Below are 229,758 nucleotides of genomic sequence, written 5' to 3' on the forward strand. Positions count from 1 at the left end.
ATGAGCAACGTCGAACTTTTCCACTACCTGCTGCTCCTGATCTGCGGCGCAGGCGCACTCACCTGGCTTGCGGAACGCATTGCCATTCCCCCGGCGGTCGTGCTGCTGTTCGGCGGCTGCGTCGTCGCGATCGTCGGCAAGCGCGTGCCCGACATGGACCCCGACCTGCTGCTCGCGGCCGTGATGCCGCCGCTCCTGATGTCGAGCGCGTTCTACACGGCATGGAAGGAGTTTCGCGGCGAACTGGGCACCATCGTCTCGCTCGTGCTCGGCGCGGTGACGTTCACGACGCTGGCCGTGGCCTGCGCCGTGCATGCGTTCAACCCCGCGCTGCCGTGGGCCGCGTGCTTCACGCTGGGCGCGATCGTCTCGCCGCCCGACGCCGTGGCCGCGAAGGCGATCCTGCAACGCAATCCGCTGCCCGCGCGACTCGTCGCCGTGCTGGAAGGCGAAAGCCTCGTCAACGACGCCTCGGGTCTGCTGCTCTACCAGATGGCCGTTTCCGCAGCGCTGGCCGCGACCACCATTACGGTGGCGAGCGGCACGGGCCTGTTCTTCGCGCTCATCCTGATCGGCGTCGCGGTGGGTCTCGCATGCGGCCACGCGATGTGCTGGGTGCTCCAGCGCCTTGCCGACCCGATGCTCGGCATCGTCCTGAGCTTCGCGATGGCGTGGGCAAGCTATGGGCTGGCCGAAGCCGCGGGCGGCTCGGGCGTACTCTCGGTCGTGACCTGCGGCCTCGTGCTCGGGATTCGCCAGCATCGCGTCTTCAGCGCCGACATGCGCATCAAGGCCAAGGCCACGTGGGAAGCCGTCGTCTTCATGCTCGAAGCGCTCGTGTTCGTGCTGATCGGACTCGCGCTGCACAGCCTGCTCGCGCGCGTGAATCACGAAAGCACGGTGCTGATGGCGGGCTTGCGCGTCGCGTTGCCGGCAACCGCCGCCGCGATTCTCGCGCGTCTCGTGTGGGTGTTCGCGGCGATCTGGCTGCCGGGCCGCTTGCGCGCCCAACGCGCCGGCAACCGGGGCGGCAATCGGGGCGGCGGCCGGGCATGGTCGTTCGCCGAGGCGGCGGTCATGGGATGGGCGGGCATGCGCGGCGTCGTGAGCCTCGCGGCCGCGCTCGCATTACCCGACGCTTTTCCGGGCCGCGACCTGATCGTCTTCAGCACGTTCCTGCTGATCATCGCCACGCTCGTCGTGCAAGGCGGCAGTCTCGCGATGCTGATCCGTCTGCTGAAATTGCGCCCCGCCGCGCGTCACACGATGTCCGAGCACGAGACGCGCGCCCGCACCTTCGGCGCCTCGCTCGCGGCGCTGGACGCCATCGGCAAGCGCGCGGAGCCCATCGCGCCCGCCATGCTGGAGCGCCTGCGCGCGGAATACGGCATCCGCGTGGCCGCCAACGAGAAGGCATACGCTGCGGGCGCGGAACACGTCGAGGAACGCACGCGCTTCCTGCGTGTGGAACTGGAACTAGTGGGCGTGTCGCGCCAGACGCTGCTCGGGTTGCATCGCGAAGGCAAGGTCGACGACGCGGTGCTCCATCGCATCGAATCGGAACTCGATCTCGAGGAGCTACGGCTGCTGCGTTTGCAGGAGCCATAATTCGACGGCCTGATTCGAAGGCCTGACCTGTGCCGCCTCCGTGGCGGCAACGCCACCGGGAACGGCATTTGCGCAGGGCGCTCCGCGCCATCCGCACAACAACAACGCTACCGTGGTCCGTACCGCCACGCACAACATGACCGCCGACTCGACACGCAAAACGTTTTTCCACATCCTGCTCGCCGTCGTGACGATCGCGCTCTGCTGGATCCTGCTGCCTTTCTTCGGCGCCGTGTTCTGGGGAACCATACTCGCGATCGTCTTTCAGCCGATGCAGCGCTATCTGGCCGTGAGGCTCGGCAAGCGCCGCAACATGGCCACCCTGATCACGTTGCTCGGTACGATTCTGATCGTCATCCTGCCGCTCGCCATGGTGGCCGCGACGATGGTTCAGGAAGTGGCGACCGCCTATACGCGCCTGCAGGCATTCCAGCCGCACGCCACCGAATACTTGCAGCACGGCATTCAGATGCTGCCGGTCTGGATGCAGGACAGCCTCGCGAAGTTCGGCCTGAACGACATCGCCGGGATCCAGAAGCGGCTCACCGACGGCGCCGCCACCATCAGCCAGTTCGTGGCCGCGAAGGCCCTGAGCATCGGGCAGAACACGTTCGACTTCGTGGTGAGCTTCGGCGTGATGCTCTATCTCGTGTTCTTCCTGCTGCGCGACGGCGCGGAAATCAGCCGGCGCATCCGGCGCGCGCTGCCGCTCGAAGCGGAGCCCAAGGAGCACCTGATCGCCAAGTTCAGCACCGTCGTGCGCGCGACCGTCAAAGGCAATATCGCCGTGGCCGCCGTGCAGGGCTTCCTGGGCGGCTTGATCTTCATGGTGCTGGGGATTCAGGGCGCGCTGCTGTGGGGCGTGCTGATGGCGTTTCTCTCGCTGCTGCCGGCCATTGGCGCGTCGATCGTCTGGGTGCCGGCGGCCATCTACTTCTTCGCCATCGGCGCGATCTGGAAAGGCGTGATTCTGGTGCTGTTCTGCGCCGTGGTGATCGGGCTGATCGACAATCTGCTGCGGCCTATTCTCGTGGGCAAGGACGTGGGCATGCCCGACTGGTGCGTGCTGATCTCCACGCTCGGCGGCATGGCGATCTTCGGCATCAACGGCTTCGTGATCGGCCCGTTGATCGCCGCGCTGTTCATGGCCTCATGGGACCTCTACGCGCGCGACGAGGAAGCCTGACGCAATACGCCGGGCGCGCGTGAACGTCTCGCGCGCCCGGTGACCACAACGCGCTCAGGCCAGCCGGAACACGGCCACGGTTTCGCGCAGCTTGCCGGCCTGATCTTCGAGCGACTGGGCCGCCGCCGCCGACTGCTCGACCAGCGCCGCGTTGCGCTGCGTGGCTTCGTCCATCTGCCCCACGGCCACCGCCACCTGATCGATACCGTTGCTCTGCTCCTGCGAAGCCGCCGCGATCTCGCCCATGATGTCGGTCACGCGCTTGATCGCCGCGATGATTTCGCCCATGGTCTGACCGGCGTCGCCCACCAGCGCCGTGCCCGACTGCACGCGCGCCACCGAAGTGTCGATCAGCTCCTTGATCTCCTTCGCCGCACTCGACGAACGCTGCGCCAGCGAGCGCACCTCGCTCGCCACCACCGCGAAGCCGCGGCCCTGCTCGCCCGCGCGCGCAGCTTCCACTGCCGCATTCAGCGCGAGAATATTGGTCTGAAACGCAATGCCTTCGATGATCGCGATGATGTCCGCGATCTTCGTCGAGCTTTCGTTGATGTCGCTCATTGTCGCGACCACTTGCTCGACCACGTTCGCACCGCGCGAGGCGGTATCGGACGCGTTCGCGGCCAGCACGTTGGCCTGCTTCGCGTTCTCCGCGTTCTGCTTCACGGTGCTCGTGAGCTGCTCCATGCTCGCGGCGGTTTCCTGCAAGGCAGACGCCTGTTCTTCGGTGCGCGAGGAAAGATCGAGATTGCCCGCGGCGATTTCGCTGGTCGCCTGCACGATGGCGGCGCTGCCCGTGCGCACGGAGCGCACCGTTTCGGTCAGCGCGGACTTCATCGCCGAGAAACCGTCGAGCAACTGGCCCATTTCATCGCGCGAATGCACGTGCACCGTACGCGTCAAATCGCCCGCGGAGATCGCCTGGAAATGCTCGAGCGCGATGGACAGCGGCACGCCGATCGCCCGGCGCAGCATCGACCATGCGTAACCCGCGAGCGCGATCCCCACGAGGATCGCAACGAGGCTGATCGTCTTGATGCGCTCGTAGCGTGCGGTCGCGTCCGCATACGCCTGGTCGGTGCTGTTCTGCTGGAACGCGAACAGGGCCTCGTTGGCTTTCGCGTAGGCGTTGAAGCGATTGGCCAGTTCGCCCGCAATACGCTGCGCGGTAGGAGCATCGCCGGCCTTGACCGCGGCCCAGCCCTGGTCGAGCAACTGCTGATGCGCGTCGTAGGCCTGATGCACCGCGCGGTCGAATTCCGCCTCGCCCGGCGCATCGGGCAGGTCTTCATACGCCTTCAACTGCCTGGCGGCCGCGGCGCGAAACACCTTGGCCTTTTCGATCGCCGTGTCCACGGCCGGTGTGCCGATCTGCATCACCGCGCGGTCGTAGTTGAGACGCTCGCGCGCCACGTTCAGGTTGGCGAGCGAGGCCGCGAGCATGCCCGGCATCTTGTTGTTGTGCGTATCGCCGAAGTCGCTGTTGCTCGACGCCATGCCATACAAACCGAATGCGCCGATCATCACCATCAGCGCGCCAAGGACGAGCATCGACACACCAACCTTCGCCTTGATCGTAAAGCCGTTCAACATGTTCTTTTGCCTGCCTGCGAGAAAGCTTGCTACCGTGAAAAGGAAACCACATCTACGTTGGCTAACGGCAAAACAGCGCTTTTCTTTAGGGTTTGTACTAATACGACGCACGCCGGGCTTCCGCGGTCCTCCGTAACGCTTTTTCGGTGATGCTTGCCCCTGGGTATCCGGATACCTCACACGAAAAGATTCCGCGCGGTTGTCATTCTCAAAACGAATTCACGGTGAACCTTATGCGTGTCTTTTATGACATCGTCGTAATGGGCAAGAATAGGTAAGACAAAGAAACCGATTAATTCACTCGCAGAACATAGCTATTGTGAAAAATGGAGGTAATCGCCATTTTTTCGCGCTGTAGAATGCCGAGGCCTGTTTTTTACAGGTGTTTTCTCACGCAAGCATTACTTCACCTCCCTTACACAAGGGAGGTTTTTTTGCGTCTCATCAAATCGATTTCCTGTCGATTTTTACGCCTTATTTCAGCCGTGTGATCTCGAAGCCACGAAATTCGCGCATTGTTTTTTTAAATCATTGCGCGAGTGAAAAGAGCGAGATAGCCTTCGTGCTCATTAAAAGCGGTTTTTACAAAAAAACGGAGTTAGCAGATGAAACTACGCGCCCTTCCCCTTTCCGCCGTTGCCGCGTTCGGCGCGGTTTTCGGCATGACCGGCGTCGCTCACGCGCAATCGAGCGTCACGCTCTACGGCACGATCGACACCTCGATCACGTACGTCAGTCACGCTTCCGCTGGCCAGAATCTCTGGGCACTGGGTAACAGCAGCGCCGGCAATCTGTCCGGCTCGCGCTGGGGCCTGAAAGGCTCGGAAGATCTCGGCGGCGGACTGAGCGCCATCTTCCAGCTCGAAAACGGCTTCAACCCGTCCACCGGCGCGCTTGGCCAAAGCAGCCGCCTGTTCGGCCGTCAGGCGTTCGTGGGTCTCGCGAGCAGCCAGCTGGGCACGGTCACGCTCGGCCGCCAGTACGACCCGCTGATCGACCTCGTGCAAGGCATTACCGAAGACAACTACTTCGGCTCGGTGTTCGCCACGGCCGGCGACGTCGACAACTACGACAACAGCTTCCGCGTGAACAACGCGATCAAGTACACCACGCCGGTGTTCCGCGGCCTGCAGGGCGAAGCCATGTATTCGTTCGGCGGCGTGGCGGGTTCGACGGGCGCGGAGCAATCCTACTCGGCGGCGGTCTCGTACAACAACGGCCCGCTCGCGGTGGCAGGCGGCTACTTCTACGCGGCCAACAGCACGGGCAACCGCGCGCTGACCGGCTGGGCGAGCACCTCGGACGGCACGTTCGACAGCGCCGTCAACACCGGCTACGCCTCGGCGCATTCGCTGCAGATCGCACGCCTCGCCGCGCAATACACGCTCGGCCAGTTCATCTTCGGTCTCGGCTACAGCAACGCGCAATACGCTTCGGACGCGGGCTCGACGTTCTCGGGCACCGAGAAGTACAACACGGGTCAGGGCTTCCTGAACTACCAGGCCACGCCCGCGCTGCTGGTCGGCCTCGGCTACAGCTACACGCACTCGAACGGCAACACCTCGGCAACCTACCACCAGGTGTCGATCGGCGGCGACTACAACCTCTCGAAGCGCACCGACCTGTACCTCACGGCCGCATATCAGCACGCGAGCGGCGAAACGGGTAACGGCACCGGCGGCGCCGTCAGCGCACAAGCTTCCATTGGTTCGTATGGCTACAACGGCACGAATTCGCAAACGATGGTCAACCTCGGCCTGCGTCACCGCTTTTAAGACCGCTTCTAAGACCGCTTCCAGGATCGTTTTTAAGGCCGCTTCCAGGACCCCTTCCAGGACCGCCGCCAGGCCGGTTCAACGCGAAGCCTGAACGATCCGTAACCGGCCCGTGCGGGTCGGGTACGAAGCACGCACGTCCCTGTGCCGCCGCGAAGGCGCGCAGGGACGTTTTCTTTTGCGCGCCGCCTTGTCATGCCGATGGCGAAACGCGCGGCGAATGCCACGCGCCCGCTCAAGATCCCGCCCAACCGTGCCGATATCCGGAGAGCCTCCCTCTCACGCCCTCGCTTCGGCCCGCCCGCTTCCCGCTTCCCGCTTCTGCGCATCATCATGACGATCAAACTCAAACTGCGCCTGCTGATGCTGGCGACGCTCATCGCGATCGGCGGCGGTATCGCCGTCACCGGCTGGGGCTTTCATAGCGTCGGCGAGACGCAGGCGGACGCGCACCAGCGCGAAACCCAGGTGCGCGGACTCACCGAGATCAAGGCCAGCGCGCTCTCGACCATCGAACTCGATCCCGCGTCGAACGACACGCGCAACGTGTTCGACGCCGCCGAACGCAATATCGACACGTGGTCGCACACGATCGAGCCGCTCTTCAACTCGGCCGAGCAGCAGGAACGCCTCAAGTCGGTGCGCGAGCAATGGGCCGCGTACGACCAGCAATCGCGCCAGTTGATGGATCTCGCGGCGCAGGACCCGAAAACGGCGAACGCGCGCGTGACCGATCTCTATCACTCGCACTTCGAACCGCTGCGCGCGGCGATCGAAACGATCATCGGCGAGGCGGGCCGGCGCGGCGAGGCGGCGGTGCAGCGCGCCAATCGCACGAGCGAAAACGCGATGGTCGTCGTGATCGCCGCGCTGCTGCTCGCCATGCTCGTGGTGGTCGCGTGGATCGGCGTGCTCTCGCGCTCGATCGTCCGCGCGCTGGCCGGCATTCAGGGCACGCTGGAACGCGCGAGCGATTCGCTCGACCTCACCCTGCGCGCGCCCGACGCGGGCAACGACGAGATCGGCCAGACCGCGCAGGCATTCAATCGCCTGATCGCCCGCATCGCCGAAGTCATGACCACGGTGCGCGATTCCGCGCAAACCGTGGGCACCGCGTCGAAGCAGATCGCGGCGGGTAATATCGACCTGTCGAGCCGGACCGAGGAACAGGCCGCTTCGCTGCAACAGACCGCGGCCAGCATGGAAGAACTCACGGGCACGGTGCGGCAGAACGCCGAGAACGCGCGCCAGGCCAACGCGCTCGCGCAAACCTCGACCGGCGTGGCCGCGCGCGGCGGCGCCGTGGTGGCGGAAGTCGTCACGACGATGGGCGAGATCAACCGCAGCTCGGCCCGCATCGCGGACATCATCGGCGTGATCGACGGCATTGCCTTTCAGACCAATATCCTCGCGCTGAACGCGGCGGTTGAATCCGCGCGCGCGGGCGAGCACGGCCGCGGCTTCGCCGTCGTCGCGGGCGAAGTGCGCGCGCTGGCGCAGCGCTCGGCCACGGCGGCGCGCGAGATCAAGACGCTCATCGAAGACTCCATGACGCGGATCGATCAGGGCTCGGCGCTCGTCGATCAGGCGGGCCGCACGATGGACGAAGTGGTCGGCAGCATCCAGCGTGTCACCGACATCATGGGCGAAATCTCGGCCGCCTCCGACGAGCAGAGCAAAGGCATCGACCAGGTCGGCCAGGCCGTCACCCAGATGGACGAAGTCACGCAGCAGAATGCGGCGCTCGTGGAGCAGGCGAGCGCGGCGGCGCAGTCGCTCGACGACCAGGCGCGCAAGCTTCAGGCGGAAGTCGAGGCGTTCACGCTGATGCGGTGAGGGAAGCGGGCGCCGCGAGAAGCGGGCGCGCCGGTGAAATGCCCTTCGTGCGGGGTCGCCGCTTGCCTCTGCGGCTTCGCTGGAAACAAGATTTATTCTCATTTACACTTCAGACCTCGTCAGTCAACGCCGAGCGTGACTATGTCTGATTCAGGGTCCGATTCCGTCCATTCGCTTTACGCGAATCACCATGCGTGGCTCCACGGCTGGCTCAAACGCAAGCTCGGTTGCTCGTTCGAGGCGGCGGACCTCGCCCACGACACTTATGTGCGGCTCATCGCGTCGCGGCGATTTCCGCAGCCCGACGAATCGCGTGCCTGGCTCATGCAGATCGCCAAAGGCCTGGTCGTCGATCTTTATCGGCACCGGCAGATCGAGGCCGCTTTTCGCGATTCGCTCGCGCTGATGCCGGAGGACCGATGGCCTTCGACGGAGCAACAGGCGATCGCCATCGAGACACTCGTCGAAATCGACGCGGTGCTCGCCTCGCTCCCGGCCAGGGTACGCGAAGCCTTTCTGCTCTCCCGCTTCGACGGGCTGACCTACTCCGAGATCGCCGTTCGGTTGAAGGTCTCGGTCGCGAGCGTGCGCAAGTACATGCTGCGGGCGGCGCTCGCCTGCTTCGCCACGCTGGCGGCATGAGCCGCCGCCTGAACCCGGCAGCGGGATCGCCGCGACTCGACGACGACGCCGTGGTGCGCGAAGCGCTGCAATGGCTCGTGATCCTCTGGTCGGGCGAGGTCAGCCGCGCCGAGCGCGAGGCGTGCGAGCGATGGCGGCATGCCAGCCCCGCGCACGAAGCGGCCTGGCAGCGCCTGCAGTCGCTCGACGCGCGGCTCGGCGCCGTGCCCGCGGCGCTCGCCGCACCGACCTTGCGCGGCGCGCGCCAGCGGGCGCGCCGGCGAACGGTGCTGCGCTCGCTGATGCTGGCCGGCAGCACTGGCGCACTGGCCTGGGCGGGGCGCGATGCACTGCCATGGCGAAGCTGGACGGCGGACTACCGCACCGCGACCGGCGAGCAACGTCAACTGGTGCTCGCCGACGGCACGCGCCTCATGATGAATACCGCGAGCGCGATCGACATACGGTTCAGCCCGCAAGAACGCCGCGTCCTGCTGCGCGCCGGCGAGATCTACGTCGCGACGGCGCACGAAAGCGCCGCCCGCTACCGCCCGTTTCTCGTCGAAACCGCGCAGGGCTCGGTTCAGGCGCTCGGGACGCGCTTCTCGGTCAGACAGGCCGAGGCACTCTCCTATGTCGCGGTCTACGAGGGCGCCGTCGCGGTCAAGCCTTTGCATTCGGCGGCCGGCCTGCGCCTCGCGGCGGGCGAGCAAACCGCCTTTGCCGCCGACCGCGTGAACCCGCCGTCGCGCGTGGAAGTCAATTCGGCAAGCTGGACACGCGGGCTGCTGATCGTCGAGCAGATGCGCCTCGACGCCTTCGTGGCCGAACTCGGGCGATATCGTCCAGGCTTCCTGCACGCCGAGCCGTCCGTCGCGAACTTGCGCGTCTCCGGCGTCTTTCCACTCGACGACACCGACCGCGCGCTGGCTTCGCTCGAACGCGCCCTGCCCGTCGGCGTTCGCCATGCCACGCGCTACTGGGTGACGGTCGGGCCGCGCTGAACCGCAGTCGCCGCCATCGCGCACATTATTTTCGAATCCGGGTAGCACTTTTTCTTTCTCGTACGGGAAACCGGCAAAGCACTCCGAACCACGAGAATGAAAAAGGAAATCCGGGAATGAGCCACCGTTACACCCTGCCGCACACCTGGCCGTACTGCCTCGCACTCGCGAGCGTCGTGGCGATAACGCCCGCCGCGGTGCACGCCGCGCCGCTCGCGGCCGCCGTTCGCCATTACGACATTCCGGCGGGCACGCTCGATCAGGTGCTCAATCGCTACGCGAGCGAGTCGAACCTGCTGCTCTCCGTCGACAGCAAGCTCACAGCCGGGCGCGCCAGCCCCGGCCTGCACGGTGACTACGCGGTCGAGGCCGGTTTCTCGACGATTCTCTCGGGTAGCGGACTCGACGCGGTGTCGGACGGCACCCGCGGCGGCTACGTCCTGCGAACCTCGCCCGTGGCCGCGCCCACGGCCGCCGCCGACGCGGTGTTGCCCGCCGTGACGGTCAACGCACGGGCCGCCCGCGACCTGAACGGACTGCCCGTGCCCTATGCGGGCGGTCAGGTCGCGACCGGCGGCCGCGTCGGCATGCTCGGCAACCGCGACGTCATGGACACCCCGTTCAACACCGTGAGCTACACGCGTCAGCTGATCCAGGATCAGCAGGCGTATTCGGTCTCCGACGTGCTCGCGAACAATCCGTCGGTACGCATCCTCTATCCGGACAACGACGGCTCCACCGACTTCTTCATTCGCGGCAACAAGGTCTCGCAGCTCGACATCGCCTATGACGGGCTGTACGGCATCGGCACGCCGGGGATCGAGTCGCTGGAACGGATCGAAGTGCTGATGGGCGCGAACGCGTTGCTCAACGGACTCGGGCCGATCGGCGGCGTTGGCGCGTATATCAATCAGGTGCCGAAAAAGGCCACCGGGGACCGCGTGGCCCAGTTGTCGTTCGGTTACATCGGCGGACAGTTCGGCGGCAGTGTCGACGTCGGGCAACGCTTCGGCGCCCAGAAGCAATTCGGCATCCGGTTCAACGGCGCCTATCGCGACGGCGATACGGAAGCGGACCATCAATCGCGCAAGGTCGGCACGGCAACGCTCTCGATGGACTGGCGCAGCCCCGACGATCACGTGCGTCTCTCGACGAATTTCGGCTACCGCGAGAACGACAACGATTCGCCGGCACGCACGCTGTATATGTTCAGCAGTACGTTCAAGATTCCGGCGCCGCCCAGCGACCCGAAACTGAACTGGCAGAACGCATGGTCCTACGACAACACGCGGACGACGTTCGCGACCGCGCGCGGCGAAGTCGACATCACGCCCGGCATCACGGCCTACGCGGCGATCGGCGGCTCGCAGTTTCGCGAAGAGCAGTTGTTCGCGAACTCGTTTCTTCTGAACGGTAACGGCGATATCGGCCAGAACCAGGTGTACTGGCCGCTGTATCGCAATACCATTTCCGGCGAAACGGGCGTGCGCGGCACGCTTCAGACCGGCCCGGTGAAGCACAACTGGTCGCTGGCGCTTTCGGGCTTGCGCGAGAACAACGGCATCGTCGCCACGACGCTGGAGACGACCTACACGAACCTGTACCGCCCGGTGTTCATCGCCCAGCCAGGCATTGCCGGTCTCGCCGATGCGGACAACGTGCCGCGCACGACGGAAACCGAGCTGTATGGCATCGCGTTCGCCGACACGATGTCCGTTCTGCACGACCGCTTGCAAGTCACGCTCGGCCTGCGTCAACAAGGCGTCAGCGCGAAGAACTATTCGACCGCGGGCGTGCCGACTTCGAGCTACGACAAGAGCGCGCTCACGCCAGCGGTCGGCTTGAACGTGCGCGCGACGGAGGACCTGTCGCTCTACGCCAATTACATCGAAGGCCTGCAGCAGGGCGGCCAGGCACCCACGGGTTACAGCAACGCCGGGCAAAGCTTCGCGCCGTTCGTCTCGAAGCAGTACGAAGTGGGCGCCAAATACGACTTCGGCAGCCTCATGGCGACGTTGAGCGCCTATCAGATCAGCACACCGAATGCGCAGGCCGACGGTCTCGTGTACGCCGTCAACGGCGAGCAGCGCACCCGCGGCCTCGAATTGAACACCTATGGCGAGATCGCGCGCGGCGTGCGGCTGCTGGGCGGCGCGGCGTTGATCGACGCGCGCCAGACCCACACGGCCAACGGCACGAACGACGGCAAGCGCGTCACGGGTGCGGCCAATTTCCAGTTGAATCTGGGCGCCGAATGGGACCCGGTCTTCCTCCCGGGCTGGACCGTCAGCGGCCGCGCGATCTACACCGGCTCCGAATATATCGACGCCAGCAACCAGCAATCGATTCCGTCGTGGGTCCGCCTCGACGCGGGCGTGCGCTACACGACCGTGATCGCCGGACACCAGACCGCGTTTCGTTTCAACGTGGAAAACCTGACGAATCGCAGCTACTGGGTGGGTGGCCAGGGCTTCGTCATGCAGAGCCGGCCGCGCACCTTCCTCGGTTCGGTCAGCATCGCGCTGTGAACGTTGCCGGTTGCGGGGTCTGACATGGCGCGTTCGATGCGCAGGTGGCTTTGGGTGCACAAGTGGAGCAGCCTGCTCTGCACGCTGTTTTTACTCGTCGTATGCGTGACGGGATTGCCGCTGATTTTTCTCGACGAAATCAGCGAGCAGTGGCGCGGCGATCCGGGCGCGGCGCCGCTATCCGCCGATACCCGGCTCGTCGATCTGGACCAGCTGGTCGCTTCGGCCGTGGGGAAACACGGCGCATTTCCCGGTGAAACGGTGCGCTGGCTCAGCATCGAGGACGACCTCGGCCAGATCTGGATGGGACTGGCGCCCTCGTACGGCGCCGCGCGCGCGCTCGATCATGTCGTACGCTTCGACGCGCGTAGCGGGCGCGTCGTTCGGGCCGCGCGCTCCGGCGAACATACCTCGCCCATGTGGCTCGGGCTCCTGTTCAGGCTGCACACGGACTGGTTCGCGGGTCTGGCGGGAGAATTCTTTCTCGCGTCGATGGCATTGCTGTTCCTGATCGCAACCGTGTCCGGCGTGGTGCTTTACGGGCCCTTCATGCAGAAGCTGGCATTCGGCACGGTACGCGCGCAACGTTCGAGGCGCGTCCGCTGGCTGGATCTGCACAACTTGCTGGGCATCGTGACGGTCGCCTGGGTCGTCACCGTCGGCGTCACCGGCATCGTCAACCAGTTGTCGACACCGCTCTACGACGTCTGGCGCGCAACCGCGCTCGATCGGCTGCTCGCGCCCTGGCGACACCAGCCCATGCCGGCCCAGCTTTTCTCCGTGCAAGCGGCCTATGAAACGGCATTGCGCGCCGAGCCGGGCAAGACCGTGCGGAGCCTGCGCTTTCCCGACGCGCAACTCGGCAGTCCGTATCACTACCTGATCTGGACCCGGGGCGCTACGACCTTGACCTCGCAACTCGCGACGCCGGTTCTCGTCGATGCGAGATCGGGACGGCTCACGGCAACCCCGCCGCTGCCGTGGTATCTGGCGGCTTTGCTGATGGCCCGCCCGCTGCATTTCGGCGACTACGGCGGCATGCCGCTGAAGATCCTCTGGGCGGCGCTGGATCTCATGACCCTCGGCGTGCTGGGCACCGGGGCGTATTTGTGGATCGCGCGCCGCCGCACGCGGAGCGGCGCGGTCGGCAGGATCGACCCGACCGCCCGCTGACCGCGCCGGATGCCGGTGACTGATAGGGCGATGCGTCACCGCAACAGCTAGCGGCCGACTCAGGCGCCCCCTTCGCGCGACCCTTGCGTCCCGCCTTCATTCTATTTATTATTGATAATAGTTCTCATTTCCAACTTAGTTTCAACATCGTCCGGACAGCCCGGCAAGAGGTCCGCTTTTTCATGTCCGCCACCGAAATGCCCCTGCAGCACGACGTGCAGGCGCTCTACAGCGAGCATCACCGCTGGCTGTGCGGGTGGCTGCGCAAGCGGGCCGACAATCGCTGGGACGCCGCCGATCTTGCCCAGGACACGTTTCTGAGCGTGATCACGGGTGGTTACGCCGACGAAATCCGCCAGCCGCGGCCGTTTCTCATCACGATCGCGCGGCGCCTGATGGCGCATCGGCATCGGCGGCAACTGCTCGAAACCAGCTATCTCGAGATGCTGGCCGGCATGCCCGAGGCGCTCGCGCCCTCGCCCGAAGTGCTCGCGCTCGCGCTGGAAGCCTTGAAGCAGGTCGACGAAGCGCTCGACGGCCTGCCGCCGAACGTGCGTGAAGCGTTCCTGCTCGCCCATCTCGAAGAACTGAGCTACGCGGAAATCGCCGCGCGGCTGAAGGTGTCGATGAGTTCGGTCAAGCAATACCTGACCCGCGCCAACCGCCACTGCCTGTTCGCGCTGGCCGCGTGACCCTTCCGCCCGTCTGATCCGCGCCTTCATGCCACGTCTCGCCACCTCTTCCTCCGTGCCCATGGCGGGCGGTCTGCCGATCAGCGAGACCGTGGCCGACGAAGCCGCGGAGTGGGTCACCCTGCTGATGTCCGGCGAAGCCACCGACGACGACCTGCGCCGCCTGCAGGCGTGGCGCGCCGCCAGCCCCGACCACGAGCGCGCGTGGCGGCACGTGGAAGCGGTCAGCGGCCGCCTGAAGGTGCTGGAAACGCACGCTGCGTACCGGTCGCTGTCCTCGCATGGCGAGCTTGCGGCGAAGGGCCGCCGCCGCGTGGTGAGCGTGCTGCTGTGGGGCGGCGCGATCGGCGCGGGCGGCGCCTGGATCACGCGCACCGCCACCTGGCAAAGCCAGCTTGCCGACTATCACACGGCCACGGGCGAGCAACGCGCCGTGGCGCTCAACGACGGCTCGCGCATCCTGCTCGACACCGGCAGCGCCATCGACGTGCGCTTCGACGCGCGGCGCCGGGTCGTGCGGCTCATCGCCGGCGAAATGATGGTCGTCACGGGCCATGCGCTGGTCGACGGCGCCCCCGACGCGCGGCCGTTCATCGTCGAAACCGGCGAAGGCCAGATTCGCGCGCTCGGCACGCGCTTCACCGTGCGGCAAAACGACGATCACACCGCCGTGGCCGTGCTGGAAAGCGCCGTCGAGATCCAGCCCGACGACGCGCCCGGGCTGCGGCACGTCCTGCACGCGGGCGAACGCACCACGTTCACGCGCCGCGCCGTCGCGGGCGTCGCGCCGCTCGCGCCACAGGACTCGGCGTGGACGCGCGGCCAGCTCGTCGCCGACGAAATGCGGCTGCGCGACTTTCTCGACGAACTCGCGCGCTATCGGCCCGGCATCGTGCGCTGCGATCCGCAAGTGGCCGATCTGCGCTTCTCCGGCGTGTTTCCGCTCGACGACACCGACCGCATCCTCGAAACGCTGCCCACCGTGCTGCCGGTGCAGGTGCGCCAGCGCACGCGCTACTGGGTCACCGTCACGGCCCGCTCGTAAGCGCGCTGCGGGCGCGGCGGCGGCGCTTTTCGCGTCCACCGAAAAAAATGTCGATTTTTGTCTGCCCGATTGCCGCGCTCGCGGCACCTATCCCATGAGGACTTCGTTTTTAACTTCCAGATCATGGGGAAATCATGTCGAGCGACGGGCGCCAGCCGAATACTTCCAATAACAACGCCACTGCCGCCGTTCCGCCCGGCATCGAGCGCACCGCGCTCCGGCCGAAGGTGCATGCGATGGCCGCGGCCGTCATCGGCCTGGCGCTCGCCGCCGCGCTGCCGGACGCGTTCGGCGCGGCGCCCGGTGCGGCACCGCTGAGCGACGCCGCCGAGCGCGCCTACGACGTGCCGGCCGGCCCGCTCGCCGCCGCGCTGCGCGATCTCGCGAGTTCGGCGAATCTGCTGCTCACCTTCACGCCCGAGCAGACCCAGGGCAAGACCACGAACGGCATTCACGGCCGCTACACGCCGCCAGCCGCCTTGAGCGCGTTGCTGTCCGGCACGGGCCTCGACGCGGTGCAACTGAACAACGGCGCGTGGATACTCCAGCCCACGCCCGCCGCCGGCACCGCCGCAAGCGAACGCGTGCTGCCAACTTTGGCGGTCAAGGGACAGGCGTTCAATCCCGATGCGCCGCTGCCCGCCTACGCGGGCGGTCAGGTCGCGAGCGGCGGCCAGTTCGGCGTGCTCGGCGCGAAAGACCTCATGGATACGCCGTTCAGCACGACCAGCTATACGGAAAAGAAAATTGCCGACGAGCAGGCGCGCAGCGTCGCCGACGTGCTGTTCGCCAACGATCCGTCCGTGCGCGCGTCCATCGGCTCGAGCAACCGCTACGACGCGTTCACGATACGCGGCTTGCGCGTGGCCAACAGCGACGTGGCGCTGAACGGGCTGTATGGCCTCGTGCCGAACTGGCGCATCGGTATCGACTCGGTGGAACGCATCGACGTGCTGAAAGGCCCCGGCGCATTTCTCTACGGCATGGCGCCGGGCGGCGGCGTGGGCGGCAACGTCAACATCGAGACCAAGCGCGCGGGCGACGAGCCGCTCACGCGCCTGACCACCGACTACTCGTCCGACGCGGTCTTCGGTGCTCACGCGGATATCGCGCGGCGCTACGGCGACCGCAAGCAATTCGGCGTGCGCCTGAACGCCTCGCTCGACGGGGGCGACACGCCCTACGACGGCGAATCGACGCGCAGCGGCGACGTCTCGCTCGGCCTCGACTATCGCGGCGACCGCTTCCGCGTGTCCGGCGACTTCATCTACCAGAACGATCACACCACGGCGCAGGAACGCGGCTACAGCATCACCTCCGGCATCGCCGTTCCCGCCGCGCCGAACCCGCGCACCAACCTGAGCCAGTCCTACGACTTCTCGCAATCGCAGAGCACCACGGGCATGGTGCGCGGCGAGTACGACCTGACGAAGAAAGTGACGGTGTTCGCGGCGGTCGGCGCCAACACGTTCCACTTCGACAAGCGCGAAACGAACGGCGGCACGATCCTCGACGACGCGGGCAACGTGAAGATCGGCTCCAACGCTTTCCAGAAAGGCCAGTACGACACGGTCACGGGCGAAGTGGGCGTGCGCGGCCACTTCTCGACCGGTCCCATCGACCACGAAGTGACCTTGAGCGCGAATGCGCTGAATCAGACCTACAAGCTCGGCCAAACCGCTTACGCCGACTACGTGAGCAACATCTACTCGCCCGTGCGCGTGTCGACCGCGGTGACCTCGTCGTATCCGGAATCGAAGGCCACCGAACTGACGATGACGAGCCTCGCGCTCGCCGACACGCTCTCCTGGCACGACGACCTCGTGCAACTGACGCTGGGCGCGCGCGAACAGCATGTGGATTCCAAAAGCTATTCGAGCACCACGGGCCAGGTCACGCGCCAGTACAACGACAGCGTGTTCACGCCCGCCGTGGCGCTCGTGATTCGCCCCGTGCAGCAATTCTCGTTCTACGCGAACTACGTGGAAGGCTTGACGCCGGGCCCCACGCCGCCCACCACCGCGGTGAACTCGGGCGACGTCTTCGCGCCGTTCAAGTCGAAGCAATACGAAGTGGGCACGAAATTCGACTTCGGGCGCGTGGGTTTTGGCGTGAGCGCGTTTCAGATCGACGTGCCGAACGGCATCACCGACCCGAACACGCACGTGTTCGGCCTGAACGGCGAGCAGCGCAATCGCGGTATCGAACTGACCACGTATGGCGAACTCACGCGGCGCGTGCGGCTGCTGGGCGGCATCACGTTCTTCGACGCGCGCCAGGCGCACACGGCGGGCGGCGCAACCGACGGCAAGTTCGCCATCGGCGTACCCAAAACGCAAGTCACGCTCGGCACGGAATGGGACGTGCCCTATCTCAACGGTCTCACGCTGATGTCGCGCGTGATCTACACCGGCACCACTTATGTCGACGCCGCGAACCAGCAGTCGGTGCCCGCGTGGACGCGGCTCGACCTCGGCGCGCGCTATGCGACGAAGGCGGCCGGCATTCCGCTCGTGTTTCGCGGCACGGTAACGAACGCGCTCAACCATCGCTATTGGGAAGCGAATCCTTCGGGTTATGTGATCGGCGCCGCGCCGTTGATGGCGTGGCTTTCGGTGACCGCCGACTTCTGAGGCGGCTTTCGGGGCGGCTTTCCGGCCGATGGGCGTGGCGCTCGTGGCGCTCGCGTTAATTTCGTTGCGCACGCAATCGACGCGAAAACATTGGCTGACGCATAATCGTCGGCTGAATTCGGCTTCGACGGGAGACAGGCATGTGGCGGTTTATCTTGATCCGTGGCGTTCTCATGTGGGGGATCGGAACCGCCGTGCTGTTCGCCGGCATCCAGGCGCTGCAACATCATGGCGTGAGTGCGGCCCAGATGATTCGCTATCTCGGCATGTTCATGATCGGCGGTATCTTCTGGGGTGCCGCGATGTGGCGTATCGGCACGAAAACGCGAGCGTCGGGGCGCAACGGCGCGTGACGCGCGATGCCGCCCATCGAACGCCCGGGAGCCCGACCATGCATGCCGATCCCCGCCTCGCCGTTCCCGCCGACCTGCACGCGATCGAGACGATCGTTCGGCTCGCCTATTCGCCGTATATCGCGCGCATGGGCCGGCCGCCGGGACCGATGCTCGACGACTATGGCGTGCTGATCGACAACGGCCGCGTGTACGTTGCCGAACGCGACGGCACGATTCAGGGCGTGCTCGTGCTGATTCCGGAGCGCGACGCCATGCTGCTGGACAACGTGGCCGTCGCGCCCGCCGCACAAGGCACCGGCCTCGGCCGCCGCCTGCTGCACTATGCCGAGCAGGCGGCGCGAGCCCAGGGCTACCGCGTCATCCGGCTCTACACCCACGAGACCATGACCGAGAATCTCGCGCGGTATGCGCGCATCGGCTATGCGGAAACGCACCGCGCCGAAGCGCACGGCCTGAAGCGCGTGTTCATGGCCAAGCCGCTCGACTGACGCGGCGAGGTATCGGCGATCCCTTACGCGCGCTAACGACATGACCGTGCTCGAACCGAAACCCGTCTTGACGCCGCGCGAGGCGCTCGCACGCTACGAAGACGCATTGACACTGCGGCTCGCCGACGGCCGTCCGGCGGTCCTGCCCGGCGTGATCGGCACGATCTATTTCGAACGCGGCTCGCAGCCGCAGGTGCGCGCGGCGATACTCGAATGCTTCGACCGTTTCGACGCGCTGTTCGGCGCGCACCTCAAGGGCGGCAAAGACGAGGATCTCGGCAAGTTCACGCGGCGCACGGCCGCGGGCGTGACGCGAATCCGCCGGGCGATCGTCAGTACGCCGTCGTTCCGGCAGGTCAGCGTGATTCGCTCCAGCGCCACCGATCAGGACACGGCGGCGCAGTACAGCATCCAGACGCTGACCGGGCTCGCGTTGCCGCAGGACTACGTCTCGCCGACCGGGCGGTTGCGGGTGCCCGCCGGCGCGGAATCGGGGCTGTCGTGGCTGAAGTTCACCCTGCCGATGCAACACGTCGAGACGGCCGAGGGCACGGCTCAATACGAAGGCTTTTTGCGGTTCGTCTGCGAGCGCCTGGTGGTGCGCGGCGGCTACGGCGGCTTCGCGCCAGCGCTCCCTTATCGCTATCACCCTCATACGCTTCACGAACGGGCGCTGGCCGAGCGTTTCAGCGGCCTCGAAATCGACAGCGGATCGCACACCTTGAGCGAACGCTACGATCCGGTCTCATACGAAGGCGAGTCCCGCGACGACCTCACGGCGGTCTACGACCATCTCCATCCCGGCGCGAAAGTCGGACGATGGGGCTTCATCAAAGGGGTGAACTGGTACACGCTGCTGGGCGATCTGTTCGTCGCGCGCCTGGGCGGCGAGACGGCCTTGCGCCGCGCGCTCGAGCGCCCCGACGTACTAATCGAGCGCGTTGGCTCGTGTCTTTTGATTCGCGCGGGAGACGTGCCGCGACTCGGCGCGCCCGAGGAAGGCTTGCCCGAACCCTACGTTTTCGTGAATCGCGTCCTGCGCGTGCTGCGCGACCCCAACGCCTGCGACCTGCCCGCCGAAGGCGGCGAGGGACCGGCGGCAAGCGGGACGAACCCGCGCTCGTGGGCCGCGCGCTTCGACCTGCCGGACGCGCCGCCGATTCCCGAGCCGCCGGCCATCGTTGCGCAACCCTGAGTTGCCGCGAGTGGAACCACGCGTTCGTCGTCGGCAAAGTCTGTTGCAGACCGGATGCGAGCGCGCCGCGCCCGAATCGCCGATCAACTCTGGCTCCAGTCGATGCGATCGAAAATGCCCTGCAATTTGGCGCCGCGCGACGGGTTCAACATGGCCGCGTGCGCGACGTGGCCCGCGAGCGCCGCGCGAAAATCCGCGCGGCCGTCGCGATTCTGCGAAGCGGGACCGTGCCGCACGCAATTGGTCAGCAGCGCCTTCAGCGCGTCGAACCGGTCGCGCGCCAGATTCGGATGCCGGTTCACGACCACGCCCGCCAGTTGCTGCCGCACGCCCTGCGCCATGACGCGCGTCTTGCGCGGCTGCACGCTGAAGCCCTCTTCGAGCGCGATGGCCGCGACCCAAAGCGGCAAGCGGTCCGCCACGCGCTGGAACCGCGCTGCGCCGGAAAACGCCAGATCGTCCGCATAACGCGTGTAGTTCGCGTCGAGCGACTGCGCGAGCGCGGCGAGACGCGTATCGAGCCGCCACGCGCACAGGTTCGCGAGCGCCGGAGACGTCGACGCGCCCTGCGGCAAATGCCGCGCGCGCAAACGCCGTTGTTCGGTCCAGTCGAACTTGTCCTTCAACGCGCCCGAGGTCAACATGCGGCTCGGCACGCGATTGGTCGACAGTGCGGTGAGCGCGCGAGCAACCGCCACGGGATAACCCAGCGCGTGAAACACGGCGTGAACGCGGCCTTGCGTGATCGAGGCGAAGAAGTCGGCGAGATCGAGACGGATCACGAGCGGCTGGTCCGCATGCGGCGCCGCGAACGACACGATGCTGCGGCCGCGGCGAAACCCGTGCGCGGCGTCGTGCGGCGGCACGCGATCCAGCAGATCGTGCAGGAGCTTGTGCTGCACGAAACGCAGGAGCGGCTTGGGACGCTCGATCAGACGATTGCGCCCATCGCGCTTCTCGCGCGCGTGATACGAATAATGATGCAGCGGCGATGCCGCCTCGCCCGGCTCGACACGCCAGCGCGTGGCGAGCCACGCCAGATCGCCGCCGGCCACTTCGAGCCACTCGGCGAGATCGCGCAGCGTCGCCAGGCGCGGCAGACTCACCTGCTCGAGCCCGGGCGGCAACGGCCGCTGGACCGGCGCACGCCGTACGATGCGCACGACTTCCGGCCGCGAGGCGTTTCCGAACACCGTGGCGAATACGGGCAGTTGCTCCAGCGAGCGCGCCAGTTCGTGGGCGGGGATCGCGTCCCATCGCGGCGCGAAACCATGTGCGGCTTCGCGGGCAACGTCGTCCATCCACGCACGGTAGGTACCGAATACCGAAACGAGTCGCGCGACCATGCCCGCCAGTTCGGGCGGACCTGCGAGCAGGGCGTCGCAGGCGGCGACGAGCGTGTCCCGGAAGTTGAGTCGCATGATGGCAGGCGGGGTGATGAGTCAACGTGCCAGTCTGGCTAGCGCGTTCTTGCGCGCATGCGCAACGTGGCGCTGGCGATGTAGTACGGCTTGCGAGTCATCGGCGGGGTAACCCCGCCGTCCGGAACGCACTGCGTGCTCCCGGGTCATGCTTGACCCACCGCCCCGCGCACCGACGATAAGCGCCGCGCGTCGCGCATGTCAAGCGCGCCCGCCGCGCGGTATCTGACGATGGCCGGGTCAGCGTTGCGCGTCGTAAGCGTGTGACTCGCGACGATCAGCGTATTCGGTCCACTCGGTCCATTCGGGCAACTCGATCCCATCCCACCCCTCCTGATCGACACCACGCGCGACCGTTTGCACACGATCCCACCCGCGCTCCGTTTGCGCGACCGCCACGGCACACGCGTTCATCGTGCCGATACCGCGTCGTTCCCGCCTTGTGTATTCGAGCCGATACACGCCCACCCCGCCAGCGCAGCACGCTGCCCGGACTTCTTCGTCCGTCAGCCATTGGCGCGTTGTTGCGAAGCGAGCGGCCCGCTCGTCCCAGAAGGCCCATTGGTATTCCCAAACCGGCTCCATGACCTGACAAAAGTACTGTATGGATGTACAGTATAGCCAGGAAATCAGGAAGACGGAAAGGCGCTCTGCCCAGATCGATTCGAGCCCGCGTAGGCGCGGAAGATCGAACGCGCGCCTTCGGCACCCTCTATCAGGACGTTGCGCAATGACAAAGCTGGATGACGAAGCGAAGGCCGAGCTGCTCACGTTCCTCGTGGTGGGGCAACTCTTCGCATTTGCCCGCGTGGGCGAGTGGTTGCGCGCGCGGCAGCTCATCGCGTCGGCGCAAATGTGGCTCGACTCCAATGGCGCCGCGTGCGACTGGCTCGAACGCGCGCGTCTCGTGGAGGCTTGCCGGGCGGTCGCGATCGAGGCGCTCGATCTGCCGTTTCCGCAACTCGAAGCCGACCTCGTGCAACTTTTCAACTTGAACCGCGGCTGGTTTCTCGACTACCGGAAGCCTATCGTCCAGCAGATTCACGCGCTCAGCGTCGCCCACCTCTCGCGCGGCGGGCTCGCAGCCGGGAACCGGCGCGACCCCGCGCTGCCCGGCCACGACGCGGCGGGCGACCCGGAGGACGAAAAAAGAGGCCGCCCAAGAGCGGCCCCGTAAGAGTTCTAGCCTTTCCGAGGGGCGTTCGCTAGAACCTGAGAGCTTGCACTGTAATGTTATATTATTACCCAAGCAAGAAATTTGTTGGAAGGGCGTGACACGGCTGCAACGGCCCTGGCGTTCGATCGAACGGGCGCAAGCGTCGCTCGCGTAGGCGCGCCGCGCCGCGCGTCCAATGATGCTAGCCTCACCGCATGCGCGAACCATCGACGGAACAACTCATTGCCCTTCAGACGTCATGCGACGCCTGCTTCGGCACGCCGGCCGTCTGGCCAGTCGTCGCGCGTGCGTACCGCGAGCCGCAACGCCATTACCACACGCTGGTGCATATCGGCGAGTTGCTGACGAGTCTCGCGCCGTTCCGCACGGACCCGTTGTGGCCGGCCATCGAACTCGCCGTGTGGGGCCACGACGCCGTCTATGCAACGCATCTGCCCGACTACGCGGAGAACGAAGCGCGCAGCGCCGCGTGGCTCGTGCATCTCGTGAGCGAGCAGTGCCCGGCCGCGTGGCGGCATGCGCACGCCGCGCATGTTTCGCTGGCCACCAACGTCATTCTGGCGACGAAGCAGCATCGCGTGCCCGAGTCATTGGCCAACGACCCGCGCCTGCGCCGCGTGGCGCAGCTTTTTCTGGACGCCGATCTCGCCATTCTCGCCGCACCGGCGCAACGGTTGATCGAATATGACCGCGACATTGCGCGCGAGTGGGCGCAGGATCCGGACGCGCCGGCCGAAGCGTTTCGCGACGGAAGATATCGCGCGCTGCTGGGCTTGCGAGCGCACGCGCCGCTCTTTCACTCCAACGAATTCGCCGCGCTGGAACCGCTCGCGCATGCCAACCTCGACGTGCTGATCCGTCGCTACGCGCTACCGCGCGAGTAAATATGGCGTCCATAGGGAATTCTTTTTTATACCGATATAGGCTAACCACTTATCTAGAATACCTTTTCGTTAAATATATATCTATATTTAAATTAGTAGTGTACCGATAGTTGGCATAGCTGCCGACCGACGGTTCGATGCCCGCTTCGGCCAGCCGTTCGCTGTAGCGAATGCTGACGTATTGGCACCCTCTGTCAGAATGGTGTATCAAGGTTCCGTCCGTCGCCCGGGCGTCGCGCGTAAAGCGCCTGTTCCATTGGCGCAATCGATTCGACCGCCGCCCACATTGACGGATGCTCGCTACGCTGCTCGCGCACCAGACGCACCGCGCGCTCCCGGACTTCCGGGGAAAACCTGGTTACCTTCTTGTTCATGGCTCCATTCTCTCAAGAGTTGGAGCCTCCACAAAATCCGGGGCGGTTCAGGCAATAATTCTGTTACTCGGCGACTGGGCGCTACGAAGACAAATGTGACGCCGTGTCCAAAATAAGGACATCCATCAAAATGGCATGCTCAGCCTTCCTTCGTGGGACCCTCACAGTGCAGAAAGACAGAGCGCACGTTGTATAGCCCATTCACATTTTCGCCCCAAAACGCACGGACTCTGCTCTCGCGATCGATCAGCTCGATGCAGCATGGCAGACTATCGTGCGAAAGTTCGATATGGTCGTAGCGCAACCGTTCCCCACCCAGATAACCTGCCTCTACACGATAGAGTATTGCCTGTCCGATACCGTCATCACTAGCCTTACGGAGCAAATGCTGGGCCAGTGACGGACGTACGAGAAGGCGCCATAGACTACGCCGAAGGCCCACTGGAGCGCGCTCGGAATGACGGAAATAAATGCGTAGCGAGATCAGCCGAGACATTCTGTTCAAAATCCGATGACTATTGATGACACCATCCCCAAAACTCAGGCAGTGACTGTCCGCGAAGAAATTCTGGCGGACGCTCGCTGTTTCTGGCACCGCTCACAGGAGCACGTACCGGGGACATGGACGCGGCGCTTGAGCCCGTTAAATGCCTGAACTACAACTTCGAGACGCGTAGTTTGCAACAGTCGATCATATTCGTTGACGACGACAGTCGCATCTTCGAGCAGCGAAGGAGCAACGTTTGACTCCGCGGATGCGGCCGCATCGAACAACACGTCAATGAGCCGATCCTCCACGCTCTTGAGGAAGCTAGGCGTGAGCGTTCCGTACCCAGCCTTGGTAACAAGCGTGGTAAACACGACCACTTCGGCAATCTGATCGACGAGTCCACGTACCCTTTCGCCATTGCGCAAACGCTGAAGCCCTATTCGGGTGAACAGAACAGTCCGATCCACCTCGTCGCGTGGCATTGGCGACAACATCGCCTTAGAGTAGGCAAGTAACTTCTCTCGACGGACTACGTCGAGCTTAGTAGATTTTGACAGCGGTGATATCGTCGCCACCTTTTGTGCCTCCGTTGCTCTTAACTGTACCGACGTCAAGCGCTGGATCTCTCGCGTCTCGTGCTACCTGATTCCACCGCGGCACGCTTCGAACTACGGCTTGAGTAGTAAACGCCAAAGAGTATCGTCACGGTTGCAAATAAAACACTGCAAAGCGATGACACAGAGAAGATAAATTTCCCCGTTATACTTTGAACCACAAAGAAAGTAAGCGGCGACAATCCGTTCAAAAACACGACTGTCACTGGGCTCAAGCGCTTGATTCCAGATTGCAAGGAGAACAAAGGTATCAGGTTGCCCACTACAGCAATAAATGCAATCTGCCAGTGAAATTGCCGAACGTTTTCCAGCAGAACCTGTTTGTCAACGAGGCCTCCCGCAAGGGCGATAAGCAAGAAGAATCGATACGTCATGATGGTTGACGGTGAGATACCAGAATCATTTAGCCTTTTTGAAACCACTGTATTGAGAGCGATCGATAATCCGCATAGCAGTGACATTGAAACACCTATCGCATATACTTGGATTTCATTCGCGGGTCTGCCTGAGCGGCCGGCAAAAACGACAAAGGCAGTCACAAGCATCGCAATGCATAGCGAACCCGCCCACCAGATTTCCGTCGTCGATCGGTTGCGTTGACCCAACAACGTCACTGAAATGCAGATCGTAGCCAGCGGCGAAACCGAGTTCACTAGGGTCGCTGAGATCGCCGGCTCGCAATACTTAACTGCAAGGAAGAAGCTGAACCAGTTAGCGGCCGTCGTGATATTTGAACATACGATATAAAGCCAAATTTTTCGCGTGAAGCGTAGAAATTGACATCCATGTCGGGACAGTATATATATATTGAAAATTATTGATATAATAGAAAATACGCACAACAAAGTAGAAAACACATCAGTCTTGGCGAGGAATGTTGACAAAAATACACCATTTATCGCCGACATGAGAACAAAGAACAAAACCTGCGCAATCCCAACAATGGTACTCGCGTTCATTTCATTACCCTTATGAACGATTTTTGAATGCGATCCCGCTCGCATAAGTAACGGAGCGTAGGGCTGCTGAGTCGCTCGCCGCGCTCCATCGATAAAATCATGCTACGCAACAAGGCTCGCCGATAGAAATCTCCGGATCAACCACCAGATGGGGCGCGTTCCATTACGCCCCCATATGAGGCAGCCCTGCGGGAATGGCAGCCTAACTAAGTCAGAAGGCTGCCTGCAAAGGCGAGGTCCTCTCGGGAGCCGCCGCCGCCGTGGTAATCGCTTTGTCCAGCATCGCCATCCCCCGCGCAATGCCCGCATCGTCGATAATGAGTGGCGGCAGCAGCTTTACCACCTCATCTTTCGGACCGCAAGTTTCGATCAGGAGACCAAGTGAGAGCGCAACTGCTTGGACCCGAGTTGCAAATTCTGGATCGTCGAACTTCAGACCTCGCATCATGCCCCGGCCGCGCGCCTCACATCCATGCTTCGCGTGCTTGGATGCGACTGCGATTAGCAGGTCGTCAAATAATTCAATTTTAAGGGCCAGCGCATCTGCGAAGCGCCGGTCACGCCAGTGCTTGTCGATCATCGCGCGGGCAGCTACGAACGCCAAGTTGTTGCCACGGAACGTTCCGTTATGTTGCCCCGCGCCCCACACGTCAACGTTCCTCGCCATCAGGACGAGTGCCATCGGCATACCCATCCCGCCAATGGACTTTGACACAGTGACAATGTCGGGAACGATTCCCGAGGGCTCGAAACTGAAGAAAGTGCCCGTTCGGCCACAGCCGGTCTGAATCTCGTCGGCAATAAGCAGAATCTCATGGGCCCTAGCAATACGCTCCAGGCGCTGCAACCATCCAGTACTCGCTACGTTGATACCACCTTCAGCCTGAATTGCCTCGAAGATAACGGCGGCCGGGCAGTCGAGGCCGCTGCTCGGGTCCTCGAGCATGCGTTCGAGGAGATCGAGGCCATCTATGCCATCGACGTAGCCTTCAAATGGTATGCGCGCAACGTTGTTCAGCGTCTGGCCCGCACCGTCACGCTTACCCCGATTGCCAGTGGCGGCGAGCGCGCCGAGAGATACGCCATGGTAGCCGTTGGTAAAGGCAACCACATTACTGCGCCCCGTTTTCAGGCGGGCGACCTTTAGCGCGGCCTCAACGGCGTTCGCACCGGTAGGGCCCGTAAACTGAACCACATAGTCCAGACCTCGTGGCCTGAGAATCGATTGTTCAAACGCAGCGAGAAATTCTCGCTTTGCTGTCGAGTACAGATCGAGCGTCGTTACGATGCCATCATCGGCAAGGTAATTGCTGACCGCCGCAACAGCCTCGGGTGGATTATGACCATAATTTAACGAACCTGCTGCGGAGAAGAAATCGATGTAACTCTTGCCTTCCTCGTCAAAGACATGATAGCCACGACCGCGCGCCAACACGACGGGAAGCGAGCGGCAATAGCTTCGCACACCTGATTCAATTTTCTCAAAAATATTCATTGCGTTAATCCTTTCACGAGTGCCATACAACGCTTGTTTCGAGTGCTTCACCTATCGCCAGACCTCAGGCCTGTACAAGACGCATATGCATTGCTGCGAAACCGACAGCTGTCTCGTCGAGCACGGCGTAGTCAACGATGCCATCTTCCTCTCCGGGATGCCGCCCGGCCGCGCCCACGCAAATATGCGTAATGCCGTTTGAGATATGGGTAAAGGCGCGGTGTAGGTGCCCAGTTATCAAAATGTCGGGCCGCGCACCGTTTAGCCGCCTCCGCCACTCTTCACTCGAGCCGTTCACGATCATTCCGCGCTCGATATCGGCCGGAGAAGCGTGGACCGCGAGGCACGAACGATTAGAGAGTCTGAACGAAAAAGCTTCCGGCAAATTCCGAATGAAATCGTATTCGACCGCGCTTAGACTACTGCGAAAAGCCTTCATCGACCGCTTCTCGCGTTTGTCCTCCTCGCTGTTCGGCTCCCATGCATCGAGCCAGCTCGATGTGATATAGGACTCGGTATTGCCCTTGACAATACCGAAGATCGGCATCGACGTGACCATCTCTAACACATCACGGGGCCGCCGGCCTTCAATTCCGGTCCAGAAGAGATCGCCCAACAGCAACGGCGGATGATTGATGCCATTGGACTTTAGCTCGGACAAAATCTGTTCGTATCCCTTCGCATTACCATGAATGTCTGTTACCACGGGAACTGCACGTTTACTCAACCAATGCACTGGTTCTCTCCTTGGCAAAAAGACCCTGAGCACATCGGCCGAGTTCCCACGTTTGTAGGCTTGAACTTGGCAACAGGAATCTGCCCCGAAGCTCGGCCACGAAACCTTCCAGCGCAGGGGCATCCGAATGAACACAGTGATCGCCTGTCTTACGGCTGCGAGCCAGCACTGCCGCACCGTTCGCCTCAGACTTGGCCTGGACGTACGCCGGTGCGCGGAGGTAGTGCCTCGCTATCCACCTTTCGTCCAGATCGCCGATCGCGCAATCGAACAGTTCGGCGGGGCGACCACAGGCCCGCGCGACGCCAGCAAGTAAGCGTTCGGCGATTTGGTCTACGGTAACGCCCTCCCGCTGCATCGCCACACGGTTGAACACAAGCAGACCGTTTTCCGCTGGGTGGTAAAAGCAGACACTCTGTTCAGGGTCGATACTGCCCGCATCGCCGAGCACTAGCCAACCATATTCCCGGAGCAGCACGTTGGGGTACAGCAAAGTGTCCACAGGCACCATACCGTGGTCCGCGCTCACTAGCACATTAGTATCCAGCCCGGCAATGCACAACAGTTCGACGAGCAGCGCATCGATACTCGCGAGCAGGCGGTACAACAGCGGCTCCACCACTGCGCGAGCCGCATCCGTCGCATAAACGCATCCGCCGGAGATGAAGCCGAGCAGCTCATGGACAGCCAAGTCGATGACCGGCTGATAGGCCAACACCAAACTGCTGCGCGCTCCCTGAGCCTCCCGAGTGGCGAACAGGCAGTCATCGGCATATCTCTTCGCTAGTCTTTCAAGGCAGAAAACAAACAGGCGCTCCGCAGCGCCGTCGCCACCGTCATGCAATGTCTCGCCCAGCGCTCCCGTTCGATAGGCTCGGGAGAGCGTCGCTCCAAAGAAAGGCGTGTCATTCATGTGTCGCAGGTACTCCTGCGTCTGCCGCTCGTCGCCCACTACGCGTGGCCTCCATGCCCCCAACAGAACAAGCGCTCGTGTGCCGTCGACGTCCGTTTGGTAGAAGATCTCAGTGTCGAGGCCATCGGTGAGGCGCAATCGTTCGACTTGCATCGGCCCTTTCAGGATCCGTTCACGCCCATCGGCACAGCGTAGAAGCACATCGTCTCCACCCCGCCAAAGCGCCTGCCATGCGGGCGCTTCGCCGACGTTCAGATCCAACGGCCGGCCAACTATCAAAGGCCGGATCGCCGGAGGCAGTTCGGCCGGGACAAAGCCGTAGCTGTATAGCTGCAGGCCCGCACCAAGCTTGTCGACGTCGACAAAAGGTACATGTAAAAGGTGAATCGTCGCGCCTGCCTCGGCTGCAACTTGCCAAAGGTAGCGAGGTCGACCAGCAGGCGCGAGAGCGAATGCATCGTCGATGCCGAGGGGATCCCCCAAATGGAGACGTGGAAGAAAGTAGCCCGTGAGACCAGTATCCGCCGGTTGGCGGCCGGAGAACAGACTAGCTAACGACGGTGGCGTCTGGCAGTTGGGAAATGCTGGACGTAGACGCCGCGCCCTACCCTCGCGGATTGCGCGACCGAGCGTTGGCAACTGCCCTGCGAATCTGTCGACGAGGTCATACGGAAGGCCATCCACCAGGAGCCAGACGAGCTTCGCCATGACTACGCCCCCAGTACCGGCGACACGAGTTGTCCAAGGTCACGTTCGACAATGGCACGCACCTGTTCCCTAAGCTCTTTCAGGCTGCAACCGTCATTGTCAATCGCGATGTCGTGCTCAATGGCGAAGACATTTGCGTCGAGCTTGCTGGTTGCCGAGACCTTCAAATCGCCGCGCTGAGCCAAGCGCGCCGCCCGAAGTTGGGCGGACGCATGCACCATTATCGTGACGAAGCCCAGCTCTCGCAGAACCGGCCAATCGACAGCCAGATCGCGCAAATCGTCATTGACAACGGCCGAGGCAGTTGACGCATGGTACCGACGCATGAAGTCATCGACGATAGAGCGCGGGTTCAGCGTTCGCAGCGCATCTGCGATTCCCTCCATAAGAGGGTGGTTCTGCTGGTGGCGGGAGATGTCAATACCGGCGGCCGAGTAGAACGCGGCCTGCAGGTGGTACAGCGGCTCGGCTAGCTTGACGACTTCACAGTCAAGACCGCAACGCTCAATCTCTTCCTTGAGCAGCTTAGCAACCGTGCTTTTTCCCGCGCCCGCAGGCGCAATTACGCAGTATTTGAGTGATCGCGCACGGCTCATGCCAACACCTCGTTCCAATCGACCGACGCACCGCCATTACAGCGTAGCCAAGGTACCGATACCAAATGTCGAAGCACGGCGATCTCGTGTTCCGGCTCTGTGCGGGTGATGGGTTGATACATGCCGTGCCACCGGCCCGGGGTGAAATCCCTCGGGTGTTCGACAAATTCCCTCAACAATTCGACTGAAACCGTGCTGGCTGGCACAGCCTCCACCTTGCGCTCCTTTGCGGAGACGTTCGGGAAGATAATCCCGAGCACATCACGCACCCGACCGTCGCCGGCATGCGGAACTGCTTCGCGATACCGCACAGGATCGATGAGCTCCTTATATGAGTCAGCCTTGCGCTCCGCTCCGCCGTCATCTCTGACCCCCAGGCGGTCCGATAACCCGGGGATGCTGCGCAAAGTTCCCATGCCTACATGAGGGTAGTCGGGCCATCCCCGCACCCATAGCCCACCGTCTCGTTCGCGCAAGAGCACTTTGTCACCGGACAACAGTTCGAAGCGCCCCTGAAAGACGAGATGCAACAACGTGGTCGTCTTGCCAGCGTGCTTTTCACCTAAGATTAGCAACGTCCCACTTTGGGAATTCACAGCGCTAGCATGCAGGAGAACTGTACCGGCGGCCTCCTCGATCAGCAGCGCTGTATAGCGAATTATCTCGATCAGGTGTACGAATGACATCTCGCCTACGTATGCATCGATACGCCGCGTGACCCGATTCACGACGAAGGCCGTTCGCGTACTGTCGTCGAGGATAGCCACGACGTCTCCGGGTGCTTCACCGTACAGTGCCGCCAGATCGAACGACGATTTGCCGCTGGTGCGTATGGTGATTGGCTGCCGACAGCACTCGCGCCAAACTGCTGGCAGATCGCCGAACTCAGCTGCGACAATCGAAAAATCGGCCACCGTCGGATCACAATCGACTGGTGTGAAATATGGGCTTAAGAAGGCGGCCACTTTTTCGATCACCTGCCGGACCTCACCGGATGAGCTGAGGCCAATAGTGACCACGCCGTTCGAAACAAAGTTCAAATCAGCCATGATTCCCCGCATCGGCTAGCTGTCGATCGACCGCGTGCACATGGTCACGCAGAAATGTTAGCTTCGAGTAGTTGCTACGACGGAAGGTCAAGCCCATTTCCGACATGAACTTTTCCACTTCCTGGGTTATGCGCTCGAAGTCACGGTAGATACTCGCTTCGTTGGGCTGCCCCCGTGTCTTCAGATACTCGATCTCACATTGTTGCAGGCGGCCAGTCCCATCCGGGTGACCATGCACGCGACAGTCATCAAAATTCACCATGAACAGGTTGCCAGTCTCGACAATTTCGCAGGCGAGATCCAGCCGTGTGCGTCGCCAATCCGGCAACGGTTTGAGAGGGTAATCGAAGAATTTCGACAGCGCCGCCTCCGCACCCTCATCGAGCCACTGGTTTTCGTAGTTGCGCTCCCAGCGCTCGAGCGCGTCCTCGTTGAACACCTTCTTCTTGAAGGTGAATAGCGGGTCGTGCCACGCATTCTTTCGCTTGCAATATTGCATGACCGACACGTATCCGGCATCGCCCCGCGGATTCTCGGCGATCTCACAGAAGTGGTTGTCGTAACTCCAATACTGTATCTCGTCGCCCAACTGCGGCACGATGCCATCCATCTTCCGACCGTCAACGCGCGCCCACCACTCGCGGCAAAGCGTGAAATAAGGAAAATTCTGATCGATCTCGAACTTCTGCTCCAGTTCGATGTCAGGCAGCCCCTTGATGTAGAAGCACTCCCAGTTGTTCAGCAAGAGATGATCACGATCGTATGCAGTTTCAAGCGCTCGCGAAAGCGAGCCTTCCCCGTTGATAGGCATGCCGACGCGAATCATATGCACTATCCACGGGTCCACTCGCGTGAGCCGATGATGAATGACGAAGCGATCGTCGTCGGCTAGTTCGACCACGGCAAGAGGAATCAAGTCGCAGAACAGATTACCAATCACGATTGCGCCAGTGCGAGCGATGCGTTTACCAGAGGGCAAAAGCTCGAATCCTGTCGTCGTGTCGATGATGGAAGAGATATCCTCCAAGATCGAGTGGACCTCGGGACGAAGTTGGACTGGCAGGTCAAACAACTGAAGGGCGCAGTCTTGCTCATCGGTGGGTTGAGAAAAGCGCAGTTTCCAGCTGCCGTATGCGACAAAGTATTTAGACATTGCAGATCTCGCTTTTCGTGTTCAAGGATTGGTCAAGCTTTCGCACAAAGTCGAGCTTCGAATACAGGTCTTGTCGGTATGAAATGCCTGCTCGGCGGAGGAAATCCTCTGCAAACGCGCTAGCCACTTCGAATTGCTCAAACACGTCATTGATCGGCTTCCAGGTACGCGAGCGGCAGTACTCGACCTCGCACTGGCTGAATGCAAGTTCCCTCGGGGCATCCACTGATCGGCAAATATCAAAGAAGATTCCGTACACGTTCCCAGTGTCGAGCGATTCGAAGTTGACGTCAAAACGCGTTCGGCGATATGACGGGAGCGACCGAACCTTACCGCCGCACATTTCGGCCGCGTGTGCTTCTGCATCTTTTAAATCGACGTTTTGGTTGAATTTCAATGTTTCTTTACGGATCTCGGAATTTTCCTTGAACCACTTCTGCTTTACGCAAACGCGGCCATCCGACTGAGGGATATAGGCGATATATCCGGCGTGTTCTTCCGGTTCGAGAACTTCCACGATGGTGGCTTCGTAGTCGTACACCTGGAACTCGAGGTTGAATTCCGGAATGAATCCGGGCAACTTTCCCTCGATCACCTCCTGATATAGCTTATTGATCATCTGCCATGTATCGGGAATAGCGTCGAAGGTGAATTTTCGTTCGAACTCCAGATCCTGTCGCCAGCGACCATAGTTGCAGGCGTCGTTGGCGCTCCGGCGGGCGATTTTGAGGGCTCCAAAGCCGTTCTTCATGGAGCGAACGAAGTCACCCGCATCCGCGCTGGCGACCGCTTCCGTGTGATAGTTGACATAGATAACCCCCCAAGGCCCTGTATCAGCAACGTGGTAAAGGCGCAGGAATTGGTCGTCAGCAATGCCAACGACGAGCGGAAACCAATGCGTGGCCTCTGCAGCGGTTGGCTCGTCAAGTAGCGACTGCAACGCGGTGACCGAAGCGGTAGACGCAGCGCGCTGGCGTGCGTTGAAGAAGCCGAAATCAAAGGGGAAGGATGCGACATCCTTGGTGCGCCAACCGCCTACGCCATTCGGCGTATAGACGCGAGAGGAATGGAAGTCGCCGATGCGGAAAAGCACGGAGTTCTTTCCATGCTGCAACGTTTTATCATTGCCAGACAAAATCGCTCGCGGAAGCGCTTGTTCGTCTGCTGGACAATTGTGGTCCTCCGGGCGCATCATGGCCAAAAATACTGTTTTCATCATTTTTCCGATTAGTTAGCGATGCTATTTGTTTCATGTGGCTTTGCGTCGAGCGTGTACAACATGCCTTCGTCAAGTGAATTGAATAGCTCAGACGAAGCCAAGGCTGGCACGCCGTGCTCGCGCAGCAGGATGGCAAGGTGACAAAGCATCGCCGCATCTGAGAACACAAATCCGGCCACGTGTGGCAGCAGTGGTGCAAGGGCTGCATACGGCCGCGAAACGGCAACGACAGGCGGCTGCGGAAAGCTTTTGACGCGCTCCATGATCGCTGCGAAGGTCCGCCCCATCTTCTTGGGATCGGGGATACCAGAGAGGCTAACCGCCGGCCCATCGCTGAGTTCGATTAACGCGGTCGAGTCATCGATGTGGCACACCGGGCCCATAGCACATCCGACCGACACAACGCTCGCACCCGCATTCGAGATAATTGGAAGCGTAGAGTCTGACAGAGGCGAAATGTCGATCAGATATAGGGTGCCATGCGTGTATGCCCATTCCAGCTGCACGCGCCCGAAGCGCGCCTGCGCGTGAGTGGTCACCCGTTCAAGGGAGCCAACGGACTCCCTGTCGAAGGGGTGATCCGCGGCCTCCTGACCGTCAAGCACAAAGATACTGGCCACGGCGCTGCCGCGATTCAATGCAAGGAGTCCGTCGGCAGAGTACTCCACTACGACCTCTCCGCTCCCGTTAAGGCGTGATATCAGCCCGAAGTCACCCTTGATGTAGTCTCGTACCAGAATGCGGTAGAGCTGATTTGGATGTGTGGTGGCGTTGATCAGCGATTCGCCAAATTGCGACTTTTCGACCACGACCTGCCGTATACGGTCATTTATATCCAATACGATTTGCGGCCCCTTGAAGGGCGCAGCAATTGCCTCGACGCTGCCGGGCGCCAGCAGCGCATCGCGGTTGAGTAATACGAGCTTGGCCGCGCCCAAGCCAATTCCCTCCGCCCTTCCGAAGGCGAACAATGGACCTCGCTTGGAACGAAAATACTCGGCAAAGTCAGGTAACGGACGCACACGCTCAAGCTCAGACTCGTCCATCCCGAACAGGTCGTACACTGCGAGCACGGGGCCTTCGGTGAACACTGCTTCAGACTGCGTAGTAATCGCGCGCACCTGCAGCAAATAGAGCTCCTCTTCGTCGTGTGCCCACTCGACGTCGACGTCGTGCGAAAACAGAGCCTTCAGGCGGTGGACAAGATCGAAAACGCGGTTGCAGACGGGCACAGCGACTTGCGGAGCATCGCCAAGATGTCCTTCTCTGACATGAACCGCAGTCGCTCGGCCCGAAACTAGGGCATCGCCAATCTCACGCACGTATTCTAGTTGGGCCCCGCCCGTGCCCTGCGGCGCCGTGGAGAACGCGACGCCGGCATAAGCGGCGTCGACCATGCGTTGCACCATGACATTCATGCGGAGGCCGTCGCTGAGGCTACCGCTGTCCAAGCGCTCATTGATAGCAGCGCGCTCGAAGTAGGACAACCAGACCTTGAGCGCTGCGTCAGCCACCGGCTTCGGAGTTGCCTGGATGTTCAGTATCGATCGGTATAGACCGGCATAGCTACGTCGCGCTGTATCCTCGGACAACGCGGCCGACCGCACCGCAAGACACACATTCGGACCGCAGCCCATCTCAGTTAGCAGCCCTGACAGTTCGTCAGTCACATCATCATTCCAAGCAACACCCTGCAGTAGATTCGTCAACTCGAGCATATGATCGTCGATAAACGCACCAGAGGTGGCAGTAATCTGATCGAGCAGACGGTCGATGCTGGCATTCAAGACCGTATAGTTTTCAATGTGAGTACGAAAGAATCGTTCATCCAGCAGTCGAGTGACTGGCACGGTAGCGATCTCTCTCGACGCTAATAGGTTTGCGTATTTGCTGGGAAGCGACATGCTATTTACCTTGATACAGTTTCGGATAGCGTGGACTCATGCCTCACTGCTGGCCAGTTTGGTTACGTTCGCCTCTTTGTACTTGGCCATATCCTTGTAGATCTGCGATTTCATTGGGCCTGTCGCATTTTGATATTTGCCGTCATAGATCATGCGTTCGCCAGAGGGCTGCCAAAACATCATCTGACCGATGCGCATGCCTTCATAGACGCGGATCGGGTGAATCGCAAACAACTGCAAAGTCCACTTGCCCACAAATCCGATGTCGCCCAACGGCGCTGACAGATTGATAAACATACCAAGACGCGCGACCGACGAGCGAGCCGCATATGTTGGTGCAAAATAATGGCTACCGATTCGCTCGCGTGTAGCAGCGAGATACAGCGTCCACGGCTTCAGCACTAGCTCACCATTAACCATTTTGATCATCCGCGTCGGATTTTCCGATTTAGTGTCGATCACACCCTCTTCATAGACCAATAAAGTATCCGACAAAGTAAAATTATAACTATTCGGATTTACGCAGGATTCGTCGAATGGGTCAATGATAATTCGCGCCTTACCAACCTCTTCGGTAATTTGATTACCAGTCAATATCATGGATTTTCCCCAGACATCATTGAGCTAACAACTGATCTTGAATCTTTGTACCTTCCGGCGTAGGTCTTTACTTCTCCCTTGTTACACCAGAAACAAATCTTTCCGATGGGCATACCTGCGTAGACTCGGACCGGCAGCAGCGTTAAAATCTCCAGCGTCCAAGGAATAATCGCTCCCGTATGACCAAGTGGTGCGCTGGTTTGGATAAATATTCCCGTCGAGCTGGTAGACAGGCGCGCGTACAGTTCGCTTGCGTGAATATGACTTCCCATGCGCTCAACGGTATGTCCCAAATAGAATTGCTTGGGATGGAGCACGTAACCTTCCTTGGGTATCTCTATTTCCGTTACGTGAGTATCCTTGTTCGATTCGTAAGCATCGACGACGTCGTCACGGTAGACCATCAATTTCGACCCAAGATGAAATCGATAGGAATTTGGCTCAATGCAATCTTTATTGTAAGGTTCAATTACAATTCGCCTTTTTGTCACTTCCAATTCGATTTCATTGCCAGTCAATATCATGGCTAACTCCGATTAGATTCTGGTTACGTGCGACGCTGAGAACATATCGAAATACTTGCAGATCAATGCAACGGCATAGACCACCATGAAACCACTCAGAGCTACGTCGTAAGCGCGGCTAGTTATTTTCCTGAAAAATAAACGTCCGCAGATTAGATAAGTGACGGCGGCAAGGCCCGCGAATTCGATGTTATCCAGTACCGCACCAAGACTGCGCTGCCAGATGAGAATTCCGATCTGCATCGTAGCAAAAGCGACATAGCCGTCCACGATCAATCGGCGAACTTGGTTTTTCTCTGCATATCGCGCCGATGAATAGATAGCCAACAGACCGCCCCCCATGTTGCTAAATCCATGCACTAAACCGATCAAAATCAGCGCTGCGGGTTCGTGCCGCTGCATGAACTCCTGGAGCCGCGTCCTAAGAGTTTTTGAAATGCGGATAGCAGCACTTGTCAGCAGGAGTGCGGCGACAATCAATTCAAGGTGAATCGTCAGGTTTTTCTGCAGCGCAAGGTATAGCGCAACAGCACAAAATGGTAAGGCCCAAATTAATATCGGCCGAATGTTGATCAATCCGGCTTCGCGTTCACCGATCGATTGCAGCAAACTGACCGCCAACGACGCTGGCAATAAAATGCAAAGCGCATCCTCAAATGAATAGCCTAATAATAATAGAGATGGCGTACCAAACGCGAGAAGGCCTATACCAAATATCGATTGCACAAGTGCACATGTAACCACGATGATATAAATCATATTTTGTTAGAAATCCTAACATCAATATTTATCAAAAAATTTTGCCGCTCCGAACGGTGAATGAGAACCACCGATTTTATTTGGAGCGAGCAACGAACCGGAATCGGTCGTTGCTACGTTCTTTTAGTCTGGGTCACACAGCACTGGCGTGTACGACTGCAATGCCTCAAAGTCGATCCTTAATTGCTCGATGTCATCATTGCGCATGGTTAAAATTCCAGCAGCGTCCGCAATTGTCCTGGAATTAACAACGCTCCCCTCCTCGATCAGCCAGCGGATTTCGAAATCGCTCTTCACCTCGGGTTCCTGCAAGCTCACAACACGGCCATGGCCAACCGGTAGAAGCGCAGCCACCACGTTGTCCCGAGCGTCAACTTTCAGTTCGTCGAGTGCCTCTGGCGACGTATTCTGAATTAGATATGCATCCATCATGTTGTAATTTTTATTCTTTATATGGAAATATACGCCCACCCCCCCCGGCGCGCGACATGCGATCTCTAAGAAAACCGGCTCACCGGTTTTTTTGTCGAGAAAATATTCGTGGTGCGTACAGCCATTTTGCATACCCAAAGCTCTGATTACCCGTGCGTTGTAATCCTCAAGCTTTCTTTTCAACTCTGGATCAACTGCAGGAAATCCCGTGAGTGGTTTTCCCATAACGAAATCAAAGTTGGTACATCCGAGTTCAAACGTGCCGGTGAATTCTACGCCACCTTGATGAACGAACGAATCCGATTGGTACATGATTCCGTCAATGAATTCGTCGATTTCATATTCGAAATCGTAAGGTGATTCCTCGATATTGGCACATGCCGACTGCAGATCTGAAAATCGGGAGATGATCGATACGTTGAGACTACCGGCTGCGTCGACTGGCTTCAGGACGAGTCTTTCACCCAAAATTTCACCTAATCTGGAATAGTATTCGTTGGGGTTATCTTTATATGCATCGAAATCGAATTTGAGATGTTTCGGCGTACGGATTCCGGCATCTTCCACCACCTGTTTCATGATCAACTTGTTACGGAAGCGTTCAACCATCGCGACCGTATCGCCGGGAATCCCCAATTGCTCACGCACCATGGCAGCGTGATGTACGTTTCCTTCTTCCTGGCAAAGTATCCGGATGGCATTCGGACCGCCCACCATGCGCATCTCTTTTTCAATAGCGCAGCGGACTTCATCGAGATTCAAAACTGGCCGCACGCCTTCATTTAGAGCTGCGGTGACTGGGATCACGTGGTCGAAATACGCTGCGAGCGCGGGGGCAACTCGTTCGCCCTCGTAGGTAATGAGCACCATTCGCACCCCCGATGCGCGAACTCTGGAGACCAAGCCGGGCGTGGCCCATTGCAAGTAGTTCGTCGCAATGTAGACAATCGTTTTAACAATTTCCACTATACCCCCCGCCGATCAAATCGCGGACATCCTCGATTACAGACATGTAGTGTCTCCAAAAATCAGTTAGCACTCTACGTACTGATGGTGCGCTCTCCTTCGATGAGGCGAGGCGCATGGCCTGGTCCGAGGAATTGTGTGCGAGACAATTCAGTTGCATCGCAGCATTCTCCTACTTGGTAAATCGGAGTTAACCGCAAAGCCTCTCGCGCCCAAGGCTTCCACATCGACTACACGCCGTCGGTACGATGCGTCCCCATCAGCGTGATTAAATGCCCATTTATTTTTGGGATATACCTATCATTCGAGCAGGTTGTTAAGACATAGCAACGTGATAACAGGAAAATATGCGCCCCGTGGATTCGGCGGTCTCCTTATGGCACAAGAGTGAAAGCCGCCCCTATATCGTTATTTCTCATAGTTAGATTTTGCAATTTGTTGCATTGTAGGAATGCTGATTGTTGCGTCCGTGAGCTTGTGAGCGAGAAAGGGAGCGGCACGGTTATTCCGGTAACCGGACGGAACGATTGCCTCCGTTTGCTGCGCAAGTGTAGTTTCCGGATGCCCGCGCCAGCACGGGTGAAGACTCATGCAAAGTGGAGCCGCCCCCTGGAACCTCGGACTCGGTCTCCCACCTAAGTCTGCTGTATTTGCCGCGCGCGGTAGATATCTGGCGGCCATGGACTCCAAGTTCGTGGCAGTGTTGGCGCACCGCCTTCGAGTCGCGATACTTTCAACGATCAGCCGTCCATCGGCTAGTGCAGTCGTGAAGGTTCACGCTCCGAAACCGTTTGCCCCGCTGCCCTGTTGTCTGGACCTGGCGGAGCGGGTCGGACAGCGCCTTGAAGGCGATCAGGAGCATCGTGTTCCGCGATTCCCCGAACGGCTTGGAGGCCGGCTTGCTAGGGATCTACCTTTCGCCTCGAGCCAGTCAGAAGACGCGGTGTTCGGCACGATAATGCATTCGGTCTTGCGAGGGCAGCGAGGCTATATCGCCAAGCGCTATTAGCGATACGGCCTCGTTTTTGGTCCAAACACGCGGCCTGGAAAACGCGGCGCGCCAAACCTCACGTCACCCAATAGCCTGTTGCCTATACTGAGGAGACGCTCAGCTCTTCCACCCGGCCGTCGTTTCCCGGCACCGCCTCCCTCTGCACGCTGCACGCGCGGTGTGACGGCGCCGGCGCACGCGACGCGATCCGGCGATATTGCCGCAGGTACGTTCTGCCCACGGTGTCGCGCGAATGGCCAGCGGCGCGGCACCGGTCGCGCTTCCAGTTCGGACGAAGGCAGCCTGACGATCGCTGTTGTGGATCACGTTGACAGCGATCACGATGCCTCAGTGATCTATCGCGGTCATAAGCCGGAGCAGCTTGCCGACGCGATCAGTTAAGGAGCACTGCGATGCCAACGGGCCTTTCCCTGTACGACATGCTGCTTGGCCACATCGACGGCAAATCGCCCGACAGCCACGATGATAAAAAACGCTGGAAATCCTGAGCGTTCGGGCGAACATCCAGCGATCCTCGACACCCGCGCCGGGGCAGTCAAGCACGTCCCCGACTACTGGTTGCCCGATCTCACCGATGTCTATCGCAACCTGCCCGCCTCGGTCCACGATCTGCACAAACAGATGGAGGCCACGCTGCTGAAGTTCGAGCCGCAGCTGCGCGCGGTCGAGATCGAAATTGACGACAAGCCGGACCCGGGTCACATGGTCGGCTTCACAATGATCTGCCACCCGAAAAAGGCAGGGCTGGTACGCTTCGGAACGTACTTTGAGCCGCCGGGACGCAAGCGCGTCGAGCGGCTGGTCAATCCGGAACGCGACCGGTAGCCGTGCAGGCAGGTGGGCGCCGGATTGAGGTCAACCAGGATCGAGACGGTTCTGAGCGCCACGAGGCACTTCCCCGTCATTATCGACGCGATGCACGGTCGTGGTTTGCGCCCTCGCGAAAACGCTGCCGCTGTAGTGTCCTGTGGCGGTCGAGACTTACGGGAGATCAGGAACCCGGCCGTCAAGGCAGTCCAACCAGTCCCACGTATAGATGCAGTCGCCGCCGCCATCTGGGTTGAACAATGGCAACGACCACATCCGCCACCACTCCCGCAGTTCTTCCTGGAAGGGCTGAACCGCCCCGGATTTTGTGGAGGCTCCAACTCTTGAGAGAATGGAGCCATGAACAAGAAGGTAACCAGGTTTTCCCCGGAAGTCCGGGAGCGCGCGGTGCGTCTGGTGCGCGAGCAGCGTAGCGAGCATCCGTCAATGTGGGCGGCGGTCGAATCGATTGCGCCAATGATCGGCTGCACACCGCAGACACTGCACGAGTGGGTCAAGCGCGACCAGGCCGACCAAGGTGAGCGCGATGGCGTGACCACAGACGAGCGTGAACGCCTCAAGGCCTTGGAGCGCGAAGTCAAGGAGTTGCGTCGTGCCAACGAGATTCTCAAAGTCGCGAGCGCGTTTTTCGCCCAGGCGGGGCTCGACCGCCGTTTCAAGTCCTGAGGGCCTTCATCGATCAGCACCGCGACACCTTCGGGGTCGAGCCGATCTGCAAGGTCTAGCGGATTGCCCCGTCGGGCTACCGACGCCATGCCGCGCAGCTTCGTGATCCGGCACGGCGCTCTGTTCGCGCAATCCGCGATGAACGTCTGCGGCCGGAAATCGAGCGTGTGTGGCGGGCCAACATGCAGGTCTACGGCGCGGATAAAGTCTGGAAGCAGATGAACCGGGAGCGTATCACGGTGGCGCGCTGCACGGTCGAACGGTTGATGGAGCAACTGGGTTTGCGCGGCGTGATGCGAGGCAAGCGTGTTCGCACGACCGTTCCTGATGCCCTGGCCCCGCGCCCACTGGATCGGGTCAATCGCCAGTTCAAGGCGGCACGGCCGAACCAGCTCTGGGTTTCGGATTTCACCTACGTTTCGACGTGGCAGGGCTGGCTGTATGTGGCCTTCGTAATCGACGTGTTCGCCCGCCGTATTGTCGGCTGGCGCGTCAGCACCTCGATGACCACGGACTTCGTTCTTGATGCACTTGAACAGGCGCTTTACGCGCGACGCCCGGGCGACGGACGGAACCTTGATACACCATTCTGACAGAGGGTGCCAATACGTCAGCATTCGCTACAGCGAACGGCTGGCCGAAGCGGGCATCGAACCGTCGGTCGGCAGCCGGGGCGACAGCTATGACAACGCTTTGGCTGAAACGATCAACGGCTTGTACAAGGCCGAACTGATTCATCGCCGCACCTGGAAAACGCGGGAATCGGTTGAACTGGCAACGCTGGAGTGGGTGGCCTGGTTCAATCATCATCGATTGATGGAGCCCCTCGGCTATATCCCGACCGCCGAAGCTGAGGCAAACTACTTTCGGCAACTTGAAACAGCTGCCGCTGAACCCGCATTAACTTAAACCAACCAGCCTCCACGATTCCCGGGGCGGTTCAGGCCGCCAGTTCAGCCCAAGCGGATTCTTCCCACCAGGCAGATCGGTACCATCACGCTTGGCCAGGAGAAAATCACCGACCAAGGCAACCGATTCTTCCTGCGTCAACTCGCGATCGCCATATCTCGCCATGCAATAGTCATACAGGTGCAGGACTGCGCGGATGCGCTTCCAGCAACGACTGGCCGACGTGTGCGTCGATCATGTAATAGATCCACTGGTTGATGACATATCCGGGCTGACCGTTCAGAAAGACGAGCGGAAACCTGCCATGCGGGAACTCAGCCGTTGACACGTACTTGATCGACCAGAACCGTCTACCGAACATGCGGAATGCGCCGACTCAGAGAATCCGTACAGGATAACATTTGACAAAATTCGCTCCAAAAAAACGAGGCCATGCCCCATCGGAGTTGTCAGAAAACGCGCGCAAGCAGCACGTATCGGTATAGTGAGCGTGGGGTCCATAATCGCGCACGGCGCGCGTTCTCGGCGCGCGCGGTCTCACCCTGTAGGTCGTGTCGTGGAATCGGGCTTTCAGCCGTCGATGGGCGTGGCGGGCTGTGCGAGCGTCAGTTGATAGAACGCCGCGTCGAGCCAGCGGCCGAACTTGAACCCGGCCTCTTTCACCGTGCCCGAATGCGTGAAACCGAGCCTCGTGTGCAACTCGATGCTCGCGGCATTCGTCGCGTCGATGCAGCCGACCAGCACATGCACCTCGTACTGTTGCGCGCGCTCGACCAGTTTCGTCAGCAGATATTTGCCGAGCCCGCGGCCGCGACAATCGGGGTGCACGTAGACGCTGTGTTCGACCGTGTACTTGTAGGCGGGAAACGCCCGGAACGTGCCCCAGCTCGCGAAACCGAGCAGCTTGCCCGCGGCGTCGACCGCGCCGATCACGGGAAAGCCGCCCGCGCGCTTCGCCTCGAACCACTTGACCATGGCCTCGGGCGGACGCGGTACGTAGTCGTACAGCGCCGTGGAATTCACGATGGCGTCGTTGAGGATCTCGAGAATCGCTGCTGCGTGATCGGCTTCATTGCAGTCGATGAGCGTGACGTTCGCGTCGCCGGAGCCGGAACTATTCATTTTGCTATCCTGATCAAAAAATTTTTGCTTCGAAGGAAATGCGGCGCGGGTCAATCCAGCGGTTCGGCCAACGCCACCAGATAGCGTGCCGAACGCGGCGAGGGATTGCTGAAAACGAGCGGCAGTCCCAGCGTCATGGCGAGACAATCGCCTTTGGCCAGCGCATGTTGCCGGTCGCCCACCACCACGTTGATCTGCCCTTCCATCAGCCAGATATGCTGATGAATCGTAGCCTCGCGCTTGCCGCCTTCATAGGCAACGCGCGCACCCGCGGGCAACACCACTTCCGTAAGCTTGAGCGGCGAAGCCCAGTTGGGTGGGCTCAGCATCTTGCGCGTGTAGCCGGTTTCGGTATCGCGCCATTCGGCTTGCTGCGGCCGGCGCACCAGCGGTTCCGGCGGCGAGCCGGCGCGGGCATCGTCGAACAGCGTTGCCAGCGAAACGTTGAGTCCCGCCGCGATCTTTTCCAGCACGGCCGCCGTGGGGCTCGACGCCGCCCGCTCGATCGACGAAATCATCGAACGGCTCACGCCGCAACGCGTGGCGAGCACGTCCAGCGTATAGCCACGCTCGCCGCGCAGATCGCGCACCTTCGCGGCGATCCGGCTGTTGATGTCCGCTTCTTGCATCTGCGCCCCGCCAATTCCGATATATCGGAATAATTCTGCATTATCTCGGAATCGATCGTCAAGCGACAATAGCTGCAGGAGCGGCGTCGAGTGGGCGAATACTTCGCCCTTTTCCTTACGCCAACATTCGCATGCACCGGTCGCTTCACCGGATCTCGCCGATCTAACGCCGCGTTACGAATCTCGCACGCTCGTTGCACCTGTGACCAATGCGCCGCCCTACACTGCGCTCCATCGTCAACCGGGCCACGCAGGTCGTGGCGGCCAGCGGTAAAGTCAAGCGGGTGATTTTCGGCGTGCCGGTGGGAATCGGCGCATCAGGCTATGCTTACGCGCCCGCTCGACGCATCCAGGCCGAACCGTCCATGTCGAACCCTCGTCCGTGGCGGCTGCACTGCCGCGGGTCGCGATCGACTGAAACCATGGCGACGGTTGGCGCGAGCGCGCGTCACAAGACCGCGAAGGCGGCGGCGTACGAACGGCTCCAGCGAGCCACTTTCATCAAGCACATCACCCAGGTACACCATGAAACGTCATTATCGAATCGCTTTGGCTTCCGCCCTGGCTACCCTCGCACTGGCGGCAGCCGGATCGGCCAACGCCGCCGGTTGTCTGAAGGGCGCCGTGGTGGGTGGCGTGGCCGGCCATTACGCGGGGCATCACGCCGTCGTTGGCGCGGTGGGCGGCTGCGTAGTGGGCCGCCACATGGCGAAGAAACATGCGCAGGAACAGGCCGCGCAACGGCAATCGGCAATGGAACATCAGCAGTCGCCGGGTTGATCGCGGCTTAGGAAAACGGAGGCGAAGGGATCACGCCTCCGGCCTCGCCGTGCACAGGCCAACCGCGCAGCCGGGTCATCACGCAAGCGCCGCGCGCTCGATCGTCACGTCACGCACATCTCGTGCAGGACGTTCAAACGGCGCACCGGATCCGCGACATACGGATTGCTTTCGTCCCACGCGTAGCCCGCCAGTACCGCACTGATCATGCGCCGGATCGCCGGTGTTTGACGCGGGTAATAAATGATGTCCTGCAATTCCCCCGTGTACCAGCGCTCGACGAACGCGCGGAACGTGTCGATACCCCTGCGCAGCGGCGCGTCGTATTCGGCGTGCCAGTCGACCTTGGCGCCGCCGAGTTCGCGCTTGAGCACGGCCGCCGCCAGGTGCGCCGATCGCAACGCGATGGTCACGCCCGAGGAAAACACGGGGTCGAGAAACTCGCCCGCGTTGCCGAGCAGCGCGTAACCGGCCCCATGCAGCCGCGCGACGTTGGCCGCATACCCGCTGATCTGCCGCACCGGCATGACGAACGGCGCGTCGCCGATCAAGCGGTGCAAGGTCGGTTCCGCACGGATCAGCGCGCGCAAACGTGCCTCGCGCTCCGCCTCGGGACCATCGAAAAACGCGGCTTGCGCAACACACCCCACCGAAGACCGGCCGCCCGCCAGCGGAATCATCCAGAACCACACGTCGCGACGCTCGGGATGCGTCGCAATGCAAATCTTGTCGCGATCGAACGCGTCGAGCGCGAGGCCATCGCGCACGTGGCTGAAGATCGCGGCGCGCGGCGGCAAGCCCGTGGGCGCTTCCAGTTCCAGCAGACGCGGCAACACGCGGCCAAAGCCGCTGGCGTCGAGCACGAAACGCGACGCCACTTCGTAGCGCGCCGCCTGCTCGTCGGCGACTTCGAGCACGGGCGCCGGGCCGGGCTGCATGGCGAGCACGGTATGACCGAAGCGCACCTCGGCGCCCTGATCGGCCGCGCAACGGATCAGGAGCGCGTCGAACGTCGCGCGCTCGACCTGGTATGTCGTGCCCCAGCCGGGCGAGTGCTTGTCGCGGAAATCGAACGACGACACCTGATCGCGCCACACGAAATGCGCGCCATTCTTGTACTGGAAGCCGGCCTCGACCACGGCCTGCAACATGCCCGCTTCCTCGAGATACGCCATGCTCTGCGGCAACAGACTTTCGCCGATCGAAAAGCGCGGGAAATGCTGCCGCTCCAGCACGAGCACCGAGTGCCCCGCCTGACGCAACAGCGCGGCGGCCACCGAACCGGCGGGTCCGGCGCCGATGATCGTCACGTCCACGTTGTCACGCCGAATCGTTCGCGCCGTCTTTGCGCCATCCATGTCTGCTTCTCCCTGTGTTCACGTTCTGCGGTGCTGGCCCGTGCGGCAGATGCCGCAGGATTTCGCCAATCTGAAATTACGCGCACCGCGCTTGCCTTTACAATTTCATTTCACGTTCACGACCGCATTCGCATCGAGTCAGACCATGCCGGCATCCCGTTCCCATCCCGTACCGTTCGTCCCGGAAACAGCGTTCGGCATCTGGTTTTTGCGCACCCATACGTGGGAGCACCACGTGCTGCGCGTCGCCATCGAGGATCTCAGGCGTCTGATCGACACGCCCTTGCCCGAGGCCCCGGCTATCGTCGACGTCGGTTGCGGTCAGGGCAAATCGTTCCGCCTGCTCATCGAGGCGTTCGCGCCGCGCAGCATCACCGGCGTGGACTATCACGAAGCCTCGCTCGAACTGGCGCAACGCGCCGCACATGCATGCCAGCAGCGCTCCGGGGCAACGGAATTCACGCTGCTGCACGGCGACTGCGCCAACCTGCCGTTGCCCTCCGCCAGCGCCGATATCGTGTTCTGCCACCAGACCTTCCATCATCTGGTCGAACAGGAGCGCGCGCTCGCGGAGTTCCAACGCGTCCTCAAACCGGGTGGCGTCCTGCTATTCGCCGAGTCCACCGAGGCCTACATCCGCTCGTGGGTCATTCGCCTGCTGTTTCGTCACCCCATGCAGGTGCAGAAGAGCGCCGAAGGCTATCTCGCCATGCTCCGCGCCGCCGGCTTCCGCTTCACCGATCGCAACGTCTCGCTGCCTTACCTCTGGTGGAGCCGCGCCACCGACTTCGGCCTGTTCGAACGGCTCGGTCTGCATCGTCCCGAGCCTGGCAAGCGGCGTGAAACCCTCGTCAACGTCGCGGCCGTCAAGCCGCTCCGCTAGTCGCCGCCGCTCCGGCTTCCCGGAAGCGCCCGCCTTCGCGAGGGCCGCGGCGCGGCGCGCGGCGAGCCCCGGCGAACCTCTTCACTTGCCCGGCTTGAGCGTCACCACGTCACCCACGAGCGCCACGCCGGCGACAACCGCGCCCGCGCCGCAGGTGTACTCGGTGGCGCTCTCGCGCAGATCGTTCTTGTAGTTGCTTTTGATGTTGATGACGGCGTTGCCGCCTTCCCGTCGCGCACGCTCCTGCAACTCGATCACCGCCGAGAGAAACACGTGCTGGCAGGCCCGCAGATCGCTCTTGCCGAACGCGTTGGTCTTCTTGTTGGTGGCGAACTGACCGATCGTTTTTTGCACGCCCGGGTGCGGCTGGCCCGCAAAATACAGCGCAATGTCGTCGCTGACCTTGCCCGGCTCGCTCTTGAGCGCCTGCTCCACGGGGTAAGTCTGGATCGTGTCGCGCGCATACGCCTGCGAGGCCGCGCAAGCCGCGCCCAGCGCGGCCAGCATCCACAGTTTTTTCATCGCTTTGTCTCTCCGGTGTCGGTGATTGACGGGGTTTGCAGCACGACCAGTTCACCCTTGACGTCGACGACCGCGGTCCGGGCGCTCAGATTGCAGGTGTACCCGGCTGCGGAGTTATTGCCGATGGTATGGAAATACGTATTCACGTTGATGACAGCGTTCGCGCCGTGTTCGACGGCATCCATGCGCATTTCGTGCAGCGCGGCCGCCAGTGCCTGGTCGCACGGCACCGCGCTGCCATTGCCCCTGCGCGCCACGCGTGCGGCGCGCGACGTGCGGCCGATATAGCGCGCGATGGCCGGGTGCGGCCGCTCGCCGAAGTAGACCGCCACCACCGGTTCCGTGGCCGGAGCCGCCGTTGCGCCCGTTCCGTCCGGCAACACGACGGCGGTGGCCGACCCGCCGTTATCGAGCGCGCCAGTTTCCAGCGTGACACCGTTGCCGCTCGCGCAGCCTCCCAGCATCAGACCCAAAACAGTCGCCCCAGTCAGTACGACTCCCCGCATTTTCATAGGATTCCTTTCTTTATTCATGACGATCACCTGAAACATCAACGCGCGTTCCACGCGCGAAACACCAGACTGGCGCAACTGCCGCCGAACCCGAACGACACCGACATGGCCGTCTCGATGCGCGCCTCGCGCGTCTCGCGCACGAGCGGCAAACCAACCGCGCGTTCGTCCAGCACGTCGATACCCACCGCGCCCGCCATCTGGCGGTCGCGCATCATCAACAACGTATAGATCGCTTCCTGTGCCCCGCATGCGCCAAGCGAATGACCGCTGAGCGCTTTCGTCGACGAAAACGCCGGCACCGCCGCGCCGAACACGGCCCGCAGCGCCAGCAGTTCCTCGCTGTCGCCGGCCGGTGTGGAAGGCGCGTGCGTATTGACGTAATCGGGGCGCGCGCCCGCTTCCGCCAACGCCGCGCGCATCGCGCGTGCCATGCCGCCCGCGCTCGGCGCGACCATCTGCGTGGCGTCCGTGCACTGGCCGAAGCCCGTCAGTTCGGCGTGGATACGTGCATGCCGGGCCTGCGCGTGCGCAAGCGATTCGAGCACGAGAATGCCCGCGCCGGAACCGATCACGAAACCGTCGCGGCGTACGTCGTAGGGTCTCGACGCACGCTCCGGCGTGTCGTTGAAGCCGCGTGACAGCGCGCCCATCGCGTCGAACAACAGTGCCGTGTTGTCGTGCAGCGCCTCGCTGCCGCCCGCGAGCACGATGTCCTGCCGGCCCGTCTGGATCAACTGCATGGCCTGGCCGATCGCCAGCGCGGACGTGGTGCACGCCGACGAAGGCGAATACGCCGCGCCCTCCAGCCCGAACACGTGCGCGAGACTCGCCGAGACCGTGCTGCTCATCGTTTGCGGCACCGCATAGGGCGGCACGCGTTCGAGGCCGCGCTCGCGTGCGGTCTGCACCGCGGCGTCGTACATCGCGAGCGCGCCGACGCCGGAACCCGCCACCGCGCCCGCGCGCGGCGAGCGCAGCGTTGGCGCGTCGAGACCGGCATCGGCGATAGCGCTGCGCGCCGCGTGGCACGCGAAGCGCGCGGTGTCGCCCATGAAGCGCTCGGCCTTGCGCCCGAACGGCGCGTCGTCGTCCACCGAGGCGACCGCCGCCACCTGGCTCGCGAAGCCGCGCGCGCGCCACGACTCCACCCGCGTGATGCCGCCGCGCCCCTCGCGCAGGCGCTGCGCCACGCCGTCGAGCGTATTGCCGAGACACGAAACGATCCCCATGCCCGTCACCACGACGCGTTGCAGGCCGCCCGCGGATACCGCCGTGCCCGCGCTCACCGCAGGCGCCGGAAGACGAGCGACGTGTTCACGCCGCCGAACGCGAAGTTGTTGCTCATCACGTAGTCGGCGTCGATCTCGCGCGGCGCGCCCATGATGTAGTCGAGCGGCGCGCAGGCCGGATCGACTTCGCTCAGATTGAGCGTGGGCGCGTACCAGTTGCGCTTCATCATCTCGATCGTCCACCACGCCTCGATGGCGCCGCATGCGCCGAGCGTATGGCCGATATAGCTCTTGAGCGAGCTGATCGGCATGCGCGCGCCGAAGGTCTCCGCGGTGGCCTGGCTTTCGGCGACGTCGCCGCGATCCGTCGAGGTGCCGTGCGCATTCACGTACGCGATGGCCTCGGGCGCGAGTTGCGCGTCGGCGAGCGCCTGACGCATGGCGACCGCCATCGTCGCCGCCGTGGGCTGCGTGATGTGCGCGCCGTCCGAATTGCAGCCGAAGCCGACGATCTCCGCGTGCAGCGTCGCGCCCCGCGCGCGCGCATGCTCGTATTCCTCGAGCACGAGCGTCGCGGCGCCCTCGCCCACCACGAGCCCGTCGCGCGCGGCGTCGAACGGGCGCGGCGTGAGATGCGGCGCGTCGTTGCGCGTGCTCGTCGCATAGAGCATGTCGAACACCGCCACCGCCGGGCCTGAAAGCTCCTCGGCGCCGCCCGCGAGCATGAGCGTCTGCTTGCCGTGCGCGATCATCTCGTACGCGTAACCGATCGCCTGGCTGCCCGAGGCGCACGCGCACGACGTCGGCACGATGCGGCCTTTCAGGTCCCAGAACAGGCTCACGTTCACGGCCGTGGTGTGCGGCATCATCTGCACGTAGCTGTTGGACGTCACCTCGCTCATCGAACCGGTCTCGAGCATCTTGCCGAAACCGCGGATCGGCTCGACCGAGCCCGACGACGACCCGTAGGCCACGCCCATGCGGCCGTCCTTGATGGACGCGTCGTCGAGCAGGCCCGCGTCGGCGAGCGCGAGTTCGCTCGCCCGCACCGCATAGACCGACACCGGGCCCATCGAACGCGTTTTCTTGCGCGGATAATGCGCGGGCGTCGCGAACGCGGGCAGCGGACACGCGAGGCGCGTATGCAGCGACTCGAAGTAGTCCCATTCATGCACGCGCCGCACGGCGTTGACGCCGCCCGCGAGCGCGGCCCCGACCTGCTCCCAACGGTCCCCGAGCGCGGTCACGCCGCCCATGCCTGTCACGACCACGCGCTTCATCAGACCATCCCTCCGTTGACGCCAATGACCTGGCGCGTGACGTACGAAGCCGCATCGGACATCAGAAAGCCCACCACGGACGCGACTTCGGCGGGTTGGCCCACGCGGTTCATCGGCACGGCCTTGAGCGCGTGTTCGAGCGGCACCTCGTCGAGCATGCCGGTGTCGATCAAACCCGGCGCCACGCTGTTCACGGTGATGTTGCGCGTGGCCAGTTCCACCGCGAGCGCCTTGGTCGCGCCGATCAGGCCCGCCTTCGCCGCGCTGTAGTTCACCTGACCGCGATTGCCCGTCACGCCCGACACCGAAGCGACCGTGACGATGCGGCCGCCCTTGCGCGCGCGCACCATCGGCATGACGAGCGGATGCACGACGTTGTAGAACGCGTCGAGCCCGGTCTCCAGCACGATGTCCCAGTCGTCGTCGGTCAGCGCGGGAAACGCGCCGTCGCGCGTCACGCCCGCGCAGCAGACGATGCCGTAATACGCGCCGTGCGCTTCGACGTCCGCCTCGAGCGCCGCGCGGCAGGCGGCGCGCTCGCGCACGTCGAACTGCAGCACGCTCGCCGAGCCGCCCTGCGCCGCGATGCCCGCGGTGACGGCCTGCGCTTCGTTGAGGCCAGTGCGGCAATGCACGGTGACGGCAAAGCCGTTGGCCGCCAGCTGATACGCGATCGCGCGGCCAATCCCGCGGCTCGCGCCGGTGACGAGAACACGCCGGCTCATGATCGGAAACTCTCCTCGATGAAATTCTGGAAATCGTGCGGCTGATAGACCTTGATCGTGGCCTCGGCGCACGGCACGCCCTCCTGCTCGATGCGGCAGCCGTAAGCGCCGTGACCTTCCTCGCTGCGCAGCAATTCGTCGACGGTGACGTGCAGCGGCGCGCCGCCCGCAAACGCCGCGACGAGCGCCGTATAGCGGCGTGTCCCGAGCAGCACGCCCGGCCGCGCGGGCGCGCCCTCGCGCATCGAGAGCAGGCCCACGTGGGCCGCGATCGCCTGCGCCATCAGTTCGATGCCGATCCACGCGGGCATCGCGCCCTGCGCGTCGGCGTACCACGCGTCGGCGCGTACCGTGGCGAGCGCCGTGAGCGACGTGTCGCCGCAGGCGAGCACCGCGTCGAGCAGCCTCATCGTCCCTCGATGCGGAATGATCGTTTCGATCGGCGCGAACGCGCGGTCTGGCGCGAGGTCTTCGGCAACCGCCGGCGCGGGCAGGTTCAGGGTATTCATCAGTGCCCGAGTATCAGGGAAACATTGCTGCCGCCAAAGGCGAACGAATTGCTCATCACGTAGCGGCGCGCCGGGTCGCGCGGCAGATGGCGCACGTCGCCGATGAGATCGAGCGCCGGCAGCGACGGGTCCGCTTCGCCGTCCCACCAGTGGCGCGGCAACGCCAGTTCGTTGCGCGCGAGCGCGAGCCACGCGAGCCCCGCTTCGCTCGCGCCGGCCGCGCCGAGCAGGTGCCCGGTGAGCGGCTTGGTCCCGCTCGCGGCCACGCCCTCGGGAAACACGCGCGCCATCAGGTGCGCTTCCATCTGGTCGTTCTTGAGCGTGGCGGTGGCGTGCAGATTCACGTAGCCGATCGCCGCGGCGCTCACGTCCGCGTCCGCGAGCGCCGCGCGCAGGGCCAGCCCGGCGCCCACGCCCTGGGGATCGGGCGCCGAGATGTGATGCGCGTCGCTGGACTCGCCCGCGCCCGCGAGCCGCACCGGCCCGGTTTCGCGGCTCATCAGGAACACGGCCGCGCCTTCGCCGATGTTGATGCCGCGCCGGTTGGCACTGAACGGATTCGTGCGCACGGCGCTGGTCGACTCGAGCGATGCGAAGCCTTGCAACGTGAGCTCGCACAGCGAATCGACGCCGCCCACGACGACGGCATCGCACAGCTTCGCGCGCAGCAGGCGACGCGCCGAAACGAGCGCCTTGGCGCTCGACGTGCACGCCGTGGAAATCGTGAACGCGGGACCGCGCAGTTCGAGCGCGGCGGCGGCGAACGTCGCGGCCGTGCCGATCTCCATCTGCCGGTAATCGAAGCGCGCGCCCGCCGGCTCGCGCGCATGGGGTGCGAACGCCGCTTCCGCCGCGCCGATGCCCGACGTGCTCGTGCCCAGCACCACGCCGACGCGCTCCGCGCCGAACCGCTCGCGCGCGGCGTCGATCTCGGGCCGGATTTGCGCGAGCGCGGCAAGCAGCAGGCGGTTGTTGCGGCAGTCGTAGTGCGCGAGCGGCGCGGGCGGCGCGTGGTCGAGCGGCGTCGTCACGCTGCCGGCGAAGGCCGTGCCGGTCCGCGTCGCAATCGGCCCCATGCCGGGCGTTTCGCCGCGCGCGAGCGCCTCGGCGATCGCCGCCACGCCCGCGCCCAGCGCGTTGACCATACCCAGCGCGTGCAGATAAACCGGAAGCGCCATTACGTCTTTCTCCCTTGCGCCGGCAACATGCCCGCGGACATGCCGATCGGCGCGAGCAGGACCGCCACCATGATGCCGAGCGACAGCGTCGCGCCGAAGCTCTTGAGCGCGGGCATCGAACTCATGCCGAGCATGCCGAACGAGAGCAGCGTGGTGGCCGCCGAAAGCAGCACGCCCGTCCACACCGCGCCGATATCGGCGGCGGCGCGCAGAGCGCCTTCGCGCAGGAACACCGCGTAGTTGGCGCCCACGCCCAGCACGAGCATCAGCGCGAGCAGATTGAACAGATTGATGCGCACCTGCGCATAGCCGAACACGGCGAGCGTCACGCCGATCGCGAGACACACGGGCAGCGCGACCGCGAACGCCGCGCGCCAGCCGTAGCGCAGCATCAGCAGCGCCAGCACGAGCGCGAGCGCACCGGCGAGCCAGATCGCGCCGTCTTGCCGGTAAGCGCCGAACAGCCGCGACACGCTCGCCGCCTTGTCGACGAAACTCACGCCGGGCAGCGTTCTCGCGAGCGCGGCCAGCGCCGCTTCGTTGGCGCTCGACACGCCTTGCGGCAACACCACCGCCGCGAACGCGCCCGGCGTGCTCGACGAGCGGCCGAGCCACAAATGGCGGAACGGCTGCGACCACGGCTCGCGCAGCCAGTCGTCGACGTGCAGCACGGCCGCGCCCGATTGCGCCCAGGCGGCGGGCCACGCCTGCGCGACGTCGTCGCGAAAGCCGGCTTCGCCGAGCAGCGCGCGCAGTCGCGCGGGATCAGCGAACACGCGCGCGGCCAGCAGCGCGTGGTCGGCTTGCTGCTGCCGCACCGAGGGCACGAACGACGTGACCGACTGCCAGCCGCTCAGCGCCGCCTCGCCTTGCAGCGCGCCGAGTCGCGCCCCCAGCGCTTCGGCGCGCTCCAGCACGTCTTCCGGCGTCGCGCCGCGCACCACGAAGAACTGCGCGCTGTTGTCGGCGCCCACGGCGGCACTCACCGCGCGTTCCTGCGCCACCAGCGAAGGATCGCGCTGGATCAGCAGATGGATGTCGTCGTCGCTGCGCAGTTGCAGCCAGCCCGGCACGGCGACGATCACGAGCGCCAGCCCGACGCCCCATGCGCGCCGGCCCCCGATCACCGCGTGCCATTTGGCGAGCGACGTTGCCGCGACCGCGAACAGCCCGCGCGGGCTGCGGCGCGCGGGCCGCGTCATGAGGCTCGGCAGCAGGCTGAGCACCGAAGCAAAGGCCGTGAAGATGCCGACGATCGCGAAGCAGGCGATCTGCTTGAGCGCGGGAAACGGCGCGAAGGTCAGGATGGCGTAACCCAGCAGACTCGTGCCGAGCGCCACGGCCAGCGCGGGCAGCACCTCGCGCGCGCCGCGCCACGGCGCCCAGCGCTCGCGCGCGCCGAGATACACCACAAAATACTGGATCGAATAGTCGACCGCTTCGCCAATCAGGCTCGCGCCGAACACCAATGTGAGCAAATGGAGCTTGCCGAACACGAGCAGCGTCGCGGCCAGCGCGCACAGAATGCCGAGCGCCGTCGAAAGCAAACCGAACACGATCAGGCGCGGCGAACGGAAGATCCACAGCATGAGCAGCGAGATACCCACCGCCGACACCACGCCGATGCGATGCACGTCGCGCTCCGAGGCGCGGCGCGCGGCTTCGGCGTAGAACACGGCGCCCGTGCGCGCCACGCTCACGTCCGGCCATGCCGCATGGAGCGCCGCCTCGCCGTGCGCGAGCGCGCGCAGCACGCCGCGCTGGACGTCCGACTCGTACGCCGAGCCGGGCAGCGTGCCGACCACGAGCACGCTCGTGATGGCGCCGCGATGCGCCACCAGCAAGTCGTCTTCGATACCGAGATTCGACGCGGCCAGCGGCAGCGCACCGAGCCAGTGCTGGAGCCAGCCGAACGGATCCTCGGCGAGCGAGGTGGCGAGGCCCGCGTTCGGCAGCCCGTAAAGCCGTTCGGCGAGCGCGTCGTGCAACGCCGTGGGGTCGTTCGCGCTGCCCGCGAGCGTCGCGCGATCGCGCGCCGTCAGCAGGTGGAAGCGGTATGGCAGATAGAAGCGCGTGATCCTGCCGGGATCGAACGGCGGCAAGCGCGCGGTCACCGAAGCGAAGGCGCGGCTCGCGGTCAACGTGTCGCCCAACTGCCGGGCGGCCGCCTTCGCGTGCGCCGCGTCGCGGCTCGACACGAGCAGCACCGCGCGATTGCCGAGCACGCGCGCGAGTTGATCGACGGCCTCTTCCGCCACCGGGTCGGCCTCGGTCGGCGGCAACAGCGCGAGCAGATTCGTCTGCAGCGGCGTGGGCCCGGCGAAGCGCCATGCGCAATACAGCGCCGCGGCGAGCGCGAGCAGCAGCCATGCCGCGCGCAGCGTCCATTGACGCCACGCCACGCTCGCGAACCGCAGATCGGGCGTCGTCACTGCGCCGTTCCGAAGAGCGACTGGTCGGCGGGCGTGAGCGCCGTCACGGCCGCGCTGCCGCTGAACTCGTATTGCGTGGTGTCGCCGTTCGCGAACGTGATGCGCAGGCTGCGCAGAAAGTCGCCGCCCGTCATCTCGATCGTGCGCAGCGACTGCGCGATCTGCGGCTGGCGCGGCGTGAGATGCAGCTGCCACTGTGAAGGCGTGCCGCTCGCCTCGACCTCGAATTGCGAGTAGAGCGCGCTCAGGTCGCCACCGAGCATCGCGCGCATCGTCTTCGCTATCTCGGCGGCGCCGCGCGCGCCTTGCGCCGAGCCGTTCGCCACACGATGGCCCTGCGCGTCGACGGTGACGATGCCGCTGTCGCTCATCACCCACGTCTTCCGGTACGGCGTGTCGATCTGCCAGATCACGCCGCGCTCGCGGTAGAACAGCAGCGCGCCAGTGCTCACGAGCGGCGCCTTCATCGCGGCGAGCGTTTGCGTTTGCGTGAAGCGGGCGCGCACGCCCTGCGCGCGACCGAGATGCGCGGCGATCTGCGAGACCAGCGCGGCGTCGCTCGCGGTGGCGGCGTTCGTCGGCGCGGGCGCTGCGGCGGCCACGGCGGGCGAATGGGCGGCAAGCACCAGCGAGAGGACCAACGCGGGAATCAACGTCGGGACCAGAGCGGGAATCAACGCCGGGACCCGCGCGGGAACCACGACAGGCACCGTCGCCAGCTTCGAGGCGACTCGTTTCAACTTGCGCATGCGCGCTCCCCGTCGCGCGCGCGAGCGCGCTCGATGTTGTCGATCACGATGGGCGGCGAAACGAACTGGAGTTCCTGCGTGCCCGCGTGCACCGCGACCTGGATCGTGTAGCCCTTGGTGAGTCGCGTGCGCGACGCGACATCGACGATTTCATAGCCGATCTTCAGGCGATTTTCGAATTCGAGCAGATGCGCGCACACCTCCAGCTGCTGGCCGTAGACGGCGGAACGCACATATTTCAGATGCGCCTCCACCACCGGCCAGAGATAGCCCGACGCCTGCATCTCGCGATAGTCGTAATCGAATTTGCGCAGCAGCGCCGCGCGGCCGAATTCGAAATACTTCAGGTAATGGCCGTGCCAGCAGACGTTCATGGCGTCCACGTCGTGGAACGGCACTTCGACCCGTGCACTCGCGCTCAACACGGCAGCTGGCATGCGTGCGCCGCTCATTGCCCGTCTCCCGCGTGGCGCCCGATGAAATCGCCGGCGGCGATGCGGGCCGTCATCGCGCGCAACTCCGCTTCGAGCGCGCGGTCTTCGTCGACGAACGGCGAGGTGGCGGCCACCTCCGCCATCAGGCTCGCCAGCGGCGCGGGCAGCACGGTCGTCTGCGTCATTCGCACGCGCAAACGCGCGGCCTGCACGCACGCGAGCGCATGCGCCGCCGCGACCTGCTCGGTCAGTTGCAGCACGCGCAGGCAATCACGCGCCGCGATCGTCCCCATGCTCACCTTGTCCTGGTTGTGCGCCTCCGTGGAGCGCGAGAATACGCTGGCGGGCAGGGTGTGCTTGAGCGCCTCCGCCGTCCACGCCGACGACGAAATCTGCACGGCCTTGAAACCGTGATTGATCGCCGCGCGCTCGCCACGCACGCCGGTGAGATTGCGCGGCAGGCCGTTGCTGAATTTATCGTCGACGAGCAAGGCCATCTGACGGTCCATCAGATCGGCGAGGTTCGCGACGGCGGTCTTCAGGCCGTCCATCGCAAACGCGATATGGCCGCCATAGAAGTTGCCGCCGTGCAGCACGCGCTCGCCGTCGGGGTCGATCAGCGGGTTGTCGTTCGCGCTGTTCAGCTCGTTTTCGATATCGCGGCGCATCCACGCGAGCGCGTCGCCGAGCACGCCGATCACATGCGGCGCGCAGCGAATCGAATAGCGGTCCTGCAAGCGGTGGCCGGGCGTGTCCGGACGCCCGGCGAGGTCGGCGCGAATCCACGCGGCGGCTTCGCCCTGTCCGGCGTGCGGCTTGGCTTCGAAGATCAAGGCGTCGAAATGCGCGGCGCGGCCGTCGAGCGCCACGGTGGCGAGCGCGGTCAGGCGGGCGGCCAGTCGCGCGAGCTGCGCCGCGCGGGCGAATGCGAGGCACGCGAGCCCCGTCATCACCGCCGTGCCGTTCATGAGCGCGAGGCCTTCCTTGGGCGCGAGCACGAGCGGTTCGCGGCCGAGTGCGCGCCACGCCTCGCGCGCCGTGCAGGCCGCGCCGCGAAACTGCACGTCGCGTTCGCCCGCGAGCGCCGCCGCGACGTAGGAAAGCGGCGTGAGATCGCCGCTGGCGCCCACCGAGCCCTCGGCCGGAATGCGCGGCAGCACGCGATGGTTGACGAGGTCGGCGAGCCGCTCCAGCAGCACGAGCCGCACACCCGACATGCCGTACGCGAGCGAATTCAGGCGCGCGGCGATCACGGCGAGCGCCGCGGCATCGTCGAGATACTCGCCCAGACCGCAGCCGTGATAGCGCGTGAGCTGCAACGGCAACGCTTCGACGAGCGCCATCGGCACATCCACCACGCACGCGTCGCCATAACCGGTGTTGACGCCGTACACGGTTGCGCCCGCCGCCAGATGACGGCGCAAAAACGCCGCGCCGCGTTCGATGCGCGCGCGCCACGCCGCGTCGTCGCTCAAACGCACGGCCGCGCCGTGACGCGCCACGGCCACCACGTCCTCGATACTCAGGCGGCGGCCGCCGATCACGACCTCGCGCGCATCGACATCGCTCAGATCACGTTCGGCCATGGGCGCTCCCGCTGGGGTTTCCGCTGGGATTTCCATTGGGACGCGCCCAGAAGTCGTAGAAGTTGAACCATTGGTAAGGCGCCTTGCGGCAATAGTGTTCGAGACGCGCCGCGAAGCGCTGCGCCCACGCCGCGATATGCTCGGCGCGCGCGCGCCGCGGCAACTCGATGCGCTCGGCGAACGGTTCGAAATACAGCCGGTAGCCGCCGCGCTCCTTCAGGCAGAACAGCAGATAAACGGGACACGCGAGCGCATGCGCCAGCACGTACGGACCTTGCGCGAACGCGGCGGTCGCGCCGAGGAAACGCGCCTCGGTCGTGCGCCCGCTTTCGCTCGCGGGCGTGCGGTCGCCGACGATCACGAGCAATTCGCCGCGCTCGATGCGCTCCTGCATCATCAGCGCCGTTTGCGGGCCGAAGTCGCTCACTTCCATCAAATGCTGCGCGAAGTCGCGGTGCGCGCCCGCCAGCACGCTGTTGAAGCGCTTCGCGTGCCCGGTGTAGACGATGGCCGTGACCTTGGTGTGCGCGCCGCGCACGGCGAGCGCGCGCGCCATTTCCAGATTGCCGTGATGCGAACCGATCACGAGCGCGCCGCGGCCGCTCGCGACCAGCGCGTCGAAGGCCGTGGCGTCGTCGATACACACGTCGGACGGCTCGACACGGCCGGACCAGGCGGCGAGTTTGTCGAAACCCGATTGCGCGAACGCCAGCATATGGCGATACGCGGTGAGCCAGCCGGGGCGCGGCGTGCGCGGCTCGGGCGCCGCCTGCCGCAAGCGCTCGAAATAACGCCGCGACGCCTCGCGCGCGGGCCGCCCCGTGAGCAGGAAGTACGCGACGATCGGGTGCAGCCAGAGCGCCGTGAAACGCCGCCCGAACACACGGCAACTCAGTGCGAGCAACTGCATGCCGAGGCGGCTGCCCCGCTCCGCCGTGCGCCACCAGGGCGCGCCGCCGTGCGCCCGTGCGCGCGGCAGCAGCTTGTGCGCGAGCAGCAGCGGCAAGCGCGCCAGCATGCCCGCCACGAGCCGCGTATGACTGCGGCTGATGCGCACGTTGTCCCACAGCACGTCGAAATGCGACACGCCTCCGGCGGCATAGGTGACGGCCGTCGGGATCGACACGAACTCGACGCGGCGCCAATGCAGACGCACGAGGATCTCGATGTCGAAATCCATGCGTTCGGGCAGCTTCACGCGGTCGATCAGCGCACAGGCGAGATCGAGCGGGTACAGCCGGAACCCGCACATCGAATCGCGAATCGTGAACGAGAGCGTTTCGATCCAGACCCAGACGTGCGTCAGATAGCGGCCGTAGAGACGCGCCTTCGGCACGCTCTCGTCGTAAATGGGCCGGCCGATCACGACCGCCCGCGGGTTCGCTTGCGCGGCGTGCAGGAAGCGCGGCACGTCGGCGGCGTCGTGCTGACCGTCCGCGTCGATCTGCAAGGCGTGCGTGTAGCCCGCGTCGCGCGCCGCGCGCAGCCCCGCCATCACGGCCGCGCCCTTGCCGCCGTTTTCGGGCCGGCGCAGCAGCGTGAGTTGGCCCGCGTAACGCCGCGCGAGTTGCGCGAGCACCTGCTGGGTGGCCGCGTCGCTGCCGTCGTCCACGACGATGAGCGGCAAGCCGTGCACGACGAGATTCGCCACGGTGCCGCCAATCGCGTCCTTGTGGTTGTAAATCGGCACGACGATGCAGGCGGCGAGACTCACGCGGCCTCCCGGTACACGAACACGCCCGAGGCGCAGTCGCGCGCGCCCAGCCGCCACGCGAACGTCACGCGGCGGCGCGCCGCGTCGTGCGTGAGCGCGAGCCCGAGCAGCGCGCCCGGCGGCACCGGCGCGAGAAACTTCAATTGCTCCACCGAGGCGAGCACACGCGCATGCGGCAGCCATTCGCCCGCGAGACGCATCGCCCAGTCGACCTGCACCACGCCGGGCAAGATCGGCAAACCGGGAAAGTGCCCCGCGAAATGCGCGAGCGCAGGCGGCACCCGCAATTCGAACGCGCGCCCGTTCGCCTCGTCCCACTCGGCCAGCAATTCGAAGCCTTCTTCGCGCGCCATGAAAGCGCGCGCCACCGCTTGCGCCGGCACCTTGCCGCGCGCATCCACGGGCAGCGCGCGCAGGATGCGCCAGTGACGCGGCAGCACGACCGCGTCGAACCAGTTCGCGAGATGGCGGCGCAACGCCTTCAGCAGCACGACGCGGCCGTCGCGGCGCAACGCTTCGCGGCCCGCTGCCGACAACACCACGAGTGCGCCGATGCGTTCGCGCGCGCCCGCGCGCTCGCGGCCGAGCGGCACGGTGCGCACTTCGGCCACGCCGGGATGCAGCAGCAGCCGGCTTTCCATCTCGCCGAGCGAGATGCGTTTGCCGTCGAGCTTGACCACGCGATCGAGCCGGCCACGCAGGCGGAAGCGGCCTTGCGCGTCGAATTCGACTTGATCGTCGGTGCGATGCCAGTCCGCGTGAACGAGGTGCGGGGAACGCACTTCGAGCCCGCCTGCCGAGGGCGCTTCGGGCGTATCGACCGTATCGGCAATCTCGCCCGCGCGCACCGCGACGCCGGGCAATGGCGTCCACGCGTCCCCTTCGCTCTGGCGGCGCCAGGCAATGCCGCCTGTTTCCGTGCTGCCGTAGATTTCGAGCGGCGCGGCGCCCAGCGCGGCCGCATAGCGCTGCGCCGTCTCGCCCGGCAACGGGCCGCCCGAGGAGAAGAACGCGCGCGGGCGCGGCGCGAGCGTGGCGAAGCCGGGAAGATCCGGCCAGCGGGAAAGTTGCGCGGGCGTCGACACCACGACGCTCGCGCCGCGCCGCTCGATACCCGCAATACCTGCGATGCGCGCCTGCAACTGCGCGGGCTCGACACAGGTGGCGCGGTCGAATGCGCGCCCCGCCGCGAGCGGCCAGAAAACGCGAAACAGCAAGCCGTAGATGTGGTGATGCGGCACGCTCGCGAGCACGACGGCCTCGCTGGCCAGCGCGCCCCATGCGGCTTCGAGCGTGCGCACTTCGGCGTCGAATTGCGCGAGCGTCTTGGGCACGGCTTTCGGCGCGCCGCTGCTGCCCGAGGTGAACAACGTGAGCGCGGCATTCGCGTCGATGAGGCCGGAGTGCGTAGCGTCGCGCGTGGCCGAAGTCTCGGCGCACCGGGGCGCGAGCAGGCGGTCGTCCAGCATCGCGTCGCTGATGTCGCGCAATTCGGCGAGCGTGCCCGGCGCGGCACTAGCCGGAATCAGCGGCACCTTGCCCGCCGCCAGCAGCCCGAACAAACCGCAGGCGAACCGGTAGGGATCGTCGCTCCACAAAACGACGCGCCGGCCCGGCTGCCCCTGCATGCGGGCGGCCACGCCGAGCGCGTGCGCGCGAAAGGTCGCGAAATCGACCACGTGGTGATCGTCGAAACATACCGGGCGGCCGCCATCGCACGGCGTCACGAGCAAGGCGTGCAGCGCGATCATGCCGCCTCCCCGCGCGCGGCGGCACGCGGCAGCACGACCCAGCGGCGCCAGACGAATTCGCCGGCGATCAGCGCACCAATCACGACATAGGCGATCGCGCCGTTATAGAGCGACCACGCCTCGTCGTGCCAGCGCAGCGCCGTCCACGCGGAAAACACGCCGTTCAGCGCGAAGAAGCCGCACCAGCACTGCGTGACGCGCCGCGTGTAGCGCACGACATGCGCGGGCGGATCGACGTAGGTCAGCCGCGCGAATTTCTCGATCATCGACGGGCCGTGCCGCAAGGTCGAACCGAACGCCACGAGCAGCCCGACATTCACGAGCGACGGATAGAGCCGCATGAGCGTCGCGCTGTTGGTGAGCACGATGGCGAACGACGTGGCGCTGAGTGTGAGCGCGACCGCCCAGTCCACCTTCGACAGCTTGCGCAACGAGGCCGCCAGCGCGCCCGTGCCCGCCACGCGTTGGGTCCAGAGCAGCGCGAGCAGCATCAGGCCGACAAAGCGCGGCGAATGCCAGCGCCACGCGCCGAGAATGACCACCGGATACGCGAGGTTCGCGAACACGCCAAGCCAGCGGCGCGCCTTGTTGCGCACGCACGCGTTGGCGGCGGCGTCGACATTCGCCGCCGGCGCCGTTGCTTCGCGCCCGGAACCGGCCGTCACGAACGGACTCAAGCCTGCGGCGCGAGCAGCGACTCGACGGCGGCGATCACGTCGCCCACCGTGCGCACCGACTTGAACTCTTCGGGCTTGATGCGGCGGCCGGTGAGCTCCTGGAGCTTGATGGCGAGGTCGACCGCGTCGATGCTGTCGAGATCCAGTTCCTCGAACAGATGCGCCTCGGGTGTGACGCGCGACGGTTCGATCTCGAAGTTCTCCTGGAAGATCTCGCGAATACGCTCGAGAATTTCTGCCTGGTTCATGATTCAGTTCCCCTTGCCTGCGTCAGCTTCCAGCGTGTCGCCAGCGTTGCGATGAGCCGCGACGAGCGCCGCCAGCGTATTGATCGAACGAAAGTGGCCGCGCACGTTCTCGTCGTCGGCGGCAATGGTCAGCTGGTAATGCTGACGCAGCAAAATGCCGATCTCGAGCGCGTCGATCGAGTCGAGGCCCACACCGTCGGTATCGAACAGCGGCGCGTCGTCGTCGATCGTCTCGGGCGTGAGATGTTCGAGATCGAGCGCCTCGATCAAGAGCCGCTTAATTTCCAGTCTTAAAGAATCCATAGTCGAACAGGTACTGCGTAATGTGGGCTTCGATGGCGCGCGTGACGTTGCGCGCGGCCAGCGCGGAAGGCATGTCGCGCGGGGCGAGCGGACTCACGCCAACCGGCTCCAGCACGTTGACGCTGATGCGAAAGCGCCGCTGCGGCACGTGATACCAGCGCATCTGCCGCGTGAAGGCCGGCGGATCGCAGTGCAGCAGCACGGGCAAGATCGGCACGCCGGCTTCCAGCGCCGTATGCGCGAAGCCGCGCGAAAACGCGTGCAAGCGGTTCGCTGCAGGGCTGCGCGAGCCTTCGGGAAAAATGATCATGCTGTAGCCGTTCGCGAGCTGGCGCGCGCAGTCCTGCACGAAGCCCGTGGCTTCGGCGTTGCTCACGTATTCGGCCGCGCGCACGATGCCCCAGAGGCAAGGATTGCTCCAGTGCGCGTTCTTGACCACGCAGCAGGCGGCCGGCTTGAGCGACAGCAGCACGACCACGTCGAGATAGGTCGGATGATTGGCGACGACGATCACGGGCGTGCGCGCGCGCAACGCGCTGGCGCCGGCCACCTCCAGTTCCATCACGCCCATGCGTTGCAAGGCCGCGACGAGCGCGCGAAAGAAACTGTGGATGAGCGCGGTGACGGCGCGTTGCCGCGAAGCGCGATGCGGCCAGAGCGCCGCGAGCGGAAACGCGATCACGGAGAACAGCAGCCCGCAAATGCCGAATACCGTGAAGCTGAGCGCCGTGGCGAAGAGGCGCCAGCCGTAATCAAGCCGTGCCCGCATGCCAGCTCCATTGCCACGTGACGCCGTTGCCCCGCCACACGGCCTGTTCGCCCGAACTCAGGCAGTGCTGCAGCGCTTCGCTCTGCGTGTCGAAGCGGCGCTCGCCGCCGCGCGCGTCTTGTGCGACCGTGCAGGCAAGCTCGCCTTGCGACGCCGCGCCCGCCTCGATCAGCAACGCGAATGCGCCGCGCCGAACCTCGTGTTCGATTTCGCCGTAGCGCGCGTCGGCCGCTTCGTCGGCATAGACCATCAGCACCGGCCCCGCAGCATCTTCCGACCATTGGGCATAGGCTTCGAGCAGCGCATAGCCCAGCGTTTGCGCGCCCGCCGAAACGGCGGTGGCCGCGGAGCGGTCCTGCCGCGAAATCCCGAAGAGGCCCGTCATGGCGTTCAGCACCGAGAGGCTGAACGCATTCGGCGAAACCGGCTTGCCCGCTTCGATGCCGCTCAGGATCTCGGTCGTGCGGCGCAGTTCGCCGTGTCGCGAGCCGAAGACGACCCGCGCTTTCGTTCGCGCATCGACGCAGTCGTCCGCCACCTGCAACGCCATGCGCGAGAGCGAGCTCAACCGGCGCCGCATCATCGGATCGACGAACGCAACCTCTGGCGTGCTTTCCGGATGGGAAGACCAGCAGGACCATCGCGCGACGGGCAGCGTCCACGACATAGCGGGCATAGGGAATTGACGGTGTCGGCCGCCGGAGTCGAGCGTGCGACTCCCACGGCGCAAGTTTATTTTTTCTTGGCCACCGAATACTCGGGGCAAGTTCTCGCGGGCCTTTTTACGGCAATATTGAGAAATAATTTAGACAAGTTACAAATTATTTTCGAACAGCTTGCCCCAGTCAAGACGCATTCCGGAAATTGGCGAATGGTTGGCCGGACTATTCGAAACAGTTGGCACGGATTCAATCTGATTCGCATATACCCGAAGCCGGAATTGCGAGCGGCCAATCGCCCTGCGCGATTCAATGCGATCGTGAAACTTGCGGAAAACGCCTGATTAATGGCGTGAAATGCACGAACCGTTGAGTTGGCAACGAGGCGATCGGCATTTCTACTGATGTCTCGTCAACGCCACGTCTGTCAGGGAGAGTCCGTTTCGAGCCGCGTTCGATTCAGCCTCGCAACCGCAAACGCTGGGCTTGCGAGAATATCTGTCATGAAGCGTTAAATAGCGGCGCGGTCGCGAGATTCCAGATTGGCCGCCACCGCGAAAATCGCCGTGCCCGGGACGCCTGGCGTCGAACCCCGTAAAATACCCGGCGCAACAACGAGGCAACGGGTTACGGCAATCGCTCGACGGCTGCGCGGTCCCGCATGCCGGTTCGCACTTTTCTTCGGTCTCCGATGCTCTCCACCACCACCCTCGAGTTGATGGCCTCGGGTTGCGCCATCGTGCTGCTCATGCCCGGGCCCACCAACACCTTGCTGGCCGCGGCCGGCCTGAAACACGGGCTACGGCGCTCCGCCCGCCTGACCGCGGCGGAACTCGCGGGTTATCTGATTTCGATTACGCTCTGGGGCCTCGTTCTGACCCATACCGCGCAGTCGATGGGCTGGCTGCCGCGCGCTTTGAAAATCGCCAGCAGCGTTTATCTCCTGTGGCTCGCCATTCGTTTGTGGCTCACCGCCAATACGATCGAAACGTCGGCCACCGGCGTGATTGGCTTGCGTACGCTGTTCGGCGCGACGCTGCTCAACCCCAAAGCCATCTTGTTCGCCGGTTCGATCTTTCCGCCCGAGGCGTTCACGCGGGTCGCCGCGTGGCTCGAGTCCATGGCGCTATTCACCGCCCTGCTGGTCCCGATCGGTTTCGTGTGGATCGCGATTGGCGCCTCGCCGAATCACGGCGGGCAGCCGCGTATTCGCCCGGCCAGCCTGCAACGGGGCGCTTCGATCGTCGTGACGTTCTTTTCGATGTCGCTGCTGTGGACGGCCTTGCGCTAGCCGCGCCCGCCGGCGCGCCGCGCGCCTTACTTGCGCAGGCCGGAAACCGCGATCTCGCCGCCGTCGCCGGGCACGCTGACCGGGTCTCCCGCTTGCGGAAGCATGGCGTCGACGTTTTTCGGCGTCATTGGGACGGTGATGAACTGAGGGTAGTTGTACGCGGAGCCGTCGCCGATATCGACACCCGCGCCAATCACACCGCCTGCGAAGAGATTGCCGAAGACAGTGCCCTTCGTATACGACTTGGCCGTGAGCAAGCCCGAATCGTAGCCGGCCTTTTCGCAGCGCACGATCAGCCGCCCGTAGTCGCGATGGACCGTGACGAACGCAGGCGTTCTCGCGTACCACGTGCCTTTGCTGTTCGTAAGCATGCAGTTGGCGCCCGGCACGGTGCCGTAGGCGTCGACGGCCTGCAATGAAATCATCTGCCTCGAACCGTTGGTGATCGACGCACAACCCGCCAGCGCGAGAGCACACGCCAGACCGGCTGCCCTGGTGAATTTCATGCTTACCCCGAAAACGATTGCCTTGTTTTTGCAGTTACAATTTGTAACCCCGGGCGATTCTAGCCGCTCCGGAAATCACCAGCAATAGCGTGCATACAACGCGGATGGGTATCGGAGATAGAATATATTCACGGCGCATCGCGCAAACGTTGGCGCAATGCTCGGGCCCCGACATCAACGCCATTGGCCAGGCTTTTTACGCCATTCTCGGGTTGTCGGTCAGCGTGCCCGCATTCGTCGTTGAAAGCGTGCTGGAAAGTGGGAGCCGTCGCTTGCTCCCGTCACAAAGCGATTCGAGTCAGGAACAAGATCGTGACGCAACATCCCCAATTTTTACCGAACCATGGCAAATACCCGGCCATTTTCCGTTAGCGTCGTCGCGTGGCTCACCATCATTTGCGGCGCCCTGGGCCTGCTGCAAAAGTCGAGCGGAGAACAAATCCCGAGCGTGATGGTGGGACCGGTCGTCGCGACGCTCATCTGCGTCGTCACCGGCGTCGAAATGCTCTCCAGCGTGTGGATGCTGAGGGGCTCGCGTCTCGCGCGCACGATCTATGTGGCCTGCCTCGTGGGCATGACCGCGTTCATCGGCATTCGCGTACTGGCGGTCGGCTTGCCGAGCCGGATCGTGTTCCCGGTGGCGTTCACCGCGGCCATGGTCTACTTCCTGTATCGCCCCACCGCCTCGCAGTTCTTCGCGCGGGCGAAGCGGCCGCAGCAGGGGTAATGCGGGCAATAACGCGGGGATAACGCCGGAGATTACGCCGCTCACACCCCGTACCGCTGCCGCAGGATCGCCGCCGCCTCGGCGAGCGTTCGCAACTTCGCCTCCGCAATCCGGGCGCTGCTCACGGGTGCATCCGCGAACGTCGCGAAGCCGCAGTCGGGGTTGAACAGCACGCGCCCGGCGCCGAACAGGCGGATCGCTTCCTCGCCCTTGCGCAGGACTTCCTCGAGCGATTCCACGTGCGCGTGCTTCTGATTGCACAGACCCACGCCAATACGCTGCCGCTCGGGCAAACGTTGCAGCACCGCCATTTCACCGGCGCGCGGCGTGTACAGCTCGAGGAACAGCGTGCCCACGTTCAACGCCGCCAGCGTCTCCACCAGCGGACGATAGTCGCCTGCCATCGCCTTGCTCTCGTCCGTGGTCCAGTTGCCGCGGCACATGTGCATCGCGACACGCTCCTGCGGGAATCCGTCGACCACCGCGTTGAGCAGATCGCGCGCGAACGCGAGTTCGGTCACGGGATCTCTCTTTTCCGAGAGCGCGCCGCACATGAAGCTGCGCTGGCTCGTGGTGCCGGAAAACGCCACTTCGGAGAGCACCGGCTCGTCGAACTGCACCAGCGCCGCGCCCTGCGCCAGCAAGGCCGCCAGCTCTTCGCGCAGCACCCGCACGACGTCCGCCGCGAGCGCCTCGCGGCTCGCATACGCGCGGTCGGACACGCACTCCATCCACATCGTGCGCGTGAGCAGATACGGCCCCGGCAGCGCGACTTTCACGGGCTGCGCGGTCAATCCGCGCACGTAGTCCAGTTCGTGCGCCGCGAGCGGACGGCTACGGCCCAACGGTCCGAACACGGCCGGGTGACGCACCTCGCCGGCCGGCACGTCGAGCGCGCGCAACTCCTGCTCGAAGGCTTCGGGATCGTCCACGTAGGGCAGCAGATCCGTCAACGGAATCAGCTGGCAATTGTCGAGCCGTCCGCCGACGAAGCTCGCATAGCTGTCGCGCCGCTGCTCGCCGTCGGTGACGACGTCCACGCCCGCGCGCTGCTGCGCGGCCACGGCGAGTTGCACGGCGTCGTCGGCGCTCGACTGGAAGGCGGCCTCGTCGAGCCGCCCCTCCATGTGATCGTGCAGCGCCTGCAGCATCCAGCGCGGCCGCGGCCAACTGCCGATCCCCATCACCGACAACGGCCGGATCGGCGGCGCCGCGACCGGTGCGGGCAAGGTGCGGGGAATCGTGACAGCCACGATCGGGATGGCCGCGCGCGCTCGCGCGGCTTCCGGCGTTTCCGGCTCGGGTTCGGCTTGCGGCGGCTGATCTGCATGATCTGCACTGCCCGCGAACGCGCCCTTGCTCACCAGAAAACTGCGCCGCTTGCCCGCTTTGGTCCACGACACGAGCTGGTTGCCCGTCATGCGGCACCAGGCGGGCAGGTCCGCTTCCACCGAGGTTTCCGTCGACTGGATTTCCAGCAACTGGCCGCGCTCGAGCGGGTCGATATGCTTGCGGATCAGCAGCAACAAGCCGTTGCCGCAATCGAGATCGCCGCCGTCGAAGCTGACGGCGGGCGCATACGCATGCTGTGCGGAAGGTTCCATCGCGCGGAGTCCGTTGAAAGCGTCATGGCGATGTCGCGTGCGCGACGCTCGAAGCGTACGCGACATCGCCCGCCACGCGGCAGCGCCGGCGGGCGTGCCACGCAGGGTCACGCGAACGTCAGTAGCTGAGGCTCGGGCAGGCTTCGCCCATGAACTCCACGAGCATCGCGCCGCCCACGATCTTCGCGCCGGGAATCAGTTTCTCTTCGTCGAGCGCGCGCTTCTTGAAGCACGGCGAGCAGACGTAGATCGTGCCGCCCGCCTCCACGAAACTGCCGATGAGTTCCTTGAGCGGCGCGAAGCCGGCCTCGTGGATGTCGTCCGCGTAACCGGACTGCGAGAGACGCGTCCCTTCGATGTTGAGGAACACGACAACGTCTTTATCGCTGGCGAGCGCCGCATTGGCGACGACGAAAGCGACCGTCGCACGGTCGGTGTCATCCTTGGCTCGAGTCAGACTGACCACGAATTTTCCAGACACGATAGTCTCCTGATGCTCCTGCGGGTGGATTGCACGAGAGCCGCCGCCGCTCGACGGGCGGCGTCAGTCCCTCGCCTGGATGAAGAAAATACCCTGCTCCGGGTCGGCCATCAGCAGCCGGTGTCCGGTGATACGACAGTACGACGGAATGTCTTCGATCGCGCCGCGATCCCGCGCGATCAACCGGATGATGCGGCCCGGCATGGCGCGCAACTTCACGCGCAGCTTGAGCAGCAATTCGCCGCAACCGAGATCGCCCGCGTCCCATTCCGCGTCGAAGCGGGCGTTCGGTTCCATCGCCGGAATATCGGCTGCTGCCGCCATGAGTCTCTGCCTGAAAATGTGCCGGAGTCTGCAACGGGCATGATACGCACACTACGTGTTGCCTGCGTTTCGCGCGTGCAGACCCGACATGCGGCAAGCAGCGAGCGGCGCGAGACCTCAGCGGCTCAATATCGCCACGCCAGATTGACGCTGCCGTTCAACGGCGCGCCATAGGTGCCGTAGTTGTACTCCATGGTCGACCAGTACTGCTTGTTGAGCGCGTTGTTGAGCGTGCCCGTGATCGTGAAGTGCTTGTTCACGTCGTAACGCGCCATGAAGTCCAGTTCGGTGTAAGCGCCCTGCCGTGCCGTGCCCACGCCTTCCTCGACATAACTCGTCGCGCTTTGCCAGCGCAGGCTGCTGCCCACGGTCAGCTTGTGGTCGAAGTAAGGCACGCGCCAGGTCGTGGACACATGCGCCGATTTGCGCGGCACGAACAGTTGCGTCGGCTGGCCGTTGTCGTCGTTCACGCGCAGGATGGTCGCGCCCACGCTCACGTTCCAGTCGTGCGTGATTTGCCCGGCGATTTCGGCTTCGATCCCTTCCGAGGTCGCGCTGCCGCCCGAGTAATAGTAGTTGCCGGTGTCGGCATTGAAGCCCGCTTCGGTGGCGATATTCGACTGACGCACGCGATACACGGTGAACGACGTATTCAGGCGATTATCGAAGAACGCGCCTTTGATCCCGGCTTCCGCGCTGTGACCGCGCGCGGGCCCGAGCAATTGATTCTCGACATTGAGCTGATATTGCGGATTGAAGATCTTGGTATAGCTGGCGTACGCGGTGATCTGGTTGGTCAGATCGTAAGTCAGGCCGACATAAGGCGCCGAGCCCGACGACTGCTGGTTGTAACCCGTGCCGTCCGAACTGCCGCTGCTCGCGGCCTGCGTGTAATTGATGCCCAGCAGCAGGTGCGCGCGATCGGTCAGGCTCCAGCGCGAGGAGGCATAGAGCGAGCGCCGCACGTCCAGATAATTGGTGTGCGAGGTGGCCGCGCCGAACACCGGCTCGGGGTAACTCCCGGCCAGCAGTTCCGCGTAGCTCACCGGCACGCCGTCGCCATCGCCTTCGCCGGACGGATTCGTGAATTCCGAGCGCGAGAAGTTCGCGCCGAACACGAGGTCGTGCGTGCGCCCGAACAGATCGAGCTTGCCGGTCACGTTGGTGTCGAGCACCAGTTGCCGGTTCGACGAGACATACGATGAGGTGTACGAATCCACGCCCGAGCCATCCGCGTTCAGCGATCCATACGGATAGAAGAATTTGGCGTTATTGAAGATGTCGTTGTAATTGACCGAGGTCTTCCACGTCCAGCGCCGGCCGAGCTGCTGCGTGACTTCCGCGAAGGCGCGCTGGTCCTGCGTATTGAAGTACGCCCATTTCGGCGCCATGCTCGTGCCCACGCCGTAACTCAGCTGATTGCCCTCGGCATCGAGAAAGGGCAGCCCACCCCAGCTCGCGCCCTTGAGCCGGTTGTACTCGTAGCTGAACCCGAGCGTGGCCACCGTGCTGGGCGTGAGGTTCGCCTCCACCACGCCGTACACGAGGTCCTTGCTCGGCTGCAGGCGGTCGGTGAACGAATCGCCGTCCTGATGCACGGCCACGAGCCGCCCCGCCACCGTGCCCGCCTTGTTCAGCGGCCCGGAAATATCCACATCGACCCGCTTGGTATCCCACGAGCCGTACGACACGTTGCCCGACGCCTGGAACTGGTAGGTCGGCCGCTTGCGGATGAAGTTGACGGTCGCGGACGGGTTGCCGGTTTCGGCGTTCAGGCCGTCCGCGCCGCGCAGCACTTCCACGCGGTCGAACATCGCCATGTCGATGTCGCCGTATTGCGCGGTGTATTCGAGCGGAATGCCCACGCCGTCGAATTGCAGATTGGTGATGTGAAAACCGCGCGAGGTGTAGTCGGTCGCATACGAGTCGTACGATTCGACCGTCACGCCGGTCACGTGGCGCAGCGCGTCGTTCACGCTATTGAGCTGGAAGTCGTCCATTTCCTGGCGCGTCAGCACGGAAACGGATTGCGGCGTTTCCTTCGGCGAGAGCGCGATCTTGCTGCCTGCGGTCGTCGAGCGGATGGTGTAGGCGTGCGTTTGCTCGGTGGGACGCTGGGCGTCGTCGGCGCTGGCCGTCACGCTCACGGCGGGCAAGGTCGCCTCCGCCTGATCGACTGGCGCGACGGGCGCGGCCGGTGCCGTCTTCAGCGTGACCGTGCCGCCTTCGAGATCGGCCGCGAGGCCGCTGCCGTCGAGCACGCGCGCGAGCGCCTGCTTCGCGGTCATGCGTCCACTCACGGCGGGCGCCGTCTTGTTCGCGATCAGCTTCGGATTGGCGAGCAATTGCAGGTTTGCCTGGCGCGCGAGTTCGGTGAGCGCGCTGCCGAGCGGCTGGGCCGGAATCGCGAAGTTCGTGGCGGACGCCGCGGCGGGCGCGGGCGCCGTCTGCGCGCGCGCGGCGGGCGCCTCGAGCGAAGCCACGGCCATGATGACGGCCGCCGTGATGACGGCGAGCGGAAAGCGAGGGGACGACATCGAACACATCTCCAACAGGTAACGAAAGAAAGTCATTACCGAAGAAGACGCGCGGCGATGCGAAACCCTGACATCGTCCGACGAACTTTTTTCTGGCCGCGCGAACGCGACTTTTCGCTCGCGCAAAAAACTAGTTGCAAATGGGAATTGTTATCAACTAGAATTCATCCATCGACAGCAGCAACGTCTGAGCGAGGTTGAATATCACCGCGCCACGCCACGCAGCGAGTCCGGACGAGCAGCGACATCCGCCTGACCAGCCGGACTTCAAATGCCTGGAGGTAATGAACCGCAGCACGCTGTCGAACCGAATGCAACGCGTACCGGGTATTGTGGGGACCACCTCTTCGAGAGGTGTTGGGCATTAGCCAGCTGTGACGATTGACACGTAGATCTAGACCCCTTCGTGCAAACATCAAGCCGTTCGTCAGAGCAAGCCACGCCGTCTTTTTTACCGCTACCGGGTTAGGAAATGTCTGATCGCGATGCGATCGACTCCGGCTTTGTCTGACAGACGAAGCGGAGTTTATCACGCATCGCAGCATAAGCCACAGGAATCGTCGATTCCCTGTGGCTTTTTCGTTTGAGCGCATAATCGGCCGGATCCAGTTCTGGAGCGCGGCCATGAACGATCCGGAAGCGAATCTCGGCCGCTTCAGCGCGCTCTCGGACTGCATCTTCGCCGTCATCATCACGATCATGGTGCTGGCGCTCAAAATTCCCGCGCACAACGATGCGCACGCCCTGCTCGACCTCTGGCCGGATCTCGTCAGCTACGTGGTCAGCTATGCGTTCATCGCGGTCGTGTGGCTGAACCATCATCACGTGTTCAAGCATGCGGCGTCGCTCACGAGTCTGCTCGCGTGGTCGAACTTCGCCAATCTGTTCTGGATCTCGCTGATTCCCTTCACCACCGCGTGGCTCGCGTCGAGCCGCGTGGCGACCGTGCCGTTGACCGCCTATGCCAGCGTCTTTCTGCTGGTCGAGGCGACCTATATGGTGCTGATGTACGAAAGCTTCCGGCAGTGCCCCGCCAGCGACGCCGCCACGCTCGGCCGCCGCCGTACGCAGCGGATCCGGGCGTGGATCATGGTGGCCGTGTTCGCGTTCGCGGCGCTCGCGGTGTTCCTGCCGGCGCTGGCGCGCCTGGCGCTGCTGGCCGCCTTCCTCGTCTTGCATACGCAACCGGACCCGCGCGTAAATTCCCCCGCCGTCTGAAATGCGGCGCTTTCGTATCGTGCAATGCGCAACCAATGGATGAGAACCGCGCGTGCTGGCCGGCGATTCACGGTTTCGTATCGGAGGAGCCGCTTTCTTATCGTAAAAAGGATCACGCAACCCGTTGATATCGCAGGCATTTTTTCAACAGGTGGTTCCATCGGCGAGGCACGTCCGCTCCTTTAGACTGATTCCAACTACCGGTTTTTCAATCGCAGGAGGATCACCATGATGGACGTGTATATCGAGCCGTTGCCGCGAGGCCAATGGGGACCGATCGACGGATATTCGCTCGAATTCGCCGACGGCAGCAAATTCACCCACGACATCTTCCGCTCGGAAACGCTCGCGATCAGCGAGATCATTCTGCGCGGTTACAAGCCGCTACTGGCGAACGTGCGGATTACCGAAAAGGAATCGGCGTCGCACTGGAAACGCCCCGAGTAACCTGCCGACGGCTAGCCGACGTACCCACCGCCGGCGTCGTCATGAAGCCAACGCGCTTCGTGGCGGCGCCGGCTTTTTCTTGCCGGCGATTCAGCGCCGCGGCGGATGCGTGACGATCGCGCGCAGTTCCGCCTGCACGTTCTCGCGCATCGCGCGCAGTTGGCGCAGATCCGGCACGGGGCGCGCCAACGCTGCGTCGCGGGCGAACGCCGTTTCGAGGGTTTGCGCGACATCGAGCAAATGCGCCTCGCCGCGCATCGCGCCGATCATCTGGAGTCCGAACGGCATGCCCGCGTGATCGACGCCGCAAGGCAGCGACATCGACGGATTCGTGAGCAGCGTGACCACGTAAGTGAGCGCGACCCAGCGATAGTAGTTTTCGAGCGCCACGCCGTCGATCTGCGCGCAATGCGGCGTGCTCCAGGCGAACGGCGTGACCGGCGACACGGGCGCGACGATCACGTCGTAGCGCTCGAACAGCGTCTGGAAGCGCCGATACATCGCCGTGCGCTGCGTGTCCGCGCGCGCGACGTCGGCGAGCGTGAGCGCGCTGCCCATCTCGTAGTTGGCGCGCGTGTTGGCGCCGAGCGCCGCGGGATCGCGCTCGTAGGTCTCGCGCAGACTCGCGACAAATTCCTGCGCCCGCACCACGTCGAACACGCGATGCGCGTCGCCCATGTTGAATTCCGCCGCATCGATCGGCTCGCACACGCGCACCAACGTGGCGATGCGCGCGAGCTTCGCGCGAAACGTCGCCCGCGTTGCCGCGTCGACCGCGCACACGCCGAAGTCTTCCGTGTAGCCAATGCGCAAGCTCGCCGGGTCGATGCGCGCGCCCGCTTGCGCGTCGAGCGCCGCCGCATAACCGAGCGGATCGCCGGGCGCGTGGCCGACAACGGCGGCCAGCTGCAGGCGCACGTCGGCCACGTGGCGCGCCATCGGTCCGCTGACCCAGTTCGGCGCCCAGCCCAACTGCCGATGCGCGGAAGGCACGCAACCCGGCGACGCGCGAAAGCCCACCACGCCGCACAGCGCGGCGGGAATGCGCAGCGAACCGCCCAGGTCCGAGCCGGTGGCGAACGGCAACATGCCCGTTGCGAGCGCAACCGCCGAGCCGCCCGACGAGCCGCCGGCGTTCAGGCGCGGATCGAACGGATTGCCGGTTGCGCCCCACACGGCGTTGCGCGTGTTGGCGCCCGCGCCCATTTCGGGCGTGTTGGTTTTCGCGGCGACGATGGCGCCCGCCGCGCGCAAGCGCGCGACGAAGGCGTTATCGGCGGCGGGAACGTGCTCGCGATACAGCGGCGAACCGTAGGTCGTCAGCAGGCCCGCCGTTTCCTCCAGATCTTTCACGCCGATCGGCAGACCATGCAGCAGACCGAGCGTCTCGCCGCGCGCGACGGCCTCCTGCGCGCGATGCGCTTCGGCGCGCGCACGCTCGAACGCGGTGGCCGCGAGCGCATTGACGGACGGCTCGATGGCCTCGATACGCGCGAGGCACGCATCGAGCAATTCGACCGGCGAGAGCTCGCCTGCGCCGATCAGGCGCCGCGCCTCGACGGCGGACAATTCCAGCAGGGCTTCGGACATTCGGTTCGTATGGAGTTAGCGGAAGATCGAGCGCTCGCGCAGCACCTCATGCCGCGAGCGCTCGCGCCGATTGATCGACACAGGCCACGATCGCGTCGCGCGTATTGAGCAGATGCACACGCGTCTGCTCGTGCACGCTCTCCGTGTCGCGCGCGCGCCAGGCCTCGAGCAGTTGCGCATGCTCCGCGTTGTTGCTCGCCATGATATCGGGTTGCACATACATCGACAGCGACACATACGGCCGCGCGAGCAGCGAGAGCCCGCGCACGACGTCGAACAAGCGCGTGCTCGCCTCGCTCTGCATCAGCGCCTGATGAAAGTCCTCGTTGAGCAGCGTCCATTGCTCGGAGGTGGGCGCAACGGCGCTCATCGCCGCGTGGCACGCGTGCGCGGCGTCGAGTTGCGCGGCGCTCGCACGCAGGCACGCGCGCGCCGCGAGCATCGGTTCGAGCATCATGCGCAGTTCGTAAATCTCGCTCACGTCGTCGGCGGTCAGACCGCGCACTTCGACGCCCTTGTTCGGGTCGATCGCCACGAGGCCTTCCGCGCGCAAATCGCGAAACGCCTCGCGCACCGGCGTCGTGCTCACACCCAGGCGCTTCGCCACTTCCTCCTGACGCAGGCGCGTGCCCGCCACGTAGACGCCCTGCAGGATTTCCACGCGCAGCGTGCCCAGCACATATTCCTGAATGGTGCGATACGGCTTGCCCATGACGTCTCCCGATCTTGTCTCGTGGATGCAGCGCTTTCAAGCGGCAACTTCAAGCGGCGACTTCGCCCGGCGCCTCGGGTGCGAGATCGCGCGGTGCGGCGGGCGTAGCCAGCGCGCGTTCGACCCACGCGGCCGCGCGGAGCGTGGCCAGATCCTCGCCGAACGCCCCCACGATCTGAAAGCCGAGCGGCAAGCCCAGTTCGGTCCAGCCCGAGGGCACCGTCACCGCGGGCACGCCGAGCAGACTCCACGGCGCGCAGAACACCGGGTCGCCGGTATCGTCGAGGCCTTCGGGCGCGCCGCCCGTGGCGGGCACGCTCACGAGCGCATCGCAGCCCGCAAGCAACGCCGCCGACTGCTCGCGCAGCGTCGCCTGCAACGCCAGCGCCTCGCGGTAACGCGCCTCGGGCATCGCCGCGCCTTCGTCGATCAGGTTGCGCATGGGCTCGCTCAAGAGCGCGCGATGCGCTTGCGCCGCCGGCCCCACCGCGTGCCACGCCTCCACGCGCAGGATCACCTGCAAGGCATCGACGATCTGCGCGAGATCCGCGCCGAACTCGATCTCCACCACCTCGGCGCCCGCCGCGCGCAACCGGGCGAGCGAAGCCGCGAAATTCGCTTGCTGCGCGTCCTGCATGCGGCCGTCGAACGGCGTGCGGACGATACCCAGACGCGGCGGCGCGGCCAGCGGCGCGAACCACGTTTGCCAGGCCGCCACGCTGTCGATAGCCTCGGGCTTCGCGGCCACGAACAGCGCATGCGCGAGCGCGGCCACCTCCACCGACTGCGCGAAGAAGCCGATGTGATCGAGCGAGGCCGCCAACGGATGCACGCCCTCGCGCGAAATGCTGCCGTAGCTCGGCTTGTAACCCACGGCGCCGCAATACGCGGCGGGCCGCACCACCGAGCCCACGGTTTGCGTGCCCAGCGCGAGCGGCACGATGCCCGCGCCCACGGCGGCCGCCGAACCGCTCGACGAACCGCCCGGCGTGTGCGTGGCGCGCCACGGGTTCACGGTGGGGCCCGGCTGCCGCCACGCGAATTCCGTGGTGACGGTCTTGCCGAACACGAGCGCGCCATATTCGCGCAGCAGCGTGACGATGGCGGCATCGGCCTGCGGACGATGGCCGCGATAGATCGGCGAGCCGTAACTCGTGGGCATGTCGATCGTGTCGATCAGATCCTTCACGCCCACCGGCAAGCCCGCGAGCGGAGCGCACGCATCGGGCTCGACGTACGAGCGCGGCCGGTGCGTGAAGGCGTGCAGCGAGCCTTCGAGCGCGTCGGCGCGGGCGATGGCGGCGTCGATACACGCGCGGCTCGCGGCCACGTTGCCGCGCTGCGCGATCAGCGCCGTCACGAACGACGAAGTGGTTTCGGTCATGATGCCCTTTCCTTCGAGGCGTTCGCACGCAAGCGCACGAACGCGTTGATCGATGACTGCCGCAACGAAAACTGCGTGACAGGCGACGTTATTTCAGCGCGGCGGCAAACGAATTGTCGACAGAGCCCGCGTACGTCACGCTGCCCGGCTTGATATTGCCGATCGACTCCTGGAGATTGAGCGCGTTGCGAAACGCCTGCTCCGAAATCTCGGGCTTGGGCGCGTAGATGTTCTGGTCGATCAACCGGCCCACGGCCGCCTCCACGATCTTCGCGTCGAGCGAGGGAAACTCGCTCTTCGCAACGTCCTTGGCCGTTTGCGGCGACTGATGAATGAGCGCCTCGGCCTCGCCGATCGACTTCACGAACGCGGCCACCATCTTCGGCTTGTCCTTGAGCGTAGAGGCGAGCGCGTCGAGCGTGGAAAACGCATAGCCGCCCGGATACGCCTTCGGGAAGCCATAGACGATCTTGTAACCCTGCGCGATGCCCGTGTCGGCCTGCGGCTCGTACACGGCCGCCGCCTGGCTGCGGCCCGCGCTCACGGGCGCGAGTTCCGTGCCGAGCTGCACCGTGTTGAGCGCGACCTTCTCGATCTTCTGATCCTTGATGAGCCCTTGCAGCAGATACGTGCTGGTCGACGGCGGCAATGCCACGGCCACGCTCTTGTTCGCCATGTCGCCGGGCGCATGCACGCCCGCGTCGGGCGGCGCGATCACCCACACCGGCACGCCCGCCACCACGTTCGCCACGCTGATCACGCTCGCGCCCTTGAGATTGGCGAGCACGGCCGTCATCGGGTCCTGCAGCGAGAAGTCCGCATGACCGCCGATCACGGCCGCCACGCCGGCCGCGCCGCTGCCCGCCGTGACCTTCTTCACGTCGAGACCGTTCTTCGCGAAGATGCCCTTGTCGATCGCCACGTAGAGCGGCAGATACTGGATCGACTGGAATGCCTGATACACCGTCACCGGCTCGGCCGCCTGCGCGGGCCCTTGCACAGCGATCCCCGTGACGGCGGCTGCCACTGCCGCCGCGATCGCGCCCACGCGCACGTTCATCCGTTTCATCGTTTTGCCTTCCATGAAATGACCTTTGATTCCGTGAATTGAACGACCCAGCTCAAAAGCGTCGCCATCAACGTGAGCACGATGATGCCGAGCCACACGGTGTTCAGATCGAACAGCGACCCCGCGACGAACACTTCGTGTCCCAACCCCGCCTGCGATGCGATGTACTCGCCCACCACCGCACCGATCAGCGCGAAACCGATATTCACGCGCAGCGTGGAGAACACCCACGGCATCGCGCCCGGCAGAATGAGCTTCGTGAAGATCATCGAAGGCTTCGCGTTGAACGAGCGGAACAGGTTGAGCAGGTCCTTGTCGACTTCGCGCGCGGCGGCGCACGAGGAGATCATCGCCACGGCGAAGGTGGAAATGCCCGCGAGCCAGACCTTCGAGGTCATGTCCGAACCGAACCAGATCACGATCAGCGGTCCGAGAGCGATCTTCGGAATACTGTTCAGGATGACTGACAATCCTTCGGCCACGCCGGAAACGCGCGGCACGAACCACAGCAGCAACCCGAGCGCGATGCCGAGCCCACTGCCCACCACGAGACCGAGCACGGTTTCGTAGAGCGTGACGAGCGTGTCGCTCACGAGCGTGCCGCCGTTCAATCCTTGCTGCGCGGCGAGCCAGATCCCTTCCGGCGAGCCGAGCAGCTTCCCGTTGATCCATCCCGCCGTCACGGCCACCTGCCACAGCCCGACCAGCGCGATGACGATGAGCGCGACCGCGCCCGTGGTGCCGAATTTCGCCGCGTGGCGCGGCTTCGCGCGCCGGCGCACCGGCGCGTTGCTGGAGATCGCTACGTCGCTCATGCCGTCGCTCCCGAGTGCTGGATGGTGTGGCTGCGCAGTCCGTTCCAGACGCGCGAGTGGAAGGTGCGAAATTCGGGCGCCTCGCGCGCCGATACCGCCGTGCGCGGGCCATGCGTGGTGAGACGCACGTCGATGTCGTCCTCGATACGCGCCGGGCGGCCGCCCAGCAGAATCACGCGGTCGCTCATGGCGATCGCTTCCTCGATATCGTGCGTGACGAGCACGACGCTCGTGCCGTTCTGCGCCCGCAACGCCATGACGTCGTCTTCCAGCGCGAGGCGCGTCTCGTAGTCGAGTGCGGAAAACGGCTCGTCGAGCAACACGAGCGTGGGATCGACGAGCAGCGTGCGCGTGAGCGCCACGCGCTGGCGCATGCCGCCGGAGAGCGAATGCGGATACGACCCGGCCACCGAAGCCAGACCGTAACGCGCCAGCATTTGCCGCGCACGCTCGTAGTCGGCGGGTTTGACCTTGCGATACAGCTCGATGCCGAGCACGGCGTTTTGCAACACCGTGCGCCACGGCATCAGCAGATCCTTTTGCAGCATGTAGGCGATGCGGCCCGCGCCGCCGTCCGCGCGCGCGCCCACGCTCACCTGCCCCGACTGCGGCGCGATGAGCCCGGAAACGAGGTTGAACAGCGTGCTCTTGCCCGCGCCGCTGCGGCCGACGATCGAGACGATCTCGCCGCTCTTCACGCTGAAATCGAGGCGCTCGAAGATCGGCACGTCGATTCCATCGGCAGTCCGAAACGAATGACTGAGTTGCTGGACCTTGAGGCGGTCCGTACCCGACGCGCGCGTCGTATCGATTGCAGCCGTTGCGGACGCAACGGTTTGGGTAGAGAGACTCATGGACATCTCCATCGGTACGTGGTGTGCGTTTGTGCTGTGCACAACACATAATGCACAATCAAAAAACCGCGCCGCAAGTGGAAAAAAATAGAAAACGCAATTGGGAATTGCCTGCCCGGCGATGGTGCGTGACGGCACTCGAACGCGGCATGACTCCAGCGTCGTGCGCGCGCGGTGCACGGCGGTGGCGCCGCATGGCGTGATGATGGTGCGCGTGGCGTGCGGGAGATGGGTATTGCGGATCGGTGCGGAAGACACCGGCAAGAACGATCGACAAGATCGGGCGCGCACGGCAGCGCGCACGGCCATCGTTACGAGTCAGACTTTGACCAGGTTGAACAGATCACGCATCGAGCGTTTCGCGAGACGGCGCATGAACGCGGGATCGAGCCGCGTGGCGGGACCGCTCGCGCTGAGGGCCGCGACTACCCGGCCACGCAACCGTAACGGCAGCGCGACGCAATTCAGATCGCGCTCCGAGGCCTGTACGTCGAGCGCATAACCCGCCGCGCCAATCGTTGCCAGTTCCGCGTCCAGCGCGTGCGAAATGCGCCGCGCGCCGCGCAAGCGCGTCGCGAGCGCCGTATCGTTCGCGAGAAAGATCTTGCCGGCCGCCGATGTGGTGAGCGCATCGCGCCGCGCGTTGGCCGGCAGTCGCAGCGCGCGGCCTTCGCCATCGAGCGCGTCGAGCGTGAGATACGCGCGCGTGCCGCCGGGCACTGTGAGAAAGCAGTTCTCGCCGCACGATTCGTTGAACGCGCGCAGTGCCGGGGCGAACGCCCTGCGCAGCGCGTCAGCGCGCGTACGCGCCGGGTGCGCCGCTAACGCCAGCCGGTGCCCGAGCACATAACGCGTGCGTTCGCGTGTGACGTAACCCATCTCCACGAGCGTATCGAGCACGCCATGCACGGTGCTTCGGCTCGATCCCACCGCGTCGGCCAACTCGCTCAGGCGCGCCGAACCGCCAAGCTCGCCGAGCGTTTCGAGTAGACGCAGGGCGCGTTGCACCGACTGCATCGAGCGCGCTTCGCGTTCGGGCTCTGGCCTCTCCACACGCGCGTTTTCACACTCCATCGACATGCTTCCGTTTGCCTCCCGCCGTGGCGCATTCCTGAAAAATTCGGCCATGACGAACTTCGGCCGGTTTCGACGCGCGGCCAGACTGACGCACCGTCGAGGCCGCCTATAGTACCCGCTCGATTGGCAACGGCAAGGAACGGACGATGGAACTCGGTTTGCAAGGGGCGAAGGTGTTGGTCAGCGGTGGCTCGCGCGGCATTGGGCGCGCGATCGTCGAGGCGTTCGTGAAAGAAGGCGCGCGCGTGGGCTTTTGCGCGCGTGGCGAGACCGGTGTGCGCGCAACCGAAGCGGCTGTGGGTAACGACGTGTTCGGGCAGGCCGTGGACGTCACGGACGCCGCGCAAATCGAAGGCTGGGTCGAAGCGAGCGCGAAGCGGCTCGGCGGTATCGACATCATCGTGCCGAACGTGAGCGCGCTCGCGGGCGGCGGCGACCTCGCGACGTGGCGCCGCGCGTTCGAGACGGATCTGCTCGGCACGGTGAGCTTCGTGAACGCCGCGTTGCCGCACCTGCGCCGCTCCGCAACGGCGGCGGTCGTGCTGATCTCGAGCGTGTCCGGTCGCGAGGTGGATCGCTTCGGCGAACCTTACGGTGTGCTTAAAGCCGCGCTCAGTCACTATGGCAAGACACTCTCGGCGCGGCACGCGCGGGACCGTATACGCGTGAACACCGTATCGCCCGGCAATGTGTATTTCGCCGATGGCGTGTGGGGAAAGATCGAGCAGGACACGCCGGAAACCTTTGCCGAGTGCCTGGCGGCGAACCCATTGGGGCGCATGGCCCGGCCCGACGAAGTCGCCAATGCGACGGTATTTCTCGCCAGCCGCGCGGCGAGCTTCGTCACGGGCACCAACCTGCTCGTGGATGGCGGCCTCACGCAAGGCGTGCAGTTCTAGCTCGCGAACCCACGGTGCAAAAGCCTTGCGGAAACCGCATGAAAACTCACGGCAATAAAAAACCCGCCACGCGGGCGGGTGAATCCACGTCATGGAGACATGGAGGAGACCGAATCAATCTAACTCAAAACGATGGTGCGTTGCAACACGCCCTTTTATTGTGTTGCAATGTCCCGACAATTGAGTGACTTTATTTTGTCCAACCCGTGACTGTCATGAACGGCGGTTAATCTGCGAGGACGCCCTATACGGAATAGCCCCCGTCGGGCGTAACCCCTCGGCCGCGTCTTTGTATGCGGCTTTTTTTTCGCCCGCGTTTTGTTCGTATTTCAGGTCGAAACCGCGTGATGTTTGATTCGATAGCAAACATTCAGCGCAAATCAAAGCACGCGATTGAGCGCCCGGGTGAATCGCGCGAGCGCGCCTTCCACGTCGTTCAGCTTGTCCAGCCCGAACAAGCCAATGCGGAAGGTCTTGAAGTCCTCGGGCTCGTCAACCTGCAAAGGCACACCCGCTGCGATCTGCACGCCCGCATCGACGAACTTCTTGCCGGTGCGAATGCCGTCGTCGTCCGTGTAACTCACCACCACGCCCGGCGCCTCGAAGCCCGCCGCCGCCACGCTGCGCAGGCCGCGGTCCGCCAATAGCGCGCGCACGCGCGTGCCCAGTTCGAGTTGCTCCGCTTTTACCTTGTCGAAGCCATAGGCCTCGGTTTCCTTCATCACGTCGCGCAGCGTGGCGAGGCTGTCCGTGGGCATGGTCGCGTGATAGGCGAAGCCGCCGCCTTCGTAGGCTTCCATGATCTGCAACCACTTGCGCAGATCGCAGGCGAAGCTCGTGCTCGTGGTGCTTTCGATACGCTCGCGCGCGAGCGCCCCGAGCATGACCAGCGCGCAACCCGGCGACGCGCTCCAGCCTTTTTGCGGCGCGCTGATCAGCACGTCCACGCCACTGGCTTCCATGTCGACCCAGACCGTGCCCGAGGCGATGCAATCGAGCACGAACATGCCGCCCACGCCGTGCACCGCGTCGGCGACCGCGCGCAGGTACGCGTCGGGCAGCATCATTCCCGAAGCGGTTTCCACGTGCGGCGCGAACACGAGATCGGGCTTGTGCTGCCGGATCGCGGCCACCACTTCTTCGATAGGCGGCGGCGCGTAGGCGGCCTGCCGGCCGGCTTCGACGGGGCGCGCCTTCAGCACGATCGACTCGGACGGAATGCGGCCCATGTCGAAGATCTGCGACCAGCGGAAGCTGAACCAGCCGTTGCGGATCACAAGGCATTTTTTGCCGGTCGCGAACTGCCTCGCCACCGCTTCCATACCGAAGGTCCCGCTGCCCGGCACGATCGCCACGGCCTTCGCGTTGTAGACTTTTTTCAGCGAGGTGGAGAGGTCGCGCATGACGCCTTGAAAGCGCTGCGACATGTGATTGATCGAGCGGTCGGTGTAGACCACTGAGTATTCGAGAAGTCCTTCGGGGTCGACATCGGGAAGTAGACCTGGCACGCTCGCCTCCGTAAATAGAATGATGGATATGCGCCGAAAGAGAGCATAACGCCTTCGGCGAACTCGTAGTGATCGCCTGGGCTGACCGCCGGATCGCTCGCGCCGCATGGTGCGTCGCAACGCGCGCACGAGAGCGGTATGCGCTCGCTCAGGTCCGCGCGGGCGGCTGCGGATTGTTGGCCGGATTCGTATCGAACCGGCTCACGCTTTCGATACCCGCGGTGCCGACCAGCGCGGAAAGCCGCTCGTGCAACCAGTCGGCGCGGGTCTCGCCATACACCTGTTCGCCGTCCACATACACCGTGAACGACTTCAGATACTTCGCCTTTTTCTCCGGGTTGTCGATCGTAGCTTTCGTCCATTGATACAGCGGATACTGCTCGACGCCCACGCGCTGCGCCTCGCTCACGTACCCGGCAAACGCATCGTACTGACACACCAGCGTGGCGTTGCCCTCGCGCAGGACCGCGTCGAGCGCCTCGCTGCCTTCGAACGGCCGGTGCGCACGCAAGGCCTCGGCCTGCCCGGCCGCCACCGTGATGCGAATCTGGAATTGCCATGGTGCCGCCATCGCTACCTCCCCCAAACGAACCTTGAACGGTCGATCGGACGTTAGCATACGTCGCCGTTAACCTGCCACCGCTCGCGCACGGCGTAAGGCCGGTGCAGTTAGTCGACGGCATTGGCGCGGGCTTGCAAAGTGTAGCTGTGCCCACGCTCGTGGTGGCGCTCGGGTGAAAGGCTCGGGACGCGTCAACGTCGCGCAGCAGTTTGCGCTATCGCGGTACATTTTCGCGCTCGGCGCGGGCGCGGTTGGCTCGTTGGCGTGATGGCGTGACGGCTCGGCGGTTTCCGCTCGCCGCTCGCCGCGCGACGCCGCGGCACGGAGCGTTGGCGTCGAGGCGCTGAGCGAGCGCGCGTTATGAATGCTTCGTTATCCGAAGCAGGCGGCCAGCCAGCGCTCGGCCCACGTATTCGCGTAGGCGACCGCGTCATCGCGCAAGTCGAAGCCCGCCAGATCGCCGCTCGCGTGCAGTTCGTATTCGCCGCCGTCGGCGCGGCGCGCGTTGATGCGGGCGTGCGCGATGTACTCGCCATCGGCACGACGCGGGGTGGAATCGATCGAGAAGTAAGCAGCGGCCGTGTTCATACGCACCTCGACACAAGGATCAGTCACAACGCGGGTGACCTCGGCGGCAATGCAATGGGTGGGATTGCCATGTCGATGTGGATAGACCGGCAAGGCCGGCCTACGATACAGGCGTACGAACGAAGTCATTCATTCGAGCGCACGCGGCGTACCCAACACGGCCAGCAACACCGCCAAACACGCTACCCCAGCGCCGTGCGCAAATACGGCGCAGTCCGGCTTGTCCCCACCTGCGCGACCGTTTCCGGCACGCCCTCGGCGACGATCCGCCCGCCCTCGTCGCCCGCGCCCGGCCCCACGTCGATCATCCAGTCGCTTTGCGCCGCCACGCGCATGTCGTGTTCGACGAGGATGACCGTATTGCCCGCGTCGACGAGACCATGCAGCTGTTCCATCAAACGGTCGGTGTCGGCGGGATGCAGCCCCGTGGTCGGCTCGTCGAGGATATAAAGCGTGTCGCCGCGCTGTGCGCGCTGCAGTTCGGTGGCGAGCTTGATGCGCTGCGCCTCGCCGCCCGAGAGTTCCGTGGCCGGCTGTCCAAGCCGCAAATAACCGAGCCCGATCGCGCGCAGCACCTCGAGCGAGCGCATCACCGGCGCCTCGCCCGCGAAGAACTCGCAGGCGCTATCCACGGTCATCGCGAGCACGTCCGCGATCGTGCGCTCGCGCCAGCGGATGTCGAGGGTTTGCGGGTTGTAGCGGCTGCCGTGGCAGGTGGAACAGGCGGCATACACGCTCGGCAAAAACAGGAGTTCGACCATCACGAAGCCCTCGCCTTCACAGGTCGGGCAACGCCCCTGCGCCACGTTGAACGAAAAACGCCCGGCGCTGTAGCGACGCTTGCGCGCGGCCGGTGTCTGCGCGAACAGCTTGCGCACGTGATCGAACAAACCGCAATAGGTGGCGAGATTGGAGCGCGGCGTGCGGCCGATCGGCTTTTGATCGACCCGCACCAACCGGCGAATCGCCTCCATGCCCGCCACGATCCGCCCGTCGGTGGTCGCGGGCGCGGCGGCGAGCAGCGGATCGAGGTCGTCTTCGTCAGGCGCCTCGGGCACGCGGCCGAGCCGCTCCGCCACGAGGTCGGGCAGCGCCTGGCTCACGAGGCTCGATTTGCCCGAACCCGAAATGCCGGTCACGACGCTCAGGCACCCGAGCGGGAACGCGGCGTTCAGGTCATGCAAATTGTTGCGCGTGACGCCCGCGAGCCGCAACCAGCCGCGAGGTTCGCGGCGCGCCGCGTTGGCGCGCGCCGGGCGCACGCCTTCGTCGGCGAACAGATACCGACGGGTATGCGAAGCGCTCACGCGCGCGAGCCCGCCGGGCGGCCCGCTGTAGACCACGCGACCGCCGGCCTCACCCGCCTCCGGCCCGACGTCGACAAGCCAATCGGCCTGTCGCATGACGCCCAGATCGTGCTCGACGACGAACAGCGAATTACCGGCCGCCTTCAGGCGCTGCAACGCTTCGAGCAGCGCGTCGCCATCCGCCGGATGCAGTCCCGCCGAGGGCTCGTCGAGCACGTACACCACGCCGAACAACTGCGACGACAGCTGGGTCGCAAGCCGCAGACGCTGCAATTCGCCCGCGGAGAGCGTGGGCGTCGCGCGGTCGAGCGAGAGATAGCCGAGCCCCAGATCGATCAGCGTGCCGAGCCGTTCGAGCAGTTCGATGGCGAGCCGCTGCGCGGCCATGCGCTTTTCCGCCGACAGATTGGGCGTGCGGCGCACGTCGGGCGCGGCGGCGTGCGCCGCACCGCCTGCCGCAACCCGGCGCGCGGTGGCCGCGCGGCGCGCTTCGCGGGCCAGCGGAGCACTGACGTTGGCCGCCGCTTCCGGTGCCCACTCGCCGCGCGACACGGGTTCGAGCAAGGCCGCGAGCCGCGCGATCGGCAATTGCGACAGTTCGCCGATATCGAATCCCGCGAACGTCACCGCAAGCGCTTCCGGTTTGAGGCGTTTGCCGTGGCACGCCGGGCAGTCGCTGCTGATCATGTACTGCGAGACACGCTTTTTCATCAACGCGCTCTGCGTGCTCGCAAAGGTATGCAGCACGTAGCGGCGCGCGCCGGAAAAGGTGCCCTGATAGCTGGGTTCCGCCTTGCGTTTGAGCGCGGCGCGCGTCTCCTTCGGCGTGAAGCCCGCATAGACCGGCACGGTGGGTTGCTCTTCGGTGAAGAGGATCCAGTCGCGGTCTCTTTTGGGCAGGTCACGCCATGGCGTGTCGATGTCGTAGCCCAGCGTGACGAGGATGTCGCGCAGATTCTGGCCGTGCCAGGCGGGCGGCCACGCGGCGATCGCACGCTCGCGTATGCTCAGCGAGTCGTCGGGGACCATCGAGTGCTCGGTCGCGTCGTACACGCGGCCCAGGCCGTGGCAAGTCGGACAGGCGCCCTGCACCGTGTTGGGCGAAAAGTCCTCGGCGTACAGCATCGGCTGATCGGGCGGATAGCTGCCCGTGCGCGAGTACATCATGCGCACGACGCTGGACAGCGTGGTCACGCTGCCCACCGAAGAGCGCGCGCCCGGCGTGCCACGCTGCTGTTGCAAGGCAACGGCGGGCGGCAGACCTTCGATGGCGTCCACGTCGGGCGCGCCGACCTGCTCGATCAGACGCCGCGCGTACGGCGCCACCGACTCGAAATAGCGCCGCTGCGCCTCCGCGTACAAGGTGCCGAACGCGAGCGACGACTTGCCGGAGCCGGAAACACCCGTGAAGACCACGAGCGCGTCGCGCGGGACATCGACATCGACGCTCTTGAGATTGTGTTCGCGCGCGCCGCGCACCTGCACGAAGCCGGTGGGCGCGAAACTGGCCGCTGGGGAGGCGGGAGCGGTATGGCGTCGGCGGGATTGGGTCATGGCGAAGGCGCGAATGCAAGGCGGGATCGGGCGTGGGCGACCCGGCGTACCGTCGTGGGCCGCCGGGCCGGCGTGAGCGCATTCCCTTGCAAATATCGCTCCCATGCGGGCCGGACCGCCGGCACCGCGCCCCGCTCAGGCCGCGTCCCCCTCGCGATGCACGGGCTGCGTCTCCTTCAACCGCTTTGCCAGCCGTGATGCCTGCAAATAGCCGGGATTCGCGGGCCGCTTCAGGTACCGCCCCACGCCGCGCCGCGCGCGCAAGTCGCCGTTCGCCCACACGAGTTCGCCCTGCGAGACGGTATGCGTGGGCACGCCGCGCACCGTCATCCCTTCGAACACGTTGAAGTCCACGTTCTGGTGATGCGTCTTCACGGAGATCGTGCGCGTGGCTTCCGGGTCCCAGACGACGAGATCGGCGTCGGCGCCCGCGGCGATCGTGCCCTTGCGCGGATACAGGTTGAAAATTTGCGCGGCATTCGTCGACGTCACGCGCACGAACTCGTTCGGCGTGAGGCGGCCCGTGTTCACGCCCTGATCCCACAGCACGGCCATCCGGTCTTCCACGCCGCCGCAACCGTTCGGAATCCGCGTGAAGTCGTTGCGCCCCATGGCTTTCTGCGAGGCGCAGAACACGCAGTGATCGGTGGCCGTGGTGTGCAGCAAACCGCCTTGCAGGCCACGCCAGAGCGCGTCGCGGTGTTCCTGGCTGCGAAACGGCGGGCTCATCACGTGGGCGGCCGCGCGGGTCCAGTCCGGGTCGCGATACACGGCCTCGTCGATCACGAGATGCCCCGCGAGCACTTCGCCGAACACGCGCTGGCCTTCGCTGCGCGCGCGCGTGATGGCCTCGAGCGCGTCTTTCGCCGAAACGTGCACGATATACACGGGCACGCCCAGCACCTGGGCGATGCGAATGGCGCGATTGGCCGCTTCGCCTTCCACTTCGGGCGGCCGCGAGAGCGGATGCGCCTCCGGCCCCGTGAAGCCGCGCGCCAGCAACTCGCGCTGCAACTGGAACACGAGTTCGCCGTTTTCCGCGTGCACCGTGGGCAGCGCGCCCAGTTCGAGCGAGCGCGCAAAACTGTTCACGAGGATTTCGTCGTCGGCCATGATGGCGTTCTTGTACGCCATGAAGTGCTTGAAGCTCGACACGCCGTGCTCGTTCACGAGCAGCCCCATGTCGCGATGCACGCTCTCGTCCCACCACGTGACCGCCACGTGAAAACCGTAGTCGGACGCCGACTTCTCGGCCCAGCCGCGCCACGCTCGAAACGCGTCCATGAGCGGCTGCTTCGGATTGGGAATCACGAAGTCGATGATCGACGTCGTGCCGCCCGCGAGCCCCGCCGCCGTGCCCGTATAGAAGTCGTCGCTCGCGGTCGTGCCCATGAAGGGCAACTCCATATGCGTATGCGGGTCGATGCCGCCTGGCATCACGTACTGTCCGCCCGCGTCGACCACGGTCGCGCCCGCGGGCGCTTCGAGATTGTCGCCGACCGCCTGGATCACGCCGTGCTCGCAGAGCACGTCCGCGCGCCAGCTTTTGTCCGCGTTCACGATGGTGCCGCCTCGAATCAGGATCGCCATGATGCTCTGTCTCCTTCTAGATGCTTCGGTATCCTTCGGTTTTCCGCTACGCGCCACGCGCCGCAACGGTCATGCGCTGGCCACGGTCGGGCGCCGGCTCTTGCCGAGCTTCATGAGCACGCCATACACCAGCGCCGCGATCGCGAGACCCACGAACCACGCGTACGTGTAGAGGCCCTTGAACGCGTCGGGTACGGAAGGAAACGCGTTCGGGAAAGCGATGTTGAGAAAGCCCGGCAGGTTAGGCAGCACGCCCGCGAGCAAGGCGATGACCGCGGCCGGATTCCAGCCGTTGGAATACGCGTACTCGCCGTTCTCCTCGAACAGTTGCGCCGTGTCGAGCCGCGTGCCGCGGATCAAAAAATAATCGACCATGAGAATGCCCGCAACCGGGCCGAGCAACGCCGAATACCCCACGAGCCACGTGAAGATATAGCCCTGCGTGGTGGCGAGAATTTTCCACGGCATCATGACGATGGCGATACCGGCGGTGATCAGGCCGCCCGCCTTGTACGAAATGCCTTTGGGCCACAGGCTCGAAAAATCGTAGGCCGGGCCGACGAGGTTCGCGGCCAGATTGCAGCACATCGTGTCGAGCGTGAGGATCACGAGCGCGATGCCCACGCCCACGCCTTCCATGCGGCTCGTGAGGTCGATCGGGTCCCAGATGGCCTTGCCGTAGATCACCACCGTGGCCGAAGTCACCACCACCGACACCACGGAGAGCAGCGCCATGGGCACGGGCAAGCCCAGCGCCTGGCCCACGAACTGGTCCTTCTGCGTTTTGGCGAAGCGTGTGAAGTCGGGGATGTTGAGCGCGAGCGTGGCCCAGAAACCCACCATGGCCGTGAGGCTCGGCCAGAACGTCGCCCAGAACAGGCCCGCCTTCTTGCCGCCCGCCGCGAATTGCGAAGGCTGCGAGAGCATCGAGCCCACGCCGCCCGCTTTCGAGCAGGCCCACCACACGAGCACCACGCACATCACGACCTTGATGGGCGCCGACCAGCTTTCGAGCCAGCGGATGGAGTCCGTGCCGTGCAGGATGAAGTACAACTGCAGCACCCAGAACACGAGAAAGCAGCTGCCCTGCCCGATGGAAATGCCCAGAAACGGCAGTGCGTCGCCCACCAGCGCGTTGTGCGTGAGGATGTTGGCGAGCGTGTAGATGGCGCTGCCGCCGAGCCACGACTGTATGCCGTACCAGCCGCACGCCACGATGGCGCGCAGCATGGCGGGCAGCTTCGCGCCTTGCGTACCGAACGACGAACGCACCAGCACCGCATAGGGAATGCCGTACTTCGCGCCCGCATGACCGATCAGCAGCATCGGCACGAGCACGATCACGTTGCCGAGCAGCACGGTCGTCACGGCCTGCCACGGCGACATGCCCTGCTCCGTCAAACCGGCCGCGAGCATGTAGGACGCGATGTTCATCACCATGCCCACCCACAGCGCCGCGAAGTGATACCAGCGCCAGGTGCGCTGCGCGATGCCGGTGGGCGCGAGGTCGTCGTTGTATAGCTCGCTATTGGCGCGGCGCGCGGTGGCGTCGGCGGCTAGAGGTTGACTCATGATGCGAACTCTCCGTGGCTTGTCGTTTATGTGACTTCGTTTGAATCGATTCGATATCCGAACTATCTCGGCGCGGGTCAGAAACGATCAAGCGGCTTTCGGGTCGGGCACGCGCGCCGGATTGTTCGGATGCGTGGTCCAGTTCGCGTACCGTTCGCCCGAATCCACGCGCGCCATCGTGATGCATTCGTCCACCGGGCAAACGTGCATGCAGAGATTGCAGCCCACGCAGTTCGCATCCACCACTTCGAAGTGGCGCTGGCCGTCGCGCGTCGCCGTGATCGCCTGGTGCGACGTGTCTTCGCAGGCAATATGGCAGAGCCCGCATTGAATGCAGCGGTCTTGATCGATACGCGCCTTGATGTCGTAGTCGAGGTTCAGATACTGCCAGTCGGTGACATTGGGCACGGCGCGCCCGCGTAGGGCGTCGAGATTCGCGTAGCCCTTGTCGTCCATCCAGTTCGAGAGACCGTCGATCATGTCGTTGACGATGCGAAAGCCGTAGTGCATCGCGGCCGTGCAGACCTGTACGCTGCCCGCGCCCAGCACGATGAATTCGGCCGCGTCGCGCCAGTCCGAAATGCCGCCGATGCCGGAGATGGGCAAGCCCTGCGTTTGCGGGTCGCGGGCGATTTCCGCCACCATGTGCAGTGCAATGGGCTTCGCGGCGGGACCGCAATAGCCGCCGTGCGTGCCCTTGCCGTCCACGGTGGGCAGCGGCGCCATCACGTCGAGATCCACGCCCACGATCGAGTTGATGGTGTTGATGAGCGACACGCCGTCCGCCCCGCCCTGGAGCGCGGCGCGCGCGCCATGGCGAATGTCGGCCACATTGGGCGTGAGCTTCACGAGGCACGGCAGCCGCGTGCCCTCCTTCACCCAGCGCGTGACCATTTCGATGTACTCGGGCACCTGCCCCACGGCCGCGCCCATGCCACGCTCGCTCATGCCGTGCGGGCAACCGAAATTCAGCTCCACGGCGTCCGCGCCCGTGTCCTCCACCAGCGGCAGGATCCATTTCCAGTCGCGCTCGTTGCACGGCACCATCAGCGAAACGATAAGCGCGCGGTCGGGCCAGTCGCGCTTGACCTGGGCGATCTCCTTGAGATTGACGTCGAGCGGCCGGTCGGTGATGAGTTCGATGTTGTTCAGACCCGCGATACGCTGGCCGCGCCACGTGGTCGCGCCGTAGCGCGAACTCACGTTCACCACGTGCGGATCGAGGCCCAGTGTTTTCCAGACCACGCCGCCCCAACCTGCCTCGAAGGCGCGATTGACGTTCCAGGCTTTGTCGGTGGGCGGCGCGGAAGCGAGCCAGAACGGGTTGGGCGATTGAATGCCGGCAATCGTGCAGCGCAAGTCGGCCATGATGCGACTCCTTTCGTATGGTCTGGAAGGTGAGGCTGTCGTGCGGCATGAGCCGCGCGCTTCACAACGACGCTTCACATCGGCGCTTCACAACGGCATTTCAGGCCGCTTTCGCCGATTGATTCGCGAGGAAACGGTCGATGGCGCGCGCCGCGAGCTTGCCGTCCTGCACGGCCTGCACGGTCAGATCGGTGGCGCCGTGACCCGCGCAGTCGCCGCCCGCATACACGCCTTCGAGCGAGGTCGCGCCGTCCGCGTCCACTTCAATGCGCGTGCCGCCCGCGCTCGTCCGCAAGCCGTCGAGTCCCGCCGGCACGAGCGTCTGGCCAATGGCTTTCAGCACCATGTCGGCGGCCACGCGCACGACTTCGCCGGTGCCGCGCAGCGCGCCGTTCGCATCGAGTTCGGTGCGCTCGAATTCCACGGCCTGCACCCGCGCACCGCCCTCCGCGCCGATCACGCGCAGCGGCTTCATCCACTCGGCCAGCGTCACGCCTTGCGCGCGCGCGAATTCCTGCTCGGCCCACGTCGCGCTCATCTGCTCTGTGCCGCGGCGATAAGCGAGCGTCACCTGCTCCGCGCCCAGCTTGCGGCTTTGCACGGCGGCGTCGATGGCCGTGTTGCCGCCGCCGAGCACCACGACCTTGCGGCCCACCGGCACTGTCGTCAGGTCGCTCGCGGCGCGCAGGCGCGCGATGAAGTCGACGGCATCGAGCACGCCTTCGAGCTGTTCACCCTCGATGGCCAGCGCGTGCGTGCCGCCCAGTCCCACGCCGATGAATACCGCGTCGTACGACGCGCGCAGGTCCGCCAGCGTCATGTCACGCCCGAGCCGCTTACCCTGCTGCAGTTCGATGCCGCCCACGGAGAGCAGCCACTGCACTTCGCGCTGCGCATAGTCGTCCACGGTCTTGTACGCGGCGATGCCGTACTCGTTGAGCCCGCCCGGCAACTCGCGCGCGTCGAACACGCTCACGCGATGGCCCGCGAGCGCCAGCGTGTGCGCGCACGCGAGACCGGCCGGTCCCGCGCCGATCACGGCCACCCGCCGCCCCGTTTCGCTTGCGCGCTTGAACAGCGCGGGCGCGCCGGCCGCTTCACGCGCCATCTGATAGTCGGTGGCGTGACGCTGTAACGCGCCAATCTGCACTGCTTCGCCATCCTGATGATTTCTCACGCACGCGCCTTCGCACAGAATCTCGGTGGGACACACGCGCGCGCACATGCCGCCCAGCGGATTCGCGCTCAGGATGTCACGCGCCGCGCCCTTGAGATTGCCGTTGCCGATCTTGCGGATAAAACCGGGAATGTCGATGCCCGTGGGGCACGCGTTCACGCACGGCGCGTCGTAGCAGTAGTGGCAGCGGTCCGCGGCGATCACGGCCGCGTTGGCGGAAAGCGGCGGCGCGACATCGGCGAAGCGGCAGCCGAGTTGCTCGGCACTGAGGCGCGCGGGGGCGATGCCGTCGGCGGCATGCGAGGTGGGCTGGGACATCCGGATGCTCCTTGCGAAACAAAACACGGGTCCGCCGGCCGTGCGCGTGAAACGCGCGGCCGGTACGTGGGGAAACGTTGGAAAGACTGCGCGGCTCTCTGGCCGCTGGGGGTTATCGACGCAACGTTGGAAGCCGCGTCGACATGACGATCATCCCGGTTCGCTGGCGCGTTCGAGCATGGCGTGCAGCAGCACATTCGCGCCCGCTTCGATCCATTCGATCGTCGCGTCCTCGATCTCGTTGTGACTGATTCCGTCGATGCACGGCACGAACACCATCGAGGTGGGCGCGACCGTGGCGAGATAGCACGCGTCGTGGCCCGCACCCGAAACGATGTCGCGGTTCGCATAGCCGAAGCGCTCCGCCGCCGCGCGCACGGACTGCACGCACGCCGTGTCGAACGGCACGGGCGCGTAATAGAAAATCTGCTCGACCTCGGCTTCGAGCTTGCCTTGCTCCGCGATCTTCGCGATGCCTTCGCGCAGTTCGGCGTTCATCTGCGCGAGCACGTCGTCTTGCGGATGGCGGAAGTCGATGGTGAAGAACACGCGGCCCGGAATGACGTTGCGCGAGTTCGGATACACCTGCATCATGCCGACCGTCGCACACGCGAGCGGCGCGTGACGCAGGCCGATTTCGTTGACGAGCTGCACCACGCGCGAGGCGCCCAGCAGCGCGTCGCGGCGGCGCGGCATGGGCGTGGGGCCCGCGTGCGCCTCCTGGCCCGTGAGCACGACTTCGTACCAGCGCTGCCCTTGCGCGTCCGTCACCACGCCAATGGTCTTGTGTTCCGCTTCGAGTATCGGTCCTTGCTCGATATGCAGTTCGAACGCCGCGTGGATCTTGCGGCCGCCGCACGGCAGATCGCCCGCATAGCCAATACGCTTCAGCTCTTCGCCAAGGGTCTTGCCGTCCACGTCCTTGCGCGAGAGTCCGTAGTCGAGCGTGAATACGCCCGCGAACACGCCCGAGGCCACCATGGCGGGCGCGAAGCGCGAGCCTTCTTCGTTGGTCCAGATCACCGTTTCGATCGGATGCTCGGTTTCGATGCCGTGATCGTTGAGCGAGCGGATCACTTCGAGCCCGCCGAGCACGCCGTAGATGCCGTCGAAGCGGCCGCCCGTGGGTTGCGAGTCGGCATGCGAGCCGGTCATCACGGGCGGGAGATCGTTGTTGCGGCCCGCGCGGCGCATGAACACGTTGCCCATCTGATCCACGCTCACCGTGCAGCCCGCCTCTTTCGCCCATTGCACGATGAGGTCGCGGCCCTGTTTGTCGAGATCGGTGAGCGCGAGACGGCACACGCCGCCCTTGGGCGTTGCACCGATTTTCGCCATCTCCATCAGACTGCCCCACAGGCGCTGGCCATTCACGTGGATCGCGGTGGTCAGCGCGGCTTCGCTTACTGCGTTCATGCGGGTTCTCCTGTGCGTGTTCGTCAAACGTGCATGCGTGCCACCGTGTGGGGCGAGAAGCGCCGCGACGGTGCACGCTTCGGTGGCGCTGCGCGGCGCGGGTGAGTGGCGCGATCTCCCGCTCGTCGAATCCTGTCCGATTGGACAGGTTTTAGACGATAAACTTCGCGAATTCAATGCGGTGTTACGAGCGAGAAACGTGCCATCGATGCTGCACTGCGCGAAAAAACCCATGGCGCACGTGCGCGTTTGTCCCGATGCCGCCCGCGACGCGGCGCACGAGTATCGTGGCTACAATGAATTGGCACGCGTGCCGGAAGCCTTCGCAGCGCCCGCTGTCTCGTCGCGTGCTTCTCCTATTGCGGACGAATGGACCGAATACGATGCGCGACGAAGAACCCACCACGCGTGCCGCGTCTCTCGCCACCCGTGCGAGCGCAAGCGCGCCGCGCGACACTGACGCGGCGCACAAGCCAGGGCAACCGGGCCGGCGTAAGGCGTCCATTCGCGCGTCGAACGAATCGCATCTGATCGCCTGCGCCGAGAGCGTGTTCGCCGAACGCGGTTTCGAAGGCGCGAGCACGGCGCTGATCGCCGAGCGCGCCGGGTTGCCGAAGGCGAATCTGCATTACTACTTCCCGACCAAGCTCGCGCTCTACTGGCGCGTCCTCGACGACGTGTTCGAGGAATGGAATGCGGCCGCCAATCTGTTCGACGCCAGCGACGACCCGGTCGCGGCGATCGGCGGTTACGTGCGCGCGAAGATGGCATTGTCGCGCCGCCGCCCGCTCGGCTCGAAAGTCTGGGCGAACGAGATCATCAGCGGCGCGACGCATATGCAGGGCATCTTGCTCGAACGCGTGAAGCCGTGGATGGACACGCGCGTGAAACTGATCGAGCGCTGGATCGACAAAGGGCTGCTCGCGCCCATGGACCCGCCCACGCTGCTGTTCATGATCTGGGCGACCACGCAGCACTATGCCGATTTCGACGCGCAGATTCGCGCGCTCGCGGGGCGGCGCGCCTTGTCGGCGAAACGCTTCGAAGCGACAACAGAAGAAGTGGTGAGCATGATCCTGCGCGCGTGTGGCGCGCGTTCGCCGGATCGCTGAAGAGAAAACGGTTGGTTCGCGCGGGCTGGCGAGTGCGAACCGAGCCTCGCGCCGCCTAGCGGGCGACCTGCGCGAGCTTCAAGGAAAGCCCCGCCGCGTGAATACCCGACGCCGCCGCTTCGGGCAAGCCCGCGTCGCTCACGATATGGTCGAAGCGCTCGAGGCCCGCGATCTTGTACGTGCTGAAGGTGCCGTACTTCGAGCTGGTGGCGAGCAGCACGGTTTGCTCGGCCACTTCGATAGCCGCGCGCTTCACGTCGATCTTGGGCGGCGAAGGCGTGGTCACGCCGCGGCGCAAATCCCACGAACTGGCGGAGATGAACGCGACATCCACGGCAAGCTGGCGCAGCGTGGCCGCCGCGAGTTCGCCCACGCTCGACTGATTCGCGTGATCGAGCAGGCCGCCCGTGTGAATCGCGGCCACGTGTCCCGCGTTCATGAGTTCCTGCATGACCGGGAAGTCGTTGGTCACGACCGTGATGTCGGAGAGCGCGAGGATGTGCGGCACCAGCGCGAGCGTGGTCGTGCCCGCGTCCAGATACGCCGTCATGCCGGGTCGCAGGAACGACGCCGCCATTTGCGCGATGGCGGTTTTCTCGGCGGGATCGATCAACGCCTTCGACACATGGCTCGGTTCGGTGGCGAGCTGGCTCGCCACACGCACGCCGCCGGGCACCGAATGCACGAGCCCATCGCGTTCGAGCAGCGCGATATCGCGCCGCACCGTCATGTGCGAGCAGCCCAGCGACTCCATCAACTGATGCAGCGACAGCACCTTGTCGCGGCGCAGAAGGCGCAGCATCGCTTCGCGGCGCTGATCGGGAATCAGCGGCGCCGTGGTGGTTTCGTCGGGTTTGGTCTTGCTCGACATACGGGTTCTCTGGATGCGGATCGTTCTGGGACGCTGGAGTAAGCGGACGATTTAGCCGTCGATTTTAGCCGATGGCCTCGCCGGCCTACGCATTGACAAACGCATCGGCCTACGCATTGACAAACGCATCGGCCAACTCAGCCAATGAACGTACTCAACAGCATGACGCCCGCGAGCCCGATCAGCGATTGCAGGCACAGCATCAGCGTCCACGTGCGGAACGTCTGCGCGACCGAAAGCTGGAAGTACTCCTTGAAGAGCCAGAAGCCGGAATCGTTCACGTGCGAGAGCATCACGGCGCCCGAGGCGGTCGCGAGCGCCATCAGCTCCGGCGAGACGCCCGGATGCGCCACCAGCAGCGGCGCGACGATCCCGCTCGCCGCCACCGTCGCCACCGTGGCCGAGCCCACGCAAATGCGCAGCAGCGCCGCGAGCGCCCACGCGAGCAGCAGCGGGCTGATCGCCCAGTGCGTGGAGTGCTCGACGATGATCGTGTCGAGATGAATCGACTTGAGCATCTGGCTGAAGCCGCCGCCCGCGCCCAGGATCAGCAGGATCGTGCTGAGCGGCGCAATGCCCTTGCTGACCATCTTCTGCAGGTCGGCGAGCGGATGGCGGCCGCGCACGCCCAGCGCGAACCACGCGAAGATCACGGCGGCGAGCAGCGAAAGAATCGGGTCGTTGAGCGACTGGAACACCACGTAGGCCGCGCTGTTCTTCTCGACGTGACCCATGCCCACGGTGCCCGCCAGCATGAGGCCCGGCGGAATCAGCAGCGAGATCACCGAAAGCGGCAGCGAAGCCGTGGTCGTGCGCGCATCGTCTTCGCCGCGCGTGCCGCCCGGGCCCTTCGCCAGATCCGGCGCGGGACCGAAGAAGCGGCGCGCGGCGAGCGTGAACAGCGGCCCGCACACGATCGCGCTGGGAATGGCGATGACCAGACCGTAGAGCAGCGTGAGGCCCGTGTTCGCGTGATACGCGGCCACGGCCTGGGTGGGCGACGGATGCGGCGGCAGCAAGCCGTGCGACACATACAGCCCGGCCGCGACCGGCAGGCCGATATAGAGCAGATGGCTGCCCGTGCGGCGCGCGATGGTGTACACGAGCGGCGCGAGCATGATGAAGCTCACGTCGAACAGGTGCGGCATGCCGACCAGCAGCGCCGCCGCGCAGATCGTCCACGGCGCGAGCCAGAGCGGGCGCTTGCCGACGAACGCGTTGGCCACGCGGTCCGCGCCGCCCGTGCCGATCAGGATGCCGCCGAGCACCGCGCCGAGCCCGACCACCGGCCCCGTGCGGGCCAGCGCGCCGCCAAAGCCCTTCGTGAAACTCTCGATGCTGTGCTCGGGCGTGACGCCGGCCAGCAGGCCGAGCCCGAGCGCCGTCAACGTGAGCGCGACGAACGGATTCAACCGCACGCGCGCGATCAGAATGATCAAAACGACGATGGCGCCTATGGCCATCGCGATGGTGCCCATCTCTCCCCGCATGGTGTCTCCCTGATGCTTGCCTGTTTTTGCCTGGTTTTTGCCTGGCGTTTGTCTAGTGTTGGTATGACCTGCGGGTGGCGGCGCGGGCGCGCGTCATGAACGAAACGCGCCCGCCGCTCGCATCGCTCAGGCCGCGCCCGCTTGCCACGCTTCGAGCAGCGCGGCGTCGGGGTTTTGCAGATGGTCGAGCGTCAGCAGTTCGCCCGCCGTCACATCGCGCGCCAGCGTCGCGTGCGCCGCGAGATACAGCGGCGCGACGTTGGCCGGCATGGCGGCGCGCTCGATCATGACGGCCTGCACGCCGGTCACATCGTGATGGTGGCCGCCCATGTGCAGCACCGTGCCCGCCTTGATGTCGGTCGTGGCGCGGCCCGCCAGCACCGCGCACTGCGTGGGCTGGGCGGCGCCGGTCGGACGGCCGTGCAGCACGGCTTCGAGCAGCGTGATGGGGGTTTCCACACCCATGAAGTGATACGGCAGATAGAGACAGGCGTAGCGGCCGTTGCGGCTCACCACGTGGCCCTTCTGCGCGAGCAGCGCCCACGTGGGCGCGTCGTGCGTGCGCACCACCACGAACACGCCGCCGGCGAAGCTCGCCTCGTCGGGGCGGCGCAGCATGTTGAACACGTCGATCACACCGGGGCGCGAGAGCACGCCGCCGTCTTCGCGCAGCGCGTAGATGTCGGCGAGTTCGGTCGTGCGCGCGACCGGGTAATGCAGCAGTTCGACGTCGGGGACGAGACCGGTGTTGGTCGCGACCACGGTCATTTCGCAGTAATCGGCCGTGGCCGAAGTCTTGCGGCCGTTCAGCGCCGCGCGGCGCGCGGCGAGCGTGGCGGCCACGTCGTCGCCGAGCGTCATCAGGTTCGCGAGTTCCGGCGCGGCGAAGCGCTGGTCGAGCTGCGTCACCTCGCCCGTGGCCGCGTCGAACACGAGGTCGTATTCGCTCGACTTGCCGGCCGCGACGATCTCGAGACCCAGCGTGCGCGCCCACGACACCCAGCCGATCAGATTCGACGGCTGGTCGCCGTCCGCCGTCGTATACACCACGCCCTGGCTCGCCGCGAGTTGCGCGAGCGAGACACCGGCCACCGCGTCCACTTCCTTGCTGACCATCGCCACGTGGCGCTTCGCCTCGAGCGCCGCACGCGCCGCGCGATAGCCCACCGAGGGATTGCCCGTGCCTTCGACCAGAATGTCGAAGGCGGCCGGATCGAGCAGATTCACGTCGCGCACCAGCGCGATCTGGCCCGGCACGAGCGCGCGCACGCTGGCCGCGTCCGCGCATTCCACCAGCGCAGCCGCTTCATAACCGAGTTCGAGGCACAGCGCGCGCAGACCCGCGAGATCGAGGTCGCACAGCACCGTGGGCGCGAGGCGACCGAGCAGCCGGCTCTGTGCGAGCAGCGTGCGCGCGAAGCCGCCGCCCGCGCCGGTCAGCGCATAGCGAACCACCTGCGGTTCGGCGCCCGAAGCGGCTTGAGGGCGTTGCGCACCCGCACGGAAAAGCAATTCGAAGTTCATAAGGGGTGTCCCCGGTAGTTGGAAGCGGCCCGGCGATCGATCGTCGATAGAACCCGGCGAAGGCGACGCGTGGCATACGTAGGCGGAATGCGGCGGTGAGGCGGACTGCGAGCCCGGGCATCGCCGATATCTTCACAGCGAATTTAACTTTCATTACCACGTTAGTCAACTTTTATATCATGCTTTAACATATTCGAACATTGAGGCATAATCGGCTGACATCGAGGAGAGCCACGCAATGACCCAAAAACCGGAACCCGCCGCGAACGCGCCGCTGCTCGGCTGCATCGCGGACGACTTCACCGGCGCAACCGATCTCGCCAGCATGCTGGTGCGCGGCGGCATGCGCACGGTGCAACTGATCGACGTGCCGACCAGCGCAGAACCCGTCGCCGCCGACGCGCTCGTGGTCGCGCTCAAGTCGCGCACGATTCCCGCCGCCGACGCCATCGCCCAGTCGCTGGCCGCGCTCGCGTGGCTCAAGGCGCAAGGCTGCCGCCAGTTCTACTTCAAATACTGTTCGACCTTCGATTCGACGGCCGAAGGCAACATCGGCCCGGTCGCGCAGGCGTTGATGGACGCGCTCGGCACCGACTTCGCCATTGCCTGCCCGGCGTTTCCCGAGAACGGCCGCACCGTGTATCGCGGCTACCTGTTCGTGGGCGACGTGCTGCTCAACGAATCCGGCATGGAAAAGCATCCGCTCACGCCCATGACCGACCCGAACATCGTGCGCGTGCTGGCCGCGCAGAGCACGGTCGCGACCGGCCTGCTGCGCTACGACGCCATTGCCGCCGGCGAGCAACCCACGCGCGACGCCGCCGCGAAGCTGCGCGCGCAAGGCGTGCGCCTCGCCATTGCCGACGCCGTCTCCAACGACGACCTGCGCACGCTCGGCCGCGCATTCGCCGAGGCGCCGCTGCTCACGGGCGGCTCGGGCCTCGCCATCGGCCTGCCCGAGAACTTCCGCCGCGCCGGTTTGCTGGGCGCGGGCGAACAAGCCGCGCAATTGCCCGCCGTGGGCGGCCGCGCGGTCGTGCTCGCGGGCAGCAGTTCGCGCGCGAGCCAGGCGCAGGTCGCGCACTGGCGCGAAAGCCGTCCCGCGCTGCGGCTCGATCCGCTCGCGCTCGCCGCGGGCGAACCGGTGGTGGAGGCCGCGCTCGCGTTCTTCGAAGACCACGCGAACGACACCGTGCTGCTCTACGCGACGGCCGCGCCCGAGGAACTCGGCGCGGTGCAGGCGCAGCTCGGCGTGGAACGCGCGGGGCAGCTCGTGGAAGGCGCGCTCGCGGCCATCGCGCGCGAACTCGCGCAACGCGGCGTGCGCCGCTTCGTGGTGGCGGGCGGCGAAACCTCGGGCGCCGTGGTGCAGGCGCTCGGCGTGACGCGGCTGCGCATCGGCGCGCCCATCGATCCGGGCGTGCCCTGGACGCTCGGCGACGGCCCGCAAGGCCACCTCGCGCTCGCGCTCAAATCCGGCAATTTCGGCGGCACGGACTTCTTCACCCGCGCCCTCGCGCTTCAGTCATAACCAGGACTTCCATGAATCAGGAAAGCACGCTGCGCGAAGAGATCGCGCGCATCGGCAAAAGCCTTTTCGAGCGCGGCTACGCGACGGGCACGGCGGGCAACATCAGCGCACGGCTCGACGACGGCTGGCTCATCACGCCCACCGACGCCTGTCTCGGCGATCTCGACCCGGCGCGCATCGCCAAGGTCAGCACGAGCGGCGAATGGGTGGCGGGCGACAAGCCTTCCAAGACGCTCGCACTGCATCGCAGCGTCTACGACCATCAGCCCGACATGCACGCGGTCGTGCACACGCACTCCACGCATCTCGTCGCGCTCACGCTCGCGGGCGTGTGGCGTGAAGACGACGTGCTGCCGCCCATCACGCCGTACTACGTGATGAAGGTTGGCCACGTGCCGCTGATCGCGTACCGCCGCCCCGGCGACCCGCAAGTGGCCGAACGCGTGCGCGAGCTCGCGGGCAGCGTGCGCGGCGTGCTGCTCGACCGGCTCGGGCCGGTGGTGTGGCATCGCAGTTTGCGCGAGGCCTCGGCCATGCTCGAGGAGCTGGAAGAAACCGCGCGCCTCGTGCTGATGATGCAGGCGCAAGGCAAGCCCGTCGAGCCGCTGAGCGCGGACCAGATCGACGAATTGAGGACGACGTTCGGCGCGCGCTGGTAAGCGGCGGCGTTCTTATCGTCACCCATCGCACCCGCGTCACACCAACCCATAACACGACACAACACGACACCCGGAGGAGACCCATGCAAGCCGATACCGAAGCTCGCCCGATTGATTCCCCGCACGCGCGGCCGCGCACGCTGCGCGCGCTGCTCGCCACCACGCGCTGGCGCATGATCCTCATGCTGTTCGGCCTCTACACGGTGAACTGTATCGACCGCATGTCGCTCTCGGTCGGCATGCCGTCGATCGTGCGCGAGTTCGCGCTGAGCCCCACCATGCAGGGCCTCGTGCTCTCCTCGTTCTTCTGGACCTACAGCACGTTCCAGATTCCCGCGGGCTGGGCCGCCGACCGCTTCGGCGCGCGCCGCATGATCGGCATTTCGGCGGTGCTGTGGGGCGGCTTCCAGTGCATTGCGGGCTTCGCCGTGAACGGCGTGATGCTGCTGCTCACGCGCATTGGCCTGGGCGTGTTCGAGGCGCCCTACATGCCTTCGGCGACCAAGCTCGCGGCCGCGTGGCTGCCGCCCGGCGAACGCGCGCGCGGCCTCACGCTGATCGACAGCGGCGCGCCGCTCGGTTCGGCCGTGGGCGGCCTCGTCATCAGCGCGCTGATCGGCGCTTCGGGGTCGTGGCGCACCGCGTTCATCGTGGTGGGCGTCTCGACCGTGGTGCTCGGCATCGCCGTGTGGAAGATGCTGCGCGAAACGCCCGAGCAGCACGCGCGCCTCGCCGCCAGCGAAGCCAGCGAGATTCGCGAAGCCAAACGCGCGGCGGGCGAAGCGCCCGGCGCGGTGGCCAATGCGCCGCTCTCGCGCGGCACGATCGCGGCCATGGTGGTCGGCCGTATCGGCTGGGCGATGGTGTTCTTCGGGCTGGTCACGTGGGGCCCGAACTATCTGTCCGTCGGCCGCGGGCTCGACATCCGCAGCATGGGTCTCGCCACCTTCGCGATCTTCCTCGCGGGCGCGATCGGCGAAATTCTTTCGGGCGCGATCGCCGACTGGCTGCAACGCAAGATGCCGCGCGAGCGTGCGATGAAGCTGCTGTTCGGCGTCTCCGGCGGCATGTCGCTGCTGTGCCTCGTGGCGCTGCCGTTCGTTCAGGACGTGCGGCTCGCCGTGGTCGTGCTCTCGGTGGGCGTGTTCTTCCACCTGTGGGGCGGCCTGTACTGGCTGATTCCGGCCATGCTCGCGCCGCGCGAACAGATCGGCCTCGTGGGCGGCGTGATGAACTTCGCGGGCACGGGCGGCGCGATCGCGGTGCCAATCGTGGTGGGCGTGATCGTCGACGTCACCGGCGGCTATCACGCGGTGCTGCTGTTCCTCGCGGCCTGCGCGCTCACCTATCTCATCGGCTCGCTGCTGATCGACTTCAGCGCGAAACCCACCCCTCGCAGGACGACGGAAACGGTATGAACACGATGTACGACGGCCCCATCATCGACACGCACCAGCATTTCTGGACGCTCGCGGGGCGTCGTCATCCGTGGCTCGCGCCGGGTGTGCGCGTGCCCCACCGCTACGGCGACTACGAGGCGATCAAGCACGACTATCTGCCCGACGACTACCGCCGCGACGCCGCCGGTCACGACGTGATCGGCACCGTCTACGTGGAAGCCGAATGGGACCCGGCCACGCCGCTCGACGAAACGCGCTTCGTGACCGAACTCGCGCGCGAATACGGCCTGCCGAACGCGATGGCCGCGCAGGCCTGGCTCGACGCCGCCGACGTCTCCGAGGTGCTCGCCGCGCAGCGCCGTTTCGCGCTGGTGCGCAGCGTGCGCCACAAGCCGGCGCACGCGCACGCCTCGCCCGGCAACACGCTGATGTCGAACGGCCGCTGGCGCGACGGCTATGCGCAGCTCGCGCAGCACGGCCTGCATTTCGAACTGCAAACGCCGTGGCATCACCTGCGCGAAGCGGCCACGCTCGCGCGCGACTTCCCGGAAACGCTGCTGATCGTCAATCACGCGGGCGTGCCCGGCGACCGCTCGGCCGCGACGCTGCACGGCTGGCGCGAGGCGCTCGCCCCGCTCGCGGCGCGCCCCAACACGGCCGTGAAGGTCTCCGGCCTGTGCGAAGCGGGCAAACCGTGGAGCGTGGACGCCAACCGCGAGGTGCTCGCCACGCTGCACGACCTGTTCGGCGCGGAGCGGCTGATGTTCGGCAGTAATTTTCCCGTCGATGGCCTGTTCCTCTCGCTCGACGCGCTGCTCACGGGTTTCAAGACGCTCGTGGCCGCGTGGAGCGCCGCCGAACAGCGCGCGTTCTTCCACGACACGGCCATGCGGGTGTATCGGCCGATCGGCTTGTGAACGGGCTTTTGAAGCCGCGGAACGACCCGCCCCGGCGGTGGCAAGGAAGCGCGGGTGTTCTATCCCGTGAGAAATTGTTCTGTAAAGTTATTTAAACGTTTGCCGTAAACCGGTTTACGCCCGCCTTGCGGGCGATCCGGAGTTCGGGCGGGCGCGGCAGCACACGCCCCGGCCTCCCTCGAACCGCGGGTGCGGCGACGTCGGCGCGCCCGGGCATGGCTGGTTGCCCGGGCGCGTTCGCATGATTCAAGACCACCCAACGTAAAACAATACCCACTACGACTCGCACCATGACAGAAGCGAAAGATCGCAGCCGGCGGAGCTTTCTCAAAGGCTCCATCGCGATTGCACCGATAGCCGTCGTCGGCATTTCGAGCGCCGTGACCCACAACGGCCAACCGGCCGCTGCACGCGGCCTGCCGCCCGCCGATCAGCCCACCGCCGAGCACTACACGCCCGGCTGGTTCACGCCGGAAGAATGGGCGTTCATCAACGCCGCCTGCGACACCTTGATCCCCAAGGACGACGTGGGCCCCGGCGCGGTGGAACTGGGCGTGCCGCAGTACATCGACCGCCAGATGCAAACGCCGTATGGCGACGCGTCGCGCTGGTACATGCAAGGCCCGTTCTTCAAGGTCGAGCCGGAGTTCGGCTATCAGGCCAAGCTCACGCCGAAGGAACAATACCGGCTTGGCATTCGCGCGATCAACGCGTACTGCCGCGCGCACTTCAGCGGCAAGACCTTCGCCGACTTCACGCCCGCGCAGCGCACCGACTTCTTCAAGAAGATCGAGTCGGCCGAGATCAAGAGCGACGACTTCAACTTCAAGGGCTTCTTCAGCGGCTTCCTGCTCAAGAACGTCATGGAAGGCTATTTCGGCGATCCCTCGTACGGCGGCAACAAGGATATGGCCGCCTGGAAGATGATCGGCTACCCTGGCGTGCGCGCCGATTACCTGGAGTTCGTGGGTGAGGCCAAGCCTTATCCGTACGCACCGGTCAGTCTCTACGGCAAGCGAGGATAAGCATGGCCAGCATCAAGAAAAAACCGGTCGACGCCGTGATCGTCGGCTTCGGCTGGACCGGCTCGATCATGGCGATCGAACTGGCCAACGCGGGGTTGAACGTGGTCGCGCTCGAACGCGGCGACGCGCGCGAGACGATCCCCGACTTCGCGTATCCGCAGATCGTCGACGAAATCAAGTACTCGGCGCGCCAGGCGCTGCTGCAGAACCTCGCCAAGACGACCGTCACGAATCGCCATAACAAGGATCAGACCGCCGTGCCCTACCGGCAGATCGGCTCGTTCAAGCCGGGCGAAGGCGTGGGCGGCGCGGGCGCGCACTGGTCGGGCGTGCAGTCGCGCGTGATGCCCGACGAGTTGCGCTACAAGAGCCATATCAGCGAACGCTACGGCGAGAAGTTCATCCCCGAAGGCATGAACCTGCAGGACTGGGGCGTGACCTACGACGAACTCGAACCGTCTTTCGACCGCTTCGAGCGCGTGTGCGGCACCTCGGGCAAGGCCGGCAATATCGAGGGCAAACCGGTTGAAGGCGGCAACCCGTTCGAAGGCCGCCGCTCGAACGAATACCCGCTGCCGCCGCTCGCGGATCACCCCACCGGCAAGCTGTTCGCGGCCGCCGCGAAGAGCCTCGGCTACAAGCCGTTCGCGCTGCCCGCGGGCAACGCCTCGGGCCCGTACACGAACGAGTACGGCTGCCAGCTCGGGCCGTGCAACTTCTGCGGCTTCTGCAGCGACTACGGCTGCCTGAACTACTCGAAGGCCTCGCCGCAAACCGCCATCATTCCGGCGCTGCTGCGCAAGCCCAATTTCGAGCTGCGCGTGAACTCGCACGTCGTGAAGGTCAACACCGACTCCACGGGCAAGCGCGCGACCGGCGTGACCTATATCGACCCGGAAGGCAACGAGGTCGAACAACCGGCGGAGATGGTGATTCTCGCGGCGTTCCAGTTGCACAACGTGCACCTGATGCTGCTCTCGAAGATCGGCCAGCCGTACAACCCGGACACGAACGAAGGCACCGTGGGCCGCAACTTCTGCTACCAGCTGCTCAATAGCGTGAACATGTTCTGGGACAAGGACACGTACATCAACCAGTTCATGGGCGCGGGCGGCGGCGGTCAGGCGATCGAAGAGTTCAACGCGGACAACTTCGACCACTCGAATCTGGGCTTTATCGGCGGCGGCATCATCTGGGGCCGTCAGACCGGCAACGGTCCGGTGCGCGGCATTCCGCTGCCCAAGGGCACGCCCAAGTGGGGCACCGAGTGGAAGCAGGCCGTGAAGGACAACTTCCTGCATACGGGCCGCATCGAATCGCAATGCAGCAACATGGCGTATCGCGCCAACTTCCTCGATCTCGACCCGAACTATCGCGACGCCTACGGTTCGCCGCTCCTGCGCATCACGCTCGACTGGCAGGACAACGACCTGCGCGCCTCGGAGTACGTGGCCGGCAAGATGATGGAAATCGGCCGTGCGATGAACCCCAAGTCGATCTCGGGCCGCATCATCAAGCCGGGCACGCACTGGGACACGCGCGCGTATCAGAGCACGCACATCAGCGGCGGCACCGCGATGGGCGCCGACCCGAAGACGAGCGTCGTCAACAAGTACCTGCAGAGCTGGGACGTGCCCAATCTGTTCGTGCTGGGCGCCAACGTCTTCGCACACGGCATCGGCTACAACCCGACGGGCCTCGTGGGCGGTCTCGCCTACTGGGCGGCGAGCAACATCCGCTCGCAATACCTGAAGAATCCGGGCGCCGCGATGGTGCAGGTCTGAGCGAGCGATAACACATGAAAAAAATCATCACTGGAGTGGTGGCGGTCGGGGTCGTGGCCGTGGGTGCGCTGTGGGCGTTCGCATCGGTCACGCCGAATGTGACGGTGGATGCCGCGGTGGCGAATCGCGCGGGCGATCCGGTGCACGGCGCGTATCTCGCGCGCGCGGCGGACTGTATCGCGTGTCATACGGCCAAGGGCGGCACGCCGTTCGCGGGCGGCCTGCCGTTCGAAACGCCGGTGGGCACGATCTACTCGACGAATATCACCGCCGACAAGGAACACGGGATCGGCGGCTATACGTTCGAGGAGTTCGCGCTCGCCATGCGCGAAGGCGTGGCGAAGGGCGGCAAGCGTCTGTACCCGGCCATGCCGTTCACGTCCTACGCCAAGGTTTCGGACGCCGATCTGCAGGATCTGTACGCGTACTTCACGCAGCAGGTGCCGCAGTCGTCGCAACCGAACCGCGCATCCGACATCGCCTGGCCGTTGAGCATTCGCTGGCCGCTCGCGTACTGGAGCCGCGCGTTCCATGACGACTCGCGCTACGTGGCCGACACCACGAAGAGCGTGGAGTGGAATCGCGGCGCGTACCTCGTGCAAGGCCTCGCGCATTGCAGCACGTGCCACACGCCGCGCGGCGCGGCGATGCAGGAGCTGGACGTGAGCGGCAAGACCGACCTGTATCTGGCCGGTTCGTCGCTCGACCATACGGCGCCGATCAACCTGCGCTCCTCGGCGGGCGGCGGTCTGGAAGCGTGGTCGGAGGCGGATATCGTCGCCACGCTCAAGACGGGCCGCAATCCGCATGCATCGGTTTCGGGTCCGATGGGCGAAGTCGTCGAGAACAGCACGCAGTATCTGAGCGATGCCGACCTCAAGGCGATGGCCGTGTACCTCAAGAGCCTCGGCACGCCGCCGCAAGCGCCGTCGTTCCATGCCGACGACAACACGCTCAAGACGATCCTCGCGGGGGAAGCGCACGGCCGCGGCGCGGACATGTACCTCGACAGCTGCTCGGCGTGCCACCGCATGAACGGGCGCGGCGCTTCGGGCGTGTTCCCCTCGCTCGTGAACAACGCGATGGTCACGCAGGCGAACCCCGACTCGCTGATCGCCGTGATCCTCGCGGGCTCGCGCCTGCCTTCGACGCAAACGGCGCCCTCGCCGCTCGCCATGCCGGGCTTCGGCTGGCGCTATAGCGACGACGACGTCGCGCAACTCGCGACCTTCGTGCGTTCGAGCTGGGGCAATCAGGGCCCGGCCATCACCGCGAAGGACGTGGCCGCCGTGCGCGCGAAAGCGGGTAGCTGATACCTGGCAAACGAGTAGCAAGTAACCGTTGATGGGCGGTTGTTGTACCGGGGCGCTGCGAGAGCAGCGCCCTTTTTCATTGCCGCGCTCGCGGGTGTCGATCGCGGGTGTCGATCGAGCGCGCCGATCAAACCTCCCAACGCGCCGCCCACGCCATCGCCATCATTCGGGCTTCACGAACCGCAGCGTCATGCGATCCGACTCGCCGATGGCGGCATAGCGCGCGCGGTCGACGTCGCCGCCCTTGTAGGTAGGCGGCAGCGACCACACGCCGTTCGGATAGTCCTTGGTGTCGCGCGCGTTCGCATTGATTTCGCTGCGCGCCGCGAGCACGAAACCGGCGGCCTTCGCGTGCTCGATCACGTAGTCTTCCGTCACATAGCCGGTATCGATCATCTGCTGCAAGCTCGTGCCGGGCCGCGCGCGATGCTCCTCCACGCCCAGCATGCCGCCCGGCTTCAGCGCACGATAGAAGGCGCGCAGGTTCGCGTCGAACTGGCCGTCTTTCATCCAGTTGTGGATATTGCGGAACGTGAGCACGCGGTCGAAGCGCGCATTCGCGTCGAATCCCGTGAACTCGCCCGCGCGCAACGTACCCACCACGACGTTGCCGTAGATAGCCGGCGTGGCCGCGAGCTTGCGCGCGTAAGCGGCGTCGCCGGCGCGGTCCTCGGCCGCCAGATCCGCCGCGGTGCTCACGTATTGCGCTTCGACCAGGTGCCCGCGATCGTGCAGATACGGCGCGAGTATGTCCGTGTACCAGCCGCCGCCCGGCGCGATTTCGAGCACCGTTTGCGTCGAGCCGACTTCGAAGAACTGCAAGGTGTCCTGCGGATGCCGGTACACGTCGCGCGCACGCGCCTTGTCGCCGCGCTGCGTGCCGCCGATAGCCGTGGCGAGTGCGGCGGCATCCTGCGAGGACACGGGCGACGCGCTGGACACCGCTTGCGGCGCGGCCGCGCAGCCTGCGGTGGCAAGCGTCGCGGCCGCAGCCGCGAAGGCGGCGGCGAACAGCAAAGGCAGCGCGATATGTCGCGGCGCGCGGCGCGAGGAAAGATCGGTCATGGGCGAAGTCATCACGGGTGGTGGCAATCAGGTTGCCACGATACAAGCTTTCGGCGCACTTCGCTGTGGCCGCAGCCGCGCCGCTTGAGCAGGTAAACAAAAATTAATCCTCGTGACGACTTGCCGCGAGCACCGCTCCCGTAATCTGGGCGCCTCGACAACTCAAAAGGTGCATCGCTCATGCGCAAGCTCGCCCGTCTCTCCCGTTTCCGCCATTTCGCCGCCGCCACCGTGCTGGCCTCGCTGGCCGTGCCGGCCTTCGCCGCGACCACGCTCTCACCCCGGCAGTGCAACGACTACCCGTTCGTGAAGCTCGACAAGCCCGTGACGCATCGGCAATTGCAGAACGAACTCAAGGAACTCGAATCCGTGGGCTACGACCCGTCCGCCGGCGATCAGGACGACTACCCGAGCGATCTCGAACAGGCCGAAGCCAAACTTCAGGTCAAGTATCGTCAGGATTGCGTAGCAACGGCGAACCGCACGGCGGCGGTGACGCATTCGACGAGCGTCACGTCTGCGAGCGTCGCCCAGCAGTAAGCACGACGTGGAACAGCGGGTCGAACGATCCGCTTTGATCGATGCCGATACAACGAGGCGGCCGTGATCCGGACATCACGGCCGCTTCTTTTTTCGCTACCTGTTTTCACCTTGGCATCAAACGCCGTCCCGCGCCTTTCACCCCGCATCCGGTTCATGCGGCCAGCACTCGACGCACACGATCGCGCCCTGCTCCGAGCCGCCCAGCGAGAGGCGAAAATCGTGCAGTCTCACGATCGCCGAAACGATGCCAAGCCCGAGTCCGCTGCCCGACACGTGCGCGGTATGGCGGCTGCGATAAAAGTGGTTCAACACGAGATTGCGTTCGGCTTCGGGAATACCGGGACCGTTGTCGAAAATCCGCAGTCGCGCGCCCGCTTCCTCGAGTTCGAGACATACGTGCACATGACCGTCGTCCGGTGAGAATTTCACGGCGTTGTCGAGCAGGTTGCTGAACGCCTCGAACAGCAGTTCGCGGTCGGCCCATACCGTTTCCACCGGAGCAATGGACGTATGAATCTGCACGCGCTTGTCTTCGGCAAGCGGACGATACAGCTCGCACAAATCGTGGATGAGCGGCGCCAGATCCACGTAGGTAAACGCCGCGCGGCGCTGCCGCGTTCCCAGTTGCGCAATGCGCAGCATCGCGGTGAAGCGCGCGATCAGCGCGTCCACTTCGTCGCGCGCGCCCCAGAGTAGCGAGGCCACTTCGCCCGCCTTCAGGCGGTCGGCCTCCGCTTTCGCGTTCGCCAGCGAAAAGCGCAAACGCGTGAGCGGCGTACGCAAGTCGTGCGCGATACCGTCGGCGGCGAATTTCACTTCGGTCATGAGCCGTTCGACTTCGTCGAGCATGCGGTTCACGAGCTGCGCGAGCATGTCGATTTCGTCGAAGCCTTTCACGGGCAGACGCAAGGAAAGATCGCCGGCCGCGATGGCGGCGGTGGCCTTGCGCATCGCCGCGACACGCCGCACTTGCCGCAAGCCGATCAGCAAGCCGCCGAGCACGCTCGCGCTCAGGCATACGATTCCGCCCGCCACGAGCGCCTTCACAAGCTCGGCGTGCACGCGCCGCACGTCGTCGAGCGTGCGCGCGACGATCAATACGTTGCCGTCCGGGCGGATCTCGCCCATCGCCCGCAACTCGCGCCGCACCGTGCCCACGCGCTGCGTCATGGTCTGCCCCGTGGCGCTCTCGTGCGCCTGATCGACGTGATCGTAGCGCCGCAATCGCGGCGCTTCGTCGAGGTCGCCCGCGAGATGCCGGCCATTCGCGGCGAACAGCCCGTAGTGACTGTGGAAAAGGCCGCCGCCATGCGTGGCGCGGCTCGCGATGGCGCGGGGCAGGTCGGCGTCGTCGCGCGAATCGAAATAACGCAACTGCCAGCGCAATCCGCTGTCGGCTTCGCGCTCCATCGCGCCCGTGACCGAATACTGGATCAGCCCGAGCAGCACCATGAAACCCAGCGAAAAAATCACCGCATACGCGGTGAGCCACCGGAAGGTGGTCGTGTGCCAGTTCTGCCCTTGCCGTGGGGCCGGACCGGCCTCGGCCAGCGTGGCCGCCGCGGGCTTCCGGTTGCGTTCTATCCAGAGCGTGCTCATGTCTTGCCGTCGTGTCTTCCGATATCAGAGTGTCTCCCTCCTCGCTCCGTAAACCGTCAGCAAGCCAACTGTGAGATGTCTAGACGCGCTCGCGCACGCTGCATCGCATCCATTTTCTGCCGATGGAGCGAGCATACGCATCGGCGAGCGGCCGGAGGCAATCAGCAGCGTGAACGTTTTGTCATGCGCGCAGCCGCGCCGCGCGAACGCCCGTCAATTCGCCAGCAGGTGATCGACGAACGCGACGAGCGCGGGCCGCAGGATGCGATGGTCGCTCGTCGACATGCAGATGAAGAATTGCCGCCGCGCCCAGTCGTCGGTGAGCCGCACGGCCTTGAGCCCGAAGAGCGTGAGATACGACGCGGCGATCAGTTCCGGCATCACGCCAATGCCCACCTTCTCGCGGATCAAACGGCAGCGCGCCTCGTAGTTCGACACCTCGATACGCACGTTGAGCGGGCGCGACAAACTCTCTTCGGCGAGCGAGGAAAACGCCTCATAAGAGTGGCGCGGGAAATAGCCGACGAAGGGATAGTCCATCGCGGCTTCGAGCGGCGTTTCTTCGAGGTGCGCGAGCGGATGATCGAGCGGCACCACCAGCACCACGCGATCCTGCCGGTACGGCACCGAGTGCACGCCGGGCGCGGCCGTGCGCGCGTGATAGATGCCGAGGTCCGCTTCGCCCTCGGTCACGAGGCGCGGAATGTCGTAGCTGTAGCGCTCCTGCAAGTCGATCTGCGCGCCGGGCTCGGTCGCGAAGTAGCGGCTCACGGCGAGCGGCAGATACTGAATGATCGACGAGCGGTTCGCGGCGAGACGGATCTTCGGCATGCCGCCCGCGCCGAACTCGGCCACGCTCTTTTGCGCCAGCTCCACGCCGCGCAGGATCGACTTCGCATGGTGATAGAGCGCCACCCCGGCGGGCGTAGGCTCGACGCCGCGCGCGTGACGCACGAGCAGCACGGCGCCGAGCCGCCGCTCCAGTTCGGCAATGCGCTTGCTCGCGCCCGAGGTGGCGAGGTTTTCGTGTTCGGCGGCGCGCGAGAGGCTCTTCGACTCGATGGCCGAGACGAGCATCTGCAAGCCTTGCAGATCCATTTTCATAGGCGAGGCAATCGATGGGGACACGAGAAGGTGGTCCGGCCGCACGCGGCCGGGTGCCGCCATCATACGTCGCCGTGCCGTGCATCAGAAGCCGCGCCGCAACAGCCTCGCGTCAAAACCCGCGCATCGAAAGCCACGCATCAGAAGCCACGCTTCAGAAACCGTACAGCCGCGCCGGGTTGTCGACGAGAATCGCCTGGCGCAGCGCCGCGCCCGGTATCGCGCGCATGAACAACGCGAGCAGCGCGCTGTCGCCGGGCATCTGCGCGGCGTCGAAGTAATTGACGTGCGGCCAGTCGCTGCCCCACACCACTTGCTGCGGATTGGCCGCGACGATCGCCTCGAAGTGCGGCGTGACGTCGTCGTACGGCGCGCCCTGCACGGTCACGCGGTCCGCGCCGGAAATCTTGGTCCACGCCACGCCGTCGGCCAGCATCGCGAGCAGCCGCTGAAAGCCCGGGTCCCGCACGCCGCGCTCGACGCTCATGCGTCCCATGTGATCGATGACGAGATCCAGCCCGAGCGCGCGCAGCATTGGCTCGAGTTCGGGCAGATCGGGCGCGTGAATCCAGATCTGCGCGTGCCAACCGCGCGCGGCGAGTTTGGGCGCGAGCGCGCGCAAGGCTTCGAGCCCCGCGCCGTTGCGGTACACCGCCTGACCGTCGCGCCGGAACAGGTTGAAGCGCGCGCCGCGCACGCCCAACGCGGCGAGGCGGTCGAGTTCGGCCTCGGTCGTCTCCGCGCCCAGCACCGCGACGCCACGCAGGCGCGCGGGATAGCGCTGCAAGGCGTCGGCGAGCGCGCCGTTGTCCATGCCGTAGACGCTCGCCGTCACCACCACGCCACGCTCGAAACCCAACGCGTCCAGCTGCGCGACGAAGCGTTCCGGCGCGTTCTCGGGCGGCGTATAGCTGCGGTCGCCAGCGAGCGGGAACGCCGCGTACGGCCCGAACGTGTGCGCGTGGCTGTCGCACGCGTGCGGCGGCAGCGTGAAGGGAGGCGTGGCGGGAACGGGCAGCGGGCCGAGACAGGGTCGTGTCATGAGGTATCGAGGGGCGTCGTAAGGAGATGAAAACGAGGCAATCCAGGCTTTCATGGTACTGGCCGCAAGCCGCCGAGCGTTATCGATTTGGAAACGGTGCTTACACCAAAACGCGCAACACGCGCCTTGCCATTGATCAAAATGTGTTCATTGCGCAGGTGGGTTTTCCGATTCGAGATAGCCGACGCCTCACCGGCATCCGGAAAAACCCGCGCATGAACAACAAGACGATGGAGACAATGCCGCCCTTGAACATCCTCATTTCGGACGTGGCCGCCGAGCGTTTCCACCACGACATCGCGCGCACGCTGGACGGCGCGCCGTTCCGCCTGCTGACACCCGACGACGACGCCCACGCCGAAGCGCAGATCGCCTTCGTGAGCCGCGACGTCACCGGCCATTCGACCAAGCACGAACTCACGGCCGCCACGCGCCGCTTCTACGACGCGATGCTCGGTGCGCCGCAACTGCGCTGGGTCCATGCGCATTCGGCGGGCGCCGACCGGCCGGTGTTTCACGCGTTGCTGCAACGCAGCGTGCGCGTGACGACCTCGTCCGGCGCGAACGCGCGCACCGTGGCGCATTCCGCGCTGGCCGGTGTGCTCGCGCTGGCGCGGCGCTTGCCGCTGCTGCACGAAGCGCAGCGCGAGCATGCGTGGCGGCCGCTGCTGCTCGAAGCCTCGCCGCGCGATCTGGCCGGGCAGACCGCCGTGCTCGTGGGCTATGGCGCGATCGGCCGCAAGCTCGCCATGCTGCTCGAAGCGCTGGAGATGAACGTGATCGTCGTGCGCCGCGAAGCGCCGGCGAACGCCGAGACGTTGCCGCGCAGCATCGCCCTCGCCAACATCGACCGCGTCTTGCCGCACGCCGACTGGCTCGTGCTCGCCTGCCCGCTCACGCCGCAAACGCATGGTCTTGTGGATGCGAAACGTCTCGCGCTGATGCCGCGCGGCGCGCACCTCGTGAACGTCGCGCGCGGCGAAGTGATCGTCGAAACCGACCTGATCGCGGCCTTGCGCGACGGCGGGCTCGCGGGCGCGTATCTCGACGTGTTCGAGCATGAACCGCTCACGGCCGCTTCGCCGCTGTGGGATTTGCCGAACGTGATCCTCACGCCGCACATGGCCGGGCAGTCGGACAGCTATTACGACGCGGTCGGCCGCCTGTGGCTCGACAACCTCGCGCGCTGGTGCCGCGGCGAACCGCTCGTCAACGAGGCGCATTGAGACTCGCCCGACTCACGCCGATTCACGCCGATTCACGATACCCATCGACATCAATAAGGCTCGCGATCCAGACGGACGCCACGAGCCGGAGACACCGGAGAGGACCCACGATGAGCCTCAGCATCGACACGCCGATAACGGCAAGCGCGGCCCACGACGCCGCGCGGGAAGCGCAGGAACGCGCGGTCTATCGCAAGATCGCGTGGCGCATTTTGCCGCTGCTCGTGTTCTGCTACATCCTCAACTATCTGGACCGCATCAACATCGGCATTGCGCAGTTGCAATTCAAAACCGATCTCGGTTTCAGCGACGCCGCTTACGGCCTGGGCGCGGGCCTGTTGTTCGTCGGCTACGTGCTGTTCGAGATTCCGAGCAATCTCATGCTCGACCGCGTGGGCGTGCGCAAGACCTTCCTGCGCATCATGGTCGCGTGGGGCCTGCTCTCCACCATGACGATGTTCGTGCGCACGCCCACGCAGTTCTACCTCGTGCGCTTTTTGATCGGCGTGGCCGAAGCGGGCTTCACGCCCGGCATCTTTCTGTACTTGAGCTACTGGTTTCCCGCGCGGCGGCGCGCGCGTATCACGTCGATCTTCTATCTGAGCATTCCGATCGCGGCGATCGTGGGCGCGCCGCTCTCGGGCTGGATCATGCACGCGTTCGCGGGCGATCTGGGCCTGCGCGGCTGGCAATGGCTGTTTCTGCTCGAAGGCGCGCCCTCGGCGATCTTCGGCGTGGTGGTGTTCTTCGTGCTGAGCGACCGCCCGCAGCACGCAAGGTGGCTCACGCCCGGCGAGAAGGCGTTCGTGCTCGCGCAAATCGATCTCGACGACGCGAACAAGCCGCGCCATTCGCGCCCCCACGGTCTTGCCGGTCGAGCCACGCGCGGCGCCTTGCGCACCGTGCTCGCCGACCCGCGCGTGCTGTGCGCGGGCTTCACGTTCGCGTGCAGCTTTTCGCTCGGCAATACGCTGGCGTTCTGGGCGCCTTCGGTGATCCGCGATTCGGGCGTCGCGCACGTGGGCAACGTGGGCCTGCTCGCGGCCATGCCGGCGCTGTTCGGCGTGATCGTGATGATCGTGGCGGGACGCCATTCGGACCGCACGCTGGAGCGCCGCTGGCACGCCGCGCTCGCGCTCATCTCGGCGGCCGCCGCGCTCGCCCTGCTGCCGTTCTTTCGCCACGACACGGCCACGGCGCTCGCGCTGCTCGCGGTGGCCTCGGCGGGCCATTACACGTGCCTCGCGGTGTTCTGGTCGATTCCGCCCACGTATCTGCCGCGCGAGACGGCGGCGGCCGGCATCGCGCTTGTCAACGTGATCGGCTCGCTCGGCGGCGCGCTCAGCACGGCGGCGCTCGGCTGGATGAGCAAGGGCGCGGAAGGCTTCGGCATCGGGCTCGTGCTGCTGGGCGCGGTGATCGCGTGCGGCGCCGTAACGCTGTTGGTGGCGTTTCCCGCGCGCACGCTGAGAGCGGGCGCCGCGTTGCCGCTGTCGTCCTCACCCCGCGAGCGCTGAGCCTCGCACGTTCATGGGATAGAGCGATTCCCACAATAAAAGGAGACAACCATGCACGAGCATTCCGTTCCCGCCACACCCGGCGATCTGGACGCCGCCACGCGGCAGTCGCGCCGGCGCAGCGCGATCCGCTCCATCACGGGCGGCTCGATCGGCAATCTGATCGAGTGGTACGACTTTCACGTTTATACGACCTTCTCGATCTTCTTCGCGGCCTCGTTCTTTCCGCGCGAGAACCGCACGATCCAACTGCTGTCCACGGCGGCGATCTTCGCCATCGGCTTTCTGCTGCGGCCGGTTGGTAGCTGGCTGATCGGTCAATACGCGGATCGACACGGCCGCCGCGCGGGTCTCACGCTTTCGGTGATCCTGATGTGCGCGGGCTCGCTCGCGATCGGCCTGTGCCCCACGTATCCGCAGATCGGCATGGCCGCGCCGCTCGTGCTGCTGTTCGCGCGTCTCGTGCAGGGCTTTTCGCTCGGTGGCGAATACGGCGCGAGTTCGGTGTATCTCAGCGAGATCGCCAAACCCGGACACCGCGGCTTCTACAGCAGCTTTCACTACGTCACGCTGATACTCGGGCAACTGCTCGCCACGCTCGTGCAGGTCGTGCTGCAAGCCGCGATTCCGCACGCGCAGCTCATGGACTGGGGCTGGCGCGTGCCGTTTCTCACCGGCGCGGCGCTCGCGCTCGTGGCATGGTGGGTCCGCCGCAATATCGACGAAACGCCGGATTTTCGCGCGCTGGGCGAGAAGGAAAAACGCGGCGCTTCACTCGGCGCGCTGCGCGAGCACTGGCGGCCCGTGCTGCTCGTGTTCGGCCTCACCACGGGCGGCACGCTCGCGTTCTTCACTTACACCGTGTATATGCACAATTATCTCGTCAACACGGTGGGACTGAGCGCGCAGCAAAGCGCCTGGCTCTCGCTTTCCACGCTCACGTTGTTCATGGTCGCGCAGCCGTTCTTCGGCGCGTTGTCGGATCGCATCGGGCGGCGCGCGCTGCTGCTGTGGTTCGGCATTGGCGGAACCTTCGGCACCTGGCCGCTGCTCACCGCGCTCGCGCACACGCACAGCACCACGAGCGTGTTCCTGCTGCTGTCGCTCGCGCTCATGATCGTTTCGGGCTACACCTCGGTGTGCTCGGTCATGAAAGCCGAACTCTTTCCCGCCCGGCTGCGCGCACTGGGCGTGGGCGTGCCCTACGCCATCGCCACGGCCATCTTCGGCGGCACGGCGGGTTACGCCGGGCTCTGGTTCAAGAGCATCGGCCATGAAAGCGGCTTTTATCTCTATGCCTCGGCGTGCATCGCCTGCACGTTGATCGCCACCTTGAGCCTGCGTCGCAGCGACATGCAGATGGAGTCCTGAGCCAACGCTCGCGGCGCGAATTCACTCCCCTTCCACTCACGGTTAAAGGAACCTCCAATGACGAAACTCCCGGAATTCTCGATCCAGTCGATGCAGGAACAGTGCACGGAAGCCGAATGGCAAATGCGCGTCGATCTCGCCGCCTGCTACCGGCTGATCGCGCTCTACGGCATGTCCGACATGGCGGCCAATCATATTTCCGCGCGCGTGCCCGGCGAGGAAGGCGCGTATCTGATCAACGCATACGGCATGCTGTACGAGGAAGTGACGGCGTCGAGCCTCATCAAGATCGACATCGCGGGCAATATTCTCGGCAAGCCGCTATTCGTGGGCGCCGACTACGGCATCAATCGCGCGGGCTATGTGATTCACGGCGCGATTCACGAGGCGAAGCCCGAACTCACCTGCGTGATTCACACGCATAGCTGGCCCGGCATGGCGGTCTCGTCGCTCAAGTGCGGGCTGCTGCCGCTCACGCAAACGGCCATGCGCTTCTACCAGATCGGCTATCACGACTATTGCGGCGTGGTGCTCGACACGTCCGAGCGCGAGTCGCTGGTGCGCGATCTCGGCGAGAACAACGCGCTGATCCTGCGCAATCACGGCTTGCTCACGGTTGGCAAGACGATTCCCGAGGCGTTCAACGCGATGCATCGGCTCGAACTGTCGTGCAAGGCGCAACTCGCGGCCATGGCCTGCCATACCGAACTGAATCCGGTGCCGCGCGAAGTGCTGGAGGAAACCTATATGAACTATCAGCCGCAAACGCGGCGCCCGTATGGGTTGATGGAGTGGCCCGCGTTGCTGCGCAAGCTGGATCGGCTCGATGCTTCGTATCGGCTTTGAAATCGGCAATACGTTGATACGTCGATAAGTCGATAAGTCGATTCAACAAGCGCTGGCCATCATGCAAAAAAGCCCGGCAACGCGCCGGGCTCTTCCTGCCATCGACCAACACTAAAACAACCCGCGCTTCACACCGAAGGCGCCGCCGAAGCCTCGCGCCCCGAACGCCGCCGATACAACCCGAGCGTAGCCGCCAGCCCGCACAGCGCGGCAAAACTGAGCCAGTAGCCGGGCGCGGCTTTGTCGTGCAGCGTTTCGATCAGGAACGTCGAGACAACCGGCGTGAAGCCGCCAAACAGCGCCGTCGCGAGACTGAACGCCAGCGAAAAGCCCGCCACGCGCACTTCGGCCGGCATGACCTCGGTGAGCGCCGCGACCATCGCGCCGTTGTACATGCCGAAGAAAAACGAGAACCACAGCAGCACGCTCAGCATACGGCCGAAGCTCGGCGCCTGCGCGAGCCACGAAAGCGCCGGATACGCGGTCAAGATCGCCAGCACGGCAATGGTCAGCAGAATCGGCTTGCGGCCGATGCGGTCCGACAACGCGCCGCCAATCGGCAGCCAGATGAAGTTCGAGACGGCCACGAGCAGCGTCACCATCAACGTGTCGGAGGTGGAGAGCTTCAGCACGGCCTTGCCGAACGTGGGCGTGTACACGGTGATGAGATAGAACGTGGTGGTGGTCATGGCCGTGAGCAGCATGCCCGCGATCACGGTGCGCCAGTTCACCAGCAGCATCGCGAAAATTTCGCGCGGCTGCGGATGATGCACGCGCGCCTCGAACACGGCCGTTTCCTGCAACGAGCGGCGCAGCAGGAACAAGAACGGCACGATCGCGCAGCCGATAAAGAACGGAATGCGCCAGCCCCACGCGCCAATCTGCTGCGCCGTGAGCCACTGGTTCAGGCCGTAGCCGAGCGCCGCCGCCATCACGATCGCCACCTGCTGGCTCGCCGACTGCCAGCTCGTGTAGAAGCCCTTGGTGCCGGGCGTGGCCATTTCGGCGAGATACACCGAAACGCCGCCGAGTTCCGCGCCCGCCGAGAACCCTTGCAGCAGGCGCCCGATCAGCACCAGCGCGGGCGCGAGCAAGCCGATGCTGGCATAGCCCGGCACGCAGGCGATCAGGATCGTGCCGCTCGCCATGATCGAGAGCGTGACGATCAGGCCCATGCGCCGCCCCACGCGGTCGATATACGCGCCGAGCAGAATCGCGCCGAGCGGACGCATGAGGAAGCCCGCGCCAAACACGGCGAACGTGAGCATGAGCGAGGCGAACTCGCTCGACGCGGGGAAGAAGATCTTCGAGATCGACGTGGCGTAAAAGCCGAACAGGAAGAAGTCGAATTGTTCGAGGAAGTTGCCGCTCGTCACGCGCAGCACGGCGGCGGCCCGGGAGGCGCGCGGGGCGCCGGCCACACCGGAAATGGTGCCTGGTTGGGTCGGATTCATGGGGTGTCTCGTGTCGTTGTTGGTGTGTTCAAGGGAGCGTGGCGCTCCCCTCCTACTCTAATCCGAGCCGAGACTCAGTGTGCTGCGTTGTCGCTTTTCCAGCGACGATTTCAGCAATGCGGCGCTGCGGAAAATCCCGTGCGCGAACTTGCCGTACGGCAGCGTCGCGAACAGCGCGATGACGATACCCAGATGAATCGCCAGCAACGAAGGCATCGCGGCCGTCGTGCGCCACGCGAGCAGCGCGAGCCCCGAGGCGCTCACCAGCAGCAGCAGCGCGATGAAACCGCGGTCCATCGGGCGCTGGGCGGTGTCGCCCTGTTGCGGATGGCGCTTCACGTTCAGCCACAGCAAACCGGCGGGCCCGATCAGCAGCCCGAGGCCGCCGAACGTGCCCAGCAGCACCGGCACGCTCAGGAACGGATACGGTGCTTCCACGCCGAGCAAGTAGTGATAACCCGTCGCGACCACCGTGGCGGCGAAGCACAGCATGAAGCCGTAAAACGTCAGATGGTGAAAGCGCCGCCGCGCCAGCGTGAAGGCGTCGCTCGACTCGTTGCAGCCTTCGCCGTGACCGCCGTCGAGATATTTGAGCGTGAGCGCGTGCTTCGCGGCTTCGGCCATGGCGGGCGCCTGCGTACCCGCCGCGCTCACGGTGCCCGCCGTCACGTCGCGCCAGAAGCGCGTGACGCCCACGCCCAGCGCCAGCATCGCGAACAGGAACACCGCGCCGAAGATCGCCGCGAGCAGGTTGTGCGGGAAGATCGCGTAGAAGTTGGCGGCAACGGCCTCACCGGCAGCCGCGCCCGACAAACCGCCGCGCAACGCGGTGCCGAGCAGCAGGAACAACGCGAGCCCCGCCGCCAGCGCCACCGAGAGCGTCAAGCCATTGCGCTTGTAGAGCGCGCCGAGCGCGGCCGGAAACGCGTATTCCGTGTAGGTTTCGAGCCGTACCTTCGCCATGGCCTGCGGCACGTTCACCGCGAACTCGTGCGGCGGCGCGTACTGGCACGCGTGATAGCACGCACCGCAGTTGTGGCAGAGGTTCGCGAGGTAATTGACGTCGGCCTTGCCGAATTCGAGGCGGCGCGTCATGGCCGGAAACACCGCGCAAAAGCCTTCGCAATAGCGGCACGCGTTGCAGATCTGCATCTGCCGCGCGACCTCGCTTTCGCTCGCGCTCAGAGGCACGATGGGAATCACGCGCGCGGCGCGGTTTTCGGGGGTGGGAACGTCGAGCGGCGCCGCGCGGTTGCGCCCGGTCGCCAGCGTGTCAGTGTGCGGCATCGAGCGCCTCCGTATTCTGCTGATGATTCGCAAGCGCGGCGCGCGCGGCCTCGGTGCCCGCGATGCGCCCGAACGCCGTGCCGATCGACATGCCCACGCCGGCCGTGTAGCCCTTGCCGAGCACGTTGCCCGCCATCATCTCGCCCGCCACGAACAGGTTGGCGCTGGCCGCGCCGCCGAAATGCACCTGCGCGCGGTCGTTGGTCTTCAGGCCGAGATAGGTGAAGGTGATGCCGGGCCGCAGCGCGTAGCCGTAGTACGGCGGCGTGTCGATGGGACGCGCCCAGTGTGTCTTGGGCGGCGCGACGCCTTCGGTGTGGCAGTCGTCGAGCGCGGTGTGATCGAAGGTGCCCACGCGGCATGCCGCGTTGTAGCGCGTGAGCGTTTCCATGAACGCCGCCTCGGGCAGCTTGAGCTGGCGCGCGAGTTCGGGCAGCGTGGCGGCTTTTTCGCCGGGAAACACGGGCGGCATGAAGCGGCCAATCGCTTTCGCGTCGATGATCGAATAGCCGATCTGGTCCGGCTGCTGCGCGACGAGCCGGCCCCAGATGGCGTAACGCTTGGGCCAGAAGTCCTCGCCTTCGTCGTAGAAGCGTTCGGCGTTGCGGTTCACGACCACGCCGAGCGAGACGCAGTCGATGCGCGTGCAGATGCCGCCGTCGTAGAGCGGCGCGCGCGCGTCGATCGCCACGCAGTGCGACTGCGAAGGGTCGCCGATCATGTCCGCGCCCGCGTCCATCATGTGCCGGATCAGCACGCCCTGGTTGAAGCGCGTGCCGCGAATCAGGAAGTTGTCGGCGGGCCATTCGCCGCGCTCGTTTTGCCCCCACGCCTCGCGCAGCCACTCGCGGTTCGACTCGAAACCGCCCGCCGCCAGCACGCAGGCGCGCGCCTCGAAACGCTGGTGACCGCTTTTCGCGGCGACAAAACGGCCGTTATCGAGTTCGAGCGCGTCCACCGGCGTTTCGTAGCGGATCGCCACGCCGAGCGCTTCGGCGCTGCGGTAATACGCGTTGACGAGCGCCTTGCCGCCGCCCATGAAGAACGCGTTGGTGCGCGCCACGTGCAGCGCGCCCGAGAGCGGCGGCTGGAAGCGCACGCCGTGCTTGCGCATCCACGGCCGGCACGAGGACGACGCGCGAATCGCGAGCCGCGCGAGCGGCTCGTTGGTAATGCCGCCCGTGACCTTCAGCAGGTCTTGCCAGAACTCCTCTTCCGGGTAAGCGTCGACGAGCACGTCCTGCGGCGCGTCGTGCATGCAGCGCAGATTGCGCGTGTGTTGCGAGTTGCCGCCGCGCCATTCGCGCGGCGCCGATTCGAGCAGCAGGACCGAGGCGCCGGCTTCGCGCGCCATCAACGCCGCGCACAACGCGGCATTGCCTCCTCCGATCACGAGTACATCGACCATCGTATTGCCTCCTTTCGGACGCACTCTACGGGCCGCGTGCCACTCCGGCCATCAGCGCGCCGTCAACGGGTCTTCACTTTTTGTGAAGTCCGACGCCGCGCGCAGGCGCGCGCCCGGCCAGCGGCCTTCGCGCACGAGTTGCCGGCCCACGTCCGCGAGCACGACGCGCGCGGCGAGTCCGGCGGGCGACAGTTCGTCGTCGGAGACACTGGCGATCAGGTTGGGACGCGTGGCATAGGTTTCGGCCACGCGCACGCTCGCGAGCGCCGCGTTCTCGGGCCGCGCGAGCGCCGCGCCCGGCTGGATGGTCGCGCCAAGGCCGCTGCGCACGAAGTCCATCAGCAGCGCGAGGCCGTCCACTTCGGCCACCACGTTGGGTTCGTATTTGGCGCGCTTGAACGCCATGGAGAGCAGCGAGCGCAGCCCGTGCGTGCCGCTCGGCAGGATCAGCGGCAGCTTGCCGAGCTGGCTCACGCGCACCGAAGCGCCGCCAGGCATGCCGCTCAATTCGTTCGCGCCGATCACGAACAGCCGCTCTTCCAGCAGCGGCATCACGCTCCAGCGTTGCGCCGGTTCCTCGCGAAATAGCACGGCCAGATCGATCTGGCGCGCGCTCAGCATGGAGGCGAGATGACCGGAGAGACTTTCGACGATGTGAAGACGCACGTCGGGGTAACGCGCGCGCATGGCCTGCATGAAGGCGACGCCGAGCACGCTCGCGGTGCTGGGCGCCATGCCCACGCTCACGTGGCCGGACAGCCGCGCCGCGCGCGCGGCGAGCGCCGCATCGTCGACATGACGCAGCGCGAGTTGCGCCTGACGCCAGAACGCGAGACCGGCGTCGGTGGGCACGACGCCGCTGGAGGTGCGTTGCAGCAAACGCGTGGAGAGTTCGCTTTCGAGGCGGCTGATCTGCTGACTCAGCGCGGAGGTCACCACCCCGAGTTCCAGCGCGGCCTTACCCATGCTGCCGTGTTCGACGACGCTGAGAAAGTAGCGCAGTTGTCTGAGTTCCATGTCGCGAGCGGCAAGAGCGGAGTCGAGCGGCTATTGTCGCAGATGGAACCGGCGGCGGCCTCCGCTTCCGCCGCCGTGGGCTTCGATCGACGTGACGCCGTCGCCCGCTTGCTCAGTCGATCTCGCGGCCGCCCGTTTCCGCGAACTTCGAGACCGCGAACAGCGAAATCAGCACGCACCCGATCATGTACCACGCGGGCGCCATCTTGTTGCCGCTCACGTGGATCAGCCAGCCCGCCACGAACTGCGAGGTGCCGCCGAACAGCGACACGGCGATCGCATAGGCGCTCGACATATAGCCCGCGCGCAGGTGCTTGGGGAAGTTCTCCGGCATCAGCGCATAGGCGGGCGCGGAGCCCATCGTGTAGCAGAGCATCAGCACGACGAGCGTGACGAGCACGACCGGCAGCGTCGGGAAGTGCGTCATGATCCAGAACGCCGGATACAGCAGCACGACCAGCGCGACGCGGCCGATCATCGTGAGCGGCTTGCGGCGCCCCATGCGGTCCGACCACGCGCCGTAGATCGGGCACATGACGAGCGACACGGTGCTCGCCGCCACGCCCGCGAGCATCGAGACGTTTTTCGGCAGACCGAGGTACTGAATACAGTACGTGGGCATGTAATACATCATCACGTAGGTCGCGACCGTCATGCCCATGATCGAGAAGATCGTGAGAAACCAGTTGCGCACGTAGAGGCCGCGCTGCGGGTCGTTGCGCGCGGCCGTGGCTTTGGCCGCGTGCGGCTCCTCGGGAATGTGACGGCGCAGATAGATGCCCACCGGCGCGATCAGCGTGCCGAGCAGGAACGGCACGCGCCAGCCCCAGCTTTGCATCGATTCCGCCGACAACAACAGGCCGAGGCTCGCCGCGAGTCCCGAGCCGAGCAACGCCGCCGCGCCCTGGCTCGCGAGCTGCCAGCTCGCGCGAAACCCGCGATTGGCCGTGCCGCCCATTTCGAGCAGCGTGGCCGTGGCCGCGCCGAACTCGCCGCCCTGCGCGAAGCCTTGCAGCAGACGCGCCGCGACGATCAGCAACGGCGCCGCGAGGCCGATCTGCGCATAGGTGGGCGCGAGACCGATCGCCGCCGAGCCGAGCGCCATCAGCAGGATCGTGAGCGTGAGCGCGGGTTTGCGGCCCGCGCGGTCGGCGTAGCGGCCGAGCACGATGCCGCCCAGCGGACGCATCACGAAGCCCACCGCGAACACGGCGAACGCGAGCAGCGACGAGGTCACCGCATCGCCCGCCGGGAAGAACAGATGGCCGATGGTGAGCGCGAAATAGCTGTAGACGGTGAAGTCGAAGAATTCGAGCAGATTGCCGATCACGGCGGCCAGTACGATGCGCCGCTGCTGCGCGGCGCTCAGCGCGGGCCGCGTGCCCGTAGCGGGCGTGGCGGGCGCTTGCGTGGTGGTGGCGGGCGTCATGCGCTGTCCTTCGGCAAGAAGCGTTCGACGAGGCGCGTCCAGAAGGCGGCGCCGATCGTCAGGTTGTCGTCGTTGAAGTCGTAGCGCGCGTTGTGCAGCATCGGGCGGTTTTCGCCGTTGCCGAGGCGCACGAAGCAGCCCGGAATCTTCTGCAGGTAGTACGCGAAGTCCTCGCTGCCCGCGATGGGCGGGAACGGCGAGATCACGTGTTCGGGACCGACCAGTTCTTCGGCCACCGAGCGCGCGAACTCCGTTTCCGCCGCGCTGTTCACGAGCACCGGATAGCCGCGGATGAACTCGACTTCGGCACTCGCGCCATAGCTTTCCGCCTGCGCGGCCACGAGAGCGCGAATGCGCGCTTCGAGCGTCTCGCGCACCTTCGGCGAGAACGAGCGCACGCTCAGGTCGAGCGTGGCCGACTCCGGAATCACGTTGGCCGCATGACCCGAATGGAACGCGCCCACCGTGACCACGGCGGCTTCGTTCGGGTCCACGTTGCGCGCGACCACGGTTTGCAGCGCCATGACGATACTGCTGCCCACCACCACCGGGTCCACGGCCAGATGCGGGCGCGCCGCGTGGCCGCCGCGGCCGGTGATGCGCACCTTGACCGTGTCGCAGGCGGCCATCAGCGGACCGGCGCGAAAGCCGAAGGTGCCCGTCGCCACGCCCGGATGATTGTGCAGGCCGAAGATCGCCTCGCAGGGAAAGCGCTCGAACAGGCCGTCGGCGATCATGCGCTCTGCGCCGCTGTCCGACCCGGCTTCCTCGGCCGGCTGGAAGATCAGGTGCACGGTGCCGCTGAAATTGCGCGTGCGGGCGATCTGGCGCGCCGCGCCCAGCAGCACGGTCGTGTGGCCGTCGTGGCCGCACGCGTGCATCTTGCCGTCGCGAATGCTCGCGTAGTCGAGACCGGTCTGCTCGTGGATCGGCAGCGCGTCCATGTCGGCGCGAATGCCCACCGTGCGCGTGCCATGGCCCGCCGTGAGCGACGCGACCAGACCGTGGCCGCCGATATGGCGCGTGACCGTATAGCCCCAGCCCTCGAGTTTCGCGGCGACGAAGCTCGACGTGTCCGCTTCCTCGTACGAGAGTTCGGGATGCTGGTGCAGATGGTGGCGGATCTCGTCGAGTTCGGCTTTCGACTCGGCCAGATCGTCGACGGTGCAAAGCGGGCTTGCGCTCATGGTGGGGATCTCCTCGTTGTTCAGTGGTGCAAGCGCCGAGTATTGCACCGACGAAAATCTCGACCCATGACGCAAACTCGTCGAAAATGTTGCCTTCAGGTCAACAGACACGCGGTCGTCACGGGCGTCTGAACCGGCCCGAGCCGCGAAAAATCGGCGATAAATCAACGAAAAAAACGGAGCGCGATCATGAACGCCAGCAGCGAGAGCGAGGCCACCGTGCCGCGCAGCATCGACGACATCAGCGAGCGCTCGTTGCGCTATCTCGCCGAAATCGCCGCCAACGGCGGCGTGCGCATGGCGGCCGAGGCGCTTGGCGTGAACGCCTCGGTCATCAGCCGCCAGGTGGCGGCGCTCGAACGGCGGCTGCGCTTTCCGCTGATCGAGCGGCGCGGGCGGCACGTGGTCGTCACCGAGATCGGCCAGGTGCTGATCGACCATTACCGCGACGGCCAGCGCCGCCAGCGCGATCTGGCCGCGCGGCTGGAGGAATACCGGCATTTGCGGCGCGGGCGCGTCGCGCTCGGCGTGGGCGAAGGGTTCATCGGCAATCTGATCGCGCGCGCGTTGCAGCGCTTTTCGATGACCTACCCCGACATCCTCGTGGAGATACGCTCGGGACCGACGCCCGCCGTGCTCTCGATGGTGCGCGACGACGTGGTCGACATTGGCCTGTGCGCGCGCTCCGCCGACGACCCCGCCATGCGCATCCATCCGTTCCCGCCGCGGCCGCTATGCGCCGTGGTCGCGCCCACGCATCGCTTCGCGCGCATGAGCACGGTGCCGCCCGCCGAACTGGCGCACGAGCGGCTTATCTTCATGACGGAATCGTTCGGCGTGCAGCATTTCGTGCAGGCGCTGCTCGACGACGCGCGCCTGACCGTGCTGCCCGCGTATCGCGTGGATCTGTTCAACACGGCGCAGACGCTCGCGGCCGCGGGGCTAGGCGTGGCGTTCATGTCGTCGATCACGGCACGGCGCGGCATCGAACTGGGCGAACTGGTGGCGGTGCCCATCGATCACGCCATTGCGGCGGGATTCGGCAGCCAGATGATGACGCGCGTGGGCCGCCGCCTCTCGCCCGCCGCCGATCACCTGTGGAAACAGATCGTGCAGAGCTTCATGGAAGCGAAGAAGGCGTGAGGCAGAGGTGAAGCGCGCTTGAACGCGGCGCGCGCGACGCCCGGGAAATCCCGCGCCTTACATGTTGCTGTACGAACTGCACCAGCCCGCCGCCGCCACGCGCTTGCCGCTGAAGATCAGGCAATGGCCGGCCTTGGCGTCCGGGTCGGGCTGAAACAGCGAACAGGTGCCGCACGATTGCCCTTGCGTGTACGCGGAATATTTCGCTTTGTCGACCTTCGCGGCGTCGCTCACGTAGCCGAGGCTGCGCGCCTGCGCGTCGGTTTCGCTGAGCATGGGATCGTCGGCGGCGTGCGCGGGACGCACCAGCATTGTCGAGGCGGCCACGCACAGGCTCGACACCACGAATTGTCGACGTGAGTTATTCATTGCGAACGTATTCCTGAGAGCACTGCGGGGTGAGAGGGCAACGCCTGCGAGGGCGTACCCGTTTATCCGGCTAGTATCTCAGGGCGTTCGACTTCGTGCAGCGCAACGCGGTATGCGCCGGCGAAAACCGCCAACGCCGCGCGGCGCGACCGCCACGCGCACGCCGCTCAGGCGCGTTCCAGCAGCCCTTTGATGAGGAACATTTCGGCTTCGTGCACGGTGCCCATTTGCGTCCATTCGGCGTCGGTTTGCGTGGCGAGGCGCCAGGTGAGCAGGCTCACCACGGACTGCGCCTCGCCGAGCTTCAGCAGCGGCCCCGGAATCACGCGCGACATGTTGCGGAACTGCATGGTCTCGGGCGAGGCACCCACTTCGTAGTCGACCACGAAGCGTTCCTGGTCCACATGCAAACGCACGTAGGTGTCCTTGCCGCTGAATACGGAGGCGCCCACGAACAGACCGGGCGCGGCTTCACGCCGGTCGAAGCTGCCCCACGCCCAGCGCCCCTGGCGGATGCCGTCGGACATGATCGCGAAAGTGACTTCGGCGGGACGCTCGACGAGAATGCTGCTCGAATGGCAGAAAGGATCTTGCATGCGGCCTCCATGGCGTAGTGTGGACGCGCGCGGGCTTTTCGCCTTGCGTGCGGCCGTGTGCCTCGATCCTTTCGAGCTTATTGGCGAGATGAAGCGCGGGTCAAATCTACTTTAAATATCGCCGATATAAATAGCGCGGATGCGCCGCGGAACGCGGTGTACCGCGAAACGCTTTGCTGCGGATTCAAGGCGGCGGATTTACTGCGCCGCGCTCGCGTTCAGCAGAACGGCATCGTGCGCGGCGCGCTGGCTTGTCGAAAACCGCTCGGCCTGTACGCGACGCTCGGCCGCGCGCAGATCGGCCGGGTACGTTTGCGAAGTGGAGGTGAACGGATCGTAGCCGGCCTTCTCCAGCAAAACGATTTGCTGACGCACCTCGGCACGCGTCAACGGGTGATCGGGATAACTTTGGGCAAACGCAGCGCCGGACAACGCAACCAGGGCGACAGCGGCAACAATTTTAGCGAACGTGGTCATAAATAAAACGGCTAGAAAGAGGAAACGAAACAACCCGGATGCGCCCGTGATGCAACGCACAACATGCCTCTAGTCTAGCTCCCACGCGGACTTAGGGTAAACACCGTAAGTCATAAGTTTTTGTACTCACGGCGCTAAAAATGGTGCTTGCGACGCGCTTTCATCTCCGGCCCCGCTTTCCACGAGCTGACCGTAATCGAGCTTGATGCAACGGTCGGCAAGATGGAAATAACGGTCGTCGTGCGTGACCACCACCACCGTCTTGCCCTTCGCTTTCAGCTCGGGCAGCAGCGTGCGATAGAACACGTCCTTGAAGAGCGGGTCCTGGTCGGCGGCCCATTCGTCGAACAGATAGAACGGCCGGTCTTCGAGATACGCGACCAGCAGCGCGAGACGTTTCCTCTGCCCTTGCGAGAGTTCGAGCGTGGAGAACGCGCCGTTCTCGATACGCACCTTGTGGTCGAGCTGCAGTTGCACGAGCAGGTCGTGCGCGCTGCGATCGAGCGTGTCGAAGCGCATGCCGAGCAGGCTGTCGAACAAAAAGAAGTCGCTGAACACCACGGCGAACAACTGCCGGTAATTGTCGCGATCCGCCTCGCTCACGGGCACGCCGTCGAGCAGAATGCGTCCGCCTTCGGGCGCATAGAGGCCCACGATCGTCTTGGCCAGCGTGGTCTTGCCGCTGCCGTTGCCGCCGATCAGATACACCACTTCACCGGGCGTGAACGCGAGATCGATCGGCCCGAGCGTGAACACCTCGTTCTCCTTCTCGCGAAAGTAACGGTGCGTCACGCCTTCCAGCACGATGCGCTCGAACGCGGGTTGCGCGGGCAGGTTCGCCACCGCTTCGGGCGGCAGTTCGGCGTTCACCTGCTCGATGCGTTCCAGCGCCACGCGCGCGGTGCCAATATTGGGAATGGCCGAAAGCAGCGACTCGATCGGCATGATCATGTAGAGAAACACCACGGCATAGCCCGACATCACGTGCGGGCTCACCGGCACGCGCCGCGCGACCACGAACAGCGTGATGCCGATAAACGCGAACAGGATGAAGCTGCCCCAGCTCGCCGCCGCCGCGTAAAGCACGTAGCCGCGCGTACGCTGCACGCGCACGGCTTCCACATGCGTGGCAAGCGTGTCGTCGATAAAGGCGGCGCGACGCCGGCGATGCAGCTTCAGTTCCTTGGCGCCGTCGAACAGCGCGCGAAAGTGGCGCACCAGGTCGTCCTCGCGGCGGCGCGACGCGCGCAGATGAAACAGCGCGCGGCCGTTGGCGAGCTGAAATCCCGCCGCGCCAATGCCAATCGTGAGGATTGCCACCAGCAGGATCTGCCACGAAAGCACGCCCAGATACGCGAGACAGCCGGCGATCACGGCGCTCTGCATCGCGAGCGCGGGCATGCGCACGAACAGCATGACGATGGCGTCCAGATCCTGAGTGAGCACGGCGAGCGAACGCGCCGCGCCCTGCTGTTCGAGCTGACGGAACGAGGCGTCGCCGAGACGGCGGATCGTCTGCATGCGCAGGTTCGCCTTGGCGCGCTGGCCGAGGTCCATGAAGAGCGTCTGCGAGGCCGTGCGCGTGACGAGCACGATCGCGCCGAGCCCGGCGAACTGCCAGCCGAGCCGCCCCAGTTGCGCCGGGGAAGCCGAGAGCGCCTGGTTGATCAGCGCGACGAGACCGGCGTTGCCGAAGCCGCTCACGAGGCTCGTGACGAGCGCGACGAACAAGGTCCAGCGCGCATTGCGCGCGAGTTTCAACAGCAGCGTCATGACACTCCTTGCGGGTGCGTCAGGCTCCGTGCCGGTCTGGCGCCGGTCTGCGGAGCATTGTGAGGATCAGATAGAGTCCGCCGAGCAGCGTGGCCATCACGCCCGCCGGCATTTCCTGCGGGAACAGCACCCAACGGCCGAGCCAGTCGGAGCCGATCATGAGCGTGGCGCCGAACGCGGCGCTCACGTACAGCAAGGGCACGGCGCGGCGAATGCCGAGCCTGCGCGCCATATGCGGCGCCATCAGGCCGATGAACGAGAGCGGCCCGATCACGAGCGTCGCCACGGCGCTCAGCAGCGCGCTCAGCATCAGCAAACCGAAGCGCGCCCCGCCGAGACCGCCGATACGCACGCCCAGCCCCGCCGGCACCGCCTCGCCGAGCGGCAGGATCTCGAGCCAGCGGCGGCACAGCGGCACCAGCGCGAGTGCGAGCAACGCGCAGCCGGCAACGAGCGCGGCCATCGCCGGAGCGACGTTATAGGTCGAGCCCGCGAGCAGGTTATAGAGGACGATCACGCGCGGGTCGCCGCTCGATACCGCGATCACCGAAACCGCCTGGAACGCCGCGCTCAGCGTCATGCCCGCGAGGATCAGCGTGTCGGGGGCGAACGCCGCGGCGCGCGCGATCAGCACGAGCGCGCCTAGCGTGAGCATCGAGCCGGCCGCGCACCAGGCGAGAAAGGTCGGCAAACCGGGCTGCGCGGTGAGAAAGAGCGCGCCCGTCAGACCGAGCGCCCCGCCCGCCGGGATGCCGAGCAGGTCGGGGCTCGCCATCGGGTTGCCGGTCATGCGCTGCACGATGCCGCCCGAGAGCGCGAGCAGCACGCCCACGCCCGCCGCCGCGACCACGTGCGGCAAACGCAGAAACAGCAGCGCGGCGGTTTCGTGGATCGTGCTCGCGTGCCAGCCCGCGAGACCGCGGCCGAGCACGAGCGACACGGCGACCACCGCCGACAAGACCAGCGCGCTCGCGAACGCCACCGTGCGCAGGCCGCGCGGCGAAAGCGGGGCGTCGTGCCGCGCGCTCGCCGTGGCGACCTCGGGTCGGCCGCGCAGGCGGCGCAGCATCGCCAGCAGCAGCGGCGCGCCGATCAGCGTGGTGATCGCGCCCGTGGGTATCGGCATGGCAAGGTGGGCCGCGCACCACTGCGCGAGTTGATCCGCGAAACCCAGCAGCGCCGCGCCGATCAGTGGCGACCAGAACATGCGCTCGCGCAGCGTGCGCGCGCCCGCGAGCCGCGCGACGGCGGGCGCGGCCAGCCCGACGAAACCGATCACGCCCACGGCGCTCGCCACGCACGCGGCGATCAGCAGCGTGACACCCAGCGTGAGCGCGCGCGTGACCCGCAGCGGCACGCCGAGACCCGCCGCCACCGTCTCGCCGAGATCGAAGGCCGCGAGCGGCCGCAGGCTCAAGCGCAGCAACAGCGCGCACGGCGCGAACCGCGCGGCGAGCGCGAGCGCCACGCGCCAGTCGTGCTGCGCGAACGAGCCGCCGCCCCACACCAGCAGGCCGCTCAACAGGTCGTAGTGCGAGATCGCCAGCGCGAGACTGAACGCGCCGCCGCACAGATTGACGATCATGCCCGCGAGGATCAGCGCGAGCGGCGACATGCCGCGCCGGGCCGCCAGCCCGAACACGGCCGCCAGCGCCGCCGCGCCGCCCGCGAACGCGACGGCCTCGCGGCCGTGCGCGAGCAGGAACGGCGCGTAGACCGTGGCGAGCGCCAGCGCGAGCCAGGCGCCCGAGAAGACGCCGAGCGTCATGGGCTCGGCGAGCGGGTTGCGCAACACCTGCTGCGTGGCGACGCCCGCGAGCCCGAGGGCCGCGCCGCACAACAGCGTGACGGCCACGCGCGGCAAGTCGCTGTCGTGCACGAGCAGTTGCGTGACGTCGGCGGACGCTGGCGCGACGAGCGCGTGCCACCAGAGCGCGGGCGCGAGCCGCGCGTCGAGATGCAGCGCGAACAGCAGCGCCGCGAGCGCGAACAGCGTGCAGACCGCCGCGAGCGGCGAGCGGCGAACGGGCGAACGCGGCGCCGTGAGCGTGCGCTTCATGACAGCTTTGCGGCGTTTGAGGACGGCAGCGCGGCCAGCGCCTCCACGAGCGCGGTTGCGAAGTACGCCGCGCTCAGGATGCCGCCTTCGGGCGGTGCTTCGGCCATGCCCGTCATGCGGCCCGCGCGCGCGAACGGCATCGCTTGCCAGACGCGGCTCGTTTGCATCATCGTCGCGCTCAGGGCGGGCAGCGGCTTCAGGTAGACGAGCGTCGCGCGCGAGTCGGCGTCGAGCGCGTCGAACCCAATGATCGCCGACGCGGCGCGCGGCGCGCCGCCCCACGCGTTGCGCAAGCCGAGCCGCGCGAGCAGTTCGCCGAACAGGCTATGCGCGCCGAACACGCGCAGATGCGATTCGTCGATAAAGCGCGCGAGATAGATCGGCACATCACGCGCAACGAACCCCGAGGGCAACGCGGCGAGCCGCGCCCGCGCCGCGTCGATCGCATTACGCGACTGCGCCACCGCGGCCTCGCCTTGCGCCTCGCGGCCGAACAGGCGCGCGAGGCGCATCGTCTCGTCGCACGCCGCCGTGTAGGGCGCGGCACTCGCGCGGAACATGCCGAGCGTGACCGTGGGCGCGAGGCGTTCGAGCGTGCCGCGCATCGACGCATGGGCGGGCGTGATGACGATGAGATCGGGCGCGAGCGCGAGCATCAATTCCATGTTCGGCTGGAACATGAGGCCGAGATCGACCACCGAATCCGGCACCGCGCACGCCGGAAAATTGCGCCGGAAGCCCGCCGTGTTCGCCATGCCCACCGGCACCACGCCGAGCGCGAGCACGAGTTCCGCCAGCCCCCAGTCGAGCACGATCACGCGGCGCGGCACCGCCGTGCGCGCGGCGGCGTGCGGGTTCGCGCCGGCAGCCGCCCACGCGCTGCCGCATGACGCGGCGAACGCCATGGCGAGCGGGCTGCAAAGCGGGGCGAAAAGCGGCGTGGCGGCCAGCGCGCCCACGAGGCTCCGGCGTTTCACGTCTACCACTGATACTTCGCGCCCGCCGTGACCAAACGGCCCTCGCCCCAGTAGCAGTAGTTCGCGCCGGTGCACGAGGCGAAGTACTTGCGATCGAGCAGATTGCTCGCGTTGAGCCAGGCGCTCCAGCCTTGCAGGCTGGAGAAGCGGCGGCCCAGATCGTAGCGCAGCGAGAGATCGACCAGCGTGGCGGAGGCCGTCATGAACGAGTTCGCGGTGTCGCCGTACGAACCGCCGATATACCGCACGCCGCCGCCGAACAGCAGGCCCGCGAGCGGCCCCGCCGAAACGGTGTAGTCGGCCCACAGCGAAGCCGTGTTGCGTGGAATGCCCACCGGCGATTTATCGAGGATCGACGAATTGCTCTTCGTGTTGAGCAGGTTCGTGTAGGTGTAGCTCGCGATCAGCTGCAGGTTGTTGCTGAGGCTCGCGTGGCCTTCCACTTCGAAACCCTGCGAGCGCACCTGGCCCGTGAGCACGCTGAAGCCGTTGTGCAGCGGGTCGGTGGTCGCAACGTTGTTCTCGGTGAGATGGAACGCCGAGACCGTCACGAAGCTGTTATAGCCCTTCGGTTGCAGCTTCACGCCCACTTCGTACTGTTCCGCCGTGAGCGGGTCGAAGGCCTGGCCGCTGTACGTGGTGCCCACCTGCGGCTGGAACGAGCGCGAGTAGCTGAAGTACGGCGCCACGCCGCTGTCGAACTGATACGTGCCGCCCGCGCGCCAGGTGAACGCGCGGTTGAACTGCGTGGTGGTCGCGCCGGTCTTGTACGAAGTCTGGTCCTCGTTGGCCCAGTCCTCGCGTAGGCCCAGCAGGAACGACCATTTGCCGATGTCGATCTGATCCTGTGCATACGCACCGAGTTGCTTGACCGAGGTTGCCGTGGAGGTCGCGAACATGAAGTTCGGATACGGAATGGTCTGGCCGTAGATCGGATTGCTTTCGGCGAGGCCCGGCGTCGAGGTCAGGTTGCCGTAGAAATAATGATCGAACTGGATGTTCTGATAATCGAGGCCGAAGGTGACGTTGTGCTTCACCGGGCCCGTACTGAATTTCGCGTTCAACTGGTTGTCGACGGTATGCGAATTCACCATGCCCTGGTTCAGGTACGCGGTGCGCGCGAGCGTGTTCGTGCCGGTGGTGAAACCGTCGTTGCCCACGTACTGGATCGTCTGGCTGTTATGCAGGAAGCGGTAGCTCTGCTTGACCGACCACACGTCGTTGAAGCGGTGGTCGAACTGATAGCCGATCGACTCCTGGGTCTTGCGGAAGCTGTCGAAGGTCGGCTCGCCCGGATTTTCGCTGCGGCTTTGCCACGTGTACGGCACCGAGTTGTAGATGCCCGCCTCCGGGTCCGACTGATAGTTCGCGAACACGGTGAAGGTCGTGTCGCGCGAGGGGCGGAACTGGAGCGTCGGCGCGATCGAGAAGCGCTGCTCGTTCACGAAGTCGGTTTGCGTGCCGGTGTTGAAGCCGTCGGCGGTCACGCGATACAGCACGGTACCGTTCTTGTCGACGGGACCGCTCGTGTCGAAGAAGCCCTGAATGCGGCCGTAGCTGCCGGTTTGCAGGCCGATCTCGTGGAACGGGGTGTCCGTGGGCATCTTGCTCACGAGATTGACGGTGCCGCCCGGCGAGGTCTGCCCGTACAGCACCGAGGCCGGACCGTGCAGCAACTCGATGCGCTCGAACATGTACGGGTCGAAGCTCGTGACGTTGTAGCCGAAGCCGCCGTTCGGGCCGGGCGTGCGCAACCCGTTCCAGAATTCGTCGACGAGAAAACCGCGCGCGTAGAGATATTCGAGCGAGTCCGTATTGGTGCCGCGCTGCTCGGGGTTCATGCCCGAGGTGTAGCGCAGCGCCTGCGCGACGCTTTGCGCGCCCTGCACGTCCATCTGGTCGCGCGTGACGACCGAGATCGCCTGCGGCACCTTGATGATCGGCGTGTCGCTCTTGGTGCCCGCTTCGCTGCGTTTGGCCACGTAGCCCACCACCGGGCCGGTGCCCGTTTCGGCGCTGCGCGTGCCCTGCACGACCACGGCGGGCAATTGCTGGCCCGGCGCCGTGGGTGCCGCTTGCGTCGCTTGTGCCGCTTGTGCGTGCTGCGTGCCCGCTTGCGCGGCGGCCGCCGACGCGGCCGAAGGTGCCTCCGCCGTCTGCGCGCTGGCGAGTTTCGCGATCGCAAATGCCACCACCGCCGTGATCGTGCGCAGCTTCCACCGCCGCGCGCCCGCCGCCCCGTTCATGTCGTTCGACACCCCGCCACCCCATCCCCGATTCATCCCGTCCGCCCTGTTCAAAATGTCGTCTTTTCCGCAGTACAAATACGAATCATTCCTATTGTCATTCGTAAAGCGGCGCAAGGACGATAGAATACGGGCAGTGTTTCGACCGTGTCCTGTCAAATAGCTGCGCGAAGCCGTCGAAAATTGAGGGTTTCGCGAAGCTTCTTTCCAAGATTCACAAATGACCGAAATCTGGCAACGCTTCGCGGGCACGTCGCATCGCTATCTACGACGCCCAGTCATTGCCAAGCGCTATGACTTTCAGGCTGGCGATTGCGAAAGCTGGCACTCGCATACGCAGCCGCAATTCGTCTACACGACGCGCGGCGTGCTGCGCGTCATCACGCCCGACGGCGCGTGGACGCTCGGCCCCTATCGCGGCCTGTGGATCGCGCCGCTGGTCGCGCACGAGTTGCAGGCGGTCAGCCAGGCGGTCATGTACACCGTGTATTTCGAAGTGGATGTCGCGCCGCGCGAGGAACGCAGTTGCCATGTGCTGATGATTTCGTCGCTGCTCAACGAACTGGTTGGCGCGCTCGTGCTCGACCAGCGGAATGGCCAGCCCGAACGGCGCTCCGCGCTGATCGATCCGCTCCTGCTGCAGGAGATGCGCGAGGCGCAACTGGCCACCGAAGGGCTGCTGCCGCTGCCGAAGGACCGCCGGCTGCAACAGATCTGCGGCCAACTGATGGACGCCCCCGCCGACAACACGCCGCTCAACGACTGGGGCATGCGCGTGGGCGCGAGCGAAAGCACGCTCGAGCGCGCCTTCAAGGACGACACGGGGCTGACCTTCGGCCAGTGGCGCCAGCGGCTGCGGCTGGTGGAATCGATCTCGCGGCTCGCGAAAGGCATGCCGGTGTCGACCATCGCGAACGAACTCGGCTATCGCAATTCGAGCGCGTTCATCACCATGTTCCGGCGCGCGATGGGCGAGACGCCGCAGCGCTTCCTGCGCAATCGCGGCGGCGCGGTGGAGGCGGAAGCGGCGCAGTGAGGGCGCGGCGCCGGGCCGGCTGCTACACCGCCGCTAAAGGCGCCGTGATCCGCAAGAACGCGTCGATATCGTCGACCGACTGGCGATGGCTCAAGGCAACCCGAACTCCGCCGCCTTCTTCGCGTCCTTGAACGCGCTCACGGCCTGGGCATTCAGACGGATCGGCGAAAAGCACGCGGCTTCCACATAGTCCGTGTTGAAGTAGAGCTGCACGCTGCCATCCGCGCGCGCGGCCAGCGTGAACGCCTTCGACATCAGGTAGTCGCTATTGAATGTCGATGCGTCGAGGCAAGCGGCCTTGCCCGCGTTGATCCGCTTGAACTCGGCCAGCACCGGCACCACCGACTCCTTCGTCAGATACAGGCTGCCGCTGTCGCGATGTCCCACGGCATAGACCTCGTTCAGATCGAATCGCTTGCCGTCCTTGATGCGATACGTAATGCCATATTCGTACGCACCGGGATGCGCACCGTCGCATTGCGAACTGCCGCTCACTTCGAAGCCCACGACGCTCGGCGTTTCGATCGTCTTCTTGATGTCGGCGCGATATTGCGCGGTGGCGCCCATGCCGCTCGCGTTGTCGCTGCACTCCTTGGCGTCCTTGAGGATGCCCGCGCGCAACGCACGCAACGAGGCGTCGAGCGCCGACGTGTGATGCGCGAGCGCGGGCACCGGCGCGACGGAGACGTTGCCGGCTGCACGCGCCACCGAGGCCTGCGCGGCCAGCGTGGCGACTGCCACCGTCAACGCGGCGGCAAGGAGTTTTCGACCATTCATAAGCTATCGGGTTGAGTAACGGTTTCGTGAATTCAAGGGCGCTGCGCCGTATAGTCGACGGCCACCGCGGTGGTCGTGGCCGCCTGCCCCCACGAAGGCGGCAGATGCTGATGCGGATGCGTCTCGATGCGTTGGCGCGCGACGGTCAGCGTGCCCGTCGCTTCGGTGGCGGTCGTGTCGGAGCGATAGCGGTCGATGAACGCCGCGTATTGCTGACGATCGTTGTAGCCGTTGCCGCCGCCGTTCACCAGAATCGACATGCGGCCCACCGTCTCCGTCGAGATGCCGTCGTCGGCGATACGATGGATATTGCTATGCCCCATAAAGTGCTTCCACACCCAGAAGAAGCCCGCGCTATCGCAGGCATTCAGGGTATCGGTCGCGACGATGTCCGGGTCGTAGCGCGGCGCCCACTGCCGCTTGTCGCTGTGCACGTGGCCTTGCCGGTCGGTCGTGGGAGCGCCGCTCCAATGGTGGGTCGAGGTCGCGGTAATGCGGTTGTCCGCATAGGCGCCGTTATGGTTCGGGAATTGGCGGAACGTACCGTAGTCGGCGTACAGCGTCGGCCACGTCAACTGCATCAGCCCGCGCCCGTAAAACACCGTGTAGTACTGCGTGTTCGGCAAGCGCGGATTGGGCGCGCCCTCGCCCACTTCCTTCGTGAAGCGCAACAGGCCCGTTTCAATATAGCTCTGGCTCAGGAACGCGATCTGCCGCACCGGCGTGGTAAAGCCGTATTTGCGGAAGGTCTTGCCGATGTCGGTGTGCGAAATGGGCGAACCGCTCACGTGGCCGTGCGCCGTTGCCCAGCTCGCCGTGGTGGTGGGATGCGGCAAGCCGTACTTACGCGGAATCAATTGCGTAAGTTCGTCGCGCGAGAGCCAGCCGCATTTGCGGAAATGCGCGATCAATTCGAGCGGATGAAAATACCAGACCTTGTCGGGTAGTCCCGCTTCTTCCCAGAACGCGGCCTTCGCATAGAAGTCCAGAAACGGCTGATGATTCTGCGGGTTACGGTCGAACACCTCGCCGCTTTGCGTGAGGTCCTGGTAGCGCGCCGGTTGCGTGCGTTTATCCCATTCGCTCGAATGCTGCACGATCAGCCGGCGCATTTTCTCTCGCGCGCTCGGGTCGTTGCGGAACCACGCCTCGTATTCTTCCTTCGTGAGCGTGCCGTCGTGATCGGTATCGACGGAACTCACGATTTGCGCGAGCAGATCGACGGCGGCCTGACCGTTCGCGGGCACGTACTTGCCGTCTTCGTTGATCTTGCGCCAGTTCATGAAGTGCGGGAAGTCGGCGTCCGAAAACTTCAGGATCGCGGCATCGGCGAGGTTCACATAACCGCTTTGCGTCGCGCTGAACGGCACCGGGATCCACGCGACGTTTTGGGCCGCCGAAATACGCGCCTTGTCCGGACCGAGATTGCGGCCCGTGCGCAGCAGATCGAAGCCCACGCTGGGCGCCGAGCCATACAGGTCCACCGCGCGCTGATACAGGTCGTATTCGTACTCGCGGTCCGCATGCTCGCCGCCCAGTGCGGTCGCCTGCTGGGTTTGATCGTCCCAGGTCCACGTTTGCAGATAGCGCGTGCCGTTTTCGTAACGCAGGCGCACGTATTGCCGCTGCGTGTTTTGCCCTTGCTGCAGCGTCGCGATGTGATTCGGGCGCGCATGGCTCGCGGACGCCTGCGTGTACGTGCTGTGAAACTGCGTGGACGGCGGAATCATGAAATAGCCGTCGCCCCAATACTCGTCGTGACCATTCTTGTTCGCGTCTTCGTATTCGGTCTTGCAGTCGTGGAAGAACGCTTTCAGTTGGTCGTCGGTGCAGAAGGTTTCGAAGTGCACATAGTGCTTGCCGGTCCATTGCCCAACGAAACCGAGAATCTCCTTGCGATAGATCCTGGGCGCGTCGGCGTCCGAAAACACTTTCACCGAATCCCACTCCGGCGCTTGCAGCGGCTTGGCGAAATTGGCGCGCACGCGATTGACAAAACTCGCGGGAAAGTCGGTTTTATTCCGCAAGTGCATATACAGCGAATAGAACTCGACCTTCACGCCGTCGCCGGTTTCCGTGCTGTGCTTGAGCAGCACGAAACTCGTGTCGCTCGGTTGCGCCTTGTCCGTGTCGTACGCCTTGTACTCGAGTTGCGATGCCTGACGATACGCCACGAGCTTGCCGTCGGCGATCGCGCGCACGAACGTGTCGGCGCTCGCGCCGGGATCCAGGTGCACGCCGCCATGCCACCGGCTCTGCTTGCTGACGGGATATTGACCGTGCGAGGCGGTCTGCGGCTCGGAGGCCTGCATCCCCGTGAATTTATCGGGGATGATCGGGTAGCTGATGAGCATCGGGTGATTCGCCTGTTCTTATTCTGAGAGGTCCGCGTCGCCCAGATTGAGCGGACCCTTCGGCAGGAGAGGAAGCGGGTAAGGTTGCGATGTCGGTCCGCTGAACGCGTGCTGGCCGCCCTTGATGTCGATATTCCCCGGCGCGTGAATTTCAATGCCGCCGCCGGTGATACGGATATACGCGCCCCCCGAGGTGAGCAGAATCTCCTGCTTCGCCGCCATCTCCACATTCTCCGTGGCCGAAACCAGCTTCACCGTCTTTTGCGCCGTGATCTCCACGTTGTCGTCCTGCGCCTGCACTTCCACCTTGCCCTTGCCCGCGAACAGCTTCATGCCCGCGTTCTGCACGAACAGGCTCAGCGTCTGCGCCACGCTCGCGACCAGCGACTTGCCCGTGGCCACATAGACGTTCTGGCCGCTCACGAGGTTGATCTGTTCGTCGGCCGCGATATGCGCCGATTGCTGCGTCGAGAGCGCCACGCCCGCCGGGCTCGCCATCAGCAGGACCGGCTCGCCGAACGCGTTCGCGCTGCCCGTGCCGCCGCCCGCCGTGTTGCCGCCGCTGGCCGCATTGCCCGCGCCCTGCGCGCTCGATTGCGTCGCGCTCACGAACGACTTCAACGCCGTGCCGCCGTCCTTGAGCGATTCGGCCTGGTGCGTTTCGCTTGCCTGCGAGAGCGTATCCATCGCGCTCTGCGCACCTTTGAGCTGCGCATGCGCTTCGCTCACCTCCAGCTGCTGGCCCGCCGCGCTGCCGCCGTGCGTGCCCACGTAGAGGCCGCGGCCCGCGCGTATCGCGCCATACGCATCCGACTTCAGGTCGAAGCCGCTGCCCAGATACGCGCCGCGCGCGTTCGCGTTCTGCGCGACCAGATAACCCAGATGCAGCTGCGAGTTCGCGCTCGTGCTGTAGAGCTGCATGCGGTTCTGGCCCGTGGCGTCGTCCATCACCATCTGGTTGTAGCCGCTGCCGCCGTATTCCTTCGACTGGTAGCCCGAAAGAATGCCGTTCGAATGCCAGTTCGGACTGGTCGCGCCGTTATAGACGCGCCCCGTGACCACGGGCCGGTCACAGTCGCCGTCAAGCCAGTTCACGATCACTTCCTCGCCCACGCGCGGCACGTGCACGCCGCCGTAGCTGCTGCCCGTGTCCGACATCGCCACGCGCACCCAGCACGACGCCGTTTCGTCGCCCGCGTTCAAACGGTCCCAGTGAAAATGCACTTTGATGCGGTTGAGCGTGTCGGTATAGACCTCTTCGCTCTCCGGACCCACGACGATCGCCGTCTGCATCTGCATGGCCGGCTTGCGATGCTCGAACGGGCTGCGGTACGTCACCGCCTTGCGCTGCGCCTCGACCTGCACGAGCAGGAAACCTTCGCTGCCGTCGGCGCTCTTGAGCGTGAGCGCCGCGCTGTCGCCCTGGTGTGCGGCTTTGATCGCCGCGAGTTCGTCTTGCAGGCTGTGCGGAAACGCCTGCGCCTGCGTATTCGACGCGGGCAGATTGTTCTCGATGAACCAGCGCGCCTCAAGCACGGCGAACTGGCGGTCCTGCTCGCTGTCCGTGTCGTGCAGCGGGTGGCCCGAAAGCTCGAACCAGCGCCCCGCGTCGAGCGCGCGCACCGCGCCCGCGCCTTCGAAGCGCTTCGCGCGCGACTCCCACTCTTCCATGCGCAGTTCGGTGAGCGTGTCGCCACGCGGCTGGTCGCCGTAGGTGTAGGCGCCCGTGTATTCGTACACTTCCATCTGCTGCGGCAGGTCGCCCTGGCTCGCGAGCGTGGGCACCGAAGTGCCCTTGGGATTGCCCGCGCTCGACGGCGCCTTGTAGTCGAACGTGCGCGTGGTGAGCGTTACGCTTTGCAGCGTGCGCGTGCCACTCCATTGCACCAGCGCATTGGTTTCGCTATTCACGCCCGATCGGTAAAAATCAACCGTTTGCGGATTTAAAGCCGGGAAAGCGCCGATATTATCGGTAATAACGACCGTATGCGATTTACCGTCTTCGGCCTGCTCGAAATAACTGAATAAACCTTCGGATTCCATGATCCGCTGGCAGAAATTCCAGTCGTCTTCGTATTGCACGCAAAACGAACGGGACGGCAATGCATTCTGAATCGAAAAGCGAAAGGCGCCTTGCGCTTGCGGATGCGCGTTGAATACGTCGGTGAGAATCGCGTCGGCGCTTTTGTCCTGCCAGATGCGCGCGTCCTTGCGGAATTTGAGGAAGTGCTGCCACGAGGCGAGTTCGAGCTGGTAGCTCGTGAGGCCGCCGTCCGCGCCCAGCCGGCGCGCGGTGTGAACGTAGCCGTGGTGCGGCAGGTAGGACTGGTCGGCCTGCTGGAGCCAGAGCGTGACGGGCTGGGCGATCAGGGTCTTGAGTTCGACGTTGTCCTGGGTGGACGTCACGTCGACCACGAAGCCGTAATCGCGGCCAATGCGCGCGTGACCGATAGCGCGCTGCGGCAGCAGGACATTCTCGCCGAGCGGCGTATCCAGCTTGAGTAGCCGGTCAGTTTGCATAAGGCCGCCGCTAATGGCCGCCATTAAGTCCTGCGCCCCCATCGTCTAATCCCTGTATGGTTTTGTTTACCAGGCGCCGACATTCTACATAATTTCAGTCCACTTTCGATCCGCAATAAAAATGATGATAAAAAATGATTATCGCGCGGGTGTCGCGATCCGCGCCGTGTCATTCATGGGTCACCTTTGTCGTATATCGCCGATTATGTGAATGACGCCGCGCAACGCGGCGTTTCGTCATGGCGTCATGACGGGCCGCCGGCCTTCGCGGCGATCTCCGCGTCGGGCAATCCCACCATGCGCGCGGCGTCCACGATCTGCGACCAGCTCGTGGGGTCCACCGGTATGCCGTGCGCGGCCCGCGCGCGCCGCGTGGCCGTTTCGCGCTCGCCGGGCAGCAGGATCTCGTCCACGCCCGCCTCGCGTCGCGTCGCCTTGAGCCAGTCGACGAACGCCCGCGCCTCGCGCTCGCCCGAGGGCGCGTCGAACGCCGCCGGATCGACGATCACCGAAGTCATGCAGTTGACGATGGCGTGACTCGACACGATGGTCTGCTCGCGCGTGGTGAAACCGCCCGACAACGCGCCCGCGAAAATCTCGCACATCGCCGCCAGCCCCGAACCCTTATGCCCCGCTACCGCGCCGCCGAACGCGCGCAGCGCGCCGTGCTGGGTGTCGCTGAAGAGCGCGCCGGGGTCGCGCGTGGGATGACCGTCGCTGTCGATCAGCGCTTCGGCGGGCACCGGCACGCCCTTGTTGTAGGCCACACGCACCTTGCCCGCCGCGATCGCGCTGGTCGCGAAATCGAGCACGAGCGGCGGCGCCCCTTCGCGTGGAAACGCCGCGCAAAACGGATTCGTGCCGAAGCGCCGGTCGATGCCGCCGAACGGCGCGACGAGCGGATCGCCCGCCACGTTGACGAAATGAAACGACACGAGGCCCGCGCGCGCGCACTGCTCGGCCCAATGCCCGATGCGGCCGATGTGATGCGCGTTGCGCAAGCCCACCGCGCACACGCCATGCGATTTCGCGCGCGCAATGCCCAGCTCCATGGCTTCATAAGTCACGACCTGGCCCAGGCCGCGGCCGCCTTCGATCGTCAGGACCGCGCCCGCGTCGCGCACGACCTGCGCGTGCGCATTGAGCTTGAGTTCGCCTTCGCGGCACGACAGCACGTAGCGCGGGATCATGCCCACGCCGTGCGAATCGTGCCCGGCGAGATTGGCCTCGACGAGATGGTCGGCGACAAGCGCGGCTTCGCGCGCCTCGCTGCCGGCTGCCCGCCAGATGGCAACGACGAACGCATGCAGCGCACGCGCCTCGACAAAGACTTCCGTATCTGTGCTAGCACTCGTATTCGACATGGTTCCAACCTTTTTCCTGTACCGATGACGACCGCGTCAGGTGCGCGGCACGTAAGCCGGGTCGCGCACGTCCTGGGCCACGGGCGCCTGCAAGGGCTCGACACGCCCGACGATCACGAGATAACTCAGCGCGCCGAGCACGCAGAAGCCGCCCGCCACCACCAGCGGAATCGTGAACGAGCCGCGCGTGAGTTGCAGCATCAACCCGGTGAACGTGGTGAGCGCGATCCCCGCGATATTCGACGCGAAGTTCTGGATGCCCGCGAGCGAGGCCACGTGCCCCGGCGTGGGCGCGACATCGGCGGGCAAGGACCAGATGCTGGCCGCCGCGGCCGCGAGACTGCCGTACGCGATCGCGAACAGCACGAGCATCAGCCAGGTGTCCTGCACGACGCTCGTGAGCGTGATGACGGACGAAAGCAGCATGCCGCCGACGATGCAGGTCTTGCGCGCCGCCGTGAGACTCCAGCCGCGCCGCACGAGCGCGTCGGAGAGCCAGCCGCCGAGCCAGCCGCCCGGTATCGAAACGAGCGCGGGCAAGGTGCCGAGCGTGCCCAGCGACTTGAGCGAGAACCCGCGCGCCTGCACCAGATAGCTCGGAAACCAGGTGATGAAGAAGTAGATGACGAAGTTCAGGCAGAAGAAGCCGAGCATCATGCCCCACACCGTGCGGTAGCGAAACAGCGTGCTCCAGCGCATTGGGGCGGCGGCCCGCTCCGCCGCGCGCGGCTGCGCGAGCGCGGCCTGCGCCGCCGGTTCGCGATACAGCGCGAGCCAGCCGACGATCCACACGAGCCCGAGCACGCCCGTGATCACGAACGAGGCCTTCCAGCCCCACGCGGCGATGATCGCGGCCACGAGCGGCAGCGAAAGCGCCGAGCCCACGCGCGAGCCGCTGTCGAAGATGCTGGTGGCGAGCGCGCGCTCGTCGCGGGCGAACCATTGACTCACGAGTTTCGCGCAGGACGGGTAGGCGCCCGCCTCGCCCGCGCCGAGCATGAGCCGGCAGCCAAACATGCCCGCGAAGCTCCCGGCCACCGCCGTGGCCGCCGTGAAGATCGACCACCAACCCACCGCGAACGGCAACGCGATGCGCGCGCCCGCTTTGTCGACGAACCAGCCGTACGGCAATTGCATCACCGCGTAGGTCCAGAAGAAGCCGCTCAGCAGCAAGCCCATGGCGGCGGGCCCGAGCGAGAGTTCCTTCATGATGTGCGGCGCGGCGACCGCGAGATTGGCGCGGTCGATGTAGTTCACGGCAATCGCCAGAAAGCAAAAGAAAATGACCAGCCAGCGTGACTTTTCCTTCATGAGACGTCCTCCCTCGTGATGGCGCCGGTGTGACGCTCGTGCGGCGTTCATTCGGCGTTCATGCCGCGATCGGCTACATGACCGCTCCCAGATGCCACGGCACGAATTCGTTCTGGCCATAGCCGTGCAGTTCGCTTTTCGTGCGCTGCCCCGAAGCCGTGGCGAGCATCAGTTCGAAGATCGCGGCGCCCGCCTCGTCCACGCTTTGCTCGCCTTCGAGAATGCGGCCGCAATTCACGTCGATGTCCTCTTCCTGGCGGCGCCACAGCGCGCTGTTGGTGCCGAGCTTGAGCGAAGGCGCGGGCGCGCAGCCGTACGCGGAACCGCGCCCCGTGGTGAAGCAGATGAGATTCGCGCCGCCCGCGACCTGGCCCGTGGCCGAGACCGGGTCGTAGCCCGGCGTGTCCATGAACACGAGCCCGTGCTCACGCACCGGTTGCGCGTATTCGTAGGTCTCGACGAGTTGCGTCGTGCCGCCCTTCGCCACCGCGCCGAGCGATTTTTCGAGGATCGTGGTGAGGCCGCCCGCCTTGTTGCCCGCCGAAGGGTTGTTGTTCATGTTCGCGTCCATGCGCGCGCAATACGCCTCCCACCAGCGAATGCGCGCGACCAGCTTCTCGCCCACCTCGCGCGACGCCGCGCGCCGCGTGAGCAGATGTTCGGCGCCGTAGATTTCGGGCGTTTCCGAGAGGATGGCCGTGCCGCCGTGGGCCACGAGCCGGTCCACGGCCGCGCCGAGCGCCGGGTTCGCGGAAATGCCCGAGTAACCGTCCGAGCCGCCGCATTGCAGGCCCACCATCAAGTGGCGCGCGGGCACGGGTTCGCGCGTCACGCGGTTCGCTCCGGCGAGCAGCGCGCGCACCTGTTCGATGCCCGCCGCCACCGTGCGCGCCGTGCCGCCCGTCTGCTGGATCGTCATGGTGGCGAGACGCGGCCCGCGCTCCAGATGTTCGGCTTCCACGAGGCCCTCGATCTGGTTCGTCTCGCAACCGAGGCCCACGATCAGTACCGCGTAGAAGTTGCGATGCCGCGCGTAGCCCGCGAGCGTCCGGCGCAGCACCGTGATCGGCTCGCCTTCGGCCGCGAGCGCGCAGCCTTCGCCATGCGTGAGCGCGACCACGCCGTCCACGTTGGGGAATGCCGCGAGCGCTTCGGGGTGAATGTCGCGCCGGAAGTGATCGGCGATGGCGCGCGCGACCGTGGCCGAGCAATTCACGGAAGTCAGGATGCCGATGTAATTGCGCGTGGCAATGCCGCCGTCGGCGCGGCGAATGCCGAGAAACGTGGCGGGTTGCGCGGCGAACGCCGTGGCGTGCGCATCCACGCCGAACGCGTAGTCGCGCTCGAAATCGCCCATCGACAGATTCTGCGTGTGCACGTGCTCGCCGCACCGGATGGGCCGGCTCGCGAAGCCGATGATCTGCCCGTAGCGGCGCACCGGTTCGCCTTGCGCGATATCGCGCAGCGCGACCTTGTGGCCCGGCGGAATCAGGCCCGCCACGTTGTGTTCGCGATCCAGCGGCGTGCCCGGCAGCAACTGCTCGCGCGCGATCGCCACGTCGTCGCGGCGGTCCAGCAGAATCACGGCGCCCGACCACGCGGCGGCGCCCGTCGTATCGGCGGAACTCATGCGGGTGCTCCATACGACGCGCCGCGCACGCCCACGTAAAGCGAGTACAGCGAGGTGCTGGCCGCGATGAATAGCCGGTTGCGCATCGGGCCGCCGAACACGAGATTCGCGACCGTTTCCGGCACGAGAATCTTGCCCAGCAGCGTGCCGTCGGGCGCATAGCAATGAATGCCGTCGCCGGCGCTGGTCCACACGTTGCCCTGCTCGTCCACGCGCATGCCGTCGGGCACGCCCGGCGACACTTCCGCGAACACGCGGCCATGGTGCAAACGCCCGCTCGCGTCCACGTCGAACACGCGAATGTGGTGCGGCCCGTTCTCCACGTGCGACGCGCCCGAGTCGGCCACATAGAGCCGCGTTTCGTCGGGCGAGAACGCGAGGCCGTTGGGCTTCGCGAAGTCGTCGGTCATGCGCTCCACCGCGCCTGTCTCCGGCGTCACGCGATATACGTGGCAGGCGCCGATCTCGCTCGGCGCGCGAAAGCCCTCGTAGTCGCCGAGAATGCCGTAGTCGGGATCGGTGAACCAGATCGTGCCGTTCGACTGCACGACCACGTCGTTGGGCGAATTGAGGCGCCGCCCTTCGTGGCGGTCGGCGATCACGGTGATACGGCCGTCGTGCTCCGTGCGCGTCACGCGGCGCGTGCCATGCTCGCAGGTCACGAGCCGGCATTCGCGGTCGAGCGTATTGCCGTTGCTGAAGTTCGAATTCGCGCGGAACACGCCGGTGCCAATGCCGGGCACCCAACGCATCATCCGGTTATTGGGGATGTCGCTCCACACGAGGAAGTCGGCGGCCGGAAACCACACCGGGCCTTCCGACCACATGCAGCCGCCCGCCAGCTTGTCGAATTGCGCGTTGGGTTGCAGCAGAAAGCGAAAACGCGCGTCATGGATTTCGTATTCGTGGGGATTCATCGTGGATGGGTTCGTTGATGTTCGTGGAGGTTCGTGACGGTTCGCGATGTCTGGGCCGGCGATGCGGCGCGCTGGCATTCAGGTTTCGCGCTTGCTGCGGCCGTACAGCAGCAGCATGGCCGCGATCACCACGCCGTAGATGATCTGGCGGCCCGCTTCCGGCATCTGCGCGACGGAGAGAATCGACTGCAATAGCGTGATGAGAATCGCGCCCGCGACGGTGCCCAGATACGAGCCGCGGCCGCCCAGAATGGAGGTGCCTCCAAGTACGACTGCCGCGATCGCGGGCAGCAGATAAGCGTCGCCCATGGACTGCGCCGCCTTCGACGCATAGCCCGCGAGCAGCACGCCGCCGAACGCCGCGAAGGCGCTGCACACGGCAAACGCGGCCACGGTCACGCGCCGCGTGTCGATGCCGGAAAGATACGCGGCGCGCTCGGTGTTGCCGATCGCGTAGAGCGTGCGGCCGAAGGTGGTGCGCGCGAGCAGGAACATCGTGGCCGCGCCGATCACGACCCACAGCGCGACCGCGTTGGGCACGCCCGGCACGAGCCAGCCCGCCGCGAGCCAGCGCATCACCTCGGGCGCGGAATCCTGCGGCGAGGAGCCGCCCGTGTAGACGATCATGATGCCTTGCGCCACGGCGTTGGTCGCGAGCGTGGCGATCATCGACGGAATGCGCAGCAGCGCGACCAGCACGCCGTTCGCCACCCCGATCAGCACGCCGCATGCAATACCGGCCGGAATCGCCAGCGCGCGTCCCCACTCGCCGTGGCCCGCCACCGCGCACGCCATCATCGCGCCCACGGTGATCGTCCAGGGCAGCGAGAGGTCGATATGACCGAGCAGAATCACCATCATCAAGCCAGTCGCGATGATGCCGAGAAACGCGCCCACTTTCAGTTGCAGCAGGATGTATTCGGGCGAGGTGAAGTTGCGCGAATACAGGCCGCCCACGAGCAGCAGCGCGACGATGCACCCGAACGAGACCAGAATCGGCTTGTCGATGCGGCGCGCGAGCCGCGCCACGAACGTGCTGCGAGCCGCCGCGGAAACGTCGCTCATGGGAACCACTCCAGACGGTTGCGCACCCGGAACAAACCGCACGCGCCGATAGCCACGGCAAGCAGCAGGATCACGCCTTGAAACAGCGGCTGCCAGAGCGCATCCACGTTGAACACGAACAGCAGGTCGCCGATCGAGCGAAACGCGAACGCGCCGAAGATCGCGCCCACGGCGCTGCCCTTGCCGCCCAGCAGCGAAACGCCGCCGATCACCACGGCCGCGATCGAGAACAGCGTGTACGAGTTGGCGCTGCCGAGGCTCGCTTCGCCGGTGTCGGTGAAGAACGTGAGGAACAGGCCGCCGGTAGCGGCGAGCACGCCCGCTAGCGTATAGCTCGCGAATTTCGCGCGGCGAATGGGCATGCCCGAGAGAAACGCGGCCGGTTCCGAGGAGCCCGTTGCGTACGCCGCGCGGCCAACCGCCGAGCGTTTGAACGGCACCCACACGAACACCACGGCGGCGAGCAGAATCAACAGGCTCGCGGGAAAGAGCGCCGCCACCTTGCCCGTGAGCGCGTCGGCGAGATCGTCGTTGATCGTGCCGCCCGGCACCGGTCGCAACAGCAGCGCGATCCCGTAGTAGACGGCGCCCGTGGCGATCGTCGTGACGATGGGTTGCAGGCGCCCGAAGATGATGATGACGCCGTTGAGCGCGCCGCACAGCGCGCCCGCCGCGAGCACGCCCACGATGCCGAGCGCGCTGTGCAACGCGTCGCCCGTGACGAGCCACGAGGCAAGGCAGTTCGTCAGCACGAGCATCATGCCAATGGACAGGTCGATGCCCGCCGTGAGCACCACGAGCGCCTGCCCCATGGAAACGAGCGCGAGCAGCACGGCCTTGTTCGCGGCGGTGACGAACACGTTCGCCGACAACGCCGAGGGATAGTTGACGAGATAGATGGCGAACATCAGCACGAACAGGGCGAACGCGAACGCCGTGCCGCGATTTTCCGCATACCAGTAACGCAGTCCGCTCATGGCGCGGCTCCCGTGGATGTCGCGATGTGCGCCGCCTGCGCCACCGGTAAGTCGAGCGCGCTCGCAATCAGGTTCTGCTCGGTGATGGCCGCGCCCGCGAGTTCCTGCTTGATGTGGCCTTCGTACAGCACGAGCACGCGATCGCAACAGCCGATCAGCTCGTCGTAATCGGTGGAATAGAACAGGATCGCGGCGCCTTCGTCGGCGAGCCGGCGCAGCAGTTGATAGATCTCCTGCTTGGTGCCCACGTCGATCCCGCGCGTGGGGTCGCTGAGCAGCAGAATGCGCGGCTGCCGCACGAGCCACTTCGCGATCACCACCTTCTGCTGATTGCCGCCCGAGAGCGCGCCCACCGCCGCGTCCACGCCGAACGACTTGATCGCGAGCAGCGTCATCATTTTCTCGACGGCGGACTGCTGGCGCGCGCGGTCGATCACGCCCGCCGTGGACATGCGGTCGAGCGCGGCGAACGAGAGGTTCTCGCGCACCGACATCGGCAGCATCAGTCCTTCGGTCTTGCGGTCCTCGGGAATCAGCGCCATGCCGATACCGTTCGCGCGCGCGGCCACGGGGCTGCGGATCGACACGCGCTTGCCGTCGATCTCGATGGTGCCCGCGCACCCGCGCAACACGCCGAACAACGCGAGCAGTAGTTCGCGCTGGCCCTGGCCGTCGAGTCCGCCGAGCCCGAGAATCTCGCCGGGCCGCAGCGAGAAACTGATGCCGCGCAGCGTGTCGTTCCACGCCAGATCGCGGCATGCGAGGATGGGATTCGCGTTGCCCCGCGGCGCGGCAGAATCCGTATCGGCAGGCCTGGCGGGAAAGGCATGCTGATACTTCCGCCCAATCATCATCTCGACGACCTCGTTGTCGCTGTGCGCGCCCGCCTCGAAACTTCGCACGTGACGGCCGTTGCGATACACCGTGCATTCGTCCGCGAGCGCCTTCACCTCGTGCATGCGGTGCGAGATGAACAGCAGCGCGAGCCCTTCTTCGCGCAGCCGCTTGAGCACGCCGATCACGCGCGCCACGTCGGCCGCGGTCAACGCCGAGGTCGCTTCGTCGAGAATCAGGATGCGCGGCTCGCGCGCGAGCCCCTTCGCCAGTTCCACCATCTGCTGGCGCGACAGCGGCAAGTCGCGCACTTTCGCGAGCGGATTGATGTCGGCGGCGCCGGCCCGCGCGAGCGCGGCTTCGGCCTGGCGGCGCTGGGCGCGGCGATCGATCATGCCGAAGCGCCGCGGCGGATTCGACGCGAAGATGTTGTCGGCCACGCTCAGGTCGGGGATCAGCGAAAGCTCCTGATACACGCACACGATGCCCGCCGCGTTCGCGGCCGCGGGCGAGGCGAACGCCACCTCGCGGCCGTCGAGCTGCATCGTGCCCGCGTCGGGCTGCACCACGCCCGACATCACCTTGAGCAAGGTGGATTTGCCCGCGCCGTTTTCGCCGAGAATCGCGTGAATGCGGCCCCGGCGCACGGCGAGATCGGCGCGATCGAGCGCGACCGCGCCGCCATAATGCTTCGACACGCCCGACATCAGAAAGAACGGCTGCTGCGGGTCTTGCATGCTGCGTCTCCCGTCACGTCACCGGTTCACCGCAAAGGGCGATTACTGATTGCCCTGGCTCTGCTTCATGATTTCCTGCGCGGAGAAGTTGATGCCGCACGTGGGGAACGAATTGCCGACGAAGAAGTTGTCGGACTCGCCCGGGAAGTAGTTCACGCCCGCCTTGAGCTGCGTGTCATTGGTGACGTCGAGCGGCAGTTTGATCGCCACGGGCACGGTCTGGCCGTCGAGCGCGGCGAGCGCGGTCTTGATCGCCACGGCCACCTGCGCGGGACCGCTGCCCGCCGAGGTGCACTTCAGGCCCTGGCCGCCGTATTGCGCGCAGAACTTGCGAAAGCCGTTTTCGGTCTCGCCGCCGAACGGCACGAACGGATGTTTCGCGTCGAGCATCGCGCGCACCACGCCCGTGTCGCCGCCCTGCGCGGTGATGCCGTCGAAGTGGCCCTGCACCGCGATCGCGTCGGCGGCCGCCTTCTGCGCGACGCCGTCGTCCCATTTGCCGTAGACCTGCACGAGGTTCCACTTCTTGCCGGTCGCGTCGAGCGTCTTCTGGATGCCGTTGTGCCGGTCCGTGTCGACCGAGGTGCCGGCCACGCCGCGCACTTCGAGCACCTTGCCGCCGTTCGGCAAATGTTGCGCGAGCCACTTGCCCCACAACACGCCAAGCCCGTACTGGTCGACATCGACATTGATCGCGTCTTCGCTGTCGAGCGTGTTGTCGAACGCGATCAGCACCACGCCCGCCTTTTTCGCGCGACGAATCGCGGGGCCGAACGACGCGGGATTCTGTGCGTCGACAATGATCGCGTCGTAACCGGCATCGATGAAATTATTGACGGCGGAGATTTGCGCGGGCACGTCCTCGCCGGTGGAGACGACCTTGAACTCCTTGAGCCTGGCCGCAATCGCCGGTTGCGCCGTATAGGCCTTGGCCGTCTTGATCATCTGGATGCGCCACGTATTGGCGATATACCCGTTCACGAGCGCGATGCGGTACGGGGCATTTTTCTTCGGATACTTAACGAATTTGGTATCGCTTTTCCACGGCACCATGCAAGTGGGGTCGCTGGACGGGCCGGACACGATCGACGCCTGCGCGAAGGCCGCGCTCGCGCACAACGCCAGCGATGCGGTCGCCGCCGCCCGAAGCACCTGAATTCCTGAAAGCATGTCGTCTCCTTGTGGTTGGATCGAACTGACACCGATTGCCGATGCATGGCCGCGGGTGAACGGCGGCGCTCGTGATGCAGGAAAACGCGTGGATGTGCAACTGCGGGACGGGATCGGACGGGCCGAACCGACGGCGTGACCTCGTCGAAAAGCGGCGCCGCGAAGCGAAACAACCGGGCCGCGGCAACGCCTTGCCTCGGACAGTACTGGCATACCAATTCAGGCGCGATAGTGGTTTACCACGGCGTTCATGCAGACTGGATTGCGCGCTTTTCTCGACTATTTCAGCGGTAAAGCGAGCGATTCGGGTGGTCTACCAGATCTGAGTCACGCATCAACTGGTGTACCATCTGCCGAACCTCGCCTGCTGCCGGGCAGCTTTCACGAACACGGAATTCCGGATGGCCGACCTTTTGCACACCTCGACTGCCCGCCCCACCGAAGCGGACGCGGCCGACCGGTCCTATGTCGGGCTGGCGAAACAGATCTACGACCTGATCGCCACCGGCGACGAAGGTCCCGGCGCGCGCCTGCCCTCCGAACGCACGTTGGCCGAGCGCTTCGGCGTGAGCCGCACGCAGGTGCGCGAGGCGATCATCGCGCTCGAAGTGCAGGGCGTGGTGGAAGTGCGCATTGGCTCGGGCATCTACGTGGCCAAAACCGCGACCAGAACGCCCGGTGCACGCGCCGCAACATTCGAGTTACCGCGCGGGCCGGGTCCGATCGAAACGCTGCGCGCCCGCGCCGTGATTGAAAGCGGCGTTGCCGCGCTCGCGGCCACCGAGCGCAAGGACGCCGACCTCGACCGCATCTTTGCTGCGCTGCGCACGATGCGCGAGAGCATGGGCGACAAGACCGCGAACGAGGCCGCCGACCGCGAATTCCATGTGTCGATCGCGCGCGCGACGGGCAACGACGTGCTGCGTCTCGTGGTCACGACCATGTGGGACAACTCGCGCGCGGACCCGCTGTGGAAAAAAATCGAGGAACACTTCCACACGCCGGCACTGCGTGCCGCATCGCAAGACGATCACCAGGTGATTTTTTCGGCCATTCTCGCCAGCGACGCCGAGGCCGCGCGTACCGCGATGCACGCCCATCTCGCGCGCGTGATTGCCGAGTTTACGCAGGCATGGCGTTAATTAGACAAGCTAACCATTCAATTCAGTGAACGTAGAAGAAACGAGAAATACGCTAGACTTCCTGCACTTTTTCAGTAAGTTTCTTTACTTTCATTGCTGCGTAGCCGCATGTTTTTTGTCAGGGAATTTACTGAGTTTCGTTAGCTGACAATGGTGCGACTCTATGTCTCAGTGCCATTCCTTATGGAGCCAGGCATGCATACCGAGACGAACAAGAATGCAAAGGCGGCCGTTTTTCTGATCCGGTCGGCGAAGGGTCTGTTGATATTGCCCGTCGCTTGCCTCGCGTGGGCCCTCCACGCGTATCCGCCACAAGATGCATGCTGGTTTTGCTTTGCGTTAGCCACTTTCGCGTGGCCCTTTGCGGGACTGCTGTATATCGTCTCCGCCGGGTTGTATGCGGGCACGCCTCCCCGACGCATCAAGAAAGACACCAGATGGCGTCACGCGCACGGACATTGAGTTCGCGCGCGGGTTGAGCCGCGTATTCCACTTCGGATCGTCGATCGACGCGCCCCGTGAAACCGGGCGCGCTTGAATCGGTGTGATGCGACGTGAATGGGAAACGAGTTAGCGATCGCGCTGGCTCGATGAAACGCGGTATGTGTCGATGCGACTTTGCCGATGTGCGAAGCGCACTCGCATGGCCATGCGCTTTGCCCTTCGCTCGACGCGTCGAACACTACGCCCCCGCCGTGACCGCCTTGCCGTGACCGCGAAAGCGCGCCCGCTCGCACCGGTGCGTTATCCTGACGCTCCTTCTCACCAGGAGCGCTCATGACGTTTTCGAAATGCCTGCTGCTGGCAGCTCTCTCGCTGTCCGCGACCGCTTACGCCCAGACCTCGCAAACTTTCCACTTCGGCGAAGGCCAGAGCACACCCGAGCCGGGCCACACGACGCACGCCAAGCCGCGCGCGAAACCGGCGAAGCACAGCTCGCAGCACCGGCACACGACCACAACGCATTCACCGCAGCAGAATGCGTATTCCCACCCGTAAATCGCCACGCTGATTGGCTAGCGCGCGTACCGCAGCAGCCCTTCCACCAGCGCATCGAACGTGGCGCGGCAGCCCGCGCTGCTGCGCAGGTTTTCATGCATCGTCACCCACGTTTCGAGTTGCAGCGCGACGACCTTCGGTAGCAGCCGCACCAGTTGGTCGTTGCGCCGCGCGAGTTCGACCTGGCACACGCCGATACCCGCGCCCGCGCGAATCAGCGCCAGTTGCGCGAGGTCGCTGTCGGTGCGCAGTGCCAGCGCCGCGCGCGTGTAGCGCGGAAACGCCTTGCTGGCTTCGCGCACGAACGCCGTGGCCTTGTCATAGCCGATGATCGCGTGCTCCCAGACCGCGTTGACCGTGCGCGGCGTGCCGTGTGCGGCGAGGTAGTCGCGATGCGCATGCAGCCCCAATTCGATGTTGCCCACGCGGCGCGCTACGAGCTGCGTCTGCTTCGGCCGGACCATGCGCACCGCCACGTCGGCCTCGCGTTTGAGCAGGTCCTGCACGCGATTCGACAACACCAGTTCGACGACCAGGCGCGGATGCCGCTCGCGCAGCGCCGCGATGATGGGCGGCAGCACCTCGACCCCGACCACTTCGCTCGCCGCCACCCGCACCACGCCCTGCACTTGCGCGCCCGAGCCATGATCGCGCGCGGCCCGCTCCAGCGAGGCCGCCGTGCTTTGCATGGTCTCGGCATGCGAGCGCAGCGCCTTGGCCACGTCGGTGGGCTGCAAACCGCTTTGCGAACGCGTGAACAGCGTGACCTCGAGCGCGCGTTCCAGCGCCTCGATATGGCGCCCCGCGGTAGGCTGCGTGATGCCGAGCGCGCGCGCCGCGCCCGAGAGCGAACCTTCCTGAAGCACCGCCAGCAAGGTGCGGTACCACTCCCAGCCGATATCTTCGTCCATACAAAAATGTATATCCGTTCAACGATCTTCGGCAATTTTATCGGATCGAAAACACAGGGAGAATGAGTCCTATCGAAGCTGACCATCACATGAGGAGCAAGACATGACCCGGCAAACCGTTTTGGTGCTCGGCGCAACGGGCGGGATCGGCGGCGAAGTCGCCCGGCAGATGCTCGACGCGGGCTGGACCGTGCGCGGCATGCGGCGCGCTTCGCACGCGGCGAACACGGCAAACGCGGCGAACGCGGCGAACGCACGACGCGACGGCATCGAATGGATTCAGGGCGACGCCATGCGACGCGAGGACGTGCTACGCGCGGCACGCGGCGCCGCCGTCATCGTGCACGCCGTGAATCCGCCGGGCTATCGCAACTGGGCCGACCTCGTGGTGCCGATGATCGACAACACCATCGCCGCCGCGCAAGCCGAGGGCGCGACCATCGTGCTGCCCGGCACCGTCTACAACTTCGGCCCCGACGCGTTCCCGCTGCTCGAAGAGGATTCGCCGCAGCATCCCGTCACGAAGAAAGGCGCGATCCGGGTGGAGTTGGAGTCACGCTTGCAACGCGCGAGCGAAACCGGCACGCAAGCCGTGATCGTGCGTGCCGGCGATTTTTTCGGGCCGAACGCGGGTAACAGCTGGTTTTCGCAGGGCTTCGTGAAACCGGGCCAGCCGGTCAGGAAGATCAGCAACCCGAGCGCGCGCGGCGCCGGACATCAGTGGGCGTATTTGCCCGACGTTGCGCGCACGATGGTCGAACTCGTCGCGCGGCGCGATACGCTCGGCGCGTTCGCGCGCTTTCACATGGGCGGTCACTGGGACGAAGACGGCCGCCAGCTGGCCGCCGCCATTCAGCGCGCGGTCGAGCGGCGCGCGGGACGCACGCCGGCGATCGCGGCGTTTCCGTGGTGGGTGTTGCCGCTCGCGGCGCCGTTCAACACCACGCTGCGCGAGCTGGGTGAGATGCGCTATTTGTGGCGCACGCCGGTGCGTATGTCGAATGCGCGGCTAGTGGATACGCTGGGCCGCGAGCCGCATACGCCGTTAGACGAAGCCGTGGAAACCACGCTCGCCGGGTTGGGCTGCCTGCCCGCCGCGCGCGTTTGAGCGGCTGGGCGCCATGTCGCTGCCGGGCAGCTTACGGGGCGGCCTTGTCGATCAGGCTCTGCAGGCGGGTGGTGGATTGCTCGTCCATCGGGTGGATCTCGCAGCCCACGCGGCTCCAGCCGCGCTCGGGGTCCTCGGAGATCCAGCGCACGTCGAGCCCTACCACCACCACGATTTCGTCGTCATCGTCGATGGAGGGCGACTGCAGCCAGCCCCAGACCGTCTCGCCGCGCGAGAGCAGCCCGCTGCGCGCATGCAGCAGCGCGCCGCGCGAACTCAGATTGGCCACCTGCGCCAACGCCCTGCCGTCCCGGTTCAATAGCAGCGGGGCGAACAACAGCGGCGTGCGCGCTTCCCGCCGCATATCCAATCCACTTTTCATAGGACACCCGTATTCAACACGTCGTTCTTATAATGCGCCGGACCTTCCGCTATTTTGGCCAGCTTCAAATGGCCCCTACTCAACGGTTATCGGCTCGTTATGGCCCGAATTGTAGCCGCTTTGGGTTTGCTTGCGCAAAAATGCCGAAATACCGGTGTCGTCAGACAGACGTAAACAGCGTGGGAAGTCGTGACCGCGGTTTGAACATGCGAGCGCCATGGCGCGTTTATCGGCTATGTACCTGGCATCGGGCAGCGAATACGCGATTAATCGTCGATTAGCTCGCGCCACCCGATTAAACGCCCGCTCGATTAAAGGCGCCGTAAAAAAGCGCGAAAGGAATCGGAAGTGCCGGAATAAGGCGGGATTCCGGCGGGCGAATGCCGCCGGTTATCGCGGCTGCCCGCTCACGCCTTGCCCGGCGTGGGGGCATGGCGTGAGTGCAGGGTGCAAACGCCGGGTGGATAGTGAGCGCAAGAGCGCGTTACGCCTGGCCGAGTTCGTCGGCGATCCGTACCATCATCGCGTCGCAGCGCGCGAGTTGTTCCACCGCGACGAACTCGTCGGGCTTGTGCCCCTGGTCCATGCTGCCGGGGCCGCACACCACGGCGGGAATGCCGGCGGCGTCGTACAAGCCGCCTTCCGTGCCGAACGCCACGGTGCCGAAGCCACCCGCACCGGCGGCCGCGCCGCTCACCGTTGCGATCAGTCGCGCGCCGTCGCTGTCGGGGTCGGTGGCGAGTCCCGGGTAGGCGTTGAGCGCTTCGAAGCGAATGTCGGTGTCCGCCTGCACCGCGCGCATTTTGGGCAACAACGTATCGCTCGCGTAGGCCTCCAGTTGCTGCGCCACACTGCCGATGTCGAAGCCCGGCACCGCACGCACCTCGAAGTCGAAATCGCATTCCGCGGGCACGATATTGAGCGCGCGGCCGCCGCGAATCAGCCCGGCCTGCACGGTGGAAAACGGCGGATCGAAGCGCTCGTCGCGGTGCTCCGGCTGCGCCAGCGTTTCGCCGATCTCTTCGAGCTTGCCGATCAGCCGCGCCGCATAGTGAATGGCGTTGACGCCATACGGCGCATACGCCGAATGACACGCCGCGCCGCGCACGCAACAGCGCACCGCCATCTTGCCCTTGTGGCCCAGCACCGGCTGCATCTCCGTGGGTTCGCCAATGATGCACACACGCGGCTGGAAACCGCGCGCCTGCAAGGCCGCCAGCAGCGGCCGCACGCCCACGCAGCCGATCTCCTCGTCGTACGAGAGCGCGAGATGCACCGGCACCGCGAGCGCTCCCGCACGAGCCCGCTCCACGAACAACGGCACCGCCGCCAGCACCGAGGCGAGATAGCCCTTCATGTCGGCGGTGCCGCGCCCATACAGGCGGCCGTCCCGCTCGGTGAGTTCGAACGGCGCGACGGTCCAGTTCTGGCCGTCCACGGGCACCACGTCGGTGTGTCCCGAGAGCACGATGCCGCCGTCTTTCGCCGGGCCGATGGTCGCGAAGAGATTGGCCTTCGTCCGCTCCGCGTTATAAAACAACTCACTCTGCACGCCCAGTTCGCTCAAATACGCCTGCACGAATTCGATCAGCGCGAGATTCGAATCGCGGCTCACGGTTGGGAATCCCACCAGCTTCGCCAGCATGGCCTGGCTCGAAAACGTATTCATCGCGTGATCCGAATAAAAAGAGAGTGAGTGTCCATCTGTACCTCGGGCTTTTACAGGCCTTCACAGCCCGTTTCAGGCCTTTTGATACGCCACGTAATTGCGCTGCAACGCAATGTGATCGGCAATGTATTTCGCGTCGTGCCACACGCCATAAATGAACGACGAAGCGCGATTGGTCAGTTCGGGCAGACCCAGAAAGTAAATCCCCATTTCCGCCGAAATGCCGCGCTTGTGGAACGGCGCGCCGTTTTCGTCGAAGGCATCCACGTTCAGCCAGCTGAAATCGAACTTGAAACCGGTCGCCCACAAAATGGTCTTGACGCCCGCTTTCGCAAGATCGAGTTCCAGAATGGGTTGCTCGATACACGCGGGATTGTCGAGCAGTTTCCACGCTTCGGGTTCCGGCGGCAGATCGAGGCCGTTGCGTTCGACATAGGCGTCGGCTTCGCGCAGCACGTCGAAATACGCTTCGTCGCCCTCGGCGATATTGGCGGCCAGATCGTCGGCAATGTGCAGCACGCCATTTTCATAGCCCTTCGTCAAACCGAGCACGGTGATGCCGTTGTGCGCGAGGCGGCGGAAGTCCATGGTCTTGCCGCCGTCGTAGCCACTTACCGCGAATGCCACGTGCTTCTTCTTCGGCTTGATCTTGATCTCGTCCCACTTGCCGAGCACGCCCAGCCACCACACGTAGTCGCGCTCGCGGTACGAGCGCGGCGGGCGATAGTGCTCGCCGATCGAGAGATACACGGTCCTGCCGCTCGCGCGCAGTTCTTCGGCGATCTGCGAGCCCGAGGCGCCGCCGCCCACGACCAGCACCGCGCCCTCCGCGAGCTGGGCGGGGTTCTTGTACGCCGACGAATGCAGCTGCTGAACGCCGGCATCGGCGGGCACGATAGGGGGAAACTGCGGCACCTGGAACGGACCGGTCGCGGCCACCACGCGCTGCGCCTCGATCACGCCTTCGGACGTGGTGACGATAAAGCCGGGGCGATTCTCGCAGCGCTGCACGTGTTTGACTTCCACGCCGGTACGCACCGGCGCCCCGATCATCTTCGCGTAGTCCTCGAAGTACTGCGCCATGCGCTCTTTCGGCGGAAAGACGTCCGGGCCCACATCGTCGAATTCGAGGTTGGGAAAGCGGTCGTGCCACGCCGGGCCATTCGCGACCAGCGAGTCCCAGCGCTCCGAGCGCCAGCGTTCCGCCACGCGTTTGCGTTCGAGCACGATATGCGGAACGTTCATCTGCGTGAGGTGCTCGCTCATGGCAATGCCGGACTGTCCGGCGCCGATCACCAGCGTATCGATTGCTTCAACTGACATGTTTGACCCTGAAAGAGGACTGAGATGGAACCGGCGGTTCGTTGGATGGGAAGTGTGCTCAAGGTCCGCGCCGCTGATAACCAGCATTTTTGAAGGCGAAACATCGGAAAAACCAAAGAGGTCGCCGGGCACGTACGGGCCGCGCACGCGTTTCGTTTTTCCGACGCCTGCCCTCAAGATTCGCAAACAGCGCCCGCTTTCTTTTCTCGTATCCTTTGATGCAAGTTTTTTTATCCGGCAAAGCCACGCGTCGAGCGCGCAGACAACAGACCTCCATGAAATCCGACGATTCCTCCGCACGCAGTCCAGCCCGCCCATCGACGTCCGGCAAGCCGGTTGCCGTCAGCATGGAAGGCGTGGTCGCGAAATACCGCGAGCAGACCATCCTGCACGACCTGTCGCTCAAAATCGGTCAAGGCGAATTCCTCACGCTGCTCGGCCCTTCCGGCTGCGGCAAGACCACGCTGCTCAATCTGATCGCGGGCTTCACGCAGGCGAATCAGGGCGAGATCTTCATCGACGGCAATCTCGTCACCGCCCTGCCGCCGCACGAGCGCGAGATCGGCATCGTGTTCCAGAACTACGCGCTGTTTCCGCATATGGATGTCGCGCGCAATATCGGTTACGGGCTGCGCATGCGCGGCGTGCCGAAAGCGGAAATCGCGCAGCGCGTGGAAGCGGCCATGCAGCTCGTCAAGCTCAACGGCCTCGGCCATCGCATGCCGCGCGAACTCTCCGGCGGCCAGCAGCAGCGCGTGGCGCTCGCGCGCGCGCTCGTCATCAAGCCGAAGGTGCTGTTGCTCGACGAACCGTTCTCGGCGCTCGACAAGAGCCTGCGCGGCGCGATGCAGGTGGAGATTCGCGAGATCCAGCGCGAACTGGGCGTGACGACCGTGTTCGTCACGCACGATCAGGGCGAGGCGCTCAGCATGTCGGACCGTATCGCGGTCATGTCGCGCGGGCGCATTTGCCAGATCGCCACGCCCGACGAGATCTATCGCCGCCCGACCGATCCGTTCGTGGCGTCGTTCCTCGGCGACGTCAACATCCTGCCTTCGCATTTCCACGGCGAGGACGCGTCGCATCTGCATCTGCGCCTCGGCAGCGGTCTCGTGAGCGTCGAGCGCGAGCGCCTCGTGGGCGGCGAGCACGGCGGCGGCCGCATGGACATTTACGTGCGCCCCGAACATATCCGCTTCGAGCCGCTGGGTGTGGATTCGGTGCTCACGGGCACGGTGGTCAATCACGTGTTCCAGGGCGACCACGTGGATACCTATGTCGACGTGAACGTCGTCGCCGACGGTTCGCAGCGCGTCATGGTGCGCACGGCGGGTCTCGATTCGATCGAGCGCTTCCCGATCGGCACGGTCACCGCGCTGGCGCTGCCGCCGCGCAACCTGACCGTGTTCCCGGAAGCCACGGCTTGAGCACGCCCGTCATGACGATTCCGCTCTCCATGCAAGCCGTCGTCGCCCGCGAACCGGGCGGCCCCGAAGTGCTCGCGCTCGCCGAGCGCGCCGTGCCCGCGCCCGGTCCCGGCCAGGTGCTGCTGCGCGTGCGCGCGGCGGGCGTCAACCGGCCCGACATCATGCAGCGCGAAGGCCGCGCCAAACCCGCGCCGGGCGTGACCGACGTACTCGGCCTCGAAGCTTGCGGCGAAGTCGCGGCGTGCGGCCCCGGCGTGCGGCGTTTCGCGCCGGGCGCGCGCGTCATGGCGCTTTTGCCCGGCGGCGGTTACGCGCCGTGGTGTCTCGCCGACGCCAGCCACTGCCTGCCCGTGCCCGCCGCGCTCGACGACGCCGAAGCCGCCGCGCTGCCCGAAGGCCTCTTCACGGTCTGGCACAACCTGTTCGAACTCGGCGCGCTCAAGATGGGCGAAACCGTGCTGATACACGGCGCCGCCGGCGGGATCGGCACGCTCGCGATCCGCATGGCGCACGCCGCGGGCGCGACCGTGATCGCCACGGCGGGCCGCAACGAGCGGCTCCCCGCGTTGCGCGAGATGGGCGCGTCGCTCGCGCTGTCGTATCGCGAGACCGACTTCGTCGCGGCGTGCCGTGAAGCGACTCAGGGGCGCGGCGTCGATATCGTGCTCGACATGGTGGGCGGCGACTACGTGCGACGCAATCTGGAAGCGCTCTCATTCGGCGGCCGTCACCTGAGCCTCTCGTTCCTGCAAGGCTCGCAAGTCAACCTCGAACTACTCACGCTCATGCAAAAGCAGGTGAGCCTGCACTCGTCCACGCTGCGCCCGCAAAGCGACGACGAAAAATCGCGCATGGCGCGCCTCATCGAACGCCATGTGCTGCCGCTCGTCGCCGACGGCCGCGTGCGCCCGCGCGTGCAGCAACGCATCGCGCTGGCCGAAGCCGCCGAGGCGCATCGTCTGCTCGAAAGCGGCGACGTGTTCGGCAAACTGGTGCTCGTGCCATGAGCGACATGCAACTGCTCCACGCCCCCACTTCGCCCTATGTGCGCAAGGTGAGGGTCAGCGCGCACTTGCTCGGACTCGCCGAGCGCATCGCGCTGCTGCCAAGCGCCGCGAACCCGATCGTGCGCGACGGCCGCATTGCCGCGCACAATCCGCTCGCGAAAGTGCCCACGCTGATTCTCGCCAACGGTCACGCGCTCTACGACAGCCGCGTGATCTGCGAATATCTGGCGAGCCTCGCGCCCGCCTACGGCCTGTTTCCGCAGAGCGGCCCGCTGCGCTGGCTCGCGCTCGGCCATCAGGCGCTCGGCGACGGCCTGCTCGACGCCGCGCTGCTCGCGCGCTACGAATACACGGCGCGCCCCGCCGAAAAGCAATCGCAGGACTGGCGCGCCGCGCAGTTGACCAAGGTGCGCGCGTGCCTCGCCGAGATCGAACAGGACGCGCCCGCGCTCGCCACGGAACGCCTCACCATCGGCGAAGTCACGCTCGGCTGCGCGCTGGGCTATCTCGACTTCCGCTTTCCCGAACTCGCCTGGCGCGACGCGCATCCCGAATCCGCGCGCTGGCATGCGCAGTTGCAAGCGCTGCCCGCCATGCAGATCACGCTTCCTTACGAGCCTTGAACGCACGCTCATGACCGATACTTCTTCAACGCAAACCGTCTGGTTTTTGAACGGCCCCAACGCGAATCTCTACGGACTCGACGCCAACCAGGTCTATGGCAGCGACAGCTTTCCCACCCTCAAGGCGCGCTGCGAAACCAGGGCCGCCTCGCTGGGCCTCACGCTGAATTTCGTGCAATCGAACTGGGAAGGCCAACTGGTCGACTGGATTCAGGAAGCGCGCGGCACGGCCGCGGGCGTCATCATCAACGCGGCGGGCCTGACCTACTCTTCCGTGCCCATTCTCGACGCGCTGCTGTCCTTTCCCGGCAAGATCGTCGAAGTGCACATGAGCAATATCTGGCGACGCGAAAGCTTCCGGCATCACTCGTATATTTCGAAAGCGGCCGATGGCGTGATCGCCGGGCTGGGCGGCGACGGCTACGAATTCGCCATCGAGGCCATGTCGCGTTTGATCGCGCGCCCCGCATGAGCACGACGCCCGTGCAACCCGCTCCCGGCACGCTCGTCTTCTACAGCGATTTCGACGACTTCGACACGTGGAAGCACGCGCTGCAAGCGCAGCTTCCCGGCTTGCGCGTGGTGCGCGCGAACGAGATCGGCGACCCGCGCGAGGTCGACTTCGCGCTGGTGTGGAAACCGCCTGCGGGTTTCTTCCGCGCAATGACGAACCTGAAACTGATCGTCAATCTCGGCGCGGGCGTGGATTCGCTCGCCGCGCGCGACGACCTGCCCGCGCACGTGCCGATCACGCGCATCAGCGACCCGAACATGGCGCGCATGATGGCCAGCTACGTGCTGTTCGCCACGCTGCGCCACGCGCGCGAGATCCCGCATTTCGAAGCGGCGCAGCGGCGCGGCGAGTGGGCGTACCGGCATCCGCGCAACCCCGGGGACATTCGCGTGGCCGTGCTCGGTCTGGGCGAACTGGGCGCGCTGGCCGCGAGCGAATTACAGCGCCAGGGCTTGACGGTGCTCGGCTGGTCGCGCAGCCCGCGCGAGATCGAGGGCGTTCAGTGCCACGCGGGCATGGACGCGCTCGATGGCGTGCTGGGTCAGGCCGACATTCTCGTCATCATGTTGCCGCTCACGGCTGACACGCACCACCTGCTCGATCGCGCACGGCTCGAGAAATTGCCGCACGGCGCGGCCGTCGTCAACGTGGCGCGCGGCGCGATCGTCGACCAAGCCGCGCTCACGGCGTTGCTGCAAAGCGGCCAGATCGGCGCGGCTACGCTCGACGTGTTCGAGAAAGAGCCGCTGCCCAGTGGCGACCCGCTCTGGTCGATGCCGAACGTGCTCATCACGCCGCATCTCGCCTCCGTGGCGATTCCCGCTTCGGCCGCGCAACAGATCGCCGCGAATCTGCGGCGCGTGGCCAACGGCGAAAGCCTTACGAGCCGCGTCGATCTGCAACGCGGCTATTGAAGCGGGTTAGATCGTGGCGGCGGCTTCCCGCGCCGCCACGCCATGCATGGCCAGCAGGCCGGGCGTGAGGTCGGCGAGTTCCGTGCAGCCGAGCAAACGCATGCAGGTCTGCAATTCCTTGTGCAGCATCGCGAGCACGTCGGTCGCGCCCGCCTGCCCGGCCGCCGCGAGCCCGTAGAGCGGCGCGCGGCCGAGCAGCACGCCACGCGCGCCGAGCGCCACGGCCTTCGCGATATCGCTGCCGCGCCGGATCCCGCCATCGACATACACTTCCGCCCGGCGCGGCGCCTCGCTCACGGTTTGCGCGAGCAGGTCCAGCGGGCTACGCGCGCCGTCGAGCTGGCGCCCGCCGTGATTCGAGAGCACGACGCCATCTACATCGTGCTCGAACGCGCCGCGCGCATCGCTCACGCTCTGAACGCCCTTGAGCAGGATCTTGCCGTGCCAGTGCTGGCGCAGCCAGGCGATGTCGCGCCAGTTCAGCGTTTGATCCATGCGATGCGTGCGCGTACCCATGGGATCGTCGATACCGGCGGCGAGCCGCGCGCTGCGCGACAGATTCACGAGCCGCGGCTGGCCGTACACGCCCACGGCCGCGAGCCAGCGCGGATGCGTGGAGAGGTCCCACAGCAAACGCGGCGTCCAGCGCACCGGCATGGCGAAACCCGTGCGCGCGTAGTCGTCGCGCTGGCCGAGCACGGGCGTGTCGACCGTGAGCATCAGCGTGGAGAATTGCGCCGCGCGGGCGCGCGCCATCAGGTTCTGCGCGATACGGCGATCCTGCTGCACGTAGAGTTGCAGCCAGAGGTCGCCGTCGGTGATCGCGCGCACGTCTTCGAGCAGACTCGTGGAGGCCGTCGAGAGCGCGAACGGCAAGCCGGCCGCGCGCGCGGCGCGTGCCAGCGCTTCTTCGGCACGGCGGCGGAACAGGCCGTTGATGCCGGTGGGACCGACCACGGCGGGCCAGGCGGCCGCGTGGCCCGCGAGCGTCGTGCACGTGTCGAGCGTGGACACGTCGCGCAGCACGCGCGGCTCGAACGCCAGCGCTTCGAGCGCGGCACGATTGCGGCGCAGCGTGAGTTCGTTTTCGGCACCGCCCTCGAGATAGGCGAAGGCGAACGCCGGCAGAAAGCGGCGCGCCGCGAGCCGATAGTCCGCCACGTTCGAGTAAGTCATGCCATTCCTTCGCGAGCGTGGCGGCTCAACGGCTTTCCTCGATATTCAGGATCTTGCCCAAGCCGAGGAAATAATTGGCGAAGGCGAGCAGGCTGGCCGTCACGACGATATACACCACCGAAAGCGCCGCCAGGGTGGGATCGGCGAATTCGCGCACGTAGTTGTACATGGTCACGGGCAGCGTTTGCGTGCTCTCCGTCGTGATGAACAACGAGGCCGTGAATTCGTTGAACGACAGAATGGCCGCGAACAGCCAGCCGCCGAACAGGCCGGGCCCGAGCAGCGGCACCACCACCGTGAACAGCACCTTCATGGGCGGCGCGCCGAGGCTGGCCGCCGCGTGCTCGAGCCGCTCGTCGAGGTTTTCCATCGACACATACACGCTGCGCAGCACGAACGGCAGCACCAGAATCACGTGGCACAGAACGAGAATCGCGTAGCCGCGGTCGAGGCCTACCTGCGCGACCAGAATCAGCAGACCCAGGCCGATGGTGAATTGCGGCACGACCATCGGCATGGTCAGGATGGCCTGCAATGCGTCCTTGCCCTTGAAGTCGAGCCGCTTGACCGTGATGGCCATACCCGCGCCGATCACGAGCGCGATCAGCGAAGCCCAGAACGTGACGATCAAACTCGAACGAAAGCCCGACTGAAAGTCGGAGTAAGTGAGCACGCGCGCGAACCAGTGCAGCGACCAGTGCTCGGGCGGAAACGCGAGGATCGCCTTGTCGTTGAACGCGGCCAGCGTCACCACGATCACGGGCAACAGCATGAACGCGAGAATGGCAACGATCAGAACCGGGCCGGCAATGCGCAACGGCCAGGGCAAGCTGTGTTTGATTTTCATCTCAATGTCCTCCAATCCGTTTGAGGCGCGCAGTGAGTTTGCCGAACACCAGCAGCGACACCGCCGTGAGTGCGAGGCCGATAATGCTCAGGCTCGCCGCCAACGGAAAGTTCAGCGAGGACAGGCCCAGCTGATACACCAGGGTGGAAAGCGTCGGCACGCGGCCGCCGCCGATCATTTGCGGCGTGGCGAACGCGCTGAAGGTCCACGCGAACGCCGTGGTCGAACTCGCGAGAATGCCGGGCATGGAGAGCGGCAGCGTGACGGTCACGAAAATCTTCACGGGATTCGCGCCCAGGCTTTGCGCCGCGCGTTCGTAGTCGCGGTTGATGTGCGAAATGGCGGCGCCGAGCATGAGCACGGTGACCGGAATCGTCACGTGCACCAGCGCGAGCACCACGCCGAAATGCGTGAACATCAGGTCGATGGGCCATTCGATCAGCCCGAGCTTGCGCAGCACCGTGTTGACGAAGCCGTTGCTGCCGAGCACGACCGTCCACGAGTAGGTGCGCACGATCTCGCCGAGAAACAGCGGCGTGAGCGACATGATGAGAATGACCGACTTGAGCGCGCGATTGCGCACGCGCACCAGCGCGTAGGCGAGCGGGTACGCGAGCAGCAGCGAAAACACCATGGTTTCCACGCTCAGGCGCAGCGTATTGCCGAGCGCGCTCAAATAGATGGACTTCGTGAGCCCGGAGAAGTTGTCCAGCGTGAAGCCGCCCACGTCGAGCGAACCCGGCACGTAGGCCCGCAGGCTGAACTGCAATACGGTCAACAAGGCCGCACAGGTGCTGATCGCGACGATCACCGCCGGCGAGATCAGCCATCCCTTCAGCCTGCTATACATATTCATGGTGTCAATCGCCAGTCTGTTAGCTTTTACTGCTTCTCTGATACGTAAAAAGGCACTGCTCGCGCGGCGCCCCTTGCGAGCTTTCGGGGCGCCGCGCGTTACCGCGGGATCCAACGCGAATCACGCGCGAATCACGCTTAATTCATGATGTTTTCGGTGAACCACTTGCGCCATTCGGGCGTGAGTTCCGCGCGCAGCTTCGAGTCGATCACGATGGTCTGCTTGTCCCACTGCGAACGCGTCGTGAACACGCCGGGCAGTGCGGCGTCGGCCGGTGCCACCGTGGCGTTGTCGACCACCGGGCTCGCCTTTTCCATCGCCACGATCTTGGCCTGCACCGCCGGCGAAAGCGCGATATTCAGGAACTTGTAGGCCAGCGCTTCCTTCTTCGATCCCTTCATGATGCCCATGCTGTCGATGCCGAGCACCGCGCCTTCCTTCGGAATCACCACCTTGAGCGGCACGCCCTGACCGATCTGGTAATAGGCATTCATCGAGAGCAGCACTTCGACCGGCGTCTCGCCCGTTTGAATCAGTTGCTCGCCATTGGCGTCGTCGGTATAGAAGGCCTTGAAGTTCGGCTTGAGCGCCTTGAGCTTGTCCTCGCCCTTCTGCCAGTTCTTCGCGTCACCGCCCGAAAGCACGGCCGCGACCGTGATGATGTGGCTCGGGTCCCAGTCCGGCGCCGAAAGCTTGCCCTTGAGCGCCGGATTCCACAGATCGTTCCAGCTCGTGAACTTCATGCTCGGCGGAACCATGTCGGTGCGATAGCCGATGGTGTAGACATACGCCCACGTGCCGATGTGATACGGGCTGATCTTCGCCTGGTCCATCAAATGCGAGTAGTTCGGCAGCTTGCTCGTGTCGAGCTTCTCGAACAGGTTGCTGTTCGCGTAGAGCCAGCCCACCTGCGAGGTCGTGACCGTCACGTCGCTCTCCGGCGTCTTCGCGAGCTTGGCCTTGTTCAGACGGTCGATGGTGCCGCCCGTCACGTACTTCACCGGCACGCCGGTTTCCTTCGTGAACGCCTGGCCGACCGTCTGGTCGATCATGTCGCGGAAGTTGCCGCCCCAGGTGCTGACGACCAGCGCGTCTTCGGCGTGCGCGGCGCCTGCGATCAGTGCGCTGCACGCAAGGCTGGCTGTGAGTAGTGTCTTGATCACTCGATATCCCGTAGGTTGATTGATGAGTCGCGTCGTGTGCTGGCCAGCGCCCCGTTGGCGTTGTGTTCAGGTACAGGTGAATAGTGAAAGAGTTGACCTGGATCACCAAGTTGCCTTTTCCGCGGGCATGACTCGCAATTTCTGACGTCGTGATTTTTTGCGATCCGAACCGCCGTGAACGCCCGTGGCGCCTGGGTCTTTCGGAAAAGCTGAGACACCGCCCTGGAAAAACCAAATAGGCAGCGCCGCGCCTCTGGCCGACTATCTGCTCATCGCAACCACGCGTGCCCTGCCTTGCCGGCACGCGGCGCCTCCACCGGGTCTTTTCCCCGCCGCTTCCCGCTCATTCACACATCGCGCCATGAAACACACCCGTATCCGCACCTTCAACACCCAGGCCACCTACCCCGAACAGAAGCTCGACAACGATTTGTGCCAGGCCGTGGTCGCGCGCGGCCAGTTCGTGTTCCTGCGCGGCCAGATCGGGCAGAACCTCGATACCTCGGAGAGCGTGTGCATCGGCGACGCGGCGGGCCAGACCGAACAGGCCATGTCCAACATCGCCATGCTGCTCGGCGAAGCGGGCGGCGAACTCGCCGATATCTGCAAGATCATCATCTACATCACGGACCCGCGCTACCGCGAAGAGGTGTACCGCGTGGTCGGCAAATGGCTCAAGGGCGTGTTCCCGGTGTCGACGGGTATCGTGGTCTCGGCGCTCGCGCGTCCGGAATGGCTCGTGGAAGTCGACGCCACGGCCGTGATCCCCGACTGACCGACCGGCTCCCGACTTCGAGGCAATCCTCATGACCTTCTCGATCATTGCGCGCTGCCCGCAGAGCGGCCAGTTCGGCGCGGCCGTGGCCTCGTCCTCGCCCGCCGTGGCGGCCCGCTGCATTCGCGGCCGCCCGGGCGTGGGCGCCGCCGCCAGCCAGAACATCACCGACCCCGCGCTCGGCCCGCTGGCGCTCGACCTGATGGCGGCCGGGCACGCACCCGCCGAGGCGCTCGAACGGCTGCGCAGCCAGCCGTTCGTGGACTACCGTCAATTGATGGCGATCGACGCGCACGGCGCGCCCGCCGTCTTTACCGGCGCGAACGCGCTCGGCACGCTCGCGAGCCTCACCGGCGAACACGCCGCTTGCGCGGGCAACATGCTCGCCACGCGCGAGGTGCCCGCCGCCATGCTGGCCGCGTTCGAGCGCGCCACCGGGCCGCTGGCCGAGCGCTTGATGCAGGCACTGCTCGCGGGCGAAGCGGCGGGCGGCGAAGAAGGGCCAGTTCACTCGGCCGGTCTGCTGGTTTACGGCGAACTGGACTGGCCGATCGTGGACTTGCGCATGGACTGGGTCGAGGAAGGCCCGGTGGAGAGCCTGTATGCCGCGTGGCAGGTGTACGCGCCTCAGGTGGACGACTACATCACGCGCGCCCGCGACCCGCGCGCCGCGCCGAGCTTTGGCGTACCCGGCGATTTTTGACGCGATATCGCCGATTTTTGCTTTATGCGAAGATCGGCTTGCCTGTGCGGGACCTGGTTCCGGTGGCGTTTTCCGTGTTTACCTGGTGCTCTCTGGTCTCGCTCATGCTGAATCGCATTTCCCTTCGCCAAATGGAGTATTTCCTGGCGGCCGCCAAATACGGCAGCATCGCCATCGCCTCCAGTCAGATTCATATCTCCGCGCCGTCGATCTCCGCCGCCATCGCCCACATGGAAACGGAGCTGGGCGTTCAGCTGTTCATTCGCCATCCGTCCAAGGGCATGACGCTCACGCCCGTGGGCGCGCAGGTCATGCAGGAATGCGAACAATTGCTCGATCGCGCGTCCAGGCTCTACGACATCGCGTCCGATTCGAGCGAGGCGATGCAAGGCGTGCTGCGCGTGGGCTGTTTTCAGTCGCTCACGCCCATGATCGCGCCCGAAGTCATCTTCGGTTTCAAGCGCGCATTCAGCAAGATCGACCTGCAACTCGTGGAAGGCGACCAGCGCGAGCTGATCGAGAAACTCCATAACGGCGAGATCGACGTGGCGATCACCTACGATCTGGAATTGAGCGACGAAGTGCAGTTCGAGGTGCTGTGCCAACTGCCGCCGCACGTGATCGTCAACGAGCTGCATCCGCTCGCGCAGCAAAGCGCCGTGACGCTCGGCGAACTCGCGCCGCTGCCCATGGTATTGCTCGATTTGCCGATGAGCCGCGACTACTTTCTCTCGCTGTTCGCGCAAGCGGGCGTGGAGCCCCATATCGTCGCGCGCTCGCGCTCCGAAGACGTGGTGCGCTCGCTGGTGTGCAACGGCATTGGCTATGGGCTCTTCAACGTGCGCCCGAAGTCGAACCAGTCGCTCGACGGCAAGCGCTTCTCACGCCTGCGTCTCGCAGGCCAGCATCGCCCCATGCTGCTCGGCCTCGCCACCTACGCGCCGGCCAGACAGCCGCGCCTCGCGCAAGTGTTCATGGAACGCTGCCGCGCCTATATCTCCGACCAGTACATTCCCGGCATGAGCGCGGCGAGCTACTTCGACCCGCATCTCACCAGCGTGAGCGCGGAACCCGTTGCCGCGCCTGCCAACGTGCACGCCATCCGCGCCGCCTGAACACAGGCGCGCGCCACCTCAATCATTGCGCGCGTGGGTCGTGATCTGCACGAAATCGGCGACGATATGATCGCGGCCGTAGCGTGACGCCATCGTCCTGAGTTGCTGGTCGACGGCCGCGAGCCACACCGCGCGCGGTTCGGCGGCCGGACGCAAATGGTCGAACAGCGGCGCGGGCGTGATGAGCAGCACGATCATCTCGGTGCCGAACGGTTTGTCGACGAGCCAGTCGCCAGTGCTGCCCACGGTGGCCGCGAAGTTCGGCGGCGCCTGATTGTCGCGTTCGTGGTTGCTCGGCACGAGATGCACCACGCTGCCGTCCAGCGCGTAGTAATCCACGTTCACGTACGACTCGTAATGCGGCGTGGTGATGTCGACGACGAGCGGGCTGCCCTGCGTGAGTTGCGCGTCCGGCGGCCGCGTGTGGATCGTCGCGCCGCCTTCGGCCTGGCGATTCGCGCGCCAGTACGGCGCGAACGTATTGACGATTTCGCAGTAGTGATTCTGCACCGCGTTCACGTCGATGGCGGCACCCCGGCCGCCCGCGGTTCTCGCGAGCGCGTTGTGCACGCGCGCCACGCCGCCGCCCGCCCCCGCGAAACCGCTCACGCGCAGCGCGTGCCCCGACACCGACGCGTCGAGCGCCGAGCATGGAATACGCGCGAGCGACGCATTGAGCGCGGCCAGCGCGGCCGTGTCGGGTACCGGCGTTGGCTCGGCCACGCTTGCGACGCTCGCCGGATTCGCGGCGGACGCTGCACTCGTGAGCGTCGCCGCACTCGCGGCAGCGGTCACGTTCGCCGCGGCCGATGCGGGCGCATTCGCGTCGGGCCCGCTCGTGGCCAGGACGCTCGCCACCACGGCCGCCGAAGACGCGGCCAGCGCGGGACCACTGGCCGCCAGCGCCGGGGCTTCCGAGGCCGCCGAGGCCGCCACTGCCGTGGCAACGTCGGCGCGCGGCGTCTCGTGCGCCGACATCGCCCGATAGCCGACCCATAGCCCGCCCGCCACGACCACCGCACCCGCGCCGATCGCGCCCATCCGCGCGGCCGAGAACGCCGCTGCATGCGGCAGCACGCCCATGCCGTCGAGAAACTGGTTGACGGTGGCCGTGCGCGCCGCGCGGTCGAACGACAGCGCCGCGCTCAAGGTGCGCCATTGCAGGCGATCGAGACCCGGCGGACGCTCGGCGCGCAACTTCTCGCTGCGTGCCTGGGTCGCCGATTTGCGGTGGAACGGATGCTTGCCGGTGAGCAGTTCGTAGGTCACGCAGGCGAGCGCGTAGACGTCGTCGCGCGGATCCGGCTCGCGATGCTCGAACATCTCCGGGCTCGCGTAGGCGGGCGTGATGCCGCCGAGCGAGGCGGGATCGAACACGGTGACGTCGGGGTCTTCTTCGGGGCGCTGGAACACGCGAGCAATGCCGAAGTCGATCACTTTGACCTCGCCGCTGTCGGTGATGAACACGTTGGCCGGTTTGAAATCGCAATGCACGAAGCCGCGTTCGTGCGCGTAAGCGAGTGCCTGTCCCATCCCGGCGATGATCGGCCGCGCCTTCTCGAACGGCAGGCCCGCGAAACCGGGCGCGCGCAGCACCCTGCTGAGCGGCTTGCCGGAGAGATACTCCATCGTCAGATAGACGAGCGGTCCGTCCCGGTCGAAGTCGTACACGGTGACGATATTGCGGTGCGCGAGCGTTTGCGCCTTGCGCGCCTCGCGTTGCAGCGCGATCAGCGAACTGGGCTGGCCGCGAAACTGTACGTTCAGCACCTTGATGGCGATATAAGGCTTGCGGTCCGACGCTTCGAGCTTGCGCAGATCGAGCGCCTTATACACGGTGCCCATGCCGCCCACGCCCAGGCATTCTTCCAGCACGAAGCGCCCGTTGAGCGTGTCGCCAATGCCTTTGAGGTGCTCCATGTCGTCGGGCGTGGCGGCGCCCGGCACCGAAGACGGCACCGAGGGATACGAAGCGGTGGAGGTTTCCTGCATGCGCGTGGCGTCGTCGCCATTGCCCGCGCGGTCTCGTTGACGCTCGATGCGGCGCAGGACTTCGTCATAGACCTGATCGGGCAGAGGATGCACGGTTTGCGTCGCGTCCATGGCCTCGCGCAGACGCGCGCCGCTACCCGCGCCGCCCGCAAGCACGCGGTCGATTTCGGAGTAGAACGCCTCGCGGGAAAGCGTCCCGCTCTGAAACGTCTGGATCAGCTGCGTAAGGCTCATCGTTCGTATGCCCGCAACCCGGCTTTTGGCTGGCCGACGCAAAGGCGGCGCTCGAAGCGCGCCGCGTGGGTCTGCATTGCGCACTTTCCCTGGCAGTCCGCATGAATGTTCGGAAACGCAAGAGGGAATGCACGGCAACGTGGTCTCGTCGTCCTCTCAAGGATACAGACTCGCCGATGAGCGCGCGCGTGCCGTGCGCGGACGACACGCGACCTGCCTTACGGCCTTGTCTGAAGAGAGAGTAGTCGCACGCGGCGCGCAGTGCAATCGATGGCTGAGTGAATGTGGCGGCTAATGCGAGCGTGCGTGCCGCTGCGCGTACCGGCAACTCACTCGTGAATTCACCGCGGCTACGCGTGCAGGTTCTCGTATGTCGCCTGCGACCCAACGCGTGAGCGGCAATGTGTTGGTCTCGCGCCATCAGCATGATGACGCATGCGGAGCGGGTTCGCGCATCGAAACTCACCGGCGATGCGCGAAAGTCCCTTGCCACAAAGCCTCAAACGATTTATCACGCGGCATGGCCACGACTGGCACACCCTGTGCATTAAGAGAACCGAGCCCGCAACACATTGCAGCTCGAACCCAACCACTCTGTAGCGCCCTTTAGGAGAACTGTCATGAGCAAGCTGATGATCGCCGACCTGAGCGTCGCGCAAGACCTCGACCGTCAAGCAATGAGCGCCGTTCGCGGCGGCAACCTCTGTCTCGGCAGCCTGCTGCCCTGCTATTCGTCGCCGAGCATGAAGATGACCACGACGAACTTCACCGCCGAGCAGGTGATCGGCCAAACCAACAACATCGTGAGCAACGTGGGCAACGACGTCGCGCTCGCCTCGGGCATCAGCGCTTCGGTGAACCCGTCGCAAACGGCCCACAACACCATCAACTTCTGATGGTTCGCCGGCGGGCCCGCGCGTCACGGGGACACTGACGCGCCGCGCCCGCCCGCACTCACTCATTCACGGAGGCTCATCATGTCTTCACTCGTCATTCGCGAGCTTGCGCCCGCCACGGCCCTCGATCGCGGCGCGATGGCCGCCGTACGCGGCGGCAGCGGCGGCGCGGTCTACGGTCTCGGACCCGGCAGCGGCCCGATTGCAAACATCGTCGTCGCGCCGCACATCGAGCAAAACATCGATCAGGTTCAGGTCGTCAGCGTCAACGCACTCAACAATATCGGCTATATCGGCGCCGGCTTCGGACCGCTGAACCTCAAGATCGATCCGTCGCAGTATGCGAACACGGGCGTCGCCTTTTGAGCGTCCACGCCTTCGCACTGCACGTCTCACACGCAGACCGCGCCGCAAGGTGCGTCTGCGTTTTTTTGCGCGTCCGGTTTAGCGCGCTGGGTTTAGCGAAATTCGTCGCCTATATTGAGTCAGAACGCGGTCGAGTCGGCAGGCAGCGCGCACGGCAAGGCGCGTGCTCTCATGGAGAACGCAATGGGCAAGCTCGTCATCAAGGATCTTCCGGAAAACGTGGAACTGGACCGGCAGGCCATGGCCGCGATCACCGGCGGCGCACGCGTGGCATCGCATCAGACGCTGCTGGCGCCGCGCCCGTTTCCGAAGCTGCATGCAGTACAAGCGCACGAGAGCGTGCCGGAGAGCGCGGCGTCTTCGTTCGCGACCAGGCCGCACCCTACGTTGCTGCGTTGAAAACGTTTGGGCCCGTCACCGCGCGCGCGGCGCGCGCATCATGCGGCGCGCGCCCTCATGGCCGGGCCGAAGTCCGCGGGCGGGAACACGCGCCACGAGCCGTCGTCGTGGCGGAAGAAGAAGATGGCGATGGTGCGCGCGGGATGCGCCGCTTCCACGCATACGAAGCGCAGCCGATGCTCGTGCGTGCGGCTGAAGCGCACCACGCGGGCCGGCACGCACGCCGTGGGCGCGAGCCATTTGTCGACGAGCGTGCGCAGTGACGAGGCGGGAGTTGACATGGCGGTCTCCGATGCGGTGGTTTCAGAAAGACGTCTTGTTGATATGAACGAGGCTCACGCCGCGCGCGCTTCGCAGGCCGCAGCAACGTGACCGTTGGCGTGACGGCCGGTGTGAGCGTGGCGGCCGCGCGCGAGCATGAGCGCCCGCACCACGCGCAGTCCCAGCAGCGGATGCGCGACGCAGGTACGCACCTGTTCGCTGCGGCTCTTGCCGTCCACGCACCACGTGCAGAAGTGTTCGCAGTTGTTGCTGAGCAGGCGATAGCGGTCTTCGCCGAGCCGCGAGCGCGCCCGCGCCACGGCTTCGCGGCCCGCATACAGGGCGCACGGGTGCGCGACCACTTCCACGTCGTAGCCCGCCGCGAAACGTTCGAGCGTGACCTCTTCGATCGGACCACGATGCAGCGAAACGCACAGCCCCGCGTAATGCACGACCCGGCCATTTCCCGCGTAAATGCCGTGATGGCTGTAGCCCGCGCGACGCGAAACGAGATGCGCGCCGAGCGGCAAGTCGATCGCCCGCACAACGGCGCACGGGGCCGCATGGGCGCTGTGGTTCGTCGGTTGGAGATCGGGGTTCATGGCGGGTTCCGTCTGCGGGAGGGTTTGCTGGTTGCCAACTACCCTGCATCAGACATGCCAGTTGCGTGCATCGCCGTGGCACGGGGCGTTGCGCGAATTCACGCGTCTTCACAGCTTGCGCATGTTGGTCGCGCGCCAACGCAATCGCGGGCGAGGTGTATGCCGTACGCCACCATTACGCCGATCCACCCGTGCGGCATGGCGAAGGCAACCCGTGTCGGATTGGCGAAGACGCCGTTGGGTGAGTGTGTTGGTTCGCGCGCGACCTTTCGCGGCGTGGCCAATTCCCCGCGCGTCGATCGCGCGCGGCACACCGCGCTCGAAGGCCCGCCGCACAAGGCGCGCAGCATCGACGCAATAAAAAACAGGACAACGCGTGCAAGCGCCCCACGCTGGCACGGTGATTGCAAATCACTGGCCGTACCTCGACTTCTCGCTGGAGACCCGCTATGACTTCGCTTGCGATCACCGACCTGCATGAGCAACGCGACATCGACCCCAAGGCGATGTCGTTCATTCGCGGCGCGGGCGCGCCGTGGGTATTTGGCTGGATTCAGCCGTACCAGCCCGCGCAGCCAGCCACACTCGGCTCGATCATCAACCTCTATCAGACCAACAACACGTTCTACGCGAACCAGGTCGTCAACCAGTATCAGATGGTGGACGTCACCAACTCGGCGGCCAATTCGAACGTGACGGTGGGTGTGGGGCAGAAAGGCGGCAACGGACTCGGCTGACGCGCTCGCGCGAGAGGCCGAACATGAGTTCGAGTCTGGTCTGGACCTCTGCGTCGCGCACCGACGTGGGCTGCGTGCGCGCACTCAACGAAGACGCCTGCCTCGACCGGCCGCAGCAGTTGCTCTGGGCGGTCGCCGACGGCATGGGCGGGCACACGGCAGGCGACTTCGCGAGCGCGACGATCGTGCGCGCGCTCGACACGTTCGACGTGGCCGACGCGACCCACTCGCCCGATGCACTCGCCACCTTCGTGAACGCCGCGCGCACCGCGTTGCAAGGCGTGAATCTGCAGCTGCGCGACGAAGCGGCGCGCCGCGGCGTGCGCATGATCGGCAGCACGGTGGCCATGCTGATGGCGCGCGGGCGCGAATGCGCGTGGCTGTGGGCGGGCGACAGTCGCCTCTATCTGTATCGCGACACGCGCCTCGAAGCGCTCACCGTCGATCACAGCTATGTGGCCGAGTTGCAGGCACAGGGGCATTTGAGCGCGGAGTCGGCGCGGCACCATCCTTCGCAGCATCTGATCACGCGCGCGGTGGGCGCGGCCAGCACGCTCATGCTCGACGAAGGCCGCCTCGACGTACGCGACGGCGACCGCTTCCTGCTGTGCAGCGACGGCCTCAGCAACGAGGTGCAGGCGCCCGAGATCGCGCGCGCGCTCGAAGACGGCGATTGCCGCCTCGCGACCGATACGCTCGTGGAGATGGCGTTGCAGGCGGGCGGCCGGGACAACATCACGGCCGTGGTCATACGCGTGGACGATCCCGGCGGCGCGGACCTCACGCTCGTGAATCCGGCCGTGAATCATTGAGCCGTGCGTTGAATGGGAAAAGCGCCGCTTGCGCTCACGATTCGGAATCGGCTTTCTCGGCCTGATTCGCGTGACGAAAATCCTTCGAGCGTATGCCGTGCTTCTTGAGCAGCATTTGCAGATGCGAGCGGTTCATGTCGCAACGGCGCGCGAGTTCCGCCACGGTGCCGCCGGTTTCCTGCAAGCCGCGTTCGAGAAACGCGCGTTCGGCTTCGTCGCTCGCGGCGCGTTTGGCGTCGCTGAGCGAGAGCGACGCAACCGGCGCTTCGGCTTCCAGCGCGCGCGCGGCCAGCGCGGGTTGACACGGCCGAATGTCGTCGGGCAAATGCTCGATATCGGCAGTGTCGCCCGCGAGGCACGAAAGCCGGTACACGAGATTGCGCAATTCGCGGATATTGCCGGGCCACGCATACGTGAGTATGAAATCACGCAGCTTGGGCGTGAATTTGACCGGGCGGCGCTTGAGTTGCGCGGCCGCCTCGTCGCCGAAATACGCGATCAACAAGGCAATTTCGTCGCGGCGCTCGCGCAGCGCGGGCAAGGTCACGTGAATCACGCTGAGCCGGTAAAACAGGTCCTCGCGAAACAGGCCGCGCGCGGCCAGGTCACGCAAGTTGCGATTGGTCGCCGCAACAATACGCGTGTCGACGGCAATGGGTTCGTCGGAACCCACGCGCTGGATCTCGTGCGATTCGAGCACGCGCAATAATTTCACCTGCCCTTGCAGCGGCAATTCGCCAATTTCGTCGAGAAAGATCGTGCCCGTGTGGGCGCTTTCGAACTTGCCCTTGCGATCGTTCGACGCGCCCGTGAATGCGCCACGCCGATGCCCGAACAATTCCGATTCGAGCAGGTTGTCGGGAATCGCGCCGCAATTCACCGAAATATACGGACGATCCGCGCGCGCGCCATTGGCATGAATGACCTTCGCCATGAGTTCCTTGCCGGTGCCGCTCTCGCCGTCGATCAACACCGGCAAGTCGGTGGGCGCGGCTTTTTCCGCAATTTCCAGCGCCGCGAGCAGTTTGGGGTTGTCGCCGAAAATGCCTTCGAAAATGAAGCTGCGTTCGATCAAGGCCTCGCGCCGCCTGCGCGCGGACGGCGAGAGCGCTTCGGGCTGAGCGAGCGCTTCGAGTGGATCCACCGCTTCGTCGGCTTCCGAAGCCACTTCGATAAAGCGCTCGCGGCGCGAGAGTTGCATGACTTCGTCGCGCAACGCATTCGACTGATTCAGCAGCTTTTCGATGTCGGCGCGTTCGAGCCGCGGCGCCCAGCGCAACGTGGAGCGCAGAATCTCGATCTTCTCCAGCAGCCCGGCGAACGACACCACCGAACTGCCGAAACCGTGCGGGTCGAAGAGTTTCATGCGGTGCTCAGCTGCTTTTGCACGAGCTGGTAATACATGCCCTTGCGCGCGACGAGTTCCTCGTGGCGCCCTTGTTCGACAATGCCGCCCTCGTACAGCACGAGGATCTTGTCCGCGCGCATGATCGTACTCAGCCGGTGCGCGATCACGAGCGCCGTGCGCCCGTGCAGGATGTCCTGCATATTCGCGAGAATATTGCTTTCCGATTGGGTATCGAGCGACGAAGTCGCCTCGTCGAACACGAGCAAACGCGGGTCGTGATAGAGCGCGCGCGCAATGCACAGGCGCTGGATCTGACCGCCCGAGAGACCCATGCCGCGTTCGCCCACCACCTGTTCGTAGCCGAGCGGCATCTTGCTGATGAACGCATGCGCGTCGGCCATGCGCGCGACCTCCTCCATGCGCCGCCAGTCGGGGTTGGCGTCGCCGCACGCGATGTTCTCGGCGAGCGTACCCGAAAACACCAGATTGCTTTGCATCACATAGCCAATCTGCGCCCGAAAATACGCATGATCGATGGCGCTCAAGTCGTAGCCATCCACATGAATCTTCCCTTCCGTGGGCGCATAAAAGCCCACCAGCAGTTTCGCGAGCGTAGTCTTGCCCGAGCCGCTGCGCCCGACGATCGCCACCATCTCTCCGCGCGCCACCGTGAAGCTGATGTTCTCCAGCACATAAGGCGTTTCGTTGCCGCCATAGCGAAAATACACGTCCTTGAATTCGATGTCGCCTTGCAGATCTGGCAGCAAGACGCGCGAGGCGAGATCGGCGGGCTTTTGTTCCGGCTCGATGTCGAGCACGTCGCCCAGACGCTCCATGGCCACCGCAGCGTCGTTCATGAGGCTCCAGAGCCCCACGAGGCCCATCAAGGGCGCGAGCACGCTGCCCATGAACGCGTTGAACGCAATCAATTGCCCGATGCTCAACTCCTGATTCAGCACCAGCGTCGCGCCCGCCCAAAGAATGGCGATGGTCGTGGCGGCATTGAGCAACTGACTGCCGAGGCCCACGAGAATGTTGAATGCCTGCGCGCGATATTGCACTTCGAGCGACTTCGCGAACTTGCGTTCCCACTTGAGCCGCACCGCGCGCTCGATGCCCATGCCCTTCACCGTTTCCACGCCGCCGAGGGTTTCCATCAGCATGGAACGCGCGTCCGTCGAGACGCCGAACACTTCGCGTGCATAGCGTTTGATGCGCGGCGTGGCGAGCGCCGTGAGCGCCATGATCGGCACGACGAAGGCGATGAGTAGCAGCGTGAGCTTCACGTTGTAGAGAAACATGATCGTGAAGTAAATGAAGATCATCAGCAGATTGAGCGCCGTGGTGACCGTCGATTCGGTGAGGAACGCGCGAATGGTCTGATTCTCCTGAAAGCGCGCGAACACGTCGCCGGTCTTGCGCCGCGCGAAGAACGAGAACGGCAACGACATCGTGTGCTTGAAGAAATGCGACATCATCGCGAAGTCCAGACTGCGCACCATGAAGTTCGAAAGATGCGCGCGGATGGTCGACATGAGTTGCGTGAACACGTGCGAGATCACCAGCCCCAGAATGAGCACGTGCAGCAGGCTCACGTTCTGATGCACGATCACGCTGTCGAGTATGTTCTGGATGATGAGCGGCGGCACCACGCCCAGCATCTGAATCACGAACGTGGCCATGAACAGGTGCGCGAGGATCTTGCGATACGGCAGCAGATAGCCGATAAAACGCACCCACGGCGACTTGCCGGCCGCCTGCGCCCCTGTGGTATCGCCCGCCGTGAACAGCAGGCAAGTGCCGCTCCAGCCGCGCTCGAACGCCTCCACGCTGAGCTTGCGAAAGCCGAGCGCCGGGTCCGCCACCCGCACCCATTGTTTCGACACGCCATACACCACGATGTAGTGATAGCCCTCCCAATGCGCGATGAACGGCAGTTCGAAACCCTGTAGCGCTTCATACGTGCATTGCACGCCGCGCGTGGTAAAACCCAGCGCCTCGCCCGTGCGCGCGAGACTGTCGAGCGTGGCGCCCTGGGTCGTGACGTTGGCGAGATCGCGCAGCTTGCCGAGCGTCATCGCAATGCCGTAGTGGCGGCAGATCATCGCGAGACACGCCGCACCGCAATCCATTTCTTCCGCTTGCTCGACCAGCACGAAGCGCTTGACCACGCGCTCGCGGAACGTGGCATCCGCACCGCTGTCGACGGCGAGCGTTTCGCGGCGGCGCTCACTCAGCTTCTTCTGGCGCTGCAACTCGCGGTCGGTGAAATGCACGCGCTCTTCGAGTACCTCGCGCAGCTTCGCGTTGCGCTCCAGCATGAAGTGCACGGTCTTTTCGGGAATCACGAGCAGGCGCACGTCGGTGAGCGCGGTGACCGTGGCCAGTTGGTCCTGACGCAGCAAACACGCGCGTTCGCCGAAAATCTCGCCCGCGCCGAGCCGCGCGAGCGCGTACTCGCGGCCGTCTTCTTCGCGCGCGAGACTCACTTCGCCCTGACGCACCACATAAAGCCGCGTGTCGCCACTCGCGCCCTGATGCACGATCTCCTTGCCAGCGCTCACGCGCTTCACGCCCACGCTCGACACGTACTCTTCCAGTTCCGCGCGCGAGAGCTTGCCGCGCAGATCGAACAACCGCGTGACGAAACCGCCCGCCGAACTGATCGCCACGTAACTCGTGACGAACGAGAGCGCGGCCGGGTTCGCCGCGAGCACCGGCTCGAACGCCGCGCGCGGAATGCACAGCACCTCGGTTTTCGCGGAAGCGCGCACGCCCACTTCGTGCCAGTACTCGCGCAGCATGCCGATCTCGGCGAACACCTCGCGCTCCTTGCGCACGCCAAGGCTCGTTTCCTTGCCGCGTTCCTCGGCGATCAGGCGCACCGACCCCGAGCGAATGATGTACAGCCCCTCGGCCGGATCGCCGCGCTTGTAGAGCGTGTCGCCGAACGCATGGCTGCGCGTTTCGGTTTGAGCGGCAAGGCGTTCCAGTTCCTCGCGCGAAAACAGCGAGAGCAGTTCCACCGTTGCGAGAAAGTCCGCCAGCGTCGCCGCGCTGGCCGGTACGGGCGCCTGAGTGTCCATCTGCGTGACCCCGGGGCGCTCAGTGCGCGTCGATGATATGTTCCTGGGCGCGCTCGGCCAGCCATTCCTCGCGCAGCAGCCGCCGCACTTCGGACGACACCTCGGCTTCGAGCGCGGCGGGATGCTTGGCGGTCACGCAGAAGATCTCGAAGAACGAGCCATCCGGCGCGGGAAACGGTCCGAGCAGATCACCCACCTGCGCGTTGAACACCTTCGCCTCGATATCGGTTTTGAGCGAACCGCGCAGCACCTTGCCGATCACGCCGCCGCGCTCGCGCGTGTCGGCCACGGAATGCTCGCGCGCCATCTCGCCAAAGGCGTTGGGGTCGTCCTCGAGCACCGAGAGCACTTCCCGCGCCTTGCCTTCCGAATCGACCACGATGTGACTCACCTCGATACTGTCGAACTTCGGCGAATTGAGCTTGAAATAGCTTTCCACCGCGTCGTCGTTGCAAATGCGCTCGAAGGTCTTTTCCTGGTACAGCGTGTCGGTGATGAAGTCCTCGAATTCCTCGAGACTGATGCCGAACACGTCGAGATAGCGATTCATGTCCGAGGCGCGATGCAGGCCGCGCACGCGGCGGAATTGATCGGCGCGCTGCTGGATTTCGTCGGGGCCCACTTCCACGCCCATTTTTTTCGCCGCGATGACCGTGAGGCGGTCGCGCACCTGCTGTTCGACGAGGCTCTCGAATTGCCCCGTGAGCTTCAGCACGCGAATGAAATCCTGCGTGCCGATCACCTCGTCGTCGATCCGTACGATTGCCGTCATGTCATTCCCCTGAAAACCCCACTGCGCGTTTCAGCCCGCCAGTTGCCGGAACGGGTCCAGCGCAAAGTCGATCAAGCGCCGCTCGCGCACGACGATCTCGGCCGTCGCGGTCATGCCGTAGCGCAGCGGCCAGTTGTTACCGGCAATCGAAAACGCGTCGTGCGCAAGACGCACGCGCCCTTCGTACGCCGGCTCTTTCGATTGCGCCTGCGGCTTGGTCGCCGGCGAAATGAATTCGAGCGTGCCGTCCATCACGCCGTAACGCTGATACGGAAACGCGTTGAACTTGAGCTTCACGGGCAGCCCTTCGTGCAGGAACGCGCGGTCCTGCTCCGCAATCAGCACCTTCACCACGGGCCGCGCGTTGGCGGGCGCGATGCCGCCGAGCGGCGTGTTCGCCTGGATCTTGTCGCCGGGCTGCGTGGTTGTCACGTCGGTGATCACCCCGGAAGCGGGCGCGAGCACCAGCAGAAAATTATCCTTGTCGATGTTCTCGAAGCGGATGCGAGCGGCCGCGTCCGCGGCGAGCCGCGCCGTCTGCACCTGCAAACGCAGCTTGTCTTCGGTATTGGCAATCTCGCGCTCGGTCGCGTCGTACTCGATCTGCAAACTCGTGAGCTGGCCCGCACTGCCTTCGAGTTGCGCACGCGCCTGCGCGAAGTCGTGGCTCGTTTGCGCCTGGAGTTCAGTGAGTTTCGCCTGGGCGATACGCAGGTTGTTGTCGGCCTGAATCGTCGCGCTGCGCTTCTCGTCCACCTGGCTTTGCGACACACCGCCGCCGCCGGGCAAAGCCACGAGGCGCTCGTACTTGTCCTGCTCCTGTTTCGCGAGATCGCGCACATGACGGGCGTTGTCGATATTGCCGCGCGCTTCGTCGAGTTGCGCGTTCTGCGACTGCGCGAGCTTGCTCGTGCCCTCCGAAAGCCGCGTCTCGTGCAGATGCGTTTCCACGTCGATCTGCGCCTTCAGCGCCTCGGCCTTGCGCTGCATCAGCGCCTTCTTCTCGGGGAACGCCTTCCAGTCGCGCTCGGCGTCGTCGAGTTTGAGATGCGCGTCGAGCGCGTTGGTGGCGGCCTCGATCGCGCCGCGCGCGTTGATACGGCCGATCACGTCGTTCTTCTCCACGGGCTGACCTTCGGCGATATAAATGTCGACGAGTTCGCCATCCACCGGCGCATAGATGCGGCGCACATCCGACTCCGGCGAGAGCGTGCCCGGCGCGCTCACGATCACATCCGCACGGCCGAAAAACGACCACAGCAACGCGCAGATCACGAGCAGGAGCATCGCCACGACGGTCGCCTCGATCAGCCGCCACGGCCGCGCCGTGAGGATCGCGACGCCCTCCTCGCTGTGATCGCCGAGCGCCTCGCCGAGCGGGCGCGGCGGCTCCGGCGGCCGGGTCGCGCCGCGCAAACGATCAACGAGGCGCGGCATTGCCGTGATCTCCGCTGGACGCGAGCGTTTCGAGCGCGGCCGCATGCGCCGCCGCATAACCCGCAAATTGCGGCGTGGTGAAATGCGCGGCCGCGAGCCGGTCGCGCACCGCCTGCGCGTGGCCCGCGTGCGCCTCGCCAACGATCGCCTGATAGGTGTCGAGGTCGGTGCGCACAGCGTCGAGTCCGGCGAGGCGCGGGTAGCGCTGCGCATAGTCGGTGAGCATGGCGCCGAGATCGTCGAAGCGGTCGGTCTGCAACGCCGTGTCGATGGCTTGACGAATGCGGTCGAGCGCGGCCACGTACACCGAATCGTCGCTTTGCAGCTTGCGCAACTGGCTGAGCGTGTCCGCATAGACAGCGGCGAACGCGGGCACGTAGGCCGCCACGCGGTCGAGCGCGCGCTGGTGCTCGCCGGGGTCGTCGTTCCAGCGGCTCGTGAGCGCGCGGATCGGCGCTTCGTCGCGATAGATGCGAATCGGCGCCTGCAGCCCGCCGCGTTGCTGCACGAACGATTGCAGCGCGCCCACCCAGCCGATGTTGTCGATCAGCGATTCGGCGTCGGTGTTGTGGCGCGCCGAGGCGCGCAGATCTTCCACGAGGCCCTGCGCGCGATCGAACGCGTGCGCGTCGACGGCGTCGATCCAGTCGGGCACCTTCGCCTTGAGCAGCGCTTCCGTCCCCATCGCACGCCAGGCAGCGTCACCCGGATGATGCGCGAGATAGCCGTCGGCTATCCGCGCCGCGCTCTCGTAGCGGCCGTTCGCGAGCAACACCTGCATCTCGCGCTGCGGTGCGCCCTGGAAATACGTTACGGCGCCGAGCGCGCCCGCCGCCACGACGATCACACCAACCCACACGCCGAGCCGCCCGACGTTGACACGGCCGCTGCCGCCGAGCGCCTCGCTCAGTTCGGAGAGAAACGTTTCGAGCTTGCCGCGCTTGCGCCGCTTGTAGCGGTCGTGCCGGTCATGGCGCTTGAGCCCTTTGCCCTGCGCGCGATCCGGCGCGTGTTGCGGCGTGTTCGGATTGATCTCGTCGTCCTGCGCGGGCGCGGGCGGCGTGCAGAAGATGTCGAGAAACGAGTGCGCGCTGCCGACGAATGTCGTGCGGTCGGCGTCGGCCGCGAGATCCGCGTCGTGCTGTGCGATGGCGCCGTCCGCTTGAGCGGCTTGCGCCGTCTGGCGCGTGGCGGTTACCGTTGCGTCGGTCGCGCTCTCGATCCCCACCCGATAAACGAAATGCTCGCCGCCGAACGAAACGCGCTGGCCGTCTTCGAGCCGCACCGCGTGATCGTCGAGACGTTCCTCGTCGACGAAAGTGCCGTTGGTGCTGCCGAGGTCTTCCAGATACACCGCGTCGCCATCGACATAAATATGCGCATGACGCCGCGACAAATAATTGACCTGGTGCGGAAACGCCTCGCGATACTGCGCGAAAGTCTCCTCCGCCTTGCTAATGAGAAACGGAAAGCCCGTGACCACGATCTGCTGCAAGCCGAGATCGCCGCGCTCGGGCGTGAGCGTCACCACCGTCGCGCGCGCAGTCTCGCGCGCCGCGCGCGCCACGAACCCCACGCGAAACGTGAGCGCGCCGCCAAAGCTCAATTCGTCGCCTTCCTTGAGCACATGCGGTTTTTGCGTGACTTCCACACCGTTGACGACGGTGCCGTTCTTGCTGCCGAGATCGGCCACGTACGCGGCACGGCCCTCGCGAAAAATGCGCGCATGACGACGCGACACGTCGACGACGATCTCCGGGCGCGCGGAAGCGAACGGCGGCTGCGAGCGCCCCACCGCGAACAGATCCTTCTCGATACGGATCTCACCCAGCTCGGGATGCGATAGCGGCCGAAGCACGATATCGAACGTGTTGTCGAGCGTGGTCTGCCTCTCGGCAATCGAAGCGGCGTCAGGCACCATGATTCCGCCAGCGATCAGCATGGGTCCACCAGGTCGCGTACGGCGCGTGCGCCTGGCGGATTCGTGAATAACCGTGCGCCTCGTCAGCGGCGTGCGGAGTGTGAGAAAAGTGTAGGCGACGCTTCGCTGTAGTCAAACGAATGACGCGTTTTGCGACGCCACGTGTTGCGAATCGCACAACGTTTCGTGTGGCGCGCCGTGACGCCGTGCGCACCGGGCTTCGCGCGCTCACTTCACGGGAGCCGCATTCGCGGCGGCTGCCGTGGCATCGGACGCCACATTGGCCACTTCCACCGCGGTCCAGCCGCCGCCAATCGCCTTGTAAAGCGTGACAGTGTCGCTCAGGATCTGTTCGTGATTGGCCAACAGCGAAAGCTCCGCGGAAGCGAGTGATCGTTCGGACTCCAATACTTCAAGTTGCGACACGAGCCCCTCTTTGAGTTGCGCCTCGACCTGTGCCGCCACGGTACGCAAACGTTCGTTCTGCTGCATCAACTCCATGCGCTGTTTCTTGTGCGCGTCCAGATTCACGAGCGCATTCTCGACTTCTTCGAACGCGGTGAATACGGTCTGACGATACTGCTGTTCCGCGACCTTGCTCTGCGCCTCGGTGGTCTTGATGTGCGCATGCACACCCGGGTCGAACATCGGCAAGTCGATGCTCGGCATGAAACTGAACGTGAACGCCTTGAACAGGTCGGAAAGCGAGTACGCCGCCGAGCCGCCGCGCCCCGTGAGGCTGATCGTGGGCAATTGCGCGAGCCGCGCGGACCCCACTTCGTCGTACGACTCCAGAATGCGGTATTGCGCGGCCACCACGTCGGGGCGGCGCGCGAGCAATTGCGCGGGCAGACCCATCGGCACGTCAGGAAACTTCACGCGTTGCCGCAAATGGCCCGCGGGCATCCTGAACTCGCCGGCGGGCACGCCCACCAGCGTGGCAAGTGCGTTCTCGGCGGTATCGCGCGAACGATGCAGTTCGAGCAGTTCATTGGCAATGCCGTTGATTTCCGCGCTCTGGCGCAGCACTTCGGTTTTCGGCGCGACGCCGTTTGCGGCCATCTGCTGATAGATGGTGAGAATCTGCCGGTTCTTGTCGAGCGTTTGCTGCTCCTCGGCAATCTGGTCGTCGTACTGGAGAATCTGGAAATACGTGCTCGCCACGTTGGCAACCAGTTCCAGATAGCCCGCGCGCCAGTCGGCCTCGCTCGCGTGAAACTCGGCTTTCTGCGCCTGCACGCTCTTTTCCACCTTGCCCCAGATGTCGATGTCCCAGTTCACCTGGGTCGCGGCGTTATAGGTCTTGGTGAGCGTCTGGTGCGTGCTCTTCTCGTAGTCGATGCCTGCCCCCGCGTCCACCGTGGGCAGCGCGCCGGCCTGCACTTCGCCGATCTGCGCCCCGGCCACGCCAATGCGCGCCGCGAGGATCTGGATGTCGACGTTGGCCGCGATCGCCTGATCGATGAGCCCGTTCAGGTAGGGATCGTCGAAGGCCTTCCACCAATGCGGATCGACCGTTTCCGCCGCCGACACCGCCCGATGCGCGTGCGCCCAGCTTTCCTTCGCGGGCATGTCCGGGCGACGGTACGCGGGCGTGCTGAGGTCGCCGCAACCGCACAGCAGCGCGCCGCACACGCTCATTGCACCGGCGGCGCGTGCCAGGCCGCGCAGCTTGCTGGCGCGTACGCGAGTGCAAGCGGAACCGGAGTCAAAAACGGGAGCGGGAGCGGAAACGAAAGCGGAAGGGGCAACAGGCAACAGCGGTGTGTTCACGATCGACTCCCAGAGCGGAACGCGACGACGAAACCAGACGTAGGGAAACCTGCGAAGACCATGCCGTGGAGGCGAGCGCCTCCACGGTTTGCCGCGCGATCAGTAGTAGTTGATCGCGTTGTTGGCCGTCTGCTTCGGGTTGACCGTGGAGCAGATGCCCGTCACGAGCGCGACGTCGTTGCCCGTGTTGTTGACGATGTCGTTGGTCTGACCGATCACCTGTTCGGCGGTGAAGCTCGTGCTGGTCATGTTCACTTTCGGGGCAGGCACGAACACGGGCAAGAGGCCCAGGTTGCCGCCGTGCACGGCGCTCATTTCACGACGGTCGAGTTCTTGCGCGACGCTCAGGTCGGCGATCATCAGCTTGCTCATGACAGTTCTCCTAAAGGGCGAAACAGAGGTTGGGTTCGAGCTGCAATGTGTTGCGGGCTCGCTTACCTCTAGGCAGGAGATGTGCCAGAGACGGCATTCAGGAGAGCAAAAGCGTCGCGAGGCTTGCCGCGCAAGGGCGCGGCGGCGCGGTGAAATGCGTGACGCGCCGTGCCACGCGCGTGCGAGATCGCCGGGCTGATGGGCGCGTACCAACGCCCGTTGTGCATTCTGTTGGCGCGCCGCCGACACCCGCGCGGCACGCGTCAAGCGGGAGAGCGAAGGATTGGGAACATCGCGATCGACTTGCTACGGATTACTTAACGTAGATCGTGATCTTCTTCGAATAGACGGGCGGATTGTGCGGCACGTGATGCGCGTCGCCCATCAGCAGTTGCAACGTATGCTTTCCTGGCGGCAACTGGATCAGGGTTTCCGTTTCGCCCGCGCCGAAATGCAGATGATTGCGATCGGACGGAATGGGTTGATCCATCGAAGGCAAGTCCGTATCCACGAGCAGGTGATGATGGCCAGTGTTCGGAAACTCCACGTTCGAAGGCGCCACGCCCATGTTGCGCAGCCCGAACCACACGCGAAACGGCTTGCCAGCGGGCATCGTCTGCCCTTCGTTCGGCCAGCCGATATACACGAACGCCTTGGGGTCGGCGGGCGTGGTGCCCGCGTGCGCCACGCCCGCGAGCGTTCCGGCGAGCAGCGCCACGGTGGCCGCAACGACAACGATTCTTTTCATGGCATGCACTCCCGCGATTGGCGCACGTGCGGCGCGTTGCGCTATTTCACCGTGATCGTGATCTTCTTCGAGTACACCGGCGGATCGTGTGGCACGTGGTTGTAGTCGCCCATCAGCAATTGCAGCGTGTGCTTGCCCGGCGGCAGCTCGATGCGCGCCTCGGTCTCGCCCGCGCCGAAGTGCAGATGATTGCGATCGGACGGAATGGGCTGATCGAACGGCGGCAGGTCCGTGTCGATGAGCACGTGATGGTGGCCCGTGTTCGGCCGGTTAATGCCCTTCGGGCAAACGCCCATATTGCGCAAGCCCATGCGCACCCACAATTTGCCCGTGGGAATCACCGCGCCGTCCGCGGGCCAGATGATGTACACCTCAGCGCCCGGCGGCGAAGGCGTGCGCGCGGCGGAAGCGAGGCGCGGCATCAGCATGGCCGCGGCCAGCGCGAGCAAGGTCTCTCTGCGTCGCATCTTGATGCTCCTTCTTCGACAGTCGGCACGCGGCTGGGGAGTTCGGTGCGTGTTCTACAGCTTAGGACGGATTCATTTCGATGGGGATTTATCGGCGCGGGCGGCGACATCCGTATCACCCCGCACTGCATCGTTCGGCACGCGTGCTATTTTGTAGTTGTGCGAACAACGCGTTCGAGAACACGCGTCGTCATCACCGTATCTCAGGACTGGAATCTCAAGACCCGCATCTCACGACCGTTAGCAACGCAGCCCATGCCTGGCGTCACACGCCGCAGGTGCCTGCCGGGGGAGAACAACATGTGGCGGCTATTCGTGCCAGTGTGCCTGTCGATGGTAGTCGCAAGCGTGTCCGGCACGGTATCGACGCTGTGCGTGGCCGCGCCCGACGCGAACGCGCGCGCCGCTATCCGCCCGGCCGTCGCGCAGCTCGACCCGCGCGGTTTCGGTGCCATTCGCCGTGTCGGGCTAATGCCCAAGGACACGTCCGAAGAGTACGAGATCACGTTCTGGAATTCGATCAAGGACAGCCAGTACGCAAGCGATTACGAGGCTTATTTGAAGGCCTATCCGAACGGCCGCTTCGCGCCGCTCGCGCAGGCGCGCCTCACGCGGTTGCGCGCGAGCACGGCGAAACCGGCCGCGTCGCCCACGGGGCATGAAGCAAGCGCGCCGCCTGTGTCCACTGGAGCACCCGCGCCGTCGCAATCCAATACCCTGCCGCAACCAGCGAAACCCGCTCAGTCCGCTCCCTCCGCGCCGCAAGCGAAAGCGGCCCCTCCCGCGACCGCGCCCGCGAAACCGGCCGCTGCCGCTCCTGCGCCGGTCAACGGCAATCCCGGCGCGAACACCAACGCAGGCACCAGCGCGAAAGCGGCGGCCGCCGCCGCGACCACGGCTGCCGCAGCCACCGCCGCGCTGCCCGCCGGAGCGCACGATATCCACGATTGCCCCGCGTGTCCGATCATGATCGCGGTTACGCCAGGCGCCTTCACGATGGGCATGGAGAAGGACGATCCCTCCGAACGGCCCGCGCATCGCGTGACGCTCAGCCATCCCTACGCGCTCTCGAAGTACGCCGTCACGGTCGCGCAGTGGAACGCCTGCGCCGACGCGGGCGCGTGCCCGCATCTCTCCGCCGACGAGAACAGCGCGAAGAACGCGCCCGCGCGCGACCTCAGTTGGGACGACGCCCAGCAATACGTGAAATGGCTCGCGAAGATCACCGGCAAGCCCTACCGCCTGCCGACCGAAGCCGAATGGGAATACGCCGCGCGCGCCGGCACGGACACGCGCTACTGGTGGGGCAACGACATGCGCAAGGGCACGGCCAACTGCAAGGACTGCGGGCCGCCTTGGCGCGCCGAGGCACCCGCCGACGTCGGCGCGTTTCCCGCCAACGCGTTCGGCTTCTACGACATGGCGGGCGGCGTCTGGGAATGGGTCAGCGACTGCTGGCACAACTCGTACAAGAACGCCCCCGACGACGGCAGTTCGTGGGACGAGCCCAATTGCCCGACGCGCGTGCTGCGCGGCGGCTCGTGGCGCGACGGCGCCGACTACATGCTGAGCGCCACGCGCTTCAAATACGACAGCAGCGTGCGCTACAACGCCAACGGTTTTCGCGTGGCGCGCGACATGAAATAGCAGGAGCCCGCACGCCGCTTCGGGCGTGAGCCGTTCCTTCCAAACCAGGGGAGGCGCAGCATGGCAGTGGACCTTCCGCTTACCCGCCGGAGCTTTCTCAAGGCCATGGGGAGCGGCGCCTTCACGGTGTCGGTGGGTTCGATCGGCGCGCTGACCGGCGCCTGCTCGCCGCAGCGCGCCGAGGTACGTCCACCCGCGCCGGTCGCGCCAACGGCCCACGCCGCCCCGCAATCCACGCGCGCCGCGCCCGAGTGGGCGCCCGAACCCGGCAAGGCGCGCTGGCGCGTGGAAGGCCTGCCCAAGGTCACGGGCGCGAAAATTTATGCACGCGACTTCAAGGCGCGCGACTTCCCGGACTGGCCGCAGGAAGAAAACTGGCTTTATGCGCTGCGCTGCAATCGCGTCGACAAAACCGTGGAAGGCTTCGACCTGAGCGTGCTGCCGCGCGCACTGCGGCCTATCGAGATCGTGTCCAACCAGACGCTCAACGCGCAGCGCATCGCGCTCTCGGCGCACCCCAACCCGGTCGCTAATAAGGATATCTATCTTTTCGCGCAGGAAGGCTTCGCGGCCAATTGCTATGGGCAGCCTATCGCCCTCCTGATCTTCGCCGACTTCGACACCTACCGCCGCGCGAAGAAACTGCTCGACTTCAACGACTCGGTCGTGCGCTACGGCGCGACGGTACCGCGCAGCGCCCCGGTGCCGTTCTCGTCGCCGAAACTGTACGTGCGCGACGACGACACGTCGTTCTCAAACCTGAACATGGATGCGGACAGCAACGGCAATCCCACGCAAGCCTTCCTGACCCTGAACAAGAATACGGCCGGCCACATTCGCGATCTCGCCAGGGAAAAGGTCGCGAACGGTAGCTGGTTGCGCTTCGACGGCGCGTTCCAGACGCCCGCCATCGACCCCATGTTCATGGAGCCGGAAGCGGGACTCGCCTGCTACGAACGCGGCACGCAAACCCTGCAACTCGTGCTCGGCACGCAATCCCCGCGCGACGACGGCACGACCGCCGGCAATCTCTTCACCAAGAGCAATATCGATGTCGGGCGTGTCCACGTGATCGGCTGTTATCCGGGCGGCGGTTTCGGCGGGCGCGACAAGTCGTATTTCCCGATGTATCTCGCGCTCGCCGCGCCGTTCGCGCACGGCACGTTGCGCTGGCAGCAATCGCGCTATGAGCAGTTCCAGGTGGGACTGAAACGCTCCGAAACCGAATTCACCGAATCGCTCTGGGTCGACAGCAAGGGCAAACTGCAGGCGCTCGACAGCACGTTCACGCTCAATGGCGGCGGCAAGCTCAATCTCACCAGCGCGACGGGCGACCTCGCCGCCATGAGCGCGATGAGCTGCTACGACATTCCGCGCGCGATTGCGCAAAGCTCGGTCATGTATACGCCGGAGGTGTTCGGCGGCTCGCAGCGCGGCTTTGGCGGCCCGCAGGCGTTTCTCGCCATCGAAACCCTGCTGGACGAAGCCGCGCAAGCGCTGCACCAGAGTCCGTTCGCGGTGCGGCGCCGCAATCTGCTCGCGAAGGACCGCGGCAAGACCCTCACGGGCGCGCCCATTCTGTTCGACCTGCAACTTGAGGCGCTGCTGGACCGGCTCGAATCGCACGCGCTGTGGCGCGAGCGTGACAGCACGCGGGCGCAGCGGCGCGCGCGCGGCCTGCGCTATGGCGTGGGCCTCGCCATGTCGAATCAGGCATACGGCACCGGCAAGGACGCCGTGTTCGCGATGCTGCAGATCAAGCCGAACGGCACCCTGCACGTGATCACGCACTACACCGACATGGGCAACGGCGCGGCCACCACGTTGTGCCTCGCGCCATCGACATGGCTCGGGCAGAACGCACAGGACATCTCTATCAGCGAAGTGGAAGTCTTCGCCGCGATCAAGGACTTCAAGTACAACGTGCTGGGCAAATGGCCCGACGATTACCGCAGCTACGCAATTTCCGGCCCCTTCAGCTCGTCGAGCGCCTGCCTCGGCGCGTTTCATCACTATCAGGCCGTCGATCGCGCGGCCATGACGCTGCTGTTGCAAAGCGTGCTGCCCGCCGCGCGCGAGTTGTGGCACGGCTCGCGGGTCGAGTGGCAGAACGTCAAATGGGTCGACGGCAAACTCACGGCACCGGGCCGTCCGGCGCTCGCCTGGGCCGCCTTGCTGGACAAGATGGATCGCATGCAGGCGCCCCGCGTGGCAGCCGTGCACGTCACGTACGCGGGCGCGTTCTGGCATAGCCAATACCGCTTCAAGCTGAGCAATGTCGACATGGACTGCGACTACATCGCGCTCGGCCCCGACACCAAAACCCTCACGGGTCTTGCGCATGGACCACTGGTGCCGCCGCACGACGCGGTGGGTTACGGTCGCACGAATTACGCCCCCTCCGCCGCGCTGGTGGCGGTCTCAGTCGACCCCGCGAATGGCCGCGTCAAGGTCGAGCGCGTGGTGACGACGCTCAGCGCGGGGCGGCTGATCTGCCCGGAAATCGTCGAAGGCCAGTCGCAGGGCGCGGTGGCCATGGCGATCGGCAACGTGTTGAGCGAGACTTGCCCGCTCGGCGACGACGGGCCGGGCAACGGCCGCTGGAATCTCGACCAGTATCTCGTCACACGCATGACCGAAGCGCCCGCGCAGGAGCTGATCGCGCTGCCGCCGCCCGCCGATCGCAACCGTCATAGCGCACGCGGCATCGGCGAGGCGGTGATGTGCCCCATCGCGCCCGCGCTGCTCAATGCGCTCGCCATGGCCACGGGCCATCGCTTCCGGCAAACGCCCGTCACGCCCGAGGTGATTCGCGCGGCGCTCACCGGAGCCCAGGCATGACGCAACCCCGTGCGCAAAGCCGGTCGCAAACCCCTGCGCAAACTGCGGCGCCCACCGACCTCACGGTGCACGTGAATGGCCGCGCCGTGAGCGTCCCCGCCGCCGACGCCGACATGAGCCTCGCCGAATTCCTGCACGAGCGCCTCGACCTCACGGGCACCAAGGTGTGCTGCGGCATCGGCGTGTGCCGTGCCTGCACGGTGGGCCTGCGCAACCGCAGCAATGCGTTGATGGAGAAAACGCTCGCCTGCGTGACGCCCATGAGCGCGGTGGCGAACCAGTACGTCTACACCGTGGAAAGTCTCGCGAACGGCGCGCGGCTCTCCCCGCTGCAACAGGCCTTTCTCGAAGGGTTCGCGTTTCAGTGCGGCTATTGCACACCCGGCTTCCTGATGGCCGCCACCGCCCTGCTCGATCACCTGAAGGGGTATCGCTTGAGCGCCGAGCAACTCGACGCGGCCATCGACACCTGGGTAGGCGGCAACCTGTGCCGTTGCACCGGCTACGTGAAATATCGCGCCGCGATCAAACAGGCCGTGCACCGGCAATGGCAAGACGGAGCATGACGATGACGCGCATCGCAAGCCTTGTCGCGTTGTACCTGGTTGCCGCATTCACGGCACTGGCGCCGCGCCCGGGCGCCGCGCGTGACCCAGGCGTGCTCGAATACGGCGCGCAGTGCGCGAAGGAAATTGGCGCGATTCCGGCGTTCAATTGCAATGACGGCACGGACATTCCCATTACCGTCGACGGCAAACCGCCCGCGCCGGGGACCGCGCCGAAACAGTGCGACAGGCCTTCGCTGCTGTCGCCCCTGTCGCCCACCGAGGGGCAATGCACGCCCTACTCGAAGATCCTCAATCTCACGCGGGGCAACATTCAGATTTCCGCCTATTGCCGCCGCAACGTGTTGCGCGATCGCACAGACCCGCATTACGACGAGGTAATCGTCGTGCTGCATCACGCCGATAACGGCAAGACCTGCTGGTTCGATTCACAACCGCCACCGGACTCCGGCGGTTGGAACGCCACGCGCGTGCCGCCGCCGAACGAAGCCACGCCGCCGCGCGGCCGCCCCTCGGCCGTCGAATTCTGGGCGACGCCCGCGAAGATCGCCGCGAACAAGCCCACCTGCATCGAGTGTCACGACGCGGGGCCATTCATTTTCAGCCCGTATATCGGCCAGGTTTGGGACAAGGTGCCCACCGACCCATGGGGCAAGTATTCGAACCTCGGCGCCGCGTTCGCGTCGTATCACCTCAAGACGATGAGCACGCCGGGCAACACGTGCATCGGTTGTCATCGTATTGGCAGCGAGCAGAGTTGCACCGTGTTTCTGCGCCTTTCGGCGGGACGCAAAGCCGCGCCCGGCAATGACGCACTCGCCAACCGCTATCCGCTGAGTCACTGGATGCCCACCGACAACACCATGAGCGAGGCGCAGTGGAATGCGGCCAACGTGAAATCCGTCGACGATCTGCTCGCGTGCTGCAACGACAAGAACCACCCGAATCCGAACTGCACGTTCACGCCCATGCCGCCAGGCGGCACCGTCCGTTAGTGCACGAAGCCGCGAATCGCGAGGAGACACCCCGATGCCGAAGAAGCCCAGCCCCAGCAACGTGATGGCCGACGTCACGAAGACCTTGCAGACCTTCGACCTGCTCGAACTCGAGCAATTCACGCGCGAGAAAAGTTATTCGAGTACGGCGAGCAAGGACTTTCATTTGTTTTACGTGGGACGCGACGACGTTCACGATTTGCTGAAGTACCTACTCTCGCGCGCGAGTGTCTCGCTCTATATGAACATGTTCGGTTTCGACGACGCGGAACTCAACGACATTCTCATGCAGCAAGCGGCCGATCCCACCATCACGATGATGATCACGCTCGACCGGAGCCAGGCGGGCGGCGTGAACGAAAAGAAGCTGCTGGCCTCCGATATTGCGAAGAACCCGGTCAAGTTCAATACCTACTTCGCGATTGGTGAATCGCTCACGCATCAGATCAGTCACACCAAGGGCTTCGTGGCCGACGGCAAGGTGGGCGGCGAAGGATCGGTGAACTGGTCGGCGGCCGGGGAAGGCACGTTCGTGACCCCGGGCGTGGCGGGTGGCCCTGGCTACAAGGCGCAAAACAACACGCAGACCATTTTCACCGACCCCGACACCATCAACCGCTTTCAAACCGAGTTGATCGCCGAACACATGATTGCGAAAGGGCAAGCCGCGCCGGCAACGGGGACAGCGGCGGCGAAAGCCAAAGCAGTGAAGTCGAGTGCGAAGAAGACCAGCAGCAAGGCTGCGCGATAAACCGCGTTAGAGGAATTTTTCGGGTGGCGGCAATGCTCCGCTGCGTGCGCGGCCACCGCACGGCGCGGTGAAAGCTTTCGAAAGTTCGACGCGCCCGGGCTGGCATGAGGACTCCGAAGCATTGATCTGGACCTATCCCAAAGCTTTCCCATTGAATCCGCCCTATTCCCTGCAGCGGTTCTTGCTTGAGCAACCATACACGCAACCGGTGACGCATTTACCGGATGCCGTGGACGCGCGCGTCTCCTTCGCGAGTCGTCTTGCGCCGCCATTTATGCGAAATATATCGGCTCCGCCCGCGCGAATCGCCGCCGAGGCGAGCTAACTTATTGACCCCAACGCGAAGCTCGATGCTCACCCTGCCCTTGCGCACCGGCGCACCGCCGCGCTTCGCCAGGCGAACCGCAGGCGCCCGTTCGATCAGGCCCGAACACCATGGATATCGAACAAGGTTTATCGGGTTCCGATGCAAAAATCTGGCGAACCTCCGGGCATGGAGATTGTGGCTGCGGCCTCGAAGACGACGAGTCGCACGCTGTGCCGATGCAATGTTGCCGAAGGGGTTTTTTTTCGCAATTGAATCAGCGCGAATAAATGCGCGCGCAGGCGCCTTTTCGAAAAAAATCGGCTTTTTTACTGAGTACACTTCGGGTGCCCTCGATCGCACGAATCCTGCTTGATTCATGCCGATTTCGTTGCGACCTCAACCATCTTATGCGCGGCAATTAAACGCCTTGTCGCGCATCGTCCAGGAGAGAACCTTGCGCCCATTCACCATCCGGCTGCGAGCCGTCCTGCTCGCGGCATCGCTCGGTGTCGTCGTTGCCGCGCTATCGCCCGCCGCCCAAGCGCAATACACCACCGACTGGCTCGCCAATACCTACGGCACATTGGCCAAGCACGTGGGCAACGGCGCGCGCTCGATGTGGGTCGCACCCGAAGGCGTGATCTATACCGCCTCGCGCTGGGACGAAAACGCGGGCGGCCTGGCCATTTACCAGAACGGCGCGCCGCTCGGCACCATGGGCACGCACGATACCTTTCAGGGCGGAGCGATCACCGGCAACGCCACGTCCCTTTTCGTGGCGCTCGGCTACAGCAACACGTTCGGCAGCGGGTCGGTGGGCCGCTACAACCGCAGTTCGAGCGCGCAGGATCTTCGCATACCGGTCAGTACGTGGACGGGCATCCAGAACGCCGACGTCATTACCGGCCTTGCCACCGCCGGCAGCCTGCTTTATGCGAGCGACTTCTACGGTAATCGCGTGCGGGTGTATACGACCGACGGCGTCTGGCAACGCGACATCAGCGTGTCGCAACCGGGCGCACTCGCCGTGGACAGCGCGGGCAACCTGTGGGTCGCGCGTCGGAGCGCGGGCGTGATCGCCGAATTCAGCGCCACGGGTGCCGCGCTGAACACGATCCAGATGGCCTCAACCGCACGCCCTTCCGCGCTCGACTTCGACGCCGCCGCGAATCAGTTGCTGGTGGGCGACCAGGGGCCGGACATGAATATCAAGGCCTATTCGCTTGCGGGCACGCCCGCGCTCGTCAGCACCTTCGGGGTGCAAGGCGGCTATCTCGACACCACCACCGGCATCAAGGGCCAGGTGGGCGACAAGCGCTTCACGCGCGTGGTGGGTATCGGCAAGGATGCCGCGGGCAATCTGTACGTGCTCAACAACGCGTGGGGCGGCGGCTGGGATCTCGGGCGCAACGGCAGCACCGATATTCACTCGTACAGCCCCACGGGCACGCTGCAATGGCGCTTGCAGGCGCTCAACTTCGAAGCCGTGGCGGCCCCGGACCCATCGACCGATGGCGTGAACTTCTATAGCGGCAACAACATCTACACGGGCACGGGCGGCGGCACGTTCGTCGCCAACACGATCGATCCGTTCACGTATCCGAGCGACCCGCGTCTGAACATGAACGACTATCAGCGCGGCCAGCATTTCGGGCAGATCGTTTCGGTGGGCGGCAATCGCCTACTCGTGGCTTCGGGGCAAAACCCCGATACCTTCAACTTCTATTACTTCAGCCCGTCGAGCGGCTATATCGCCATTCCTGCCGGCTCGCTGCCCGGCACACCGTTCAACACGACCCTGACTGTCACCGCGGGTTTTGCGATCGACGGCAATGGCGACGTCTGGGCCGGGCTCGACCGCACCAACCAGATCTATCACTACCCGCTTGCGGGCTTCGGCGCCAACGGCGCGCCCACCTGGGGCGCGGCTGCGACCACGGCGATCCCGCGCACCTCGCTGCCGCTCACGCGCATCATTTATCAGGCCGACAGCGACACGATGATCCTCGCGCAAGGCATTGCGGGCAGTTGGGACTGGACCGCGATGAACGGGCATATCGAGGTGTATCACGGCTGGAAGGCGGGCAATACGGGTACGCCGAGCCCCGTCATCAATCTCGCGAGCGCGAATCCGAAATCGATCGCGGCAGCCGGGCATTATCTGTTCGTTGGTTACGTACACACGGTGCCGAATATCGACGTCTACGATCTCAACACGGGCAGTCTCGTCACCACGCTCACCAACTCGAATCCCAATGCGGTGGATGTCGGCAACGATGTCGACTCGATGTACGGCGTGCGCGCGTATCTGAGTTCGACGGGCGACTACATCGTCACGAAGGACAATTACAACGGATCGAGCGTCGTGGTGTATCGCTGGCATCCGTGATTGTCATGTCGATGGCGCGAGTACGAATCGGGCGCCATGAGGAGGCCGTGGAAAACCTGAATCACGCCTATTCAAAGCATCAAAAAGCATAACCGTGTCGACAGCGAATCATCTCGACCATAAGCTGACCTTAAGCACCGCGCCTTACATCGGCGCGCGATATGGATAGTCGAAATGATTCGTTGAAGGGAAGGCGCTCGAGGCAAAGAATCGTGGCTTGATCCGCGCGGTCAGTTGCGACGGCGCGCAGGCCACGCCACGCAGGCCGTGCCTAGCCGGCCGCGCCAAACAGGCCGTGCCACGCAGGCCGCGCCGTTCCTCAACCCTTCCAGCCTTCGCCGGCATACGACATGAGCAAATCCAACCGGCAAATGCGCCTTGGCGCATTTCTGATGCAGACCGGCCACCACGTCGCTGCGTGGCGCCATCCCGACGCCCAGGCGGACGCGGGCAGCAACTTTCGCCATTACGTCGAAATCGCGCGTCTGGCGGAGGCCGCGAAATTCGACGCGATCTTTCTCGCCGACTCTTCAGGCATCCGCAGCACCGACCAGGGCTCGCTCGCGCGCTCCGCGCGCAGCGTGTTCTTCGAGCCGCTCACGCTGCTTTCCGCGCTCGCGGCGGTGACCGAGCGCATCGGCCTGATCGCCACGGTATCGACGTCGTTCCACGAGCCGTACAACGTGGCACGCAAATTCGCCTCGCTCGACCAGATTTCGGGCGGCCGCGCGGGCTGGAACCTGGTGACCTCGAGCAGCCGCTCGGAAGCGCAGAACTTCAATTACGACGACCTGCCGGAACACGACACGCGCTACGAGCGCGCCGCCGAATTCCACGACATCGTGCTCGGCCTCTGGGATTCGTGGGCCGACGACAGCTTCCTGCGCGACAAGGCAAGCGGCATCTACCTCGACACCGACACGCTGCGCGTGCTCGATCATCGCGGCCCTCACTTCAAGGTGCGCGGCCCGCTGAACGTGGCGCGCTCGCCGCAAGGGCGTCCCGTGGTGGTGCAGGCGGGCGCGTCCGAGGCGGGCCGCGCGCTCGCCGCACGCACGGCGGAAGTGATCTTCGTCGCGCATCAGACGCTGGAGGAAGCGCAGACGTTTTACGCCGACATCAAAGGGCGCTTGCCCGCCTACGGCCGCGATCCCGACGACGTGAAGATCATGCCCGGCATTTTCCCCGTGATCGGGCGCACGCAGGCCGAAGCCGAGGAAAAATTCGAGGCGCTGCAGTCGCGTATCGACCCGGTGGTGGGCGTCTCGCTGCTCGCCACCGTGATCGGTGGCATCGATCTTTCGGGCTACGACGTGGACGGCCCGATTCCCGAACTGCCGCAAACCAACGGCCCGAAAAGCCGCCAGCATCTGGTGGTCGAACTCGCGCGCCGCGACAAGCTCACGATCCGCGAGTTGTATCTGCGGATCGCGGGCGCGCGCGGGCATCAACAGATCGTGGGCACGCCGCAAACGATCGCCGATCAATTGCAGCAGTGGTTCGAGGAAGGCGCCGCCGACGGCTTCAACATCATGCCGGCCTGGCTGCCGGGCGGTCTCGCCGATTTCGTCGAACTCGTGCTGCCCGAACTGCGGCGGCGCGGCCTCTTTCGCACCGAGTACGAAGGCACGACGCTGCGCGAACACCTCGGGCTCGCGCGTCCCGCGCGCGGCGCATTGCCCGCCGCGTGAGCGCGCGACGACCTTACCCACCTCACCCGGAAACTCATACCTATGGCTCAATCGAACGCAGCAGCGCAATCCACTCCGAAGTCCGCGACGAATTCCGCTGCGCAGGTCCCGGCGCAGTCGGCCGAGGTCTTTTCCCTCGAACCGCACGCCGCCTGGGGCGCGCCGCCCAGCGCGCGCTACGAGGCGCTCGCGGCGCGATTCCGGCCCGTGTTCGCCCGCATTCGTGCGAGCGCGGTCGAGCGCGACGTGCAACATCGCTTGCCGCACGAGGAAATCCGCTGGGTGCGCGAAGCGGGCTTCACGCGGCTGCGTTTGCCCAGCGAGCGCCATGGCTTCGACGCCACCTTGCCGGAATTGTTCGGATTGCTGATCGAACTCGGTGCCGCCGACACCAACGTCGTCAATGCGATCCGCGCGCATCTGGGCTTTGTCGAAGACGTGTTGACGGCGCCCGAGAAAGCCTGGCGCGAGCATTGGCTCGAACGGCTCGCGAACGGCGAGACGATCGGCGCGGGACTCTCGGAAGCCGGCAGCGCGAAGGTGGGCACATTCGCCACGCATCTCACGCGTAGCGCGCAAGGCGTGCGTTTGAACGGCACGAAGTTCTACACGACCGGCTCGCTGTTCGCCGACTGGGTGGCCGTTGGCGCGCAAGACGGCGACGACACCGTGTATCTACAGGTGCCGCGCAACGCGCCGGGCGTGGAGATCGTCGACGACTGGGACGGTTTCGGCCAGGCGCTCACGGCGAGCGGCACGGCGCATTTCACCGACGTGGCCGTCGATCCCGCGTGGATCCGCCCCACGTCCACGCGCTTTCCGTATGCCGTGCCGTTTTACCAGCTCGTGCATCTTGCGTCGCTCGCGGGCATCGGCCGGGCACTCGCCGACGATGTCGCGCGCCGCGTGCGTCAGCGCGATCGCGTGTATAGCCACGGCAATGCCGCGCGCGTGTCCGACGACCCGCAGATCCTGCAAGTGGTCGGGCGCGTGCACGGCGCGGCGTACGCAGCCAGCGCCATCTCGCAGCAGGCGTCCCGCGCGCTCCAGCGCAGCTACGACGCGCATCTCGACACGAACGCCACCGACGCGCAACGCCAGCACGCCACGACCGAGGCGCACGTGGAAGTCGATCAATCGGTGTCCGTCATCACGCGCCTCGTGCTGGACGCGAGCACGGAACTGTTCGACGCGCTCGGGGCTTCGGCCACGCTGCGCACGGCCGGGCTGGACCGCTACTGGCGCAACGCGCGCACGATCTCGTCGCACAATCCGCGCGTGTATCGCGAGCGCCAGGTGGGCGCTTATGCGGTGAACGGCGAGGCGCCGCCGAGTTTCTATCGCGTCGGCAAAAGCTGACGTCTTGCGGGGAAGCGATTGCGCCACCCCTGCGGGTGGCGCTTCCTCAATCCGTCAAGCCTCGCGCCGCGTGCGCCCCGCCAGCGCCGAACCCGGCGCGGAACGCAGCAACAGTTTCGTGTAATCGGCTTGCGGCGCGGCGAATACCGCCGCGGTCTCGCCGCTTTCCACCACGCGCCCGTCCTTCAGCACGATCACGCGGTCGCTCACGTGCTGCACTACCTCGAGATCGTGCGAGATGAACAGCAGCGCCGTACCGAGCCGCGCCTGCAACTCGCCGAGCAGATCGAGCACCTGCGCCTGCACGTACACGTCGAGCGCCGAAACGGGCTCGTCGCACACGATCAATACGGGCTCCGAAGCAATCGCGCGCGCAATGGCGATACGCTGGCGCTGGCCGCCCGACAGCGAGATCGGCAGGCGGCCAAGAAAACTCGCATCCAGCCCCACCTGTTCGAGCAACGCGATACTGCGCGCGAGCACGGCCTGGTGGTCGAGCCGTTGCGTATGCAAACCGTCGGCGAGTAAGCGGCGCACCGTGTGACGCGGATCGAACGAACTCAGCGGATCCTGCGGGATATAGCGCATGAGCGGCCGCTGCGCGGCGCGGGCCGTTTCCGTCACGCCCGCGCCATTCCAGCGCCTGCCGAGAAATTCGACCGTGCCCTGGGTGGGCGCGAGCAAGCCGAGCACGATGTTCGCCGAGGTGCTCTTGCCCGAGCCCGATTCGCCGACGATGCCCAGCACTTCCCCTTCGCGCACGTCGAACGAGACGTTGTCGAGTGCGACGAACGCGGCGTCGGCCGGGCGCGTCGTGCCGCGCGCGTAGCGTTTGCCGATGCCGGCCACGCGCAGCACTGTGTCTTGCGTCGCACGCGTGCGGGCGGGCAAGGGGTCGCGCACGACGGCGCGCGCGCCCTCTTCCACGAACCGCGCGGAGGCCAGCCGGTATCCGCGCGAATGCGCGCCCGGTTGCGCGGCCAGCAACTGACGCGTGTACGGATGCGAAGGCCGCTCGAGCACACTGCGCGTCGGGCCGCTATCCACCACCTCGCCGTGATGCATGACGATCACGCGGTCGGCGATTCCGGCCACCACGCCCAGATCGTGGCTGATGAGCAGCACGCCCACGCCCGCGCGCAAGCGCGCTTCGAGCACCGCGAGCACTTGCGCCTGCACGGTCACGTCGAGCGCCGTGGTCGGTTCGTCGGCGATCACGAGCGCGGGCGACGCCGCGATCGCCGAGGCGATCAGCGCGCGTTGCCGCAAACCGCCCGACAATTCGTGCGCGTATTGCAGGGCGCGCCGCTGCGGTTCGGGTAGGCCCACGTCGCGCATGACCGCGTGCACGGCGTCGAGCCGTTGCGCGCGCGAGCGCGCCTTGCCATGCCGCGCGAGCGTTTCGCCGATCTCGCGCCCCACCGTGCGCAACGGATCGAGCGAGACCAGCGCGTCCTGCATCACGAGTCCCGCGAAGCCGCCGCGCACGGCGCGCCAGTCGCGCTCGCGAAACGTCAGCGCGGCGCGCCCGTCTATCTCGAAGCGCGTCGCGCTCACCTGCGCGTGAGCGCCCGCGAGGCCGATCAGGCTGCGCGCGGTCAGACTCTTGCCCGACCCCGACTCGCCCACGAGCGCCACGCATTCGCCCGCGCGTATCGTCAGATCCACGCCGCGCACGAGCGGACGGCCGCCGTTCGCATCGGCGAAACCAATCGAAAGCCCGGCGATTTCCACGAGCGTACGCGCCACCGCATGCGCGGGCGGCGCGACATCGGCGGATCGTGACGTGGCCGGAGCCAAAAATATCTCGCTCATCGCGTGCGAACTCCATAAATGCGCGACAGGTACTTGCCGATGGTGGTGAACGCGATCACGGTGAGCGTGATCGCGAGGCCCGGAAACACGCTCGGCCACCACGCGACGCGCAGCACGTCGCGCCCTTCGGCGAGCATCACGCCCCACTCGGGCGTGGGCGGTTGCGGGCCGAGCCCGAGAAAGCTCAAACCCGAGACGGCGATGATCGCGCTGCCGATGTCGATGGTCGCGATCACTGGCACCGCCGCGAGCACGTTCGGCAGCACGTGCCGCCAGAACACCTCGCTGCGCGAGAGCCCGAAGATCGCGGCATGCGTGACGTAGTCGGCGCGGCGCACGACCAGCGTTTGCGCGCGCAGCACGCGGCCGAACTTGGGAATGCCCGCAATGCCCACGGCCACCGCGATATTGACGATGCCCTGGCCGAGAAACGACACCACGAACAGCGAGAGCAGCACGGGCGGAAACGCCGAAAGCACGTCGAACACGCGTGATGCGCCCTCGTCCACGACCCGCCGCCCGAGGCCCGCGCACAAGCCGATCAGGAGCCCGATCCACAGACTCACGAGCATGCTCGCGAGGCCGATCAGCAGCGAATAACGCGCGCCGTACACCACGCGCGCGAGCACATCGCGGCCAATGCGGTCGGTGCCGAGCCAGTGCGCGGCGTCGGGCGGCTGCATGGCGTGCGCGACGTCGCTGAGCAACGGATCCCAGGGCGTCACCGCATGCGGGAACGCCATCGCGAACGCGAGCAGCGCAAGAAAGGCCGATGCCGCCAGCACAGCGCGTGGCACGTTCACGAGCCGCCGCCACGCGGCCTGAACGCGCAAACCGCGCGAGCGCGGCGCTGAAGCGGCGTACACCTCGGAGATATCGCTCATGGATTGCGCAACCTCGGGTCGATGAAGAGATAGGCGATGTCGAGCGCCGTGGAGATCACCACGTGCACGAAGGCGGCGAGCAGCACGACCGCGAGCACCACGGGCACGTCCTGCGAGGTCACCGCGTCGAGCGTGATACTGCCGAGCCCGGGCCGGCCGAACAGCTTTTCGGTGATCACGGCGCCGCCGAGCAGACCGCCGATCAGCCAGCCGCCGAGCGTCACCACGGGCAGCAGCGCATGGCGCAGCAGATGCCCCACGCGCAAGCCCGCTTCCGACACGCCGCGCGCGCGCACCGTGGTCACGAAGGGCCGCTCGAACGCGGCGTCGAGCGCCTCGCGCATGACCTGCGAGAGCATGCCCGCCGTGGGCAGCGCGAGCGTGACGGCGGGCAGCACGAGCGAGCGCCAGCCCGCCGCGCCCGAGACGGGAAAGAGCCGCCAGTGGAACGAGAACGCGATAAGCAGCAGCAGGCCGCCCCAGAACACCGGCGTGGACGTGCACACGAGTTCGCCCGCCGAGGCGATGCGCGCGGACCACGCGCCCAATCCGCCCGCGTGGCTCGCGCCTGCCGTGGCCGTGGCCACGCCGAGCGCGAGCAGCACCGCCAGCACGCCCGCCGAACCCGCGAGTTGCGCCGTAGGCCACAACTGGCTGACGATCACGGCGCTCACCGGCTGCTGCAGCACGAACGAGGTGCCGAGATCGCCGTGCAACAGGCGCAGCACGAACTGCCCGTACTGCCACAAAAGGCTGTGGTCGAGGCCCCACTGCGCGGCAATGGCCTCGCGCAAGCCGGGATACGAAAGATCGCCCGCGAGCACGTCTTCGATCCGGCCGGGCAACGCGTGCACGGTCACGAACGCCGCGCTCGCCGCGAGCCACAGCACCAGCAAACCCGTGAGCAACCGGGCCGCGACTTGACGCAACATGTCATCCCCCTTGCTGGTCGATCCAGATGTCGTAGGCGCTCGCGGGCCCGTCGAGTTGCGGCTCGAAGCCCACGCCATGCACGTTCGATTTCGCGGCCAGGTGATATTGCGGCGCATAGAGCGGCACGATATAGCCCTGGTCCACGGCGTACTGCTGAATCTCGCCGAGCAACTTGCGCCGCGCGTCGCCCACCGGCAAACGCCGCGCCGCATTGATCCTGCCCGTGAGCGTGCGGTCCGGGTTCGGAATGGCCTGATAGAGAAAACCGCCGTCGCCGAGCATGTCCCACAGTTCCATCGCCACGTCGGAGGGGTTGTCGGTATTCGGATAGACGCTCCACACACCCGTGTGCTGCTGCGTGGCGAACTCGCCCGCCGTGGTGATGCGCAGGCGCAGGTCGAGACCCACGTTCTGGCGCAACGCCGACTGGATCGCGCGAATCAGCACGTCGCGGCTATCGCGCACATATGGCTGCGGGTAGCCCACTTCCACGCTCAGGCGCTTGCCGTTCTTCGTGCGAAAGCCGTCGCTGTCGCGCGTGGTCCAGCCGGCTTCGTCGAGCAGGTGATTGGCTTGCGCGATCTGGTTGCCCCACGAATTGGGCAGCGCCTTCGCATAGTCGGGATTGTCGGGGCCGATGTTGGACCACGCGCGCCGCACCGTGCCCAGATAGACGCTCTTGACGATACCGTCGAGATCGAAGCCGTCGCGCAAGGCGCGGCGCACGCGCACGTCGTTGGCGGGCCACGCGGTGTAGTTCACGTTGAGCGTGAACGAGGTGGTCGCCGAAGGACCGGTGAGAAACTGGAAACCGTCCACATGATCGAACAAGCTCGCGTCGGTCGGCTGCACGCCTTCGATCAGATCGACCTGCCCCGAACTCAGCGCGCCCGTGCGCACCGAAGCCTCGGGCAGGAAGCGATACACCACCTTGTCGAGCCACGCCGCGCCCTGATGCTGCGCGGCCGTGGGTGCCCAATGGTAAGCGGCGTTGCGCGTGAAGGTCGCCGCCTGGCCGCGCTGATACGCGCTGAACACGAACGGCCCCGTGCCGACGATGCCCGGACCGCCCGCGCACAGATCGTGATTGCCCGCGAGCGACTTCGGCGAGAGAAAGCCCAGCTTCACGCTGGAGAGCGATTCGAGCGTGGTGGAATCGGGCTCCTTCAACACGATGCGCGCCACGTACGGCGACACTACGTCGACATGATCGAGATGCACGAGCAGCGAAACCGAAGGCGCCGTGGTGGCCGCGTTCGCGATCACATAGTCGAAGTTGGCTTTCACGGCTTGCGCGTCGAACGGCGTGCCGTCGGTGAAATGCACGTCGTCGCGCAGGTTGAACGTATAGGTCTTGCCGTCGTCGGACACGCTCCACGACTTCGCGAGCCACGGTGCGTAAGAACCGTCGCGTTGCTTGAAGATCAGCGAATCCACGAAATTGCGGATCACCCAGAACGCGTTTTGCTGCGACGAGCGATGCGGGTCGAAACACGCCGGTTCGGTTGTCACGCCCCACGTGAGCGTGCCGCCGGATACCGGCTTGAGCGCCGCGGCGTGCTGCGCCGTTGGCGCGCTGTCCGCCTTGTTGCATGCCGCGAGCGGCAGCAACGCACATGCCGCCGCAATAACGGACATTGCGTAGTACACCGATTTATTCTTGTGTCGATACATCGTGTGCCTGATAAGCCATAGAGAAACCACGGATTCAAACGTTCACGCCGCGCGGCGTGCCTTGTTCAAGCGTTGCTGGTTACGCGGGCTCGGCGGCCTCGTGCCGTTGCGCGTGCGTGTGATCCGGCCGCGCCAGACCGAAGTGCTCGCGCAGCGTTCTCCCTTCGTACTCCGTACGAAATAGCCCCCGTTGCTGGAGAATGGGCACGACGCCTTCGACGAACGCCTCGAGGCCGTCCGGCAGCGCGTCGGGCATGAGATTGAAGCCGTCGGCGGCTTCGCCTTTGAACCAGCGTTCGATGTCGTCGGCAATCTGCTCCGGCGTGCCCACGATCACGCGATGCCCGCCACCGCCGCCCAGCGCGCGAATCAGCTCGCGCACCGTATGGCCGCCGCGCCGCGCTTCGGCGAGCGTGGCGTGAAAGAACGTGTGATTGCCGTTGCCGCCGTTCGGCAGCGCGAGGTCGTCGGGCAGGCGCCGGTCGAGATCGAGCACGTCGGGCGAGACGCCCAGAATGCCCGCGATCCGCGTGAGGCTGTAGCGCCACGGGATCTGGTCGATGAGATCGTCGCGGCGCCGTCGCGCCTCGGCCTCGGTCGCGCCGATGATGGTGGTCAGCCCCGCCAGCACCTTCACGCCAGCGGGCCTTCCATACGCGGCGGCGCGCGCATTCAGCTCGCGCCGGTACGCCGCCGACTCCTCGAACGACTGCGAGGCGGAAAAAACAGCTTCGGCGTGGCGCGCGGCGAGATCGCGCCCGTCGGCGGAACCGCCCGCCTGCACCAGCACCGGATGCCCTTGCGGCGTGCGCGGCAGATTGAGCGGCCCTTGCACCTGGAAGAAGCGCCCGCGATGCGCGAGCGGCCGCACTTTATTCACGTCGATGAAGCGTCCGCTCGCCTTGTCGCCAATGAACGCGTCGTCGTCCCAACTGTTCCAGAGCGCCTTGACGACCTCCGTGAACTCCGCCGCGCGCGCGTAGCGTTCCGCGTGATCGGGCACGGCGTCGCGGCCGAAGTTGCGCGCCGAAGGCAGGTCGGCGGTCGTCACCACGTTCCAGCCCGCGCGCCCGTGGCTCACATGATCGAGCGTGGCGAAACGGCGCGCGATGTTGTACGGCTCGTTATAGCTCGTCGATGCCGTGCCGATCACGCCGATATGCGTGGTGGCCGCCGCGATGCTCGCGAGCAGCACCGTGGGTTCGAGCGCCGTGATCGGCCGGAAGTCGATCTGGTCGATGATCGCGGCGTTGTCGGCGAGAAACACGGCGTCGAGCTTGCCGCGCTCGGCGAGTTGCGCGACGCGCACGTAATGCCCGACATCGACGAACGCGCGCGGATCGGCATGATCCAGGCGCCACGCCGAAGGCACGAAGCCCGAGTGCAGGATGTTGACGTTCAGATGCAGGCGGCGCGGCGCAGTGGCCGCAGCAGGATGGCTCATCGTTGGGTGTCCTCGTGTGCGCTAAACCCCGGCCAAAAAGTATAGGCACCGGGCCGCACGCGACTAACCATGAAATCGCCATTTGGATATGCGCGGCCATGCGCAGGCGCGCGCGGGAGCATGCTCGCGTACGCCGTGGCGCGCAGACCGCAGCGCACGCGGATAGAATCGACGTTCCCTTCTCGCGACGGACGCGCCATGAACCTCTCGCCATTCGAAATCGCCGTAACGGACGAGGCCATCGACGATCTGCAACGGCGCTTGCGCAACACGCGCTGGGCCTGGTTGACGCCCGCCGACGCCTGGCAGCAGGGCACGGACGGCGCGTGGCTGCGCGCGTGCGTCGAGTACTGGGCCGAGCGTTTCGACTGGCGCGCCGCGCAACGCGCGCTGAATCGCCTGCCGCAATTCATGGCCGAGGTGAACGGTCAGCGCGTGCACGTCGTGCATCGGCGCGGCGTTGGGCCCAAGCCGTATCCGCTCGTGATCACGCATGGCTGGCCCGGCTCGTTTTTCGAGTTCCACGCGCTGGCCGAGCGGCTCGCGAATCCCGCGGCGTTCGGCGCGAGCCCCGACGACGCGTTCGATGTCGTCACGCCCTCGCTGCCCGGCTTCGCGTTTTCGCCCGCGCCCGCCGCGCCTGGCACCTCGGTGTTTCAGGTGGCCGACTTGTGGGTGGCGCTCATGCGCGGTCTGGGTTACGAGCGCTTCGGCGCGCAAGGCGGCGATCTGGGCGCGGGCGTATCCGTCGCGCTGGCCGCGCGCCACGCGCCGCACGTGGACGGCATCCATCTGAACTTTTTGCCCAGTTCGTTCGAGCCCGCGATCGGTCCCGGCGACGCGCCCATGAGCGAAGCCGAACAGGCCTTTGTGCGCGCGAAAGCCGACTGGGCCGCGCTGGAAGGCGGCTATGCGCATATGCACGCGACGAAACCGCAAACCGCCGCGGCCGCGCTCAACGACTCGCCCGCCGGTCTCGCCGCGTGGATCGGCGAAAAATTTCGCGCGTGGAGCGACTGCGGCGGCGAACTCGAGCGGCGCTTCTCGAAGGACGAACTGCTCACCAATCTGTCGCTCTACTGGTTCACGCAGAGCATCGGCACCTCGATGCAGATGTACTGGGAGAACCGCTTGCAGCCGTTTCGCTTCGCGGCGGGTGAGCGCGTGGCGCCGCCGGTCGCGTTCGCGCATTTTCCGCACGAGATCAGCCACCCGCCGCGCTCGTGGCTCGAACGCGTGTTCAACGTGGCGCAATGGACCGACATGCCGCGCGGCGGCCATTTCGCGGCGATGGAAGAACCCGACCTGCTCGCGGAGGATATCCGCCGCTTCTTCCGGCGCTTTCGTTAGCGCACGCCTCCGGGGGCCGCATCGTCATGCTGCCTGGACGGCTCGCGCGGCCAGAAACGCGGGCGTGGCATCATCCTTGCGTAGACGTTCCCACCTCATCGAGCGAAGCGCCAGACAGCGACGACCCGGCCATGAAAGTCAGAAAGCAGCATCAACGTAGACAATTGCGGATTTTCCGCGCGCCCAGCGGGCAATGGGCCGGGCGCGTGACGGACGGCACGAGCCAGGTGGCGGGCGTGGCCGGCTGCGAAACGCCCGGCGACGTGCAGCGCCTCACCGGCATTCCCGAGCAGGATGTGGAGATCGACCCGACCGGGCACGACACGCCGGATCGCTGACGCGCGGCGTCTCTGGCACCGCGCGCCGGAGTTAGCGCTTGATGCGCAGATACGCGCGGCTGAGCGCCGGCCTGGTGTGCACCCAGAGCCGCGACGCGAGCCACGACACCGGCCGGTCGCGCACTTCGAGCCGCGAAATCGAGCGCGGCTCGCTGGTTGCCCCGCTGCCCGCCTCGTGGGCGCGCGCATGCCGATAATTCGGCCCCACCTCGCAGGTGTAGAGATGACGAAAGCCCGCCTGCGCCGCGGCGCTCACGTAGTCGTCGTCGTAATAGCCTTGCGGCCAGCACAGATGATCCGAAGCCACGCCGAACCTCGCCCGCAACGTCGCGCGCGAGTCGAGCAGATCGCGCGCGAGCCAGGCGCGTTTTTCCTGCGGATTCGCGGCCACCTTGTCCCAGCGCACGTGCGAATGCGTATGGCTGTGAAACTCGAAGGTGCCGCTCGCGCGCATCGCCTCGATTTCCGACCAGCGCAGAATCGCGCGATCGGTTTCACCGATGTCGATGGCCGCTTCGCCCGCGTGATGGTCGAGCAAAGGCGGCAGCGCGCCGCCCGAGCCCGCATGCGCGCGCGGCGGCCCTTCGCCGGGCCAGCTCGTCACCAGAAAGCAGAGTGCCGTCTGGCCATGCGCCTTCAGCACGGGATACGCGTGCACCCAGTTGTCGAGATAGCCGTCGTCGAAGGTGAGCACGACCGACTTTTCCGGCAGCGGCTCGCCCGCGAACCAGGCCGCGAGCTGCGCGCCGCCCACGGTGCGATAACCGGCCTTCGCGAGCCACGCCATCTGCGCCGCGAAATGTTCGGGCGACACCGTGATCATGCCCGGCGCGGTGCTGACATGGTGATACATGAGCACCGGCACGACGCGCGCGCCGGCTGGCGTTTTGCGAATCACGTCGCGGTCCGCCAGCGGCGGCTCGCCGACGCCTGCCGTTCCGCGAGACCGCGGCGGTAGAAGTCGACGGTCTCGCTCGCCATGATGTCCACCGTGAAGTGGCCGTCGGTGCGCGCGAGCCCCGCGGCGCCGAAGCGCGCGCGCAGCGGCGCGTCGTCGGCGAGACGCGCGATCGCGGCGCTCAGCGCTGGCACGTCCTTCGCGGGCACGAGCAGGCCGTTCACGCCGTCGTCGATCAGCTCGGGCACGCCGTCCACGTTCGTGCCGATCACGGGCAACCCCATCGCCATCGCTTCGATAAACGCCTGGCCCAGCGCTTCCTGGTGCGTGGGCAGCACGAACAGATCGCAGCCGCGCAGCACGTTGTTCACGTCCTTGCGGAAGCCGAGCAGATGAATGCGATGCGTGAGGCCCAGTTCGGCGACGGTGGCCTCGATGCGCTCGAACTCCTGGCCGTTGCCGACCATCACCACGTGCAGATGCGGGCGCTCGATCATGAGCGGGCGCACCGCGGCGATGAGTTCGTCGTGGCCCTTCTTGCCGCGCATGATGGCGACCATGCCCGCGATCACGGCTTCCGGCCCGAGGCCGAGTTCGTCGCGCAGCGTGGAATGCGCGATGGGCGCGGGCGGGTGGATGCCGTCGTAGACGGTTTCCACGCGGCCTTCGTGCACGCCCGCCGAGATCAGGTAGTCGCGCACGTAGCGGCTCACCGCGATCACCTTGTGCGGGAAGCGGTTGTAGGTGGCCAGCGACGTGATGGGCAGCGCGAGATGGCGCGTGCGCACGATCAGCGGCGTCCCGGCGAGACGCCCCGCCATGCCCGCGACGAGACTGTCGTGGCCGCTGTGGGTATTCAGGACGTCGAACTGACCGCGCGCGAGCAGCGCGCGGATCTTCAGCATCGAGCGCACGTCGCAACCCGAGCGAATGCGCGCGTGATGCACCGTGAAGCCTTCGGCCTGCGAACGCGTGCCGAGCACCGCGTCGGCGGGACACACGAGTTCGATGTGATGACCGAGCGCACGCAACGCGATCATCTCCTTCAGCGTACGCACTTCCTGCCCGCCCCACCCCCGCGACGACTCGCTGTGGAGAATGCTCAATGCCTTCATGTACTGCTTGCCTCCCTGGCAATCCAAGACTAAACGGCTGTGGGGCTTGTAATTGTTGGTAATAATTACCTCGGCATGCTCCCTTTCAACGCGACCGGTCGCGGCGCATCTCGGGACAGCAGGCTGCTAAACGGCTGGAAAGATCCTCTAGCGGGGCCCGAAGCGGGTAATTTGTTCCATTAACGACCTTACCTTGCAACGCGTTGACAAAATTGTTTCCGATTTTTACTGCATCTTACGCTTTATGCATATCGCCACAGGGCATTTTTTCGCGCAAACGTTTGGCCTGGGGATTGCCTGCAACACCCCGCAATACGCCATTCAAATCGCTTAAGTTCGCATCGCATGCAACCGTAAACACCGGAATGCGCGGCCGGATTCGAAAGCGCTAGTTTCTTTTCGCGCAAGGCTCGCCGCGTCGTCGTACGAGGCACTCCCCACGCCGGAAGGGATTCGATCTACCGCTTTTTGAGTGCCCTTTCACCCATGCGTTTGATTCGCTCCACCACGAGCCTCGCGGGCGTGGTCTCGGCCGCCCTCGTTGCCCTCTCGTCCGGCGCCCACGCCGACGAACCGCCCGTCGTGCCGCTCACCGGCGGCAAGCTGCTGCTGACCGGCGGCGTGTCGGAAGTCGAAGGCGCGGCGGGCGGCGGCCTCACGCCGTGGGCCGTCATCGGCGGCTACGACACGGCCCAGCAGGTCGGCGGCAACGTGCACGGCACCTACGTGCACACCCAGGATTTCGCGCTCGACACGTATGGCGCGACCCTCGGCGTGGCCAATCGCGTGGAGTTCTCCGTGGCCCGCCAGAGCTTCGACACGCGCGATGCCGGCGCCAAGCTCGGCCTCGGTCAAAATTTCCGCTTCTATCAGGACATCGTGGGCGTGAAGGTGCGCGTGCTCGGCGAGGCGGTGCTCGACCAGGACACGTGGGTGCCGCAGATCGCGGCGGGCATTCAGTTCAAGCACAACGAGCAGGGCGACATCGTCAAGGCGGTGGGCGCCGCGAGCAATTCGGGCACCGACTTCTATGTCTCGGCGACCAAGCTGCTGCTCGCGCAAAGCATCCTGCTGAACGCCACGCTGCGCTTCACCAAGGCGAACCAGTTCGGCCTGCTCGGCTTCGGCGGCGACAAGTCGAATGCGTATCACCCGGAGTTCGAGTCGTCGGTGGCGTATCTGCTCTCGAAGAACGTCGCGCTCGGCGCGGAATACCGCACCAAACCGGACAACCTGTCGTTCGCGCGCGAACAAAACGCCTACGACGCCTTCGTTGCGTGGGCGCCCAACAAGCATGTCTCGCTGACGCTCGCGTATCTGTCGCTCGGCGATATCGCCACTTTCCGAAGCCAGCGCGGCGTGTATGCCTCGCTGCAAGCGGGGTTCTGATGATGAAGCTGCGCCACGCCGCTCTTGCGGCCTCCCTGATCGCCGCGTGCATGAGCACCGCGTTCGTGAGCGCCGACGCGCGCGCCGACGACGCGCTGTATCGCCAGTTCGGCGAACAGCCCGGTCTCACGAAGATCGTCGACGACTTCTACGACACGCTGCTCGCCGACCCGCGCACCGCGCCCTACTTCGAAAACGCGCCCATCAAGCGCATCAAGACCAAGCTGGTCGAGCAGCTGTGCGTGCTGCTCGGCGGACCGTGCGTGTACACGGGCCGCACCATGAAGCGCTCGCACGAAGGGCACGCCATCGACCGCGCGGCCTTCGACGCGCTGGTCGAGGACCTGCAATCCGCCATGGACAGGAACGGCGTGCCATTCCATGCGCAGAACAAGCTGCTGGCCAAGCTCGCGCCCATGTATCGCGACATTCAGGACCGCGAGTAAATCACCATGAAGATGTCTGTTGCCATGCGTTCTCTTTCCGTTCTTCTCGGCGCGCTCGCGTTCTCGGCGGGCGTCGCGCACGCCGCGAACGTGCAGGTGCAGGTGGTCGACCAGGCCGGCGCGCCCGTGAGCGACGCCGTGATCTACGCGGTGCCGGTGAGCGGCAAGCTGCCCGCGACCAAACCCGCGCCCGCCGTGATCGACCAGGTGAAGCGCGAATTCGTGCCGCTCGTGAGCGTCGTGCAGACGGGCGCCTCGGTCAGCTTCCCGAACAAGGACAACATCGAGCACGACGTGTACTCGTTCTCGTCGCCCAAGCGTTTCGAGCTGAACCTGTATCACGGCGTTCCGGCCAAGCCGGTGGTGTTCGACAAGCCCGGCCTCGTGGTGATGGGCTGCAATATCCACGACAACATGGTGGCTTACCTGTTGATCGTCGATACCCCGTGGTTCGCCAAAACGGACGCGAAAGGCACGGCCACGCTCGCCAACCTGCCGCCCGACGCGTACAGGCTGGTCGCCTGGAGCTACCGGCAGTCGGACGCGAACGCGCAACCCACGCAGAAGCTGACCGTGAGCGCCGACAGCGCCGCGCGCTTCGCCATGCAACTGAAGCCCGCCGATTAGGAGTGTTCGTCATGCGCCTTCACAGCCTGCGTGCGCGCATCGCGCTCGTCTTCGTGGTCCTGATGCTGGTTGCGCAGGCTGCGGCGTATGTCGTCATCAATTCGGTCATCGTGAACAACGCGCACCGCGGCGCGGCCGAGCAGATCGCCGTGGCCGAGCGCGTGTTCGAGCAGGTGTTGCGCAGCAACAGCGAACAGTTGACGCAAGCCGCGAGCGTGGCCGCCGCCGACTTCGGCTTTCGCCAGGCCGTGGCCACGCACGACAACAAGACGGTCGTCTCCGCGTTGCAGAATCACGGCGACCGCATTCACGCCGACGTGGTCATGCTCGTCGACCTCGACAACAAGCTCATCGCCGACAGCAGCGGCGTGGGCCACGAAGGCGAGGCGTTTCCGTTCCCGAACCTGATCCGCTCGGTCGCGCGCAAGGGCGACGCGTCCTCGTTCGGCATGATCGCCGGCAAGCCGTATCAGCTCGTGGCGGTGCCCGTGAAGGCGCCCATCACGATCGCGTGGGTGGTGATGGGGTTCGCCATCGACGACAACCTCGCGCGCGAAATGAGTTCGCTCACCTCGCTCGACATCTCGTTCCTCGCGGTGAACAGCGCGGGCGGCTGGCACGTGCTCGCGAGTTCGCTGCCCGACGGGGCGCGCGGCGCGCTCAAGAATCAGCAGCAACTCGCCGACCAGGGCTACGTCACGCGGCTCGTGCGGCTGCATTCGGAAGGCCGCACGGTGGCGGTGCTGCTGCAGCGCTCGCTGCACGAAGCGCTCGAACCGTATCACCGGTTGCAGACCACGCTCGTGGTCATCACCGTGCTCGGCGTGCTGGTTTCGATCATCGGCAGCGTGCTCACCGCGCGTTCCGTCACGCGCCCGCTCGCGGCGCTCACCGAGTTCTCGCAGCGTATCGGCGAAGGCGATTACGCGGAGCCGCTCAAGATCACCAAACGCGACGAACTCGGCCAGCTCGCGCACGCGTTCAATCGCATGCAGGACGGCATCGCGGAGCGCGAGCGGCGTATCACCGAACTCGCGTACATGGACGGGCTGACCGGCCTGCCCAATCGCGCGCTGTTCAACGACCGCCTCCAGCAGGCGGTCGCGGCCGCGCGGCGCAACGGCACGCCGCTCGCCGTGATGATGATGGACCTCGACCGCTTCAAGTACGTGAACGACTCGCTGGGCCACCCGATCGGCGACATGCTGCTGTGCGAAGTGGGCAAGCGCCTGCGCGGCGCGCTGCATCGCGAGACCGACACCGTGGCGCGCCTCGGCGGCGACGAATTCGCCGTGCTGCTGCCGACCGATAATCTCGACGCCGCGCGCCTGATCGCCACGCGCATCCTGCGCACGCTCGAGCAACCGATCACGATCGAAGGCCAGCTCGTGGACGTGGGCGCGAGCATCGGCATCGTCACGCTGCCCGAGCACGGCACCGACATGAACGTGCTGCTGCGCCGCGCCGACATCGCCATGTACGTGGCGAAACGTTCGAATCTCGGCTTCACGCCCTACGACGAGCGCCACGATCACAGCAGCGCCGAGCGCCTTTCGCTGATGAGCGAGCTGCGCCAGGCCGTGGAGCACGACCAGCTCACGCTCTACTATCAGCCGAAGGTCGATCTCTCCACGCATCGCGTGAAATACGTGGAAGCGCTGGTGCGCTGGGAACATCCCACGCGCGGCTTCGTCGCGCCCGATCAGTTCATTCCGTTCGCCGAGCAGACCGGCTATATCAAGACCATCACGCGCTGGGTCGCCGACAAGGCCATCGAGCAATGCGCCGCCTGGCGCGCGCAAGGCATCGACCTGGAGGTGTCGGTCAACGTGTCCGCGCGCGAGCTGATTCACTCGTCGCTGCCGGAAATGTTCATGTCGCTGCTCGAAAAGCACGGCGTGCCGCCCGCGTGGATCTGGATCGAGATCACCGAAAGCGCGATCATGGACGACCCGAATCACGCGATCGAAACGCTCGACCGGCTGCACGCGCTCGGCATTCGCCTGTCCATCGACGACTTCGGCACGGGCTACTCCTCGCTGTCGTACCTCAAGCGTATGCCGGTGGACGAACTGAAGATCGACAAGTCGTTCGTGATGGGCATGCAACATCACAAGGACGACGAAACCATCGTGCGCTCGACCATCGACCTCGGCCACAACATGGGCCTGAAGGTGGTTGCCGAAGGCGTGGAGGACGAGGAATTGATGACGCGCCTGCGCACGCTGCGCTGCGATCTCGTGCAGGGCTATCACCTGAGCCGCCCGCTGCCGCCCGCCAAGCTGGAACTCTGGCTCAAGGGCTGGGAAGACGCCTGCGTGGAGACGGCCTGACGCGCAGCGCGCGCGCGTTGCAGCACGCGCGCTGTTCGACCGCGCAAACAGTGCGAAAATGTCGGTCTTGGCCGTTGCGCGACACGCTCGCGCGCGGCATCGGCACCTCGCCACCATGAACCTGCCTTCGCCGGATGACCATTTCCCTCGGCCCTGACCGCCGCCGCGCCGCGGCCCTCACGCGCTACGCCATTCTCGACACGCCGCCCGAAACGGCGTTCGACGACCTCGCCGGCCTCGCCGCGACCGTTTGCCGGACGAGCGCCGCGCTGGTGAGTTTTTTCGCCGGCGGCCACCTGTTCCTCAAGGCCGAACGCGGCGTGGGCGCGCGCGAGCTGCGGCTCGCCGACAACGCCGCCGCGACCCTGCTCGACGGCGACGTGTTCCAGTTCGCCGATCCGCACGGCCTGCCCTTTCTCGCCGATACCGCGCCGTGGCGCTTCTACGCGGGCGCGCCCATCACGACCGGCGACGGCGTGGCAATCGGCGCGATCGCGGTGCTCGACCGCACGCCGCGCAGCCTCGACGCGACCCAGCAGGACGCGCTGCGCGCCCTCGCGCGCCAGGCCATGGCGCTGCTCGAGGGCCGCTTCGCGGCGCAATCCGCCGAGGCCGAACGCGGCCGCTACGGCACGCTGTTCAACGCCATCGACGACGGCTTCTGCGTGATCGAATTCATCGACGGCCCGCACGGACCGCTCGGCGACTACGTGCATGTCGAGGCGAATTCCGGCTACGAGCGCCACAGCGGCATTCCGAACGTGGTGGGCAAGACGCTGCGCGAGATCGAGCCCGGCGAAGCCTCGGACCAGTGGGCCGCGCTGTACGGCGAAGTGCTGCGCACCGGCAGGCCCGCGCGTTTCGAGCAGTATTTCGTGAGTGCGGAACGCCATATCGAAGTCTCGGCCACGCGCGTCGAGCCGGCCAGCCTCCGGCGCGTCTCGGTGCTGTTCCGCGACATCGAAGCGCGCAAGAAAGCCGAAGCCGCCTTGCGCGCCAGCGAAGCGCTCGCGCGGCGCAACATCGAACGCGTGCAACTCGCGCTCGACGCGGGCGCGATTCTCGGCACCTGGCTCTGGGACATTCCCAACGACCGCCTGAGCGTGGACGACGCGTTCGTGCAGGCCTTCGGTATCGACCCATCGCTGGATCGCGGCAACCTGCGGATCGGCGACGCATTCGATAACGTCCACCCCGACGACCGCGCCGACCTCAAGGTCGCGATCAACGCCGTGCTCGACCATGGCGGCCAGTACGCGCATCAATACCGCGTGCGCCGCGCCGACGGCCGCTATTACTGGATTCAGGCCAACGGCCGCGTGGATCTCGGCGTGGACGGCACGCCGCTGCGCTTTCCGGGCGTGCTGCTCGACATCGAACCGCGCCGCGCGATGGAAGCCGAGCGCGATCGCGCGGCCGCCTCGCTGCGCGCGCTCAACGACACGCTGGAGCAACGCGTGGCGGCGCGCACGGCCGAACTGATGCGCGCCGAGGAACAACTGCGCCAGGCGCAGAAAATGGAAGCCGTGGGCCAGCTCACGGGCGGCCTCGCGCACGACTTCAACAACCTGCTGGCCGGCATTTCGGGCTGGCTGCAGGTGCTCTCCATGCGCCTGAGCCAGGGCCGTCTCGCCGACTTCGAAAAGTACGTGATGGCCGCGCAGGAGGCCGTGCGCCGCGCCGCCGCCCTCACGCACCGCCTGCTCGCGTTCTCGCGCCGCCAGACGCTCGACCCGCGCCCGACCGACGTCAACGCGCTGGTGAACGGCATGACCGACCTCGTGCAGCGCACGGTCGGGCCGGCCATCGTCGTGGAAGCCGTGGGCGCGGCCGATCTCTGGCCCGCGCTGGTCGATCCCGGCCAACTCGAAAACGCGCTGCTGAACCTCTGCATCAACGCGCGCGACGCCATGCCGGACGGCGGCCGCATCACGATCGAAACGGCCAACGAATGGCTCGAAGGCGAGGCCGCGAAGCAGCACGATCTGCCCGACGGCCCGTACCTCTCGCTGAGCGTCACCGATACCGGCACCGGCATGACGCCCGACGTCATCGCCAAAGCCTTCGATCCGTTCTTCACGACCAAGCCGATCGGCATGGGCACGGGGCTCGGGCTCTCGATGATCTACGGCTTCGCGCAACAGTCGGGCGGCCAGGCGAAACTGCAATCCACGCCGGGCCACGGCACCACGGCGCGCATCCTGCTGCCGCGCTATCGCGGCGAGGCGAGCCCGGTGCCGCTCGCTGCGCCGGACGGCCCGATCACGGGCACGAGCGCGGGCGAAACCGTGCTCGTCGTGGACGACGAACCGAGCGTGCGCGTACTGGTGTCGCACGTGCTCGAGGAACTCGGCTATACGGTGATCGAAGCGAACGACAGCGCGGCGGGCCTGAAGGTGCTGCGCTCGGACGTGCGCATCGACCTGCTGATCAGCGACGTGGGCCTGCCCGGCGGCATGAACGGCCGCCAGATGGCCGACGCGGGACGCCAGACGCGGCCCGACCTGCGCGTGCTGTTCATCACCGGCTACGCGGAGAGTTCGGTGATCGGCAACGATCAACTCGAACCGGGCATGCAACTGCTGACGAAACCGTTCGCGCTCGAAACGCTCACGGCGAAAGTGCGGCAACTCGTGGAACGCTGAGCGCTGCCGCGCGGCAGCGCCCTGCCGCCGGCACGGCCTCAATGCACTTTCGGAAACCCGTGGCGCTCGGCCAGTAGCGCGAGAATGCGCGGCGCGTCGTCCACGTAGTGAACGCCGCCGAGCGTCCGCGCGCCTTCGGGCAACGGATGTTCGTCGCCGAGCACGAGCACGGGCAAGCCCTGATGCGCCTCGTCCAGCACCTCGATCACCGCGGGCCGCGGGCGCGCGAACGGCACGCGCTTCACGTCGAGCCGCGCGACGCGTTCGGGCGCGCTCGCGAGCAGGCCTTCGATCGGCGCGCCATGCGGACAGATGAAACGTTCGCCCGGAAACGCCGGATCGGCGAAACCGGGTTCGAGCAGCAGCAACAGATCTCGTGTCATGGCGGATCGGCACTCCCTGGTTCGATGTGGACACGCGAATTGTCGCGGGCATCGGCCATGACGGCCACGAAGGAATCGATCGAAGGATAGGCGCCGACGCGCTAAGGACCGCGGCGCCGTGTGATACGCAGGCGCCGCTTGCGTGGCGCTTTTCGACGATGCGTGAGCGGACGGGTTTTCGCCGATCCGGAGGCGCCGCGCGGGCTTGACCGTTAGTAGCAATTCCACGCCGGCCGAGAATTCTCCTGCGCGGCTTTGCTTCTTCACTCGCCCAGCAACGTGCCGAACCCCAGCGACGGCGCGCGAATGCCCAGCTTGCGCAGGCAGTACCACAGCAGCGCGGCGTTGCTCGTGATCACCGGCTTTCCCACGGCTTTTTCGATCGGCTCGATCACGCCGCTCACGCGAATGCCCGCGCAACTGATCAACACGGCGTCGTATTCGCGCGGCAGGCGCGTGGCGAGGTCGAACCACACCTCGGGCGGCAACGTGCCCTGCTCGAACGGCGTGCCGCACGCGCGGCTCGCTTCGGCCACGACGTGCAAGCCGCGCTGCGCGAAAAACGTCTGCTCCGCCGCCACCACGTGCGCGCCGTAGGCCGTAACCAGACCGAGCCTGGTCGCGCCCAGCGCCTCGCAGGCGGCGAGCACGGCTTCAATTGTCGTGACGGCGCCGATGTTCGTCGCGGCCCGCACGCGGGCATTGATTGCCTCGACGCCGTTCACCACGCCGGCCGCCGTGCAGTTCGTCGCGATCAGGTCGACCCGCGCGTCGGCGAGCAGTTGCGCGTGCTGTTCGATATCGTCGATCAGCGTACGGTCGGACTCGATCGACGTGTCGCGAAACGGCAGGCGCGTGGTGAGGAACTGCACGCCCTCGGGCGCCATCGCCTGAATCTCGAAGTCGCATAAGCCGCCCGACGGATACAGATGACCGATGCGCGCGAGATGACCGAAACCGATGCTCATACCTGCCCCCGTTCGTGGGTGAAACGCGGCCCGCGTTACGCGAACACCTTCGTGCGCGTCGCCATCGGATGATGGATATTGCTGCCCTTGAACGGCGGGAATCGTTCGAAGTCCTGACGCATGGCGTGACGCACCGGCGAGTGCATCGCCTCGGTAATCGCCTGCGCGCTGTCGAACATCAGCTTGTTGCGCTGCATGTAATGCACGCGCGGCCACGGCATCGCGTCGAGCCAGTCGATGCGCGTGAAAATCTCGATCTCGCGCACGCCCGGAAAGTCGAACATGATCTGCGGATGATGCGTGAGGTAGTAATTGATCCACTCGTCGAAATCGAGCGCATGGCCGGGGTAATGCACGAGGAATTGACACGGCAGTGCGCCCGCGGGCACGCGCGCCTGCGCATCGGCAACCGGGAACGGCCGGCGCAGCATGGCCTGCTGTTCCACGCGGCAACCCGCGAGGCTGGGCAAACTGGCCGTGGCGAGTGCCTGCAGATGGCCGCCCTGCGCGATGGGCGCCTCGAGATCGAACACCGTGTCGTAGTCGAGCTGTATCGCGAAGATCGGCGAGGGGCCGTCCTGCGTGTAGAAGTCGTCGGCGGATTCGGGCGTGTAGAGACGCGAACGGCGCAGCGCGGGCGTGGTCTCGACAATAGCGGCAATGCGCTCCAGTTCGGCGGCCGAAATGCGCGCTGCCGGGTCCGTGTGCACCCAGGTCACGAGGTATGAGAACTGCATGATGCGAATGGCCTCCTTTGCCGCGGCGTTCACAACGCCAGCAGGATAGTTTGAATGGATTCGCGCCGCAGCGCTGGATCGTCGGACTGCGCGGCGGCCGAAGTCAGCGCGAGCATGAGCGCGATGCGCAGCTTGTGCGGCGCTAGGTCGCCGCCGGCGATCACCCCCTCGCGCGCGAGAAACGCCTGCGGCGGCACCACGCCGCGTGCCGCGCGGCTCGACTGCACGACCACCACGCCCGCTTCCACGGCCTTGCGGTACGCGGCCGCTTCTCCCGCCGCCGGACGCCCCGGCACGAGTCCCGCGCTGACGATGCCCGCCGTGCCCGCGGCCACGAGCGCGTCGATCGCCGCGCCATCGGCGCCCGCGTAGGACATGACGATATCCACGCGCGGCAGTTCGAATGGCGCCCCCGGTTCGAGCAACGCGCGCGAGAACCACGCGGTGCCGCTCTCGCCGCTCGCGCCAATTTTCGCGCTCGCGCCGCGCCGCCAACTGATGCGCGAGTCCGGTTCGATGCGCGCGAGCGGCCCGTAACCCGGCGCCTCGAACGCATTCAGCTCGAAGCTCGCCGCCTTGGTCACGTCACGCGGCGAAAACAGCCAGCCGTCCATGGCCACGAGCACGCCGTGCGCGGCGCTTTGCGGGTCGCGCGCCGCCGCGATCGCGCCGCGCAGATTCGCGGGCACGTCGCTGCCCGCGGTGTTGGCGGGCCGCTGCGCACCGGTGACGATCACCGGCTGGGGAACGTCGTGCACGAGTTGCAGGAACCACGCCGTTTCCTCGAGCGTGGCCGTGCCGTGCGTGACCACGAAGCCCGTGATGGACGGGTCCGCGAGCGCCGTGCGCTGGATCAGGCGCGCGAGTTCGACCCAGTCGGCGGGTTGAATCGCCACGCTGCCGAGGCTGCGAAACGTCACGGGCAAGAGTTCGACGTCGGGGGCGAGTTCGCCGAGCGTGGCGAGCAACGTGTCGATGGGATGCACCACGCCGCTTTCCGAATACTCGATCCAGTCGAACGGGCCGCGCGCGTGCATGGCGAACGTGCCGCCCGTGCCGATCACGGCAATCTTCGGCATGGCGCCGCGGGGCGTTTCAGTCGGTAAGGAAGCCATCGTTTTCAGCGGCTCAAGCGCACGTAGAGGTTGCCATCGTCCACACGCACGTCATGGCGGCGCGTGTCGCGCACGATGGGCGCGGTCGTGCCCTTGCCCGTGCGCACGTCGACGAGACCCGCATGCAGCGGACACTCGATCTCGTGGCCGTCGAGAAACCCTTCGCTCAGGAGCGCGTTGCCGTGCGTGCAGATGTCGTCGAGCGCGTGGATTTCGCCATCGACACGAAAGAGGCCCACTTTCACGGCGTCGATCGTAACGCCGAGACAGTCGTTCTCGCCGAAGCACGCGTCGAGCGCGCCGATCAGATGCCACGCCGCGGAACCGGCGTTCGCGGCGACCGCGCCGCTACTGGCGGCCACGGCATCGCTCGCACAAGCGGCCGCCTGCACGGTGCGGCCGCACACGGCGGCAATCGGAATGACTTTCATAGCGCGTAGTCCTTTTGCAAATTGACGACTTCGTGACGCTTCATCGCGCCGATCAGATCCGCGACGCGCGCAATGCCGCGTTCCTCGCAGAACGCGCGCATGCCGTCGATCACGCGCGGCATGGCGGTGGGCGTGATGAAGTTGGCCGTGCCGACCTGCACCGCCGTGCAGCCCGCGAGCATGAACTCGATGGCGTCTTCGGCCGAACCGATGCCGCCGCAGCCGATCACGGGAATCTCCACCGCTTCGGCGCATTGGTACGCCATGCGCAGGAGAATGGGCTTGGTGGCCGCGCCGGTCAGGCCGCCCATCACGTTCGCCACGCGCGGCTTGAACGTCTTCACGTCGATCGCCATGGCGAGAATCGCGTTGCTGCACACGAGCGCGTCGGCGCCGGCGGCCTGCGCGGCGAGCGCGACTTCGACCATGTTGCCCGCGTTCGGCGTCATCTTGACCCACACGGGAATACGCGTGCTCGACTTCATCGCGCTCACCACCTGATACGTGGCTTCCGGGTCCATGCCGAACGCCTTGCCGTTCTTCTTCAGGTTCGGGCACGACACGTTGGCCTCGATCGCCGCGATGCCGCTCGCGCCGAGGCGCGCCGCCAGCTCGCCGAATTCGGCCGCCGAATTCGCCGAAATACTGCCGACGATGGGCGGCGTATAGCGTTGATAAAACGGCACCGTGGTGTTGACGTAGTAGTCCGCGCCCTTGCTCGGAATGCCGATCGAGAACAGCGTGGCGTCCTTGAATTCGGCGACGCGCGGCGGCGGCACGCCTTCGCGGATATCGGCGGTGATCGTCTTGGTGACGATCGCGCCGAGACAGTTGAGATCGAACACGCGCGCGTTGCCGTCGGCGAAGGTGCCCGAGGCGGGCATGACGGGATTGGCGAGCGTGAGTCCGCCCACCTTGACGCTCAGATCTACCATGATGTCGTTTCCTGCAAGTCGAAGACGGGGCCGTCCCAGCACACGCGCCGGAAGGTCAGACGGTCGGAATCCGCGCGTTCGCGGAACGGGCGCACGCACGCGTAGCACGAACCGATGCCGCAGCCCATGTGCTGCTCGATGGCGGTCTGGCCCGCCACCCGCCACGTTTTGCCGAGCTTTTGCAGCAGCATCAGCAAGCGGTTCGAGCCGCAGGTGGAAAGAAAGTCGAACGGCGTTTGCGCGTGCAGCGCCTCGAGCTGCGCTTCGAGGCGCGCGGGGTCGCTGCTGCCGTCTTCGTCGGTGACGATATGCACGGCCGCGCCCACTTCGCGCAGGCGCTCGGCCGACATCACCAGCGCCGGGCTGCGCGCGCTCAATACGGCCGTCACGCGCGCGCCCTGCGCGATCGCATGGGCGGCGAGCGGCGATAGCGTGGCGAGACCCACGCCGCGCGCGACCAGCAGCACGTGGCGCGTGCCCGCGGGCAAGGCGAAACCGCGCCCGAGCGGCCCGAGCGCATCGAGCGTGTCGCCGGGTTGCAGCGTGGCCAGGCCTTGCGTGCCCGTGCCCTGCACCTTGTAGAGAAACTCGACGGTGCGCGCGGCGGAATCGGCGCCGTAGACGCTCATCGGCCGGCGCAGGAACGACGTGCCCGACGCGCCCGGCGGGCACGCGAGATGGAAGAACTGGCCCGGCTGCGCGCCCGCGGCGCCGGCGGGCGCGGCGACGATCATGTGCCGGTACTCGGCGTTCACGGGCGTGTTTTGCAGCACCTCGCACGCGTGTTCGGCAATGTCGAGCGCGGCGCTGCCGCAGCACGCATCGGTGTGAGTCGCGCACGGCGACGCAATGACTTCGGTCATGACTGGTTGTCCTCGGTGCGGGCGGCGCGTAACGCGTCGAGATCCGCGAAATTACCGGCGATCGGCAAAGGGCCGTCGGCCAGCGTCATCATGTGGAGCGTTTCGAATTTCATGTAGTGAATCCGCCACTGGCCGCTCGCTTCGCGCCGATAGTGCTCGGTCGTCACGGCGCCGAGCCAGACCGCGCCTGCGCTTGCGTTCTCATCGGCGTTCTCATCGGCATTCGCGTTGGCGCCTTCGCGCAGGGCGATCTGCGTCAGACGCCAGTTGGCCTGCGCTTCGCCGCGCGGCACGTCCACGTTCAAGGACGCGCTCACGTAGTAATGCATCGCGAAGCGCCACGGCGAGGCCAGAAACCAGCGCTCGATGGCCGCGCGCCCGACGAGATCGCCGCCGAAGCCGTTGCCGCCCGCCCACACAGCGTCTTCGGTGAAACAGGCGGCTTGCTGACGGGCGATGTCGGCGAGTGCCTCGCCTTCGAGCTTGCGGTAATCGCCGCTGTACTTGGCGTCCGCGAGCGCGCCGTAGTGCGCTTTGAGCGCGCGGATCGACTCGATCGCTTCGAGGCGTTCGACGCGCGCTTCCAGCGTGTCGTCCTGCGCGCGCGCGTTCGCCATTCCCATCGACACGACGTTCATGCGGCCAACTCCTTGAGCGGGATGCGCGGGTCGGCGAGCCGCGCGAGATCCACGGGCGCGGCGCTCGCCACGAGCTTTTCGAGGAAGCGCCGCTCGCGGCCCGCGTTTACGAGCACGCCCGCGACCACGCGGCCGTCGCGCACGCTCAGCGCCGCGCACGGTCCGGCGCCGGGCTCGCCGCGCAGCACGACTTCATCGCGCGCGTCGGGCTGGCCGACCACCTGAATGTTGTTGCCGAGCTGGTCGGTCCACATCCACGGCGTTTCGCGATACGGCTGCGCGCGCCCGACGATGGCCTGCGCGACCGCGAGCGCCTGGTTCTCGGCGTTACGCCACGTTTCCTGGCGCAAGCCGCCACGCTCGCCCGTGCTGTCGAGTACGTGCGCGACGTCGCCCACGGCGTAGAGCCACGGCGCGGCGGGACTGCGGCAGGTTTCGTCGACGTCGACGCCTTGCCGGCCGGCGAGCCCCGTGCCCGCGAGAAACGCCGGCGCGCAGTCCACGCCGATGGCGATCAGCACGGTGTCGGCGGCGAGGTCGAACGCTTCGCTGGCGACGTTTTCCGGCGCGAGCGGTTTGCAGCGCACGGCGTAACGGCCTGGCGACGCTTCCGCCGCTTCCGCTTCCTCTATCGCCTCGACGCCCACGCCCAGCTCCACGCGCACGCCGCGCGCACGATGCTCGCGCAGCAGCCACGCCGACATCGCCGGCGGCAGGCAGCGCGCGAGCACGCGCTCGCCCGCTTCCAGCACCGTGACAGGCACGCCCAGATCGAGCGCCGACGACGCCACTTCCATGCCGATCACGCCCGCGCCCACGATCACGAGACCGCGGCTTTCGCGCATTGCACGGCGCAGCGCGAGACTGTCGTCGACGGTACGCAGTACGTGCACGCCCGGCAGGTTCGCGCCGGGAATCGCGCCGTCGCGCGGCGCGCCGCCCGTGGCCACGACAAGACGATCGAACGGCACCTCCGCGCCGTTGGCCAGCGTGAGCACGCGTTGCGCGGCATCGAGCGCCACTACGCGTTCGTGCAGGCGCTCGACCCGCGCATCGCGCAACGCCGAAGGCTCCCAGAACGCCGCGGGCGCGAGCACGATGGGCGACGTGGCGATCTGCGGTTCGGCTTCGCACGTCAGCCATTCCTTCGAAAGCGCGGGCCGTTCGTACGGCGGGTGACGCTCGTCGCCGATCAGCGTGATGCGTCCCGCGAAACCCAGCGAAACGAGTTGCTGCACCACGCGTCCGCCCGCATGACCCGCGCCGACCACCACGACATGCAGCGCGTCACCGGTTTGCGATGGCTCTTGATTCATGACTCGACCTCACACGCTCGTGCCGGCGCGATACAGCACGCCCTTCGCGCCGAGGCACGTAAAGCGGCGCGGCTCGCGCGGCGGGATCAGGATCGCCTCGCCCGCAACGAGCCGGTAATGCTCGCCCGCCGCGTCGACATCGAACTCGCCTTCGAGAATCGCGACGACTTCCTCGCCGCGCGCATCCGCCGCTTCGTCGCGCACTTCGTGCGGCGCGAACACCGCGAATTCGGTGGTGAGCAACGCGCCTTCCGTGCGCAGCGTCTGACTCGCCGCCCGCGGATCGCGCCAGCGCTCGCCCGCCGCCACGTTGGTGCACTGCGCGATGCCGCCCGTCGTTACCTCAGCCTGGGAATTCATTCGCTTTCCTTACGATCGATTGGCGAGCGGGTAGTACGGCGTATCGTCCTGCGCGGCGTATTCCGCGCGCGCCGGCGACACCACGTTCAGCCGCATGCTCACGCCTTCCGCGCCGTAACGGTTCTTGCCGTAGTGGCTGAGCCCGGCGGGAATGATCATCGCGTCGCCTTGCGCGAGCGTACGCTCGACGTCGGGCGTATCCGGACGCACCTCGAATATCGAGCACGAGCCGAGCACCTGCAGCGACGCTTCCTCGCCGTGATCGTGCGCTTTCGCAGGCAGATTCGTCCCTTCCTGCTCGACGAACTTGATGACGGCCACGCTCATCGTCTCGCCAATCATCGTCTTCATGTAGAGGCCGTTTTCGACCACGGTCTTCAAGCCGTGATCGATGCCAAACACGCGGCATTTCGCCATATTTCTCTCCTTCGGATCAGGGCGGGCGCTTACGGCAACGGGCGCATCACGAACGACTCGTCGGCGCGAAAGCGCGCGGAGTCGTAACCGTCGATCACGGCCGGCTGGTTGTAGAACTCGATCGCGGGCGCGATCTCGGCGAGCGAGAGCAGCAGATACATCAGCGTCATCGCTTCGGGATGCTCCGCTAGCGTCGCGAGCGCATAGCCGTTCAGATAACCGACCACGTCGTCCACCTGCGGCAGGATCGCGTCGCGAAACGCGAGAATCGCTTCCATGCCCACGGCATGGCGCTGCGCGTTGCGCGCCGTTTCGGTTTCGAGCGCCCACGTCGCCACGAACGGCGCGAGCGATTCGAAACCCGCGGGCAAGGTGCGCGCCGCCGGCGTTGTCTTGCCGATCGCTTTTTCGCCGATGAAGGTGATCGTCTGCGTGAAATTACCGGTACTCATGTTCGCTTCCTCGATGTTTCGTTACGCGGCGCTGGCCGCGCCTTGCGCCAGCATGCGTTCGACCACGTGATACGCGTGGCGCACCAGCAGTTCGTTGTCCTGCAGCACCATGAACTTCTTCGCGCCGGTTTCGGCCGCGCGCTGCGTGCGTTCGAGCGTGCTGAAGTCTTCGAGCAGCACGTCGCGCAGCGCGACCTTCATGTATTCGAGGAAGAAGCGGCCGCCCGGCGTCGTCATTTCGGGGTAATACACGCGCGCGTCCACGAGCGTCTGGTTGTGCGAGATCGGCCGGAAGTTGTACGCCTGGCAATAGTTCGGGCGCAGCGACACATAGAAGTCCGGGAACACGATGTTCATGTCGAACAGCCAGTTCGGGCTTTGAGTCCAGTTCACGCCGGCGGGCAGCGCGTCCATCGGGAACGCGTGCTTCGCGCTGCCAATCCCCGCGCGCAGCGCGGCGGCCGCGATCGGGCGCTTCTGGCCTTGCTCCGACAACGCGTTCTGCGCGGCCGCGCCGCCCTCGGTCACGGCCTTCGGGTTGCCGTACACCGACTTCTGGTTGCCCGCCAGCGAGAGCCGGCGGTGAAACTCGCCGCACAGCGCGTCGAGGGGCGGCATGCTTTCGTCGCCGGTCTTGTCGATGGCGTCGGCGATCGAGTTGCCGTGCACGTACGCCACGTGATACGCCTCCTGGAACGCGTCGAGCGCGAGCTTCCAGTTGCAGTTCACCACTGTCTGCCAGCCGAAGCCCGCCGTGAGCTTGTCGAACGGAAAGCCTTCGATGTCGCCGAACATCGGCTTCATATAGTCGGCGAGCGACACGGCCGGATTCGGGTCCATGTTCACGAAGATAAAGCCTTCCCACACCTCGCACGCCACGCGCGACAAGCCGAACTGCTCGCGGTCGAGCCCGAAGAAGCACTTTTCGTCGGGCACGCCGGTGAGCTTGCCGTCGAGGTCGTAGGCCCAGCCGTGAAACTTGCAGAAGAACTTGCGGGTATTGCCGCACTTGTCGTAGACGATCTCGTTCATGCGGTGCGCACAGACGTTGTGCATCGCGCGAATCTCGCCCTGCCGGTTACGCACCACGATGATCGACGTATCGCAC

200 protein-coding genes, 4 pseudogenes and 1 other annotated feature (1 of these 205 only partly in view) are annotated in these 229,758 nt (G+C 65.4%); of the genes and pseudogenes, 72 read left to right on the forward strand and 132 right to left on the reverse strand.

Annotated elements, in window-relative coordinates; genetic code table 11:
* Positions 1-1,608 carry a cation:proton antiporter gene (locus FAZ98_RS22250; protein ID WP_158954134.1) on the forward strand — a complete coding sequence of 536 codons (1,608 nt, stop codon included), beginning with the start codon at positions 1-3 and terminating at the stop codon, positions 1,606-1,608.
* A 136-nt stretch (positions 1,609-1,744) separates the two neighbouring features.
* On the forward strand, positions 1,745-2,794 hold the full coding sequence (locus FAZ98_RS22255; RefSeq protein WP_158956385.1) for an AI-2E family transporter: 1,050 nt from the start codon (positions 1,745-1,747) through the stop codon (positions 2,792-2,794).
* 54 nt (positions 2,795-2,848) lie between these two features.
* On the opposite strand, the gene FAZ98_RS36075 is transcribed toward FAZ98_RS22255, so the two are convergent.
* Positions 2,849-4,387: a methyl-accepting chemotaxis protein gene (locus FAZ98_RS36075; protein WP_158954136.1), complete on the reverse strand. Its 1,539-nt coding sequence runs from the start codon at positions 4,385-4,387 to the stop codon at positions 2,849-2,851.
* 605 nt (positions 4,388-4,992) lie between these two features.
* Here FAZ98_RS36075 and FAZ98_RS22265 point away from each other — a divergent pair.
* The 12 genes from FAZ98_RS22265 to FAZ98_RS22320 all read left to right on the forward strand — a co-directional run bounded on the left by FAZ98_RS22265 (position 4,993) and on the right by FAZ98_RS22320 (position 19,733).
* Positions 4,993-6,162, forward strand: coding sequence for a porin (locus FAZ98_RS22265; RefSeq protein ID WP_158954138.1), 1,170 nt, complete (start codon positions 4,993-4,995; stop codon positions 6,160-6,162).
* A gap of 333 nt (positions 6,163-6,495) precedes the next feature.
* Entirely contained in the window at positions 6,496-7,998 is a 1,503-nt protein-coding gene (locus FAZ98_RS36080; protein WP_158954140.1) for a methyl-accepting chemotaxis protein, read from the forward strand.
* Positions 7,999-8,139: 141 nt separating this feature from the next.
* Positions 8,140-8,640 (forward strand): sigma-70 family RNA polymerase sigma factor, encoded by a 501-nt coding sequence (locus tag FAZ98_RS22275; RefSeq protein ID WP_158954142.1) that lies wholly within the window; start codon positions 8,140-8,142, stop codon positions 8,638-8,640.
* A gap of 53 nt (positions 8,641-8,693) precedes the next feature.
* On the forward strand, positions 8,694-9,623 hold the full coding sequence (locus FAZ98_RS22280) for a FecR domain-containing protein (RefSeq protein WP_233272877.1): 930 nt from the start codon (positions 8,694-8,696) through the stop codon (positions 9,621-9,623).
* Between the two features lie 116 nt (positions 9,624-9,739).
* Positions 9,740-12,151, forward strand: a complete 2,412-nt coding sequence (locus tag FAZ98_RS22285) for a TonB-dependent receptor (RefSeq protein WP_158954146.1) — start codon at positions 9,740-9,742, stop codon at positions 12,149-12,151.
* Between the two features lie 24 nt (positions 12,152-12,175).
* Positions 12,176-13,324 (forward strand): PepSY-associated TM helix domain-containing protein, encoded by a 1,149-nt coding sequence (locus FAZ98_RS22290; protein ID WP_158954148.1) that lies wholly within the window; start codon positions 12,176-12,178, stop codon positions 13,322-13,324.
* Between the two features lie 182 nt (positions 13,325-13,506).
* Positions 13,507-14,016, forward strand: coding sequence for a sigma-70 family RNA polymerase sigma factor (locus tag FAZ98_RS22295; protein WP_158954150.1), 510 nt, complete (start codon positions 13,507-13,509; stop codon positions 14,014-14,016).
* Positions 14,017-14,044: 28 nt separating this feature from the next.
* Positions 14,045-15,061: a FecR domain-containing protein gene (locus tag FAZ98_RS22300; RefSeq protein WP_233272878.1), complete on the forward strand. Its 1,017-nt coding sequence runs from the start codon at positions 14,045-14,047 to the stop codon at positions 15,059-15,061.
* A 134-nt stretch (positions 15,062-15,195) separates the two neighbouring features.
* Positions 15,196-17,694, forward strand: coding sequence for a TonB-dependent receptor (locus FAZ98_RS22305; RefSeq protein ID WP_158954152.1), 2,499 nt, complete (start codon positions 15,196-15,198; stop codon positions 17,692-17,694).
* 173 nt (positions 17,695-17,867) lie between these two features.
* Entirely contained in the window at positions 17,868-18,047 is a 180-nt protein-coding gene (locus FAZ98_RS22310; RefSeq protein ID WP_158954154.1) for a hypothetical protein, read from the forward strand.
* Between the two features lie 38 nt (positions 18,048-18,085).
* Positions 18,086-18,538: a GNAT family N-acetyltransferase gene (locus FAZ98_RS22315; protein WP_158954156.1), complete on the forward strand. Its 453-nt coding sequence runs from the start codon at positions 18,086-18,088 to the stop codon at positions 18,536-18,538.
* A gap of 40 nt (positions 18,539-18,578) precedes the next feature.
* Complete coding sequence (locus FAZ98_RS22320) at positions 18,579-19,733, forward strand: type VI immunity family protein (protein WP_158954158.1); 1,155 nt, start codon at positions 18,579-18,581, stop codon at positions 19,731-19,733.
* Positions 19,734-19,816: 83 nt separating this feature from the next.
* Here the strand turns inward: FAZ98_RS22320 and FAZ98_RS22325 are convergent, their stop codons facing one another.
* On the reverse strand, positions 19,817-21,154 hold the full coding sequence (locus tag FAZ98_RS22325) for a reverse transcriptase family protein (protein WP_158954160.1): 1,338 nt from the start codon (positions 21,152-21,154) through the stop codon (positions 19,817-19,819).
* 730 nt (positions 21,155-21,884) lie between these two features.
* On the opposite strand from FAZ98_RS22325, the gene FAZ98_RS22330 reads away from it, so the two are divergent.
* On the forward strand, positions 21,885-22,331 hold the full coding sequence (locus FAZ98_RS22330) for a hypothetical protein (protein WP_158954162.1): 447 nt from the start codon (positions 21,885-21,887) through the stop codon (positions 22,329-22,331).
* Between the two features lie 194 nt (positions 22,332-22,525).
* On the forward strand, positions 22,526-23,215 hold the full coding sequence (locus tag FAZ98_RS22335; protein WP_158954164.1) for an HD domain-containing protein: 690 nt from the start codon (positions 22,526-22,528) through the stop codon (positions 23,213-23,215).
* A 118-nt stretch (positions 23,216-23,333) separates the two neighbouring features.
* Here the strand turns inward: FAZ98_RS22335 and FAZ98_RS35705 are convergent.
* The 16 genes and pseudogenes from FAZ98_RS35705 to FAZ98_RS22420 all read right to left on the reverse strand — a co-directional run.
* Positions 23,334-23,472, reverse strand: a pseudogene (locus FAZ98_RS35705) (IS3 family transposase); the annotation flags it as partial.
* A 256-nt stretch (positions 23,473-23,728) separates the two neighbouring features.
* On the reverse strand, positions 23,729-24,085 hold the full coding sequence (locus FAZ98_RS36195; protein WP_158954170.1) for a DUF190 domain-containing protein: 357 nt from the start codon (positions 24,083-24,085) through the stop codon (positions 23,729-23,731).
* A 44-nt stretch (positions 24,086-24,129) separates the two neighbouring features.
* Entirely contained in the window at positions 24,130-24,654 is a 525-nt protein-coding gene (locus FAZ98_RS22355) for a hypothetical protein (protein ID WP_158954172.1), read from the reverse strand.
* Positions 24,655-24,689: 35 nt separating this feature from the next.
* Positions 24,690-25,652, reverse strand: a complete 963-nt coding sequence (locus FAZ98_RS22360) for a DMT family transporter (protein WP_158954174.1) — start codon at positions 25,650-25,652, stop codon at positions 24,690-24,692.
* Positions 25,653-25,863: 211 nt separating this feature from the next.
* A complete protein-coding gene (gene ectB, locus FAZ98_RS22365) occupies positions 25,864-27,147 on the reverse strand; it encodes a diaminobutyrate--2-oxoglutarate transaminase (protein WP_158954176.1) in 1,284 nt (427 codons plus the stop codon).
* 64 nt (positions 27,148-27,211) lie between these two features.
* Entirely contained in the window at positions 27,212-27,853 is a 642-nt protein-coding gene (locus tag FAZ98_RS22370; RefSeq protein WP_158954178.1) for a metallophosphoesterase family protein, read from the reverse strand.
* 13 nt (positions 27,854-27,866) lie between these two features.
* Positions 27,867-29,504 carry an alkaline phosphatase family protein gene (locus FAZ98_RS22375; RefSeq protein ID WP_158954180.1) on the reverse strand — a complete coding sequence of 546 codons (1,638 nt, stop codon included), beginning with the start codon at positions 29,502-29,504 and terminating at the stop codon, positions 27,867-27,869.
* A 2-nt stretch (positions 29,505-29,506) separates the two neighbouring features.
* Positions 29,507-30,100: a dephospho-CoA kinase gene (locus FAZ98_RS22380; protein WP_158954181.1), complete on the reverse strand. Its 594-nt coding sequence runs from the start codon at positions 30,098-30,100 to the stop codon at positions 29,507-29,509.
* Positions 30,097-31,149 (reverse strand): phosphoenolpyruvate carboxykinase (ATP), encoded by a 1,053-nt coding sequence (locus FAZ98_RS22385; protein WP_158954183.1) that lies wholly within the window; start codon positions 31,147-31,149, stop codon positions 30,097-30,099. The genes FAZ98_RS22380 and FAZ98_RS22385 overlap by 4 nt, the downstream gene beginning before the upstream one ends.
* A complete protein-coding gene (locus FAZ98_RS22390; RefSeq protein ID WP_158954184.1) occupies positions 31,142-32,302 on the reverse strand; it encodes a hypothetical protein in 1,161 nt (386 codons plus the stop codon). The genes FAZ98_RS22385 and FAZ98_RS22390 overlap by 8 nt, the downstream gene beginning before the upstream one ends.
* Positions 32,295-33,521, reverse strand: coding sequence for a hypothetical protein (locus tag FAZ98_RS22395; protein ID WP_158954186.1), 1,227 nt, complete (start codon positions 33,519-33,521; stop codon positions 32,295-32,297). The genes FAZ98_RS22390 and FAZ98_RS22395 overlap by 8 nt, the downstream gene beginning before the upstream one ends.
* A gap of 8 nt (positions 33,522-33,529) precedes the next feature.
* Positions 33,530-35,425 (reverse strand): PEP/pyruvate-binding domain-containing protein, encoded by a 1,896-nt coding sequence (locus FAZ98_RS22400; RefSeq protein ID WP_158954188.1) that lies wholly within the window; start codon positions 35,423-35,425, stop codon positions 33,530-33,532.
* A gap of 36 nt (positions 35,426-35,461) precedes the next feature.
* Positions 35,462-36,025 (reverse strand): dCTP deaminase, encoded by a 564-nt coding sequence (locus FAZ98_RS22405; RefSeq protein ID WP_158954189.1) that lies wholly within the window; start codon positions 36,023-36,025, stop codon positions 35,462-35,464.
* Positions 36,022-36,549 carry a dCTP deaminase gene (locus FAZ98_RS22410; protein WP_158954191.1) on the reverse strand — a complete coding sequence of 176 codons (528 nt, stop codon included), beginning with the start codon at positions 36,547-36,549 and terminating at the stop codon, positions 36,022-36,024. Before FAZ98_RS22410 ends, FAZ98_RS22405 begins: the two co-directional genes overlap by 4 nt.
* A gap of 12 nt (positions 36,550-36,561) precedes the next feature.
* Complete coding sequence (locus tag FAZ98_RS22415) at positions 36,562-37,308, reverse strand: TSUP family transporter (RefSeq protein WP_158954193.1); 747 nt, start codon at positions 37,306-37,308, stop codon at positions 36,562-36,564.
* Positions 37,309-37,431: 123 nt separating this feature from the next.
* Positions 37,432-38,706 (reverse strand): ATP-grasp domain-containing protein, encoded by a 1,275-nt coding sequence (locus FAZ98_RS22420; RefSeq protein ID WP_158954195.1) that lies wholly within the window; start codon positions 38,704-38,706, stop codon positions 37,432-37,434.
* 1,404 nt (positions 38,707-40,110) lie between these two features.
* Between FAZ98_RS22420 and tssE the strand changes: the two are divergent.
* A pseudogene (gene tssE, locus FAZ98_RS22425) lies at positions 40,111-40,543 on the forward strand (type VI secretion system baseplate subunit TssE).
* Positions 40,544-40,885: 342 nt separating this feature from the next.
* A pseudogene (locus FAZ98_RS22430) lies at positions 40,886-42,121 on the forward strand (IS3 family transposase).
* Positions 41,167-41,283 (forward strand) — a sequence feature (AL1L pseudoknot). (Overlaps the previous pseudogene by 117 nt.)
* 570 nt (positions 42,122-42,691) lie before the next feature.
* Here FAZ98_RS22430 and FAZ98_RS22435 read toward each other — a convergent pair.
* On the reverse strand, positions 42,692-43,243 hold the full coding sequence (locus FAZ98_RS22435) for a GNAT family N-acetyltransferase (RefSeq protein ID WP_158954197.1): 552 nt from the start codon (positions 43,241-43,243) through the stop codon (positions 42,692-42,694).
* Positions 43,244-43,293: 50 nt separating this feature from the next.
* On the reverse strand, positions 43,294-43,872 hold the full coding sequence (locus FAZ98_RS22440) for a helix-turn-helix domain-containing protein (RefSeq protein ID WP_158954199.1): 579 nt from the start codon (positions 43,870-43,872) through the stop codon (positions 43,294-43,296).
* A gap of 525 nt (positions 43,873-44,397) precedes the next feature.
* On the opposite strand from FAZ98_RS22440, the gene FAZ98_RS22445 reads away from it, so the two are divergent.
* Positions 44,398-44,652: a hypothetical protein gene (locus FAZ98_RS22445; RefSeq protein WP_158954201.1), complete on the forward strand. Its 255-nt coding sequence runs from the start codon at positions 44,398-44,400 to the stop codon at positions 44,650-44,652.
* 104 nt (positions 44,653-44,756) lie between these two features.
* Here FAZ98_RS22445 and FAZ98_RS22450 read toward each other — a convergent pair whose 3' ends face one another.
* A complete protein-coding gene (locus tag FAZ98_RS22450) occupies positions 44,757-46,010 on the reverse strand; it encodes an NAD(P)/FAD-dependent oxidoreductase (RefSeq protein WP_199272430.1) in 1,254 nt (417 codons plus the stop codon).
* Between the two features lie 145 nt (positions 46,011-46,155).
* Here FAZ98_RS22450 and FAZ98_RS22455 point away from each other — a divergent pair, with 145 nt between their 5' ends.
* Positions 46,156-46,893, forward strand: a complete 738-nt coding sequence (locus FAZ98_RS22455; protein WP_158954203.1) for a class I SAM-dependent methyltransferase — start codon at positions 46,156-46,158, stop codon at positions 46,891-46,893.
* A gap of 81 nt (positions 46,894-46,974) precedes the next feature.
* On the opposite strand, the gene FAZ98_RS22460 is transcribed toward FAZ98_RS22455, so the two are convergent.
* From FAZ98_RS22460 to FAZ98_RS22545, 18 genes are read right to left on the reverse strand one after another with little or no spacing between them, the layout of a single operon-like run.
* Positions 46,975-47,415 carry an excinuclease ABC subunit A gene (locus FAZ98_RS22460; protein ID WP_158954205.1) on the reverse strand — a complete coding sequence of 147 codons (441 nt, stop codon included), beginning with the start codon at positions 47,413-47,415 and terminating at the stop codon, positions 46,975-46,977.
* A complete protein-coding gene (locus tag FAZ98_RS22465; protein WP_158954207.1) occupies positions 47,412-47,966 on the reverse strand; it encodes a signal peptidase in 555 nt (184 codons plus the stop codon). The genes FAZ98_RS22460 and FAZ98_RS22465 overlap by 4 nt, the downstream gene beginning before the upstream one ends.
* Positions 47,966-49,216 carry a beta-ketoacyl synthase N-terminal-like domain-containing protein gene (locus FAZ98_RS22470; protein WP_158954209.1) on the reverse strand — a complete coding sequence of 417 codons (1,251 nt, stop codon included), beginning with the start codon at positions 49,214-49,216 and terminating at the stop codon, positions 47,966-47,968. Before FAZ98_RS22470 ends, FAZ98_RS22465 begins: the two co-directional genes overlap by 1 nt.
* Positions 49,213-50,439 (reverse strand): beta-ketoacyl-ACP synthase, encoded by a 1,227-nt coding sequence (locus tag FAZ98_RS22475; protein ID WP_158954211.1) that lies wholly within the window; start codon positions 50,437-50,439, stop codon positions 49,213-49,215. The genes FAZ98_RS22470 and FAZ98_RS22475 overlap by 4 nt, the downstream gene beginning before the upstream one ends.
* The gene (locus FAZ98_RS22480; protein WP_158954213.1) at positions 50,439-51,164 is read right to left on the reverse strand and encodes a 3-ketoacyl-ACP reductase FabG2; all 726 of its coding nucleotides are present in this window, start codon (positions 51,162-51,164) and stop codon (positions 50,439-50,441) included. Before FAZ98_RS22480 ends, FAZ98_RS22475 begins: the two co-directional genes overlap by 1 nt.
* Positions 51,161-51,673, reverse strand: a complete 513-nt coding sequence (locus FAZ98_RS22485) for a hotdog family protein (protein WP_158954215.1) — start codon at positions 51,671-51,673, stop codon at positions 51,161-51,163. Before FAZ98_RS22485 ends, FAZ98_RS22480 begins: the two co-directional genes overlap by 4 nt.
* Positions 51,673-52,851: a beta-ketoacyl-ACP synthase gene (locus FAZ98_RS22490; protein WP_158954217.1), complete on the reverse strand. Its 1,179-nt coding sequence runs from the start codon at positions 52,849-52,851 to the stop codon at positions 51,673-51,675. Before FAZ98_RS22490 ends, FAZ98_RS22485 begins: the two co-directional genes overlap by 1 nt.
* Positions 52,851-55,283, reverse strand: a complete 2,433-nt coding sequence (locus tag FAZ98_RS22495) for an MMPL family transporter (protein ID WP_233272879.1) — start codon at positions 55,281-55,283, stop codon at positions 52,851-52,853. Before FAZ98_RS22495 ends, FAZ98_RS22490 begins: the two co-directional genes overlap by 1 nt.
* On the reverse strand, positions 55,280-56,032 hold the full coding sequence (locus tag FAZ98_RS22500; protein WP_158954219.1) for a LolA family protein: 753 nt from the start codon (positions 56,030-56,032) through the stop codon (positions 55,280-55,282). The genes FAZ98_RS22495 and FAZ98_RS22500 overlap by 4 nt, the downstream gene beginning before the upstream one ends.
* On the reverse strand, positions 56,020-56,484 hold the full coding sequence (locus tag FAZ98_RS22505) for an acyl-CoA thioesterase (RefSeq protein ID WP_158954221.1): 465 nt from the start codon (positions 56,482-56,484) through the stop codon (positions 56,020-56,022). Before FAZ98_RS22505 ends, FAZ98_RS22500 begins: the two co-directional genes overlap by 13 nt.
* Positions 56,481-58,052 (reverse strand): HAL/PAL/TAL family ammonia-lyase, encoded by a 1,572-nt coding sequence (locus tag FAZ98_RS22510; protein ID WP_158954223.1) that lies wholly within the window; start codon positions 58,050-58,052, stop codon positions 56,481-56,483. The genes FAZ98_RS22505 and FAZ98_RS22510 overlap by 4 nt, the downstream gene beginning before the upstream one ends.
* Positions 58,039-59,766: a glycosyltransferase family 2 protein gene (locus FAZ98_RS22515; protein ID WP_158954225.1), complete on the reverse strand. Its 1,728-nt coding sequence runs from the start codon at positions 59,764-59,766 to the stop codon at positions 58,039-58,041. The genes FAZ98_RS22510 and FAZ98_RS22515 overlap by 14 nt, the downstream gene beginning before the upstream one ends.
* Positions 59,763-61,517 (reverse strand): AMP-binding protein, encoded by a 1,755-nt coding sequence (locus FAZ98_RS22520; protein ID WP_158954227.1) that lies wholly within the window; start codon positions 61,515-61,517, stop codon positions 59,763-59,765. The genes FAZ98_RS22515 and FAZ98_RS22520 overlap by 4 nt, the downstream gene beginning before the upstream one ends.
* Positions 61,514-62,182, reverse strand: coding sequence for a COG4648 family protein (locus tag FAZ98_RS22525; RefSeq protein WP_199272431.1), 669 nt, complete (start codon positions 62,180-62,182; stop codon positions 61,514-61,516). The genes FAZ98_RS22520 and FAZ98_RS22525 overlap by 4 nt, the downstream gene beginning before the upstream one ends.
* Before the next feature lie 8 nt (positions 62,183-62,190).
* Positions 62,191-62,442, reverse strand: a complete 252-nt coding sequence (locus FAZ98_RS22530; protein WP_158954229.1) for an acyl carrier protein — start codon at positions 62,440-62,442, stop codon at positions 62,191-62,193.
* A 3-nt stretch (positions 62,443-62,445) separates the two neighbouring features.
* Positions 62,446-62,745, reverse strand: coding sequence for a phosphopantetheine-binding protein (locus tag FAZ98_RS22535; protein ID WP_158954231.1), 300 nt, complete (start codon positions 62,743-62,745; stop codon positions 62,446-62,448).
* Positions 62,720-63,514: a lysophospholipid acyltransferase family protein gene (locus tag FAZ98_RS22540; RefSeq protein ID WP_158954233.1), complete on the reverse strand. Its 795-nt coding sequence runs from the start codon at positions 63,512-63,514 to the stop codon at positions 62,720-62,722. Before FAZ98_RS22540 ends, FAZ98_RS22535 begins: the two co-directional genes overlap by 26 nt.
* Positions 63,498-64,190, reverse strand: coding sequence for a beta-ketoacyl synthase chain length factor (locus FAZ98_RS22545; RefSeq protein ID WP_158954235.1), 693 nt, complete (start codon positions 64,188-64,190; stop codon positions 63,498-63,500). The genes FAZ98_RS22540 and FAZ98_RS22545 overlap by 17 nt, the downstream gene beginning before the upstream one ends.
* A 674-nt stretch (positions 64,191-64,864) precedes the next feature.
* Between FAZ98_RS22545 and FAZ98_RS22550 the strand changes: the two genes are divergently transcribed.
* Positions 64,865-65,464, forward strand: a complete 600-nt coding sequence (locus FAZ98_RS22550; protein ID WP_158954237.1) for a LysE family translocator — start codon at positions 64,865-64,867, stop codon at positions 65,462-65,464.
* 26 nt (positions 65,465-65,490) lie between these two features.
* Here FAZ98_RS22550 and FAZ98_RS22555 read toward each other — a convergent pair whose 3' ends face one another.
* Positions 65,491-65,970 (reverse strand): hypothetical protein, encoded by a 480-nt coding sequence (locus FAZ98_RS22555; protein ID WP_199272432.1) that lies wholly within the window; start codon positions 65,968-65,970, stop codon positions 65,491-65,493.
* Positions 65,971-66,313: 343 nt separating this feature from the next.
* Here FAZ98_RS22555 and FAZ98_RS22560 point away from each other — a divergent pair, with 343 nt between their 5' ends.
* A complete protein-coding gene (locus FAZ98_RS22560) occupies positions 66,314-66,697 on the forward strand; it encodes a hypothetical protein (RefSeq protein ID WP_158954239.1) in 384 nt (127 codons plus the stop codon).
* Positions 66,698-66,738: 41 nt separating this feature from the next.
* On the opposite strand, the gene FAZ98_RS22565 is transcribed toward FAZ98_RS22560, so the two are convergent.
* The 4 genes from FAZ98_RS22565 to FAZ98_RS22580 all read right to left on the reverse strand — a co-directional run bounded on the left by FAZ98_RS22565 (position 66,739) and on the right by FAZ98_RS22580 (position 71,643).
* Positions 66,739-68,301 carry a 5-methyltetrahydropteroyltriglutamate--homocysteine methyltransferase gene (locus FAZ98_RS22565; RefSeq protein WP_158954241.1) on the reverse strand — a complete coding sequence of 521 codons (1,563 nt, stop codon included), beginning with the start codon at positions 68,299-68,301 and terminating at the stop codon, positions 66,739-66,741.
* 118 nt (positions 68,302-68,419) lie between these two features.
* On the reverse strand, positions 68,420-68,782 hold the full coding sequence (locus tag FAZ98_RS22570; RefSeq protein ID WP_158954243.1) for a DsrE family protein: 363 nt from the start codon (positions 68,780-68,782) through the stop codon (positions 68,420-68,422).
* 63 nt (positions 68,783-68,845) lie between these two features.
* Positions 68,846-69,106, reverse strand: coding sequence for a sulfurtransferase TusA family protein (locus FAZ98_RS22575; protein WP_233272880.1), 261 nt, complete (start codon positions 69,104-69,106; stop codon positions 68,846-68,848).
* Positions 69,107-69,231: 125 nt separating this feature from the next.
* Positions 69,232-71,643: a TonB-dependent siderophore receptor gene (locus FAZ98_RS22580; protein ID WP_158954245.1), complete on the reverse strand. Its 2,412-nt coding sequence runs from the start codon at positions 71,641-71,643 to the stop codon at positions 69,232-69,234.
* Between the two features lie 624 nt (positions 71,644-72,267).
* Between FAZ98_RS22580 and FAZ98_RS22585 the strand changes: the two genes are divergently transcribed.
* Together FAZ98_RS22585 and FAZ98_RS22590 are read left to right on the forward strand one after the other, a co-directional pair.
* A complete protein-coding gene (locus FAZ98_RS22585) occupies positions 72,268-72,861 on the forward strand; it encodes a TMEM175 family protein (protein WP_158954247.1) in 594 nt (197 codons plus the stop codon).
* A gap of 228 nt (positions 72,862-73,089) precedes the next feature.
* Positions 73,090-73,308 carry a hypothetical protein gene (locus FAZ98_RS22590; protein ID WP_158954249.1) on the forward strand — a complete coding sequence of 73 codons (219 nt, stop codon included), beginning with the start codon at positions 73,090-73,092 and terminating at the stop codon, positions 73,306-73,308.
* A gap of 90 nt (positions 73,309-73,398) precedes the next feature.
* Here FAZ98_RS22590 and FAZ98_RS22595 read toward each other — a convergent pair whose 3' ends face one another.
* The 7 genes from FAZ98_RS22595 to FAZ98_RS22625 all read right to left on the reverse strand — a co-directional run bounded on the left by FAZ98_RS22595 (position 73,399) and on the right by FAZ98_RS22625 (position 80,785).
* Entirely contained in the window at positions 73,399-74,898 is a 1,500-nt protein-coding gene (locus FAZ98_RS22595) for an amidase (RefSeq protein ID WP_158954251.1), read from the reverse strand.
* Between the two features lie 46 nt (positions 74,899-74,944).
* Positions 74,945-75,610, reverse strand: coding sequence for a GntR family transcriptional regulator (locus tag FAZ98_RS22600; protein WP_158954253.1), 666 nt, complete (start codon positions 75,608-75,610; stop codon positions 74,945-74,947).
* A 49-nt stretch (positions 75,611-75,659) separates the two neighbouring features.
* Positions 75,660-76,994 (reverse strand): amidase, encoded by a 1,335-nt coding sequence (locus FAZ98_RS22605; RefSeq protein ID WP_158954255.1) that lies wholly within the window; start codon positions 76,992-76,994, stop codon positions 75,660-75,662.
* Positions 76,995-77,082: 88 nt separating this feature from the next.
* Positions 77,083-78,063: an ABC transporter substrate-binding protein gene (locus FAZ98_RS22610; RefSeq protein ID WP_158954257.1), complete on the reverse strand. Its 981-nt coding sequence runs from the start codon at positions 78,061-78,063 to the stop codon at positions 77,083-77,085.
* Positions 78,060-78,878 (reverse strand): ABC transporter permease, encoded by an 819-nt coding sequence (locus FAZ98_RS22615; protein ID WP_158954259.1) that lies wholly within the window; start codon positions 78,876-78,878, stop codon positions 78,060-78,062. The genes FAZ98_RS22610 and FAZ98_RS22615 overlap by 4 nt, the downstream gene beginning before the upstream one ends.
* Positions 78,875-79,732: an ABC transporter ATP-binding protein gene (locus FAZ98_RS22620; RefSeq protein ID WP_158954261.1), complete on the reverse strand. Its 858-nt coding sequence runs from the start codon at positions 79,730-79,732 to the stop codon at positions 78,875-78,877. Before FAZ98_RS22620 ends, FAZ98_RS22615 begins: the two co-directional genes overlap by 4 nt.
* A 318-nt stretch (positions 79,733-80,050) precedes the next feature.
* On the reverse strand, positions 80,051-80,785 hold the full coding sequence (locus tag FAZ98_RS22625) for an IclR family transcriptional regulator (RefSeq protein ID WP_199272433.1): 735 nt from the start codon (positions 80,783-80,785) through the stop codon (positions 80,051-80,053).
* Positions 80,786-80,955: 170 nt separating this feature from the next.
* On the opposite strand from FAZ98_RS22625, the gene FAZ98_RS22630 reads away from it, so the two are divergent.
* A complete protein-coding gene (locus FAZ98_RS22630; RefSeq protein ID WP_158954263.1) occupies positions 80,956-81,708 on the forward strand; it encodes an SDR family NAD(P)-dependent oxidoreductase in 753 nt (250 codons plus the stop codon).
* Between the two features lie 380 nt (positions 81,709-82,088).
* Here FAZ98_RS22630 and FAZ98_RS22635 read toward each other — a convergent pair whose 3' ends face one another.
* On the reverse strand, positions 82,089-83,216 hold the full coding sequence (locus FAZ98_RS22635; RefSeq protein WP_158954265.1) for an aminotransferase class V-fold PLP-dependent enzyme: 1,128 nt from the start codon (positions 83,214-83,216) through the stop codon (positions 82,089-82,091).
* Positions 83,217-83,364: 148 nt separating this feature from the next.
* Complete coding sequence (locus FAZ98_RS22640; protein ID WP_158954267.1) at positions 83,365-83,787, reverse strand: PX domain-containing protein; 423 nt, start codon at positions 83,785-83,787, stop codon at positions 83,365-83,367.
* A 74-nt stretch (positions 83,788-83,861) separates the two neighbouring features.
* Between FAZ98_RS22640 and FAZ98_RS36200 the strand changes: the two are divergent.
* Positions 83,862-84,043, forward strand: a pseudogene (locus FAZ98_RS36200) (MFS transporter); the annotation flags it as partial.
* Between the two features lie 107 nt (positions 84,044-84,150).
* Here the strand turns inward: FAZ98_RS36200 and FAZ98_RS22645 are convergent.
* The 7 genes from FAZ98_RS22645 to FAZ98_RS22675 all read right to left on the reverse strand — a co-directional run bounded on the left by FAZ98_RS22645 (position 84,151) and on the right by FAZ98_RS22675 (position 94,668).
* Positions 84,151-84,366, reverse strand: a complete 216-nt coding sequence (locus FAZ98_RS22645) for a hypothetical protein (protein WP_158954269.1) — start codon at positions 84,364-84,366, stop codon at positions 84,151-84,153.
* A 182-nt stretch (positions 84,367-84,548) separates the two neighbouring features.
* Complete coding sequence (locus FAZ98_RS22650) at positions 84,549-87,227, reverse strand: excinuclease ABC subunit UvrA (protein ID WP_158954271.1); 2,679 nt, start codon at positions 87,225-87,227, stop codon at positions 84,549-84,551.
* A gap of 135 nt (positions 87,228-87,362) precedes the next feature.
* Positions 87,363-88,817 carry a dihydropyrimidinase gene (hydA, locus tag FAZ98_RS22655; RefSeq protein WP_158954273.1) on the reverse strand — a complete coding sequence of 485 codons (1,455 nt, stop codon included), beginning with the start codon at positions 88,815-88,817 and terminating at the stop codon, positions 87,363-87,365.
* 69 nt (positions 88,818-88,886) lie between these two features.
* On the reverse strand, positions 88,887-90,389 hold the full coding sequence (locus FAZ98_RS22660; RefSeq protein WP_158954275.1) for an NCS1 family nucleobase:cation symporter-1: 1,503 nt from the start codon (positions 90,387-90,389) through the stop codon (positions 88,887-88,889).
* A gap of 87 nt (positions 90,390-90,476) precedes the next feature.
* Complete coding sequence (gene preA / locus FAZ98_RS22665) at positions 90,477-91,757, reverse strand: NAD-dependent dihydropyrimidine dehydrogenase subunit PreA (RefSeq protein WP_158954277.1); 1,281 nt, start codon at positions 91,755-91,757, stop codon at positions 90,477-90,479.
* A gap of 100 nt (positions 91,758-91,857) precedes the next feature.
* Positions 91,858-93,252, reverse strand: coding sequence for an NAD(P)-dependent oxidoreductase (locus FAZ98_RS22670; RefSeq protein WP_158954279.1), 1,395 nt, complete (start codon positions 93,250-93,252; stop codon positions 91,858-91,860).
* Between the two features lie 150 nt (positions 93,253-93,402).
* Positions 93,403-94,668 carry a Zn-dependent hydrolase gene (locus FAZ98_RS22675; protein WP_158954280.1) on the reverse strand — a complete coding sequence of 422 codons (1,266 nt, stop codon included), beginning with the start codon at positions 94,666-94,668 and terminating at the stop codon, positions 93,403-93,405.
* A gap of 383 nt (positions 94,669-95,051) precedes the next feature.
* Between FAZ98_RS22675 and FAZ98_RS22680 the strand changes: the two genes are divergently transcribed.
* Complete coding sequence (locus tag FAZ98_RS22680) at positions 95,052-95,780, forward strand: TetR/AcrR family transcriptional regulator (RefSeq protein WP_158954282.1); 729 nt, start codon at positions 95,052-95,054, stop codon at positions 95,778-95,780.
* Between the two features lie 55 nt (positions 95,781-95,835).
* Here the strand turns inward: FAZ98_RS22680 and FAZ98_RS22685 are convergent, their stop codons facing one another.
* From FAZ98_RS22685 to FAZ98_RS22695, 3 genes are all read right to left on the reverse strand, one after another.
* Complete coding sequence (locus FAZ98_RS22685) at positions 95,836-96,651, reverse strand: DeoR/GlpR family DNA-binding transcription regulator (protein ID WP_158954284.1); 816 nt, start codon at positions 96,649-96,651, stop codon at positions 95,836-95,838.
* Between the two features lie 137 nt (positions 96,652-96,788).
* Positions 96,789-98,141, reverse strand: a complete 1,353-nt coding sequence (locus FAZ98_RS22690; protein WP_158954286.1) for a GntT/GntP/DsdX family permease — start codon at positions 98,139-98,141, stop codon at positions 96,789-96,791.
* Positions 98,142-98,267: 126 nt separating this feature from the next.
* Positions 98,268-99,665: a homoserine dehydrogenase gene (locus FAZ98_RS22695; RefSeq protein WP_199272434.1), complete on the reverse strand. Its 1,398-nt coding sequence runs from the start codon at positions 99,663-99,665 to the stop codon at positions 98,268-98,270.
* A gap of 238 nt (positions 99,666-99,903) precedes the next feature.
* Here FAZ98_RS22695 and otnK point away from each other — a divergent pair, with 238 nt between their 5' ends.
* The 7 genes from otnK (at position 99,904) to FAZ98_RS22730 (ending at position 108,294) form a co-directional block, all read left to right on the forward strand.
* Positions 99,904-101,196: a 3-oxo-tetronate kinase gene (otnK, locus tag FAZ98_RS22700; RefSeq protein ID WP_158954288.1), complete on the forward strand. Its 1,293-nt coding sequence runs from the start codon at positions 99,904-99,906 to the stop codon at positions 101,194-101,196.
* An 11-nt stretch (positions 101,197-101,207) separates the two neighbouring features.
* On the forward strand, positions 101,208-101,855 hold the full coding sequence (gene otnC, locus FAZ98_RS22705; protein WP_158954290.1) for a 3-oxo-tetronate 4-phosphate decarboxylase: 648 nt from the start codon (positions 101,208-101,210) through the stop codon (positions 101,853-101,855).
* Between the two features lie 83 nt (positions 101,856-101,938).
* Entirely contained in the window at positions 101,939-103,273 is a 1,335-nt protein-coding gene (locus tag FAZ98_RS22710) for an MFS transporter (protein WP_158954292.1), read from the forward strand.
* Complete coding sequence (locus FAZ98_RS22715) at positions 103,270-104,172, forward strand: amidohydrolase family protein (protein ID WP_158954294.1); 903 nt, start codon at positions 103,270-103,272, stop codon at positions 104,170-104,172. Before FAZ98_RS22710 ends, FAZ98_RS22715 begins: the two co-directional genes overlap by 4 nt.
* A 380-nt stretch (positions 104,173-104,552) precedes the next feature.
* Positions 104,553-105,197 carry a gluconate 2-dehydrogenase subunit 3 family protein gene (locus FAZ98_RS22720; RefSeq protein ID WP_325072702.1) on the forward strand — a complete coding sequence of 215 codons (645 nt, stop codon included), beginning with the start codon at positions 104,553-104,555 and terminating at the stop codon, positions 105,195-105,197.
* A gap of 2 nt (positions 105,198-105,199) precedes the next feature.
* The gene (locus tag FAZ98_RS22725) at positions 105,200-106,981 is read left to right on the forward strand and encodes a GMC family oxidoreductase (protein WP_158954298.1); all 1,782 of its coding nucleotides are present in this window, start codon (positions 105,200-105,202) and stop codon (positions 106,979-106,981) included.
* A 14-nt stretch (positions 106,982-106,995) separates the two neighbouring features.
* A complete protein-coding gene (locus FAZ98_RS22730; protein ID WP_158954300.1) occupies positions 106,996-108,294 on the forward strand; it encodes a cytochrome c in 1,299 nt (432 codons plus the stop codon).
* A gap of 162 nt (positions 108,295-108,456) precedes the next feature.
* Here the strand turns inward: FAZ98_RS22730 and FAZ98_RS22735 are convergent, their stop codons facing one another.
* The gene (locus tag FAZ98_RS22735; RefSeq protein WP_233272881.1) at positions 108,457-109,359 is read right to left on the reverse strand and encodes a class I SAM-dependent methyltransferase; all 903 of its coding nucleotides are present in this window, start codon (positions 109,357-109,359) and stop codon (positions 108,457-108,459) included.
* A gap of 180 nt (positions 109,360-109,539) precedes the next feature.
* Here FAZ98_RS22735 and FAZ98_RS22740 point away from each other — a divergent pair, with 180 nt between their 5' ends.
* Positions 109,540-109,899: a DUF4148 domain-containing protein gene (locus FAZ98_RS22740; protein ID WP_158954302.1), complete on the forward strand. Its 360-nt coding sequence runs from the start codon at positions 109,540-109,542 to the stop codon at positions 109,897-109,899.
* Positions 109,900-110,037: 138 nt separating this feature from the next.
* Here FAZ98_RS22740 and FAZ98_RS22745 read toward each other — a convergent pair whose 3' ends face one another.
* The 3 genes from FAZ98_RS22745 to FAZ98_RS22755 all read right to left on the reverse strand — a co-directional run bounded on the left by FAZ98_RS22745 (position 110,038) and on the right by FAZ98_RS22755 (position 113,647).
* Entirely contained in the window at positions 110,038-111,501 is a 1,464-nt protein-coding gene (locus tag FAZ98_RS22745; RefSeq protein ID WP_158954304.1) for a HAMP domain-containing sensor histidine kinase, read from the reverse strand.
* A 213-nt stretch (positions 111,502-111,714) separates the two neighbouring features.
* Positions 111,715-112,605 carry a LysR family transcriptional regulator gene (locus tag FAZ98_RS22750; RefSeq protein ID WP_158954306.1) on the reverse strand — a complete coding sequence of 297 codons (891 nt, stop codon included), beginning with the start codon at positions 112,603-112,605 and terminating at the stop codon, positions 111,715-111,717.
* 154 nt (positions 112,606-112,759) lie between these two features.
* On the reverse strand, positions 112,760-113,647 hold the full coding sequence (locus FAZ98_RS22755) for an amidohydrolase family protein (protein WP_158954308.1): 888 nt from the start codon (positions 113,645-113,647) through the stop codon (positions 112,760-112,762).
* Between the two features lie 215 nt (positions 113,648-113,862).
* Between FAZ98_RS22755 and FAZ98_RS22760 the strand changes: the two genes are divergently transcribed.
* The 4 genes from FAZ98_RS22760 to FAZ98_RS22775 all read left to right on the forward strand — a co-directional run bounded on the left by FAZ98_RS22760 (position 113,863) and on the right by FAZ98_RS22775 (position 118,607).
* Complete coding sequence (locus FAZ98_RS22760; RefSeq protein WP_233272882.1) at positions 113,863-114,873, forward strand: D-2-hydroxyacid dehydrogenase; 1,011 nt, start codon at positions 113,863-113,865, stop codon at positions 114,871-114,873.
* Between the two features lie 110 nt (positions 114,874-114,983).
* Positions 114,984-116,390: an MFS transporter gene (locus FAZ98_RS22765; RefSeq protein ID WP_158954310.1), complete on the forward strand. Its 1,407-nt coding sequence runs from the start codon at positions 114,984-114,986 to the stop codon at positions 116,388-116,390.
* A gap of 51 nt (positions 116,391-116,441) precedes the next feature.
* Positions 116,442-117,761, forward strand: a complete 1,320-nt coding sequence (locus FAZ98_RS22770) for an MFS transporter (protein ID WP_158954312.1) — start codon at positions 116,442-116,444, stop codon at positions 117,759-117,761.
* A 57-nt stretch (positions 117,762-117,818) separates the two neighbouring features.
* Positions 117,819-118,607, forward strand: a complete 789-nt coding sequence (locus FAZ98_RS22775; RefSeq protein ID WP_158954314.1) for a class II aldolase/adducin family protein — start codon at positions 117,819-117,821, stop codon at positions 118,605-118,607.
* Between the two features lie 128 nt (positions 118,608-118,735).
* On the opposite strand, the gene tcuC is transcribed toward FAZ98_RS22775, so the two are convergent.
* From tcuC to FAZ98_RS22805, 6 genes are all read right to left on the reverse strand, one after another.
* A complete protein-coding gene (tcuC, locus tag FAZ98_RS22780; protein WP_158954316.1) occupies positions 118,736-120,061 on the reverse strand; it encodes an MFS transporter in 1,326 nt (441 codons plus the stop codon).
* A gap of 57 nt (positions 120,062-120,118) precedes the next feature.
* Positions 120,119-121,348: a tricarballylate utilization 4Fe-4S protein TcuB gene (tcuB, locus tag FAZ98_RS22785; protein ID WP_158954318.1), complete on the reverse strand. Its 1,230-nt coding sequence runs from the start codon at positions 121,346-121,348 to the stop codon at positions 120,119-120,121.
* Entirely contained in the window at positions 121,335-122,756 is a 1,422-nt protein-coding gene (gene tcuA, locus FAZ98_RS22790; protein WP_158954320.1) for an FAD-dependent tricarballylate dehydrogenase TcuA, read from the reverse strand. Before tcuA ends, tcuB begins: the two co-directional genes overlap by 14 nt.
* A 51-nt stretch (positions 122,757-122,807) precedes the next feature.
* Positions 122,808-123,773, reverse strand: coding sequence for a LysR family transcriptional regulator (locus FAZ98_RS22795; RefSeq protein WP_158954322.1), 966 nt, complete (start codon positions 123,771-123,773; stop codon positions 122,808-122,810).
* A 112-nt stretch (positions 123,774-123,885) separates the two neighbouring features.
* Positions 123,886-125,202 (reverse strand): MFS transporter, encoded by a 1,317-nt coding sequence (locus FAZ98_RS22800; RefSeq protein ID WP_158954324.1) that lies wholly within the window; start codon positions 125,200-125,202, stop codon positions 123,886-123,888.
* Positions 125,199-126,389 (reverse strand): M20 aminoacylase family protein, encoded by a 1,191-nt coding sequence (locus FAZ98_RS22805; protein WP_158954326.1) that lies wholly within the window; start codon positions 126,387-126,389, stop codon positions 125,199-125,201. The genes FAZ98_RS22800 and FAZ98_RS22805 overlap by 4 nt, the downstream gene beginning before the upstream one ends.
* A 189-nt stretch (positions 126,390-126,578) precedes the next feature.
* On the opposite strand from FAZ98_RS22805, the gene FAZ98_RS22810 reads away from it, so the two are divergent.
* Positions 126,579-127,532: a LysR family transcriptional regulator gene (locus tag FAZ98_RS22810; protein ID WP_158954328.1), complete on the forward strand. Its 954-nt coding sequence runs from the start codon at positions 126,579-126,581 to the stop codon at positions 127,530-127,532.
* A gap of 57 nt (positions 127,533-127,589) precedes the next feature.
* Here FAZ98_RS22810 and FAZ98_RS22815 read toward each other — a convergent pair whose 3' ends face one another.
* The 7 genes from FAZ98_RS22815 to FAZ98_RS22845 form a co-directional block, all read right to left on the reverse strand.
* Positions 127,590-127,901 (reverse strand): high-potential iron-sulfur protein, encoded by a 312-nt coding sequence (locus tag FAZ98_RS22815; RefSeq protein WP_158954330.1) that lies wholly within the window; start codon positions 127,899-127,901, stop codon positions 127,590-127,592.
* Between the two features lie 167 nt (positions 127,902-128,068).
* A complete protein-coding gene (locus FAZ98_RS22820) occupies positions 128,069-128,497 on the reverse strand; it encodes a hypothetical protein (protein WP_158954332.1) in 429 nt (142 codons plus the stop codon).
* A 198-nt stretch (positions 128,498-128,695) separates the two neighbouring features.
* Positions 128,696-128,974, reverse strand: coding sequence for a DUF4148 domain-containing protein (locus FAZ98_RS22825; protein ID WP_158954334.1), 279 nt, complete (start codon positions 128,972-128,974; stop codon positions 128,696-128,698).
* Between the two features lie 126 nt (positions 128,975-129,100).
* On the reverse strand, positions 129,101-130,747 hold the full coding sequence (locus FAZ98_RS22830; RefSeq protein WP_158954336.1) for a cyclic peptide export ABC transporter: 1,647 nt from the start codon (positions 130,745-130,747) through the stop codon (positions 129,101-129,103).
* Between the two features lie 19 nt (positions 130,748-130,766).
* Positions 130,767-132,806: a Fe(3+)-hydroxamate ABC transporter permease FhuB gene (gene fhuB / locus FAZ98_RS22835; protein WP_158954338.1), complete on the reverse strand. Its 2,040-nt coding sequence runs from the start codon at positions 132,804-132,806 to the stop codon at positions 130,767-130,769.
* The gene (locus FAZ98_RS22840) at positions 132,803-133,783 is read right to left on the reverse strand and encodes an iron-siderophore ABC transporter substrate-binding protein (protein WP_158954340.1); all 981 of its coding nucleotides are present in this window, start codon (positions 133,781-133,783) and stop codon (positions 132,803-132,805) included. The genes fhuB and FAZ98_RS22840 overlap by 4 nt, the downstream gene beginning before the upstream one ends.
* Before the next feature lie 2 nt (positions 133,784-133,785).
* Positions 133,786-136,065: a TonB-dependent siderophore receptor gene (locus FAZ98_RS22845; RefSeq protein ID WP_158954342.1), complete on the reverse strand. Its 2,280-nt coding sequence runs from the start codon at positions 136,063-136,065 to the stop codon at positions 133,786-133,788.
* A gap of 184 nt (positions 136,066-136,249) precedes the next feature.
* Here FAZ98_RS22845 and FAZ98_RS22850 point away from each other — a divergent pair, with 184 nt between their 5' ends.
* Positions 136,250-137,065, forward strand: coding sequence for an AraC family transcriptional regulator (locus tag FAZ98_RS22850; protein WP_158954344.1), 816 nt, complete (start codon positions 136,250-136,252; stop codon positions 137,063-137,065).
* Positions 137,066-137,155: 90 nt separating this feature from the next.
* Here FAZ98_RS22850 and FAZ98_RS22855 read toward each other — a convergent pair whose 3' ends face one another.
* From FAZ98_RS22855 to FAZ98_RS22905, 11 genes are all read right to left on the reverse strand, one after another.
* Positions 137,156-137,842 carry a hypothetical protein gene (locus tag FAZ98_RS22855; protein ID WP_158954346.1) on the reverse strand — a complete coding sequence of 229 codons (687 nt, stop codon included), beginning with the start codon at positions 137,840-137,842 and terminating at the stop codon, positions 137,156-137,158.
* 32 nt (positions 137,843-137,874) lie between these two features.
* Positions 137,875-140,196, reverse strand: coding sequence for a hypothetical protein (locus tag FAZ98_RS22860; RefSeq protein ID WP_158954348.1), 2,322 nt, complete (start codon positions 140,194-140,196; stop codon positions 137,875-137,877).
* 18 nt (positions 140,197-140,214) lie between these two features.
* Positions 140,215-142,758, reverse strand: a complete 2,544-nt coding sequence (locus FAZ98_RS22865; RefSeq protein WP_158954350.1) for a type VI secretion system Vgr family protein — start codon at positions 142,756-142,758, stop codon at positions 140,215-140,217.
* 203 nt (positions 142,759-142,961) lie between these two features.
* Positions 142,962-144,080 carry a malate/lactate/ureidoglycolate dehydrogenase gene (locus FAZ98_RS22870; RefSeq protein WP_158954352.1) on the reverse strand — a complete coding sequence of 373 codons (1,119 nt, stop codon included), beginning with the start codon at positions 144,078-144,080 and terminating at the stop codon, positions 142,962-142,964.
* A 36-nt stretch (positions 144,081-144,116) separates the two neighbouring features.
* Positions 144,117-145,391: an MFS transporter gene (locus tag FAZ98_RS22875; protein WP_158954354.1), complete on the reverse strand. Its 1,275-nt coding sequence runs from the start codon at positions 145,389-145,391 to the stop codon at positions 144,117-144,119.
* Positions 145,392-145,464: 73 nt separating this feature from the next.
* The gene (locus tag FAZ98_RS22880) at positions 145,465-147,021 is read right to left on the reverse strand and encodes a UxaA family hydrolase (protein ID WP_158954356.1); all 1,557 of its coding nucleotides are present in this window, start codon (positions 147,019-147,021) and stop codon (positions 145,465-145,467) included.
* A complete protein-coding gene (locus FAZ98_RS22885) occupies positions 147,018-147,938 on the reverse strand; it encodes an SMP-30/gluconolactonase/LRE family protein (protein ID WP_158954358.1) in 921 nt (306 codons plus the stop codon). The genes FAZ98_RS22880 and FAZ98_RS22885 overlap by 4 nt, the downstream gene beginning before the upstream one ends.
* Before the next feature lie 78 nt (positions 147,939-148,016).
* Positions 148,017-149,003, reverse strand: a complete 987-nt coding sequence (locus FAZ98_RS22890) for an ABC transporter permease (protein ID WP_158954360.1) — start codon at positions 149,001-149,003, stop codon at positions 148,017-148,019.
* Positions 149,000-149,980 carry an ABC transporter permease gene (locus tag FAZ98_RS22895; protein WP_158954362.1) on the reverse strand — a complete coding sequence of 327 codons (981 nt, stop codon included), beginning with the start codon at positions 149,978-149,980 and terminating at the stop codon, positions 149,000-149,002. Before FAZ98_RS22895 ends, FAZ98_RS22890 begins: the two co-directional genes overlap by 4 nt.
* Entirely contained in the window at positions 149,977-151,551 is a 1,575-nt protein-coding gene (locus tag FAZ98_RS22900) for a sugar ABC transporter ATP-binding protein (protein WP_158954364.1), read from the reverse strand. Before FAZ98_RS22900 ends, FAZ98_RS22895 begins: the two co-directional genes overlap by 4 nt.
* Positions 151,552-151,593: 42 nt before the next feature.
* Positions 151,594-152,721 (reverse strand): sugar ABC transporter substrate-binding protein, encoded by a 1,128-nt coding sequence (locus FAZ98_RS22905; RefSeq protein WP_158954366.1) that lies wholly within the window; start codon positions 152,719-152,721, stop codon positions 151,594-151,596.
* A 401-nt stretch (positions 152,722-153,122) separates the two neighbouring features.
* Here FAZ98_RS22905 and FAZ98_RS22910 point away from each other — a divergent pair, with 401 nt between their 5' ends.
* Both FAZ98_RS22910 and FAZ98_RS22915 read left to right on the forward strand, forming a co-directional pair.
* Positions 153,123-153,863, forward strand: a complete 741-nt coding sequence (locus FAZ98_RS22910) for a FadR/GntR family transcriptional regulator (protein WP_158954368.1) — start codon at positions 153,123-153,125, stop codon at positions 153,861-153,863.
* 777 nt (positions 153,864-154,640) lie between these two features.
* Entirely contained in the window at positions 154,641-154,862 is a 222-nt protein-coding gene (locus tag FAZ98_RS22915; RefSeq protein ID WP_158954370.1) for a hypothetical protein, read from the forward strand.
* A gap of 17 nt (positions 154,863-154,879) precedes the next feature.
* Here FAZ98_RS22915 and FAZ98_RS22920 read toward each other — a convergent pair whose 3' ends face one another.
* Complete coding sequence (locus FAZ98_RS22920; RefSeq protein WP_158954372.1) at positions 154,880-155,773, reverse strand: LysR family transcriptional regulator; 894 nt, start codon at positions 155,771-155,773, stop codon at positions 154,880-154,882.
* Positions 155,774-155,876: 103 nt separating this feature from the next.
* On the opposite strand from FAZ98_RS22920, the gene FAZ98_RS22925 reads away from it, so the two are divergent.
* Positions 155,877-156,881 (forward strand): SDR family NAD(P)-dependent oxidoreductase, encoded by a 1,005-nt coding sequence (locus FAZ98_RS22925; RefSeq protein WP_158954374.1) that lies wholly within the window; start codon positions 155,877-155,879, stop codon positions 156,879-156,881.
* 31 nt (positions 156,882-156,912) lie between these two features.
* Here the strand turns inward: FAZ98_RS22925 and FAZ98_RS22930 are convergent, their stop codons facing one another.
* The 3 genes from FAZ98_RS22930 to FAZ98_RS22940 all read right to left on the reverse strand — a co-directional run bounded on the left by FAZ98_RS22930 (position 156,913) and on the right by FAZ98_RS22940 (position 160,255).
* Complete coding sequence (locus tag FAZ98_RS22930) at positions 156,913-157,263, reverse strand: PilZ domain-containing protein (RefSeq protein ID WP_158954376.1); 351 nt, start codon at positions 157,261-157,263, stop codon at positions 156,913-156,915.
* A 484-nt stretch (positions 157,264-157,747) separates the two neighbouring features.
* Positions 157,748-158,932, reverse strand: a complete 1,185-nt coding sequence (gene argE / locus FAZ98_RS22935; protein ID WP_158954378.1) for an acetylornithine deacetylase — start codon at positions 158,930-158,932, stop codon at positions 157,748-157,750.
* 72 nt (positions 158,933-159,004) lie between these two features.
* Complete coding sequence (locus FAZ98_RS22940; RefSeq protein ID WP_158954380.1) at positions 159,005-160,255, reverse strand: flavin-containing monooxygenase; 1,251 nt, start codon at positions 160,253-160,255, stop codon at positions 159,005-159,007.
* 275 nt (positions 160,256-160,530) lie between these two features.
* On the opposite strand from FAZ98_RS22940, the gene FAZ98_RS22945 reads away from it, so the two are divergent.
* The 5 genes from FAZ98_RS22945 to FAZ98_RS22965 are packed head-to-tail and all read left to right on the forward strand — an operon-like array spanning position 160,531 to position 164,740.
* Complete coding sequence (locus FAZ98_RS22945) at positions 160,531-161,682, forward strand: ABC transporter ATP-binding protein (RefSeq protein WP_158954381.1); 1,152 nt, start codon at positions 160,531-160,533, stop codon at positions 161,680-161,682.
* Positions 161,679-162,689 carry an NAD(P)H-quinone oxidoreductase gene (locus FAZ98_RS22950; protein WP_233272883.1) on the forward strand — a complete coding sequence of 337 codons (1,011 nt, stop codon included), beginning with the start codon at positions 161,679-161,681 and terminating at the stop codon, positions 162,687-162,689. Before FAZ98_RS22945 ends, FAZ98_RS22950 begins: the two co-directional genes overlap by 4 nt.
* A gap of 5 nt (positions 162,690-162,694) precedes the next feature.
* Positions 162,695-163,312: a glutathione S-transferase gene (locus FAZ98_RS22955; RefSeq protein WP_158956405.1), complete on the forward strand. Its 618-nt coding sequence runs from the start codon at positions 162,695-162,697 to the stop codon at positions 163,310-163,312.
* A 10-nt stretch (positions 163,313-163,322) separates the two neighbouring features.
* Positions 163,323-163,784 (forward strand): type II 3-dehydroquinate dehydratase, encoded by a 462-nt coding sequence (locus tag FAZ98_RS22960; protein ID WP_158954383.1) that lies wholly within the window; start codon positions 163,323-163,325, stop codon positions 163,782-163,784.
* Positions 163,781-164,740, forward strand: coding sequence for a 2-hydroxyacid dehydrogenase (locus tag FAZ98_RS22965; RefSeq protein WP_158954385.1), 960 nt, complete (start codon positions 163,781-163,783; stop codon positions 164,738-164,740). Before FAZ98_RS22960 ends, FAZ98_RS22965 begins: the two co-directional genes overlap by 4 nt.
* 6 nt (positions 164,741-164,746) lie before the next feature.
* Here FAZ98_RS22965 and FAZ98_RS22970 read toward each other — a convergent pair whose 3' ends face one another.
* The 4 genes from FAZ98_RS22970 to FAZ98_RS22985 all read right to left on the reverse strand — a co-directional run bounded on the left by FAZ98_RS22970 (position 164,747) and on the right by FAZ98_RS22985 (position 168,782).
* A complete protein-coding gene (locus FAZ98_RS22970; protein WP_158954387.1) occupies positions 164,747-165,916 on the reverse strand; it encodes an alpha-hydroxy acid oxidase in 1,170 nt (389 codons plus the stop codon).
* A 25-nt stretch (positions 165,917-165,941) separates the two neighbouring features.
* Positions 165,942-166,763 (reverse strand): ABC transporter permease, encoded by an 822-nt coding sequence (locus tag FAZ98_RS22975; protein WP_158954388.1) that lies wholly within the window; start codon positions 166,761-166,763, stop codon positions 165,942-165,944.
* 1 nt (position 166,764) lies between these two features.
* Positions 166,765-167,619 (reverse strand): ABC transporter permease, encoded by an 855-nt coding sequence (locus FAZ98_RS22980; protein WP_158954390.1) that lies wholly within the window; start codon positions 167,617-167,619, stop codon positions 166,765-166,767.
* A 137-nt stretch (positions 167,620-167,756) separates the two neighbouring features.
* The gene (locus tag FAZ98_RS22985; RefSeq protein WP_233272884.1) at positions 167,757-168,782 is read right to left on the reverse strand and encodes an ABC transporter substrate-binding protein; all 1,026 of its coding nucleotides are present in this window, start codon (positions 168,780-168,782) and stop codon (positions 167,757-167,759) included.
* A gap of 361 nt (positions 168,783-169,143) precedes the next feature.
* Between FAZ98_RS22985 and FAZ98_RS22990 the strand changes: the two genes are divergently transcribed.
* The 3 genes from FAZ98_RS22990 to FAZ98_RS23000 all read left to right on the forward strand — a co-directional run bounded on the left by FAZ98_RS22990 (position 169,144) and on the right by FAZ98_RS23000 (position 171,375).
* Complete coding sequence (locus FAZ98_RS22990; protein WP_158954392.1) at positions 169,144-169,557, forward strand: RidA family protein; 414 nt, start codon at positions 169,144-169,146, stop codon at positions 169,555-169,557.
* A gap of 31 nt (positions 169,558-169,588) precedes the next feature.
* A complete protein-coding gene (locus FAZ98_RS22995) occupies positions 169,589-170,260 on the forward strand; it encodes a DUF1028 domain-containing protein (protein WP_158954394.1) in 672 nt (223 codons plus the stop codon).
* A 104-nt stretch (positions 170,261-170,364) separates the two neighbouring features.
* On the forward strand, positions 170,365-171,375 hold the full coding sequence (locus tag FAZ98_RS23000) for a LysR substrate-binding domain-containing protein (protein ID WP_158954396.1): 1,011 nt from the start codon (positions 170,365-170,367) through the stop codon (positions 171,373-171,375).
* A gap of 18 nt (positions 171,376-171,393) precedes the next feature.
* On the opposite strand, the gene FAZ98_RS23005 is transcribed toward FAZ98_RS23000, so the two are convergent.
* A complete protein-coding gene (locus tag FAZ98_RS23005; RefSeq protein WP_158954398.1) occupies positions 171,394-173,601 on the reverse strand; it encodes a serine/threonine protein kinase in 2,208 nt (735 codons plus the stop codon).
* A 620-nt stretch (positions 173,602-174,221) separates the two neighbouring features.
* On the opposite strand from FAZ98_RS23005, the gene FAZ98_RS23010 reads away from it, so the two are divergent.
* From FAZ98_RS23010 to FAZ98_RS23020, 3 genes are all read left to right on the forward strand, one after another.
* Complete coding sequence (locus FAZ98_RS23010) at positions 174,222-174,497, forward strand: hypothetical protein (protein WP_199272435.1); 276 nt, start codon at positions 174,222-174,224, stop codon at positions 174,495-174,497.
* 81 nt (positions 174,498-174,578) lie between these two features.
* Positions 174,579-174,863 (forward strand): hypothetical protein, encoded by a 285-nt coding sequence (locus tag FAZ98_RS23015; RefSeq protein WP_158954400.1) that lies wholly within the window; start codon positions 174,579-174,581, stop codon positions 174,861-174,863.
* Positions 174,864-175,034: 171 nt separating this feature from the next.
* On the forward strand, positions 175,035-175,262 hold the full coding sequence (locus FAZ98_RS23020) for a hypothetical protein (RefSeq protein ID WP_158954402.1): 228 nt from the start codon (positions 175,035-175,037) through the stop codon (positions 175,260-175,262).
* A gap of 38 nt (positions 175,263-175,300) precedes the next feature.
* On the opposite strand, the gene FAZ98_RS23025 is transcribed toward FAZ98_RS23020, so the two are convergent.
* Entirely contained in the window at positions 175,301-175,543 is a 243-nt protein-coding gene (locus FAZ98_RS23025) for a hypothetical protein (protein WP_158954404.1), read from the reverse strand.
* 54 nt (positions 175,544-175,597) lie between these two features.
* On the reverse strand, positions 175,598-176,125 hold the full coding sequence (locus tag FAZ98_RS23030; RefSeq protein WP_158954406.1) for a lecithin retinol acyltransferase family protein: 528 nt from the start codon (positions 176,123-176,125) through the stop codon (positions 175,598-175,600).
* Between the two features lie 449 nt (positions 176,126-176,574).
* Between FAZ98_RS23030 and FAZ98_RS23035 the strand changes: the two genes are divergently transcribed.
* A complete protein-coding gene (locus FAZ98_RS23035; RefSeq protein ID WP_158954408.1) occupies positions 176,575-176,862 on the forward strand; it encodes a hypothetical protein in 288 nt (95 codons plus the stop codon).
* Between the two features lie 23 nt (positions 176,863-176,885).
* On the forward strand, positions 176,886-177,674 hold the full coding sequence (locus tag FAZ98_RS23040) for a PP2C family protein-serine/threonine phosphatase (protein WP_158954410.1): 789 nt from the start codon (positions 176,886-176,888) through the stop codon (positions 177,672-177,674).
* Between the two features lie 34 nt (positions 177,675-177,708).
* Here FAZ98_RS23040 and FAZ98_RS23045 read toward each other — a convergent pair whose 3' ends face one another.
* The 9 genes from FAZ98_RS23045 to FAZ98_RS23085 form a co-directional block, all read right to left on the reverse strand.
* Positions 177,709-179,040, reverse strand: a complete 1,332-nt coding sequence (locus FAZ98_RS23045) for a sigma-54 interaction domain-containing protein (protein ID WP_158954412.1) — start codon at positions 179,038-179,040, stop codon at positions 177,709-177,711.
* Positions 179,037-182,108 carry a peptidase domain-containing ABC transporter gene (locus FAZ98_RS23050; protein WP_158954414.1) on the reverse strand — a complete coding sequence of 1,024 codons (3,072 nt, stop codon included), beginning with the start codon at positions 182,106-182,108 and terminating at the stop codon, positions 179,037-179,039. Before FAZ98_RS23050 ends, FAZ98_RS23045 begins: the two co-directional genes overlap by 4 nt.
* A 19-nt stretch (positions 182,109-182,127) precedes the next feature.
* A complete protein-coding gene (locus tag FAZ98_RS23055) occupies positions 182,128-182,880 on the reverse strand; it encodes a peptidylprolyl isomerase (protein ID WP_158954416.1) in 753 nt (250 codons plus the stop codon).
* A 30-nt stretch (positions 182,881-182,910) separates the two neighbouring features.
* A complete protein-coding gene (locus FAZ98_RS23060; RefSeq protein WP_158954418.1) occupies positions 182,911-184,317 on the reverse strand; it encodes an HlyD family efflux transporter periplasmic adaptor subunit in 1,407 nt (468 codons plus the stop codon).
* A complete protein-coding gene (locus tag FAZ98_RS23065) occupies positions 184,301-186,238 on the reverse strand; it encodes an FHA domain-containing protein (RefSeq protein WP_158954420.1) in 1,938 nt (645 codons plus the stop codon). The genes FAZ98_RS23060 and FAZ98_RS23065 overlap by 17 nt, the downstream gene beginning before the upstream one ends.
* A 228-nt stretch (positions 186,239-186,466) precedes the next feature.
* On the reverse strand, positions 186,467-187,879 hold the full coding sequence (locus FAZ98_RS23070; RefSeq protein ID WP_158954422.1) for an efflux transporter outer membrane subunit: 1,413 nt from the start codon (positions 187,877-187,879) through the stop codon (positions 186,467-186,469).
* A gap of 231 nt (positions 187,880-188,110) precedes the next feature.
* Entirely contained in the window at positions 188,111-188,383 is a 273-nt protein-coding gene (locus FAZ98_RS23075) for a hypothetical protein (protein ID WP_233272885.1), read from the reverse strand.
* Positions 188,384-188,696: 313 nt separating this feature from the next.
* Complete coding sequence (locus FAZ98_RS23080; RefSeq protein ID WP_158954424.1) at positions 188,697-189,131, reverse strand: DUF4399 domain-containing protein; 435 nt, start codon at positions 189,129-189,131, stop codon at positions 188,697-188,699.
* A 41-nt stretch (positions 189,132-189,172) separates the two neighbouring features.
* Complete coding sequence (locus FAZ98_RS23085; protein ID WP_158954426.1) at positions 189,173-189,598, reverse strand: DUF4399 domain-containing protein; 426 nt, start codon at positions 189,596-189,598, stop codon at positions 189,173-189,175.
* 333 nt (positions 189,599-189,931) lie between these two features.
* On the opposite strand from FAZ98_RS23085, the gene FAZ98_RS23090 reads away from it, so the two are divergent.
* From FAZ98_RS23090 to FAZ98_RS23110, 5 genes are read left to right on the forward strand one after another with little or no spacing between them, the layout of a single operon-like run.
* On the forward strand, positions 189,932-191,245 hold the full coding sequence (locus tag FAZ98_RS23090; RefSeq protein ID WP_233272886.1) for a formylglycine-generating enzyme family protein: 1,314 nt from the start codon (positions 189,932-189,934) through the stop codon (positions 191,243-191,245).
* Positions 191,246-191,305: 60 nt separating this feature from the next.
* Positions 191,306-194,086, forward strand: a complete 2,781-nt coding sequence (locus FAZ98_RS23095) for a xanthine dehydrogenase family protein molybdopterin-binding subunit (protein WP_158954430.1) — start codon at positions 191,306-191,308, stop codon at positions 194,084-194,086.
* A complete protein-coding gene (locus FAZ98_RS23100) occupies positions 194,083-194,652 on the forward strand; it encodes a (2Fe-2S)-binding protein (protein WP_158954432.1) in 570 nt (189 codons plus the stop codon). Before FAZ98_RS23095 ends, FAZ98_RS23100 begins: the two co-directional genes overlap by 4 nt.
* Before the next feature lie 2 nt (positions 194,653-194,654).
* A complete protein-coding gene (locus tag FAZ98_RS23105) occupies positions 194,655-195,647 on the forward strand; it encodes a hypothetical protein (RefSeq protein WP_158954434.1) in 993 nt (330 codons plus the stop codon).
* 34 nt (positions 195,648-195,681) lie between these two features.
* Positions 195,682-196,398, forward strand: a complete 717-nt coding sequence (locus FAZ98_RS23110) for a phospholipase D-like domain-containing protein (protein ID WP_233272887.1) — start codon at positions 195,682-195,684, stop codon at positions 196,396-196,398.
* 217 nt (positions 196,399-196,615) lie between these two features.
* Here FAZ98_RS23110 and FAZ98_RS23115 read toward each other — a convergent pair whose 3' ends face one another.
* Positions 196,616-197,083 (reverse strand): hypothetical protein, encoded by a 468-nt coding sequence (locus FAZ98_RS23115; RefSeq protein ID WP_158954436.1) that lies wholly within the window; start codon positions 197,081-197,083, stop codon positions 196,616-196,618.
* A gap of 97 nt (positions 197,084-197,180) precedes the next feature.
* Between FAZ98_RS23115 and FAZ98_RS23120 the strand changes: the two genes are divergently transcribed.
* From FAZ98_RS23120 to FAZ98_RS23130, 3 genes are all read left to right on the forward strand, one after another.
* Positions 197,181-199,094: an NHL repeat-containing protein gene (locus FAZ98_RS23120; protein ID WP_158956415.1), complete on the forward strand. Its 1,914-nt coding sequence runs from the start codon at positions 197,181-197,183 to the stop codon at positions 199,092-199,094.
* 350 nt (positions 199,095-199,444) lie between these two features.
* Positions 199,445-200,785 carry an LLM class flavin-dependent oxidoreductase gene (locus FAZ98_RS23125; RefSeq protein ID WP_158954438.1) on the forward strand — a complete coding sequence of 447 codons (1,341 nt, stop codon included), beginning with the start codon at positions 199,445-199,447 and terminating at the stop codon, positions 200,783-200,785.
* Positions 200,786-200,827: 42 nt separating this feature from the next.
* Positions 200,828-202,144, forward strand: coding sequence for an acyl-CoA dehydrogenase family protein (locus FAZ98_RS23130; protein WP_158954440.1), 1,317 nt, complete (start codon positions 200,828-200,830; stop codon positions 202,142-202,144).
* A 54-nt stretch (positions 202,145-202,198) separates the two neighbouring features.
* On the opposite strand, the gene FAZ98_RS23135 is transcribed toward FAZ98_RS23130, so the two are convergent.
* The 5 genes from FAZ98_RS23135 to FAZ98_RS23155 form a co-directional block, all read right to left on the reverse strand.
* Complete coding sequence (locus FAZ98_RS23135) at positions 202,199-203,959, reverse strand: ATP-binding cassette domain-containing protein (RefSeq protein ID WP_158954442.1); 1,761 nt, start codon at positions 203,957-203,959, stop codon at positions 202,199-202,201.
* A complete protein-coding gene (locus FAZ98_RS23140) occupies positions 203,956-204,843 on the reverse strand; it encodes an ABC transporter permease (RefSeq protein ID WP_158954444.1) in 888 nt (295 codons plus the stop codon). The genes FAZ98_RS23135 and FAZ98_RS23140 overlap by 4 nt, the downstream gene beginning before the upstream one ends.
* Positions 204,840-205,775: an ABC transporter permease gene (locus FAZ98_RS23145; protein ID WP_158954446.1), complete on the reverse strand. Its 936-nt coding sequence runs from the start codon at positions 205,773-205,775 to the stop codon at positions 204,840-204,842. Before FAZ98_RS23145 ends, FAZ98_RS23140 begins: the two co-directional genes overlap by 4 nt.
* Before the next feature lies 1 nt (position 205,776).
* The gene (locus FAZ98_RS23150; RefSeq protein WP_233272888.1) at positions 205,777-207,414 is read right to left on the reverse strand and encodes an ABC transporter substrate-binding protein; all 1,638 of its coding nucleotides are present in this window, start codon (positions 207,412-207,414) and stop codon (positions 205,777-205,779) included.
* Positions 207,415-207,529: 115 nt separating this feature from the next.
* The gene (locus FAZ98_RS23155; RefSeq protein ID WP_158954450.1) at positions 207,530-208,894 is read right to left on the reverse strand and encodes an LLM class flavin-dependent oxidoreductase; all 1,365 of its coding nucleotides are present in this window, start codon (positions 208,892-208,894) and stop codon (positions 207,530-207,532) included.
* 198 nt (positions 208,895-209,092) lie between these two features.
* Between FAZ98_RS23155 and FAZ98_RS23160 the strand changes: the two genes are divergently transcribed.
* Positions 209,093-210,244, forward strand: a complete 1,152-nt coding sequence (locus FAZ98_RS23160) for an epoxide hydrolase family protein (protein ID WP_158954452.1) — start codon at positions 209,093-209,095, stop codon at positions 210,242-210,244.
* A 131-nt stretch (positions 210,245-210,375) separates the two neighbouring features.
* The gene (locus tag FAZ98_RS23165) at positions 210,376-210,582 is read left to right on the forward strand and encodes a hypothetical protein (protein ID WP_158954454.1); all 207 of its coding nucleotides are present in this window, start codon (positions 210,376-210,378) and stop codon (positions 210,580-210,582) included.
* Between the two features lie 31 nt (positions 210,583-210,613).
* On the opposite strand, the gene FAZ98_RS23170 is transcribed toward FAZ98_RS23165, so the two are convergent.
* Positions 210,614-211,435 carry a polysaccharide deacetylase family protein gene (locus FAZ98_RS23170; RefSeq protein WP_158956417.1) on the reverse strand — a complete coding sequence of 274 codons (822 nt, stop codon included), beginning with the start codon at positions 211,433-211,435 and terminating at the stop codon, positions 210,614-210,616.
* Between the two features lie 41 nt (positions 211,436-211,476).
* Positions 211,477-212,595, reverse strand: coding sequence for a glycosyltransferase (locus FAZ98_RS23175; RefSeq protein WP_158954456.1), 1,119 nt, complete (start codon positions 212,593-212,595; stop codon positions 211,477-211,479).
* 486 nt (positions 212,596-213,081) lie between these two features.
* On the opposite strand from FAZ98_RS23175, the gene FAZ98_RS23180 reads away from it, so the two are divergent.
* From FAZ98_RS23180 to FAZ98_RS23200, 5 genes are all read left to right on the forward strand, one after another.
* Entirely contained in the window at positions 213,082-213,984 is a 903-nt protein-coding gene (locus tag FAZ98_RS23180) for a DUF3034 family protein (RefSeq protein WP_158954458.1), read from the forward strand.
* 50 nt (positions 213,985-214,034) lie between these two features.
* Positions 214,035-214,430: a group I truncated hemoglobin gene (locus FAZ98_RS23185; protein WP_233272889.1), complete on the forward strand. Its 396-nt coding sequence runs from the start codon at positions 214,035-214,037 to the stop codon at positions 214,428-214,430.
* A 6-nt stretch (positions 214,431-214,436) separates the two neighbouring features.
* Positions 214,437-215,057, forward strand: coding sequence for a methylamine utilization protein (locus FAZ98_RS23190; RefSeq protein ID WP_233272890.1), 621 nt, complete (start codon positions 214,437-214,439; stop codon positions 215,055-215,057).
* 11 nt (positions 215,058-215,068) lie between these two features.
* Entirely contained in the window at positions 215,069-217,390 is a 2,322-nt protein-coding gene (locus FAZ98_RS23195) for a putative bifunctional diguanylate cyclase/phosphodiesterase (RefSeq protein ID WP_158954460.1), read from the forward strand.
* Positions 217,391-217,524: 134 nt separating this feature from the next.
* Positions 217,525-220,035: an ATP-binding protein gene (locus tag FAZ98_RS23200; protein ID WP_158954462.1), complete on the forward strand. Its 2,511-nt coding sequence runs from the start codon at positions 217,525-217,527 to the stop codon at positions 220,033-220,035.
* Between the two features lie 38 nt (positions 220,036-220,073).
* Here the strand turns inward: FAZ98_RS23200 and FAZ98_RS23205 are convergent, their stop codons facing one another.
* The 13 genes from FAZ98_RS23205 to FAZ98_RS23265 all read right to left on the reverse strand — a co-directional run.
* Positions 220,074-220,418: a DUF3088 domain-containing protein gene (locus FAZ98_RS23205; protein WP_158954464.1), complete on the reverse strand. Its 345-nt coding sequence runs from the start codon at positions 220,416-220,418 to the stop codon at positions 220,074-220,076.
* Between the two features lie 263 nt (positions 220,419-220,681).
* A complete protein-coding gene (locus FAZ98_RS23210; RefSeq protein WP_158954466.1) occupies positions 220,682-221,386 on the reverse strand; it encodes a maleate cis-trans isomerase family protein in 705 nt (234 codons plus the stop codon).
* A 35-nt stretch (positions 221,387-221,421) separates the two neighbouring features.
* Positions 221,422-222,123 carry a hypothetical protein gene (locus FAZ98_RS23215; protein ID WP_158954468.1) on the reverse strand — a complete coding sequence of 234 codons (702 nt, stop codon included), beginning with the start codon at positions 222,121-222,123 and terminating at the stop codon, positions 221,422-221,424.
* 29 nt (positions 222,124-222,152) lie between these two features.
* A complete protein-coding gene (locus FAZ98_RS23220; RefSeq protein ID WP_233272891.1) occupies positions 222,153-223,202 on the reverse strand; it encodes an asparaginase in 1,050 nt (349 codons plus the stop codon).
* Between the two features lie 41 nt (positions 223,203-223,243).
* The gene (locus FAZ98_RS23225) at positions 223,244-223,669 is read right to left on the reverse strand and encodes a non-heme iron oxygenase ferredoxin subunit (RefSeq protein WP_158954472.1); all 426 of its coding nucleotides are present in this window, start codon (positions 223,667-223,669) and stop codon (positions 223,244-223,246) included.
* Positions 223,666-224,604, reverse strand: coding sequence for a dihydroorotate dehydrogenase (locus tag FAZ98_RS23230; RefSeq protein ID WP_158954474.1), 939 nt, complete (start codon positions 224,602-224,604; stop codon positions 223,666-223,668). Before FAZ98_RS23230 ends, FAZ98_RS23225 begins: the two co-directional genes overlap by 4 nt.
* Entirely contained in the window at positions 224,598-225,467 is an 870-nt protein-coding gene (locus FAZ98_RS23235) for a dihydroorotate dehydrogenase electron transfer subunit (RefSeq protein WP_158954476.1), read from the reverse strand. The genes FAZ98_RS23230 and FAZ98_RS23235 overlap by 7 nt, the downstream gene beginning before the upstream one ends.
* Positions 225,464-226,105, reverse strand: a complete 642-nt coding sequence (locus FAZ98_RS23240) for a nuclear transport factor 2 family protein (protein ID WP_158954478.1) — start codon at positions 226,103-226,105, stop codon at positions 225,464-225,466. Before FAZ98_RS23240 ends, FAZ98_RS23235 begins: the two co-directional genes overlap by 4 nt.
* Positions 226,102-227,421, reverse strand: a complete 1,320-nt coding sequence (locus tag FAZ98_RS23245) for an NAD(P)/FAD-dependent oxidoreductase (RefSeq protein ID WP_158954480.1) — start codon at positions 227,419-227,421, stop codon at positions 226,102-226,104. The genes FAZ98_RS23240 and FAZ98_RS23245 overlap by 4 nt, the downstream gene beginning before the upstream one ends.
* 9 nt (positions 227,422-227,430) lie before the next feature.
* A complete protein-coding gene (locus tag FAZ98_RS23250; RefSeq protein WP_158954482.1) occupies positions 227,431-227,781 on the reverse strand; it encodes a cupin domain-containing protein in 351 nt (116 codons plus the stop codon).
* A 9-nt stretch (positions 227,782-227,790) separates the two neighbouring features.
* Positions 227,791-228,198, reverse strand: coding sequence for a cupin domain-containing protein (locus FAZ98_RS23255; protein ID WP_158954484.1), 408 nt, complete (start codon positions 228,196-228,198; stop codon positions 227,791-227,793).
* A 29-nt stretch (positions 228,199-228,227) separates the two neighbouring features.
* Positions 228,228-228,650: a hypothetical protein gene (locus FAZ98_RS23260; RefSeq protein ID WP_233272892.1), complete on the reverse strand. Its 423-nt coding sequence runs from the start codon at positions 228,648-228,650 to the stop codon at positions 228,228-228,230.
* Positions 228,651-228,671: 21 nt separating this feature from the next.
* Positions 228,672-229,758, reverse strand: partial view of an aromatic ring-hydroxylating oxygenase subunit alpha gene (locus FAZ98_RS23265; RefSeq protein WP_233272893.1) — the 3' portion only. 221 nt of this gene lie beyond the right edge of the window; only the last 1,087 of its 1,308 coding nucleotides appear in the window; its start codon lies beyond the right edge, outside the window; the stop codon is at positions 228,672-228,674.

Source organism: Paraburkholderia acidisoli, from assembly GCF_009789675.1.
Classification (GTDB): domain Bacteria; phylum Pseudomonadota; class Gammaproteobacteria; order Burkholderiales; family Burkholderiaceae; genus Paraburkholderia; species Paraburkholderia acidisoli.

Excerpts from the sequence above, each read along its gene's own strand:
- FAZ98_RS22870 (WP_158954352.1), bottom strand. The coding sequence starts at position 144,080 with ATGTCGAATACGAGTGCTAGCACAGATACGGAAGTCTTTGTCGAGGCG.
- FAZ98_RS22460 (WP_158954205.1), bottom strand. The coding sequence starts at position 47,415 with ATGAAAAAACTGTGGATGCTGGCCGCGCTGGGCGCGGCTTGCGCGGCC.
- FAZ98_RS22500 (WP_158954219.1), bottom strand. The coding sequence starts at position 56,032 with ATGCGCAAGTTGAAACGAGTCGCCTCGAAGCTGGCGACGGTGCCTGTC.
- FAZ98_RS23105 (WP_158954434.1), top strand. The coding sequence starts at position 194,655 with ATGACGCGCATCGCAAGCCTTGTCGCGTTGTACCTGGTTGCCGCATTC.
- tcuC (WP_158954316.1), bottom strand. The coding sequence starts at position 120,061 with ATGAATCCGACCCAACCAGGCACCATTTCCGGTGTGGCCGGCGCCCCG.
- FAZ98_RS22910 (WP_158954368.1), top strand. The coding sequence starts at position 153,123 with ATGGCCGACCTTTTGCACACCTCGACTGCCCGCCCCACCGAAGCGGAC.
- FAZ98_RS22915 (WP_158954370.1), top strand. The coding sequence starts at position 154,641 with ATGACGTTTTCGAAATGCCTGCTGCTGGCAGCTCTCTCGCTGTCCGCG.
- FAZ98_RS22805 (WP_158954326.1), bottom strand. The coding sequence starts at position 126,389 with ATGAGCGCAAGCCCGCTTTGCACCGTCGACGATCTGGCCGAGTCGAAA.
- FAZ98_RS23095 (WP_158954430.1), top strand. The coding sequence starts at position 191,306 with ATGGCAGTGGACCTTCCGCTTACCCGCCGGAGCTTTCTCAAGGCCATG.
- FAZ98_RS36075 (WP_158954136.1), bottom strand. The coding sequence starts at position 4,387 with ATGTTGAACGGCTTTACGATCAAGGCGAAGGTTGGTGTGTCGATGCTC.
- FAZ98_RS22505 (WP_158954221.1), bottom strand. The coding sequence starts at position 56,484 with ATGAGCGGCGCACGCATGCCAGCTGCCGTGTTGAGCGCGAGTGCACGG.
- FAZ98_RS22875 (WP_158954354.1), bottom strand. The coding sequence starts at position 145,391 with ATGAAGGAAAAGTCACGCTGGCTGGTCATTTTCTTTTGCTTTCTGGCG.
- FAZ98_RS22975 (WP_158954388.1), bottom strand. The coding sequence starts at position 166,763 with ATGAAAATCAAACACAGCTTGCCCTGGCCGTTGCGCATTGCCGGCCCG.
- FAZ98_RS22690 (WP_158954286.1), bottom strand. The coding sequence starts at position 98,141 with ATGCGGGGAGAGATGGGCACCATCGCGATGGCCATAGGCGCCATCGTC.
- FAZ98_RS23010 (WP_199272435.1), top strand. The coding sequence starts at position 174,222 with ATGAGCAAGCTGATGATCGCCGACCTGAGCGTCGCGCAAGACCTCGAC.
- FAZ98_RS22955 (WP_158956405.1), top strand. The coding sequence starts at position 162,695 with ATGCAACTGCTCCACGCCCCCACTTCGCCCTATGTGCGCAAGGTGAGG.
- FAZ98_RS23185 (WP_233272889.1), top strand. The coding sequence starts at position 214,035 with ATGAGCACCGCGTTCGTGAGCGCCGACGCGCGCGCCGACGACGCGCTG.
- FAZ98_RS22390 (WP_158954184.1), bottom strand. The coding sequence starts at position 32,302 with ATGTCTAAATACTTTGTCGCATACGGCAGCTGGAAACTGCGCTTTTCT.
- FAZ98_RS36080 (WP_158954140.1), top strand. The coding sequence starts at position 6,496 with ATGACGATCAAACTCAAACTGCGCCTGCTGATGCTGGCGACGCTCATC.
- FAZ98_RS22265 (WP_158954138.1), top strand. The coding sequence starts at position 4,993 with ATGAAACTACGCGCCCTTCCCCTTTCCGCCGTTGCCGCGTTCGGCGCG.
- FAZ98_RS22885 (WP_158954358.1), bottom strand. The coding sequence starts at position 147,938 with ATGAATCCCCACGAATACGAAATCCATGACGCGCGTTTTCGCTTTCTG.
- FAZ98_RS22310 (WP_158954154.1), top strand. The coding sequence starts at position 17,868 with ATGTGGGGGATCGGAACCGCCGTGCTGTTCGCCGGCATCCAGGCGCTG.
- FAZ98_RS23055 (WP_158954416.1), bottom strand. The coding sequence starts at position 182,880 with ATGACGGCAATCGTACGGATCGACGACGAGGTGATCGGCACGCAGGAT.
- FAZ98_RS22580 (WP_158954245.1), bottom strand. The coding sequence starts at position 71,643 with ATGTCGTCCCCTCGCTTTCCGCTCGCCGTCATCACGGCGGCCGTCATC.
- FAZ98_RS23050 (WP_158954414.1), bottom strand. The coding sequence starts at position 182,108 with ATGGACACTCAGGCGCCCGTACCGGCCAGCGCGGCGACGCTGGCGGAC.
- FAZ98_RS22455 (WP_158954203.1), top strand. The coding sequence starts at position 46,156 with ATGCCGGCATCCCGTTCCCATCCCGTACCGTTCGTCCCGGAAACAGCG.
- FAZ98_RS23165 (WP_158954454.1), top strand. The coding sequence starts at position 210,376 with ATGAAAGTCAGAAAGCAGCATCAACGTAGACAATTGCGGATTTTCCGC.
- FAZ98_RS22900 (WP_158954364.1), bottom strand. The coding sequence starts at position 151,551 with ATGCAAGACCCGCAGCAGCCGTTCTTTCTGATGTCGGGCGTGTCGAAG.
- FAZ98_RS22535 (WP_158954231.1), bottom strand. The coding sequence starts at position 62,745 with ATGGATTCTTTAAGACTGGAAATTAAGCGGCTCTTGATCGAGGCGCTC.
- FAZ98_RS22675 (WP_158954280.1), bottom strand. The coding sequence starts at position 94,668 with ATGAACGCAGTAAGCGAAGCCGCGCTGACCACCGCGATCCACGTGAAT.
- FAZ98_RS22375 (WP_158954180.1), bottom strand. The coding sequence starts at position 29,504 with ATGGCGAAGCTCGTCTGGCTCCTGGTGGATGGCCTTCCGTATGACCTC.
- FAZ98_RS22415 (WP_158954193.1), bottom strand. The coding sequence starts at position 37,308 with ATGATTTATATCATCGTGGTTACATGTGCACTTGTGCAATCGATATTT.
- FAZ98_RS22860 (WP_158954348.1), bottom strand. The coding sequence starts at position 140,196 with ATGCTCATCAGCTACCCGATCATCCCCGATAAATTCACGGGGATGCAG.
- FAZ98_RS22320 (WP_158954158.1), top strand. The coding sequence starts at position 18,579 with ATGACCGTGCTCGAACCGAAACCCGTCTTGACGCCGCGCGAGGCGCTC.
- FAZ98_RS22970 (WP_158954387.1), bottom strand. The coding sequence starts at position 165,916 with ATGACTTACTCGAACGTGGCGGACTATCGGCTCGCGGCGCGCCGCTTT.
- preA (WP_158954277.1), bottom strand. The coding sequence starts at position 91,757 with ATGGCCGACTTGCGCTGCACGATTGCCGGCATTCAATCGCCCAACCCG.
- FAZ98_RS22640 (WP_158954267.1), bottom strand. The coding sequence starts at position 83,787 with ATGGCGGCACCATGGCAATTCCAGATTCGCATCACGGTGGCGGCCGGG.
- FAZ98_RS22480 (WP_158954213.1), bottom strand. The coding sequence starts at position 51,164 with ATGAGCCGGCGTGTTCTCGTCACCGGCGCGAGCCGCGGGATTGGCCGC.
- FAZ98_RS23090 (WP_233272886.1), top strand. The coding sequence starts at position 189,932 with ATGGTAGTCGCAAGCGTGTCCGGCACGGTATCGACGCTGTGCGTGGCC.
- FAZ98_RS22590 (WP_158954249.1), top strand. The coding sequence starts at position 73,090 with ATGATGGACGTGTATATCGAGCCGTTGCCGCGAGGCCAATGGGGACCG.
- FAZ98_RS22695 (WP_199272434.1), bottom strand. The coding sequence starts at position 99,665 with ATGAACTTCGAATTGCTTTTCCGTGCGGGTGCGCAACGCCCTCAAGCC.
- FAZ98_RS22295 (WP_158954150.1), top strand. The coding sequence starts at position 13,507 with ATGTCCGCCACCGAAATGCCCCTGCAGCACGACGTGCAGGCGCTCTAC.
- FAZ98_RS22680 (WP_158954282.1), top strand. The coding sequence starts at position 95,052 with ATGCGCGACGAAGAACCCACCACGCGTGCCGCGTCTCTCGCCACCCGT.
- otnC (WP_158954290.1), top strand. The coding sequence starts at position 101,208 with ATGAATCAGGAAAGCACGCTGCGCGAAGAGATCGCGCGCATCGGCAAA.
- FAZ98_RS22510 (WP_158954223.1), bottom strand. The coding sequence starts at position 58,052 with ATGGCCGAACGTGATCTGAGCGATGTCGATGCGCGCGAGGTCGTGATC.
- FAZ98_RS22895 (WP_158954362.1), bottom strand. The coding sequence starts at position 149,980 with ATGAGCGGACTGCGTTACTGGTATGCGGAAAATCGCGGCACGGCGTTC.
- FAZ98_RS22315 (WP_158954156.1), top strand. The coding sequence starts at position 18,086 with ATGCATGCCGATCCCCGCCTCGCCGTTCCCGCCGACCTGCACGCGATC.
- FAZ98_RS23195 (WP_158954460.1), top strand. The coding sequence starts at position 215,069 with ATGCGCCTTCACAGCCTGCGTGCGCGCATCGCGCTCGTCTTCGTGGTC.
- FAZ98_RS22730 (WP_158954300.1), top strand. The coding sequence starts at position 106,996 with ATGAAAAAAATCATCACTGGAGTGGTGGCGGTCGGGGTCGTGGCCGTG.
- FAZ98_RS22740 (WP_158954302.1), top strand. The coding sequence starts at position 109,540 with ATGCGCAAGCTCGCCCGTCTCTCCCGTTTCCGCCATTTCGCCGCCGCC.
- tcuB (WP_158954318.1), bottom strand. The coding sequence starts at position 121,348 with ATGCCGCACACTGACACGCTGGCGACCGGGCGCAACCGCGCGGCGCCG.
- FAZ98_RS22940 (WP_158954380.1), bottom strand. The coding sequence starts at position 160,255 with ATGTCAGTTGAAGCAATCGATACGCTGGTGATCGGCGCCGGACAGTCC.
- FAZ98_RS22615 (WP_158954259.1), bottom strand. The coding sequence starts at position 78,878 with ATGAGCGACGTAGCGATCTCCAGCAACGCGCCGGTGCGCCGGCGCGCG.
- FAZ98_RS22540 (WP_158954233.1), bottom strand. The coding sequence starts at position 63,514 with ATGCGGGCACGGCTTGATTACGGCTGGCGCCTCTTCGCCACGGCGCTC.
- FAZ98_RS22930 (WP_158954376.1), bottom strand. The coding sequence starts at position 157,263 with ATGAAAAGTGGATTGGATATGCGGCGGGAAGCGCGCACGCCGCTGTTG.
- FAZ98_RS22905 (WP_158954366.1), bottom strand. The coding sequence starts at position 152,721 with ATGCTTTCAGGAATTCAGGTGCTTCGGGCGGCGGCGACCGCATCGCTG.
- FAZ98_RS22395 (WP_158954186.1), bottom strand. The coding sequence starts at position 33,521 with ATGATGAAAACAGTATTTTTGGCCATGATGCGCCCGGAGGACCACAAT.
- FAZ98_RS22435 (WP_158954197.1), bottom strand. The coding sequence starts at position 43,243 with ATGAATAGTTCCGGCTCCGGCGACGCGAACGTCACGCTCATCGACTGC.
- FAZ98_RS22490 (WP_158954217.1), bottom strand. The coding sequence starts at position 52,851 with ATGGCGCTTCCGGTTTATCTGCACGCGCTGGGTATGGTCAACGCGCTG.
- FAZ98_RS23240 (WP_158954478.1), bottom strand. The coding sequence starts at position 226,105 with ATGAACGTCGTGTCGATGGGAATGGCGAACGCGCGCGCGCAGGACGAC.
- FAZ98_RS22670 (WP_158954279.1), bottom strand. The coding sequence starts at position 93,252 with ATGTCCCAGCCCACCTCGCATGCCGCCGACGGCATCGCCCCCGCGCGC.
- FAZ98_RS23255 (WP_158954484.1), bottom strand. The coding sequence starts at position 228,198 with ATGGCGAAATGCCGCGTGTTTGGCATCGATCACGGCTTGAAGACCGTG.
- FAZ98_RS23200 (WP_158954462.1), top strand. The coding sequence starts at position 217,525 with ATGACCATTTCCCTCGGCCCTGACCGCCGCCGCGCCGCGGCCCTCACG.
- FAZ98_RS22800 (WP_158954324.1), bottom strand. The coding sequence starts at position 125,202 with ATGACGCCCGCCACCACCACGCAAGCGCCCGCCACGCCCGCTACGGGC.
- FAZ98_RS22445 (WP_158954201.1), top strand. The coding sequence starts at position 44,398 with ATGAAACGTCATTATCGAATCGCTTTGGCTTCCGCCCTGGCTACCCTC.
- FAZ98_RS22330 (WP_158954162.1), top strand. The coding sequence starts at position 21,885 with ATGACAAAGCTGGATGACGAAGCGAAGGCCGAGCTGCTCACGTTCCTC.
- FAZ98_RS23190 (WP_233272890.1), top strand. The coding sequence starts at position 214,437 with ATGAAGATGTCTGTTGCCATGCGTTCTCTTTCCGTTCTTCTCGGCGCG.
- FAZ98_RS23225 (WP_158954472.1), bottom strand. The coding sequence starts at position 223,669 with ATGAAAGTCATTCCGATTGCCGCCGTGTGCGGCCGCACCGTGCAGGCG.
- FAZ98_RS22300 (WP_233272878.1), top strand. The coding sequence starts at position 14,045 with ATGCCACGTCTCGCCACCTCTTCCTCCGTGCCCATGGCGGGCGGTCTG.
- FAZ98_RS23130 (WP_158954440.1), top strand. The coding sequence starts at position 200,828 with ATGGCTCAATCGAACGCAGCAGCGCAATCCACTCCGAAGTCCGCGACG.
- FAZ98_RS22275 (WP_158954142.1), top strand. The coding sequence starts at position 8,140 with ATGTCTGATTCAGGGTCCGATTCCGTCCATTCGCTTTACGCGAATCAC.
- FAZ98_RS22530 (WP_158954229.1), bottom strand. The coding sequence starts at position 62,442 with ATGAACCAGGCAGAAATTCTCGAGCGTATTCGCGAGATCTTCCAGGAG.
- FAZ98_RS23035 (WP_158954408.1), top strand. The coding sequence starts at position 176,575 with ATGACTTCGCTTGCGATCACCGACCTGCATGAGCAACGCGACATCGAC.
- FAZ98_RS22710 (WP_158954292.1), top strand. The coding sequence starts at position 101,939 with ATGCAAGCCGATACCGAAGCTCGCCCGATTGATTCCCCGCACGCGCGG.
- FAZ98_RS22685 (WP_158954284.1), bottom strand. The coding sequence starts at position 96,651 with ATGTCGAGCAAGACCAAACCCGACGAAACCACCACGGCGCCGCTGATT.
- FAZ98_RS23245 (WP_158954480.1), bottom strand. The coding sequence starts at position 227,421 with ATGAATCAAGAGCCATCGCAAACCGGTGACGCGCTGCATGTCGTGGTG.
- FAZ98_RS22795 (WP_158954322.1), bottom strand. The coding sequence starts at position 123,773 with ATGGAACTCAGACAACTGCGCTACTTTCTCAGCGTCGTCGAACACGGC.
- FAZ98_RS22250 (WP_158954134.1), top strand. The coding sequence starts at position 1 with ATGAGCAACGTCGAACTTTTCCACTACCTGCTGCTCCTGATCTGCGGC.
- FAZ98_RS22545 (WP_158954235.1), bottom strand. The coding sequence starts at position 64,190 with ATGCCCGCTATGTCGTGGACGCTGCCCGTCGCGCGATGGTCCTGCTGG.
- FAZ98_RS23160 (WP_158954452.1), top strand. The coding sequence starts at position 209,093 with ATGAACCTCTCGCCATTCGAAATCGCCGTAACGGACGAGGCCATCGAC.
- FAZ98_RS23025 (WP_158954404.1), bottom strand. The coding sequence starts at position 175,543 with ATGTCAACTCCCGCCTCGTCACTGCGCACGCTCGTCGACAAATGGCTC.
- FAZ98_RS23040 (WP_158954410.1), top strand. The coding sequence starts at position 176,886 with ATGAGTTCGAGTCTGGTCTGGACCTCTGCGTCGCGCACCGACGTGGGC.
- FAZ98_RS22925 (WP_158954374.1), top strand. The coding sequence starts at position 155,877 with ATGACCCGGCAAACCGTTTTGGTGCTCGGCGCAACGGGCGGGATCGGC.
- FAZ98_RS23150 (WP_233272888.1), bottom strand. The coding sequence starts at position 207,414 with ATGTCCGTTATTGCGGCGGCATGTGCGTTGCTGCCGCTCGCGGCATGC.
- FAZ98_RS23205 (WP_158954464.1), bottom strand. The coding sequence starts at position 220,418 with ATGACACGAGATCTGTTGCTGCTGCTCGAACCCGGTTTCGCCGATCCG.
- FAZ98_RS22645 (WP_158954269.1), bottom strand. The coding sequence starts at position 84,366 with ATGAACACGGCCGCTGCTTACTTCTCGATCGATTCCACCCCGCGTCGT.
- FAZ98_RS22760 (WP_233272882.1), top strand. The coding sequence starts at position 113,863 with ATGAACAACAAGACGATGGAGACAATGCCGCCCTTGAACATCCTCATT.
- FAZ98_RS22565 (WP_158954241.1), bottom strand. The coding sequence starts at position 68,301 with ATGGAACCTTCCGCACAGCATGCGTATGCGCCCGCCGTCAGCTTCGAC.
- FAZ98_RS22410 (WP_158954191.1), bottom strand. The coding sequence starts at position 36,549 with ATGATATTGACTGGCAATGAAATCGAATTGGAAGTGACAAAAAGGCGA.
- FAZ98_RS22360 (WP_158954174.1), bottom strand. The coding sequence starts at position 25,652 with ATGAACGCGAGTACCATTGTTGGGATTGCGCAGGTTTTGTTCTTTGTT.
- FAZ98_RS23080 (WP_158954424.1), bottom strand. The coding sequence starts at position 189,131 with ATGAAAAGAATCGTTGTCGTTGCGGCCACCGTGGCGCTGCTCGCCGGA.
- FAZ98_RS23070 (WP_158954422.1), bottom strand. The coding sequence starts at position 187,879 with ATGAGCGTGTGCGGCGCGCTGCTGTGCGGTTGCGGCGACCTCAGCACG.
- hydA (WP_158954273.1), bottom strand. The coding sequence starts at position 88,817 with ATGGCGATCCTGATTCGAGGCGGCACCATCGTGAACGCGGACAAAAGC.
- FAZ98_RS22770 (WP_158954312.1), top strand. The coding sequence starts at position 116,442 with ATGCACGAGCATTCCGTTCCCGCCACACCCGGCGATCTGGACGCCGCC.
- FAZ98_RS23000 (WP_158954396.1), top strand. The coding sequence starts at position 170,365 with ATGCTGAATCGCATTTCCCTTCGCCAAATGGAGTATTTCCTGGCGGCC.
- FAZ98_RS23215 (WP_158954468.1), bottom strand. The coding sequence starts at position 222,123 with ATGCAGTTCTCATACCTCGTGACCTGGGTGCACACGGACCCGGCAGCG.
- FAZ98_RS22755 (WP_158954308.1), bottom strand. The coding sequence starts at position 113,647 with ATGACACGACCCTGTCTCGGCCCGCTGCCCGTTCCCGCCACGCCTCCC.
- FAZ98_RS22405 (WP_158954189.1), bottom strand. The coding sequence starts at position 36,025 with ATGATATTGACTGGTAATCAAATTACCGAAGAGGTTGGTAAGGCGCGA.
- FAZ98_RS23250 (WP_158954482.1), bottom strand. The coding sequence starts at position 227,781 with ATGAATTCCCAGGCTGAGGTAACGACGGGCGGCATCGCGCAGTGCACC.
- FAZ98_RS23135 (WP_158954442.1), bottom strand. The coding sequence starts at position 203,959 with ATGAGCGAGATATTTTTGGCTCCGGCCACGTCACGATCCGCCGATGTC.
- FAZ98_RS22255 (WP_158956385.1), top strand. The coding sequence starts at position 1,745 with ATGACCGCCGACTCGACACGCAAAACGTTTTTCCACATCCTGCTCGCC.
- FAZ98_RS22605 (WP_158954255.1), bottom strand. The coding sequence starts at position 76,994 with ATGACCGAAACCACTTCGTCGTTCGTGACGGCGCTGATCGCGCAGCGC.
- FAZ98_RS22750 (WP_158954306.1), bottom strand. The coding sequence starts at position 112,605 with ATGAAAATGGATCTGCAAGGCTTGCAGATGCTCGTCTCGGCCATCGAG.
- FAZ98_RS22855 (WP_158954346.1), bottom strand. The coding sequence starts at position 137,842 with ATGAATGGTCGAAAACTCCTTGCCGCCGCGTTGACGGTGGCAGTCGCC.
- FAZ98_RS22745 (WP_158954304.1), bottom strand. The coding sequence starts at position 111,501 with ATGAGCACGCTCTGGATAGAACGCAACCGGAAGCCCGCGGCGGCCACG.
- argE (WP_158954378.1), bottom strand. The coding sequence starts at position 158,932 with ATGAATACGTTTTCGAGCCAGGCCATGCTGGCGAAGCTGGTGGGATTC.
- FAZ98_RS22380 (WP_158954181.1), bottom strand. The coding sequence starts at position 30,100 with ATGAGCCGTGCGCGATCACTCAAATACTGCGTAATTGCGCCTGCGGGC.
- FAZ98_RS22290 (WP_158954148.1), top strand. The coding sequence starts at position 12,176 with ATGGCGCGTTCGATGCGCAGGTGGCTTTGGGTGCACAAGTGGAGCAGC.
- FAZ98_RS22465 (WP_158954207.1), bottom strand. The coding sequence starts at position 47,966 with ATGTTTCAGGTGATCGTCATGAATAAAGAAAGGAATCCTATGAAAATG.
- FAZ98_RS22440 (WP_158954199.1), bottom strand. The coding sequence starts at position 43,872 with ATGCAAGAAGCGGACATCAACAGCCGGATCGCCGCGAAGGTGCGCGAT.
- FAZ98_RS23175 (WP_158954456.1), bottom strand. The coding sequence starts at position 212,595 with ATGAAGGCATTGAGCATTCTCCACAGCGAGTCGTCGCGGGGGTGGGGC.
- FAZ98_RS22285 (WP_158954146.1), top strand. The coding sequence starts at position 9,740 with ATGAGCCACCGTTACACCCTGCCGCACACCTGGCCGTACTGCCTCGCA.
- FAZ98_RS22990 (WP_158954392.1), top strand. The coding sequence starts at position 169,144 with ATGAAACACACCCGTATCCGCACCTTCAACACCCAGGCCACCTACCCC.
- FAZ98_RS22880 (WP_158954356.1), bottom strand. The coding sequence starts at position 147,021 with ATGAGTTCCGCCGATACGACGGGCGCCGCCGCGTGGTCGGGCGCCGTG.
- FAZ98_RS22555 (WP_199272432.1), bottom strand. The coding sequence starts at position 65,970 with ATGAAATTCACCAGGGCAGCCGGTCTGGCGTGTGCTCTCGCGCTGGCG.
- FAZ98_RS23220 (WP_233272891.1), bottom strand. The coding sequence starts at position 223,202 with ATGCCGAAGATTGCCGTGATCGGCACGGGCGGCACGTTCGCCATGCAC.
- FAZ98_RS22725 (WP_158954298.1), top strand. The coding sequence starts at position 105,200 with ATGGCCAGCATCAAGAAAAAACCGGTCGACGCCGTGATCGTCGGCTTC.
- FAZ98_RS22765 (WP_158954310.1), top strand. The coding sequence starts at position 114,984 with ATGAGCCTCAGCATCGACACGCCGATAACGGCAAGCGCGGCCCACGAC.
- FAZ98_RS22830 (WP_158954336.1), bottom strand. The coding sequence starts at position 130,747 with ATGACGCTGCTGTTGAAACTCGCGCGCAATGCGCGCTGGACCTTGTTC.
- FAZ98_RS23060 (WP_158954418.1), bottom strand. The coding sequence starts at position 184,317 with ATGCCGCGCCTCGTTGATCGTTTGCGCGGCGCGACCCGGCCGCCGGAG.
- FAZ98_RS22630 (WP_158954263.1), top strand. The coding sequence starts at position 80,956 with ATGGAACTCGGTTTGCAAGGGGCGAAGGTGTTGGTCAGCGGTGGCTCG.
- FAZ98_RS22820 (WP_158954332.1), bottom strand. The coding sequence starts at position 128,497 with ATGCAAGATCCTTTCTGCCATTCGAGCAGCATTCTCGTCGAGCGTCCC.
- FAZ98_RS23100 (WP_158954432.1), top strand. The coding sequence starts at position 194,083 with ATGACGCAACCCCGTGCGCAAAGCCGGTCGCAAACCCCTGCGCAAACT.
- FAZ98_RS22620 (WP_158954261.1), bottom strand. The coding sequence starts at position 79,732 with ATGAGTCTCTCTACCCAAACCGTTGCGTCCGCAACGGCTGCAATCGAT.
- FAZ98_RS23125 (WP_158954438.1), top strand. The coding sequence starts at position 199,445 with ATGAGCAAATCCAACCGGCAAATGCGCCTTGGCGCATTTCTGATGCAG.
- FAZ98_RS22945 (WP_158954381.1), top strand. The coding sequence starts at position 160,531 with ATGAAATCCGACGATTCCTCCGCACGCAGTCCAGCCCGCCCATCGACG.
- FAZ98_RS23020 (WP_158954402.1), top strand. The coding sequence starts at position 175,035 with ATGGAGAACGCAATGGGCAAGCTCGTCATCAAGGATCTTCCGGAAAAC.
- FAZ98_RS23235 (WP_158954476.1), bottom strand. The coding sequence starts at position 225,467 with ATGACCGAAGTCATTGCGTCGCCGTGCGCGACTCACACCGATGCGTGC.
- tcuA (WP_158954320.1), bottom strand. The coding sequence starts at position 122,756 with ATGGTCGATGTACTCGTGATCGGAGGAGGCAATGCCGCGTTGTGCGCG.
- FAZ98_RS23110 (WP_233272887.1), top strand. The coding sequence starts at position 195,682 with ATGCCGAAGAAGCCCAGCCCCAGCAACGTGATGGCCGACGTCACGAAG.
- FAZ98_RS22475 (WP_158954211.1), bottom strand. The coding sequence starts at position 50,439 with ATGAAGCGCGTGGTCGTGACAGGCATGGGCGGCGTGACCGCGCTCGGG.
- FAZ98_RS23045 (WP_158954412.1), bottom strand. The coding sequence starts at position 179,040 with ATGAAACTCTTCGACCCGCACGGTTTCGGCAGTTCGGTGGTGTCGTTC.
- FAZ98_RS22485 (WP_158954215.1), bottom strand. The coding sequence starts at position 51,673 with ATGAATACCCTGAACCTGCCCGCGCCGGCGGTTGCCGAAGACCTCGCG.
- FAZ98_RS36195 (WP_158954170.1), bottom strand. The coding sequence starts at position 24,085 with ATGTCTCGGCTGATCTCGCTACGCATTTATTTCCGTCATTCCGAGCGC.
- FAZ98_RS22610 (WP_158954257.1), bottom strand. The coding sequence starts at position 78,063 with ATGAAACGGATGAACGTGCGCGTGGGCGCGATCGCGGCGGCAGTGGCA.
- FAZ98_RS22995 (WP_158954394.1), top strand. The coding sequence starts at position 169,589 with ATGACCTTCTCGATCATTGCGCGCTGCCCGCAGAGCGGCCAGTTCGGC.
- FAZ98_RS22850 (WP_158954344.1), top strand. The coding sequence starts at position 136,250 with ATGACCGAAATCTGGCAACGCTTCGCGGGCACGTCGCATCGCTATCTA.
- FAZ98_RS23140 (WP_158954444.1), bottom strand. The coding sequence starts at position 204,843 with ATGAGCGATATCTCCGAGGTGTACGCCGCTTCAGCGCCGCGCTCGCGC.
- FAZ98_RS22960 (WP_158954383.1), top strand. The coding sequence starts at position 163,323 with ATGACCGATACTTCTTCAACGCAAACCGTCTGGTTTTTGAACGGCCCC.
- FAZ98_RS23170 (WP_158956417.1), bottom strand. The coding sequence starts at position 211,435 with ATGTATCACCATGTCAGCACCGCGCCGGGCATGATCACGGTGTCGCCC.
- FAZ98_RS22595 (WP_158954251.1), bottom strand. The coding sequence starts at position 74,898 with ATGTCCGAAGCCCTGCTGGAATTGTCCGCCGTCGAGGCGCGGCGCCTG.
- FAZ98_RS22815 (WP_158954330.1), bottom strand. The coding sequence starts at position 127,901 with ATGAATAACTCACGTCGACAATTCGTGGTGTCGAGCCTGTGCGTGGCC.
- FAZ98_RS22335 (WP_158954164.1), top strand. The coding sequence starts at position 22,526 with ATGCGCGAACCATCGACGGAACAACTCATTGCCCTTCAGACGTCATGC.
- FAZ98_RS23015 (WP_158954400.1), top strand. The coding sequence starts at position 174,579 with ATGTCTTCACTCGTCATTCGCGAGCTTGCGCCCGCCACGGCCCTCGAT.
- FAZ98_RS22385 (WP_158954183.1), bottom strand. The coding sequence starts at position 31,149 with ATGGCTGATTTGAACTTTGTTTCGAACGGCGTGGTCACTATTGGCCTC.
- FAZ98_RS22560 (WP_158954239.1), top strand. The coding sequence starts at position 66,314 with ATGGCAAATACCCGGCCATTTTCCGTTAGCGTCGTCGCGTGGCTCACC.
- FAZ98_RS23180 (WP_158954458.1), top strand. The coding sequence starts at position 213,082 with ATGCGTTTGATTCGCTCCACCACGAGCCTCGCGGGCGTGGTCTCGGCC.
- FAZ98_RS23030 (WP_158954406.1), bottom strand. The coding sequence starts at position 176,125 with ATGAACCCCGATCTCCAACCGACGAACCACAGCGCCCATGCGGCCCCG.
- fhuB (WP_158954338.1), bottom strand. The coding sequence starts at position 132,806 with ATGAAGCGCACGCTCACGGCGCCGCGTTCGCCCGTTCGCCGCTCGCCG.
- FAZ98_RS22845 (WP_158954342.1), bottom strand. The coding sequence starts at position 136,065 with ATGAATCGGGGATGGGGTGGCGGGGTGTCGAACGACATGAACGGGGCG.
- FAZ98_RS22965 (WP_158954385.1), top strand. The coding sequence starts at position 163,781 with ATGAGCACGACGCCCGTGCAACCCGCTCCCGGCACGCTCGTCTTCTAC.
- FAZ98_RS22825 (WP_158954334.1), bottom strand. The coding sequence starts at position 128,974 with ATGACCACGTTCGCTAAAATTGTTGCCGCTGTCGCCCTGGTTGCGTTG.
- FAZ98_RS23005 (WP_158954398.1), bottom strand. The coding sequence starts at position 173,601 with ATGAGCCTTACGCAGCTGATCCAGACGTTTCAGAGCGGGACGCTTTCC.
- FAZ98_RS22550 (WP_158954237.1), top strand. The coding sequence starts at position 64,865 with ATGCTCTCCACCACCACCCTCGAGTTGATGGCCTCGGGTTGCGCCATC.
- FAZ98_RS22810 (WP_158954328.1), top strand. The coding sequence starts at position 126,579 with ATGAACGCCAGCAGCGAGAGCGAGGCCACCGTGCCGCGCAGCATCGAC.
- FAZ98_RS22890 (WP_158954360.1), bottom strand. The coding sequence starts at position 149,003 with ATGAGCGACGTTTCCGCGGCGGCTCGCAGCACGTTCGTGGCGCGGCTC.
- FAZ98_RS22520 (WP_158954227.1), bottom strand. The coding sequence starts at position 61,517 with ATGATCGCGCTGCACGCCTTGCTCGTGACGCCGTGCGATGGCGGCCGC.
- FAZ98_RS22980 (WP_158954390.1), bottom strand. The coding sequence starts at position 167,619 with ATGAATATGTATAGCAGGCTGAAGGGATGGCTGATCTCGCCGGCGGTG.
- FAZ98_RS23210 (WP_158954466.1), bottom strand. The coding sequence starts at position 221,386 with ATGAGCATCGGTTTCGGTCATCTCGCGCGCATCGGTCATCTGTATCCG.
- FAZ98_RS22735 (WP_233272881.1), bottom strand. The coding sequence starts at position 109,359 with ATGACCGATCTTTCCTCGCGCCGCGCGCCGCGACATATCGCGCTGCCT.
- FAZ98_RS22450 (WP_199272430.1), bottom strand. The coding sequence starts at position 46,010 with ATGGATGGCGCAAAGACGGCGCGAACGATTCGGCGTGACAACGTGGAC.
- FAZ98_RS22660 (WP_158954275.1), bottom strand. The coding sequence starts at position 90,389 with ATGAGTCAACCTCTAGCCGCCGACGCCACCGCGCGCCGCGCCAATAGC.
- FAZ98_RS22325 (WP_158954160.1), bottom strand. The coding sequence starts at position 21,154 with ATGCGACTCAACTTCCGGGACACGCTCGTCGCCGCCTGCGACGCCCTG.
- otnK (WP_158954288.1), top strand. The coding sequence starts at position 99,904 with ATGACCCAAAAACCGGAACCCGCCGCGAACGCGCCGCTGCTCGGCTGC.
- FAZ98_RS22600 (WP_158954253.1), bottom strand. The coding sequence starts at position 75,610 with ATGGGCAAGCCGTATCGCACCATTCAGGAATATGTGCTGGGCACGCTG.
- FAZ98_RS23065 (WP_158954420.1), bottom strand. The coding sequence starts at position 186,238 with ATGGTGCCTGACGCCGCTTCGATTGCCGAGAGGCAGACCACGCTCGAC.
- FAZ98_RS23115 (WP_158954436.1), bottom strand. The coding sequence starts at position 197,083 with ATGAATCAAGCAGGATTCGTGCGATCGAGGGCACCCGAAGTGTACTCA.
- FAZ98_RS22400 (WP_158954188.1), bottom strand. The coding sequence starts at position 35,425 with ATGTCGCTTCCCAGCAAATACGCAAACCTATTAGCGTCGAGAGAGATC.
- FAZ98_RS22865 (WP_158954350.1), bottom strand. The coding sequence starts at position 142,758 with ATGGGGGCGCAGGACTTAATGGCGGCCATTAGCGGCGGCCTTATGCAA.
- FAZ98_RS23230 (WP_158954474.1), bottom strand. The coding sequence starts at position 224,604 with ATGGTAGATCTGAGCGTCAAGGTGGGCGGACTCACGCTCGCCAATCCC.
- FAZ98_RS22650 (WP_158954271.1), bottom strand. The coding sequence starts at position 87,227 with ATGACCCAATCCCGCCGACGCCATACCGCTCCCGCCTCCCCAGCGGCC.
- FAZ98_RS23085 (WP_158954426.1), bottom strand. The coding sequence starts at position 189,598 with ATGCGACGCAGAGAGACCTTGCTCGCGCTGGCCGCGGCCATGCTGATG.
- FAZ98_RS23145 (WP_158954446.1), bottom strand. The coding sequence starts at position 205,775 with ATGTTGCGTCAAGTCGCGGCCCGGTTGCTCACGGGTTTGCTGGTGCTG.
- FAZ98_RS22775 (WP_158954314.1), top strand. The coding sequence starts at position 117,819 with ATGACGAAACTCCCGGAATTCTCGATCCAGTCGATGCAGGAACAGTGC.
- FAZ98_RS22920 (WP_158954372.1), bottom strand. The coding sequence starts at position 155,773 with ATGGACGAAGATATCGGCTGGGAGTGGTACCGCACCTTGCTGGCGGTG.
- FAZ98_RS22715 (WP_158954294.1), top strand. The coding sequence starts at position 103,270 with ATGAACACGATGTACGACGGCCCCATCATCGACACGCACCAGCATTTC.
- FAZ98_RS22305 (WP_158954152.1), top strand. The coding sequence starts at position 15,196 with ATGTCGAGCGACGGGCGCCAGCCGAATACTTCCAATAACAACGCCACT.
- FAZ98_RS22575 (WP_233272880.1), bottom strand. The coding sequence starts at position 69,106 with ATGGCGGCAGCAGCCGATATTCCGGCGATGGAACCGAACGCCCGCTTC.
- ectB (WP_158954176.1), bottom strand. The coding sequence starts at position 27,147 with ATGAATATTTTTGAGAAAATTGAATCAGGTGTGCGAAGCTATTGCCGC.
- FAZ98_RS23075 (WP_233272885.1), bottom strand. The coding sequence starts at position 188,383 with ATGAGCAAGCTGATGATCGCCGACCTGAGCGTCGCGCAAGAACTCGAC.
- FAZ98_RS23260 (WP_233272892.1), bottom strand. The coding sequence starts at position 228,650 with ATGAGTACCGGTAATTTCACGCAGACGATCACCTTCATCGGCGAAAAA.
- FAZ98_RS22585 (WP_158954247.1), top strand. The coding sequence starts at position 72,268 with ATGAACGATCCGGAAGCGAATCTCGGCCGCTTCAGCGCGCTCTCGGAC.
- FAZ98_RS23155 (WP_158954450.1), bottom strand. The coding sequence starts at position 208,894 with ATGAGCCATCCTGCTGCGGCCACTGCGCCGCGCCGCCTGCATCTGAAC.